Source organism: Sphingobacterium chungjuense (genome assembly GCF_011316935.1).
GTDB classification, from domain to species: Bacteria; Bacteroidota; Bacteroidia; order Sphingobacteriales; family Sphingobacteriaceae; genus Sphingobacterium; species Sphingobacterium chungjuense.
This window is the reverse complement of record NZ_WLYS01000001.1, coordinates 288,357-519,042: the sequence shown is the minus strand read 5'-3', so window position 1 is coordinate 519,042 and position 230,686 is coordinate 288,357. Positions and strand designations below refer to the sequence as shown.

216 protein-coding genes and 1 riboswitch (1 of these 217 running past the window's edge) are annotated in these 230,686 nt (G+C 43.1%); of the genes, 137 read left to right on the top strand and 79 right to left on the bottom strand.

Annotated features, from left to right (window positions below; genetic code table 11):
• Positions 1 to 14: 14 nt before the first annotated feature.
• From GKO22_RS02385 to GKO22_RS02375, 3 genes are all read right to left on the bottom strand, one after another.
• Positions 15 to 2,132: a M3 family metallopeptidase gene (locus tag GKO22_RS02385; RefSeq protein WP_166332491.1), complete on the bottom strand. Its 2,118-nt coding sequence runs from the start codon at positions 2,130 to 2,132 to the stop codon at positions 15 to 17.
• 108 nt (positions 2,133 to 2,240) lie between these two features.
• Positions 2,241 to 2,564, bottom strand: a complete 324-nt coding sequence (locus GKO22_RS02380; RefSeq protein WP_166332490.1) for a hypothetical protein — start codon at positions 2,562 to 2,564, stop codon at positions 2,241 to 2,243.
• A gap of 49 nt (positions 2,565 to 2,613) precedes the next feature.
• Positions 2,614 to 2,931, bottom strand: a complete 318-nt coding sequence (locus tag GKO22_RS02375; protein ID WP_166332489.1) for a Rieske (2Fe-2S) protein — start codon at positions 2,929 to 2,931, stop codon at positions 2,614 to 2,616.
• A gap of 96 nt (positions 2,932 to 3,027) precedes the next feature.
• On the opposite strand from GKO22_RS02375, the gene GKO22_RS02370 reads away from it, so the two are divergent.
• The 3 genes from GKO22_RS02370 to GKO22_RS02360 all read left to right on the top strand — a co-directional run bounded on the left by GKO22_RS02370 (position 3,028) and on the right by GKO22_RS02360 (position 6,240).
• Positions 3,028 to 3,876 carry a 4-hydroxy-3-methylbut-2-enyl diphosphate reductase gene (locus GKO22_RS02370; RefSeq protein WP_166332488.1) on the top strand — a complete coding sequence of 283 codons (849 nt, stop codon included), beginning with the start codon at positions 3,028 to 3,030 and terminating at the stop codon, positions 3,874 to 3,876.
• Positions 3,877 to 3,946: 70 nt separating this feature from the next.
• Positions 3,947 to 4,984, top strand: coding sequence for a ferrochelatase (hemH, locus tag GKO22_RS02365; protein WP_166332487.1), 1,038 nt, complete (start codon positions 3,947 to 3,949; stop codon positions 4,982 to 4,984).
• A 5-nt stretch (positions 4,985 to 4,989) separates the two neighbouring features.
• Positions 4,990 to 6,240: a metallophosphoesterase gene (locus tag GKO22_RS02360; RefSeq protein WP_166332936.1), complete on the top strand. Its 1,251-nt coding sequence runs from the start codon at positions 4,990 to 4,992 to the stop codon at positions 6,238 to 6,240.
• A gap of 23 nt (positions 6,241 to 6,263) precedes the next feature.
• Here the strand turns inward: GKO22_RS02360 and GKO22_RS02355 are convergent, their stop codons facing one another.
• Together GKO22_RS02355 and GKO22_RS02350 are read right to left on the bottom strand one after the other, a co-directional pair.
• Positions 6,264 to 7,451, bottom strand: coding sequence for a trans-sulfuration enzyme family protein (locus GKO22_RS02355; RefSeq protein WP_166332486.1), 1,188 nt, complete (start codon positions 7,449 to 7,451; stop codon positions 6,264 to 6,266).
• 75 nt (positions 7,452 to 7,526) lie between these two features.
• Entirely contained in the window at positions 7,527 to 8,192 is a 666-nt protein-coding gene (locus GKO22_RS02350) for a TlpA family protein disulfide reductase (RefSeq protein ID WP_166332485.1), read from the bottom strand.
• Positions 8,193 to 8,401: 209 nt separating this feature from the next.
• On the opposite strand from GKO22_RS02350, the gene nagB reads away from it, so the two are divergent.
• The gene (nagB, locus tag GKO22_RS02345) at positions 8,402 to 10,318 is read left to right on the top strand and encodes a glucosamine-6-phosphate deaminase (protein ID WP_166332484.1); all 1,917 of its coding nucleotides are present in this window, start codon (positions 8,402 to 8,404) and stop codon (positions 10,316 to 10,318) included.
• A gap of 74 nt (positions 10,319 to 10,392) precedes the next feature.
• On the opposite strand, the gene GKO22_RS02340 is transcribed toward nagB, so the two are convergent.
• On the bottom strand, positions 10,393 to 12,009 hold the full coding sequence (locus GKO22_RS02340; protein ID WP_166332483.1) for a S41 family peptidase: 1,617 nt from the start codon (positions 12,007 to 12,009) through the stop codon (positions 10,393 to 10,395).
• Positions 12,010 to 12,145: 136 nt separating this feature from the next.
• On the opposite strand from GKO22_RS02340, the gene GKO22_RS02335 reads away from it, so the two are divergent.
• The 3 genes from GKO22_RS02335 to GKO22_RS02325 all read left to right on the top strand — a co-directional run bounded on the left by GKO22_RS02335 (position 12,146) and on the right by GKO22_RS02325 (position 14,747).
• A complete protein-coding gene (locus GKO22_RS02335; RefSeq protein ID WP_166332482.1) occupies positions 12,146 to 12,715 on the top strand; it encodes a hypothetical protein in 570 nt (189 codons plus the stop codon).
• A gap of 100 nt (positions 12,716 to 12,815) precedes the next feature.
• Positions 12,816 to 14,213, top strand: a complete 1,398-nt coding sequence (fumC, locus tag GKO22_RS02330) for a class II fumarate hydratase (protein ID WP_166332481.1) — start codon at positions 12,816 to 12,818, stop codon at positions 14,211 to 14,213.
• Between the two features lie 15 nt (positions 14,214 to 14,228).
• The gene (locus tag GKO22_RS02325) at positions 14,229 to 14,747 is read left to right on the top strand and encodes a fumarate hydratase (RefSeq protein ID WP_166332480.1); all 519 of its coding nucleotides are present in this window, start codon (positions 14,229 to 14,231) and stop codon (positions 14,745 to 14,747) included.
• A gap of 10 nt (positions 14,748 to 14,757) precedes the next feature.
• On the opposite strand, the gene GKO22_RS02320 is transcribed toward GKO22_RS02325, so the two are convergent.
• The 4 genes from GKO22_RS02320 to mutL are packed head-to-tail and all read right to left on the bottom strand — an operon-like array spanning position 14,758 to position 19,359.
• Positions 14,758 to 15,849, bottom strand: coding sequence for an endonuclease/exonuclease/phosphatase family protein (locus GKO22_RS02320; protein WP_166332479.1), 1,092 nt, complete (start codon positions 15,847 to 15,849; stop codon positions 14,758 to 14,760).
• Positions 15,850 to 15,853: 4 nt separating this feature from the next.
• Positions 15,854 to 16,708, bottom strand: a complete 855-nt coding sequence (locus GKO22_RS02315; RefSeq protein WP_166332478.1) for a rhomboid family intramembrane serine protease — start codon at positions 16,706 to 16,708, stop codon at positions 15,854 to 15,856.
• Between the two features lie 26 nt (positions 16,709 to 16,734).
• Complete coding sequence (locus GKO22_RS02310; RefSeq protein WP_166332477.1) at positions 16,735 to 17,448, bottom strand: rhomboid family intramembrane serine protease; 714 nt, start codon at positions 17,446 to 17,448, stop codon at positions 16,735 to 16,737.
• A gap of 27 nt (positions 17,449 to 17,475) precedes the next feature.
• Positions 17,476 to 19,359: a DNA mismatch repair endonuclease MutL gene (gene mutL, locus GKO22_RS02305; protein ID WP_166332476.1), complete on the bottom strand. Its 1,884-nt coding sequence runs from the start codon at positions 19,357 to 19,359 to the stop codon at positions 17,476 to 17,478.
• A gap of 203 nt (positions 19,360 to 19,562) precedes the next feature.
• Between mutL and GKO22_RS02300 the strand changes: the two genes are divergently transcribed.
• Entirely contained in the window at positions 19,563 to 19,985 is a 423-nt protein-coding gene (locus GKO22_RS02300; RefSeq protein WP_240920085.1) for an NAD(P)H-dependent oxidoreductase, read from the top strand.
• Between the two features lie 66 nt (positions 19,986 to 20,051).
• Positions 20,052 to 20,774, top strand: a complete 723-nt coding sequence (locus GKO22_RS02295; protein WP_166332475.1) for a 3-keto-disaccharide hydrolase — start codon at positions 20,052 to 20,054, stop codon at positions 20,772 to 20,774.
• Between the two features lie 92 nt (positions 20,775 to 20,866).
• On the opposite strand, the gene GKO22_RS02290 is transcribed toward GKO22_RS02295, so the two are convergent.
• Positions 20,867 to 21,331 carry a methionine-R-sulfoxide reductase gene (locus tag GKO22_RS02290; protein ID WP_166332474.1) on the bottom strand — a complete coding sequence of 155 codons (465 nt, stop codon included), beginning with the start codon at positions 21,329 to 21,331 and terminating at the stop codon, positions 20,867 to 20,869.
• A 225-nt stretch (positions 21,332 to 21,556) separates the two neighbouring features.
• Here GKO22_RS02290 and GKO22_RS02285 point away from each other — a divergent pair, with 225 nt between their 5' ends.
• From GKO22_RS02285 to GKO22_RS02195, 19 genes are all read left to right on the top strand, one after another.
• Positions 21,557 to 22,846: a cytochrome c3 family protein gene (locus GKO22_RS02285; RefSeq protein WP_166332473.1), complete on the top strand. Its 1,290-nt coding sequence runs from the start codon at positions 21,557 to 21,559 to the stop codon at positions 22,844 to 22,846.
• Between the two features lie 39 nt (positions 22,847 to 22,885).
• A complete protein-coding gene (locus GKO22_RS02280) occupies positions 22,886 to 25,900 on the top strand; it encodes a TAT-variant-translocated molybdopterin oxidoreductase (RefSeq protein ID WP_166332472.1) in 3,015 nt (1,004 codons plus the stop codon).
• A gap of 29 nt (positions 25,901 to 25,929) precedes the next feature.
• The gene (gene nrfD, locus GKO22_RS02275) at positions 25,930 to 27,411 is read left to right on the top strand and encodes an NrfD/PsrC family molybdoenzyme membrane anchor subunit (protein WP_116775104.1); all 1,482 of its coding nucleotides are present in this window, start codon (positions 25,930 to 25,932) and stop codon (positions 27,409 to 27,411) included.
• A gap of 5 nt (positions 27,412 to 27,416) precedes the next feature.
• A complete protein-coding gene (locus GKO22_RS02270; RefSeq protein ID WP_116775103.1) occupies positions 27,417 to 27,953 on the top strand; it encodes a DUF3341 domain-containing protein in 537 nt (178 codons plus the stop codon).
• Positions 27,946 to 28,578 carry a c-type cytochrome gene (locus GKO22_RS02265; protein ID WP_317165690.1) on the top strand — a complete coding sequence of 211 codons (633 nt, stop codon included), beginning with the start codon at positions 27,946 to 27,948 and terminating at the stop codon, positions 28,576 to 28,578. Before GKO22_RS02270 ends, GKO22_RS02265 begins: the two co-directional genes overlap by 8 nt.
• Before the next feature lie 19 nt (positions 28,579 to 28,597).
• A complete protein-coding gene (locus tag GKO22_RS02260; protein WP_116775101.1) occupies positions 28,598 to 29,833 on the top strand; it encodes a quinol:cytochrome C oxidoreductase in 1,236 nt (411 codons plus the stop codon).
• A gap of 40 nt (positions 29,834 to 29,873) precedes the next feature.
• Positions 29,874 to 31,211: a cytochrome c oxidase subunit II gene (locus GKO22_RS02255; protein ID WP_206367781.1), complete on the top strand. Its 1,338-nt coding sequence runs from the start codon at positions 29,874 to 29,876 to the stop codon at positions 31,209 to 31,211.
• A 26-nt stretch (positions 31,212 to 31,237) separates the two neighbouring features.
• Positions 31,238 to 33,124, top strand: coding sequence for a cytochrome c oxidase subunit I (locus GKO22_RS02250; protein WP_240920084.1), 1,887 nt, complete (start codon positions 31,238 to 31,240; stop codon positions 33,122 to 33,124).
• A 65-nt stretch (positions 33,125 to 33,189) separates the two neighbouring features.
• Entirely contained in the window at positions 33,190 to 34,233 is a 1,044-nt protein-coding gene (locus GKO22_RS02245) for a COX15/CtaA family protein (protein WP_166332470.1), read from the top strand.
• A gap of 56 nt (positions 34,234 to 34,289) precedes the next feature.
• Complete coding sequence (gene cyoE, locus GKO22_RS02240) at positions 34,290 to 35,198, top strand: heme o synthase (protein WP_166332469.1); 909 nt, start codon at positions 34,290 to 34,292, stop codon at positions 35,196 to 35,198.
• 6 nt (positions 35,199 to 35,204) lie between these two features.
• Complete coding sequence (locus GKO22_RS02235; RefSeq protein ID WP_166332468.1) at positions 35,205 to 35,789, top strand: cytochrome c oxidase subunit 3; 585 nt, start codon at positions 35,205 to 35,207, stop codon at positions 35,787 to 35,789.
• A 9-nt stretch (positions 35,790 to 35,798) separates the two neighbouring features.
• On the top strand, positions 35,799 to 36,539 hold the full coding sequence (locus tag GKO22_RS02230; RefSeq protein ID WP_116775096.1) for a cytochrome c oxidase subunit 3: 741 nt from the start codon (positions 35,799 to 35,801) through the stop codon (positions 36,537 to 36,539).
• 36 nt (positions 36,540 to 36,575) lie between these two features.
• Positions 36,576 to 36,950: a cytochrome C oxidase subunit IV family protein gene (locus tag GKO22_RS02225; RefSeq protein WP_116775095.1), complete on the top strand. Its 375-nt coding sequence runs from the start codon at positions 36,576 to 36,578 to the stop codon at positions 36,948 to 36,950.
• A gap of 17 nt (positions 36,951 to 36,967) precedes the next feature.
• Positions 36,968 to 37,690, top strand: coding sequence for an SCO family protein (locus GKO22_RS02220; protein ID WP_166332467.1), 723 nt, complete (start codon positions 36,968 to 36,970; stop codon positions 37,688 to 37,690).
• Positions 37,691 to 37,696: 6 nt separating this feature from the next.
• Positions 37,697 to 38,239 carry a DUF420 domain-containing protein gene (locus tag GKO22_RS02215; RefSeq protein ID WP_166332466.1) on the top strand — a complete coding sequence of 181 codons (543 nt, stop codon included), beginning with the start codon at positions 37,697 to 37,699 and terminating at the stop codon, positions 38,237 to 38,239.
• A 79-nt stretch (positions 38,240 to 38,318) separates the two neighbouring features.
• Positions 38,319 to 38,780, top strand: coding sequence for an ABC transporter ATPase (locus GKO22_RS02210; RefSeq protein ID WP_166332465.1), 462 nt, complete (start codon positions 38,319 to 38,321; stop codon positions 38,778 to 38,780).
• Positions 38,781 to 38,855: 75 nt separating this feature from the next.
• Positions 38,856 to 40,331 carry a S10 family peptidase gene (locus tag GKO22_RS02205; RefSeq protein WP_166332464.1) on the top strand — a complete coding sequence of 492 codons (1,476 nt, stop codon included), beginning with the start codon at positions 38,856 to 38,858 and terminating at the stop codon, positions 40,329 to 40,331.
• A gap of 131 nt (positions 40,332 to 40,462) precedes the next feature.
• Positions 40,463 to 41,956, top strand: a complete 1,494-nt coding sequence (locus tag GKO22_RS02200; protein ID WP_166332463.1) for a gluconokinase — start codon at positions 40,463 to 40,465, stop codon at positions 41,954 to 41,956.
• A complete protein-coding gene (locus GKO22_RS02195; protein ID WP_317165698.1) occupies positions 41,950 to 43,299 on the top strand; it encodes a gluconate:H+ symporter in 1,350 nt (449 codons plus the stop codon). The genes GKO22_RS02200 and GKO22_RS02195 overlap by 7 nt, the downstream gene beginning before the upstream one ends.
• 1 nt (position 43,300) lies before the next feature.
• Here GKO22_RS02195 and GKO22_RS02190 read toward each other — a convergent pair whose 3' ends face one another.
• Positions 43,301 to 43,699: a DoxX family protein gene (locus GKO22_RS02190; protein WP_166332461.1), complete on the bottom strand. Its 399-nt coding sequence runs from the start codon at positions 43,697 to 43,699 to the stop codon at positions 43,301 to 43,303.
• A 1-nt stretch (position 43,700) separates the two neighbouring features.
• Positions 43,701 to 44,603 carry a S66 peptidase family protein gene (locus tag GKO22_RS02185; protein WP_166332933.1) on the bottom strand — a complete coding sequence of 301 codons (903 nt, stop codon included), beginning with the start codon at positions 44,601 to 44,603 and terminating at the stop codon, positions 43,701 to 43,703.
• Positions 44,604 to 44,734: 131 nt separating this feature from the next.
• Between GKO22_RS02185 and metG the strand changes: the two genes are divergently transcribed.
• The 7 genes from metG to GKO22_RS02150 all read left to right on the top strand — a co-directional run bounded on the left by metG (position 44,735) and on the right by GKO22_RS02150 (position 54,243).
• Positions 44,735 to 46,804, top strand: a complete 2,070-nt coding sequence (gene metG, locus GKO22_RS02180; RefSeq protein ID WP_206367780.1) for a methionine--tRNA ligase — start codon at positions 44,735 to 44,737, stop codon at positions 46,802 to 46,804.
• Positions 46,805 to 47,160: 356 nt separating this feature from the next.
• Positions 47,161 to 49,722, top strand: a complete 2,562-nt coding sequence (locus tag GKO22_RS02175; RefSeq protein ID WP_166332460.1) for a TonB-dependent receptor — start codon at positions 47,161 to 47,163, stop codon at positions 49,720 to 49,722.
• Positions 49,723 to 49,861: 139 nt separating this feature from the next.
• Positions 49,862 to 50,398 carry an RNA polymerase sigma factor gene (locus GKO22_RS02170; RefSeq protein WP_166332459.1) on the top strand — a complete coding sequence of 179 codons (537 nt, stop codon included), beginning with the start codon at positions 49,862 to 49,864 and terminating at the stop codon, positions 50,396 to 50,398.
• Positions 50,398 to 51,042: a hypothetical protein gene (locus tag GKO22_RS02165; RefSeq protein ID WP_166332458.1), complete on the top strand. Its 645-nt coding sequence runs from the start codon at positions 50,398 to 50,400 to the stop codon at positions 51,040 to 51,042. Before GKO22_RS02170 ends, GKO22_RS02165 begins: the two co-directional genes overlap by 1 nt.
• 10 nt (positions 51,043 to 51,052) lie before the next feature.
• Positions 51,053 to 51,823, top strand: coding sequence for a hypothetical protein (locus GKO22_RS02160; protein WP_166332457.1), 771 nt, complete (start codon positions 51,053 to 51,055; stop codon positions 51,821 to 51,823).
• Between the two features lie 228 nt (positions 51,824 to 52,051).
• Positions 52,052 to 53,182 carry an NAD(P)-binding domain-containing protein gene (locus tag GKO22_RS02155; RefSeq protein WP_166332456.1) on the top strand — a complete coding sequence of 377 codons (1,131 nt, stop codon included), beginning with the start codon at positions 52,052 to 52,054 and terminating at the stop codon, positions 53,180 to 53,182.
• 125 nt (positions 53,183 to 53,307) lie between these two features.
• Positions 53,308 to 54,243, top strand: a complete 936-nt coding sequence (locus GKO22_RS02150; protein ID WP_166332455.1) for a hypothetical protein — start codon at positions 53,308 to 53,310, stop codon at positions 54,241 to 54,243.
• A gap of 96 nt (positions 54,244 to 54,339) precedes the next feature.
• Here GKO22_RS02150 and GKO22_RS02145 read toward each other — a convergent pair whose 3' ends face one another.
• From GKO22_RS02145 to GKO22_RS16835, 6 genes are all read right to left on the bottom strand, one after another.
• Complete coding sequence (locus tag GKO22_RS02145; protein ID WP_166332454.1) at positions 54,340 to 54,939, bottom strand: RNA polymerase sigma factor; 600 nt, start codon at positions 54,937 to 54,939, stop codon at positions 54,340 to 54,342.
• Between the two features lie 197 nt (positions 54,940 to 55,136).
• A complete protein-coding gene (locus GKO22_RS02140) occupies positions 55,137 to 55,967 on the bottom strand; it encodes a hypothetical protein (protein WP_166332453.1) in 831 nt (276 codons plus the stop codon).
• Positions 55,968 to 55,986: 19 nt separating this feature from the next.
• Positions 55,987 to 57,678 carry a RagB/SusD family nutrient uptake outer membrane protein gene (locus GKO22_RS02135; protein WP_166332452.1) on the bottom strand — a complete coding sequence of 564 codons (1,692 nt, stop codon included), beginning with the start codon at positions 57,676 to 57,678 and terminating at the stop codon, positions 55,987 to 55,989.
• Positions 57,679 to 57,686: 8 nt separating this feature from the next.
• Entirely contained in the window at positions 57,687 to 61,172 is a 3,486-nt protein-coding gene (locus GKO22_RS02130) for a TonB-dependent receptor (protein ID WP_166332451.1), read from the bottom strand.
• A 182-nt stretch (positions 61,173 to 61,354) separates the two neighbouring features.
• Positions 61,355 to 62,551, bottom strand: coding sequence for a FecR family protein (locus tag GKO22_RS02125; protein WP_166332450.1), 1,197 nt, complete (start codon positions 62,549 to 62,551; stop codon positions 61,355 to 61,357).
• Positions 62,552 to 62,700: 149 nt separating this feature from the next.
• Positions 62,701 to 62,883: a SymE family type I addiction module toxin gene (locus GKO22_RS16835; RefSeq protein ID WP_166332449.1), complete on the bottom strand. Its 183-nt coding sequence runs from the start codon at positions 62,881 to 62,883 to the stop codon at positions 62,701 to 62,703.
• 30 nt (positions 62,884 to 62,913) lie between these two features.
• Between GKO22_RS16835 and GKO22_RS02115 the strand changes: the two genes are divergently transcribed.
• Positions 62,914 to 63,162, top strand: a complete 249-nt coding sequence (locus GKO22_RS02115; RefSeq protein WP_206367778.1) for a helix-turn-helix domain-containing protein — start codon at positions 62,914 to 62,916, stop codon at positions 63,160 to 63,162.
• Between the two features lie 178 nt (positions 63,163 to 63,340).
• Here GKO22_RS02115 and GKO22_RS02110 read toward each other — a convergent pair whose 3' ends face one another.
• The 5 genes from GKO22_RS02110 to GKO22_RS02090 all read right to left on the bottom strand — a co-directional run bounded on the left by GKO22_RS02110 (position 63,341) and on the right by GKO22_RS02090 (position 68,345).
• On the bottom strand, positions 63,341 to 63,913 hold the full coding sequence (locus GKO22_RS02110) for a nitroreductase family protein (RefSeq protein ID WP_166332448.1): 573 nt from the start codon (positions 63,911 to 63,913) through the stop codon (positions 63,341 to 63,343).
• A 39-nt stretch (positions 63,914 to 63,952) separates the two neighbouring features.
• A complete protein-coding gene (gene pepT / locus GKO22_RS02105; protein WP_166332447.1) occupies positions 63,953 to 65,206 on the bottom strand; it encodes a peptidase T in 1,254 nt (417 codons plus the stop codon).
• 470 nt (positions 65,207 to 65,676) lie between these two features.
• Positions 65,677 to 66,435: a glycerophosphodiester phosphodiesterase gene (locus tag GKO22_RS02100; RefSeq protein WP_166332446.1), complete on the bottom strand. Its 759-nt coding sequence runs from the start codon at positions 66,433 to 66,435 to the stop codon at positions 65,677 to 65,679.
• 89 nt (positions 66,436 to 66,524) lie between these two features.
• Positions 66,525 to 67,169: an HD domain-containing protein gene (locus GKO22_RS02095; protein WP_166332445.1), complete on the bottom strand. Its 645-nt coding sequence runs from the start codon at positions 67,167 to 67,169 to the stop codon at positions 66,525 to 66,527.
• A gap of 18 nt (positions 67,170 to 67,187) precedes the next feature.
• Positions 67,188 to 68,345, bottom strand: coding sequence for a THUMP domain-containing class I SAM-dependent RNA methyltransferase (locus GKO22_RS02090; RefSeq protein WP_166332930.1), 1,158 nt, complete (start codon positions 68,343 to 68,345; stop codon positions 67,188 to 67,190).
• 70 nt (positions 68,346 to 68,415) lie between these two features.
• On the opposite strand from GKO22_RS02090, the gene GKO22_RS02085 reads away from it, so the two are divergent.
• The 3 genes from GKO22_RS02085 (at position 68,416) to GKO22_RS02075 (ending at position 70,888) form a co-directional block, all read left to right on the top strand.
• Complete coding sequence (locus tag GKO22_RS02085) at positions 68,416 to 68,790, top strand: DUF3127 domain-containing protein (protein WP_116775064.1); 375 nt, start codon at positions 68,416 to 68,418, stop codon at positions 68,788 to 68,790.
• Positions 68,791 to 68,981: 191 nt separating this feature from the next.
• On the top strand, positions 68,982 to 69,764 hold the full coding sequence (locus tag GKO22_RS02080) for a hypothetical protein (RefSeq protein WP_133228425.1): 783 nt from the start codon (positions 68,982 to 68,984) through the stop codon (positions 69,762 to 69,764).
• Positions 69,765 to 69,775: 11 nt separating this feature from the next.
• Positions 69,776 to 70,888, top strand: coding sequence for a toxic anion resistance protein (locus tag GKO22_RS02075; RefSeq protein WP_166332444.1), 1,113 nt, complete (start codon positions 69,776 to 69,778; stop codon positions 70,886 to 70,888).
• An 80-nt stretch (positions 70,889 to 70,968) separates the two neighbouring features.
• Here GKO22_RS02075 and folP read toward each other — a convergent pair whose 3' ends face one another.
• The 4 genes from folP to GKO22_RS02055 are packed head-to-tail and all read right to left on the bottom strand — an operon-like array spanning position 70,969 to position 73,732.
• Positions 70,969 to 71,811 (bottom strand): dihydropteroate synthase, encoded by an 843-nt coding sequence (gene folP, locus GKO22_RS02070; RefSeq protein ID WP_166332443.1) that lies wholly within the window; start codon positions 71,809 to 71,811, stop codon positions 70,969 to 70,971.
• 3 nt (positions 71,812 to 71,814) lie between these two features.
• The gene (locus GKO22_RS02065) at positions 71,815 to 72,297 is read right to left on the bottom strand and encodes a DUF4920 domain-containing protein (protein WP_166332442.1); all 483 of its coding nucleotides are present in this window, start codon (positions 72,295 to 72,297) and stop codon (positions 71,815 to 71,817) included.
• A 21-nt stretch (positions 72,298 to 72,318) separates the two neighbouring features.
• Positions 72,319 to 72,906: an L-threonylcarbamoyladenylate synthase gene (locus GKO22_RS02060; RefSeq protein ID WP_166332441.1), complete on the bottom strand. Its 588-nt coding sequence runs from the start codon at positions 72,904 to 72,906 to the stop codon at positions 72,319 to 72,321.
• A 7-nt stretch (positions 72,907 to 72,913) separates the two neighbouring features.
• A complete protein-coding gene (locus tag GKO22_RS02055; protein ID WP_166332440.1) occupies positions 72,914 to 73,732 on the bottom strand; it encodes a 2,3,4,5-tetrahydropyridine-2,6-dicarboxylate N-succinyltransferase in 819 nt (272 codons plus the stop codon).
• Between the two features lie 185 nt (positions 73,733 to 73,917).
• Here GKO22_RS02055 and GKO22_RS02050 point away from each other — a divergent pair, with 185 nt between their 5' ends.
• The 9 genes from GKO22_RS02050 to GKO22_RS02010 all read left to right on the top strand — a co-directional run bounded on the left by GKO22_RS02050 (position 73,918) and on the right by GKO22_RS02010 (position 86,970).
• Positions 73,918 to 74,328, top strand: a complete 411-nt coding sequence (locus GKO22_RS02050) for an RNA-binding S4 domain-containing protein (protein WP_166332439.1) — start codon at positions 73,918 to 73,920, stop codon at positions 74,326 to 74,328.
• A 312-nt stretch (positions 74,329 to 74,640) separates the two neighbouring features.
• Entirely contained in the window at positions 74,641 to 75,288 is a 648-nt protein-coding gene (locus tag GKO22_RS02045; RefSeq protein WP_166332438.1) for a CPBP family glutamic-type intramembrane protease, read from the top strand.
• A gap of 289 nt (positions 75,289 to 75,577) precedes the next feature.
• The gene (locus GKO22_RS02040) at positions 75,578 to 76,375 is read left to right on the top strand and encodes a sulfite exporter TauE/SafE family protein (RefSeq protein ID WP_240920083.1); all 798 of its coding nucleotides are present in this window, start codon (positions 75,578 to 75,580) and stop codon (positions 76,373 to 76,375) included.
• Between the two features lie 16 nt (positions 76,376 to 76,391).
• The gene (locus GKO22_RS02035) at positions 76,392 to 77,771 is read left to right on the top strand and encodes an MBL fold metallo-hydrolase (RefSeq protein ID WP_166332437.1); all 1,380 of its coding nucleotides are present in this window, start codon (positions 76,392 to 76,394) and stop codon (positions 77,769 to 77,771) included.
• 2 nt (positions 77,772 to 77,773) lie between these two features.
• A complete protein-coding gene (locus GKO22_RS02030) occupies positions 77,774 to 79,408 on the top strand; it encodes a DUF6377 domain-containing protein (protein WP_166332436.1) in 1,635 nt (544 codons plus the stop codon).
• A gap of 209 nt (positions 79,409 to 79,617) precedes the next feature.
• Positions 79,618 to 82,590 carry a SusC/RagA family TonB-linked outer membrane protein gene (locus tag GKO22_RS02025; protein ID WP_166332435.1) on the top strand — a complete coding sequence of 991 codons (2,973 nt, stop codon included), beginning with the start codon at positions 79,618 to 79,620 and terminating at the stop codon, positions 82,588 to 82,590.
• A 21-nt stretch (positions 82,591 to 82,611) separates the two neighbouring features.
• Positions 82,612 to 84,129 carry a RagB/SusD family nutrient uptake outer membrane protein gene (locus GKO22_RS02020; protein WP_166332434.1) on the top strand — a complete coding sequence of 506 codons (1,518 nt, stop codon included), beginning with the start codon at positions 82,612 to 82,614 and terminating at the stop codon, positions 84,127 to 84,129.
• Between the two features lie 34 nt (positions 84,130 to 84,163).
• Positions 84,164 to 85,633, top strand: coding sequence for a glycoside hydrolase family 30 protein (locus GKO22_RS02015; RefSeq protein ID WP_240920081.1), 1,470 nt, complete (start codon positions 84,164 to 84,166; stop codon positions 85,631 to 85,633).
• Between the two features lie 8 nt (positions 85,634 to 85,641).
• Positions 85,642 to 86,970 (top strand): DUF5125 domain-containing protein, encoded by a 1,329-nt coding sequence (locus GKO22_RS02010; protein WP_166332432.1) that lies wholly within the window; start codon positions 85,642 to 85,644, stop codon positions 86,968 to 86,970.
• Between the two features lie 71 nt (positions 86,971 to 87,041).
• On the opposite strand, the gene mtgA is transcribed toward GKO22_RS02010, so the two are convergent.
• Positions 87,042 to 87,770 carry a monofunctional biosynthetic peptidoglycan transglycosylase gene (gene mtgA / locus GKO22_RS02005; protein WP_166332928.1) on the bottom strand — a complete coding sequence of 243 codons (729 nt, stop codon included), beginning with the start codon at positions 87,768 to 87,770 and terminating at the stop codon, positions 87,042 to 87,044.
• 183 nt (positions 87,771 to 87,953) lie between these two features.
• Here mtgA and GKO22_RS02000 point away from each other — a divergent pair, with 183 nt between their 5' ends.
• Positions 87,954 to 90,680 (top strand): cation-transporting P-type ATPase, encoded by a 2,727-nt coding sequence (locus GKO22_RS02000; protein ID WP_166332431.1) that lies wholly within the window; start codon positions 87,954 to 87,956, stop codon positions 90,678 to 90,680.
• Between the two features lie 83 nt (positions 90,681 to 90,763).
• On the opposite strand, the gene GKO22_RS01995 is transcribed toward GKO22_RS02000, so the two are convergent.
• The 6 genes from GKO22_RS01995 to GKO22_RS01970 all read right to left on the bottom strand — a co-directional run bounded on the left by GKO22_RS01995 (position 90,764) and on the right by GKO22_RS01970 (position 98,475).
• Positions 90,764 to 90,940: a hypothetical protein gene (locus tag GKO22_RS01995; RefSeq protein WP_166332430.1), complete on the bottom strand. Its 177-nt coding sequence runs from the start codon at positions 90,938 to 90,940 to the stop codon at positions 90,764 to 90,766.
• 151 nt (positions 90,941 to 91,091) lie between these two features.
• Positions 91,092 to 93,404 carry a 5-methyltetrahydropteroyltriglutamate--homocysteine S-methyltransferase gene (metE, locus tag GKO22_RS01990; protein ID WP_166332429.1) on the bottom strand — a complete coding sequence of 771 codons (2,313 nt, stop codon included), beginning with the start codon at positions 93,402 to 93,404 and terminating at the stop codon, positions 91,092 to 91,094.
• Between the two features lie 83 nt (positions 93,405 to 93,487).
• A riboswitch (SAM riboswitch) is annotated at positions 93,488 to 93,593 on the bottom strand.
• Between the two features lie 65 nt (positions 93,594 to 93,658).
• Entirely contained in the window at positions 93,659 to 94,348 is a 690-nt protein-coding gene (locus GKO22_RS01985; RefSeq protein WP_166332428.1) for a response regulator transcription factor, read from the bottom strand.
• 32 nt (positions 94,349 to 94,380) lie between these two features.
• Complete coding sequence (locus tag GKO22_RS01980; protein WP_166332427.1) at positions 94,381 to 96,258, bottom strand: sensor histidine kinase; 1,878 nt, start codon at positions 96,256 to 96,258, stop codon at positions 94,381 to 94,383.
• A gap of 167 nt (positions 96,259 to 96,425) precedes the next feature.
• The gene (gene pyk, locus GKO22_RS01975; protein WP_166332426.1) at positions 96,426 to 97,859 is read right to left on the bottom strand and encodes a pyruvate kinase; all 1,434 of its coding nucleotides are present in this window, start codon (positions 97,857 to 97,859) and stop codon (positions 96,426 to 96,428) included.
• 115 nt (positions 97,860 to 97,974) lie between these two features.
• Entirely contained in the window at positions 97,975 to 98,475 is a 501-nt protein-coding gene (locus tag GKO22_RS01970; protein ID WP_166332425.1) for an IPExxxVDY family protein, read from the bottom strand.
• Positions 98,476 to 98,759: 284 nt separating this feature from the next.
• Between GKO22_RS01970 and GKO22_RS01965 the strand changes: the two genes are divergently transcribed.
• The 9 genes from GKO22_RS01965 to GKO22_RS01925 all read left to right on the top strand — a co-directional run bounded on the left by GKO22_RS01965 (position 98,760) and on the right by GKO22_RS01925 (position 108,377).
• Positions 98,760 to 98,996 (top strand): acyl carrier protein, encoded by a 237-nt coding sequence (locus tag GKO22_RS01965; RefSeq protein ID WP_085472507.1) that lies wholly within the window; start codon positions 98,760 to 98,762, stop codon positions 98,994 to 98,996.
• 26 nt (positions 98,997 to 99,022) lie between these two features.
• A complete protein-coding gene (fabF, locus tag GKO22_RS01960) occupies positions 99,023 to 100,276 on the top strand; it encodes a beta-ketoacyl-ACP synthase II (protein WP_166332424.1) in 1,254 nt (417 codons plus the stop codon).
• An 83-nt stretch (positions 100,277 to 100,359) separates the two neighbouring features.
• Positions 100,360 to 101,097, top strand: coding sequence for a ribonuclease III (rnc, locus tag GKO22_RS01955; RefSeq protein WP_166332423.1), 738 nt, complete (start codon positions 100,360 to 100,362; stop codon positions 101,095 to 101,097).
• Positions 101,098 to 101,158: 61 nt separating this feature from the next.
• The gene (hisS, locus tag GKO22_RS01950; RefSeq protein WP_166332422.1) at positions 101,159 to 102,559 is read left to right on the top strand and encodes a histidine--tRNA ligase; all 1,401 of its coding nucleotides are present in this window, start codon (positions 101,159 to 101,161) and stop codon (positions 102,557 to 102,559) included.
• 89 nt (positions 102,560 to 102,648) lie between these two features.
• Entirely contained in the window at positions 102,649 to 103,644 is a 996-nt protein-coding gene (gene pdhA, locus GKO22_RS01945) for a pyruvate dehydrogenase (acetyl-transferring) E1 component subunit alpha (RefSeq protein ID WP_116776338.1), read from the top strand.
• 45 nt (positions 103,645 to 103,689) lie between these two features.
• On the top strand, positions 103,690 to 105,378 hold the full coding sequence (locus tag GKO22_RS01940) for a dihydrolipoamide acetyltransferase family protein (protein WP_166332421.1): 1,689 nt from the start codon (positions 103,690 to 103,692) through the stop codon (positions 105,376 to 105,378).
• A 78-nt stretch (positions 105,379 to 105,456) separates the two neighbouring features.
• Entirely contained in the window at positions 105,457 to 106,632 is a 1,176-nt protein-coding gene (locus GKO22_RS01935; protein ID WP_166332420.1) for a serine hydrolase domain-containing protein, read from the top strand.
• A 17-nt stretch (positions 106,633 to 106,649) separates the two neighbouring features.
• Positions 106,650 to 107,009: a CoA-binding protein gene (locus tag GKO22_RS01930; RefSeq protein ID WP_166332419.1), complete on the top strand. Its 360-nt coding sequence runs from the start codon at positions 106,650 to 106,652 to the stop codon at positions 107,007 to 107,009.
• 399 nt (positions 107,010 to 107,408) lie between these two features.
• A complete protein-coding gene (locus GKO22_RS01925) occupies positions 107,409 to 108,377 on the top strand; it encodes a helix-turn-helix transcriptional regulator (protein ID WP_166332418.1) in 969 nt (322 codons plus the stop codon).
• A gap of 52 nt (positions 108,378 to 108,429) precedes the next feature.
• On the opposite strand, the gene GKO22_RS01920 is transcribed toward GKO22_RS01925, so the two are convergent.
• A complete protein-coding gene (locus tag GKO22_RS01920; RefSeq protein ID WP_166332417.1) occupies positions 108,430 to 108,906 on the bottom strand; it encodes a DinB family protein in 477 nt (158 codons plus the stop codon).
• Between the two features lie 288 nt (positions 108,907 to 109,194).
• Between GKO22_RS01920 and rplC the strand changes: the two genes are divergently transcribed.
• From rplC to GKO22_RS01750, 34 genes are all read left to right on the top strand, one after another.
• Positions 109,195 to 109,812 (top strand): 50S ribosomal protein L3, encoded by a 618-nt coding sequence (rplC, locus tag GKO22_RS01915; RefSeq protein ID WP_066754740.1) that lies wholly within the window; start codon positions 109,195 to 109,197, stop codon positions 109,810 to 109,812.
• Between the two features lie 6 nt (positions 109,813 to 109,818).
• On the top strand, positions 109,819 to 110,448 hold the full coding sequence (rplD, locus tag GKO22_RS01910) for a 50S ribosomal protein L4 (protein ID WP_166332416.1): 630 nt from the start codon (positions 109,819 to 109,821) through the stop codon (positions 110,446 to 110,448).
• A gap of 2 nt (positions 110,449 to 110,450) precedes the next feature.
• Positions 110,451 to 110,741: a 50S ribosomal protein L23 gene (gene rplW / locus GKO22_RS01905; RefSeq protein ID WP_166332415.1), complete on the top strand. Its 291-nt coding sequence runs from the start codon at positions 110,451 to 110,453 to the stop codon at positions 110,739 to 110,741.
• Positions 110,742 to 110,747: 6 nt separating this feature from the next.
• Entirely contained in the window at positions 110,748 to 111,575 is an 828-nt protein-coding gene (gene rplB / locus GKO22_RS01900; RefSeq protein ID WP_166332414.1) for a 50S ribosomal protein L2, read from the top strand.
• A complete protein-coding gene (gene rpsS / locus GKO22_RS01895; RefSeq protein ID WP_002997495.1) occupies positions 111,575 to 111,841 on the top strand; it encodes a 30S ribosomal protein S19 in 267 nt (88 codons plus the stop codon). The genes rplB and rpsS overlap by 1 nt, the downstream gene beginning before the upstream one ends.
• A 6-nt stretch (positions 111,842 to 111,847) precedes the next feature.
• Positions 111,848 to 112,279: a 50S ribosomal protein L22 gene (gene rplV, locus GKO22_RS01890; RefSeq protein WP_116776329.1), complete on the top strand. Its 432-nt coding sequence runs from the start codon at positions 111,848 to 111,850 to the stop codon at positions 112,277 to 112,279.
• 13 nt (positions 112,280 to 112,292) lie between these two features.
• Entirely contained in the window at positions 112,293 to 113,087 is a 795-nt protein-coding gene (gene rpsC, locus GKO22_RS01885; RefSeq protein ID WP_066754748.1) for a 30S ribosomal protein S3, read from the top strand.
• 63 nt (positions 113,088 to 113,150) lie between these two features.
• Complete coding sequence (gene rplP, locus GKO22_RS01880) at positions 113,151 to 113,573, top strand: 50S ribosomal protein L16 (RefSeq protein ID WP_116776328.1); 423 nt, start codon at positions 113,151 to 113,153, stop codon at positions 113,571 to 113,573.
• A 90-nt stretch (positions 113,574 to 113,663) separates the two neighbouring features.
• The gene (rpmC, locus tag GKO22_RS01875; protein WP_116776380.1) at positions 113,664 to 113,885 is read left to right on the top strand and encodes a 50S ribosomal protein L29; all 222 of its coding nucleotides are present in this window, start codon (positions 113,664 to 113,666) and stop codon (positions 113,883 to 113,885) included.
• A 13-nt stretch (positions 113,886 to 113,898) separates the two neighbouring features.
• A complete protein-coding gene (gene rpsQ, locus GKO22_RS01870; protein WP_066754754.1) occupies positions 113,899 to 114,153 on the top strand; it encodes a 30S ribosomal protein S17 in 255 nt (84 codons plus the stop codon).
• Positions 114,153 to 114,521 carry a 50S ribosomal protein L14 gene (gene rplN / locus GKO22_RS01865; protein ID WP_116776327.1) on the top strand — a complete coding sequence of 123 codons (369 nt, stop codon included), beginning with the start codon at positions 114,153 to 114,155 and terminating at the stop codon, positions 114,519 to 114,521. The genes rpsQ and rplN overlap by 1 nt, the downstream gene beginning before the upstream one ends.
• Before the next feature lie 2 nt (positions 114,522 to 114,523).
• On the top strand, positions 114,524 to 114,868 hold the full coding sequence (rplX, locus tag GKO22_RS01860) for a 50S ribosomal protein L24 (protein WP_116776326.1): 345 nt from the start codon (positions 114,524 to 114,526) through the stop codon (positions 114,866 to 114,868).
• Positions 114,868 to 115,437, top strand: coding sequence for a 50S ribosomal protein L5 (gene rplE, locus GKO22_RS01855; protein ID WP_116776325.1), 570 nt, complete (start codon positions 114,868 to 114,870; stop codon positions 115,435 to 115,437). The genes rplX and rplE overlap by 1 nt, the downstream gene beginning before the upstream one ends.
• Entirely contained in the window at positions 115,430 to 115,699 is a 270-nt protein-coding gene (gene rpsN / locus GKO22_RS01850; RefSeq protein WP_066754762.1) for a 30S ribosomal protein S14, read from the top strand. Before rplE ends, rpsN begins: the two co-directional genes overlap by 8 nt.
• 139 nt (positions 115,700 to 115,838) lie before the next feature.
• A complete protein-coding gene (gene rpsH / locus GKO22_RS01845) occupies positions 115,839 to 116,237 on the top strand; it encodes a 30S ribosomal protein S8 (RefSeq protein ID WP_066754768.1) in 399 nt (132 codons plus the stop codon).
• A 20-nt stretch (positions 116,238 to 116,257) separates the two neighbouring features.
• Positions 116,258 to 116,812 (top strand): 50S ribosomal protein L6, encoded by a 555-nt coding sequence (rplF, locus tag GKO22_RS01840; RefSeq protein ID WP_166332413.1) that lies wholly within the window; start codon positions 116,258 to 116,260, stop codon positions 116,810 to 116,812.
• A 5-nt stretch (positions 116,813 to 116,817) separates the two neighbouring features.
• Positions 116,818 to 117,171: a 50S ribosomal protein L18 gene (rplR, locus tag GKO22_RS01835; protein ID WP_066754773.1), complete on the top strand. Its 354-nt coding sequence runs from the start codon at positions 116,818 to 116,820 to the stop codon at positions 117,169 to 117,171.
• Positions 117,172 to 117,183: 12 nt separating this feature from the next.
• Complete coding sequence (gene rpsE / locus GKO22_RS01830; protein WP_066754775.1) at positions 117,184 to 117,702, top strand: 30S ribosomal protein S5; 519 nt, start codon at positions 117,184 to 117,186, stop codon at positions 117,700 to 117,702.
• A gap of 4 nt (positions 117,703 to 117,706) precedes the next feature.
• Entirely contained in the window at positions 117,707 to 117,886 is a 180-nt protein-coding gene (gene rpmD, locus GKO22_RS01825; protein ID WP_066754777.1) for a 50S ribosomal protein L30, read from the top strand.
• Positions 117,887 to 118,003: 117 nt separating this feature from the next.
• Positions 118,004 to 118,450 carry a 50S ribosomal protein L15 gene (gene rplO / locus GKO22_RS01820; protein WP_166332412.1) on the top strand — a complete coding sequence of 149 codons (447 nt, stop codon included), beginning with the start codon at positions 118,004 to 118,006 and terminating at the stop codon, positions 118,448 to 118,450.
• 3 nt (positions 118,451 to 118,453) lie between these two features.
• A complete protein-coding gene (gene secY, locus GKO22_RS01815) occupies positions 118,454 to 119,797 on the top strand; it encodes a preprotein translocase subunit SecY (protein WP_066754781.1) in 1,344 nt (447 codons plus the stop codon).
• A gap of 9 nt (positions 119,798 to 119,806) precedes the next feature.
• Positions 119,807 to 120,589: a type I methionyl aminopeptidase gene (gene map / locus GKO22_RS01810; protein WP_166332411.1), complete on the top strand. Its 783-nt coding sequence runs from the start codon at positions 119,807 to 119,809 to the stop codon at positions 120,587 to 120,589.
• Between the two features lie 75 nt (positions 120,590 to 120,664).
• Positions 120,665 to 120,883, top strand: a complete 219-nt coding sequence (gene infA / locus GKO22_RS01805) for a translation initiation factor IF-1 (RefSeq protein WP_002997456.1) — start codon at positions 120,665 to 120,667, stop codon at positions 120,881 to 120,883.
• Between the two features lie 46 nt (positions 120,884 to 120,929).
• Positions 120,930 to 121,046, top strand: coding sequence for a type B 50S ribosomal protein L36 (gene ykgO, locus GKO22_RS01800; protein ID WP_082784980.1), 117 nt, complete (start codon positions 120,930 to 120,932; stop codon positions 121,044 to 121,046).
• Between the two features lie 26 nt (positions 121,047 to 121,072).
• A complete protein-coding gene (gene rpsM, locus GKO22_RS01795) occupies positions 121,073 to 121,450 on the top strand; it encodes a 30S ribosomal protein S13 (RefSeq protein ID WP_116776322.1) in 378 nt (125 codons plus the stop codon).
• A gap of 10 nt (positions 121,451 to 121,460) precedes the next feature.
• Entirely contained in the window at positions 121,461 to 121,850 is a 390-nt protein-coding gene (rpsK, locus tag GKO22_RS01790; RefSeq protein WP_116776321.1) for a 30S ribosomal protein S11, read from the top strand.
• A 67-nt stretch (positions 121,851 to 121,917) separates the two neighbouring features.
• Positions 121,918 to 122,526, top strand: a complete 609-nt coding sequence (gene rpsD, locus GKO22_RS01785; RefSeq protein ID WP_116776320.1) for a 30S ribosomal protein S4 — start codon at positions 121,918 to 121,920, stop codon at positions 122,524 to 122,526.
• 86 nt (positions 122,527 to 122,612) lie between these two features.
• A complete protein-coding gene (locus tag GKO22_RS01780; RefSeq protein ID WP_066754787.1) occupies positions 122,613 to 123,605 on the top strand; it encodes a DNA-directed RNA polymerase subunit alpha in 993 nt (330 codons plus the stop codon).
• A 142-nt stretch (positions 123,606 to 123,747) separates the two neighbouring features.
• Positions 123,748 to 124,305, top strand: a complete 558-nt coding sequence (rplQ, locus tag GKO22_RS01775; RefSeq protein ID WP_166332410.1) for a 50S ribosomal protein L17 — start codon at positions 123,748 to 123,750, stop codon at positions 124,303 to 124,305.
• A 166-nt stretch (positions 124,306 to 124,471) separates the two neighbouring features.
• Positions 124,472 to 125,620, top strand: a complete 1,149-nt coding sequence (locus GKO22_RS01770; RefSeq protein WP_166332409.1) for an aspartate aminotransferase family protein — start codon at positions 124,472 to 124,474, stop codon at positions 125,618 to 125,620.
• Between the two features lie 63 nt (positions 125,621 to 125,683).
• The gene (locus tag GKO22_RS01765; RefSeq protein ID WP_166332408.1) at positions 125,684 to 126,646 is read left to right on the top strand and encodes a Rossmann-fold NAD(P)-binding domain-containing protein; all 963 of its coding nucleotides are present in this window, start codon (positions 125,684 to 125,686) and stop codon (positions 126,644 to 126,646) included.
• A gap of 14 nt (positions 126,647 to 126,660) precedes the next feature.
• Positions 126,661 to 127,458, top strand: a complete 798-nt coding sequence (gene argB, locus GKO22_RS01760) for an acetylglutamate kinase (protein WP_166332407.1) — start codon at positions 126,661 to 126,663, stop codon at positions 127,456 to 127,458.
• A 30-nt stretch (positions 127,459 to 127,488) separates the two neighbouring features.
• Positions 127,489 to 128,289 carry a pyrroline-5-carboxylate reductase gene (gene proC, locus GKO22_RS01755; protein WP_166332406.1) on the top strand — a complete coding sequence of 267 codons (801 nt, stop codon included), beginning with the start codon at positions 127,489 to 127,491 and terminating at the stop codon, positions 128,287 to 128,289.
• Positions 128,282 to 129,352 (top strand): M20 family metallo-hydrolase, encoded by a 1,071-nt coding sequence (locus GKO22_RS01750; RefSeq protein WP_166332405.1) that lies wholly within the window; start codon positions 128,282 to 128,284, stop codon positions 129,350 to 129,352. The genes proC and GKO22_RS01750 overlap by 8 nt, the downstream gene beginning before the upstream one ends.
• On the opposite strand, the gene GKO22_RS01745 is transcribed toward GKO22_RS01750, so the two are convergent.
• Entirely contained in the window at positions 129,347 to 129,817 is a 471-nt protein-coding gene (locus GKO22_RS01745; RefSeq protein WP_116776313.1) for an Lrp/AsnC ligand binding domain-containing protein, read from the bottom strand. The two genes, GKO22_RS01750 and GKO22_RS01745, sit on opposite strands and share 6 nt — an antisense overlap.
• Positions 129,818 to 130,101: 284 nt before the next feature.
• Between GKO22_RS01745 and GKO22_RS01740 the strand changes: the two genes are divergently transcribed.
• Positions 130,102 to 131,142 (top strand): hypothetical protein, encoded by a 1,041-nt coding sequence (locus tag GKO22_RS01740; RefSeq protein WP_166332404.1) that lies wholly within the window; start codon positions 130,102 to 130,104, stop codon positions 131,140 to 131,142.
• 5 nt (positions 131,143 to 131,147) lie between these two features.
• Here GKO22_RS01740 and ruvC read toward each other — a convergent pair whose 3' ends face one another.
• Entirely contained in the window at positions 131,148 to 131,714 is a 567-nt protein-coding gene (gene ruvC, locus GKO22_RS01735) for a crossover junction endodeoxyribonuclease RuvC (protein WP_166332403.1), read from the bottom strand.
• Positions 131,715 to 131,864: 150 nt separating this feature from the next.
• Here ruvC and GKO22_RS01730 point away from each other — a divergent pair, with 150 nt between their 5' ends.
• Positions 131,865 to 132,842: a lysylphosphatidylglycerol synthase transmembrane domain-containing protein gene (locus GKO22_RS01730; RefSeq protein ID WP_206367777.1), complete on the top strand. Its 978-nt coding sequence runs from the start codon at positions 131,865 to 131,867 to the stop codon at positions 132,840 to 132,842.
• Complete coding sequence (locus tag GKO22_RS01725; protein WP_166332402.1) at positions 132,829 to 133,962, top strand: glycosyltransferase family 2 protein; 1,134 nt, start codon at positions 132,829 to 132,831, stop codon at positions 133,960 to 133,962. Before GKO22_RS01730 ends, GKO22_RS01725 begins: the two co-directional genes overlap by 14 nt.
• A gap of 2 nt (positions 133,963 to 133,964) precedes the next feature.
• Here the strand turns inward: GKO22_RS01725 and GKO22_RS01720 are convergent, their stop codons facing one another.
• The gene (locus tag GKO22_RS01720) at positions 133,965 to 134,702 is read right to left on the bottom strand and encodes a lysophospholipid acyltransferase family protein (protein ID WP_166332401.1); all 738 of its coding nucleotides are present in this window, start codon (positions 134,700 to 134,702) and stop codon (positions 133,965 to 133,967) included.
• Positions 134,703 to 134,822: 120 nt separating this feature from the next.
• On the opposite strand from GKO22_RS01720, the gene GKO22_RS01715 reads away from it, so the two are divergent.
• Genes GKO22_RS01715 through GKO22_RS01700 form a run of 4 tightly spaced genes read left to right on the top strand, consistent with a single transcriptional unit; the run spans position 134,823 to position 137,535 of the window.
• Complete coding sequence (locus tag GKO22_RS01715; RefSeq protein ID WP_166332400.1) at positions 134,823 to 135,095, top strand: DUF2089 family protein; 273 nt, start codon at positions 134,823 to 134,825, stop codon at positions 135,093 to 135,095.
• 31 nt (positions 135,096 to 135,126) lie between these two features.
• Entirely contained in the window at positions 135,127 to 135,594 is a 468-nt protein-coding gene (locus tag GKO22_RS01710) for a hypothetical protein (RefSeq protein WP_166332399.1), read from the top strand.
• Positions 135,581 to 136,177, top strand: a complete 597-nt coding sequence (locus GKO22_RS01705) for a YIP1 family protein (RefSeq protein WP_166332398.1) — start codon at positions 135,581 to 135,583, stop codon at positions 136,175 to 136,177. Before GKO22_RS01710 ends, GKO22_RS01705 begins: the two co-directional genes overlap by 14 nt.
• A 29-nt stretch (positions 136,178 to 136,206) precedes the next feature.
• The gene (locus GKO22_RS01700; RefSeq protein ID WP_206367776.1) at positions 136,207 to 137,535 is read left to right on the top strand and encodes an alpha/beta hydrolase family protein; all 1,329 of its coding nucleotides are present in this window, start codon (positions 136,207 to 136,209) and stop codon (positions 137,533 to 137,535) included.
• A 19-nt stretch (positions 137,536 to 137,554) separates the two neighbouring features.
• Here GKO22_RS01700 and GKO22_RS01695 read toward each other — a convergent pair whose 3' ends face one another.
• Both GKO22_RS01695 and GKO22_RS01690 read right to left on the bottom strand, forming a co-directional pair.
• Positions 137,555 to 138,265, bottom strand: coding sequence for an SDR family NAD(P)-dependent oxidoreductase (locus GKO22_RS01695; RefSeq protein WP_166332396.1), 711 nt, complete (start codon positions 138,263 to 138,265; stop codon positions 137,555 to 137,557).
• 67 nt (positions 138,266 to 138,332) lie between these two features.
• On the bottom strand, positions 138,333 to 138,665 hold the full coding sequence (locus tag GKO22_RS01690) for a hypothetical protein (protein ID WP_166332395.1): 333 nt from the start codon (positions 138,663 to 138,665) through the stop codon (positions 138,333 to 138,335).
• A gap of 46 nt (positions 138,666 to 138,711) precedes the next feature.
• On the opposite strand from GKO22_RS01690, the gene GKO22_RS01685 reads away from it, so the two are divergent.
• The 3 genes from GKO22_RS01685 to GKO22_RS01675 all read left to right on the top strand — a co-directional run bounded on the left by GKO22_RS01685 (position 138,712) and on the right by GKO22_RS01675 (position 141,531).
• On the top strand, positions 138,712 to 139,254 hold the full coding sequence (locus GKO22_RS01685) for a hypothetical protein (protein WP_116776378.1): 543 nt from the start codon (positions 138,712 to 138,714) through the stop codon (positions 139,252 to 139,254).
• 99 nt (positions 139,255 to 139,353) lie between these two features.
• Positions 139,354 to 140,496, top strand: a complete 1,143-nt coding sequence (gene gmd / locus GKO22_RS01680) for a GDP-mannose 4,6-dehydratase (RefSeq protein ID WP_166332394.1) — start codon at positions 139,354 to 139,356, stop codon at positions 140,494 to 140,496.
• Positions 140,497 to 140,592: 96 nt separating this feature from the next.
• Entirely contained in the window at positions 140,593 to 141,531 is a 939-nt protein-coding gene (locus GKO22_RS01675; protein ID WP_166332393.1) for a hypothetical protein, read from the top strand.
• A 47-nt stretch (positions 141,532 to 141,578) separates the two neighbouring features.
• Here GKO22_RS01675 and GKO22_RS01670 read toward each other — a convergent pair whose 3' ends face one another.
• The 5 genes from GKO22_RS01670 to GKO22_RS01650 all read right to left on the bottom strand — a co-directional run bounded on the left by GKO22_RS01670 (position 141,579) and on the right by GKO22_RS01650 (position 149,782).
• Complete coding sequence (locus tag GKO22_RS01670; RefSeq protein WP_166332392.1) at positions 141,579 to 145,340, bottom strand: ATP-binding protein; 3,762 nt, start codon at positions 145,338 to 145,340, stop codon at positions 141,579 to 141,581.
• Positions 145,341 to 145,427: 87 nt separating this feature from the next.
• A complete protein-coding gene (locus GKO22_RS01665) occupies positions 145,428 to 146,201 on the bottom strand; it encodes a succinate dehydrogenase/fumarate reductase iron-sulfur subunit (RefSeq protein ID WP_206367775.1) in 774 nt (257 codons plus the stop codon).
• Between the two features lie 44 nt (positions 146,202 to 146,245).
• Positions 146,246 to 148,180, bottom strand: a complete 1,935-nt coding sequence (locus GKO22_RS01660; RefSeq protein WP_166332391.1) for a fumarate reductase/succinate dehydrogenase flavoprotein subunit — start codon at positions 148,178 to 148,180, stop codon at positions 146,246 to 146,248.
• Positions 148,181 to 148,234: 54 nt separating this feature from the next.
• The gene (locus tag GKO22_RS01655) at positions 148,235 to 149,014 is read right to left on the bottom strand and encodes a succinate dehydrogenase cytochrome b subunit (protein ID WP_166332390.1); all 780 of its coding nucleotides are present in this window, start codon (positions 149,012 to 149,014) and stop codon (positions 148,235 to 148,237) included.
• A gap of 183 nt (positions 149,015 to 149,197) precedes the next feature.
• A complete protein-coding gene (locus GKO22_RS01650) occupies positions 149,198 to 149,782 on the bottom strand; it encodes a porin family protein (protein WP_166332389.1) in 585 nt (194 codons plus the stop codon).
• Between the two features lie 74 nt (positions 149,783 to 149,856).
• On the opposite strand from GKO22_RS01650, the gene GKO22_RS01645 reads away from it, so the two are divergent.
• The 7 genes from GKO22_RS01645 to pruA all read left to right on the top strand — a co-directional run bounded on the left by GKO22_RS01645 (position 149,857) and on the right by pruA (position 155,093).
• The gene (locus GKO22_RS01645) at positions 149,857 to 150,072 is read left to right on the top strand and encodes a hypothetical protein (protein ID WP_166332388.1); all 216 of its coding nucleotides are present in this window, start codon (positions 149,857 to 149,859) and stop codon (positions 150,070 to 150,072) included.
• Between the two features lie 3 nt (positions 150,073 to 150,075).
• Positions 150,076 to 150,414, top strand: a complete 339-nt coding sequence (locus GKO22_RS01640) for a tRNA-binding protein (RefSeq protein ID WP_166332387.1) — start codon at positions 150,076 to 150,078, stop codon at positions 150,412 to 150,414.
• Positions 150,415 to 150,435: 21 nt separating this feature from the next.
• On the top strand, positions 150,436 to 150,906 hold the full coding sequence (locus GKO22_RS01635; RefSeq protein WP_166332386.1) for a nucleoside deaminase: 471 nt from the start codon (positions 150,436 to 150,438) through the stop codon (positions 150,904 to 150,906).
• Positions 150,907 to 151,006: 100 nt separating this feature from the next.
• Positions 151,007 to 151,618: a superoxide dismutase gene (locus GKO22_RS01630; protein WP_166332385.1), complete on the top strand. Its 612-nt coding sequence runs from the start codon at positions 151,007 to 151,009 to the stop codon at positions 151,616 to 151,618.
• 102 nt (positions 151,619 to 151,720) lie between these two features.
• Complete coding sequence (gene msrA / locus GKO22_RS01625) at positions 151,721 to 152,365, top strand: peptide-methionine (S)-S-oxide reductase MsrA (RefSeq protein ID WP_166332384.1); 645 nt, start codon at positions 151,721 to 151,723, stop codon at positions 152,363 to 152,365.
• An 11-nt stretch (positions 152,366 to 152,376) separates the two neighbouring features.
• On the top strand, positions 152,377 to 153,240 hold the full coding sequence (locus GKO22_RS01620; RefSeq protein WP_166332383.1) for an AraC family transcriptional regulator: 864 nt from the start codon (positions 152,377 to 152,379) through the stop codon (positions 153,238 to 153,240).
• A gap of 218 nt (positions 153,241 to 153,458) precedes the next feature.
• Positions 153,459 to 155,093: an L-glutamate gamma-semialdehyde dehydrogenase gene (pruA, locus tag GKO22_RS01615; RefSeq protein ID WP_166332382.1), complete on the top strand. Its 1,635-nt coding sequence runs from the start codon at positions 153,459 to 153,461 to the stop codon at positions 155,091 to 155,093.
• Positions 155,094 to 155,220: 127 nt separating this feature from the next.
• On the opposite strand, the gene GKO22_RS01610 is transcribed toward pruA, so the two are convergent.
• The 3 genes from GKO22_RS01610 to GKO22_RS01600 form a co-directional block, all read right to left on the bottom strand.
• Positions 155,221 to 155,484, bottom strand: coding sequence for a hypothetical protein (locus GKO22_RS01610; RefSeq protein WP_166332381.1), 264 nt, complete (start codon positions 155,482 to 155,484; stop codon positions 155,221 to 155,223).
• 149 nt (positions 155,485 to 155,633) lie between these two features.
• On the bottom strand, positions 155,634 to 158,069 hold the full coding sequence (locus GKO22_RS01605; RefSeq protein WP_166332380.1) for a TonB-dependent receptor: 2,436 nt from the start codon (positions 158,067 to 158,069) through the stop codon (positions 155,634 to 155,636).
• Positions 158,070 to 158,444: 375 nt separating this feature from the next.
• Entirely contained in the window at positions 158,445 to 158,594 is a 150-nt protein-coding gene (locus tag GKO22_RS01600; RefSeq protein WP_166332379.1) for a hypothetical protein, read from the bottom strand.
• Between the two features lie 35 nt (positions 158,595 to 158,629).
• Here GKO22_RS01600 and GKO22_RS01595 point away from each other — a divergent pair, with 35 nt between their 5' ends.
• From GKO22_RS01595 to argC, 3 genes are read left to right on the top strand one after another with little or no spacing between them, the layout of a single operon-like run.
• Positions 158,630 to 159,346 carry a GNAT family N-acetyltransferase gene (locus GKO22_RS01595; protein ID WP_116776288.1) on the top strand — a complete coding sequence of 239 codons (717 nt, stop codon included), beginning with the start codon at positions 158,630 to 158,632 and terminating at the stop codon, positions 159,344 to 159,346.
• Between the two features lie 21 nt (positions 159,347 to 159,367).
• Positions 159,368 to 160,555, top strand: coding sequence for an argininosuccinate synthase (gene argG / locus GKO22_RS01590; RefSeq protein ID WP_166332378.1), 1,188 nt, complete (start codon positions 159,368 to 159,370; stop codon positions 160,553 to 160,555).
• Between the two features lie 29 nt (positions 160,556 to 160,584).
• Positions 160,585 to 161,604 (top strand): N-acetyl-gamma-glutamyl-phosphate reductase, encoded by a 1,020-nt coding sequence (gene argC / locus GKO22_RS01585; protein WP_166332377.1) that lies wholly within the window; start codon positions 160,585 to 160,587, stop codon positions 161,602 to 161,604.
• A 736-nt stretch (positions 161,605 to 162,340) separates the two neighbouring features.
• Here the strand turns inward: argC and hemL are convergent.
• A complete protein-coding gene (gene hemL / locus GKO22_RS01580; RefSeq protein WP_166332376.1) occupies positions 162,341 to 163,657 on the bottom strand; it encodes a glutamate-1-semialdehyde 2,1-aminomutase in 1,317 nt (438 codons plus the stop codon).
• 163 nt (positions 163,658 to 163,820) lie between these two features.
• On the opposite strand from hemL, the gene GKO22_RS01575 reads away from it, so the two are divergent.
• The 8 genes from GKO22_RS01575 to rpoC all read left to right on the top strand — a co-directional run bounded on the left by GKO22_RS01575 (position 163,821) and on the right by rpoC (position 177,916).
• On the top strand, positions 163,821 to 165,722 hold the full coding sequence (locus GKO22_RS01575; protein ID WP_166332375.1) for an alpha-L-fucosidase: 1,902 nt from the start codon (positions 163,821 to 163,823) through the stop codon (positions 165,720 to 165,722).
• A 99-nt stretch (positions 165,723 to 165,821) separates the two neighbouring features.
• Complete coding sequence (locus GKO22_RS01570) at positions 165,822 to 167,285, top strand: hypothetical protein (RefSeq protein WP_166332374.1); 1,464 nt, start codon at positions 165,822 to 165,824, stop codon at positions 167,283 to 167,285.
• Between the two features lie 171 nt (positions 167,286 to 167,456).
• On the top strand, positions 167,457 to 167,900 hold the full coding sequence (rplK, locus tag GKO22_RS01565; RefSeq protein ID WP_066754869.1) for a 50S ribosomal protein L11: 444 nt from the start codon (positions 167,457 to 167,459) through the stop codon (positions 167,898 to 167,900).
• A 22-nt stretch (positions 167,901 to 167,922) separates the two neighbouring features.
• On the top strand, positions 167,923 to 168,621 hold the full coding sequence (gene rplA / locus GKO22_RS01560) for a 50S ribosomal protein L1 (protein ID WP_066754870.1): 699 nt from the start codon (positions 167,923 to 167,925) through the stop codon (positions 168,619 to 168,621).
• A gap of 2 nt (positions 168,622 to 168,623) precedes the next feature.
• The gene (gene rplJ, locus GKO22_RS01555; protein WP_166332373.1) at positions 168,624 to 169,142 is read left to right on the top strand and encodes a 50S ribosomal protein L10; all 519 of its coding nucleotides are present in this window, start codon (positions 168,624 to 168,626) and stop codon (positions 169,140 to 169,142) included.
• Positions 169,143 to 169,217: 75 nt separating this feature from the next.
• Positions 169,218 to 169,592, top strand: coding sequence for a 50S ribosomal protein L7/L12 (gene rplL / locus GKO22_RS01550; RefSeq protein ID WP_116776281.1), 375 nt, complete (start codon positions 169,218 to 169,220; stop codon positions 169,590 to 169,592).
• A 167-nt stretch (positions 169,593 to 169,759) separates the two neighbouring features.
• Positions 169,760 to 173,569 carry a DNA-directed RNA polymerase subunit beta gene (gene rpoB / locus GKO22_RS01545; RefSeq protein WP_166332372.1) on the top strand — a complete coding sequence of 1,270 codons (3,810 nt, stop codon included), beginning with the start codon at positions 169,760 to 169,762 and terminating at the stop codon, positions 173,567 to 173,569.
• Between the two features lie 69 nt (positions 173,570 to 173,638).
• Entirely contained in the window at positions 173,639 to 177,916 is a 4,278-nt protein-coding gene (rpoC, locus tag GKO22_RS01540; protein WP_166332371.1) for a DNA-directed RNA polymerase subunit beta', read from the top strand.
• Positions 177,917 to 178,032: 116 nt separating this feature from the next.
• On the opposite strand, the gene GKO22_RS01535 is transcribed toward rpoC, so the two are convergent.
• Both GKO22_RS01535 and GKO22_RS01530 read right to left on the bottom strand, forming a co-directional pair.
• Entirely contained in the window at positions 178,033 to 178,677 is a 645-nt protein-coding gene (locus tag GKO22_RS01535; RefSeq protein WP_166332370.1) for a beta/alpha barrel domain-containing protein, read from the bottom strand.
• Positions 178,678 to 178,694: 17 nt separating this feature from the next.
• Complete coding sequence (locus tag GKO22_RS01530) at positions 178,695 to 179,684, bottom strand: sugar kinase (protein WP_206367774.1); 990 nt, start codon at positions 179,682 to 179,684, stop codon at positions 178,695 to 178,697.
• A 231-nt stretch (positions 179,685 to 179,915) separates the two neighbouring features.
• Here GKO22_RS01530 and GKO22_RS01525 point away from each other — a divergent pair, with 231 nt between their 5' ends.
• Genes GKO22_RS01525 through GKO22_RS01515 form a run of 3 tightly spaced genes read left to right on the top strand, consistent with a single transcriptional unit; the run spans position 179,916 to position 183,521 of the window.
• Positions 179,916 to 180,737: an SDR family oxidoreductase gene (locus GKO22_RS01525; protein WP_166332369.1), complete on the top strand. Its 822-nt coding sequence runs from the start codon at positions 179,916 to 179,918 to the stop codon at positions 180,735 to 180,737.
• A gap of 13 nt (positions 180,738 to 180,750) precedes the next feature.
• On the top strand, positions 180,751 to 181,935 hold the full coding sequence (gene uxuA / locus GKO22_RS01520; protein WP_166332368.1) for a mannonate dehydratase: 1,185 nt from the start codon (positions 180,751 to 180,753) through the stop codon (positions 181,933 to 181,935).
• Between the two features lie 14 nt (positions 181,936 to 181,949).
• Entirely contained in the window at positions 181,950 to 183,521 is a 1,572-nt protein-coding gene (locus tag GKO22_RS01515) for an MFS transporter (protein ID WP_166332367.1), read from the top strand.
• On the opposite strand, the gene GKO22_RS01510 is transcribed toward GKO22_RS01515, so the two are convergent.
• From GKO22_RS01510 to GKO22_RS01500, 3 genes are read right to left on the bottom strand one after another with little or no spacing between them, the layout of a single operon-like run.
• Positions 183,496 to 184,536, bottom strand: coding sequence for a LacI family DNA-binding transcriptional regulator (locus tag GKO22_RS01510; protein ID WP_166332366.1), 1,041 nt, complete (start codon positions 184,534 to 184,536; stop codon positions 183,496 to 183,498). The genes GKO22_RS01515 and GKO22_RS01510 overlap by 26 nt on opposite strands.
• A gap of 39 nt (positions 184,537 to 184,575) precedes the next feature.
• Entirely contained in the window at positions 184,576 to 185,235 is a 660-nt protein-coding gene (locus tag GKO22_RS01505) for a LolA family protein (RefSeq protein ID WP_166332365.1), read from the bottom strand.
• Positions 185,236 to 185,245: 10 nt separating this feature from the next.
• Positions 185,246 to 187,924: an FtsK/SpoIIIE family DNA translocase gene (locus GKO22_RS01500; protein ID WP_166332364.1), complete on the bottom strand. Its 2,679-nt coding sequence runs from the start codon at positions 187,922 to 187,924 to the stop codon at positions 185,246 to 185,248.
• Positions 187,925 to 188,078: 154 nt separating this feature from the next.
• Here GKO22_RS01500 and GKO22_RS01495 point away from each other — a divergent pair, with 154 nt between their 5' ends.
• Positions 188,079 to 188,786 (top strand): DUF4397 domain-containing protein, encoded by a 708-nt coding sequence (locus tag GKO22_RS01495; RefSeq protein WP_166332363.1) that lies wholly within the window; start codon positions 188,079 to 188,081, stop codon positions 188,784 to 188,786.
• Here GKO22_RS01495 and tyrS read toward each other — a convergent pair whose 3' ends face one another.
• Positions 188,787 to 190,073, bottom strand: coding sequence for a tyrosine--tRNA ligase (tyrS, locus tag GKO22_RS01490; protein WP_166332362.1), 1,287 nt, complete (start codon positions 190,071 to 190,073; stop codon positions 188,787 to 188,789).
• Between the two features lie 176 nt (positions 190,074 to 190,249).
• On the opposite strand from tyrS, the gene GKO22_RS01485 reads away from it, so the two are divergent.
• The 5 genes from GKO22_RS01485 (at position 190,250) to uvrC (ending at position 197,836) form a co-directional block, all read left to right on the top strand.
• Positions 190,250 to 190,930, top strand: coding sequence for a hypothetical protein (locus GKO22_RS01485; RefSeq protein ID WP_166332361.1), 681 nt, complete (start codon positions 190,250 to 190,252; stop codon positions 190,928 to 190,930).
• Between the two features lie 249 nt (positions 190,931 to 191,179).
• On the top strand, positions 191,180 to 192,871 hold the full coding sequence (locus GKO22_RS01480) for an amino acid permease (RefSeq protein WP_166332360.1): 1,692 nt from the start codon (positions 191,180 to 191,182) through the stop codon (positions 192,869 to 192,871).
• 229 nt (positions 192,872 to 193,100) lie between these two features.
• The gene (locus tag GKO22_RS01475) at positions 193,101 to 193,571 is read left to right on the top strand and encodes a T9SS type A sorting domain-containing protein (RefSeq protein ID WP_166332359.1); all 471 of its coding nucleotides are present in this window, start codon (positions 193,101 to 193,103) and stop codon (positions 193,569 to 193,571) included.
• Between the two features lie 206 nt (positions 193,572 to 193,777).
• A complete protein-coding gene (locus GKO22_RS01470; RefSeq protein WP_166332358.1) occupies positions 193,778 to 196,027 on the top strand; it encodes a penicillin-binding protein 1A in 2,250 nt (749 codons plus the stop codon).
• A gap of 9 nt (positions 196,028 to 196,036) precedes the next feature.
• Positions 196,037 to 197,836, top strand: a complete 1,800-nt coding sequence (gene uvrC / locus GKO22_RS01465; protein WP_166332357.1) for an excinuclease ABC subunit UvrC — start codon at positions 196,037 to 196,039, stop codon at positions 197,834 to 197,836.
• Positions 197,837 to 197,965: 129 nt separating this feature from the next.
• Here the strand turns inward: uvrC and GKO22_RS01460 are convergent, their stop codons facing one another.
• Both GKO22_RS01460 and GKO22_RS01455 read right to left on the bottom strand, forming a co-directional pair.
• Positions 197,966 to 198,298 carry a metal-sulfur cluster assembly factor gene (locus GKO22_RS01460; protein WP_166332356.1) on the bottom strand — a complete coding sequence of 111 codons (333 nt, stop codon included), beginning with the start codon at positions 198,296 to 198,298 and terminating at the stop codon, positions 197,966 to 197,968.
• A 55-nt stretch (positions 198,299 to 198,353) separates the two neighbouring features.
• Positions 198,354 to 199,538, bottom strand: coding sequence for a glycosyltransferase (locus tag GKO22_RS01455; RefSeq protein ID WP_166332355.1), 1,185 nt, complete (start codon positions 199,536 to 199,538; stop codon positions 198,354 to 198,356).
• 42 nt (positions 199,539 to 199,580) lie between these two features.
• On the opposite strand from GKO22_RS01455, the gene GKO22_RS01450 reads away from it, so the two are divergent.
• Both GKO22_RS01450 and GKO22_RS01445 read left to right on the top strand, forming a co-directional pair.
• Positions 199,581 to 200,552, top strand: a complete 972-nt coding sequence (locus GKO22_RS01450) for a polyprenyl synthetase family protein (RefSeq protein WP_166332354.1) — start codon at positions 199,581 to 199,583, stop codon at positions 200,550 to 200,552.
• A gap of 76 nt (positions 200,553 to 200,628) precedes the next feature.
• Positions 200,629 to 201,405 (top strand): amidohydrolase, encoded by a 777-nt coding sequence (locus GKO22_RS01445; protein ID WP_166332353.1) that lies wholly within the window; start codon positions 200,629 to 200,631, stop codon positions 201,403 to 201,405.
• Positions 201,406 to 201,423: 18 nt separating this feature from the next.
• Here GKO22_RS01445 and GKO22_RS01440 read toward each other — a convergent pair whose 3' ends face one another.
• The 6 genes from GKO22_RS01440 to GKO22_RS01415 form a co-directional block, all read right to left on the bottom strand.
• Positions 201,424 to 201,891: a hypothetical protein gene (locus tag GKO22_RS01440; RefSeq protein ID WP_166332352.1), complete on the bottom strand. Its 468-nt coding sequence runs from the start codon at positions 201,889 to 201,891 to the stop codon at positions 201,424 to 201,426.
• 211 nt (positions 201,892 to 202,102) lie between these two features.
• Positions 202,103 to 203,656 carry an FMN-binding glutamate synthase family protein gene (locus GKO22_RS01435; RefSeq protein ID WP_166332351.1) on the bottom strand — a complete coding sequence of 518 codons (1,554 nt, stop codon included), beginning with the start codon at positions 203,654 to 203,656 and terminating at the stop codon, positions 202,103 to 202,105.
• A gap of 204 nt (positions 203,657 to 203,860) precedes the next feature.
• Positions 203,861 to 204,625: a Rossmann-like and DUF2520 domain-containing protein gene (locus GKO22_RS01430; RefSeq protein WP_166332350.1), complete on the bottom strand. Its 765-nt coding sequence runs from the start codon at positions 204,623 to 204,625 to the stop codon at positions 203,861 to 203,863.
• Complete coding sequence (locus tag GKO22_RS01425; protein WP_166332349.1) at positions 204,625 to 207,084, bottom strand: heme lyase CcmF/NrfE family subunit; 2,460 nt, start codon at positions 207,082 to 207,084, stop codon at positions 204,625 to 204,627. Before GKO22_RS01425 ends, GKO22_RS01430 begins: the two co-directional genes overlap by 1 nt.
• A 25-nt stretch (positions 207,085 to 207,109) precedes the next feature.
• Positions 207,110 to 207,529 (bottom strand): cytochrome c maturation protein CcmE domain-containing protein, encoded by a 420-nt coding sequence (locus GKO22_RS01420; RefSeq protein ID WP_166332348.1) that lies wholly within the window; start codon positions 207,527 to 207,529, stop codon positions 207,110 to 207,112.
• 161 nt (positions 207,530 to 207,690) lie between these two features.
• Positions 207,691 to 208,938 carry a dicarboxylate/amino acid:cation symporter gene (locus tag GKO22_RS01415; RefSeq protein ID WP_166332347.1) on the bottom strand — a complete coding sequence of 416 codons (1,248 nt, stop codon included), beginning with the start codon at positions 208,936 to 208,938 and terminating at the stop codon, positions 207,691 to 207,693.
• Between the two features lie 74 nt (positions 208,939 to 209,012).
• On the opposite strand from GKO22_RS01415, the gene mnmD reads away from it, so the two are divergent.
• Positions 209,013 to 209,690: a tRNA (5-methylaminomethyl-2-thiouridine)(34)-methyltransferase MnmD gene (gene mnmD / locus GKO22_RS01410; RefSeq protein ID WP_166332346.1), complete on the top strand. Its 678-nt coding sequence runs from the start codon at positions 209,013 to 209,015 to the stop codon at positions 209,688 to 209,690.
• A 38-nt stretch (positions 209,691 to 209,728) separates the two neighbouring features.
• On the opposite strand, the gene GKO22_RS01405 is transcribed toward mnmD, so the two are convergent.
• The 11 genes from GKO22_RS01405 to GKO22_RS01355 all read right to left on the bottom strand — a co-directional run bounded on the left by GKO22_RS01405 (position 209,729) and on the right by GKO22_RS01355 (position 219,837).
• Positions 209,729 to 210,229, bottom strand: a complete 501-nt coding sequence (locus GKO22_RS01405) for an FKBP-type peptidyl-prolyl cis-trans isomerase (protein ID WP_166332345.1) — start codon at positions 210,227 to 210,229, stop codon at positions 209,729 to 209,731.
• Between the two features lie 35 nt (positions 210,230 to 210,264).
• Positions 210,265 to 212,268: a thioredoxin domain-containing protein gene (locus tag GKO22_RS01400; RefSeq protein ID WP_166332344.1), complete on the bottom strand. Its 2,004-nt coding sequence runs from the start codon at positions 212,266 to 212,268 to the stop codon at positions 210,265 to 210,267.
• 21 nt (positions 212,269 to 212,289) lie between these two features.
• Positions 212,290 to 212,775 carry a SixA phosphatase family protein gene (locus tag GKO22_RS01395; protein ID WP_166332343.1) on the bottom strand — a complete coding sequence of 162 codons (486 nt, stop codon included), beginning with the start codon at positions 212,773 to 212,775 and terminating at the stop codon, positions 212,290 to 212,292.
• 14 nt (positions 212,776 to 212,789) lie between these two features.
• Positions 212,790 to 213,563 carry a tryptophan synthase subunit alpha gene (trpA, locus tag GKO22_RS01390; RefSeq protein WP_166332342.1) on the bottom strand — a complete coding sequence of 258 codons (774 nt, stop codon included), beginning with the start codon at positions 213,561 to 213,563 and terminating at the stop codon, positions 212,790 to 212,792.
• A gap of 6 nt (positions 213,564 to 213,569) precedes the next feature.
• Positions 213,570 to 214,754, bottom strand: a complete 1,185-nt coding sequence (gene trpB, locus GKO22_RS01385) for a tryptophan synthase subunit beta (protein ID WP_166332341.1) — start codon at positions 214,752 to 214,754, stop codon at positions 213,570 to 213,572.
• A complete protein-coding gene (locus tag GKO22_RS01380; protein ID WP_166332340.1) occupies positions 214,732 to 215,376 on the bottom strand; it encodes a phosphoribosylanthranilate isomerase in 645 nt (214 codons plus the stop codon). The genes trpB and GKO22_RS01380 overlap by 23 nt, the downstream gene beginning before the upstream one ends.
• The gene (gene trpD / locus GKO22_RS01375) at positions 215,369 to 216,358 is read right to left on the bottom strand and encodes an anthranilate phosphoribosyltransferase (protein ID WP_166332339.1); all 990 of its coding nucleotides are present in this window, start codon (positions 216,356 to 216,358) and stop codon (positions 215,369 to 215,371) included. Before trpD ends, GKO22_RS01380 begins: the two co-directional genes overlap by 8 nt.
• A 262-nt stretch (positions 216,359 to 216,620) precedes the next feature.
• Positions 216,621 to 217,139, bottom strand: a complete 519-nt coding sequence (locus GKO22_RS01370) for a hypothetical protein (protein WP_166332338.1) — start codon at positions 217,137 to 217,139, stop codon at positions 216,621 to 216,623.
• 158 nt (positions 217,140 to 217,297) lie between these two features.
• Entirely contained in the window at positions 217,298 to 217,519 is a 222-nt protein-coding gene (locus tag GKO22_RS01365; RefSeq protein ID WP_017258669.1) for a DUF2795 domain-containing protein, read from the bottom strand.
• Positions 217,520 to 217,624: 105 nt separating this feature from the next.
• Positions 217,625 to 218,374: a lysophospholipid acyltransferase family protein gene (locus tag GKO22_RS01360; protein ID WP_166332337.1), complete on the bottom strand. Its 750-nt coding sequence runs from the start codon at positions 218,372 to 218,374 to the stop codon at positions 217,625 to 217,627.
• 92 nt (positions 218,375 to 218,466) lie between these two features.
• A complete protein-coding gene (locus GKO22_RS01355) occupies positions 218,467 to 219,837 on the bottom strand; it encodes a dipeptidase (RefSeq protein ID WP_166332336.1) in 1,371 nt (456 codons plus the stop codon).
• Positions 219,838 to 220,014: 177 nt separating this feature from the next.
• Here GKO22_RS01355 and GKO22_RS01350 point away from each other — a divergent pair, with 177 nt between their 5' ends.
• Together GKO22_RS01350 and GKO22_RS01345 are read left to right on the top strand one after the other, a co-directional pair.
• A complete protein-coding gene (locus GKO22_RS01350) occupies positions 220,015 to 222,792 on the top strand; it encodes a TonB-dependent receptor (RefSeq protein WP_166332335.1) in 2,778 nt (925 codons plus the stop codon).
• A gap of 34 nt (positions 222,793 to 222,826) precedes the next feature.
• Positions 222,827 to 223,615, top strand: coding sequence for a GLPGLI family protein (locus GKO22_RS01345; protein WP_166332334.1), 789 nt, complete (start codon positions 222,827 to 222,829; stop codon positions 223,613 to 223,615).
• 70 nt (positions 223,616 to 223,685) lie between these two features.
• Here GKO22_RS01345 and GKO22_RS01340 read toward each other — a convergent pair whose 3' ends face one another.
• The 4 genes from GKO22_RS01340 to recJ form a co-directional block, all read right to left on the bottom strand.
• Complete coding sequence (locus tag GKO22_RS01340) at positions 223,686 to 224,744, bottom strand: branched-chain amino acid aminotransferase (RefSeq protein WP_166332333.1); 1,059 nt, start codon at positions 224,742 to 224,744, stop codon at positions 223,686 to 223,688.
• Positions 224,745 to 225,018: 274 nt separating this feature from the next.
• The gene (locus GKO22_RS01335; RefSeq protein WP_166332332.1) at positions 225,019 to 226,563 is read right to left on the bottom strand and encodes a GH3 auxin-responsive promoter family protein; all 1,545 of its coding nucleotides are present in this window, start codon (positions 226,561 to 226,563) and stop codon (positions 225,019 to 225,021) included.
• Positions 226,564 to 226,595: 32 nt separating this feature from the next.
• Positions 226,596 to 227,330: an LPS export ABC transporter ATP-binding protein gene (lptB, locus tag GKO22_RS01330; RefSeq protein WP_116776241.1), complete on the bottom strand. Its 735-nt coding sequence runs from the start codon at positions 227,328 to 227,330 to the stop codon at positions 226,596 to 226,598.
• Positions 227,331 to 227,362: 32 nt separating this feature from the next.
• Positions 227,363 to 229,063, bottom strand: coding sequence for a single-stranded-DNA-specific exonuclease RecJ (recJ, locus tag GKO22_RS01325; RefSeq protein WP_166332331.1), 1,701 nt, complete (start codon positions 229,061 to 229,063; stop codon positions 227,363 to 227,365).
• 114 nt (positions 229,064 to 229,177) lie between these two features.
• Here recJ and GKO22_RS01320 point away from each other — a divergent pair, with 114 nt between their 5' ends.
• The 3 genes in view from GKO22_RS01320 to GKO22_RS01310 are tightly spaced (at most 43 nt apart) and all read left to right on the top strand, a layout consistent with a single transcriptional unit that may run on beyond the window.
• Entirely contained in the window at positions 229,178 to 229,960 is a 783-nt protein-coding gene (locus tag GKO22_RS01320) for an MBL fold metallo-hydrolase (RefSeq protein WP_166332330.1), read from the top strand.
• A 43-nt stretch (positions 229,961 to 230,003) separates the two neighbouring features.
• Entirely contained in the window at positions 230,004 to 230,486 is a 483-nt protein-coding gene (locus GKO22_RS01315) for a cation:proton antiporter regulatory subunit (protein ID WP_166332329.1), read from the top strand.
• Between the two features lie 14 nt (positions 230,487 to 230,500).
• Positions 230,501 to 230,686, top strand: partial view of a cation:proton antiporter gene (locus GKO22_RS01310; protein WP_166332328.1) — the beginning only. The gene runs 1,074 nt beyond the window's last position; 186 of the gene's 1,260 nt are visible here — the first part of the coding sequence; the start codon lies at positions 230,501 to 230,503; the stop codon falls past the right edge of the window.

Sequence of the window (230,686 nt, the reverse complement as noted above, 5' to 3'; positions counted from 1 at the left end):
TTGAGGAAAGAGGATTAGTTTAATCCTCTTTTTTTCATTAAGTGCACGGGATTTGGATCAGCACCGCGGAAGGTACGATACATCTCTGCCGGATTGCCTGTTCCACCGCGCTCTAAGATGTTGCGACGGAATGAACTTGCCGTAGATTGATCGTACAAACCTTTTTCTTTAAAGGCTGCAAACGCATCAGAATCCAATACTTCGGACCATATATAGCTGTAGTATCCCGAAGAATAGCCGCCAGAAAAGATATGCTGGAAGTTCGTCGTTCTATAACGTGGGATGATCGCATCGATCAATCCAATTTTATGCATAGCAGCATCTTCGAATGCGATCGCATCGACCTTAATCGGAGTAGTCGTAGCATGGTAATTCATATCTAGCAACGAAGCGGCTAAGTATTCTACCGTAGCAAAACCTTGGTCAAAAGTGCCTGCTTTTTGCATTTTCGCAATCAACGAATCTGGAATCGCTTCGCCAGTTTCATAATGTTTTGCGTACGTTTTCATGACTGCTGGATCAGCTGCCCAGTTTTCCATGATTTGCGACGGTAATTCTACGAAATCACGTGGTACAGATGTGCCCGACAAGCTTTTGTATTTAACGTTAGATAGTAAACCGTGCAATGCATGACCAAATTCGTGGAACAAGGTGCTCGCTTCATCAAAAGTTAGCAAAGCAGGTTTGTCGCCAACAGGTTTCGTAAAGTTGCACACGATAGAGATTACCGGAGCAACGCGTTTACCATCTTTGTTGTATTGTGAGCGATACGAGGTCATCCAAGCGCCAGAGCGTTTTGAATCGCGCGGAAAGAAATCGGCATATAAGATTCCTAAGTGTGAGCCATCTTTGTCTTTGACCTCGTATACTTCTACTTCTTCGTGGTATACGGGTACATTGTTCAATGCTACAAAGCTTAATCCATAGAGCTTAGCGGCAGTCTGGAAAGCTCCTTCGCGTACTTCTGTTAGGCCAAAGTAAGGTCTAATTTCTTCTTCATTCAATGCGAAGCGTTTCAAGCGTACTTTTTCCGCGTAATAACGCCAATCGTACGGCGCCACTTGAAAGGTATCGCCCGCCAATTTGATCTCTTGCTGCAGATCTGCTTCTTCTACTTTGGCTTTTGCCAATGCAGGTCCCCACAGTTTATTCAATAGGTTGAATACATTTTCAGGATTTTCGGCCATGGATTCTTCCAGTACATAAGCAGCATGTGAAGGATAACCTAACAATTTCGCTTTTTCTAAACGTAGGTTAGCGATTTCAATGGCATTTTTCTTATTGTCAAATTCGCCGCCATTATTTCCGCGCAATTGGTAAGCATTCCAGATTTGCTTGCGCAACTCGCGGTTGTCTGCATATTGTAGGAATGGCATTACCGAAGGGTTAGACAAAGTAAATACCCATTTACCTTCTTTGCCTTTTTCCTTGGCTGTCGCTGCTGCAGCCGCGCGTACACCTTCTGGCAATCCTGCTAAGTCTTTTTCCTCTTCGATCACCAATTCGTAGGTTTTTGCCTCAGCTGGCAAGTTATCACCAAATGAGTTCGTCAGCGTAGACAATTTCGAGTTGATCGCTTTTAGTTTTTCTTTGCTCTCTTTTGGTAAGTTGGCTCCTGCGCGTACAAAACCTTTATAGGTTTCTTCTAGCAATTTAATGTCTTCTTTATCCAGACCCAAAGCATCTTTTTGATCGTAGACGGCTTTGACACGAGCAAATAATTTCGCGTTTAATTGAATCTCGTCGCGGTGTGCGGATAGCACGGGCGCCATATCGGCAGCGATGGCTTGCAAAGAATCCGTTTTGTTGGCCGAATTCAGGTTGCCAAAGATCCCAGCTACTTGACTCAGCATGGAGCCCGCATTTTCTAACGCTAAGATCGTGTTCTGAAAGGTTGGCTCTTCCTCATTATTGACAATAGAATCTACTTCTAAATTGTGCAATTTGAGGGCTTCGGCGTAAGCCGGACGGAAATGTTCGTCTTTGATCTTGTCAAACGGTGGAACATTGAAAGGGGTGTCAAAGAATCCTAACAAAGGGTTGTTCATGTTGTCATTTTGTTTAGATTCTCCACAACCTACTACCATGGAGGTGATCACCATGCAGATAGGCAGTAATCGCTTTTTAATCATGTAAAGTATGTTTAGTCGTCGAAATTTTACCCACAAATGTAGGGATTAATTTCAACTGTATCACGCAGTTTGATGGGGCGATTGGTTATCATTACGCTATGGTTGATTTTAGAACTGCCCAACCATCTGATAGATTTCAGTCATGTAGCGAGCTTCTTCCAGTGATAGCATGAAGTTTCCCCATTCGGGAAAGGTAAATGTGAGCGCCAATTCGGGAAGCGGTGTCGGCAACATCATACGCGATACGCCATCTGGGCAGGTGAAGAATTTTTCTCGGCCTTTGTACGTATGTACGCCGTTTGCAAATTGTTGAAAGTGCTCCCCATCAAAAGATAGCAAGGTGGAATCTTGCCAGATATAATAGGTTTTGCAGCTTGGACAATAGGTGATATGAGTTTGCCCATTCGAGCTGAGCATTCGGGAATGACACATGTGAAATTTATATTTATTTAGATCAAATATAAATAACTAATTATTGTTCTCAAAATATTTTCCACCAAGGTTTTGTAATACCGACGTACCAACTGCCATTTTCTTGTTTAGTAGGATAGGTATTTATGTAGTTTCCTTGGCCAGGATTTCCTTTGCCCGTCTCGATATCAAAAGCATGGCGGTGAAATGGGCAGATTAATTTCCCATCCTCGCACCAGCCCTGAGATAGGTCAGCACCAGCATGCGGGCATTTTGCGCTCGTAATATGTGGCTGGCCGGACTGGTAAACTAAGCAGAGTTTTTTGCCATCCACTTGGATAGAAGATACGCCTTCGCGTTCTGGAATTTTGAATTCGTGCCAAATCATATATAAAGATGAACAAATTGCACGCATAATCGTTGGATATAAATGCAGATTGACAAAGAGTTGTATCTCGCATCTATTGATTATCTTTGTAACACTATGTCGAAGAATTTACAAGTTACCATTGACAAGGATTCAGGTTTCTGTTTTGGAGTGGTCTATGCCATTGATATGGCCGAGGAGATCTTGGAAGAAGAAGGACAGCTTTATTGTCTGGGCGACATAGTGCATAACGATGAAGAAGTCGCGCGACTAAAAGCGAAAGGCTTGCAGATTATCAGCCATGAAGATCTGCCAGGTTTACAAAATGCTAAAGTGCTGATTCGGGCGCATGGTGAAGCGCCAGAAACCTACAGAACGGCCCTAGAAAATAATATTACGTTGATCGATGCTTCCTGTCCGGTGGTGTTAAAACTGCAAAACCGGATTAAAACTTCTCACGATAACAAAGAGAAAATACTCATTTTCGGTAAGCATGGTCATGCCGAGGTGATTGGGTTGAAAGGGCAAACGAACGATGAAGCGTTGGTGTTTCAAGATATTGCTGAGCTAGACGACGTAGAATTGCCACACTCATTTACCTTGTATAGCCAGACGACTAAAAGTGTCGATAAGTTTTACGCGATCAAAGAAGAATTGATCAATCGTGGTCACGAAGTGAAGGCCAATGATACGATCTGTCGTCAAGTGTCCAATCGCTACGAAGATTTGTTGCATTTTGCCCAAGAATATGACCGTATCGTGTTTGTGTCGGGTAAGAAATCTTCGAACGGTAAAGTCTTATACGATGTGTGCAAATCTGCTAACCCAAATAGCTATTTTGTCTCTGATGTAAGCGAACTGGATGCAGCCGTTTTTCAATCTAATGAATCCGTAGGCATTTGCGGTGCTACATCTACTCCAATGTGGTTGATGAAAGATGTAAAAGCATCAATTGAAGCATTGTAAGGTCATTTTTACATCACATTGCGTGCCTTTAAAGAGCGCGATAATGGAGAAATCTTAAATTTGTTGGTACATGAAGAAGAGTGCAAAAAAAGGCATATTGCTGGTGCAATTAGGTACACCGGATAAGCCTACTACACGCGATGTTGGTCGTTATTTAGATGAGTTTTTGATGGATGGCCGGGTAATTGATATTCCTTACTTTACGCGTAATTTGCTGGTAAAAGGTGCGATCGTGCCGCGAAGAGTGCAAAAATCCGCCGAAACCTACAAAACCATTTGGGACGAAGAGACGGGCTCTCCTCTAATGTATTACAGTATAAAGCAGCAAGAAATGCTGCAAGCGGCTTTAGGTGAAGAATATCATGTGGCATTAGCCATGCGCTATCAAAATCCTTCATTACCTGACGTGCTCGGAGAGATGGAAGGCATGTTGTTGGAATCTATTCGCGTCATTCCGATGTTTCCTCAATATGCTTCGGCTACCACTGGATCAGTGATTGATCGCGTAATGGAGATTGTTCGCACATGGCAATACATTCCTTCGATCAGCTTTGTGAATAGCTTTTGTGATGATGATTTGCTGGTAGATGTCATTGCGGAGCATGCGCAACGTCATGATCTGAATAGCTTTGACCATATCCTTTTCAGTTATCATGGATTGCCGGTAAGGCAATTACAAAAAATCAATCCGCGTAAAGAGGAAGCCCCTTGCGAAAGCCATGGCTGTGCGATATGTCGCGAAGCAACCAATCCGTATTGTTATGTGTCACAATGCTACGCCACCACGCGTGCGATTGTACAGAAATTGGGTCTTAGCCCAGAGCAATACTCCGTCTGTTTTCAATCTCGCTTAGGAAAAACACCTTGGATACAGCCGTATACCTCCGATGCTTTGCACGATCTAGCGACAGCGGGTAAAAAGCGATTGTTGGTATTCAGTCCGGCGTTTGTGGCCGACTGTATCGAGACGCTCGACGAGATACAAGTAGAGTACGCCGATGAATTTAAAGCATTAGGTGGCGAAGAGGTGGCGATGGTAGAAAGCCTAAACCTCAATCCAAAATGGATTGAATCTTTGAAGCGCCTGGCGCTAAATGAAAGGAATTAATTATGATGATTATCTATAATACCATTTTACTATTTGTTTTTGACCTATACATATTCTTCGCGCTGCGCAGCTCGGGAATACAGTTTGCCAAAAAGAAATGGTTTACTTGGGTGTGGTGGGGTTACAGCGCAATCCTAGCAGCAGGAGTGTTTATTTCATATAAATACAGTATTCCATTGATGTACCGTTCCATCATCTTGGTAGCATTTTTTATCACGGTCGTGTGCAAGCTGATCTACGTGATTATCCTTTTGATAGATGATATTCGCCGTGGAGGCGTATGGCTCGCTAGATTATTTCGTAAGAAAGGACCCAGTCCAGTTGTCGAAAAACAAGAAGAGCTGGTAGAAGAAAAAAAACACGGTATTAGCCGATCAGATTTTTTATTAAAGTCGGGTCTTGCCGTAGCATCTATACCTTTTTTTCCGCTTACTTGGGGAGTAGTTTCTAGTGCGTACGATTATAGAATTCGTCATCAGAAATTATACCTTCCCAACTTGCCCAAAGAATTTCATGGTATGAAATTGGGGCAATTGTCGGATGTGCACTCCGGTTCTTTTTACAATCGCAAAGCGGTATTGGGAGGCGTAGAAATGTTGTTGGGTGAGAAACCAGATGTGATCTTTTTCACGGGTGATTTGGTGAATAATGAAGCGTCGGAAATGCGCGATTACCAAGATATATTCGCTAAAGTCAAGGCAGAATTAGGCGTGTTTTCTGTATTGGGGAATCATGATTATGGCGATTATAAGTACGGTTTTGAAGATTCGGCCGCGAAGCGTAAGAACTTTCAAAATCTAGTAGATACCCACAAAGTCATGGGCTGGGATCTACTTCGTGATGAAAATCGCCGTATCACGATGGGAAGCGAAAGTATCTCTATTGTGGGTGTCGAAAACTGGGGTATGGGTCGTTTTCCAAAAAAAGGAGATTTGGATAAAGCATTGCAAGGTACCGATGAAGATGCGGTCAGATTGTTGATGTCGCACGATCCATCACATTGGCGCGCACAAGTATTAGATAGCGATGTCGACGCGATGTTTGCTGGTCATACGCACGGCATGCAGTTTGGTGTGCGTGCCGAACATTTTCAGTGGAGTCCAGCGCAGTATATCTATCCAGAGTGGGCAGGTTTGTACAAAGAGGGAAACAAGCAATTGTATGTGAATACAGGCTTTGGCTTCTTAGGTTATCCAGGCCGTGTGGGCATACTACCAGAGATTACGATCTTCGAATTGCTGCGCGGCGAAGCGTAATATGCCACCGCGAAGACTGCACGTTATTGTATGGATTCCAGCGCTTGTTGCAGATCTGCTTTGAGATCGTCAATATGCTCAATCCCGACGGAGATGCGCAGCAAACCTAAAGGGAAAGCTGGTTTGCTTTGTGTTCCGGGCTGCTGTGTAGAATTCCACAAACTAGCTGGATGCGTTATCAATGATTCTACGCCGCCCAAGCTTACTGCATTGGCAAAGATCTCGAGTTTCTCTAACAGACGTTGCGCATTGGCGTAAGCCTTTTGTTCATCCTCTCCAGCCAATTCTATCGACAGCATTCCGGTAAATCCACGCATTTGTTTACTGGCCAAGGCATGTTGCGGATGCGAAGGCAAACCCACATAAGTGACTTTTTGAACACTCTTTTTTCCACCCAGCCAAGTCGCTAGTTCTAGCGCATTTTCATTGATTTGTTTGATACGGAGCGAGAGCGTTTTGAGTCCGCGTAGTAATAGCCAAGAATCCATCGGGCTGAGCGAAGCGCCTAACAGCAGTGATCTGCGCCAAGCTTTATGAATAAATTCCTTGCTGCCACAGATTGCGCCAGCGGTCAAATCGCTATGGCCGCCCAAATACTTCGTGGCACTATGTACCACGGCATCGATTCCAAAATCGATGGGCGTTTGGTTAATCGGGGAAGCAAACGTATTATCAACTAGGGTGAAGATCTGATTTTTTCGCGCCAATTGCGTCACCGCTTCCAGATCCGTGATTTCTAGATTGGGATTAGACGGCGTTTCCAAATAAATCAACTTCGTGTTTTTCTGAATCGCCTGCTCAAATTCAGCGATGTTTGTCTGATCTACATGCGTTACTTCGATGCCGTAAGCAGGGAGAAATTCTCGGAAGAAAACCTGTGCAGCAGCATAATGCGCCTTTTGCACAATGACGTGATCTCCTGCTACGACGGTAGCCAGCACTGCAGTAGAAATCGCCGCCATACCGGTAGCCAGTAAAAGCGCATCTTCCGATTTTTCTAGCTTAGCTAAAAGCTCGCCGAGCTGGCTGTTGGTTGGATTACCATGTCTATGATAGAAATAGGGAGATTTGGTTCCAGTAGCATCAGATAATTGTTCCTCCATAGTCTCGGCCGCCAAGTAAGTCGCCGTCTGATAAATGGGCGGTGTCACCGCTCGTGTATCATTGTACTGCTCGCCCTCGTGAATCAAATCCGTTTCTACTTTTCTCATAAACTCATTTTTTTCTAATATAAGAAAAAGTCTGGCAAGATAGTAGACTATTTAGTTAGTGGCTTTTTGGCAGAATTACAACACTTCCATCAACTTGGCACGAAGGGCGTCGCCATGCAGATTGCGGCCGATGATGATGCCTTGAGGATCTACCAAGATATTTTGAGGAATCGCTTTGACACCATAGATCAAGCTCGCGTAGTTATTCCAGCCCTGCAAATCCGAGATATGCTTCCAAGTCAGGTTGTCATCTTTTACCGCTTTAGCCCAATTTTCGAATTCTGAGTCGAAGGAAATACCTAATATTTCAAAGTTTTTGCCCTTAAATTCTTCATAAAGCGCCACCAATTTTGGATTTTCTTCGCGACAAGGTGGGCACCAACTCGCCCAAAAATCGACCAACACATATTGTCCTTGCAGATCAGATAGTGCATATGGCGATCCTTCTAGATCAAACTGGGTAATGCTAGGTGCTTTCTTGCCGACCGAACTATTTTCTAACGCTTGTAGGTATCGATCAAAAATCTGCCCTTGCGTGCTTTTACGAACTTTTTTGTCCAGTTTCTTAAAAAGCAGGGTCAGTTCTTTGTAATCCGGATCGTAGCCGCCAACTTTCTGAATCAATGCAATGCTACCCACATCCTGGGGATTTGCAGTTATTTTTTCTACTAATTCTTCTTTGGATTGCGAAAAGGCCATGATGGGTAGGCAAAATATCAGGAATGCAAGTAGTGACTTCATAGATTTATCGTTTTTGTAAATTTAATTAAAGTTAGACTGACGATGTGCAAAAAGTTTAAATATGACGTATGTCTCAGAGCTGCATTTATTTAATTCCGTAGCAGTTCGAATATTTTTGATCGATATTTCTTCGATTCAGCCAAAATTTTCTGTGTTTTTCGTTACATTTGCTATTCTATCACTACCGTAATAAAACTTATTTTAATAGAATGGCCAGATTAAATTTATTGGAAGAAACTCGGTTTGAGAAGGTGCCTGTGAAGGTATATCCAACAGCAGATGAAGCGTCGATCGACGTAGCCCATCGTATTTCACACTTAATTCAAAGCAAACAACACAATGGTGAAAAAGCAATCTTAGGCTTGGCTACCGGTGCTACGCCGATCAAAGTGTATCGTGAGCTAGTGCGTTTGCACCGCGAGGAAGGATTAAGCTTTCAAAATGTTGTCACGTTCAACTTGGATGAATATTATCCAATGCATCCGATGGCAGATCAGAGCTACGTTTCTTTCATGAAAAAACATCTGTTTGATCTGGTTGATATTCCTACTGAAAATATTCATATTCCAGATGGTACCGTTCCTGCAGATCAGGTACATGCTTACTGTGAAGAGTACGAGCGCAAGATCAGCAGTTATGGCGGTTTAGATATTCAATTATTAGGTATTGGTCGTACAGGTCACATCGGTTTCAATGAGCCTGGTTCTGCGCCCAACTCTGGAACGCGCTTAGTCACTTTAGATGATTTGACGCGTAGAGATGCGTCTAGAGATTTTGGTGGTAAGGAAAATGTACCTACTAAGGCCATTACGATGGGAGTTGGTACGATCTTCAAAGCCAAAGAGATTATCTTGATGGCTTGGAATGAGAAGAAAGCCGAGATTGTTAAGAAAGCTATTGAAGGGGAACTTTCGGCAGATATCCCAGCTACCTACCTGCAACTTTCTGATAATGTAGAATTCATCTTAGATCAAGATGCGGCTTCTTTATTGACGCGTTTTGATACGCCTTGGTTGGCCCAAGATGTAGTCTGGACAGACGAATTAGCCAAAAAAGCGGTTGTTTGGCTTTCTTTGGAATTGGATAAAGCGATTCTGAAATTGACGGACGACGATTATAATACACACGGTATGGCGCAGTTGGTGACCGAAAAAGGACCGGCTTACGGTATCAATATCCGCGTGTTCAACGAATTGCAACGCACCATTACGGGTTGGCCAGGCGGTAAGCCAGGAGTAGATGATTCCAATCGTCCAGAGCGTGCTAATCCCGCTTCTAAAAATGTGATTCTCTTCTCTCCACATCCAGATGATGATGTGATCTCGATGGGCGGTACGTTTATTCGCTTGGCAGATCAAGGCCATCAGGTACATGTGGCATACCAGACTTCTGGCAATACCGCGGTATGGGACGATGATGTATTACGCTATTTGGAGTTTGTGATTGATTTTGCGTCTAGCGCTGAGGAAAAAGAAGCCAAACAAAAAATATATGACGAAGCTAGAACATTCTTCGAGTCTAAAAAACCAAATCAGGTGGATCCAGAAGTGATCCGTACGATCAAAGGTTTGATTCGTAAAGGAGAAGCTATTGCTGGAGCACGTTTTGTCGGATTGCCAGATGAGCATATTCATTTCCAAGATTTGCCATTCTATGATCGCGGTAAATTTTCTAAAGAAGTGGATTTTGAAGACGATATCCAACAAACCATGGAACTACTTCGTCGGGTAAAACCACACCAAGTGTTTGCAGCAGGTGATTTTGCCGATCCACATGGCACGCACCGTGTATGTTTTGATATTATCCTGCAAGCATTGATCCGCTTGAGAGAAACGGATGAATGGACGAAAGATTGTTGGTTGTGGTTGTACCGTGGCGCATGGCACGAATATCCTATCCACGAGATCGAAATGGCGGTGCCGCTTTCTCCACAAGAGGTGAAGCGCAAGCGTATTGCGATCTTTAAGCACCAATCGCAGAAAGATGTGCCGGTATTCCCTGGAGATGATCCACGTGAATTCTGGGTGCGTGCAGAAGATCGTACGAGCGAGACAGCAGGTTTATATCACCAACTTGGACTGGCAAACTACGAGGCTATTGAAGCATTCGTGCGCTGGAAATTCTAGTCATTGACAATTCATGGTGCGAAAGCACCAACAGATATAAAGATGAGCCTTTCGGAAATGATTTTTCGGAAGGCTTATTTTTGTACGATCAATTGGGGCGCTAGGGCTTCCATCGCTTTGCGAATGTATTTGTCATCGCGGTTTTTGACCTTGAAATATGCCTCGCGCCCAAAATAATAACGTCCGACCAGCGCTTCGATATCTGTTTGAATCAGATCATGCAGATCGCGTTGTTTTTGTGCAGAAACTTCGATACCTCCTGTTTTGTTCAGGAACTCAATAAAGGCCAAATATTCGGTATAAGGTAAATTGTAACCCTGTAGAAAGTTCTCGATAGAATAGGCAGGGAGCTGCTTGGTGAATCGTTCGTAGACGAATTGATCCAAGTAATTTGATTTTGAGATTTGTTGATACAACAAGCTCAATTCGTTGTAATCTCGTGGAATGAGAATATCCGGTACAATACCTCCACCAGAATAGACTTCGCGACCCATGCCGGTTTTGTACGCCTGTCCATGCGCGTACAATGTATCCAATGCCCACAATCCTTTGTACAAACTGGTCTTCGCATCCATATTGGACCAGTTGGCGCTATATTTTTTCTGAATGCTTCTGCCTAGCGGCGTAAAGTATTTGGCAATGCTGAGATTAATCGTAGATCCGTCCGCAAAATCAAATTGCTCTTGCACAATCCCTTTTCCATAGCTGCGACGACCGATAATCGTGCCGCGATCCCAATCCTGAATAGCTCCCGCCACGACTTCACTAGCCGATGCCGTGCGATCATTGACCAATATCACCAATTTGCCATCCTTAAATTCCCCAGTACGCTCTGAAAAATATTCGCGTCGCTTTTCATGCGCACCTTCTGTATACACGATGAGGCGTTTGTCCGAGAAAAATTCGCCCGCCAATTGTATCGCAACATGAAAATATCCGCCACCATTGTCCCGGAGATCAAGGATTAAGTTTTGCGCTCCTTGTTTTTTCAACTGTATGATAGCCGATCGAAATTCATCAGCGGTACGCTGACCAAACCTACGGATGCGAACGAATCCTACGGTTGGCTCGATCATGTAGGCTACGTCCAATGAACTGACATTGATCTGATCGCGCGTCGCTTTGATAGGCACTGGAAGCTCGATGTTCTCTCGTTTGATGTGGAAGCTGACCTCCGAGCCGCGATTGCCACGGATCAACTTGTCTACTTCTTCTTTAGAAACGCCTACACCAGCGAGTTGCTTATTGCCTATACGCAAGATACGGTCCCCCACTTTGAAGCCGGCTTTATCAGCTGGTCCATTGGTAATCAATCCCACGATCAAGAGTGTGTCGTTCAGGTTGAAGTATTCCATTCCAATGCCTTCAAAAGTTCCTTCGAGGATTTCGGTTTGAGACTGAGATTCTTTCGGAAGTAAAAAGCTAGAATAAGGATCTAAGTGGGCAATAATATGATTAATCGCTCCATTTTGTATCGAATCGGTATTGATGCTATCCACATACGCGGCAGAGATCAGATCGACCACCTGTTGCAGCTTGTACGTATTATCAGAAAGGCCAATAGGTACGAGGGTATTTCCTGGCTTATTACCTTGCTGATCTGCATAGTTTTGCCCTAAAATTAACCCCAGCACTAATGTCGCGCCATAAGTGGCGGCAACAAAAATATTTTTCCTAGTCTCCTTCTGCATTTACGTGGTTTGGAAAGCAAAATTACTTGCAATATCACACTATTTAAAATGTAATAACAATTATTTTACGTACAAAATACAGTCCAACATGTTTTTATAAAAATAAATAAATTGTAATATTTGAAAAAATCTTTAAATGCACGAAATAGAGCCTTTTTACAGCTGGAGAGATGATTACATTGCGTCAGAAGATGAGCGCAGTCCATTCTATGGAATGGAGTATAGTGAGTTTGAGTTTGATAAGAAGATCTACAATTTTCTACTGCATCCGCAATGGGATGAATTTGGGTCGCATACGCTATACCTCAAAGTTTTGTACGCCGACTATGATCGCGGATACGCGATTATCGAGCTGATCGGAGAGTGGAACGATGCCATCTACAACGATGTCATGATGATGAAGCGAGAGCTCATCGACGTGATGATCAATGCGGGCGTTACCCAGTTTGTATTGATCGGAGAAAACGTGTTGAACTTTCATGCCTCGGACGATTCGTATTACGAAGAGTGGTTTCAGGATATCGAGGATGGTTGGATAGCTGGAGTCAATTTTCGTCCGCACGTGATCGAGGAGTTTGTGCGCAATCAGATCGATTATTATGTGAGTTTTGGCGATTACCTCAATGATTTTCCTTGGCGCACGCTCAAGCCCAAACAATTGTATCATCATATCAAGGAACACCTCAACAGAAGATTGGGTATGTGACCTTAATGTGACATTTCAGTTTGCCTGCGGTGGTTTACACATTCCCCAAAAAGGCTTATTTTCATTAACTTTGCTTTATACATAACAATCATATTTTACTATGTCATTCAGAATCGAGAAGGATACGATGGGCGAAGTCCAAGTGCCTGCAGACAAATACTGGGGAGCACAAACGGAGCGTTCACGCAATAATTTTAAAATAGGTCCTTCGGCCTCTATGCCGAAAGAAGTGATCGATGGTTTTGCTTACTTGAAGAAAGCTGCTGCTTATGCGAACTACGATTTGGGCGTGTTGCCTGTAGAGAAAAGAGATACCATCGCAGCGGTTTGTGATGAAATATTAGCAGGCAAGCTAGATGAGCATTTTCCATTAGTGATCTGGCAAACAGGTTCTGGTACGCAGTCGAACATGAACCTGAACGAGGTCATTGCCAATCGTGCGCAAGTACTAGCTGGCGGTCAGATCGGTGAAGGTGAGGCGATCTTGAAAGCGAATGACGATGTGAATAAGTCACAATCTTCTAACGATACGTATCCGACAGGAATGCATATTGCCGCGTACAAAGCAGTAGTAGAAACAACCATCCCTGGCGTGACGCAATTGCGCAATACCTTGGCGAAGAAAGCCGCTGATTTCAAAGAAGTGGTGAAAATTGGTAGAACGCACTTAATGGATGCTACGCCAATCACTTTAGGACAAGAAATCTCTGGTTATGTAGCGCAATTGGATTACGGTTTGCGTTCGTTGAATAGCAGCCTTTCTCACTTATCCGAAATCGCATTGGGCGGTACCGCTGTAGGTACAGGGTTGAATGCGCCAGAAGGTTATGATGTGTTGGTCGCTAAATACATTGCTGAATTCACAGGACATCCATTTGTAACGGCTCCTAACAAATTTGAGGCGTTGGCAGCACACGATGCGATTGTAGAATCTCACGGTGCATTGAAGATGTTGGCGGTTTCTTTGAATAAAATTGCGAATGATGTCCGTATGTTGGCATCAGGTCCGCGTTCGGGAATTGGTGAAATATTGATTCCAGAAAACGAGCCAGGATCTTCTATCATGCCTGGAAAAGTAAACCCAACGCAATGTGAGGCATTGACGATGGTGGCAGCACAGGTAATGGGTAACGATGTCGCCATCACGATCGGTGGTACGCAAGGACATTATGAGTTGAACGTATTCAAACCTTTGATGGCGTACAACTTCTTGCAGTCGGCACGCCTAATCGGAGATGCCTGTATGTCGTTTGATGAGCATTGTGCACAAGGAATCGAGCCTAATCATACGCGTATCAAAGAGTTGGTAGACAACTCCTTGATGTTGGTAACTGCACTGAACACAAAAATCGGTTATTACAAATCGGCCGAAATCGCGCAAACAGCGCATAAGAATGGTACAACCTTGAAAGAGGAAGCCGTTCGCTTGGGTTACGTCACTGCGGAAGATTTTGATGCGTGGGTGCGCCCAGAGACGATGGTTGGAAACATCAAATAGTATATTATTTTTACGATGATAAATAGATATCGTAGCCAAGCATGCCTACTTTTAGTGGGCATGCTTTTGTTTTCTGCTAGCTGTGTGCGGCAATCCGAAATGCAAACTACAGGAGCTGATTTTTTTCAGGGCGAGTGGGTGCAGGATTCCATTCCCGGTCAAGAGCAGATGCTGCATTATACCTTGCACGAATTCAAGGTGACCTGTGATTCTATTTATGCCACACTGCGGGTCAATTCGACGGTGAAAAACATGTCGGATAGCTGTTTTGGGTCTGGTAGTTGGACAGAATATGCCAAGGGCGTCTATGTGGTACGGGGCGATAGCTTAATTGTGGATGGCTTGTACACTAAACCCAATTTTAAACAAAAGATTTCTGGTTGTTATCGATCTGGAACGTATATTCCAAGATTCAAAATAACGGCACAAAGCGCGGATAGTGTGGTGCTAGAAAGCCGCTTCGATCAGCGACCTATCGTCATCCGCAAAACGGCAGATATTACTTGCGTGCCCAAGCCACGTTGGGAATATTAAAATAGAAATTTTAAAGTTTCACATCTGCCCAGATCGGGTAGTGATCGGAAAACTTGCGTTTTACGATGCCGTAATCCAATACATCATAGTCAGAAAAGATATAATCGATCTGTAGTATTGGGAATACCTCAAAGTGGGTAACGCCCCAGCCATTGCCTTTCTTTTGGAAGGCATTGTTCATGTTTTTTCCGATCGTATTCACGCTAAACGACATCGGCGTATCGTTGAAGTCGCCCATCACCAACTTAGGATGTTTGGTCGTCTCAAAATGAGCTAAGAGATATTCCACTTGTCTGCTGCGGTAATAAAAGGCATCTTTCAATTTACGGCCTACGCGTTTACCAGCTGCTTTTTCATCATCGGCACCAGACGGGTTTTTAATGAAATCTTTGTCTTCGTCTTGCAACAAGAAAGAACGTAAGTGCACATTATATACTCTAATCGTGTCCTGATCTTTGACAATATCCGTAAATACAATACGGTTGATCCCGTAAGAATAGTCATTGATTACGCCCGCATCTACAATCGGATATTTGGAAAACGTCACATGTCCGTAGCCGTGATACGCATTTTCATTGGCCGGAGAAAAGTAGTAATCTTTAAAATCGCAGGCCTTCTTCATCTTTTCGGTGAATTTCTGTTCGCCAGTCACCGTGCTCTGAAACTCCTGCATGCACAGCACATCAGGCTGATGGTCTTGCACGAGCTTAATCACGCTATCTTGCGTTTGCGTATTCTTATCCTGAATCGCCTGAAAGAGATGTACGTTGTAAGACATTACCCGAAGGGTGCTATCTTCTGCGGTTGCTGCCGCTGTGCTACTATTAAATGTAATATGCTTGGTCATCAACGGCCAGCCAATCAATATGGCGACGAGCGATGCAATGGCAAATTTGGGTTTCTTAATAAGCCAATAAAATACAAAGACGATATTAGCGAGAAGAATAGGAGGGTAGGCAAGACCAAAAATTGCGGTCGGCCAGAAGAAGGTCGGATTTACAAAAGATGCCGAATAACTGGCAAATAGCGCCAATAATGCAAGCGCATTGAGCAGCAAGATCAATTTACTAAAAAAACCAAGTTTATTCGTATGTCTGGGCATGGTACTACTTTTCCTGCTTGCTGGCTTTAAAGAGGATTTCTTTTTCAAAAGCGCTTAGACTGTCATATCCATTGAGTGATATTTTGTCTAAGATCTCATCGATGACCTCCTGATTGGGAAGATCTGCTCGGTAACTTTTGTATGTTGGCCCTGTCGGTTTGTGATGTACTACCTTTAGTGAATGTCTCTTTTTCTTACGAAGCAAAAGGCTCCAATCATTCCCCTGTTTTAGTGCGTGCATAAAGCCGACCCCCCAAATGATAGCAACCGCATAAGCTCCAGCAGCAGATTGATCATTTAGGGTATAATAACCCAATTGTAATGCCAAATATATCAGACCGATGGTGCGTAAGCGTACATTACCAAATAAAAACAATCGAATCTCGGTTTCTGGCACTAGAATCAGTAATGATCCAATCACAGCAGCATTAGCTACTGCTCCACTGTAGAGATAAGAAGCGCCTTGCTGCGCGAATACTTGGAGCTGACCCATGCCCAGATACATGAACGCTCCCCATATGATCGCACCAATATATACCGTAATCAATTGACGCGTTTGCAGCAGATTGAGGAAAATACGCCCCGTCCAATACAGCCACAAGCAGTCAAACAGTAATTCTAATAAATTCTGATTGAGAAAAGAATACGTGAGTAATGACCAAGGTTGCTGTAAGAAAACCGAAAAAGATTTGGGGAGACTCAGCAAAGCCAAGGTTTGATCAAATAGGGGCAATGTGATGGTCTCTGTGTCGTACAACAGATCAAAGATGTAGATCAGTACGAATAGCAGAATTTTCGTCGAGATAATATAGGGTACAGGAGATCCGGAACGATACGTCGTTCGCAAAAATTCCTTCAAAGTCCCTTCGTTATACATCACCTATTCTAATAAAAGTTGGTACGTCTGATTCCCCAAGCTTTGAGTAGGATAAAACCACAAACAGCACCGCCTACGTGCGCTAAATGCGCAATGGAGGAGCCACTCTGAGCAAAGCCAAGATAAATTTCAATCAAGATATAGCCGCCTACAAAATATTTGGCCTTGATAGGCACGGGAATAAATAGGAACTGCAACGGCATATTAGGGTATAAGTATGCGAATGCCAATAAAAGTCCGAAAATAGCTCCGGATGCACCCACCATTGGTGTTGTGTATACCGAACGAAGTAAGTCATAACTATCTGGATCCATCGGACGAGTTGGACGTACGCTATTGCTATACACGTCAATTTCTAGCCAGTCGCGTGCGCTGATAGTACCCGTTGCCTGATATACTTCCACGGCTTGCACGCCATATTGCAATACTAACGCACCTAAACCACATATCAAATAATAATTCAGAAAGCGCTTGTTGCCTAGTACTTGCTCAATGATAGATCCGAACATGACCAAGGCAAACATATTAAAGAAGATATGCATTAAATTGCCATGCATAAACATATACGTGATGGGCTGCCAGATCTTGAATAAAGGAGAGTCCGGATAAAAAACACCAAAGAAGAAGGTAGATCCAGAAAAAATTGCTGACCCGACAAAGAATATCACATTAATAATAAGCAGGTTCTTGGCAATAGGAGGTAAGTTATTCAACGGATTCATACAATCTTTAAAGTATAGTTTTTGTTATTATAATGTTTTTGCAAATCGCTCTGCCAGCTCTTGCAGCGTAAACGTGATGATGATCGGCTTTCCTTGCAAAGAGATGTTCGGTACGGCACAGGCAAATAGTTTGTCTATCAAATCTGCCATCGAGGCATGGTCAAGTGCTGTGCCAGTTTTCAGCGCAGCACTACGCGCCAAGCTTTTTGCCAGATTTTCGCGTTTGCTCATTTTGAGCTCATCCTTATTGTTTTTAAAATCTTCGAGCAATTGCTCAATCACCGTAGTCTCGTTCAGGTGATTGCCCACATCCGCCGGAATACCGTCTACAATATACGTTGTTTTTCCAAATGGGCGTAATTGAAATCCTAGAGACTGTATATCTGGTAATATCTCCTGCATCAATGCCGCGTCGGAATTGCTTAATTCGATCGTTTGTGGGAACAAACTTTGCTGGCTCAACCCTTGCTGACGTTCCAGATGTTCCACAAATTGCTCATACAAAATGCGTTCGTGCGCGGCTTGCTGATCAATCAGCATAAAACCCGAATGGATCTGCGATACAACGTATCTGTTATGCAGTTGAAAAGGTTGCTTGACGACTCTGGTTTTGATTTCTTCTTGCTCCGCCGGTTCTCGTTCTTCAGTAGGGATTAACGGCAATTGTTGTGCAGCGTTATCCTGTTCGGTAATCTGATATAAGGTGTCCCAGTTTTGCGGGATAGCGGTTTTTTTCTCAAATCCCATCGCGTAATCTGCACTACGCGTAGAGGTGCGCGTGCTACTACCGCCTTCCGATTCAAATGGGTTGAAACTCGGGTTGAACGTAATCGTTGGTGCTTGGATCTCGTCCAACGGTTTTTGGGAGATCATATGATTAAAGCTCGTCTCCTGATTGAAATCCAGCGTAGGAGCGATATTGTATCGACCCAACGAACGCTTTACGGCCGAACGAAGAATGGCATAGATGGATTTTTCATCCTCATACTTGATCTCCGTTTTCGTCGGATGTACGTTGATATCGATCTTCGCAGGATCAATATCTATGCATAGCACATAAAAAGGGAATGAATCAGAGGGAAGAATATCTTCAAACGCATTCATCACCGCGTGATTCAGATATGGATCTTTTACAAAGCGTTTGTTTACAAAGAAAAACTGCTCACCGCGCGTTTTCTTCGCAAACTCCGGTTTCCCTACAAAACCCTGAATACGCAAGATTGTCGTATCCTCTTCGACGGGTACCAAGCGTTGGTTGTAGCTATTTCCAAACAAATGTACAATACGTTGTTTCAATACCTCTTTGGGTAGGCGAAAAACTTCGTTGCCATCGCTATGCAAAGAGAAGCTAATTTCGGGGTGCGCTAAAGCGACACGCTGAAATTCGTCAATGATATGGCGCATCTCCACCGCATTGCTCTTTAGGAAATTGCGGCGAGCGGGTATATTGTAAAAAAGATTTTTGATGCAGATATTGGTTCCGGCAGGAATATTTTCTGGGTATTGATCCAATACAGTAGAGCCTTCGATTTGTACAATCGTGCCCAGCTCATCTTCGACTCGTCTGCTGCGCAATTCCACATGGGCAATAGCGGCAATAGAAGCCATCGCTTCACCACGAAATCCCATCGTGCGGATGGCAAATAGATCTTCTGCTTTCCGAATTTTTGAAGTAGCGTGCCTTTCAAAACAAAGGCGTGCATCTGTCACGCTCATGCCACAGCCGTTGTCGATCACTTGGATCAGCGATTTTCCGGCGTCTTTTACGATCAGTTTGATCTGATCTGCTCCAGCATCAATCGCATTCTCCACCAGTTCTTTCACAGCCGAAGCGGGTCGTTGTACAACTTCTCCAGCAGCGATCTGGTTGGCCACAGCATCTGGCAATAGTTGAATGATATCCGACGTCATAACGCGAAGTTACAAAAATGCTTTATTATCACTGGATGACATTAGTCGAAAAATAAAGCGTTATATTGGATTTGAAAATAAGAAATAGTGGAATGGAGAAGATCTTAGTTATAGTCATACATCCCGATTTAGAAAATTCGGTCATCAATAAAAGATGGATGAGTGCTTTACAGCAAAATCCGGAGCGATAACATGTACATGATTTGTATCGGGAATATCCCACCGGCGTAATCGACGTAGCGGCAGAACAACAGCTCATCGAACAATACGATAAAATTGTGTTCCAATTTCCATTCCATTGGTTTAGCAGTCCACCACTTTTTAAAACATGGCTGGACAAGGTGTTTACCTATGGTTGGGCGTACGGTAGTAAAAGTGGTTTTAAAATGGCAGGCAAGAAAATTGCGCTCGCAATTTCTGTCGGTGTTGCTGAAGAAATGTATAACGCCGAAGAAAAGTATAAATATACGTTGGAAGAGTTAACAAGACAATTCGAACTGACTTTTGATTACGTAAAAGCGGATTATCGGCCATTGTTTGCGTACTATGGTCTGGAGTTGAATGCGGAGGAATCGTGGATCGCTCAGAGTGTGCCTTTCTATATGGAGTATCTAGATGCTTTGTAACATCTGCCGATGGCATCCGCTGTTTTCTTGATGCAATTACTATCTTGTGAGCTCAATATAAACTTTATGAGAATAGTATTTAATATCCTACTTGTCTTACTCATTTCTAGCTGTGTGCAGTCGGAGCAAAAACAAACGGTAGCGGCGCAAGAAGGTAAAGTAGGAGAGTGGCATGATTTATTGCACGGTGATTCGTTGACGGGTTGGCATTTGTACAATGCTGGAAATGCAGCTTCCAAATGGAAACTGCAACAAGGCGAGTTGATCTGCGATCCGCACAAGTCGGATGGCGTATTCGGTGATCTCATCACCGATAAAGAATACCAAGATTTTGAATTGGATCTGGAGTGGAAAGTGAATAAGGGCGGAAATAGCGGCATTCTGATTAATGTAAAAGAAGATTCGGCTTATGCGGCTACTTTTGCGACAGGCTTGGAGATGCAATTGTTGGATAATCAATTTGCTGAGCCGCGGCATCAACGGGATTCTACGCACTGGGCGGGCTGCTTGTATTCGGTAGATTGTAAGGCAGAAAATTCTTTGCCATTGCCCTACGGGCAATGGAATAAAGCACGTATTGTACAACAAAAAGGAAAAGTAAGCTTTTGGTTGAATGACAAATTGACTTTCGAACGCGAAGTGGATTCACCTGCGTTTCACGAATTAGTGAGCAATAGTCCAATTACGGCTTATCCTGACTTTGGAAAGTATGCTTCAGGTAGGATTGCTTTACAAAACCATACCGACTCCGTATCCTTTCGGAATATCCGGATCAAGGAACTGCGTTAAGGATTTAATTCCGATTCCTTATACAAAAAGGCGACATTGCACTTGCTACAATGTCGCCTTTTTGTAAGTTACAGTCCGGCTAGATATAGTATTTATTCCACGACTTCCGGTACAAACTTCATCGAGATGGAGTTCACGCAATGACGTGTATTCTTCGCTGTAAAACCTTCGCCGTTAAATACATGGCCTAAATGCGCGCCGCAAGCGTTGCATAGGATTTCGGTGCGCCGACCATCCGCATCCGTATCGCGCCGTACCGCTCCTTCTATTTCGTCGTCGAAGCTTGGCCAGCCACAGAAAGATTCAAACTTATCTTCTGATCGGTATAAAGGAGCGTCACAGCGCTTACACAAATACGTGCCTTGTTGTTTGTTGTCCAACAAGTCGCCCGTGAATGGTCGCTCTGTTCCTTTATCCTCAATTACATATTTCTCTTCTGCGGTTAATTCGTTATACTTGCCGTTGTTCATTTCTGTTCGTTTTTTAGTGGATTCACTACCACAATTCACTTGTAGCAATGAAATCCAAATGATGCCCAAAATTATAAGTAATTTCATGCGTAAATTGTTTACATCTGTATACAAAAATACGAAATAAACCCATTTAAATGCCGTTTTAAGGCTATTATTTAGAACGGTTATAAATTAAACTATTCAGTCACCAAATTGTCAGGGATTGTTTAAATAGTTATACTTTTGTGCAAAGTTTAGTGGGGTGAAAACTCTACTTTCAAAGAGATTTTGAATATATCATACACATTAAAATAGTATAAAGTGCTAAATATGAGAAATATCTCATCCGTTTTGGGAAAGCTGGCGAAGTCAATATCAGTTGGTTTGGTGTTGTTGTTTGCCGTTACAAGTGTATCAAATGCGCAGGATGCCTCTAATGGAGGTGCTCTTTTTAAAGCAAACGCGTGTAATTCTTGTCACGCTGTTGGTCGTCAGTTGACGGGGCCAGATTTGGCAGGATTAACCGATCGTCGTGAAGAGTCTTGGATTATCAAGTGGGTGCACAATCCACAAGGGATGGTCGATTCTGGCGATCCACAAGCCGTGGAGTTAAAAGGAAAGTTCCCTACAATGATGGCTCCTTACAGCCACCTATCTGATGATGATGTACGTGATATCATCGCGTACCTTCAAGCAGAAGAGGCAAAGGCGGCTGCCAAGAAAGAGCAAGCTGCGGCGCAAGGTGGTGGTGCAGGTGGTAGCCAAGGTGCAAGTACATTGATGATTGTCATTGTATCTGTATTGGTGGTTATCGTGGTAGGTGTTTCTATCTTATTGTCTCGTATCACGAAGACTTTAGAAAAAGTAATCGATACCAACAAAGAATCAATTGACGTAGCTACAGCAGAATATGCTGCTCGCGGATCGAAGTTTGGTCAGTTTGCCAAAGCATTCGTTCGCAATAAGAAATTGGTATTCTTTGCGGTCTTGATGATTGTGGCACTTCTAGGTGTTGTCGGTTGGAAGACGGGTTGGAATGTGGGTGTGCATCAAGGTTATCAGCCGGTACAGCCTATTAAATTCTCGCACCAGATTCACGCTGGTGTTAATCAGATCGAGTGTCAATACTGTCACGGCGGTGCGTTCAAATCTAAGAATGCATCTATTCCGTCTGCAAACGTATGTATGAACTGTCATAATACCATTACTGCTGGTGATCACTATGATAATGATAGTGGTATCTCTCCAGAGATTGCCAAATTGTACCGCGCGGTAGATTGGGATCCAGAGACACGTACTTACGGTAACGATACCCGTCCGATTGAGTGGATCAGAATCCACAACCTTCCAGATTTCGCTTATTTCAACCACTCACAACACGTTGTTGTTGCAGGTGTAGAATGTCAGACTTGTCATGGTCCGATCGAATCCATGGAAGAAGTATATCAATATTCTCCACTAACCATGAAATGGTGTATCGATTGTCACCGCGAAACTTCGGTAGACACCGACAATCAGTACTACGATCAATTAATCGAGGCACACGATAAATTGAAAAAAGGAGAGAAAATGACAGCCGCAATGATCGGTGGTCTAGAGTGTGGTAAGTGTCACTATTAATCAAATCAGAAAAAACGCAATCTTAATATACAGCTTTACATGGATAGCAACAAAAAATATTGGAAAGGGTTAGAAGAGCTAAATCAAACTCCTGCGTTCGTACAGTCGAGCAAGGGTGAGTTTTCTGAGTCGATTCCCGTAGAGGATGTGTTGAATGAAGAAGGATTGAGCACCAAAACACCTCGCCGTGACTTTCTAAAAGTCTTAGGTTTTGGTTTGGGCGCTGTTTCCTTGGCTGCTTGTCAAAATACACCTGTTCACAAGGCCGTTCCTTACTTGATCAAACCAGAGGAAGTAACGCCGGGTGTTCCTAACTATTACGCTTCATCATTTAATGGACAAAGTATTTTAGTCCGCACACGTGAAGGTCGCCCTATCTTGGTAGAGGCAAACCCGAACAGTGTTGGTTTAACGCAAGGTACAGAGTCGGCTACGGTCGCTTCGGTATTAGACTTGTACGATATGACCAATAAACTACAGAATCCACAAATCAATGGTAGAGATGTAGAGTGGGCTAAGTTAGATGCTAGAGTTATTGAGGCATTAAACAAATCGGTGCAAGCTGGAAAACGCGTAGCCATCGTATCTAGAACGATCAATAGCCCAACTTCTTTGGCAGCTATTGCAGAATTCACCAATAAATATCCAGGTACACTACACGTACAATTGGATCCAATCTCTTACTCCGGTATCCGTGCAGCCAACGAGGCTAGCTTCGGTCAAGCAGTAGTTCCATCATACAAATTCGAACAAGCATTAGTGGTCCTATCGGTAGGCGCTGATTTCTTGGGAACTTGGTTAGATGGTGAAGAGCATACACAAGATTACATCAAGAATAGAAATTACAAATCTTTAGAGGCAGGCAAAATGTCTCGTCACATCCAATTCGAAACTGGATTGAGCATGACGGGAACTAATGCAGATGTGCGTATCGCCATCAAACCTTCTGAAGAGGCCGCTGTATTGATCTCTTTATATAACGAGATCACTGGTTCTTCTTTAGCTGGCGGTATTCAGCAAGCCAATGCAGCTACAGCGATCAAGCTGGCAGCACAAGAATTGTTGAAGAACCGTGGTCAAGCAGTCGTAGTAGCTGGCGCGAATGATGTACATATCCAAACGTTGACCAATGCGATTAATGCAGCAATCGGCGCCTATGGCACGACAATCGATCTAGTAAACTATTCGAAGAAATACCAAGGTTCTGAGTCTGAATTCGCAGCCTTGTTAGGCATGGCTAATGCAGGTCAGATTGGTACAGCTATCCTTTGGAATAGCAACCCAGTATACGATTACTACGATAGTGCAGCTGTAAAGCAAGCGCTTTCTAAGATAGATTTCACGCTTTCGTTCTCAGATCGTGCGGATGAGACTGCTTCAGAATTGAAAGCAATCGCTCCGGCTAGCAACTTCTTGGAGTCTTGGGGAGATGAGTCTTCTAAAGTCGGTTATTACACGATCGTACAACCCACGATCAATCCTGTGTTTAACACCCGCCAAGCAGAAGTTAGCTTACTAAACTGGGCAGGTAATAACACCGATATCTACACGTACGTTCGCAATATTTGGGAAAACAGCATTCTAGCTGGAAGCTCAAAAACTTGGACAGATATCCTACAAACAGGATTCGAGTTCAAAGGTAATGCGACGGCAGGTGCTGCTTCTTTTGCAGGTAATGTAAATGCAGCAGCTTCTGCGGCAACTACAGCTGCTCAAGCAATCAAAGCGGGTGACGACTTCGAATTATCGCTGTATCAACCGGCTAATATTCGTGATGGTCGCTATGCCAACAATGCATACTTGCAAGAGCTTCCCGATCCGGTATCTAAAGTTACTTGGGATAATTATGTAGCCCTTAATCCGAAAGATGCTGAGCGTCTCGGTTTAGGAGAAAAAAGTACAGCTACTATTAAAGCAGGTGAATTAGAGATCGAGCTTCCTGTTCTAGCGCAGCCAGGCCAAGCCTTAGGTACAGCATCTGTAGCGTTAGGTTATGGTCGTACTAAGGTAGGTAAAGCCGGAAATAATGTTGGTGTGAATGTTTTCCCTTTTGCGCAAGTAAATGCAGGTATCATTCGATTTGCCAATAAAGTTTCGATCAGCAAAGCCTCTCGTATTTACGAATTGGCCCAAACACAAACGCACCATACCATTGAAGGTCGTAACATCATTCGGGAAACTACATTTGCCAAATTCTTACAGAACCCAGCTTCTGAAGCTGGAAGATTCTCGGACGATCATAAAACGTACGACTTGTGGAACAAGTATGAGCAGCCAGGTCACAAATGGGTGATGGCGATCGACTTGAACGCGTGTACCGGTTGTGGTGCTTGTATCGTAGCATGTAATGTGGAAAACAATATTCCGGTAGTAGGTCGTGACGAGGTTCGCCGTCGTCGTGAGATGCACTGGTTGCGTATTGACCGTTATTACACGATAGAAGAGAACGGCCAAGGATATACCAAAGAAGATGATATTGCTAATTTATCTTCATACGAAAACGTCAGCGTAGTCCATCAGCCAATGATGTGCCAGCACTGTTCGCACGCTCCTTGTGAGACGGTTTGTCCGGTATTAGCTACTGTTCACTCTTCAGAAGGATTGAACCACATGGCATACAACCGTTGTTTCGGTACACGTTACTGTGCGAACAACTGTCCGTACAAAGTGCGTCGCTTCAACTGGTTCAACTACTGGAATGATTCTCGTTTTGACAACTACTTGAACAATGAGTTCACACAATTGGTGTTGAATCCAGATGTTACCACTCGTTCACGTGGGGTAATGGAGAAATGTTCTATGTGTATACAACGTATTCAAGCAGGTAAGCTTCAAGCAAAAGTGGAAGGTCGTAAAGTGCAGGATGGTGAAATCCAAATGGCCTGCTCAAGCGCTTGTAGTGCTAACGCTATGATCTTTGGTGATGCTAACGATCCTAATTCAGAAGTGTCCAAAGCATTGCGTAGCGAGCGTATCTACTACGTATTGGAAGAAATCAACGTACAACCGAACATCGGTTATATGACGAAAGTTAGAAACAGCTTTGAGGCTTAATCTTGTTCAATTTTTTGAAATAAACAACTATGTCATCGCATAACGAATCAATATTAAGAGAACCATTAGTAACCGGGAAAAAGATCACGTACGCCCAAGTGACGGACGATGTATTGCTTCCGGTTGAAAACAAGCCTAATAAAGCTTGGTGGATAGGATTTATCGTGGCTGTCTGCGGAGCCATGCTTTGGGTTATCAGTGTCGGTTACACATTTTGGACTGGTATTGGAGCTTGGGGTTTGAACAAGACCGTAGGTTGGGCTTGGGATATCACCGACTTTGTATGGTGGGTAGGTATCGGTCACGCCGGTACGTTAATCTCCGCTGTACTTTTGCTCTTCCGTCAAAACTGGCGTAACTCCATTAACCGGTCGGCAGAAGCGATGACGATCTTCGCGGTAATTTGTGCCGCTACGTACGTTGTGGCTCACATGGGTCGTCCTTGGTTAGCCTACTGGATTTTCCCACTTCCGAATCAGTATGGTTCACTTTGGGTAAACTTCAACTCACCATTAGTATGGGATGCCTTTGCGATCTCTACTTACTTTACGGTATCATTAGTATTCTGGTACGTAGGTTTACTACCGGATATCTCTTCGGTACGTGACCGCGCTACTGGTTTAAAAAAGAAAGTATATTCTACTTTATCATTTGGCTGGAATGGGTCGGTAAAAACTTGGCAACGTTTTGAAATCGTTTCCCTAGTATTAGCCGGTATCTCGACACCATTGGTACTTTCAGTACACACTATTGTATCGATGGACTTTGCTACGTCTGTAATTCCAGGATGGCACACCACGATCTTCCCTCCATACTTCGTAGCGGGAGCGATCTTCTCTGGTTTTGCCATGGTACAGACATTATTGTTGATTCTTCGCAAAGTCATGAACTTTGAGAACTATATCACGATGTTCCACATCGAGTCGATGAACAAGATCATCATGGTAACGGGATCTATCGTAGGTATCGCTTACTTGACTGAGTTGTTTATTGCATGGTACTCTGGTTCAGAATACGAGATGTATGCATTTGCCAATCGTGTGGCTGGTCCGTACGCTTGGGCTTACTGGGCGATGATGACTTGTAACGTGATCTCTCCACAGTTATTCTGGTTCAAAAAGATCCGTACTAGTATTCCGATCTCATGGGTATTATCTATCGTAGTAAACATTGGTATGTGGTTCGAGCGTTTCGTAATTATCGTGACTTCACTGCACCGTGATTACCTACCATCATCTTGGGCGATGTTTTACCCAACTTGGGTAGATGTAGGTATCTTCATCGGATCTATCGGTTTGTTCTTTACCTTGTTCTTACTATTTATCCGTTTCTTGCCAAGTATTGCTATGGCAGAGGTGAAATTACTATTGAAGAGTGCTTCACTACAACAAAAAACGAAATTGGTTCAAGAGGGAGCATTCCCAGAGGAGCAAGTACAATACTTTAGAGATTCGTTGACAAAGTATGATTCCGTATCGGAAGAGGATATTAATGCTTTACGTAAAAAATAATAGCAATGAGCAACACAAAATATATACTAGGTAGTTTTGCAGATCCCGACGAGATGATGCACGGGATTGAGAAATTGCAAGAGAACAATATCAGCATTTACGATTGCTATACACCGATGCCGATTCACGGTATTGAAGCGAAGTTAGGCGTAAAGCCTTCTCGCTTGCCGATTGCCGCTTTTATTGCAGGTGCTACCGGAACGATCTTAGGTTTTAGCTTGCTGTTTTATACAACGGCGTACGATTGGCCAATGAATGTAGGTGGTAAGCCTTCATTACCTCTGCCCAACTTTGTACCAGTTACTTTTGAGGTAACGATCCTATTATGTGCATTGGGTATGGTGGCTACATTTTTCTACCGCAATCACTTATTCCCAGGTCGTGCACCTCGTGTGATGGACTTACGCGCATCTGATGATAGATTTATCATTGCTATTGATGCGAAAGAAAATACAGATCACAACCTTATTGACGGTTTGTTGAAAGACGCTGGTGCAGTAGAGGTTAAATACAATGAAAGGAAATATGTTAGCTATGAATAAGAAGAACTTTCTTGGAACTGTATGTGCGGCGGTTGCATTAGCTGCTGTAGTTTCTGCTTGCGGAGACGGTACTACTCGTAGTACAGGTTGGGAATTTTCTCGCAATATGTATGATCCGATTGCTTTCAATCCAGATCAACCGAATAAAAACTTTAAGAACGGAATCACAGCTCAGACTCCTCCAACAGGTACTACACCGATTGGTTTCACCCGTTTCGATTACGAAAATAGTGTAGAAGGATATGAGTTAGCAGGTGCGGAGATCACAGCCAATCCATTAACTGTTACCGAGCAAAACTTGAAGGAAGGACATGCATTGTATGTGACATACTGTGCAGTATGTCACGGACCAGAAGGAAATGGTGATGGTACGATCACGAAAGACAGAGAAGTAGAAGATTCAAGAGGCAAACGTGCTTTGGAAAACTTTCCTGAGCCGCCTTCTTACCAAAAATCGGCAGGAACTCCATCTTCACGTGGTGGGCAAATGTCTGATTTGACAGCAGGTAAGATCTTTCACACGATCACCTACGGATGGAACTCTATGGGGCCACACGCATCACAAATCTCACCAGAAGATCGGTGGAAAGTTGTTATGTATGTGCAAGAATTACAAAAGAAATAATTAAACATCAAGTTAATAAATGGGAACTCACAATCATCATCACGATTATAATTTTAGCGAGCAGTTTCAATTTGGTGGCGTAGCCAAAATTTTGAGCATAGTCGCTGTTGTAATTGGTATAGCAAGTATTGCATGGGGTTTGTTGTCGCATGATCACATCATCCATGAGCGTACTTACGCCAATTTATTATTGATGGGCTATTATTTCACTTGCGTATGTGCCGCTGGCGCATTCTTCGTGGCGCTACAATTAGTCACTCAGTCTGGCTGGTCTGCAGGTTTATTACGCATACCTCAGGCAATGGCAAGTGTATTACCAATTGCATCTTTAATTTTATTGATCATCGTTGGTCTAGGATTATACACACACAATCTATATCACCACTGGCATGCAGATGGTCTTACAGATCCAACAAGTCCTAACTACGATGCACTAGTAGCAGGTAAAGCAGCATTCTTGAATGTACCAGGATTCCTAATCCGTCAGGTATTATTCATGGGTTCGTATAGTATCTTCGCTTTTATCTTAGCAAAATTATCATACAACGAAGATTTGAACGGTGGATTGAATGGATACAAAAAGAGCTTTAAGCTTTCAGCATTGTTCTTAGTAATCTTTGGTTTTACCACGCCAATCTGGTCATTCGATACCATCATGTCTTTAGAGGCACACTGGTTCTCTACGATGTTCGGTTGGTACAACTTCGCAGCAATGTGGGTAAGTGGTATCTCAGCGATTACATTGATATTGATCTTATTGAAGAAAGCGGGATATATGTCATGGGTGAATGAAAACCACTTGCATGATTTAGGTAAATTGATGTTCGGTTTCTCGATCTTCTGGACTTACGTGTGGTTTGCACAGTTTATGTTGATCTGGTACTCTAATATTCCGGAAGAAACCGTATACTTTTACAAAAGATGGGAGCCAGAGTACAAGCCTTGGTTTTGGTTGAGTATCGTGATTAACTTTGTAGCACCTTTGCTATTGTTAGTAGATCGTGATGCAAAACGTAAAGAAACATTCATGATGTGTGTAGCTATCTTGCTTCTTTTGGGTCACTGGCTAGATTACTACATTATGATTATGCCAGGTACAGTAGAAGCTCACCGCGGTTTTGGTATCATTGAGGTAGGTACAGCGATTGGTTTTGCCGGATTGTTCACCTTCCTAGTGCTTAGTAAGTTGAGCAAACATGCATTAGCACCGAAACATCATCCGTTCTTGGATGAGAGTTTGCATCATCAGATTTAAGGGTTAAGTAGCGTATTACGTATAAACGTTTTTATAGAAAATGAAGTTTACAAAATATAACAAGTTCAAGACGATAATAGGCTGTTTGCTCCTGTTGAATTTAGTGGTGGCTTTGCCTGCTTCCGCATCTTTACAAGATTCGGTCGTAAGTAATGTCCAAATGGATGAAACGGCTACGCCGGGTGACGAAGCGCAGGTAGATAGCGTTACCGTAGCTACAGATGATGCCTCTGGTGATACCACGGCGTCAGCAGTAGTTTCTCCGGATGAGCAAGCAACAACAGATGGAACAACTGCATCGGTAGAGGCAGATAAGCAGATCGATGCACAAGTGTATAAGGACATCACCTATTACTTGATGTATTTCTTATTGATCTGTATCATCGTGGCAGTTATTGGTAAGATACAACATATCTATACCTTATCGCGCCGTATCAATGGTAAGTACAATCCATTAGCGAATAACAACCTTCAGGCAGCCTTATTTTTGGTTTTCTTAGTGTTTTTCCTAGTTGGTACTTATTATTCTTACGCAGTTTGGGGAGTATGGTCTTGGAGAGCAGCAGTTACCGAACACGGTAAAGATATAGATCAGATGTTTATCATCACGTTGATCATTACCACGTTTGTGATGATTGTCGTGCACATCCTATTGTTGGTATTCGCATACTTATACCGTATGCGTCTAAATCGCAAAGCTTATTTCTATCCGCACAACGATTCAATCGAGCGTTTGTGGACTATTGTACCAGCTATTGTATTGACAGTATTGGTATTGTTCGGTTTCTTTACTTGGAGAAAGATTACTAACGTTCCTCAAGAATTGCAAGATTCAGCACTTCAGGTAGAAGTAATGGGTGAGCAGTTTATGTGGACGGTACGTTATCCAGGTGCTGATGGGGTTATTGGTAAACGTAATTACAAATTGACCTCACCGACAAATGCGTATGGTATCGATTTCACCGATAAAACTGCGTGGGATGATGTACAAGGTGCAGAGATTGTGTTGCCAGTAAATCAGCCTGTACGTTTCCATATTATCTCTAAAGATATTATTCACTCTTTCTACATGCCAGATTTCAGAGTACAGATCAATGCTGTACCGGGTATGACGAACTACTTCCAGTTTACACCAACGACTACGACACGTGATATGCGTGATAAGTTGAACGATCAATCGTATGACTTCGTGATGTTGTGTGCTAAGATCTGTGGATCCAGTCACTTCAACATGCAGAAAAAAGTAGTAGTAGTAACTGAAGCAGAATATAAAGAATGGCTTGCTAAACAACCGAAATTCTTCACAGAAGCATTGCAGCAAGAATATGCTCAGGCAGAGAAAGGTGAAGAAACGTTGAAAACAGCTTCATTAAATTAATTTTTTAAAGAGTTTTAATTTTAGATATGTCAACTACAGTTATATCGCACGGCGCAGCAGATCACGATTCTCACGATCATCACCATCATCATGAGACATTCTTGACTAAATATGTGTTTAGCCAAGATCATAAGATGATCGCGAAGCAATTCTTGATCACAGGTATTATCATGGCCGTATTTGCTATGGTTTTATCCATCTTGTTTCGTATTCAAATTGCGTGGCCAGATGCTGAATTTCCAATCTTAGAAGTTTTCTTAGGAAAATGGGCTGAGGGAGGTCGTATTAAACCAGAGTTCTTCTTGTCATTAGTTACTATTCACGGTACGATGATGGTGTTCTTTGTATTGACAGCCGGCTTATCAGGTACATTTAGTAACTTATTGATTCCTTATCAAATCGGAGCACGCGATATGGCGTCTCCATTGATGAACATGCTTTCATACTGGTTCTTCTTTGTAGCTTGTATCATCATGATTGCCTCATTCTTTATCGAGTCTGGACCAGCTTCAGCTGGTTGGACAATCTATCCACCATTGTCGGCCGTACCAACTGCTATCGCAGGTTCAGGTTTAGGTATGACTTTGTGGTTAGCGAGTATGGTGCTATTCATTGCGTCGCAAGTGTTAGGTGGTACTAACTATGTGAGTACAATCTTGAACATGCGTACAAAAGGGATGGATCTTTGGAAAATGCCTTTGACAATCTGGGCATTCTTCTTAACCGCTATCGTTGGTTTGCTATCCTTCCCAGTTTTAGTTTCTGCCGTTGTCTTGTTGATCTTTGATAGATCGGCAGGTACCTCTTTCTACTTATCTGATTTAGTAGTTGGTGGTCAGATCCTACCGAATGAAGGTGGTTCTCCAATCTTGTTCCAACACTTATTCTGGTTCTTAGGTCACCCGGAGGTATATATCGTAGTGATGCCAGCTTTAGGTTTAACTTCGGAAGTTATCTCGACTAATGCACGTAAACCAATCTTTGGTTACCACGCGATGGTTTATTCACTAGTGGGTATTACGGTACTTTCCTTCATCGTATGGGGTCACCATATGTTCGTTACCGGTATGAGTCCATTCTTAGGTGGTGTGTTTATGATCACGACGTTGATCATTGCGGTACCATCAGCAGTAAAAGCTTTTAACTACATCGCGACGTTGTGGCGCGGTAATATCCGATTTACACCAGCGATGATGTTTGCCATTGGTATGGTTTCCTTCTTCGTATCTGGTGGTGTTACGGGTATTTTCTTAGGTAACGCGGCATTAGATATCAACTTGCACGATACCTATTTCGTAGTAGCTCACTTCCACTTGGTAATGGGGTCTGCTTCGATCTTCGGAATGCTTTGTGGTGTATATCACTGGTATCCTAAAATGTTTGGCCGAATGATGGACGAGCGTTTGGGTTACTTGCACTTCTGGATGACATTTATCGGTGCATATCTCGTATTCTTCCCGATGCACTTTATGGGTATCGATGGCGTTCCACGTCGTTATTACTCTTTCACTGATTTTCCATTCATGGAAAAATGGGTGTCTGTCAACATCTTGATCACTTGGGCAGCGATTATCTCTGCATTAGCACAGGTAGCTTTCTTGTGGAACTTCTTTGCTTCGATTTGGTTGGGCAAACGTGCTCCACAGAACCCTTGGAATTCCAATACTTTGGAGTGGACTACTCCGGTAGAGCATTTCCATGGTAACTGGCCAGGAGAAATTCCTGAAGTACACCGTTGGCCATATGATTACTCTAAGCCGGGGCACGATGAAGATTTCATTCCTCAACATATTCCATATTCACAAACGATGAGTTCGAATCATTTGCATGATTTCGAAGGAGACGAAGAAGCTATCCGTATCCAGAAAGCTTGGAATAAGGAGAATGACCGCGAAGACGTAACATTTCATTAATATGTGTTTAGCCTGAAGTCATATCTGCCTTCAGGCTAAATTAATTGTATTGATTGCATCTACCCATGTATCCTGCCACTGAAAAACGATTTGTCATTGCCAATAGGATTACAATAATCTTTTTGTTTTTGGTGATTGCGGCCGGTGGTATTGTGAGGAGCACGGGCTCAGGAATGGGTTGTCCGGATTGGCCAAAATGTTTCAATCGTGTGATTCCTCCAACCGATATATCGCAATTGCCAGAAGGCTATGAGCAACAATATATCGAGGGAAGACAAAAGAAAAACGAGCGTTTTGCCAAGATAGTACAGCGTTTTGGTTTTCAGAAAGAAGCGGAACAAATCCGTACTGATCCATCCATCTTAGTGCACGAAGAATTCAATGCTGCCAAAACTTGGACGGAGTATATCAATCGTTTAGTAGGTGTTATCGTTGGATTTTGTTTGTTGGCGACGGCGTATTTCTCCTTACAGTATAAGAGAAGTATTCCAGCCATTACCATATGGAGCGTTCTTAATCTTTTTGTTGTAGTTATTCAAGCTTGGCTAGGTTCTATTGTGGTATCTACCAACTTAATGCCATGGATTATTACCATTCACATGGTACTGGCATTAGTGATATTGGCAATTGCTATTTACACCTTCTATTTGGCCACCACCAAACGCAATAAGACTTTGCTGGTAAACCAATCGTCTGTGGGTATTAAATGGTTGGCCGCGTCTTCATTGATGGTTTTGTTTATACAAATCATCATGGGTACGGAGGTTCGCGAATTGGTGGATGTATTGCGAGGGCAAGATATTCCGCGTAGCGGATGGATAGAAGCGATTGGTGCGGCGTATGATTATCACCGCATTCTAGGTTATATCACTTTTGGATTGACCTTGGTGATGTGTTGGATGGTCAAAAACAGGTTTAATAAAGAAAGTATTCAAAGCAAGTATGCTTTGATCGTAATAGTATTGGCGGTTGTACAAATGGGTTCAGGTATTATCCTTGCTCGCTTTGCTTTACCGCCATATATGCAGACAACGCATTTAGTCGTTGCGAGCTTATTTTTCGGAGCTCAATACTACGTAATGTTGTTGATGACGAAAGCAAAAGTATGACGTGTGTATTACATGCATTAAAGTATTTTTGCGGCGAATTAATTTGATGATGATCCATGGGGACGTTTATTTCGGATTTTAATAAGCTTGTCAAGTTGAGGTTAACGTTAACCGTTGTGTTTTCGGCCTCAATATCGTTTTTGATTGGTGCTGTTCAACAGGGAGGAGACATCATCTGGACGAATTGGCTCTTGCTGACTTTAGGTGGCTTTTTGGTAACCGGAGCAGCAAATGGCTTCAATGAAATCATTGAGAAGGATTTGGATAAGCTGATGGAGCGTACGAAAGATCGTCCGTTGCCGTCAGGAAGGATGACCAATGGTCAGGCCTTGGTATTGAGCGTATTCATGGGCATTACCGGTACGTTGGTGTTAGTGGAGTTGAATTTTATTGCAGGCTTACTGTCTGTGTTTTCCATCTTCTTATATGCATTTGTGTATACGCCGCTCAAGCAAAAGTCGCCCATCGCGGTTTTTGTGGGCGCTTTTCCAGGCGCTTTACCACCGTTGATCGGTTATTATGCGGCATTTGAGGCATCCGGATTTGGTTTAGCCTATAGTGCAGTAAGCGAGGCAGCAGTAGTCATTACGCCGTTAGTTCTTTTTATGATTCAGTTTGTCTGGCAGTTTCCACATTTCTGGGCGATAGCTTGGGTAGCGGATGAGGACTACAAAAGAGCGGGATTTCGCTTATTGCCCACCACACGAAAAGATAAAGCGTCAGCTTGGTTGCTATTCTTATCGTGTATCGCCATGATTCCTGTAGGTTTTCTGCCGATGTATTATGGTTTTGGCGGATGGATTTTTACCATCATCGCTTTGTTGGGTGGATTGTTGTTTACTTGGTACGGATACCAACATATACAATCACCCCAAGATAGTACCGCGCGTAAGATTATGTTTACGTCTTTTGCGTACTTACCGATCTTACAGATCGCATTATTAGTAGATTTTATACCCTTTTAAGGAGGAATGGATAAGATGATGGATAGCAATGAGCAATTAGTACAATCTCGCAAAGCCAAGAAGTTCAACCTTTGGCTCGGCATGATTGGTATGTTCATGATGTTTGCCGCGCTGTCAAGCGGTTTCATTGTGTACACCGCTAGTGGTATCGATAAAGGGATCAAAACGATATTGCCTTACGCATTTATTTATAGTACCGTAGCGATCGTATTAAGTAGTGCTACGATACACATGGCGTACACAGCGGCAAAAGCCGGGCAACTAGGTCGTCAGAAATTAATGTTACTGATCACGATTGCCTTAGGCATCGTATTCTTTGTATCGCAGATCAATGCATGGTCTACATTAATTGATCGGGGTATTTATTTTCAGAATCCCAATGCTTCGCAATCATTTATATATGTGTTTACGTGGTTACACTTGATGCATATCATTGCCGGATTGATCGTTTTGTTACGCTGTTACATTGGTGCAGCAAGACCGATCTCGACAGATAAAAACCAATTTAGAATGGAAATAGCCACTATTTTTTGGCATTTTCTGGATCTATTATGGATTTATATTTATGTTTTCTTACTTTTGAATCAATAAAACTAAACAATGAGTACAACGACTGTATCGCAATTGGATAAGGTTAAAGACGGACCTTGGAGTGGTGGTAAATCACCGTGGAACTTGGAATACGGAAAGATCATGATGTGGTTTTTCTTAGTATCTGATGCGTTCACCTTTTCTGCGTTCTTAATTTATTATGGCGCTCAGAAGTTCGCTAATGCGACTTGGATCGACCCTGATAAAGTGTTTCAATCTATCCCAGGTATTGCCGAAAGTGGACAGCCATTGGTATTCGTCGGTATCATGACCTTTATTTTGATTATGTCATCTGTTACGATGGTGCTAGCCGTAGATGCTGGTCACCGCAATGATCGTGCTGCTGTTATCAAATGGATGTTGTGGACGATTTTAGGTGGTTTGATGTTCGTAGGATGTCAGGCTATTGAGTGGACTCACTTACACCATGAAGGTTTCTGGTTTGGTCGCAATCCAGCAACAGGATTGGAAGGCGAGACAGCTATTGTAGAAGCCTTGAAACCATACTTCACTGGAGAGATTTCTTACACCGCTGCTTTGCAGTTCTCTAACCTGTTCTTTACGATCACTGGTTTCCACGGTTTCCACGTATCGATTGGTATCTTGCTTAATATCATCATCCTTTGTATGACGTTGAACAATACGTTCGAGCGTCGCGGTACCTATTTGATGGTAGAAAAAGTAGGTTTGTACTGGCACTTTGTGGATTTGGTATGGGTATTCGTATTTACGTTCTTCTACCTTATCTGATTTATTTAATAATTATCCTGTAATACAACATATACGATGTCTAATCACGATCATACAGCAGCAGCGCACGACGAGCACCATGAAGGCATGGGAGCTAAGCAAATCTGGTCCGTATTCTTTGTCTTGCTGGCACTGACGGCACTAGAGTTTTTAATCGCCCTTGGTTTTGTACACCACTGGCAGATTTTGCAGAAGGGCATGTTGGTTAATATCATTTATATTATGCTAACCTTAGTGAAAGCATACTATATTGTAGCTTTCTTTATGCACTTGAAGTTCGAGAAATCGAGTTTCATTGTATGTAGCACTATTGTCTTTATATTCATCGCCTATTTTATTGTGCTGATGCTGGTAGAAGGTAGCTACCTTTCTGGAGCGCTACAGTCGCATCCGGTTTATCCGAACAATTAATAGAACGATATACATAGATGAATCCAGTCATTCGTCCAATGAAGTTTTCAAAAATTATAATCCTGGCCATTGTACTCTTTGTGCCAGGATTTTTGTATTTATTGATGGAGAACTTGGGTCGCCATGAGTACGTCAAATTACCCATTTACGGAGAGAAATCTTTGTCTGGTGAGATGCGTCGTGTCATGGGAAGAGAACGACCTGATACAATCTATCATCAATTGGATCCCTTGTCATTGACCAATTGGGATGGTCGTCCTGTTTCTTGGATGGGCAATGATTCTATTATCAGCGTAGCGCATTTGATTTATAGCGCCGATTCTTCCTTTTCTGATATTGCGTTGGATTATATGGATCATTTGGCTACCAAGTTTGCGAGCAAGGCCAGTGTGCATCTGTTTTCCATTACGGTAGATCCGAGAGATAGCGTACCTGTTTTGGCGAAGATGGCCAATCGCTTTGGCGATCTGGATCGTCGCAAGTGGCATATCGTAGGGAATCCTTCCGTAGATATGTTGACCTATGCGCGTGAGCAAATGTTGCTCAACGCTAATCGAGACCCACAAGATTCGACCAGATATATGATCGATGATCAGATTATCCTCATCGATGGCAAGCACCGCATTCGAGGCTTCTATCCATTGAGTCAGCATGCAGAGCTGAAAAGGTTAGAAGATGAAATTAAACTGCAACTAGTAGAAGAAATAAGAGATAACCCGGTTCGGGTAGAAAGAAATTAGGTTATTATGGCAATGACTGCGGAAGAGAAAAAGTATAAGGGTATTATCTGGACCTTATCTATCGTGATACCGATTGCGGTAGCTGTTTTATTTGGTGTCAATTTACAAAAGTTAGGTTACGATGTGAAGCCTTTGAGCTTTTTGCCGCCGATCTATGCTAGCATCAATGGCCTTACGGCCGTTTTATTGGTGTGGGCGGTATCTGCTATTAAGAAAGGTAATGCCAAATTGCACGAAAACCTAATCAAGGTTTGTATGGTGTGCTCCTCATTATTCTTGGTGATGTACGTGGCCTATCACATGACGTCGGTTTCTACGCCGTATGGTGGCGAAGGTTTTATCCGCTTAGTGTACTTTTTTATTCTAATTAGTCATATTCTGCTATCCATTATCATCATTCCATTTGTACTGTTTACCTTTGTACGTGGGATAGCTGGAGCGTACGAGCGACACAAGCGTTTGGCGAGAATTACCTATCCGATGTGGTTGTACGTAGCAGTTACGGGAGTGATTGTCTATTTGATGATCTCGCCGTACTACACGCACTAAGCTTATGGCAGCAGCTTAAGAGTAGCTGTTGCTAAAAGACATTCTGTTATCCTGTTGTATACATTAAAAATAGTAGGTGATGAAAAAAGTATGGATATATCAGGCTGATCGGTTCTTCACCGAAGCCGAAGAAGCAAAAGCCTTTTCTGTTTTAGAGCAATTTGTAGCGGGCTGGACAGCGCACGGCGATCAGCTAGCCGGCAAAGCAAGCATTTATCACCATCTTTTTATCGTATTGGAAGTCGACGAATCTGTTGCAAGTACTACCGGTTGCTCGGTCGATAAATCGGTACATCTGTTGAAAAAACTGGAGCAAGAGTTGAACATTGGATTGTTTGATCGATTGATGGTGGCGTACCGCGATGCAGCAGGTGCGGTACAATTGGTCTCACGCAATGAGTTTGCGCAACTGGTCAAAGCGGGTGAAATAGCTTCAAATACCATCGTTTTCAACAATCTATTAACTACTGGAGAAGAGTTTCCAGACCAGTGGGAAATACCATTTCAGGAAAGCTGGCATGCCAAGGCCTTTGTAATATAATTACAACATAGCGGCAAGCACCTAGGATTTTAGTAAATTGGGATTATTAACGATAATTCCGATTAACACAATCTTATGAAACGATACTTTTCTGCTACGCTATTCTTGACTTGCTTCGTAGCTTTATCCTCTTTGGCGCAAGTAGCCATTCCGGCGGATTCTATCATTACCACCAAACATAGCACCACTATTCTTGGGCAAGCCATCAAATACACCGCCCATAAAGGCACGCAACCGGTGTGGAATGAGAAGGGTGATGCAATTGCAACACTCGATTATACCTATTACGAACGCGATGGCGTAGCCAAAGAAAACCGCCCTTTAGTGATTTCATTTAATGGCGGGCCGGGTTCTGCTTCCGTTTGGATGGAGATTGCGTATACTGGGCCAGCCTTATTAAACATTGATGACGAAGGTTATCCGGTTCAGCCGTATGGCATCGGTAAAAATCCCTATTCTATTCTCGATATTGCCGATATCGTCTTTATCAATCCTGTCAATACCGGCTACTCGCGCATCTTAGACAAAGACGTCAATACCAATACGTTTTTTGGTGTGAATGCTGATGTCAAATATTTAGCTTCATGGATCAATACCTTTGTGACGCGTCGCAATCGCTGGAATTCTCCGAAATACCTGATTGGCGAAAGCTACGGCACCACACGCGTTTCGGGTCTGGCTCTGGAGTTACAAAGTTCTCATTGGATGTATCTGAATGGTGTGGTACTCGTATCACCGACTACGCTCGGCATCGAACGCGGCGGGCCGGTAGATATGGCCTTGCGCTTACCGTATTATGCAGCGACTGCCTGGTATCATCAAAAATTACCAGCCGATCTGCAACGTCGGGATTTGGAAGAATTGTTGCCAGAAGTAGAAGCTTTTGCGATGAATGAATTGTTGCCGACCTTGGCAAAAGGGGGTTTATTGACCTCGGATCAGCGTCAAGCTGCGGCTACGAAAATGGCGCGTTATTCGGGTCTTGCAGAGCAAGTGATTCTGCAAAATAACCTCGATGTAAGCCCCAATCTTTTTTGGAAAGAATTATTGCGCGATAGTGGCTACACCGTAGGTCGTTTAGATTCTCGCTATCGCGGAATAGATCGTAAAGATGGTGGCGAGCGCCCAGATTTCAATGCCGAACTCACCGCTTGGTTGCATGCCTTTACGCCAGCTATCAACCACTATATGCGTAATGAACTCAACTTTGCTACCGACGTCAAATACAATATGTTTGGATCGGTATATCCTTGGGATCGCAGCAATGATCGCACGGGCGAAAACTTGCGACAAGCTATGGCGCAAAATCCCTTTCTGCACCTGATGGTGCAATCTGGCTATTACGATGGTGCCTGTGATTACTTCAATGCTAAATATACGATGTGGCAGATGGATCCATCGGGTCGTCTGCAAGACCGTATGTCTTTCAAAGGATATCGTAGTGGGCACATGATGTACTTACGCAAGCCAGATTTGGAACAAGGGAATGCAGATATCCGTACCTTTATTAAAAACAGTATTCCAGCAGCCGGTACGCCAGCAAAGTATTAATGCCGACCGCATCTTAGATTGTAAGGCCATAAGCTAACGATTGTAGGATAAAATCTGTATATTGCTATTTCGATAAGGCTTTTTTCAGGCATCTGCCTTGATGAATCAAGGCCTCCGCAATTATAGATACTATGATCATTGGTTTAGATATTGGTACTTCATCTACTAAGGCAGTTGCGTTTGACCTTCATGGCGAAGTACTTGCGCAACACGGCATCACGTATCCGATCCTAACGCCACAGGCCGGTTATTACGAGCAAGATCCCAACGAGATCTATGAAGCTTGTATCAACTCGGTAAGGGAGGTGATGAGCGTGCTGCGTGAGAAATATCCGGACGAAACGCTCCAAGGTATTTCCTTAAGTAGCGCGATGCATGCACTGATCGTGATGGATGAAGAAGGAAATGCCATTACCAATAGCATTATTTGGGCCGATCAGCGAAGTGAAGCAGTTGCCGCTGCGCTAAAAGAAACGCCAGAGGGATTGGATCTTTATCTGAAAACAGGTACGCCGATCCACCCGATGTCGGTACTTTGCAAAATCAGATGGATGAAGCAGCATGCAAAAGACACCTTTGAGCGTGCGCACAAATATATTGGCATCAAGGAATACCTATTCTTTCGTCTTTTTGGAAACTATGTGATTGATCATTCTATTGCGTCTACCACAGGCTTGTTTGATATCGAGCATTTAAATTGGTACGAGCCCGCATTATCAGCTGCAGGCATACAATCCAATCAACTTTCCGAACCGGTAGCCATTCAGCATACTATGCATTTGCAAGATGCAGAACGAGCTGCTGAGCTAGGTGTTCCTGTCGGAACTCCATTTGTGATTGGAGCTAGCGATGGTTGTCTGGCCAATTTGGGCGTTGGCGCTACACATCCTGGAATTGCGTCTGTCACCGTCGGAACGAGTGGCGCGGTACGCGTAATTAGCAACAATGCCAGTGCAGATCAGAAACAGCGCGTGTTTAGTTATTTGCTGCACCCAAAGCAATTTGTGGTCGGTGGCGCGGTCAACAATGGTGGAGTCTTACGCAATTGGTTTCGCGATACGTTCATGACCGAGCTGACGCATCTACCAGAAGATATCAATACCTCCCGGTTATTCGACGAAGTCATCAATTCGGTTAATCCAGGTTCGGATGGATTGGTCTTTCTGCCTTATCTCACTGGCGAGCGTGCGCCCCATTGGGATGCCAATGCCAAAGGCGTTTACTTTGGCATTCAATTGCAACATACCAAAGGCCATTTCGGCCGAGCTATGATCGAAGGAATGCTGTTTGCGCTGTACAGCGTAGCGCTCGCGTTGGAAGAAACCACTGGCCCGATTCATACCATTTATGCGAGCGGCGGGTTAGCGCGCTCCCCAGTATGGGTACAGATTTTGGCAGATGTATTTAACAAACCGGTTTTTGTAAAAGAAACAGTAGAAAGTTCTGCTTGGGGTGCTGTATTGGTTGGTTTGGAAGCATTAGGAATAAAGGTCAACGCAGAAGATCATGCCGCTGTGCAAAGCGAAGCCGATTCCTATGTGCCCAATAAAGAACATCACCTGATCTATATGAAAAACTTTCGGCAATTCGAACGCTTGTACGATAAGTTGAAAGACGAATTTTAACCTTTATAATTCTAAAACGCATGCCTTTAGTCATTGTCTTTTTTGGCGTTTTGCTGCTTTTGCTTTTAGTAACTGTCGTAAAACTCAATACCATTATTTCCCTGTTGATTACCTCTATTGTTGTAGGTTTTGCGATGGGGATGGACAGTATGGACATTGTGCGATCCGTCGAAGCAGGTGTGAGCACCACTATGGGACAACTCGCGTTGTTGCTCGCTTTTGGTTCTATATTAGGAAAGCTGATGGCCGATGGCGGCGCAGCCGAACGCATCACATGGGTATTGACTGATGTATTTGGTGTCCGCAATCTACCATGGGCCATGGTACTCACCGGTTTTCTCGTCGGTATTCCTTTATTTTATAATGTCGGTTTTATCGTATTGGTGCCTTTTGTTTTCATGGTTTGTGCGGCCAATCGGTTGCCGATGTTGTATGTAGCCATTCCTTTGTTAGCAGCGCTGTCGGTCACACATGGTTATTTGCCACCACATCCGGGCGCTACCGCTATTGCCATCACATATCAGGCAGATATTGGTCTTACGATGGTTTATGGCATTATCGTCGCTATTCCTGCGATCATTATTAGTGGTCCATTTTTCGGGCGTACGTTGAAAGGTATTGCCACCAATCCACCGCCAGAATTATTTACCGTTCCATCGTCTACCGAAGGTCGACCGATGCCAAGTTTTGCCATTAGTTTGTTTACCGGATTATTTCCCGTTTTGCTGATTGCCATCGGTTCATTTGCGCATTTGTTCTTGCCAGAAGGATCGACAGCTTTGGCTACGGTTCGCTTTATAGGCGACCCCGTGATGGCATTGATGATTGCAGCACTGTTAGCGATGTATACGATGGGAATACGGCAAGGAAGAAGCTTAAAGCAACAATCCGAAGGCATTGAAGATGCGATTCGAGGTATTACGATGATCTTATTTATCATCGGTGCTTCGGGGGTATTCAAGCAAGTACTCGTTGATAGCGGCGTAGCGGTCTACATCGCAGAAAGTACGGCCGACTTAGCTTTATCACCGTTGGTGTTGGCTTGGTCTATTGCCGCGGTTATTCGCTTAGCTATTGGCTCTGCCACGGTTGCTGGATTGACTGCCGCAGGCATCGTATTACCTGTGATGCAAGCGACAGGAACGAGCCCCGAGCTGATGGTGTTGGCCACGGGCGCAGGAAGTTTGATGTTTTCTCACGTAAACGATCCCGGCTTTTGGATGTTCAAATCCTACTTTGGATTAAGCATGCGCGATACCTTCCGCTCTTGGTCGGTGATGGAAACCTTAGTTTCCCTGATCGGATTGTTTGGCGTGATGGCGTTAAATTGGTTTGTCGGATAGCTTATTTCTTATCCACGCTATACTTGCCAGCGCCCATCAAAGCAACAGCAATAAATATAAAAAACAACTCGATCGTATGCGATGACTTTGCCCAGCCATGACCTTCTCCTAAATGGTAGATACTGGCCATCAACATTGTTCCAGCCAATACAACGCTGGCTGGTCTTGTCCAGAGCCCGATCATAAATAGTAATGATCCAAGAATTTCTGCAGTAGCGGCAGCGCCTCCCCAAAACAATGGCATAAATGTAATACCAACGTGTTTCATCGAATTTCCTATACTTTCTAGCTTTTCGACTCCACCGCTAACTTTTGGGATTCCGTGAAATATCATCATACTCGCGCCAATAGTTAGGCGAATTATGAGTAATCCAATATCTTTTCCTTTTGTAGTTCTCATGTTATGAAATGTAAGTAAGTTTTATCCTATTATGCGCGACCGATAACTGAGCTGTTGCACCAAATACAAGCGCGTGATTATCCTCGATATGTCCTGCCGGAAAATCAAAAGCTACTGGGTAGGTGTATTCTGCAACGATTTCTCGCACGATCTGGGGTACATCCTGCCCGAATGGCGGATCGCTCTCTCGGATGGCCGTAAATCCACCAACGATCAATCCCCGAAGTTTTGCTAGTTTGCCCGCTCTTTTCAAGGTGCGCAGCATGCGATCGGTATTGTACAAAGCTTCGCCCACATCCTCGATAAACAAAATCTTATCGTCGTACTCGGGATCGGAGTCAGAGCCTAAAATACTTTGCAGAATGGCCAAATTCCCACCAATCAGTTCACCTTCGGCTTCGCCATCCCGATGTGCAGCATTTGCGGTGGTATATTGTATTGCAGGATCTTCACCAAATAGGGCTTGGCGCAGCGATTCCAAAGAGGGAGCTGTTCCTTTTTCAAAGCTTTTGGGCATCTGTCCATGAATAGATTTCACACTGGTTTGTCGTTGAATATGGCTATGCAACACGGTAATGTCGCTGAAACCGATCAACCATTTGGGGTTTTGGGCGAATGAGGTGAAATCGATAGCGTCGATGATCCGTACCGTGCCATAACCACCTCGCGCCGCAAATACGGCCTTCACAGCACCATCATCCAATGCTTGCTGCAAATCTTCCTGACGCAATGCGTCGCTACCCGCGAAAGTATGCCACGTGGCCGACACCGACGGACTTACCAATACCTGTAATCCCCAGCTTTTCAATATCCTAATGCCATCTGCTATGCCACCCTTCACGGCACTAGCCGTACACACGATAGCCACAGTATCTCCTTTTTTAAGGTACGGAGGTGTTTTCATCACAATTCCCCTTATTATATAAATATAGTCCGCAAAACCAATTATGAAATCGCGCAATTTGAGTTATCTTTGCTATTACACAGCCATTCATTCAATTGCTGTTTAATATTAACATTTATTTTCGAGATACATTGGATATTTTAAGTAAAAATCGCTATACAATAACTTCTGCTTTACCTTACGCCAACGGACCGTTGCATATCGGGCATCTAGCAGGAGCCTATATTCCAGCTGATATTTTTGTTCGTTTTCTGCGGTTGCAGGGTAAAGATGTGGTATATGTATGTGGCTCGGATGAACATGGTGCGGCGATCACCATCAAAGCAAAAAAAGAAGGAGTAACGCCGAAAGAAATCATCGATCAATACAATAAGCAAATCAAAGAAAGCTTCGAGGAGTTTGGTATATCATTCGATATCTATCACCGTACATCCGAAAAGATTCACCACGAATTATCACAAGAGTTTTTCCTGAACTTATATAATAAAGGCGAGTTTATCGAGCGCTTCTCTGCACAATATTTCGACGAAGAGTTTCAGCAGTTTTTGGCCGACCGCTATATTACGGGTACTTGCCCGCATTGCCAAAACGAAGGTGCGTACGGCGATCAGTGTGAGAAATGCGGTACGTCACTCAGTCCGACCGATTTGATTAATCCCAAATCCACGCTCAGCGGCAAACCGCCGGTATTGAAAGAAACCAAACACTGGTATTTGCCATTGGATAAATACCAATCTTGGTTGGAGCAGTGGCTCATCGAAGGCAAAAAAGATGTTTTAAAATCTAACGTATTCGGGCAATGCCAATCTTGGTTGAAATCGGGTTTGCAACCGCGCTCGATGACACGCGATTTGGATTGGGGTGTAGACGTTCCATTGGAAGAGGCCGAAGGCAAAAAATTGTACGTGTGGCTAGATGCTCCGATTGGATACATTTCGGCAACCAAACAATGGGCCTTGGATCACGGCAAAAACTGGGAAGATTATTGGAAAGCCAAAGAAAATAAGGAAGAAGAATCTACATTAATTCACTTCATTGGTAAAGACAATATCGTATTTCACTGTATTATCTTCCCCGCGATATTGCATGCTCATGGCGATTATATCCTGCCGGAAAATGTGCCTGCCAATGAGTTTTTGAACCTAGAAGGGGAGAAGCTATCCACATCCCGTAATCACGCCGTGTGGTTGCACGAGTATTTGCAAGAATTCCCAGACAAGCAAGATGAGCTACGGTACGTCTTGACCTCGATCTTGCCAGAAACGTCCGATAGTGAATTTACGTGGAAAGATTTCCAAGCTCGTGTAAACAACGAATTGGTAGCCATCTTGGGTAACTTTGTAAACCGCGTCATGGTGCTGTCGCACAAGTATTTTGATGGTGCGGTGAGCTTAGGCACGAAATTGACACCAGAAGATAATGGTGTTTTTGAAGAGCTCTCAAAATATCCCGCATTGATTCAACAATCAATTGCGCAATACCGCTTCCGCGAAGCGATGACGCATTTCATGAACGCCGCCCGTTTAGGAAACAAGTACTTGGCGGATGAAGAGCCTTGGAAAGTGGTGAAATCGGATGAAGAACGTGTGAAAACGGTGCTATTTGTGGCTTCGCAGATCGTGGCTAATTTGGCGATCATGGCCCAGCCATTCTTACCAAAGACTGCTGTAAAATTGTTTGATATGCTCAATCTGCCTGCGCAACCGTGGGAGCACGCCGGCCAAGCATCTTTGCTTCCGTCTGGACATCAATTGAATGGAGCTGCTTTATTGTTTGAGAAAATTACCGATGAGCAGGTGGAATTGCAATTGCAGAAGCTGGAACAGGCGAAGGCGAACAACGCTAAGAAAGTCATTCCGGCTGCGCCGGCAAAAGCGAACATCAGCTTTGATGATTTTGTCAAATTGGATGTGCGTGTTGGAACTATTCTGGAAGCAGAAAAGGTGGCGAAAACCAAAAAGTTATTAAAACTAAAAATAGATACCGGTATTGACCAACGCACCGTCGTTTCGGGTATTGCCGAGTTCTTCAAACCGGAAGATATTGTCGGAAAGCAAGTATCTATTTTGGTCAACTTAGAGCCACGAGAGATTAAAGGGATTATGTCGCAAGGAATGATCCTGATGGCTGAAGATGCTGATGGTCGTCTGGACTTTGTACAACCGGGAAGTCAGATACAAGTCGGTAGTACCATACGGTAGATCGTAATAATATACTGTGCGAGCCTCCATAATGACCCTGTCAATCAACGTGATAGGGTCATTTTGGAGGCTTTGTATATTTATGTATAGCTAAATCTCTACAATAACCTTAAAAAAGTCTATTAAATCTATAGTCTTTATAAATATTATCATATCTTTGTTTTGTCTGTCGATTATTCGTCGGTCAGATTTTTATCAAAAGAGAGATGTATTTAATAAAAACTAAACTTACGGTGTATCATCCCCCATTAATAGATTGTGTAAGGCATCGCCATCTCGCACACCCCATGTGTACGTCCAATGTTTCCGCCAGGAAGTATTAAACACACTATTTATCACACGCTATTCCCAATTTCATGCATAAGATCATACTATTTACAGCAGTCTTTCTATTGGCCTCTTCCGCCGTCTTCGGACAACAGAAGGCCACTTTACGCGGTCAAGTTGTTGACAGTGAAAATCAACCCGTGCCCTTTGCAACCATTTCTATTCGCGAGACCAGTCAGCGTTTTTCGGCAGATGCGGAGGGGAAGTTTTCAGTGATACCAACCGAAGCGCCCCCATTTCGAATCCGAGCTGCTTCGATCGGCTACCGTACGACTGAGCTATTGTTCGAAAAAAATCAATCATTCGAAGATGGGATTACATTACGGTTAGCATCCGAAAATCAAGTCCAAGAGGTCATTGTTACCTCACGTCGTCGGCAAGAACAATTGCAAGATGTGCCGATTCCGATCTCGGTCGTGAGTGGCAAGTTTGTCGAGGAATCTGGCGCTTTCAATGTGAATCGGATCAAGGAAATCGTTCCATCAGTACAACTTTATTCATCCAACCCACGTAATACGGGGATTAGCATTCGTGGTCTGGGAACTACTTTTGGTTTGACGAATGATGGTATCGATCCAGGCGTGGGATTCTATGTAGATGGAGTTTATTATGCACGTAATGCGGTCACCACTTTGGATTTTATTGATGTCGAGCAGATTGAGGTATTGCGTGGGCCGCAAGGAACTTTATTTGGTAAAAATACCGTGGCTGGTGCTTTTAATATCACGACACGAAAGCCTACTTTTTATAGTACGGCGGATGCCGAAGTATCATACGGGAACTATGGCTTTATCCAAGCAAAAGTGTCGATTAGTGGGCCGATAACCAATAAAATCGCAGCAAGATTATCTTTTAGCGGTACACAAAGAGATGGCCTGATCTATAATGTCGCTACGCAAAAATATACTAATGAGCTCAATAACTTAGGTTTGCGCGGACAGGTGTTATATCAACCATCCGACAAAGTCGATGTACTATTCGCTGGAGATCTTACGCGGCAACGGCCAGATGGCTATGCGCAGGTGTTTGCTGGCGTAGCGCCAACTTTACGAGCTGATTATCGGCAGTTTGAAAATATCATCGCAGACTTAAACTATGATTTGCCATCCAGAAATCCGTTCGATCGAATTATCGATCATGATACGCCTTGGCGTTCCGGTCAAGATTTGGGCGGTTTGTCTGCCAATGTAGATGTGAAACTAGGTGGCGGTACACTGACTTCGACCACGGCATGGCGTTTCTGGAACTGGGATCCATCCAATGATCGCGATTTTACCGGTTTGCAAGCCTTAGCGCTTTCACAAGCACCATCGCGCCATGATCAATGGTCGCAAGAAGTACGTTGGGCGGGCGATTTTTCGTCTACCTTGAGCGCTGTATTTGGGGTGTATGTGTTTGGACAAAAATTGGATGCCGATCCAGCACATACCGAGCAAGCTGGAGTAGATCAATGGCGCTTCGCGCAAAGTTCAACCAGCCCACTGTGGCAAACGCCGGGATTGTTCGATGGCTTGGGCATTCGCTCTTATCCAAGTATGCGCTCGTTTAGCGGAGCATTATTCACCCAATTCGACTGGGCAATCTTGCCTAATCTACGCTTATTGCCCGGATTGCGACTCAATTATGATGACAAATCGGTCAACTTTAGACGAGAAGTTTTCGGTGGTTTGCAAACAGATGATCCGGCATTAATCGCATTACAAAACGGTTTATATTCCAATCAGGCTTTTGAAGCCAATGTGGATGATACCAATCTATCTGGACAAGTTACACTCGCTTACAAAGCCAGTGAGAAAATCAACACATTTGCCACCTTTTCCACCGGTTTTAAGCCGGTGGGTTTGAACTTGGGTGGATTGCCTAATGAAAATGGACAACCGATGTTGGAACTCGCCGTGATCCGGCCCGAACGTGTCACGCATTACGAGGTCGGTATCAAGACCAATCCAACACCGAGCACACAGCTCAACTTGACAGCATACAATACCGATGTGCGAGATTATCAAACACAGGTGCAAGCGGCTGATCTTTCGGTGAACCGCGGTTATCTTGCAAATGCGGAAAAAGTATGCGTTCGTGGTATAGAGTTGGATGCCAATGCGCGTGTGCAAGATTGGCTTAGTGTATATGGATCTCTAGCTTATACCGACGGTAAATACGTTACATTTACTAATGCGCCGCCGCCGTTGGAAGGCACGGGTGGGCCAAATTTTGTCGATGTGTCTGGTGGCCGATTGCCGGGTATTTCAGAATGGGCAACTTCGTTCGGTGCAGAAGTAAAATCAAAATCGGCGCGCTTTCTGGGGCAGCGCGGTGAATATTTCTTCGCAGCCGACGGGTTTTATCGTTCTACTTTTTCATCTAACCCGACGCCATCCGCTTACTTAGTGGTACCGGGTTATACCTTGGTCAATCCACGCATTGGTTTTCGCTCACAAGATGGTGTTTCGGTCACGGTGTGGGCGCGCAATATCTTTGATAAAAACTACTTTGAACAATTGCTCCCCGGTGCGGGGAATGCCGGCCATTATGCCGGTGTGCTTGGCGACCCACGCACGTACGGCATTACGTTACGCTACGCGTGGCGATAATATAGAAAAATACAAACTAACAAGCCAAGCAACGCCCGCTTACTCCCGAATAAGGAGTAGCGGGTTATTTTTTTGGTATAGAGTTTATGGAAAATGGTATCTTCCAGCATCATTATGATAGCGAAGTAAAATACTTTAAATGGACGAACGCACATTGCTCATACGCTATAGACAGACCGGAAATCTGCAGGATTTGGGAGAATTATTTAAGCCCTATATGTCTTTGCTTTATGGTGTGAGCTACAAGTACCTGCAAGATCAGGAGCAGAGTCAGGATGCGGTGATGCAAATCTTTGAAGAACTCATTGGTAAGCTGCGCACACACGAGGTAGGCAATTTTAAAAGTTGGCTTTATGTGTATGCCCGCAACTATTGCCTCATGCAGTTACGCAAAGATAAGCGACAAAACAGCGTGCCGATCGATCAGCACCTGACCGAAGCCGAAGCGCAATTATCCGCACCAGACGAAGTGGTCTGGCTGGAGCAGGATTTCGAAAAATTGGAAGTTTGCTTAGTGGGCTTAATACCAGAGCAGGAGCAGTGTGTACGCCTATTTTACCTCGAAAAGAAATGTTATAAAGAAATTGCAGCGATGACCGGTTTCGATCTGAATAAAGTGAAAAGCTATATTCAGAACGGGAAACGGAATCTGAAGCTGTGCATGGAAAAAATGTAATGGACAATAATTATCAGTTATCTCGAATTCACAATTATGTGGCTGGGCTCATGAGCCGAGAGGATATGCATGCCTTGGAACGCGAAGCCATCAACGATCCTTTTTTGCAAGATGCGATCGATGGTTATAAGTTGCAGAATGGCGTAGAAACCGCGCCCTTGAGTCTGTTGCAAAAGCGCCTTGCTGCGCGCATAGAGCAAAGAGGTTTGGAGCGCAACAGACGGTTCTTCGGCTGGCAAAGGCTCACCGTTGGATTGGTCGCCGCAGTCATGTTTGTGGTGGTGTGTTCGCTGTTGGTATTCCGTCATTTACAGCAGAAACCTACTAATTCCACGCAAGTGGAAGGCATCACAATTATCACACCTGCGCTTCGTGTGCAAGTGGTACCAGAAGAAAATTCAGATGCACGACCATTAAAAGGTTGGGATCGATTTTCGCAAAAGCTTCACAAAAACCTGTCCTCGTATACGAGTGCGATCTCTGTCGATGTCCGATTTGATATCGTAAATGGGCATGCAGACGACATCCGTATCAGCGGGGCAAACGATAGTCATTTTGTCGAGAAGATCAAAGAGACGATTCAACAAGAATTGCTTTGGGAAGGTGAAAAAGCCAACTTCCGCCTGCATATTGGGGCGCAGTAAACAAACATTAATGAAGCAAGTACAGGTATTGTTCATTATTATACTCGATCTGTTGGTGGCTCAGACCCATGCACAGACCCAACCAGATTTGGATGCGTGGCTTGGAAAAGTTTTTACAGAGGCTAATCTACCATACCGAAATTTGAACGGAGGTATCTCTATACAATATAAACCCGGTAGCAATCATGATATTGTGTTTGCTACTTCGCCGCAAGGAGTTTTGGATCAGGGATTTATTCACCAAGCATCTTTAACCCTTAAGGATTTATTGGTTTCGGCAAACTCTCCAGCCTTAGATCTGAAAGCAGGATTTAGGTTTGATGATTTGACCGATACGCTATTTTTAACGCGACTCGAACCAGTAGTGGTAGTTAATGATGATAATCGTAATAAGATATTTGTATCGCCTTCTTCTATGCCCGTAGAAGCTCCTGGAGGTACGAGCGCTTTTCTTAAACGATTGAATACGTATCTTTTGCAATTGCCTGATTCGGTACAGCAACAGATCGAGGGTCATCCTTTTCGCTTTGATGTAGAGGAAAGAAGCGGAATTCTCACGCCATTAGATTCTACACCCATTGCCAAATATCTGAATCCATTTTTAGTACAGGAGAAGAAGTGGAAGACAGGGATACGTTGTGGTCGTCCAATCAAAACCAAGGCTTCATTGATCATTAAAATAGAGCCAAAAAGAGAGGAAGGGCAGTACATCCATTATTCTATTTACGATCTCTTGCTGGAAGAGTATGTATTAGGGTTGGAAGATCAAAAAATAATGTAGAAAGAAGGTTATGACCAAAGGAAAGATCCGTACAGCTCCATATCCTTTGTGAATTACAATGGTAAGGCGAATTCATTTGTGTATCATCGTGGAAGTTTGGCCGATTGCAAACGGATGGAAGAGTCTGTGAAAGCCAGCGAGTACTTCGGTTGCTACTCGTATAGTAGAAATTACCCTAGACTTGAATTCTATCGATATTTAGAAGAGTAAATTGTCTTAAAAAAACAAATGATAGCGGAACAACACGATAATAGAGATTCCTCGCCGACAGGCGATGCAAAGTTGGAAACTTTTTACCATGTGGATATTGTCGTCATAGGTGCCGGACAAGCCGGTTTATCGGCGGCTTATTACTTAAAAAAGGCAGGCATTAAGCCGGGGAAAGGATTTGTAATGATTGACGATGAGCCAGGTCCTGGCGGAGCTTGGCAGCATCGTTGGAATTCATTAACCTTAGATAATGTGAATGGCATCAATGATTTGCCGGGATTAGCGTTTGACGACACCGTAAACACGAAAGATAAAGAGTTGAAAGCTAGCGTAGCATTACCTCAGTATTACGGCGTGTACGAAAAGACGTTTGAACTTCCTGTTATACGTCCGCTGAAAGTACAACGAGTTACCGAGAAAAAAGATCATTTCCTTATTCATACCGATGGCGTTCAGTTCAAGGCCAGAGGTATAGTCAATGCGACAGGCACCTGGAAAACGCCACGAATTCCAAAATATCCAGGCTCTGAAAAATTTAAAGGTCAACAACTGCATACCGCAGATTATAAAAATGCACAAGCATTTGAAGGAAAACATGTGATCGTTGTCGGTGCGGGTATTTCGGCTATTCAACTTTTAGATGAAGTGTCTAAAGTGACACAAACAAGTTGGGTGACACGCAGACCGCCCGAATTCAAAGATTTTGATTTCAATCCAGATCTTGGTCGCGAAGCGGTAGCGATGGTAGAGGCGCGCGTGAGAGATGGCTTACCTCCTAAATCGGTTGTTTCTGTCACGGGCTTGCCCACGACGCCCGCGATTCGTGGCATGATGCAAAAAGGTGTCTTGGATAGAAAACCCATGTTTGACGAAATCACAGAAACCGGCGTACGTTGGGCAGATGGTACTACGATAGATGCGGATGTGATCTTTTGGAATACGGGATTTCATCATTCTTTGGATCATCTGGCACCTTTACACCTTACGAATGAAGAAGGCGGTGTAGTGATGTCGGGAAAATTAGCGACTCAGGTGGCTAAGGATCACCGAATCCATCTCGCAGGATATGGTCCTTCCGCATCTACCATTGGAGCGAATAGAGCGGGGCGTATCGTAGCGAAAGAATTGATCGAAACATTAGGCTTGTAGCAATGAATATCGTGATGGCGTATATGTGATATCCATGCTGAGCGATCGAGTATAAGTAACTGTTGATATAAAACTAAACCTAAATAGATTCTTATGAAAAAAGTTATTTTGATCGGTGTTTTGCAGTGGTTCATATTTTCCGCGACTGCACAGAGATACCTGCCAATGCTTGGGATAGTTTGACCTATTGGATAGAGACAGAGATCAAGACTGCTAAACCTGATCTGGAAGGGAGACGGGGCAGAATTGAACTCAAATACAAAAAGGGGGAATCAAACGGATTACTGATCACAAGTAAGCGTGATTATGCAATGGAAGATAGCGTGATGTCACCGCTGTCAAGTCGGGTGCCTGCAACCTTGTATGCAGGTCAAGATAGTTTACATTTACGAGCTTCTTATCAATTTGATGAATTTACAGAGGAGTTGTTTTTTAGCCGTTGGTCGAATGTATATACCATACAAAAAGTATTTGGTGGACATAATACAATGCACGTCGATGCGCTAGGTGGTACAGGAAGTTTCCGTAGAAGATGGGCCGCTTATGTTCAAAAAGTGATACCGACAGATACCACAACGAGATATATAACAATGGGGAAAATACGATGGTTGAGCTTCGATCTGGATCTCGATGGAAATATTGTTTCGGCAGAGAGCAATCCCTCTGATTCTATCTTATCTAACTTTCTAAAGAGTGAAAAACCATGGAAACCAAGCATACATAATGGGATTAGAATACGTGCTCGTATATCGTTGGCCTTGCCCGAAAGGATTTCGCAATTGTATGCTATACATTGGGACTCTGACGCTCATGTCAGTCCCATTATAGAAGAATACGCCCACAGTTTGCATCATCAAAATATTTTTGTGGCAGATAATATGTACACACCCCGTGATGGAGTGAATGTAATATCGATGTTGAATGATCATGGCGAAGTAGCCGCAGTGCGCTATCACAAAGGCAACTTGGAAGCCTGTCAGGACATAGAGGAGCAGATTCGAAATAGTGGTATAATCAAAGAATATAGCGCATTTCACCTCGGAACTTTACAACGCATCTAATTCTATACCTACGTGGAATAATATGGCATTGCTAATTGCTTTCGTTATGAGAGAGTTTAACACCAATTCTTTAAGAACCTAAGTTTGTTTATATTTTTAGATAATAAAAGAACCGCCAGCTGCGGCTAATGGTAATAAAGAAATGTAATGTACAGAGATTTTTCGCTGTTCAAACGCTTTTTTCAGAGCAGCAATGGCTTTCGAGCGCGCGAAATAGACTGTACTTGGGCTGGTATGCAGTTCGTCGCATATTTCCTGCGTGTTTCGACCTTCCATTATGGCCAGTTGAAAGATTTGCGCCTGTTGTTTAGGTAACTTTTTGATTTCGAGCACAATCAACTCTACTAACTCGTTGTAAATAATCTTCTTAAGAATGTCGTTATCGGAGGTCGCTATATCGAGCACCAATGCGTCATCGTGTGCATACTTATTTCTGCTCTGCTTGAGGTGATCCAAACAAGCATTTCTGGTTACTAAGTATAAAAAAGATTTTAGCCCATCGGCTGCCGGGAAATTTAGTCGTCGATTCCATAATTTCACAAAGGCATCTGAAACAATCTCGGCGCTAGCTTCCTTGTCTTTGGTGAGTTTGAAAGCAAAGAACTGAAGTGCGCTGGCATACTGATCCATGAAGAAACATAATGCCGTCTCTTTGCCTTGTTGCAAATCAGAAATCTGTTTGTCAAACTTGTCCATATAGGTAGCCGGTTTATAGTAGGTTGTACTATCTAGGTTTATACTCAAATCTACTGTAAAAATTATACAATTAAAAGTAGAAGTCTTCATTTATTTGAGATGGGAAATTTAAACCTTGAGATGCTACCGGCGTGCATGCAAAACAAAAACGCCTGATCAAAGGATCAGGCGTTCAATACTCAATTGCAAATCGTTGTTTATTCGGCGCGAAACACCCAAAACCATGCGGTTCCCCATGCGCCTACTCCCGGTTCAGGGTAGGAGAGAACCATTTCTGTATCATTAATGATTAAGATATCGTATTCGTAGACAGGTGCATTGCTTTCATTGGGCGATATGCCGCACAAAACGGTGACGCCCTTTGTCGTCAATTTTCCTTTGGCCCAAACCGTGCCATCGTCCAACGTAATCTTTTTCGTCATATCAAAAGAAAACGAACCGTCCTCGGTCTGTCCAGTTGACTTGATCTTCGATAGCCGAGCTCCGCGAAGCGCAAACTCCATCTTAGCGCCCACACCTTCACCGGCCGCTTGACCATTGATGTCGGCCTCTTGCAAGGTCCACCATGCTGGAGCGGAATTGCCCATGTAGCCACCATTTCCCCAGACTGCGGGCTTCGTCGTATCCCAAACCCACGTTTTTTCGGCGCCACCGGTCAAGAATCCCCATTCCAGCGGAACTGGAAAAGTCAATTCATCCACCGTAACATGTAAGGTTTTAGTGATTTTGCTACCATCAGGGTTTAAGCCTGTAAAAATGATTTCATTGTCGCCCGTAGATACCAGCAAAACCGTATCGGTTTTGCGCTGCGTCAGTCCGACACCATAATCCCACGAAGAGAGTACCGGACTTTTATTATCCAAGACGACTTTATTACTTTTCTTACCGTCAACGATTACTGGTGTTGCGGTAAGCTGTAGTTGTTCGGCGCTGATGGCCGAACCTAATTCCATTCTGTCTTCAATAGCGTCACAACCTACGGTTAGTAGCGTGAGACTAATACAGAGGGTATACCAGAATTTTTTCATAATATGTTTTTCTAAAAGATTACCAACCTGGGAATTCATGTGTAGACTCACCCCAACCTTTGTTCTGCGTCAATACACCATCAGATAGTGCGATTTGTGAGATTGGAATAGGCCAGAATCCGCCCGTAGCTTCAAATCGAGCCGCGTAGCCACCACCAAATCCGCGCATCTGCGTATCAATTCCTTTATTGCGGATAGAAACTCCTTCCTGGCGGCCAAGTGCTGTGGCCGCTTCTTGCCAACGCATCAAATCAAAATAACGCAATCCTTCAAATGCTAATTCCCATCGGCGTTCCCGCTTAAGCGCTGCCAGCGAATAGCCTACTGGAGCAAGATTAGCGCGCGCGCGCACCCGATTCAAGTTGGTGTTGGTTTCAGAAAGCTCGGCATGCATCAATAGTACATCCGCGAAGCGGATAAGCACTAAATCCTGGGTATGTGCCAATTGATATTCCGCTGCTGCTGCGTCAGCCAAAATAGCATACGAAGGAATGAACCTGCCGTTGTCGTAAGCGGTAACGGCAATGTATTTCTTTTGCCAAAAACCGGTTTCCTCCATTTGGTTATCAGCGCCATAGATATAACTATCAAGATCCGCATCTGCATTGATAATAGAGCCTACACGACGCACGTCAGTTGGCTCTGCTTGTCGCCATTCGTTCCACAAACTGCTATTCACTGGACCTGCACCCCATCCTTGACCGAATGGAAAAGTTCCTGCTTGTCCATTATTGGAGCGCAAGCTAAAGTGCAGATTGAATTGATTGGAATAACCCAACATATATTGGTCTCCCCAGTCGACTAGCGTACCAAATTTGACCGCAAAAACGGTTTCTCTGTTGCCATCTCCAGCATAGCTTAGGTTGTTGTCCTGAGCATAAGGATAATCCTTTTTGGTAAACTCATTAGAGTAAGGCCACAGGTTGCGAAAATCGGCTACCAAATCATGCCCACTATTGGCAATACATTCTTCCAATCCTTGCTGTACTTGTGCTTTGCTAATGCTGCCTCCTGATGCGACAGGCAACTCGCTTTTGCTATAATAACCCGTATAAAACAGATAAACACGTGCTAGCAGCGCTTGAGCAGCCCATTTGGTCGCATGACCCGAAGCGACACTCGTGTAAGGAGTGGCCGGCATTAAGTTGATCGCTTGTTGAAGATCAGCCGCTATTTGCGCATAGGTTTCGTCAGCTGGCGTTTTTGGTATGTTGGATACCGATGTGCTGGTTACCAAAGGCACTTCTCCAAAAAGTTGAGATAGCTCAAAGTAATAAAGTGCGCGCAGGAAATATACTTCTCCCAAAACCTGATTTTTCTGCGCGTCATTCGTCCAGCCCTCTACTTGATCCAAAGTTTCCAGTGCGATGTTCGCACGAAATATACCTTGGTAACGCGCGGTCCAGAATGTTAGAAAACGATCCGGCTGCGTATTCATTAGGTGATCTAAAGCTTGCATGTCGCGGTCATTTTCGCCACCACCGCCAAAGCGATCGTCAGAGGCTAATTCGGCCATGTAGAAATGCGTGTTTTGCACGTTCGAGATAGCGGCATTCAAGCTAGAGTAGATACCCACCAGCATGCTATTGGCATCGGCCACCGTGGCTGGAAAGTTTCCAGTATTCTTTTTATCGTAGCTTTCCGTATCTAGAAACTTATCGCAGGAGGTCAATAGACCTGCGGCGAGTAAGGTAATTAAGATCTTTTTCATGTCTTTCATTAGAATTTAAAGTTCATTCCAAACATCACCGTACGTGGTTGCGGGTAGAAACCTAAGTCAATACCATTAACCCAAGGCTCGTCGTAACCGTAGCCGATCTCTGGATCCATACCACTATAATTGGTGAAGGTGAATAAGTTTTGTACCGTAGCATAAATGCGCGTTTGGCTGAATGGTGCATTTTTCCAAAGCTGTTTTAGGTCATAGCCCAATGTGATGTTTTGAATCTTGACAAAATCACCATTCTCAATATAGATGTCAGAGATATACTGATTATTGGTATGGCTTCCGCTAGTTAAGCGAGGCAAACGATTGGAGGTGCCTTCACCATGCCAACGGCCAAAAACCTCCGTCGTATAATTTTGCAATGGACTATCCGCGAAGGAACGGTAAGACTTGGCGATTTGATGGCCAAATGAACCAATAGCCGTAACCGCAAGGTCAATACCTTTGTAACCAAATGTAAGGTTTAGTCCGCCGCTAAAGGCTGGATGCGGATTGCCAATCATCACCCGATCGTCGTCGGTAATAGCGCCATCGCCATTCGTGTCGCGAAAGAATACATCGCCGGGCTGCGCGCCTGGAAGAACTCCATGACCTGATGCACGAACAGCATTGATCTGCTCCTGCGTCTGGAAGATCCCATCGGTTTTGAAACCGTAGAAATAGCCGATTGGATAGCCCACCTGTGCGCGGTACATTTCTTTTGTACCTTGACTTAATACATCTGGATTACCGTGAATGATGCCTTCGCTGTTGGCAATTCGGGTTACTTCATTTTTGTTGTACGCGCCGTTAATGCCAATGCCATAGCGGAATTCACCTTTGGTATCGTTCCAGTTGAAACCCAATTCAAAACCTTTGTTGACAATGTCACCACCATTCTTGAAAGGAGCTTGTGTACCATAGATGGCCAGAATAGGCGCTTGCACCAACCAGTTGATCGTAGATTTGCGATACCAGTCGAATACCACCGCCAATCTATTATTCGCAAAGCGAGAATCAAATCCAATATTCAACTGCTCCGAAGTTTCCCAGCTCACATCTGGGTTAGGTAAGATTTCAGGATAAGCGCCACGCAACAGCGTACTCTTGCTGTTACCAAAGTAATAACCGTTTCTCGCATCGATAGCTACCGTGCCCAAATATTGGAAAGGCAGAATATCTGCGTTACCATTCTGGCCCCAGCTCCCACGAAATTTCAAGAAATTCAACCAAGATTGATCTTGCAGGAAGTCCTCATTAGTGGCAACCCAACCCAACGATGCAGAAGGGAAATAACCCCAGCGATGTCCAGGCGCAAAGTTGGACGAACCATCGGCACGTAGTACAAAGGAAGCTAAATAGGTCTCGTTGATATTGTAATTCAAACGCCCGAAGTAAGAAGAAATATTGAACTGCGGCCAGTGTGCACCGTTGACCGTGGGTACAAAGCCATCATAACCTTGTCCATTGCTCAGCCAAGCTTTGTCCCATTGCCCAGGGAAAGAAGAGTTTGCCGTGGCAGCGCCCACATCTTCACCCAGTCCATTCTTTTCGATAGATTGACCAACAACTACATCCAATTGATGATTTTGGAAGGGATGTAATCTATAACTCAACGTATTTTCCCACAGATATTTGTAACCCATTCCTTGATTTTGCGAAATATCATCGATGGCATTAATCGTGGTGGTCGAAAGCTCAAAGGCAGGCGTATATTGGCGGTAAGAAGAAGCCGTTAGCCGATAACCAAAGCTGGAGCGGAATACCAAGTCTTTGATAGGTTGCACCTCCAAATAAGCATTGATTGACAAAGCGTGATTTTTGCTCAAATTCTGTCCGCGGCGGTAATCCATATCTGCGACTGGATTGGCCGTGGCACCATCCAGTGCCCAACCATCGGCTACCTTGCTAGCGTGATCATAGTAGCCACCATCCGCATTGCGAATAGGAAGCAGTGGATTGCCCACCAACATGTTGTGGATATCGTTCCAATAAATATTACCAATACCGATACCCGAACGTTTTGTGTACGCGTAGTTGAGGTTTTCACCAAATTTGACGATATCAAACTCATCATTTTTCAATAAGATGTGTTCGGAGTTGATACGAGCAGTTTGGCGCTGAAAGTCAGGCTGAACAGGAGCCCCTAAGATACCATCGCGATTCGTATGCGAATAACCCATCGAGAAGCGCGATTGTTCATTGCCACCCATCAAGTTGAGTGAAGTATTCTGCAATAGCGCATTTTCGTTTTGGATTTCCCGCATCCAGTCGGTACCGTTCCAGCTACCATTCATGATTTGCTCGTACTGTTTCGGAATGAGCTGCTCCCAGTTGAATGGTGCTGCACCTTCGTTAAAGCGTCGCTCATCTTGAATGGTCATGTATTCTTTGGCAGTTAGCAATGACGGCATTTTGTATACATTTTGGAAGCCCACGTAGCTATCCAAATGTAAGGAAAGCTTGCCTGCACGTCCTTGTTTTGTAGTAACGAGCACCACGCCATTGGCAGCTCGCGAACCATAAATCGCAGCGGATGCAGCATCTTTCAGTACGTCGATACGTTCGATATCCGACGGGTTTAAAACATTGATATCGCCACCCGGAATACCGTCGATCACGTAGAGAGGCGATGAATTGTTGATGGTTCCTAAACCACGGATCGTGACTTTAAAACTTTCGCCGGGCATACCTGAATTTTGCGTGATCTGCACGCCGGGAGATTGACTTTGCATCGCTTCCAAAATGTTGGGTGTGCTCAATCTTTCCAGATCTTCGCCCTTAATTTCCACGGTGGCACCGGTAACCAATTTTTTCTTTTGTGTACCATAACCTACTACGACAACCTCATCGAGGTCGCCCAAGCTCGCTTTGAGCGTCACGTTCAAGGTTCGTTGATCCCCGACATTAATATCGGTACTCAAAAAACCAATATAACTAACGCGCAGTACAGACCTGTTGCCGCTCGGCAGCACCAATTGAAAGTTTCCCTGATCGTCGGTATTCGTCCCTACACTGCTTCCCACAACTTGTACGGAAGCGCCTTGAATAGGCACGCCACGCTCGTCGGTTACTGTTCCACTGATCCTGCGTTCTTGCCGCGCAGTGGGTGAGACCGCGTTTTTTGCGTTCGCGGCTGCTTGCCGACGCAGGATAATCGTCCCTTCGGAGATTTCCCATGCAATCGGTTGTCCTACAAACAATAAGTTGAGGGCGTTTTCCAGCTGTACATCCTTGATGTCGGCGGTGAGTTTTGCTGCCGCAATGTCTTTGCCATTGAGTAAGAATGGCATACCGCTCTGTTTTTGCACCGACTGCATGATGTTGACCAATGGCGTGTTGACCGCCTTGATGGAGATCGGCTGCGCAAATCCACTGGCAGTCAGTTTTAAGATGCTTAAAACGGTAAATAGTATGGTTAATTTCATAATGATTACCCAACGTTTAATTTTAGATCTAGCCGCACTCGGGGCATAATCGACCTGTTGTATAAAAATCATATTTTTGTACAATTACATGTGTTGATGAATAAGGGTTTATTGTGGTCAGTAGCGCTTATCTGGCATGTAAACAGTAGGCCGAACTGAGGTGTGAGAATCCGGTTCGGTTTTTCTGTTTTTGCCCAGTGGCTTATGTTGGATAACTTTTGGTAGATGTTTTCATAGTGTGTAGATTTTGTTTATTACTGGTTTACCTGAAGACGGACTTTGCCGCCTGCTTTGCTTAGTTCAAATTTTACGCCCGCCTTCTCTAAGATGCGGAGTACCTCCGAAAGATTTTTTTCGCGTGTAATCTCGCCGTAAAAATAGGTGGGCGGGATTGCCTTCGGATAGTTGACTTCTACAGCGTACCAACGACTGATCTGTTTCAGGAGGTCTTTTAACTCGGTTTCAAAAAACAAGAAGTTGTTGTCTTTCCATGCCACATAGGACGCTACGTCCACTTGCTTTTTACTAATTCGATCGTGCTGTACTACGGCTTGCTCATTAGGGCGCAGGGATAGCCGACCTTTGGTGGTTTCGATTTCTACAGAACCCTCTACCAATGTGGTGAGTATTTGTGGATCATCGGCGTAGGCCGAAACGTTAAAACTGGTGCCCATTACTCGGATGATCTGATCTTTGCAACTCACCTCGAAAGGCACACGACGGTTGTTCACATATTGTTGCGCCACTTCAAAATAAGCTTCGCCCTCTATGCTCACTTGCCGTTTTTCGCTATGGAATAATAGTGGATAGGTTAATTTCGACTGGGCATTGAGATGTACATGTGTACCATCGCTTAGCGTAACGCGGTATTTTCCACCTACTGGCACAGTGATACTTGCAGTAGTTTGTGCCAATTTTTCTTGGTCGATAGCAAGCAATGGCGTACCATCAGAATAGCTCAATTCTTGATCGAGTACGATACCGTCTTTGTCGCTACGTAGGTTGATCTTTTGTCCATCAGACAAGACCAACTCGGCTTTATTGCCACCGGGAAGAATGCTAGCTGCTTCGATGTTTTCGGATAATGTTGCTTGGTCACGTAGTTGGAAGTAGCCAAATACGGAAACACAAATTAATAAGGCTGCTGCCGCTCCCTTATATATAAAGGGGCGAATCCTATTACGACGAAAGGGGATAGATTGTCCTTGATGAAGCTTATCGAAAGTGAGTTGTTTGATTTGATCAAGTTGTTGCTCCGCATGCTCGTCCTCCATGTCAATCCATTGCAACGCGTCCGCAAAAACCTCTTCACCTTGCGTAACCTGCTGGAAAAAGGCTTCGTTGGTATCATCCAGCTTACGCCAACGCGTTAAGGTTTCTGATTCCTCCAACGTCAGCTTGCCTTCGATATATCGTTTTATTAGCTCGGCTATTCGTTCCGTAGCATTCATAGGTTTATAGGGGTTAGTAATGCTATAACGACCTGATGCCGGAAACCTTAGTAGATTTTTAATTTTTTTTCGGAAATCTTATTTGAGGCTGATAGCAGAGATGAGATAAAGTAGCTTTTTGATGCTGTAGATGTCTTTTGTGGGGTTATTTATTTTTTGTCGATGCTGATGATCAATTTATTTTTCGCTACTTGGATGTTTATGTATTCACCTTGCTTAAACCCAGCTTCTTCCAGCCATTTGCCAGCTAGTCTAATTTCTGGAAGAGCAATATGGTCCCAACGCCTAGTGCGAAGTTTGCTATGTATTTTTAATTTTCGTGTGGGCTTCATTTAGTGTGTTCGTTATTACGAACATAAGATATGAATTATATATGGATATTCGTTATAGTGAACACGATAGAAGATAAATACTTCAAAAGTATAGGGCTAAGAATTAAAGAATTGAGGGAAGCGAAAGGGCTCGACCAAAAGTCTTTTGCCTTCTATTGCGAGATCGGCAGAACCCAACTGCACATGATCGAAAACGGTAAAACGAATCCTCGTCTAAGTACACTCATGAAGATCGCTACCGCTTTGGAAATTTCGGTTTCGCAGTTGTTGGAGGGGTAGTGATAGCCGCAATAAACCGAACTTATTGGTGTTAGTGTGAAATACATTAACTAATATAACACAAAATCAGCTCTGATGGTGTGATTTTGCTAAATCATTCCAGTTAACAAACAAAAAAGAGACACCTCTCGGTATCTCTTTTTCTAATTTACACAAATCGGCCGAAGCCAATAAATCCTTATTCTTCCCAGCGAACTTTTTCTGCGATAGGAGAGCGTACCGGCTCACGTTCGTGTGCCGTATCTGCGTAGCCAAGGTAGAATAAACCAATACATTTTTGTTTTTCTTCTAGTTGTAGAAAATCTGCCATGTGGTTGATCAAACCTGGAGAAGCCCAGTAACCGCCGATTCCGATGGAGTGACCGGCTAACCAAAGGTTTTGCACGGCACAGGCCGTTGCAGCCAATTCTTCCCACTCTGGCAATTCGCCGGTGTAGTTCACCACGATCGCGATCGCCACCTGAGCCGTTGTCGCTTTTTTGGCCATATTTACTTCCGTTTGCTCGGCATATTTCTCTGCAGGAGTTACCTGTTTGTAAATACGCGCTAGCTCCGTACCTAAACGCTCCAAGCCCGAGCCTTTGAATACCACAAAACGCCAAGGTTGCGTTCTCTTGTGCGTCGGTGCTGCATTCGCAGCTTCGAGCAATAGCTCAATATCTTCGCGGCTTACTTCTTTATCTAAAAAACTAGGTTGCATCAAGGATCTTCTGTTCTGGATCGCCTGCAACACCTCATTGGTTTTACTCATCGTATGTTGTTGTATGTATGTTTAAAAAAATGCTGTGGATTATGCGCGCTCTTCCCAAAGTGCGACAATATGTAGAATCGTTTTCACCGCTTGCTCCATATCTTGGCGCGATACCCATTCCTGTTTGCCGTGAAACGCATGTCCGCCAGCGAAAACATTCGGGCACGGCAATCCCATAAACGATAAACGTGAACCATCGGTGCCGCCACGAATGCTACGGCGCTCCGGTTCCATGCCGGCACGACGAATCGCTTCCATGCCAATTTCCATAATTTGTGGATGCTGATCGAGCACTTCTTTCATGTTGCGGTATTGTTCCTGCACGTCAATTTGGTAGGTGGATTTTGGATAGTTGGCGATCACCGATTTTACGATATCTTCCACCTCTTTCTGGTGGCTGTCCAACAAGGCCGTATTATGATCGCGGACGATAAACTCAATCGTCGCTTCTTCCACCGTTCCGCTGATTCTGTTGGGGTGCACAAAACCTTCTTTTCCCCGTGTCGTTTCCGGCGATAAGCGATCATTCGGCAAGGCCGCAATAATATCCGTCGCGATTTTTACCGCGCTTTGCATCTTACCTTTGGCGAAGCCAGGATGCACCGATACGCCTTGAATCGTCACCGTCAGCGCGTTCGCGCTAAATGTTTCGTCTTCGATCGTGCCTGCGCGTTCGCCATCCATCGTATAGCCAAAATCGGCACCCAGCTTGGCAATATCCACATGGTTGACGCCGCGGCCAATCTCTTCATCGGGAGTGAATAGGATTTTGATCGTGCCGTGCTTGATTTCGGGGTTTTGCATCAGCAAGCGCGCCGCATCCATGATTTCGGCTACGCCGGCTTTATCATCGGCGCCCAACAAGGTTTTGCCACTGGCTGTAATCACATCGTTGCCAATCTGATTAGCCAAATCCGGATGATCCGCAAGGCGAATCACAACGCTCGGATCATCAGGAAGCACCAAATCCGTGCCTTGATAATTGTGATGAATTAGCGGTTTCACATGCGTGCCCGAACTATCGGGCGAAGTATCTACGTGCGAGCAGAAACAAATCACCGGCACTTGCTTGTCTGTATTGCTTGGTATAGTCGCGTACACGTAGCCGTGCTCGTCTAAATGTGCATCGCTAATGCCGAGATCCAACAGTTCTTGCACTAATATTCGGCTGAGATCTTTCTGCTTTTCCGTAGAAGGAAAGCTAGTCGCATACGGATCTGATTGGGTATCTATCTGTACGTATCGCGTGAAGCGATCCGCAACTTCATAGGTGGTGATGTCGTTTATTTGCATGCGTATTTGTTTTCTTCAAGTTTGTTCTCAAAATTACAGTTTATTCAAACTTTTCTTGATAAAAGTTTGGGAAAATCAAGTCTACATCCCTTGCCGCTATCCGTTCAAAAGAAATCCTAAACAAAAATAACTCGCTTTGCTCGGACAGATTTTTGTTCTTGACGGATTTGCTTTTGTCCAGATGACCGCAGCCGGAATGCTAGGACGGATGCCGTTTCCAAAAAATTTTGTGGTCGAAAAGCTTTACCGAAGCAATACTCTTTCCATCCTCGAAAAATGACGCCTGAGCGGATTGGCAATAGCACAGGGATGCACGAACGTTGTGCCAATACGGTAAGCGAGGAGTTTAGCTTCGCTGAGCACTTTGTGGTTTTTGCATACTTTTTGCGGAAAACAGGTCATCTGCCGTGAAATGAAAAAGGCTGCCGGAGTCTTTTCCTCTAGCAGCCTTTCCGTTAATGTATATCCGTTTACTTCACCAACTTCAACGCCAATTCTGGCTCATCGGTGGTGATGAAATCAATCTTTTGATCGATCAAGAATTGGATATCCTCTTGCTTATTAGCCGTCCAAGCATTGGTTTTCAGTCCCAAAGCTTTAAACTCCTGAATCCAAGTTGGATTCTTTTGAAATAAGCTGTAATGATAATCTACACCCGTCAATTTTGCGTCCTTGATTTGCTGTGGAGATTTGTCGCCCGTCAGATAATGTACCGGGATCGTCGCATTTAGTTCACGAAATTTCAGACATGCTTCATAGTCGAAAGAGATAATTTCGATACGATCTTGTGCTTTCAGTTTTTTGATCACCGCTAATACCATCGGCACAGCATCTTGTGTACGAGCTTTGCCCAAGCTACTCGCTTTTAACTCTAAGATGAGCTTCAAACCTTTTAATTTCAATCCAGCTTTTAGGTATTCTTCTAGCGTAGGAATGTATTCGCCATTCGGGTGTGTTTTTGTGCGCAATTCGGCGTGCGTGACTTCGGCGATGTCCATGCCGTAGAAGTCGGCATCATGGTTTACCACCAATACATCATCTTTGGTGAGGTGTACATCAAATTCAGATCCCCAAACTTTCAGCGCTGCTGCTTTTTGCAGAGAAGCAATGGAGTTTTGAGGCAAATTATCTTGTTTCCAAGCTCCGCGATGGGCAATTACTTTCGTTTGCGCGATCGCTGATAATCCCATTACCGTCATGACCAATAAGGATAAAAAGTGTTTTCTCATGTGATTGTGTTTTATGGATCAGGATTTGGCATCCCGATGATTGCTAAGATAACAATCCCATATTAAAAGCATATTAAATCGAGCGGCACTTAAGCCAAACCATCCCATTCTGCATAAAATTGTTGCAAAAACCCTTCCATATACTGATGCCGTTGGGCGGCAATGCGTTTAGCAGTTTCGGTATGCATTTTATCTTGCAGCAGGAGCAATTTCTCGTAGAAGTGGTTGATCGTCGGCGCCGTCGTATTTTTGTACGCCTCTTTACTGATATTTTGCTCTGCCGGAATCGTGGGGTTGTATATTTCCCGATTCTTAAAGCCGCCATAATTAAATGCACGTGCAATACCAATGGCACCAATCGCATCCAAACGATCCGCATCGCGTACCACTCGCAACTCAGGAGAATCAAAGGTGATCTCGCCTAAAGAAGCTTTGAAAGACATATTCAGAATGATCTGCTGCACATGCTCAATAATGACAGAGTCAACACCTTCTTTACGGAGGAATTCGCCAGCAATGCGAGGACCAATGCTTTCATCGCCATTGTGAAATTTGCTGTCAGCAATATCATGGAGCAATGCCGCCAATTCACAGATCAACGGATCGGCTTGCTCCGTTTGCAGAATCAATTTGGTATTGTTCCACACGCGCAATATATGCCACCAATCGTGTCCAGATTCTGCGCCTGATAAGGTGTGTTGCACAAAGGCAACCGTTCTTTCGATGATATCCATATAAAGGTGAGTTGCGTGTTAATCTTTAGACCCGTCGTATAATTCGTACTGCAACAAGCGGCAATCCAACTTTCCGTTGAAGAATTCGAATCTACGGGAAGCTTTTAGGCCAATTTTTTTGGCCAGATCAGGGTTTCCGGTAAATATATAACCGCGGTATCCTTTGCACGATTGTTTCAAGAAATCGCCAATACGTTTATACGTTGCTTCCAGTTTGAAATGCGTTCCCAAGCGTTCGCCGTATTCAGGGTTAAACATAATCACGCCTTTTTCTTCCGGTACGGTGGTTTTCTCAAAATCTCCGGTTTCAAACTGAATCAAATGCTCCACACCAGCCGTGCGCGCATTCTGGCGCGATACTTCCACCGCTTCGGCAGAGATATCAGAAGCCACAATTACCGGCATGATCGCTTTGTCCGATTGCTCTTTTAGCACACGACGTTCCTGAAAGAAAACTTCTTCGTTATAACCAATTAGGTGCATAAAAGCATAATTCATACGCAGCAATCCCGGTCTGCGATTTTGCGCAATCAGCGCGGCTTCGATGGCCAAAGTGCCCGATCCGCACATCGGATTGATGAAAGGTGATTTGCCATCCCATTTGGTAGCAGCGATGGTGGAATATGCCAAGGCTTCTAACATCGGAGCTTTCCCGGGTATTTTGCGGTAAGCATGTTTGGCTAATGTTTCACCAGAAGTGTCAATAAATATTTCTGCGCGCTCTTCCATCCAGTGTAAGTGGATCACGGCCTTGTCCAAGCCTGGCCCAGAATTAGGGCGCATACCTTTCTTATCTTTGATACGATCTACGATCGCGTCTTTTACTTTTACGTTGGCAAATAACGGTGTCGTAACGGTTTCATTATGCACATGCGAAGTGACGGTAAAGTAGCCGTCAAAAGGCAGGATTTCTTCCCAAGCAATCTTCACCAATTCATCATACAATTCCTTCGGATTGTTGGCTTTGAACGAGCGCAATTGGTACAGCACCTGGCTGGCAGCGCGTAGGTTTAGGTTGAGTTTAATGCACTCATTGATAGAGGCTTTGATCTCCACGCCGGTGTTGAAAGGACGTACTACTTTAAAGCCCAATTCTTCTACTTCTTCTTGTAAATAAGGCGATAAACGACGATTACAAGTGATTATTATCTTAGCCGGTGTGTTGAAAACTTCCATCATATTTGTGCAAAGTTAGGGATTCTAAGACGTAAAAAATGTGTAATTTTAGGGTTTAATAATTTTGACTATGGAAATAAGAGGAAAAGTTCACGAAATTGGTGGCATTCAGCAAGTAACGGAGTCGTTTAAGAAGAGAGATCTGATCGTTGCACATGCGGAAAATCCACAGTTTGTGGAATACATCCGTTTTGAGGCAACACAAGATCGGGTAAACATCTTTGATAACCTGACAGTGGGAGAGGATATTGAGATCTCATTTAATCTACGTGGACGTCCTTGGACAAATAAAGAAGGCGTAACAACCTACTTTAACTCCTTGGTCGCATGGCGCGTAACCAAATTGGCAGGAACAGCAGCAGCTGCGCCTCAGCACAATGTAGGTGATATGCCTCCAGTAGACATTTCTTCTTCCGGCTCGGACGACGATGATTTGCCATTCTAAGGAATGCAGATTGATAAAAAGGCGAATATCCCACGATATTCGCCTTTTTTTTTGGGTGCTTCACCGATCTTTTCTACCGCGTGACCGATTCGGCTTCTTGAAAATCAGCAACAGCCCGTATCTTGCATCAACATAAATTTTAGACTTGGATATTTACCCAGTATATTTATATAAAAATAACAGCAAATACTATGGGATGGGCGACAAAAAAAAGTAGGGTATGGGAGCTAAGGCAACTCACGTTGACCTTCCTGTCTATCCTGATGTTTGTACCATTCTTACACATCCATCCGTTTGTGATGATGAGCCAAGCCTCCAAAAGTAAGGTGCGCCTTTGGTATGTGATGGCATGGGTGCTTTTGGCCGTGGAAGTCGCGCTCTTTGGTTCTTTCATTTATTTCTTCGGTTCGTTTAGCCGAGGCATGTTGCTCACGATTGCGGGATCATCTGTTTCTTATATTGTGGGGAATGGGATGTTGCTAAATCAGGCAAAACCTTTTCTACAGCGATTGGAGCTGGGTGAAGTGCGCCCACTAAAATGGATCAGTAGCCCGAACGGGCAAAAGCAACGCGAGTTGAAAGCTCCCGTGCTCGATACGCCACAGTTGTTCATCGAACGCTTGTTGCATTGGCGCAAGCAGATCAACAATCGCGTGCTGCATCAGGATATTGACAAGATCATCCGTCTGTTTCATCTGATGGAAAAGAAAGACATTCGCGAAGCGGAAAAATTTCTAGTTAGGCACTCGACCGTGGTCAATGTATTGATCCAATACGATGAATTGGAAAATTCGAACCTGCGCAACGCAGTAACGGATAAATCGAAAGAGAAACTGGTGCATGTGGTGCGGCAGGCTGCAGTAGCCATCGAACAAGAGGTAACCGAGCAGTTCCGAATGGGCATGCTGGAAATATCCGCCGAGACGGATGTGTATCTACAAACATTGAAAAGCAGAAATCTATTAAAAGATTAAAAAGTATAATTATGGCAGAATTGGATTTAGCACAGTACGGCGGTGACAGCGAGAAGCCGAAAGACACGTCGATGGATATGTCGGTGAACTTTTCGGACGAAGAACGCACCAAGATCGCACAGTATAAGGATAAAATTAACCTGACTTCTACGATGGATATCATCCAGTATGGTGTGGGCAGTCAGTCGCAGGTAGGTAATTTCTCTAGCGAAATACTGAAACAAGTACGCACCAAAGATATGGGCGGCGCAGAAGATATATTGATCAACCTGCGGTCGGATATTCGTTCGTTTGATGAAGGAACGCGCAAAAAGCCATTGATTCCTTTTTTCGACAACTTAAAAAAGCGTATCAGCCGGATCAAGACAGAATATGCATCGGTGGAGAAGAATATTCACCAGATCGAACTGAAACTAGAAGGGCATTATAAGAATGTAGCCAAAGATGTAGTGATCTTCGATAAACTGTTCACCCAAAACCAGCAATATTTCAAAGATCTTTCTTTGCATATTCAGGCCGGAACGGAGAAGCTGCAGGAAGCCCACGAAGTAATCTTGCCGAAGTTGCGCCAAGAGGCGGAAAGTAGCAACGATCAGCACAAGATCCAAGAATATAAAGATATGGAGCAGCATATTGTGCGCTTCGAACGCAAAGTGCACGATCTAAAGCTGACGCGCATGGTGGTATTGCAAAATGCACCGCAGATCCGGATGATTCAGAGCAACAGTAGCGCTTTGATGGAAAAAATTCAGTCTAGTTTGGTCAATACCTTGCCGTTGTGGAAGAACCAAATGGTGCTTACCTTAGGTATTGCGCATTCGCAGCGCGCTTTGGAAGCACAAAAGGCGGTGACCGATGCCACCAATGAATTATTGCGACGCAACAGTGAGATGCTCAAAGAATCGACGATCCAGATCGCACGTGAAACGGAGCGTGGCATCGTAGATATCGATACGATCAAAAAAGCAAATCAGGATATTATTGCTACGATCGACGAGGTACTGCGCATTCAGCGCGAGGGCCGCGAGAAGCGTAAAGTTGCCGAAGGTGAATTGGTGCAAGCTGAAAACGACTTGAAAGCACATATCTTAAAATCATCCGACGAGAATCGGTTGATAGATTAAACCCTTAAAACAAGAACGCTCCCGATTCGGGAGCGTTCTTGTTTTATTATGGATTAGTGCTCCACAACGAAGCTTTCTTTTTATGAATACAACAGGTCGACCAATTGTTTGGCTTCCTGCACATCGTGTACGCGTAGCAATTGTACGCCGCGCTCCAATAACAAGGTGTTGAGTGCAATGGTACCCGTGAGCGCTTCCGCTGGGGAAAGATCTAATTTGCGATAGATCATCGACTTTCTGGAAATACCGCCTAAGATCGGCAATCCATGATAATGCAATTCGGCCACGCGCAACAGCAATTCATAATTCTGGGCGGATGTTTTGGCGAAGCCAAAACCCGGATCAAGAATAATGTCGCGTACGCCTAAAGCGCGTAATGATGCTATAGCATGTCCTAATTCCACGGCCACGTCATTCACGATATCTTTATAGTTTGTGTGCTGCTGCATGGTATCTGGTGTGCCGCGCATATGCATTAATATATAAGGCACTTGCAATTTGGCTACGGTGGCAAACATGTGCGAGTCCAATTGTCCGCCCGATACGTCATTGATAATATGAGCGCCTGCGCCGATCGCTTCTTCGGCAACGCGCGCACGATAAGTGTCTACCGACATAATCGCGTCTGGGAAAGCTTGGCGAATAGCCGAAACGACAGGGACAACACGATTCAATTCTTCCTCTTCGAGCGAGAGTGCTGCGCCGGGGCGCGTCGATTGTCCACCAATATCGAGAATATCTGCACCATCTTTTAAAAGCTTTTCCGCGTGGCGTAATGCCGCGTCTATCGTGGTGTTCTGTCCGCCATCGTAGAAGGAATCTGCCGTGAGGTTGAGGATTCCCATAATTTTGGGAAGTTCAAAACTCATCAGTTTACCGCCTAGACGAATGCTCGGCGCGGGATGCGTGGAGAAATGCTTCATGGTTTATTTGACCACCACAACGCCATCTGCGATAAACGTGATGTCGCGTTTTGGTTTTTTGATCGCCGCGATTTCTTTTTCGCTTTTTCCCAAATCTTTCGCATCGTGCTGTAGCTTCGCTACGGTAGTTTCTTTTACTTTACCTTTGCCTTCTAATACGACCGTTTTTCCGACGATATCTTGCGGCATAAAATAACCGTAATCCGTGAAACGCACCATGATGGGTTCTGCATTTCCTTCACGTTTCAGCGTAATAAAACAGCCTTTTTTCTTACATACCTGCACGACTTCTCCTCGTACTTTTCCGCTGAAATCGTTGGATTTGGCCAGCGCCGTTTCTAAGGCTTTTACAGAGATTGCGCCCTGCGCTTCCACTTTCTTGCCGTATTGTACGCCTGGATGTGCAGCCGGAATATCGGCTTGTTGCGCAGATCCGATGGTGGCGAAGGCCACGACGCTGAATAATAAGGTGAATAACTTTTTCATATTTCCTGATGTTAAAAGGTATTACTTACGAATAAACTCAAATTTACCGCTAGGATCCAGTTTGATAATCATGGATGGTTCGCGTACTTCCGTATCCTGTTGTCCAAACTGCACCACATAATCTGCTCCTTCGGTAATTTCAGGCGCTATATCCAAGAAAGTACGGGGTGAAGGCTGTCCACTCAGGTTTGCTGAAGTGGAAATAATGGGTTTACGAAATCGCTGTAATAATTGTTGACAAAACGGATGATCTACAACCCGAATGCCCACCGTGCCATCGGCAGCCATTACATTCGCGGGTAAGTTCTTTGCCAAGGAATAGATGATCGTGAGCGGACGATCCGTCACTTCGATCAGTTGATAGGCCACATCTGGAATATCATTGACATATCCCGCCAATTGATTGTCGTTGTGCAATAATAAGATCATGCTTTTGGCCAGATCGCGCCCTTTCAACGCAAAAACCTTTTCTACCGCTTCTGGATTGGTCGCATCACAACCAATTCCCCAAATGGTATCTGTAGGATACAAGATGATGCCGCCAGCCTGCAAAGTTTCCAATGCTTTGGAGACATCATCCCGATCTACATATGTATTATTTTGTCGCATGTATTGCTTATACCGCTACGTTGTGATCGCGCAAAGCGTCGTTCAACGAAGTTTTCTTGTCTGTAGATTCCTTACGCTTACCGATGATCAAAGCACAAGGTACTTGATATTCGCCTGCTGGGAATTTCTTGGTGTATGATCCTGGAATTACGACTGAACGTGCAGGAACGAAACCTTTGTATTCTACCGGCTCATCACCCGATACATCAATGATTTTAGTTGATGCGGTTAATACCACATTGGCACCTAAAACGGCTTCCGTTTCAACACGAATACCTTCTACTACGATGGCGCGAGATCCAACAAATACGTTGTCTTCAATCACAACTGGAGCAGCTTGTACAGGCTCTAATACGCCACCAATACCAACACCACCAGATAAGTGTACATTCTTACCAATTTGAGCACAAGAACCAACCGTTGCCCAAGTATCTACCATCGTACCTTCATCTACATAAGCACCAATGTTTACGTAAGAAGGCATCATGATGACACCTTTGGCTAAGTAAGCACCGTAACGTGCGGAAGCTCCAGGTACTACGCGCACGCCTAACTCTTTATAATTCGTTTTCAACGCCATTTTATCATGGTAGATAAATGGAGTATTTTCGATGACGCTCATTTCGCGAATCGGGAAGTACAAAATCACGGCCTTCTTGATCCAGTCATTCACGTGCCAACGCGTACCAATCGGTTCTGCCACGCGTAATTCACCCAAATCCAAACGCTGAATCACGGTGTGAATGGCTTCAAAATATTCTTTATACTCTAGAAGCTGTCTGTTTTCCCAAGCCTCCTCAACTAATTTTTTGTAATTCTCTAACATGGATTGTCGTATTCTAAAACTATATTATTACTTGTACTACAAAGATGTCAAATTTTCGCGAAAAATTGTGCTAAGCGATCGGTCAAAATAGGTTAAACGATCCTCTCATTTTACGCTTGTTGTGCTATAATCAGGATGAGATAATGCCAGCTTGGATTTAAATCATAGGATAAGTAAGTTTGCATATGGCAGAAGCATCCGAAAAATTACGTATTGATAAATACCTGTGGGCGATTCGCATTTTCAAAACCAGAAGTTTGGCGTCAGAGGCCTGTAAGGCTGGGCGCGTGAAGCTGAAAGGACAGAATGTGAAGCCATCTTACGTAGTGAAAGTAGGAGAAACGTTTTCTATCCAAAAAGGAATCGAACGAAAGGTGATCCTAGTGACCGGATTATTGGAGCGACGCGCCGATGCCACCACCGCCCAGAAACATTACGAAGATCATACGCCAGAAGAAGAAACGTTCGCTTACAAATCGGCTTTCCACGCGCCGATATTAAAGCGAGATCGTGGAACGGGGCGACCAACCAAGAAAGATCGTCGGGAAATTGATGATTTGCAGGATGATTGGAAGGAAGGCGATTTATCGGAATAGATATCTACGGCCGAATCTCTACTGAATTTTAGTTTAAATATTAAACCTGTATTTAATTTTTTATTACATTTGTTATTGTAATTAAGTGAAGTTATCGTGTTTGCAATCAGTTTATGATGCTCTAATAATTGCGCCGGCGTGTAGTATTATATACGAATGCAAAGGTAATTTGTCAAAGTAGATCGCATCGTATTGACTTCCAGGAGACGTTATGATTGAAGTTTACTTTAATTCAAACGCGTCATTGCGAACCTTAGGCACGAAGGTGCGGCAATCTATTACCTCGGCTTTCTAACCTAAATGCTTATCGTCATGAAAATGTCGAATACATTCAAACTAGGCCTTTTGATTTTCGGCTTGGGATTTATTGGAATCCTGACTCTGCTGACCACAGTGATGTCTATTCCTCCCTCTGTTTTAGAAAAAGCAGGTTGTTCGATTACGCTGAGGGAGTTTAAATTGATTGCTCTTATAAATCCGACTGTCTTACTGCTAATTACGGTTGTGATAGGTACCTTAACTTACAAGCGAGTTGGTCTTCCATCACCCGTTTTCGAAAAACTAGTTTACAAAGACAGTACAAGTATTAACTATCGTGATTTAGTGGCATCTGGTGTTATAGGTGGTATCGCAGCTGGACTATTCTTAGTATTGTTCTCATTCTACTCCTCCAAATATATTACACTGGAAATTGATCACTTTACGCCAAACATTTTAAATCGCTTGCTTTATGGCGGTATTACGGAAGAAGTCATATCAAGATTCGGTGTAATGAGCTTATTCATTTGGTTGTTGAGCTTGCTATTTAAGAGTAAGCCTAATTGGATCTATTGGGTAGGGATACTCCTTGCTGCGCTACTATTTGGGTTGAGTCACTTGCCATTAGTTTTTAATGCTATGGCAGATCCTTCTCTCGCGGTAATATTGTATATCGTTTTCGGAAATATGGTTGGCAGATAAATCTTTGGGTGGTTGTATTGGAAAAAGGGACTGGAGTCTGCCATGATTGCTCATGCTTTCGCGCATGTCATTATGCTCAGTTTAGGAGATGGATAAGGCGGTGGAGGTTGAAGTTCAAGCAGTAAAGATTGTTGATTCGCTTTGCAAATTCAAACATGGGATTGATTATAAAGATGCAATACCAACTCGCTAGACTAATTTTTACCCCACCAAATCTATATAGTTTATCATTTTAAATATTTGATAGTTAATTAGTTGATTGTGCAAAAAAGAAATAACTTCGCCTTCAATGATGGAGTTTTTCGCCTATGCTTTAGCTATTTTAATTGGGGTCTCGTTAGGTCTTATTGGTAGCGGAGGATCAATATTAACGATACCGATTTTAGTCTATTTCCTTGGAATCGATCCGCTTACGGCCACGGCGTATTCCCTGTTTATCGTTGGGGCTAGTGCTTTGGTTGGTGGATTACGTAAAGCGTTCGAAGGCATGGTCGATTATAAGACCGTTGTGTACTTTGGTATTCCCTCCATCTTCATGGTGTTAGCGACACGGACATTCATCATGCCCAATATTCCAGACGTATTATTTGCAGATACGGTCTGCGCGTTGTCCAAAGAAACTTTTGTGATGGTGTTGTTTTCATTGGTGATGTTGTTGGCTTCGTTTTCCATGATTCGCAATCGGCCACAAGAGGATTTCGTGCAACATCAGCAATTCAATTACGTTACCGTATTTTTCAAGGGCATTGTCTTAGGTTTGGTAACCGGAATGGTGGGTGCTGGCGGCGGGTTTTTGATTATTCCCACTTTGGTAGTTTCCGCTCGGATGGAGATGAAACGTGCGATTGGCACTTCGTTGTTTATTGTTGCTTTTAATTCCTTGATAGGATTTTTGGGTTATTGGGAGATTGATGATCATCCCATCAATTGGCCGTTATTACTACTCTTCTCCTTTCTATCCATCTTAGGTATTTTTATCGGAGCACGGATTGCAAAAGAAATCGATGGTCAAAAGTTGAAGGTAGGCTTTGGATGGTTTGTACTATGCATGGGCATCTATATATTTGTTAGAGAAATGGTTTTATAATTAAGGGCAATCTGGTATGTTTTTTCAGCAGGTTTATGATAAGAGTCTGGCACAGGCCAGTTATATAGTGGGTTGTCAAGTCAATGGTGAGGCGATTGTGATTGATGCCAAGCGGGATGTAGATACCTATGTGGAGATTGCGAAGCAAAATAACCTCCAAATTACCAAATTGGTAGAAACCCATATTCATGCCGATTTCCTGAGCGGAACGCGGGAGCTGGCCGCCATTACTGGCGCTACCATGTATCTTTCGGATGAAGGCGGAGCCGACTGGCAATACCAATTTCCGCATCACGGCTTAAAACATGGTGATATTATCACGTTGGGCAACTTGACATTTGAAATACTTCATACGCCGGGTCATACGCCAGAAAGTATTAGCTTATTGCTCACCGATCATCCGGCCACCGACCATCCTGTGATGATCTTCACTGGCGATTTTGTATTTGTGGGTGATGTTGGACGGCCAGATTTATTGGAAGTGGCGGCTGGAATTGCCGGAACAAAAGAATGGGGCGCAGCCCAGATGTACGCTTCCTTACAGCGTTTTGTCAACCTGCCAGATTTTGTGCAGGTATGGCCAGGCCACGGTGCCGGTTCTTCTTGCGGAAAAGCATTAGGCGCGGTGCCAAACAGCACGGTTGGATATGAGAAACTGCGAAATTGGGCTTTGGAAGAATCCAATGAAGGAGATTTTGTGAAAAAATTACTAGAAGGACAACCGGCAGCGCCGACTTATTTCAAAGAAATGAAGATGCGCAACAAAGGTGAACGCCCTTTGCTACTGGAAGTGCCTGCAATACCGAAACTTTCCCTAGAAGAATTCGAAATGTATCAAAAGCAAGATGCGCAAATAGTAGATGTGCGCAATAAGCTTGAATTTGCAGCAGCTCATGTGCCGAAGACGTGGAACATACAGCTTAATAATTCCTTTGCTACTTGGTGTGGCTGGATGCTGAATTATGAGCAACCTATTGTCTTAATCATCACAGAAGAACAATCAGAAGACGCGCTTCGCAAACTGATGCGCATTGGTATGGATCACGTGGTCGGATTTGTAGAACCATCTGACGTAGCATCACTAGCCACAGCAAATACAGAAGTAGTTGATAAAGCGCAGCTGAAGCAATTAATAGCTGCCGAACCGAACTTGCAATTGCTGGATGTGCGTAATGCCGACGAATATAAAAAAGGGCATATCGACGGCGCGCAGCATGTATTTGTAGGCACGATGGCTAAACAATTGATACAAATCTCAAAAGAACAGCCTATTGCGGTATATTGCCAAAGTGGTGATCGCGCAGCGATTGCATCTTCCTTCTTGCATGCAAAGGGATTTACGAACCTGAAAGTGTATTTTGGGGGAATGAACGATTGGACAAAAACAGCGGAATAGCCATGAAAGGGTTTGGGTTTATTTTTCTGATACTGCTTTTTGTCGGACAGGCAAAAAGCCAAAACCTAGACTCCGTGCAGTCGGCTTTAGATGAGGTGATGCTGCGTGCCGACCATTATGAAGCCATCAAGAAGAAGCATATTCAAGCTATTCAGCAGGATTTATCGCGTGCAGGCAATGACTTGTCGAAGCATTATGATTATAATACACGCCTATACGAAGCCTATCGGAAATATCAGATCGATTCTGCGGCGCTGTACATAAAGCAGAATGTAGCTATCGCCGAAAAATTAGGCGACGAGTTTAAACGGCAAGAATCGCAAATTGCGATGTCTACGTTGCTGTCTGCCGGTGGTAAGTTTGTCGAAGCCAAAAAACTGCTGGACGATTTATCTCTACGCGGCGTACCTCAAAACTTAGCGGAACGCTATTATCAAGCCATGCTAACTTTCTACAGCAACTATGGATTGAGCAGCAACAACCGCGCGTATTTTCAGGAAAGTGAGCGTTACCGAGATTCCATGCTTTCCGTTATGGATCCGCAATCGCTCCCGTATCAGGTAGCTTGGGTTACCAAAACGGTGTATGCTAAAGATTATGCCGCGGCAAAGCCGATATTGCATCGCCTGTGCGACAGTTTGGACGATGCGCACCAAGATCGCGCTTTGATTACCTATTTGCTTGGATTGATCTATCGCGAAACCGGTGATATGAAAGCACAAACGGCTTATTTCGCCATGTCTGGCATTGCCGATATTAAAAATGTGATCCGCGATAATGCGTCTATGCAAAGTCTTGCGCTGAGCTATTATGAGCAAGGCGATGTAGATCGCGCACGATTGTATATCGAACGCGCCATTAATGATGCGGTATTCAGCAATGTGCGATTCCGTACGATCGAAAGTTCTACCTTTTATCCTATCATCCACGCTGCATTTATCGACAAAGAGAAAGAACAACAGCAACAACTGCTTCAACTATTGATCGCCATCAGCTTACTTTCTGTCGTGCTGCTGGGGGGTGTGCTGTTCATTTACCGACAAATGATTCGCCTGCGGCGGGTTCGAAAAGCATTGGACCAAACCAATGACCAATTGCGGGAGCTCAATCTCCAACTCCTATCGTCCAACACGCGATTGCAGGAGTCCGATCATATTAAGGAAGCTTACATTGCGCAATTTTTCGATATCTGCTCCACCTATATCCATAAGATGGACGTGATGCGCAAAGAGATCTTGAAAAAAGTCGTGCAACAAGATACGCGAGATTTGAAAAAAGAATTGCAATCCAGCGATTACCTCAAAGCGGAGTTGGAAGATCTGTACACCAACTTCGACATTATCTTTATCAATCTATATCCCACCTTCGTGGCCGAATTCAACAAATTACTATTGCCTCCAGAGCAGATTGTGTTGAAGGACAACGAACATCTCAACTCGGAGTTGCGCATCTATGCGCTGATTCGCCTCGGCATTACCGATAATGCCAAGATTGCGGGATTCCTACGTTACTCCCTACGTACCGTGTATAACTATCGGGTGAAGACCAGAAATAAGGTGGCTGGCGACAAAGATCAATTTGAAAAACTACTCATGAATATCGGCAATGAAGAGCTGAACACCACTTCTTCGAGATAATATTAGGTTACTTTTTTAATGAATCATAATTTGGTAAATATCTGATTATAAATTATTTAAAATTTACTTTTGGTTACTTTTTGAGAATACTACTCACTCAATGGGTAATATCTGCCTCCTTTTGTGGATACCTTTGTCATAACCAGAAAAGGGAAGTGGCAACACAAGCTTTTCATATTATAAACTACAAGACCATTTAATTCATACTTATGTTATCGTTCAAAGTAACAAGACTTATTCTTTCCTTTATTGGGATATGGATCTTCCTTTCCGTGCAGGCGCAGGATCGTCCGGCATTGGAAGGGCGGGTCGTATCCGCGGCAGATGGTTCTGGCATTTCAGGTGCTACCGTTTCTTTGCTGCCTGGCGGCAGATCGACCAGCACAGACGAAACCGGTAATTTCCGTTTTACCAGTCCCGGAAATTCTGCACGCGTATCTGTCACCGCCATGGGATTCCAATCGGTAGAATTACCGATTTCCGGCAATATGATGACGATCACACTAGCCGTTGGCGAGACGGCATTAGAAGATGTCGTCGTGATTGGCTATGGCTCCGTCAGACGTAAAGACGTAACCACCGCGATTTCTTCTGTATCACTAGAAGATGTGGAAGAGCGTCCAATCGTATCTGCTGCACAAGCGATCCAAGGTAGAGCGGCCGGTGTATCGGTCGTGCAAACCAGCGGTACGCCCGGCGGACAAACATCTATTCGTATTCGTGGAGCTACTTCTTTCAACGGAAGCAATGATCCATTATATGTTGTAGACAATGTGCCGGTGGATAATATCAACTTTCTAGCGCCCACCGATATTGTGGATATGCAGGTATTGAAAGACGCTTCTTCAGCTGCGATCTATGGTTCACGCGCAGCGAATGGGGTAATCTTAATCACCACCAAACAAGGTCGCGCTGGCCAAGCGAAGATCGCTTTGAATGCCTTAGGAACGATCAATCAAGTTACCAGCCGCATTGATGTGCTCAACGCGGCACAATACCGCGATTTGCAACAAGAAATTGGTGTAGTCAATGTGCCATCTGGTCTTACTGATCAGACCGACTGGTTCAACGAAACCTATAAAAATGGCTTGACACAAAACTATCAGCTTTCCATCTCCGATGGTACGGAAAAGTTGCGTTATCACCTATCTGGTGGTTACTTGGGCGAAAAAGGTGTGTTGAACACGGCATTTTTCAAACGTTATAACTTCCGCGCAAATATTGAAAACAATGTACGTGATTGGTTGAAGATTAATGCCAATGTAAGTTATTCGGACAATACCGATAATGGTATTATCAGTGGTACAGGAGCTAATCGTGGCGGTGTGATTCTATCAGTCATTAATACACCAACATATGCGCCAATCTGGAATCCAGATTTTCCAAATCAATACTATAATAACTTCTACGGTGTGGGCAATATCACACATCCGCTGGAGAATATGGAGCGCACACGAAACAACAAAACGCGTGAAAACCGCTTAGTAGGATCGGGTAGCGCTACTATCTTATTTACACCCGACCTTACTTTTAAATCGCTTTTTGCGATCGATCGTAGAAATGGATTGACGACCACCTTTCTGGATCCAATCACTACTGATTGGGGGCGCAGCCAATTTGGTAATGCTTCGGACTCACGTAATATGAATACCGTGCTCACGTTCGACAATGTGTTGAACTACAACAAACGTTTAGACAAGCACCAGATTGAAGCAATGGCTGGAAGTTCATGGACGAGCTCGCAATACCAAAACAGCTGGATCAATGGTTCGCACTTTATCAACGATTACATCCAAACATTGAATGCGGCGAATAAAATCATTTGGAATAATACCGGTACCGGCGCTTCGCAATGGGGAATCATGTCTTACTTTGCGCGGGCTACCTACAATTACGATGGTAAATATATCGTGACCGGAAATATCCGTGCGGATGGCTCTTCCAAACTACATCCCGACTATCGCTGGGGCGTATTCCCATCCATGTCGGCCGCTTGGAGATTGTCTGCAGAAGATTTTCTAGCCGATGTTTCTTGGTTGAATGATTTAAAAATCCGCGGTGGCTGGGGACAAACCGGTAACCAATCGGGCGTAGGAGACTATGCGTACTTGCAATTGTATAATATCCAGCGCCAACCTTGGTTTGAAACTGGTCGCGAGAATGCTTTGCCGCTTATCAATCAAGCGAATCTTAGAACCAGAGATTTGACCTGGGAAACGACGACACAAACTAACTTGGGTATTGACTTTACAGGTTTCGACAACCGATTGACGGTGAATTTTGACTTGTACCACAAGTACACCCGCGATATGTTAATGTATGTAACGCTGCCAGCCGGAGCGTCAGTTGCCAACTCTTTAGTGAGAAATGAAGGCGAGATGCTGAACCGCGGTATGGAATTTAATGTCAGCAGCCGCAACTTGGTGCAGAATTTTATGTGGACAACAGATTTCAACATCTCTTTCAACAGAAACCGCCTAGAGAAGCTGGAATTACAGCAGATTTACAACACAGCCAATACCTCCGAAGTGGTGAATGAGCCTGTAGTTCGTAATACGCCAGGGCGTCCACTTGGAAGCTTTTTTGGCTATATCGCTGATGGTGTAGATCCAGAAACGGGTGATATGATCTACCGCGATCTAAATGGAGATGGCAGAATCTCGCCGAGCGACCGGACGTTTATCGGCGATCCAAATCCTAAGTTTACCTTCGGTCTGACCAACAATTTCAGCTACAAAGGTTTCAATCTATCGGTATTCTTACAAGGATCGTATGGCAATGATATTTTCAACGCTTCGCGTATGGAGATGGAAGGTATGTACGATGGTAAAAACCAGTCGACACGCGTATTGGACAGATGGCAAGTAACAGGCCAAATTACAGATGTGCCACGGGCAAACTATACCATGCGCAACTCGACCTACTTTATCGAAAATGGCAGTTTCCTTCGTCTGAAAAACCTATCCTTCTCGTACAATATTCAAGCAGATAAATTGACACGCATGGGTATCACGCGCTTGCAGCCTTTTATTTCGGCCACCAACTTATTGACTTGGACCAACTATAGCGGTATGGATCCGGAAGTAAACCAGTGGGGAAATAGTGGTGCGGTACAAGGAATTGACTGGGGAACGTATCCGCAGACAAAATCCTACGTGCTTGGTGTGAACATTGATTTTTAATTGGAATAAAACATAAATCTGATGATACAGAAAATATATACGATAATCCTTCTAGCAGGTGTGTTGGTAAGCAGCAGCTGCTCTCTGGGGCTTGATCCGTTGGATAGCTACTCCGATGTGACTGAGGGGATCGACGAAAAAGGAAACGAGGTCGTTTTTAGAGACAAAGCCGCCGTGCTTAGCCATCTGCAAACCATCTACCAGCAAATGCGCGACCGACAAGAACATTGGTATTTGGATCTCTTACTCATTGCCGAAAGTCATTCGGATAATGCGTATGCCGGCACGACGGGCGCGGAGGTATTGCCGTTTGAAAACAATGCTATTGACGGCGCCAACTCGGTATTGGGCAGAGATTGGGATCGTTACATGGTCGATGTGGCGAGAGCCAACCGATTGATCGTAAATATAGATTCAGTGACGGATGCATCACTGACTAGCGGAGAACGCAGGCAATACAAAGCCGAAGCACAGATCTTCCGTGCCATGGTGTACTTCGATATGGTGCGTATTTGGGGCAACGTGCCAGTCGTCACGATCGAAGGTCGCGACATTACCTCCGAAAATATTACGGATGTATACAATGACTACTTCCCTGATCAAAATACCACCGAAGAAGTCTATCAACAAATTGAAAAGGATTTGCTGGAAGCCGTAGAGTATGCTCCCGCAAATAACCCCTCCAACAAAACGCTCTTCACCAAATCGGTTGCCAGAGCACTGTTAGCAAAAGTGTACGCCGAAAAACCCTTGCGCGATTATGCCAAGGTAGTGCAATATGCGGATCAGCTTGCCGCAGATGGCTTCGGTTTGGAAGAAGATTTTAGCAACCTATTTGGCATGAATGCCAATAATACCGATGCCAAAATGCGCAACACACGCGAGTCGATCTTAGAAGCACAATTCTTTGCCGGTAGTGGCAATTGGGTAACTTGGATGCTGGGTCGTGATTTGTCCAACTACAATAATCAATTCTCTTGGGCCAAATGGATCACGCCATCACGCGATTTGATTCGCGTTTTCCAAGCGGAAAATGATGAAGTACGCTTCCGCGAGTCGGTGGTATATTATGCAGCCGGTTGGAGCAACTATTACCCATCCAACAATTACCCATTCATGTTCAAAACCCGTTCGGCTTTTAATAGCATTATCAAATACCGCTATGCGGATATCTTGTTGCTGAAAGCAGAAGCATTGTTACTCGGGCCGTCCACGAACCTGACCGAAGCGGCAGCGATCCTCGACCAAGTAAGACAACGTGTTGATTTACCCGTGTTACCTGCTGCGGTGCGCAACAATCGCGATCAATTGCTACAAGCTTTGATGAAAGAAAGACGCCTAGAATTGGCTTTTGAAGGCGAACGCTGGTTTGATCTCGTTCGTTGGGAAAAGGTAGAAGAAGTGATGAATGGCGTATATGGCCGCGATACGGGTCGCCGTCCACAAGTGTATTCTTTCAGCACCAATTCTTACTTATTACCAATTCCACAAGGCGTATTGGATCAAAATTTAAAGCTAAACCAAAACCCAGGCTATTAACCCATAAATAATGATAACCATGATAAAACGACATATGATGCTACAATTTTCTTTAGGATTTCTGCTGATGCTTTCCTGTGGTTCGGAGAGTTCGTTCACCGAAATGATACCAGAACCCGAGCCAACTTCTGGCGATGTCACCTTATACGTAACCTCTGGATACCGTATTCAGGAATTCAAGAAAACGTACCTCAATTTTAGTACGAATGACAATCTATCGCCCAATACCTTATTCTTAGATCCGCAGCAAACCTACCAAACCATGGATGGTTTTGGCGCAGCCATCACTGGATCTTCGGCGTACAACTTATTAAAAATGTCTGCAGCAGATCGTACAAAGTTCTTGAAAGAAACCTTTTCGACTACCGAAGGGATGGGGCAGAGCTATGTGCGTATTGCCATTGGCTGTTCGGATTTTTCCCTAAGCGAATACACGCTGAATGACAAACCGGGCATCGAGAATTTTGCGTTGCAAAAAGAAGAATTGGAATATGTAATTCCCGTGATGAAGGAGATCTTGGCGATAAACCCAGATATTAAAGTGATGGGTTCGCCTTGGACAGCGCCACTTTGGATGAAAGTCAACAATTTACAAGAACGTGCTCCGTACACATCTTGGACGGGCGGACATCTTAATCCGGCTTATTACCAAGATTACGGAACGTACTTCGTCAAATGGATTCAAGCGATGGAAGCGCAAGGAATTCGTATCCATTCCATCACGCCACAAAACGAGCCATTGAATCACCTAAATTCTGCTTCGATGGTGATGAAGTGGGAAGAGCAACGTGATTTCATCAAGCAAGCTTTAGGACCTAAATTGCGTGGTGCAGGATTGCAAACGAAGATCTATGCCTACGATCATAACTACAACTATGATAATATGGCCGATCAGCAAAGTTACCCAGTCCGCATCTATGAAGATGCTGAGGCGTCGCAATACATTGCGGGAGCAGCATACCATAACTACGGTGGCGATCGCAGTGAGTTGTTGGATATTCATGCCAAAGCACCAGATAAAGAATTGATCTTTTCTGAAACATCGATCGGTACGTGGAACAACGGGAATGTGTTGAGTACGCAATTAATCGCCGATATGCGTGAAGTTGGCTTGGGAACCATCAACAACTGGAGCCGCGGTGTTATCGTGTGGAACTTAATGTTAGATGCCGATCGAGGCCCAACACGTGAAGGCGGTTGCCTTACTTGTTATGGTGCGGTCGATATTGACTCGGATTACCGTACTATCAAGAAAAACTCGCATTACTTCGTTGTAGGTCATCTATCGGCCGTGGTGAAATCAGGTGCAGTTCGCATTGGTTCAAAAGGGAAAACGCCAGAGGGAATCATACATAGTGCATTTCGCAATCCGGATAATAGCTTTGCTATTGTATTGGCCAACAGCAATTCGGTAGATACATCGGTAACATTTAGTGATGGTGATAAGCATTTCACACACATCGTGCCGGCCAATTCAGTTGTTTCTTATCAGTGGAGTAAATAAGAATTCGTATGAAAAGATATAGTTTTTTGATCGGATGCGTGATCGCTCTTATGGCGACCACAAGCTGCCAGAAAGAGCAATCTGCGATGGATGGCAGTCCAGAAATGACCCTACATACCGCCTATGATAATGCCTATTTCGCAGATAGTCTACACTTTAGTGTAGACGTCAGCGATGGCAGTGGCATTCCTTTGTCCACGTTAAAAGCCTATTTGTACTACGGGGATGAAATCGTGTCGGAAAAGACAATCCGTACGAAAGAATATGGTCGCTACGAAGGCAAGCTATTTGCGCCATATTATGCCGAAATCCCGAATGGCGCTGCTACCATTAAATTGGTGTTGCAAAACATCAACAAAGGCACAAGCGAAGCGCAGATTGCCGTGCCGCTGCAACGTCCGGATTATCCGCATCTTACTTTGGTGGCAGAAGACGGAACGCGACACGAGATGCGTAGAATGGGGCTTTACCAATATGAGGTGGAGAAAGAATTTCCAATGAAATTAAAAGGCTACATCGAAGCACCGGCTTTTGGTGAGCATGGCAATGTGGTACAATTTGGCTACACCGGTGATAAAATCACACAAGGTACCAACAGCCTGATCTCCTTCTCGTACCTTTCTGATGGGGTGTATCCGATCACCTTCAACACGATGAATTATACAGCAGGACCATTCTTGAGTTATAGCATCAACGATGTAGATCTCCTATTGTCTGGTGAAGAATTGTATACCGCCGACATATCGTTGCAGAAAGATCAAGTGCTGCGCATTGATGGCATTGCGGATTTAGCAGACTGGTCGATTGATGCGGATTTTATCCGTCAGGAAAATGGCGAATATCGTTTTGATGCGATTAATGGAACCTATCGTATTACGGCTGATTTCGTGCGTAAGTATTTTATTATCGAAGCCATGCAAGCGGGGCAATTAGCGAAACTAAATACGGATGGAACAGGCGCGATCTGGATTATCGGAGAAGGCATCGGAAAACCAAACTTGGCTAATCAAGTCGGTTGGACAACGGAAAAAGCATTATGTATGGCGCCAATCGGCAACAAGCGCTACCGCGTTACGGTAGTGGGCGGCGAATCCATGCGTGCTGATAACATCAACTTCAAATTTTTCCACCAGAAAGGCTGGGGCGGCGAATTTGGTGGTACACATATCCGTACCGAGAGTGAATTGATTTTTATTGGTGATGGTACCAATGGCAGAGATTCTGGTAATTTGGGCATCACGACGGGCGCAGCATTAGAAGCGGGCAGTACGTATGTGCTAACCGTAGATGTGAGCGCCGGTAATCAAGCGGCTGTGCTTACCGTAGAAAAACGCTAAAAACACGCAACACAAACTAAGATAGCTAGCCCGCTGTTGCTGATCTGGAGATCAGCAACAGCGGGCTTTTTTTATTCCGGAATCTTGTAATGATTGAGGTAGCGCACGATGCTGTTTGCCCGTCGGTTGACGTAAGCTGATGGTCTGCGCGCATCCCATTTGCGTGGATTAGGCAATATCGCGATGATTAGTGCTGCTTCTTTGCGACTCAAACTTTTCCCCGATTTACCATAATAATAATGTGATGCGGCTTCGGCGCCATATACACCTTGTCCCATCTCAATGACATTGAGATACACCTCTAAAATCCGCTTCTTCGACCAGAACAGCTCAATCAAAACCGTAAAATAGGTTTCTAAACCTTTGCGAAACCAAGATCGCGCGGGCCATAAAAACACATTTTTGGCCACTTGTTGACTGATCGTACTGCCGCCACGCAGCGCATCGCCCGATTGGTTGCGTTTTAGAGCTTGCTCTATCGCTTTGGTGTCAAAACCATGATGCGTCATGAAGAAAGCATCTTCACCAGCCAAAGCTGCTTTCTTGAGGTTATCAGACATGTCCTCATAAGGCAGCCAGGTTTTATCAATCTTAAAACCTTTGCCTTGCGATTGCCATTCAAATCCGCGTTTGATCATCAAATACGTGATCGGCGGATTGATAAAGCGTAAGGCGATCACCCATAGGAGGCTAAAGACGATCATGCCGAGAAAAATACGCCCAGCCCACCAGAGCACTTTGTTCTGTTTCTTCGTAACCTTCTTCTTTTTGCTGTTTTTTGTACCGCGCTTGATCGCCATGCTGATGATATGATCCCAATTAAAATGCAAAGCTACGATCAAAGTAGACATAATTCCTAATCGGTTTTAATTTCTATGTGTGAAGCGCACTTTGGGCAGACTGAAAAATCGTAAAACAGTTATATGGATTTGTTTGTTCAAACAATAGTAAAATTTTTAATATAAACCCAACAATTATTTTAAATGGCAAATGCTAACCAAGAGGGAAAGAGCAAGGCAGCGCATTGGCATGCACTCGATGTTGATACGGTACTATCCAGGCTAGAAGTAGATACCTCTGAAGGATTAAATAAAGCGACCGCAGAAAAATTGCTGAAAAAGCATGGTCGAAACGAGCTCCCACAGAAGAAAAAAGAAAGTACGTTCATACGTTTCATTAAGCATTTTCACGATGTATTGATCTATGTCTTACTCGCAGCTGCGGTCGTAACCACTATTCTAGGACACTATACCGACACCATCGTCATCATCCTGGTGGCTATTATCAATGCGGCGATTGGTTTTGTACAAGAAGGAAAAGCAGAGAAAGCTTTGGAAAGTATCAAAGGCATACTCTCGCTGAAAGCGACGGTGCTGCGCGATGGCAAGCGAGAAGAAATTGACGCGACAGAAGTCGTGCTCGGCGATATTGTTCTGTTGTCTGCTGGTGATAAAGTGCCTGCCGATTTACGGCTATTCGAATCGGATAATCTCAAAATTGAAGAATCTGCCCTCACAGGTGAATCCGAATCGTCGGAAAAAAATACAGAGCCATTGGAAGAAGATATGGATCTGGGCGATCGTAAAAATATGGCATACACCAGCACCACGGTGAGTAACGGAACGGGAAAAGGAGTGGTGATCGCCATTGGAAAAGATACAGAGATTGGAAAGATCAATCAGATGATGTCTGATGTGACGCAGCTCACCACGCCATTGCTTCGGCAAACTGCGCAATTCGGTAAAACCGTAGCGTTAGCGACGCTGGTATTAGCGGCCGCCACGTTTGCCTACGGCTATTTTCTCCGAGATTATGATACCGAAGAATTGCTGATGTCGGTTATTGGATTGGCCGTGGCAGCTATTCCCGAAGGTTTGCCAGCCATCTTGTCCATTATTCTCGCCATCGGTGTGCAAAACCTCGCGAAGCGGAATGCGATTATCCGCAACTTGCCGTCCGTCGAAACCTTAGGTTCTGTTTCTGTGATCTGCTCTGACAAAACAGGTACGCTGACGCGGAATGAAATGACCGTGAAAGATATCGTATTAGCTGAACAGCAATATGCCGTAACCGGCATTGGTTATTCGCCAGAAGAGGGTGAAATACAGCAAGAAAAGAAAGCGGTGAAGGTAGAGGAGGATGACAATCTGCAAGAATTATTGCGCTGTGTGTATATCTGTAACGAAGCTTCATTGGATAAAGGCAAAGATGGTGATTGGGGTATTAAAGGAGATCCAACAGAAGGCGCATTAGTCACGGTGTATGAGAAAAGCGGATTGGAGAAAGAGAAACCCAAGCGAGAATCTACCATACCATTTGATTCGGACTATAAATACATGGCTACACTCATTGAGCAGGATGGCCAAGGACTGATGTATGTGAAGGGAGCGCCTGATCGGCTGATTGAGCTTGCTACGAAACAATTGGGAAAAGATGGCGAAGAAGTCGATATAGATGCAGATTATTGGGAAGAGCAAGTATCTGCATTAGCGAAGGAAGGCAAACGCCTTATTGCGGCAGCGTATAAAAAAGTATCATCAAGCGGCGAGAAAATTGATCACGATGATCTGCAAGAGGATTTGGTGATGATTGGTTTGGCAGGTATTATCGATCCGCCACGTGAGGAAGCGATAGAGGCAATCAAAATATGTACGGACGCTGGCATTCGCGTCAAAATGATTACGGGCGATCATGTCGATACGGCTAAAGCCATTGGCCAAGAAATGGGCATCGGCGACGGCGAAAAAGCCTGCCGAGGTGCGGATCTGGAAAAGATGAGCGACGAAGAAATGCGCAAAGCCGTGAAAGAGTATGATATCTTTGCGCGTACTAGCCCAGAGCATAAACTGCGTTTGGTGGAGGCGTTGCAAGCCGAAGGGCGAATTTGCGCGATGACTGGCGATGGCGTGAATGATGCGCCCGCTTTGAAGAAAGCGGACGTCGGTATTGCGATGGGCATTAAAGGTACGGAAGTAACCAAAGATGCGTCGGAAATGGTGCTGGCAGATGATAACTTCCGCACGATAGTAGACGCGGTAGAAGAAGGGCGGAGGATCTACGATAACTTAAAGAAAACCATTCTCTTCATTTTGCCGACGAATGGTGCAGAAAGTTTGTTGATTATGGCCAGTATTCTGTTTGGCTACATCATGCCGCTCACGCCGCTGCAAATCCTTTGGGTGAATATGGTAACTTCCGTGACGGTATCCTTGGCATTAGCCTTTGAAGAGATTGAAGATGGCACGATGAAAAGGCCACCGCGCAGAGAGAAAGAACCGCTGTTGAGTGGTTATTTCATCTGGCGTATAATATTTGTTTCAGTGCTTATTGGTGGCGGTACCTTGTATTTAGTACAGTATTTAACAGCGCAAGGAGTGGAGAATGGTACGATCCGTACCGTTACGATGCAAACCATTGTGATTTCTCAATTATTCCATTTGTTCAATTGTCGGAGTATTCACGGTACAGCGTTCGATAGCAAATTCTTTTCCAACAAGGCCATTTATATTGTTGCGATCATCTTATTCGTGCTGCAGGCAGCGATTACGTATTTGCCATTCATGAATAATATCTTCGATACGGAGCCGATTGCTTTATCATTCTGGCAATATCCAGTATACTTAGGTGTGGCGGTTTTTGTGATTGTAGAAATGGAGAAATGGATAGTTCGCAAGTTCGTGCTCACCAAGAAAGAGGAGCAGACAGCATAACAAAAGTGCTATACAACAAGAGCGGCCTGATCAACATAGTTGATCAGGCCGCTCTTGTTCATAGATGCCTCTTTGGCTGATAGTTATTTCTTTCCGCCGGCCACTTTGGAAATAATCCAAATGATCAATGCAACAACAGCGACCACTACAATGATCCCAGTCCACATACCTGCTTTGAAAATTCCTTCGATAGCCTCACAGCTCGTCAGTAGATTGGCGGCTAGCGTAAATAGCAGCGCCATTGGTATAAATCTTTTCATAATAGTTTTGTTTACCTCTAAGAACAAGATGCAAAGCATAATGTTTGCTGTTTTTGCGTGAAATACGGTTTTTAAATGACAAAAAAATAACCCCGAGATGGCTTGCCGTCTCGGGGTTATTGATATGATCTACATTTTTACGAGCGAAGAATTACTCAGCACGTAAAATTTTGGCCGCTTCTACCATCGATTCCAACGCCGCTTTGGTTTCTGGCCAAGCACGAGTTTTCAATCCACAGTCAGGGTTTACCCACAATTGTTCCGCTGGTACTACGTCTTTTGCTTTACGCAATAGCTCCACCATTTCTTCGGTGCTAGGCACGCGTGGAGAGTGGATATCGTAAACACCTGGGCCAATGTCGTTCGGATATTTGAAATCACCAGCAAATGCATTCAACAATTTCATTTGCGAACGAGAAGTCTCGATCGTAATAACGTCTGCGTCCATCGCTGCGATATCCTCAATCACATTGTTGAACTCGGAGTAACACATGTGCGTGTGGATCTGTGTATCATCATCTACATTGGATGAAGACACGCGGAACGCACGTACAGCCCAATTCAAATAATCTTTTTGATCTGCTTTGCGCAAAGGTAATCCTTCACGGATAGCTGGCTCGTCGATTTGGATGATTTTGATACCTGCTTTTTCTAACGCTTGTACCTCGTCCAAGATCGCCAACGCGATTTGGTAAGTCGTGGTAGAGCGTGGTTGGTCGTTACGAACGAATGACCATTGCAAGATCGTCACTGGTCCCGTCAACATGCCCTTTACTGGACGTTCTGTCAACGATTGTGCGTAAGCAGACCAACGTACCGTCATATCTGCTGGACGGTACACATCGCCATAAATAACCGGAGGTTTTACACAACGAGAACCATAAGATTGTACCCAGCCGTATTGCGTAAAGGCATAGCCAGCTAATTGCTCGCCGAAATATTCTACCATGTCATTACGCTCGAACTCACCGTGTACTAATACGTCGATATCCAACTGCTCTTGCAAGCGAATCGTGTTTTCTGTTTCTTCTGCAATTGCTTTATCGTATTCTTCCTGCGAAATAGCGCCTTTTTTCAAATCGGCACGCCATTTACGCACGTCTTTCGTTTGTGGGAATGAACCAATAGTCGTGGTCGCAAACGCCGGAAGATTGAATTTTTCCTGTTGCGCCGCCTTACGGTCTGCAAATACCGAAGTACGTTTTGCATCGTCATCGGTGATGTTGCTTGTACGTGTTTTTACTTCTGGTTTGTGGATTAATGGAGAAGTGCGCCGGCTTTCTGCAGCTGCTTTGTTGCTTTCAAAACGTTTCTGTGTTTCTGCATCAACATCACCATCAGCCAATGTTGCTAGGTCTTTTACCTCCGCTAATTTTTGTTTAGCAAATGCTAACCAGTTTTTAACCTCAGCAGGAAGTGATTCTTCGTTTGTCTCGTTTTCCAAATCAAATGGCACGTGCAATAGGGAAGAAGCTGGAGCTACCCAAACGCGGTCTTTACCCAATGCATCTACCGCTTGTTGGATCTTGCTTAACGATTTCTCATAATCGTTTTTCCAGATGTTACGTCCTTCTACCACGCCTAATGAAAGCGTTAGCGAAGTAGGGACTTTTGCTAAGATGGTATCCAATTGATCTTCACCGCGTACCAAATCAATGTGTAATGCGTGAACTGGTAGGTTTAGTGCTAAATCTTCGTTGTCTCTTAGTGCCTCGAAGTACGTAGTTGCGATCAATTTGGTGTTACTCGCTGCAGCATTCAATTTTTCGAATACTGTTTTGTACAGACCTTTCACTTTTTCGTCGATATCCAACGCCAAGTACGGTTCATCAATCTGGATGTATTGTGCACCAGCAGCGGCTAATTTCGAAACGATCTCTTCGTAAACTGGCAACAAACGCTCGATTAGGTCGATGCGGTCAAAGCCTTCTTCTTTTTCTTTACCCAGTAAAAGGTATGTGATTGGGCCAATCAATACCGGTTTGGTCTCGATACCTAATGATTTAGCTTCGTTGTATTCTTTTAAGAATTTTTCAGAAGTTAATTTGAATTCCTGATTCTTGGTGAATTCAGGCACCATGTAGTGGTAGTTGGTGTCAAACCATTTGGTCATCTCCATCGCCGTCACGTCCACACCTTCTGCTTGGAAACCTCTTGCCAAAGCAAAATATAGGTCTAAGCTGTAATCGCCATCGATTTTGTTCAAAAGCGACTGGTAACGCGCAGGAATAGCGCCAATGGTAAGAGACAAATCCAATACTTGATCGTAGAATGAAAAATCATTCGAAGGGATTAAAGTAAAGCCATTGTCTTGTTGCAATTTCCAGTTGGCTTCACGGATGCTTTTTGCGGTATGTAGAAGTTCTTCTTGGCTAATTTTTTTTGCCCAATATGCCTCGTTCGCTTTTTTCAATTCGCGGAAAGGTCCTACTCTTGGGTAACCTAAGTTGTTTGTCGTTAACATAGTTTTATTTCTCTAATTTTTTTCGGATGTAATACTTTGCTATCAGAGAAAGGCACCAGAAACAGTGACTTCAGCTTATCTTTCTCTTATCGCTCCCGTACAGGGTAAGAGTAGAATGTAGCACCTTGTCCAAGTGACAGGTTGCCAAGGCTTCAACGGGTCTATTCCCTCTGCCTTTCTCTATAAGCACCACAAACTTATGTAACAAATGTATAAATTCCAAATTTCTTGCGAAAAGAGCAATGAAAAATGGATTAGCTTACCAAAAGTTTATATCCTTTGCCATGAACGTTGACAATTTCTACATTCGGATCTTCTTTCAGGTATTTGCGAAGCTTGCTCAAAAACACATCCATACTTCTACCGGTGAAATAATTGTCATCGTGCCAGATCTTCACCAAGGCTTCTTCGCGTGTGAGCACATCATTCTTTTTCAAGCAAAGTAAACGTAATAACTCCGCTTCTTTGGTAGATAATTTCTGCTGTTGTCCTTTGTACGAGATCACTTGGTTGGTATAGTCAAAGAAATATCCTCCGATTTCAAATTTGTCTGGCGTTTCGTCGTCTTTATCACGAGACGAGCGCTTTAAGAGTGCATTGATACGCAACAATAATTCTTCCACCCGAAATGGTTTGGTGATATAATCATCGCCACCCAGTTCAAAGGCCTGTGTCTTGTCTTCCATCATGCCTTTGGCTGTAGCATAGATAATTGGTACGGTTTGATCCACCTTGCGGATATCTTTGCCCAATGAGAATCCGTCTTTTTTAGGCATCATCACATCGAAGATGCACAGATCAAATTCGCCCTTGCGGAATGCTTCCAGTGCTTCGATGCCGTCTTTGCACAGCACAACGTCAAACTTTCCCTTGAGTTCGAGGTAATCTTTTAAGAGATCGCCTAGGTTGGGATCGTCTTCTGCTAGTAGTATTTTTTGAGACATAAGTTCGTTTTAATATGTATTGATAATCAAGCTTAGCTTGTGCTGTTGGTAGCATGAAGTGGTAATGTCACCTCAAATTGTGTGCCTTTATCTTTTTCGCTTTTTACAGAGATCTTGCCATGTAGGATCTTAATAATGTTATTCACATAACTCAGCCCCAATCCAAAACCTTTTACATTGTGAATGTTACCGGTTGGTATTCTGTAAAATTGTTCAAAGATCTTTTCCTGATGCTCCTTAGACATGCCCACACCTTTATCTGCTACCGAAATGGTAATGCTATGTTTCGTGTTGATGGATTTAACGGTGATGTGCGGTGTGTCCTTACTGTATTTGATGGCATTGTCCAGCAAATTAAAGATCACATTAGAAAGATGTAATTCATCACCAATCACCACATCTTGCGTCGCCGCTAGATCTACCTGTAAGGTGCCATCGGCTTTATCCATTTGTAGATGCATACTTTCTAGTACATTGGATACTAACGCATTCATGTGCACCTTGGTGCGCTCGATATTCAGATTTTCCTTTTCTAAGCGCGCAATGTTAAGTACGCGCTCGATATGAGAACCTAAGCGTACATTCTCATCATAAATGATATTAGCGAGTTTGGCTACCCGATTTTCATTGGATGCGATCTCTTTATCACGTAGCGATTCGCTGGCAATCATGATGGTTGCGACAGGCGTCTTGAATTCGTGCGTCATATTGTTGATGAAATCGGTCTTCATCTCAGAGATCTTTTTCTGTCTAAAAATGATGGTTAGCGTATAGGCAAAACAACCTACTAATAAGGAGAGCAAAGCCAGCACGGCAATCACCATAAAGGTCATGTTGCTGGCGATATGACTGTCTTTGTAGGGGAAATAGATCGAGAGCAAGCCCGGTGATTTTCCTTGATCACCTTGAAAGAGTGCGGTACTGTAACCGACAACATCTTTTATGGGCAAGAGATCCTCATTGTCCATCTGAGATGCAGCCTGAATGATAAGTGGGGCACTCGGGCTGGATCGAATCTCCATTAAAAACGGAGACACAATGCCGCGATTATATAATTCTTCCTGCAGATAATGCATCGCTAGATCTGTTTTGATCCTTTCTTTCAGTGGACGCTTGGACATCGCTATGCTGGCGGTGATATCCTCCATCACTTTATTGTCTTTTCCACCTAAAATGGCGATCGTATCGTATAAGTTGGTCGCAACCGAAAGCTTTCGGTAATTCAGATCTTTCAGTTTTTGCTCGACTTCCTGCAAACGCATTCGCGTAGCCGCATCTTCCGTAGGCGGCAAAGTGGCCCAAGCAAAAGAGTGCACTTGCAGCGTGGCATCATTCACAATCGGAATGATGAAACGCGTACTATCATCGCGACCTGCTACCTCGGCAATGCGTTTGCTGGCGCCCACCACGGTAGAAATTGTGGGTAAAGTCGGATCTAAAATATCGTAGCTTTTCTCGATTGAGAAGGTAATTAAATGATGATAATCTTTTCTTCGTACATAGGTTTCGAAGAAGGTATTGCTCACGTATGCAGCATTTGGAAAATTCCGTTTTAGATCTTCCTCTTCGTTTCTATAGCGGTCGCGCGCATCAAAGTTCTTTACCCTAAGCTTGTTGATCTCATCCTGCAATGCAATTTGCTCGGCTAGGATAATCTCTTTTTCCCGTTGTATTTTTTGATCTTCTGCAAATTTTTTCTGATTTAATTTCGCTTGTTTATTCGTGTATTCATATACCTCCTGGCGTTCTATCTTATTGGCTACGACCGACAAAGAAGCCTTGACACTCTCATCAAAGATTTGAGATTTCTGGATGTACGATTGGCGGATAAAGAAGTATTGCATGGCCATCACACCGAGTAGTGCAATAGACATGAACCAGATGATTAACGTAATACTTCTCTTCTTCATAGTTGCAAAAATAATTAGGCAAATGCGGTCTGTAGGGACTTTAACACAATTTAACAGCGTTCAGCGCAGCGAATTATCATAAGGAAAACCACATTAAACTAAAACAGTCACCAAGGTTTGCCTTGGTGACTGCTTAAATATAGTATTTATAATACGAATATCTCGAATTACTGAACTTCAGAAACGCGGATTGTATTCGTTCTGCCTTTAGCATGAAGTGGTGTAGAAGATGTGTTGATCACGATCTGTCCAGGGTTTACCAATTTGTGCTCTTTTAGCAAATCATTAACATCTTGGATCGTACCGTCTGTACTTTCAAATTTTTCATAAATGAAAGTCTGCACGCCCCAAACTAAGCTAAGCATAGTCAATAATTTTTTGTTGCCAGTGAATACATAGATATCTGCATTCGGACGGAAACTTGCAATTTCTAATGCAGTGTATCCAGATGAAGTCATTGCTACGATCGCAGACGCATTTGTTTTTTCTGCTAAGAAGATAGAACTGTTACAGATCGCATCAGCCACTTTCGTGATGTTTACTGATTCCCCATTATCTTTATCGCTATAATATGGGTACGAAGTAGATTCTACGTGTGTAATGATTTTCGCCATGGTCTCGATTACGATCTCTGGGAATTCACCTACTGAAGTTTCTCCACTTAACATTACCGCATCTGCACCATCCAATACCGAGTTCGCTACGTCATTTACTTCTGCACGTGTAGGGCGTGGCGTAGTGGTCATCGTTTCTAACATTTGTGTTGCGATGATTACGGGTTTAGAAAGATCACGACATTTCTGTACGATGATTTTTTGTAAACCTGGTACTTCTTCCATTGGAAGCTCCACACCGAGGTCACCACGCGCTACCATGATAGCATCTGTCTCTGCGATGATCGCGTCAATGTTTTCGATGGCCTCTGGTTTCTCGATTTTAGCGATGATTTTCGCCTGAGAACCTTTCTTAGCAATGATTTCTTTACATTGGATGATATCATCTGCCGAACGTACGAATGACATCGCGATCCAGTCTGCACCGTGATCTAAGGCAAAATCTAAGTTGTCTAAATCTTCTTCTGTTAGAGAAGGGATAGATACTTTTGTATTTGGAAGGTTTACACCTTTACGAGAAGTCAAAATACCACCATGTACTACCGTACAAGTTACCGTATCCTTACGGTTGGTAGAGATGACACGAAGTTGTAATTTACCATCGTCCAACAAGATAACCTCATTTTCCTTCACATCGTTCGGGAAGTTCTGGTATGTAATATAAATACTATTCTCGTCGCCGATTTTCTCCTGAGTAGTGATTTCTACACGGCTACCATTCACCAAAATAGCACCACCTTCTTTCATTTTTCCGATCCGGATTTTCGGGCCTTGAAGGTCGGCTAGGATACCAACATTAAATGGATTTTCCTGATTGATCTCATTGATTGTGTTGATCACTTTCAAATGATCCTCTTGCGCACCGTGAGAGAAATTAAGACGACATACATCGACACCTTTAGCAATCAAACGAGTCAAAACTTCCTTGTTGGCTGAAGCAGGGCCTATTGTGGCGACAATCTTGGTGCGCTTTTTGAGCTTTTCCATTTACTTTATATTTATGTTTCTTTAAATCAATTCTTGTAATAATAGCTGTGAAAGTAAGATAGAAGTCTTGCAATCGCTTGCTATGTAAGTGTATCAATTACACTTTAATAAATCGCTAAAATATCAGATTTTCTTTGGATTTCAATATTATTGGATCTATTTCTTTTACTAGGAGTATATCTGCGACACTCTTTAAGCTCTCGATTAAAATTTTTAAATCATCTTGATCGATAAAATGTTTGATCAGAATAAAATAATCAAAATTAGGAGCCTCTGGTATGAGTAAGCCTCCTTCTTCACCTCGATTACTGATCAGATAATATTCGTGATCGTATGTGCTATTGATGTACCTAAATGTCTTAAAATGTTGAGTGGTTGTGGACTTACCTCGTTTTTGCTCATAGATAATATGATAGTCCATTTCATTGCGTGACTTCTCTTTTGGGATACCTTTGTGGTCAATATAATCTTCCTTCCCATGGGTAAGCTGCAAGTTAGTATGCTTGTTTACAAAATGGCATAACCGATAATCGCGTAGGGTAGAACTGATGCCAATCAGTACAAAATCCAGCTCGAGGTCAAAGTCAGTTTCTAGTTTGAACGTAATTTTACTCACACGTTGTCAACATTTGGTGGACATGCAAAGGTACTATTTTCGCGATGAACCGTTTTACTTCGGTGGTTTATATTTATATTATTTGATTGTTTAGGTAACTTTAAGTTGCAAAATCATGGATTATTGCCTATAATTGAATGTCTATAGTCTGTGAAAGACACTTCCTGTAAAACAACAGCACGGCTGAATTGTTCTTTATTTGTATTTCTCAAAATCAGAGTTTGATATTTGAGTAAATTTATTTTTCTTTGCACAGATTTATTAAACAATTAAATTAGAGAATCATGTCAGATATCGCATCAAGAGTAAAAGCTATTATCGTTGAAAAATTAGGTGTTGATGAAAATGAAGTTACACCTGAAGCTTCTTTCACAAACGATTTGGGTGCAGACTCACTTGACACTGTTGAGTTGATCATGGAATTTGAAAAAGAATTCAACGTTGCTATTCCAGACGATCAAGCAGAAAACATCAGCACAGTTGGTCAAGCTATCAGTTATTTAGAAAAGAACGTTAACTAACATTTTTATTAGGCCAAGCATAATTAATGGAGCTTAAAAGAGTAGTTGTTACAGGATTAGGCGCACTTACACCTATTGGCAATACCGTCTCAGAATATTGGGATGGTTTGATAAATGGTGTAAGTGGCGCTGCTCCTATTACACATTTTGATGCATCAAAATTCAAGACCCAATTTGCTTGTGAAGTAAAGGGCTTCGATCCGCATAAGTATATGGATCGAAAAGAAGCACGAAAAGTAGATCCGTTTGTGCAATATGCCATCGCATCTACAGACGAAGCGGTAAAGGATGCTAATTTGGATTTTGAGAAATTAAACAGAAATCGAATTGGCGTAATTTGGGGAGCAGGTATTGGTGGTTTGACGACTTTTACAGAAGAGGTAGCAAACTATGTGAAGGGTGATGGAACGCCACGTTTTAATCCTTTCTTCATTCCTAAGATGCTTATTGATATAGCTCCTGGTCATATTTCAATGCGTTATGGTCTTCACGGACCCAACTTTTCAGCAGTTTCTGCTTGTGCTTCAGCAACCAATGCAATGATTGATGCATTCACCTACATTCGTTTAGGTCGTGCAGACGTTATTATCACTGGTGGTTCCGAAGCCACAGTTAACGAAGCGGGAATTGGTGGTTTCAATGCGATGCATGCATTGTCTACACGTAATGATGATCCATCAACGGCTTCACGTCCGTTTGATAAAGATCGTGACGGATTTGTGTCGGGCGAAGGCTCTGGTGCCATCATTTTAGAAAGCCTTGAGCATGCTTTAGCGCGCGGAGCGAAGATATATGCTGAAGTAGTTGGTGGTGGTATGAGTGCTGATGCTCATCACATCACGGCTTCACATCCTGAAGGATTGGGTGCAAAATTGTCTATGGAGATGGCTGTCAAAGATGCAGAACTTGATTTTACAGACATTGATTATATCAACCTTCACGGTACGTCGACTCCAGTTGGAGATTTAAGTGAGCCAAAGGCTATTCTTGGTCTATTTGGTGAGCACGCTTACAAAATGAACTTGAGTTCTACAAAATCGATGACGGGCCACCTATTGGGTGCCGCCGGTGCTGTAGAAACTATTGCTTCAATTCTAGCCGTGCAAAACGATATTGTCCCACCGACGATCAATCACTTTACCGATGATCCAGAGATCGATAGTAAATTGAATTTTACCTTTAACAAAGCGCAAAAACGGGTTGTTAATGTCGCTCTTAGTAATACTTTTGGATTTGGAGGGCATAATGCTTCTATCATTGTCAAAAAGTATAAAGCGTAATGGTTATTGTATTATACAAGTAATAAAGAATTTGGTAGGTAGTCTTCGAAACGAGACTACCTATTTCTTTTCAAGGATCGTGCATGGCGCTCAACGTTTACAAATTATACCTTTCTCCCAAACGGAAATACTACAAGAAGCTGAAGAATATACTGGGATTCGTACCTGGCAATATCAAACTCTATCAGATGGCTTTCAGGCACAAGTCGGTGGCGGTAGCGATCAAAGAAGGGGTGAAAAATAGCAACGAGAGATTAGAGTTTCTGGGTGATGCCGTTTTGGGATCGGTGATTGCAGAACTGTTATTTAAGTTGTATCCTTACAAAGGAGAGGGCTTTTTGACGGAGATGCGCTCCAAAATTGTGTCTCGTGCCAACCTCAACCAGCTTTCTCGGAAGCTCGGTTTGAACGAATTGATCGAATACGATAAGCGTTTAATTCATTTTTCTGCCAAGCAAGGTTCATTACTTGGAGATGCATTTGAAGCGCTAATTGGCGCAGTATATCTCGATAAAGGCTATGAATTTACGCGTGAACTATTATTGGAGCGCATCGTAAAAGCGCATGTGGATATCCATACCTTGGAAATGACGGAGACAAATTTCAAAAGCCGTCTTATCGAATGGTGCCAGCATAATAATAAAGAAGTATTCTTCGAACCTACCGCAAACCCAGAAGGCGAAACCGCAAAAATGTTTTCCGTACGTGTGATGGTTGACGGTGAAGAGTGTGGTGTAGGTCGTGATTTCAATAAGAAAAGCGCCGAAAAACTAGCTGCAGAAAAAGCCTGCGAGCACCTCAAAATTCTAGATGTGGTATAAAGCGACCTTCTTCGTTGCTTAAACCTTTTTACATATCACTTTCTTCTATTACCTTTGCCTCATGGCACAAGTAAAACCTACTCTGGCAAAGGGTACGCGCGATTTTTCTCCAGTAGAGATGGAGAAGCGTAATCATATCTTCAATACACTACGCGCGATCTTTCGCAAATACGGATACAACGAAATACAAACGCCTTCTTTTGAAAACTTATCTACGCTGACGGGTAAATATGGCGAAGAAGGTGATCGTTTGATCTTCAAAATTCTAAATTCGGGCGATTATTTGGCCAAAGCATCGGCAGATTTATTAGCAGACAAAAATTCGCTAAAACTCGTTCCACAGATTTCAGAAAAAGCATTACGCTATGATCTAACTGTGCCGTTTGCACGCTATGTCGTGATGCATCAGAATGATATCACGTTACCTTTCAAACGTTTTCAGATCCAGCCAGTATGGCGCGCAGATCGTCCGCAGCGCGGTCGCTATCGCGAGTTTTACCAGTGCGATGTTGATGTGGTGGGTTCCCCATCTTTACTTAACGAAGCCGAGTTTGTGCTCATTTACCACGAAGCGCTGCGCGCGTTAGGTTTGTCGGACTTCGATATTAAGATCAATAATCGCAAAATTCTCTCTGGAATTGCCGAAGTGATTGGCAAGCCAGAACTGATTGTCGATATGACGGTGGCTATTGATAAATTGGATAAAATCGGCTTAGAAGGCGTCAACAAAGAACTTCTGGAGCGTGGTTTTACGGGTAATGACCTAAGGGTTTTGGAACCGATCATCCTATTATCTGGTACGAATACAGAGAAGTTAGAAGCCCTAAAAACAGTATTGGCCTCATCACCCATTGGCTTAGCCGGCGTAGCAGAATTAGAAGAAGTTTTTGCGTATATAGCCGCTTTGGAGACCACTGGTGAAGTACTTTCCAAGGCTGTAGAAGTCGATATTACACTAGCACGTGGTCTTAATTATTACACCGGTTGTATTTTTGAGGTGAAGACCAATGAAGTGCAAATGGGAAGTATTGGTGGCGGCGGGCGCTATGATGATCTGACGAGTATGTTTGGTTTGAAAAACCTAACCGGTGTGGGCGTCTCCTTTGGAGCGGATCGCATCTACGATGTGTTGGAAGAATTAGGCTTATTTCCTGAACAATCTTCTGCCACAACACAAGTGCTTATCTGTAACTTTGAGAAAAACTTAGAGCGCCATACTTTGCCGATGGTGAATCGTCTTCGTGCGCAAGGAATCGCTGCCGAAATGTATCCCGAACCTTCAAAATTAAAAAAGCAAATGAGCTATGCGAATGGCAAAGGCATACCTTTTGTCTGGTTAGTAGGAGAGGAAGAAGTAAATACAAATACCATCGCTGTGAAAGAAATGAAGACAGGGAAGCAAGTGATCCTCGACGAAGCTGCGGCGATTGAAAAAATCCGTTCTTCACTTTCTCTAGGATAATATCGTACGATTGGCACAAGCTATGGCACATATGTCGTGATTAATTATTAGATTTGTAGTCAGAATAATAAGAAATTCAATACTTAGAAATGAGTTCAACACCTATAACGAAAGAAACTTATCTAGAGTGGTATAAGTCCATGCTGCTCATGCGTAAATTTGAAGAGAAAGCAGGCCAGCTATATGGACAGCAGAAAATTCGTGGTTTTTGTCATTTGTACATCGGTCAAGAAGCTGTAGTTGCGGGTACGATGTCGGTGATCAATCCAGAGGATTCCATGATTACGGCATACCGTGACCATGCACATGCTTTGGCTAAAGGTATTTCTGCAGATGCTTGTATGGCCGAGCTTTTTGGTAAAGCAACTGGCTGTTCTAAAGGTAAAGGCGGATCTATGCACTTCTTCTCCAAAGAACACAAATTCATGGGTGGCCATGGTATCGTTGGTGGACAAATTCCATTAGGTGCTGGTATCGCATTCGCAGAAAAATACTTGGGCACGAATAATGTAAACATTTGTTACATGGGTGATGGTGCTGTACGTCAAGGTGCGTTCAACGAAACCTTGAACATGGCGATGTTGTGGAAATTACCGGTAGTATTCGTTTGTGAAAACAATGGCTATGCGATGGGAACTTCTGTACAACGGACCACCAACATGCAAGATATCTACAAAATGGGATTGGGCTTCGATATGCCAAGCGCACCAGTAGATGGAATGGATGTAGTAGCGGTACACAACGCCATGGACGAAGCGGTACAGCGCGCACGTGCTGGCGAAGGACCAACATTCTTAGAAATTCGTACTTACCGTTACAAAGGTCACTCCATGTCTGACCCGGCTAAATATCGTACAAAAGACGAGTTAGAAGAGTACAAAGGCAGAGATCCATTGATCAATGTAAAACATGCCATCTTAGAGAACAAATACGCAGACGAAGCGTGGTTCAAAGAAATCGAAGAAGGCGTGAAAAAAGAAGTAGAACAATCTGTGAAGTTTGCAGAAGAGTCTGAATACCCAGATGCATCTGAAATCTACAAAGATGTCTACGTACAGGAAGACTATCCATTCATTATGGATTAATAATTGATATAATTACTTTAACTAAATAGATTAGAATCCTACCAAATGGCTGAAGTAGTAAAAATGCCCAAAATGAGCGATACCATGACCGAAGGGGTTATCGCAAAATGGCACAAAAAAGTGGGCGACAAAGTAAACTCTGGCGATTTGATCGCGGAGGTCGAAACCGACAAAGCAACGATGGACTTCGAGTCCTACCAAGAAGGTACTATCCTTTATATTGGTCCTAAAGAAGGCGAAGCAGTAGAAATCGACGCTGTTATCGCAGTTCTAGGTGAAGAAGGCGAAGATTATGAAGCGTTGTTGAAAGACGGCGGATCATCTTCGAAAGAAAGCAAATCAGAAGATAAATCGGAGGATAAAGAAGAAGCAAAATCAGAGTCATCCGATAAGAAAGAAGAAACGGAAGAAGAAGATGATGCTGCTGATGATGTTACTGCCGAAGATCTTGGCGTAACCGTAATCACGATGCCATTGTTGAGTGATACCATGAAAGAAGGTGTCATCGCGCAATGGAACTTCAAAGTAGGCGATGCTATCAAATCTGATGATGCGATCGCAGACGTGGAAACTGATAAAGCAACAATGGAAGTAACGGCTTATGCAGATGGTACATTGTTGTACATCGGTGTAGAAGCTGGTGATGCTGCGCAGGTGAATGAGATCATTGCGATCGTCGGTCCAGAAGGTACAGACATCAAACCATTGTTGAACAAGAAATCTTCTTCATCAAAATCTTCGTCCGAAGACAAAAAAGAAGAAAAGACCGAAGACAAAAAAGAAGATACTTCCGCTAAAGAGGAAAGTGCTGAAAGCACATCATCATCGGATGATTCACGTGTAAAAGCTTCTCCTTTGGCACGCAAGATTGCAAAAGATAAAGGAATTGATCTGACTCAGGTAAAAGGTTCTGCAGAAGGCGGCCGTATAGTGAAGAAAGATGTAGAAGATTTTACGCCTTCGGCGGCAGCTTCTGCACCGGCTAAAGAAGCTTCTGCTCCAGCAGCATCTTCCGAGAAAACCACGATCAGCATTCCACAGTATATCGGCGAAGAGCGTTATACCGAGAAACCGGTGAATCAAATGCGTAAAACCATTGCGCGTAGATTGTCTGAGTCATTATTCACAGCGCCACATTTCTACCTAACGATCAGTTTGGATATGGACAATGCGATGGCAGCTCGTGCTCAGATCAATGAGGTTGCTCCAGTAAAAGTTTCCTTCAACGATATCGTGATCAAAGCGGTAGCGGTAGCCTTGAAAAAACACCCAGCGGTGAACTCTTCTTGGCAAGGCGACAAGGTGAGATACAACGAGCATACCAACATCGGTGTAGCGATCGCGGTAGAAGATGGTCTATTAGTACCAGTGGTACGTTTTGCAGATGGCAAATCACTATCACACATCTCTGCCGAAGTAAAAGATTTCGCTGGTAAAGCGAAAGCTAAAAAACTTCAGCCATCGGATTGGGAAGGTTCTACCTTCACCGTATCCAACTTAGGTATGTTTGGTATCGATGAGTTTACATCAATCATTAACTCACCTGATGGTGCAATCCTATCTGTTGGAGCAATCCAGCAAGTGCCTGTCGTTAAGAATGGCGCAGTAGTAGCAGGCAATGTGATGAAAGTTACATTGGGCTGTGATCACCGCGTAGTAGATGGCGCAACTGGCGCTGCCTTCTTACAGACTGTAAAAAGTTTGATCGAATCGCCAATTCGTTTGTTGGCGTAACTCGATTTCTTATATTTAAGGCCACTTCATTAGAAGTGGCTTTTTTTATTATCTCTATTTTTTAGCAAATACCATAGCGTGAAGTTTTTTCTATCCTCTATATTATTCAGTGTATCCGTATTAGTTTCCTGTGCTTCTTCGGAAGAGAAGCAAGCACAAGCAGAAGAAAAGCAGGCCAATTTAGACAGTATTGCGCTGGTGTACGATCCGGCGAATGCCGACCCAGAGATTGATCAATTCATGCGCAATCTTCATCGAAAGGGTTTCAATGGCAATGTGCTCGTGGCCAAGCAAGGTAAAATCATTTACCAAAATGCATTTGGTTGGGCGAATTACTTGCTGAAAGACAGTCTACATATGGACTCCAAGTTTGAATTAGCTTCAGTTTCAAAACCACTTACTGGCGTAGGGGTGATGCAATTAGTGGAGGCCGGCAAGTTACGCTTGGATCAGACGGTCACGGAGTTCTTTCCTGATTTCCCGTTCCCTGGCGTTACCGTACAACAATTGTTGTCGCATCGATCGGGCTTGCCCAACTATGTGTATTTCTCCGAAGATCATTGGAAAGATCGTAAGAAAGGAATGAGTAACATGGATGCGATGGCCTTATTGGCCGAACATAAGCCCAACCGCTACGGAGCGCCAGATGGCCGTTTCCACTATAACAATTCCAATTTCATGGTGTTGGCTTCGATCGTGGAGAAAGTGACTGGTCAAGATTTTGCGGTATACATGCAAGAAAATGTGTTCAAGCCTGCCGGAATGAAAAACACGGCTATTCTTTCTCGTGCCGTATACGAAAAAATCCCAACGGATGTGATCGGTCATGATAAAACTTGGCGAAGATCGGTTGTGCAAAATTATTTGGATGGACCAGTAGGAGATAAGGGAGCATATAGTACCGTGCAAGATTTATTTTTATTCGATCGCGCTTTGCGAGATGGTCGTTTGCTGAAACAAGAAACACAAGATTCGAGTTATGTAGCACGTAGCGATGCACGTCGTAGTTTGTTTAGCTACGGTTACGGCTGGCGTACATTTAGTCCGCCGAACAACCCCATTGTATATCATACTGGTTGGTGGCATGGCTTCAAAAGCTTATATGTGCGCGATCTCAAAAACGATATCACCATTGTTTTGTTAACTAATATGGCAAACGGAAGTTTAAATCAGTTGGATGACTTGTATAAAATTCTGAAAATGCCTATTTTGAGACAAAACGCTTACAACTCAAACGGCGATTTGGTAAACTAAATAAACTTGGATACAAGATGAAAAAAACATTGATATTGGGCGCGAGCACCAACCCAGCAAGATACTCATACTTAGTAGCGAATAAACTAACACGCAAAGGCCACACTATCGTCAACGTTGGACTGAAACAAGGATCAGTAGCAGGAGTAGAAATCGAACCAGCAGAAACAGTGCATACGGATATTGATACGATTACTTTGTATGTAGGTCCGAGAAATCAAGCCGTCTATTACGACTATATTCTGGATACAAAACCCAGGCGCTTGATTATGAATCCGGGTACGGAGAATCCGGAGTTGAGCGAGAAGGCAACAGCTGCAGGCATCGAAGTAGTAGAAGCATGCACCTTAGTTATGCTCAATACAGGACAGTTCTAAGATAGAATTCTAGAGATTAAATAAGACGAGCGGCGGTATCTTTCAAGATGCCGCCGCTTTCTGTTTGTATTAAAAAAAAAGATATAATAGAGCAGCACAACATATTCCAATTTTTGAGCTTGATTCTTTTTGCAAACAACGAGTCTTCAAGAATCAACCCTATTAACCTTCTAAACCTTATCAACTCTATTTACTATAACAAAGGTAGACGGTATATGACTAAAAAAAGAAACACCTGAAGCGGGGAACTTCAGGTGTTTCACTAACTAACCAATTATTAACCTAAATTATGAATACTAGTTCATTTACAAGATCTGTGCCATTTTGAGAATGGATATATGCTTTAACAATCTTTTAACAAATGTGGAAGCATGGTACTAATATGTATCTTTGAGAAGCATGTCAGATATCAAGAAAAGATTCGATAGGATATTATCCATTTATATTCATTTGCAGACAAAACGACTCGTCACCTCGTCGGAATTGGCAAATAGATTTAATGTAAGCGTGCGCACCATCTATCGCGATGTACAATCCTTGCTGCAGGCAGGCATCCCGATCTATGGCGAAGCAGGCACCGGCTATTCCATGATGCCCGAGTTCCGACTTCCGGCAATTCCGTTTACGCGAGAAGAAGCATTGAGTTTCGTGGCAGCAGAGAAATTAGTCAGTCAGTACACCGACAAACAACTAGCTCATAATTTTACGACGGCGATTAGTAAGATGAAAGCGCTATTACGGTATTCCGAAAAACAGCATTTGGAAGAAGCACATACGCAGTTGCTGGTGCAGGGAATGGAGAATGTGTTCAATCAAGAAGTGCCAGATGGGTTGAGCGTGTTAATAGAAAGTATCGTGTCCAAGCGATGTGTACACATCCGATATCAAAAACCGGCAAACGGATCACCTGATGAACGCATCATCGAACCCGTTGGTGTCTTCATCGAAGGTAGATTTTGGTACGTCATGGCATACTGCCAGCTCAGACAAGATTATCGTCAATTTCGATTGGACAGAATACACTATATTAGACTCACGACAGATTCCTTTGCGAAAGCGCATCAAGAATTAGCTTTTTATTTAGCGAAAAAAAATCAAGCCCCCAAAATAGCGGTAATTATTCGAGTGGATCATGCCATAGCAAGATACCTAAACTGGGATCGGGTGAATTATGGATTTACGCATGAAACCGTATTGGAAGATGCCGTCGAAATGCATTTTCAGACCGACAATCTAGAAGAGTATTTTGCACGATGGTTTTTGATGTTTGCGGATCAGGCTAGGGTCGTCGAACCGGCAAGTCTTCGGGATAGAATAGGAGAGCTGATCGCCACTAGCCAACAAAAGTGGCGTGAAAGTATGCTTTAAAAAATAGGAGCTTTGCCAAACAAAGCTCCTATCCGTACTCATCTATAAAGTCTTATTTCTTTTCACGATCCCAGAAAAAAGGCGGTTCGATCCCCAACATGCGTAGGTACACGAAACCCTGGCCGCGGTGATGTACCTCGTTGTCTATAAAATATAATATGTTATAAATGATGGGGAAATTGTACTGCCCAAATAAATTGTAATCTTCTGGAAAGCGCTCTTCAGGGATTTGTAGGAACAACTTTTCAATTTGTGGTGTCGCCTCATCCCACGCTTGCAATAATGCTTCCTTGGTATTATAAGGCAAATCATGATCGTAGGGTTTAGTTTCCTGATGTACGATGCCTTCCAATCCCGGTACAGCAAGGCTAAGTAATTCTTTGATTAGATCCGCAAAGGTCCGCATATTATCGACATGGAAGGCGAATAATTGATCTTCTGGAAACTTCTCGATGACGTGGCGCGTCAGGTTACGATGTCCAAGCCAATGGGTTAATAGGTCATGTTTTGAGATAAGTGATGTGCTCATGATAATGTGTTATTGATAAATGTATGCTGCAAACCTACAACTCGAAAATGACAACAGTATGTCAGCATGTTTTTGTAATCTTATTTTATTTTTATTGAATTGATTGGCTGTTCCCTGAAAATTACTGATTGACAGAAATGCGGAAGAAGAATAACTTTTAAAAAATAATACACTAACTATTTGATAGTTATAACAAATTGTATACCTTTGCAAACCCTAAATGGGGGAAGTGTGTCTTGAGCGAAGCCCTACTGCTTCGATGGACGTTTAATTAATTTATTTTATAACATGTCAGGAATTATTGGTAAAAAAGTAGGAATGACCAGCCTGTTCAGTACAGAAGGGAAGAATATCCCTTGTACAGTAATCGAGGCTGGGCCGTGCGTGGTAACGCAGATACGTACGGTAGAGAAAGATGGCTATTCTGCTATTCAACTTGGCTATGATGATGCTAAGGAAAAGAATACGTCAGCTCCTCTAAAAGGACACTTCGCAAAAGCGGGAGTGGCTCCTAAGCGTAAACTAGTGGAATTCAAAACTTTCGAAGATGAGAAAGCACTAGGAGACACTGTAGATGTAACTTTATTCGAAGAAGGCGAGTTTGTCGACGTAGTCGGTACTTCTAAAGGTAAAGGTTTTCAAGGTGTAATGAAGCGTCATGGCTTTGGTGGTGTAGGTGGTGCGACTCACGGTCAGCACAACAGACTACGTGCACCAGGTTCATTAGGTGCTTCATCTTGGCCTTCACGCGTATTCAAAGGAATGCGTATGGCGGGTCGTACAGGTGGTGAGAGAGTAAAAGTTCAAAACCTTCAGGTATTGAAAGTTTACCCTGAGCAAAACCTAATCGTGGTTAGTGGTTCCATTCCTGGAGCCAAAGGTTCTTATGTAATCGTAGACAAGTAGAGAGAGATGGAAATTAACGTATTTAATTTATCAGGAAAAGAAACAGGTGCCAAGGTGCAGCTTCCTGAGTCGGTATTCGGTGTTAAACCTAGCGACCATGCGATCTATTTGGATGTGAAACAGTACTTAGCGAACCAACGCCAGGGAACACACAAATCAAAACAACGTAATGAGATCGCTGGTTCTACGCGCAAATTACACAAGCAAAAAGGTACAGGTGGTGCTCGTGCGGGTTCTATCAAATCTCCTTTGTTCAATGGTGGTGGTCGTGTATTCGGTCCTCAACCACGTGACTATTCTTTCAAATTGAATAAAAAATTGAAACAATTAGCACGTAAATCAGCGTTGAGCTACAAAGCACAAGAGAATAATGTCGTGGTATTGGACGAAGTAAACTTCGATACTATCAAAACTAAAAACTACTTGGCTTTAGTAAACGCATTGAACATTGCTGATGACAAAACCTTATTGGTATTGCCAGCATACAATAACAATGTTTATTTATCAAGCAGAAACTTGAAGAAAGCAAAAGTAATCGTTGCTTCTGAGTTGAATACATATGATGTATTGAACGCAACGAAACTTGTGTTGACGACAGATTCTGTAAAAACTTTGGAGGAGGCATTCGCTAAGTAATTATGGAAATTATCAAAAAACCAGTCTTAACTGAGAAAGCTTCAATCTTTACGGAAAAACAAAACCGTTATGCTTTCAAAGTAGATCATAGAGCTAACAAAATCCAGATCAAAGAAGCTATCGAAGCGATGTTTGGTGTAACTGTTGTGGGCGTGAATACCATGGTCGTAGCAGGTAAAGCTAAAAGCCGTTTTACAAAAGCTGGAAATGTATCTGGAAGAGCTCCTAAGTACAAAAAAGCCGTCATCACTGTAAAGGATGGCGATACTATTGACTTTTACACTACACTATAATAAGAAATGGCAGTTAAAAGATTCAAACCGGTAACCCCTGGTACACGTTTCAGAGTTGGTGCAGACTACTCTGATGTGACTACTAACGTCCCTGAAAAGTCGTTAACAGTAGGAACGAACAAAAGATCAGGCGGTCGTAATCAATCCGGTAAAATGACTATGCGTTATATCGGTGGGGGACACAAAAAAGTGTACCGATTAATAGATTTCAAACGCGATAAAAAAGATATCCCTGCAAATGTTGCTACTATCGAGTACGATCCAAATCGTACAGCGCGTATTGCCTTGTTGCACTACGCAGATGGTGAGAAACGCTACATCCTTGCTCCAGCTGGTTTAACAGTAGGCATGACTGTAGTAGCAGGTGAGTCAGTAGCCCCAGAAATTGGAAATACATTGCCATTGGCAAAAATTCCTTTGGGTTCCATCATTCACAACATCGAGTTGAATCCAGGTCAAGGTGGTTCAATCGCTCGTTCTGCTGGTACATACGCGCAATTATCAGCGCGTGATGGCAAATATGCGATTATCAAATTGCCTTCTGGCGAGACTCGTATGATCCTTTCTACTTGTGTTGCTACAGTAGGTTCGGTTTCTAACGCCGAGCGTTCTAACGAAGTATTGGGTAAAGCAGGTCGTAAACGTTGGTTAGGTCGTCGTCCTCGCGTTCGTGGTGTAGCTATGAACCCTGTCGATCACCCTATGGGTGGTGGTGAAGGCCGTTCATCTGGAGGTCACCCACGCTCACGTACAGGTGTGTTAGCGAAAGGTTACAAAACACGCTACAAGAAGAAAACATCGAATCGTTACATCATTGAAAGAAGGAAAAAATAATGGCTCGTTCAATTAAAAAAGGTCCTTATATCGATCACAACTTAGAAAGAAAAGTTCTTTCTATGAATGAAACAAACAAAAAATCAGTTATCAAAACTTGGTCTCGTAGATCTATGATTTCACCTGATTTTGTGGGCCATACCTTCGCAGTGCACAACGGGAATAAATTTATCCCTGTCTATGTAACGGAAAATATGGTTGGTCACAAGCTTGGTGAATTTGCACCTACGCGTACATTCAGAGGCCACGCAGAAAAGAAAAAATAATAGGTAATGGAAGCAACAAAAAAACTCAAAAAATCTGTCTTAATTAGACAGCGCAAAGAGCAGGAAAAAGCTCAAGTAGGAGGAGCTTCTACTGCCAAATTGTTGAACTGCCCTACCTCTCCGCGCAAAATGCGTTTGGTAGTGGATCTGATCCGTGGTGAAAAAGTAGAAAACGCTCTTTACATCTTGAAACATACAGGTAAAGAAGCTGCTATTCGTGTTGAAAAACTATTATTGTCGGCTATCAAAAACTGGGAAACTAGTAATGAAGGCGCTACAGTAGAAGATAGCACTTTGTATGTAAAAGAAGTATCTGTAGGTGGTGGCCGTCAATTGAAAAGATTGCGCCCAGCTCCACAAGGTCGTGGCTATAGAATTCGCAAACGTTCGAATCACGTGACTTTGGTAGTAGATAGTTTAAAAAACGTTAACAACTAATTTATATACAAGAATGGGACAAAAAGCAAATCCAATAGGTAGCAGATTAGGAATCATCAAAGGATGGGATTCTAATTGGTTCGGAGGCAACAACTATTCCGATAAATTAGTTGAAGACGAAAAAATCAGAAAATATCTTTCTGTACGTATCGCTAAAGGTGGCGTAGCGAAAGTGGTTATCGAAAGAACACTTAAACGCATCACTGTTACGATCCATACAGCACGTCCAGGTATCGTTATCGGTAAAGGTGGTCAGGAAGTGGATAAGATCAAAGAAGAGTTGAAAAAACTGACTAAAAAGGATGTTCAAATCAACATTTTCGAGATCAAACGCCCAGAGCTTGACGCTAAGTTGGTAGCAGAAGGTGTCGCTAAACAATTGGAAGCAAGGATTTCTTTCCGTCGCGCCATGAAGACAACTATTGCAGCTACGATGCGTATGGGTGCCGAAGGTATCAAGATTATGTGTTCTGGTCGTTTAGGTGGTGCTGAGATGGCACGTACCGAGCAGTACAAAGAAGGAAGAACTCCTCTACACACGCTACGTGCAGATATTGATTATGCATTAGCTGAAGCCTTGACTACTTATGGTAAGATCGGTGTAAAAGTGTGGATCTGTAAAGGCGAAGTGTATGGTAAACGTGATCTTTCTCCGAACATCGGACAAGGCGCTAACACCAAAACACGCGGCGGCAACGAAGGTGCTGGCGATCGTCGTGACAATCGTGGTGGTGCTCGTGGCGGACGTCGTGATGGCGGACGTGGTGGCAACAACAACCGCGGTGGCGCAGGTGCTAAAAGAGGATAATTAATAATTTGATTTAGATTAAAGTAAGTGTCTGCGTGATGCAGACTTAAACAGAATACGAACATGTTACAGCCAAAAAGAACGAAGTTCAGAAAGATGCAGAAAGGCCGCATGAAAGGCAACGCTACTCGTGGAGCAGAGTTGGCTTTCGGATCTTTCGGTATCAAATCATTGGAACCAGCATGGATCACCAGTCGTCAGATCGAGGCAGCGCGTATCGCGGTTACTCGTTTCATGAAACGTGAGGGTCAAGTATGGATCCGCATTTTCCCTGACAAGCCTGTTACCAAAAAACCTGCAGAGGTACGTATGGGTAAAGGTAAGGGTGCTCCTGAGTATTGGGTGGCAGTTGTACGCCCAGGCCGGATGTTATTCGAAGCAGAAGGTGTATCTTTGGAAATTGCCAAAGAAGCATTGCGCCTAGCTGCTCAGAAATTACCGGTTCAAACCAAGTTTGTGATACGTAGAGATTACGTAGAAGCATAATAATCATCGGTAATGTCAACGATTAGGGCTTGTGGCCGTTACCCACAAGCCACTCTATAAATCAGCGATAACCCGGTAAAATTAGACATGATGAAAAATTCAGAAATCGTAGAATTATCAAAGGAGGATCTTGCAGCTCAACTTAAAGAAGAGAAGGCAGCCCTTAACAAATTGAAATTTGCACATGCTGTTTCAGCTGTTGAAAACCCTAACGTGATCAAAGCAGCTCGCAAAAATATTGCGCGTCTCTCTACAGAGATCTCTAAGCGTAAAAACGAAGCGAAAGCACAGGAAACAGCCTCTGAGGCATAAATTAAAAGTCGAAATGGAAAGAAATTTAAGAAAAACAAGAATCGGCTTAGTAGTTAGCAACAAGATGGACAAGTCTATCGTAGTAACGGTTGAACGTAAAGTGAAACACCCGATCTACGGTAAGTTCGTTAAAAAAACTACTAAATTTAAAGCTCATGACGAAACAAATACCTGCGGTATCGGCGACACGGTATTAATTATGGAAACTCGTCCGCTGAGTAAAACAAAGAACTGGAGATTGGTTGAAATTTTAGAAAGAGCTAAGTAATGTTACAACAGGAATCAAGATTAAATGTAGCCGACAATTCTGGAGCTAAAGAAGTTTTAGTAATCCGTGTGTTAGGCGGTACGCGCAAGCGTTATGCATCTATCGGTGATAAGATTGTTGTTACCGTAAAAAGCGCGATGCCTTCTGGAAACGTAAAGAAGGGGTCAGTATCTAAAGCTGTAGTAGTACGTACGAAAAAAGAAATCCGTCGTAAAGATGGTTCTTACATTCGTTTCGATGACAATGCTGCAGTATTGTTAAACAACAACGATGAGCCACGCGGCACACGTATCTTTGGCCCAGTTGCTAGAGAGTTACGTGAGAAGCAGTTCATGAAGATTGTATCACTAGCACCGGAGGTTTTATAATTATGGCACAAAAGAAAAAAACAACTAGTCACAAAATCAAACTTAAAAAAGGAGATTTAGTGAAAGTTATCGCTGGTAACTCTAAAGGTGTACAAGGTAAAGTATTGCAAATCTTAGTAGATGCAGACAGAGCCGTGGTAGAAGGCGCTAACATCGTAAAAAAACACACTAAACCAAGTGCAGCAAACCCTAACGGTGGTATCATCGAGAAGGAAGCTGCCATCAATATCTCTAACTTGACTTTGATCGATCCTAAAACAGGAGAGCCTACTCGCGTAGGACGTCGAGTTAATGAAGATGGTAAAATTGTTCGTTACGCAAAAAAATCAGGGGAGGAAATTAAATAATGACTTACGCACCAAGATTAAAAGCGAAATATGCGGATGAAATTCGTAATTCGCTGAAAGAAAAATTTCAGTACAAAAGCGTGATGCAAGTTCCTAAACTGCAGAAGATTGTTGTATCTCAAGGTGTAGGCGCTGCGACAGCAGACAAGAAATTAATCGACAATGCAGTAGCAGAGTTGACAATGATTACTGGTCAGCAAGCAGTATCTACTAAATCTAAGAAAGATATCTCCAACTTCAAATTGCGTAAGGGTATGCCTGTTGGTGCTCGCGTAACATTACGTGACAACACCATGTATGAATTCCTTGATCGTTTGATCTCTGTATCATTGCCACGTATCCGTGACTTCCGCGGTATCAATGATAAAGGTTTTGACGGTCGCGGTAACTACAACTTAGGTGTTACTGAGCAGATCATCTTCCCGGAGATCAACATTGATAAAATCAACAAGATCCAAGGTATGGATATCACTTTCGTGACTTCTGCTAACAATGACATTGAAGCATTGGAGTTATTGAAACAATTCGGTTTACCATTCAAAAATCAAAATACCAACAACAATGGCTAGAGAAGGTGTAAAAGCACGCGAAATTAAGCGTCAGAAATTAGTTGCAAAGTATGCAGACAAACGCGCAGAATTAAAAGCTGCCGGTGATTATGCTGCTTTGGACAAATTGCCTAAGAATGCTTCTCCAGTACGTTTGCACAATCGTTGTAAATTGACTGGTCGTCCTAGAGGATATATGCGTCAATTTGGTATCTCTCGTGTAACTTTCCGTGAGATGGCTCTTGATGGCAAGATCCCGGGAGTGAGAAAAGCCTCTTGGTAATTTAAAAAAAATCTTTACTTTTGCCCCGATAAGCTTATTATTAGCTTATCAGGGCATTTGCTTTGCAATTTTATGTACCGATAACAGGTCCGCAGCTAAGGTTAGCCCGTGGAAACCGTTGTCACAATTTTATTATATAATGAATACAGATCCAATAGCGGATTACCTTACACGAGTAAGGAATGCCATCAAGGCCAACCACAGGGTTGTTGAAATTCCTGCATCGAACCTTAAAAAAGAAATTACTAAAGTTCTTTTTGATAAAGGTTACATTGCTAATTACAAATTCGTAGAGGAAGGTCCTCAAGGCGCGATCAAAGTAGCTTTGAAGTACCACCCAGTTAGCAAAATCTCGGCTATTCGCACCTTGACACGTGTGAGTAAACCTGGTTTAAGAAAGTATGCAAGTGTTGAAAACATGCCTCGCGTGTTGAACGGTTTGGGTATCGCCATCTTGTCCACTTCTAAAGGAGTGATGACAGATAAAGAAGCTCGCGTTCAGAACGTTGGTGGTGAGGTTTTATGTTACGTTTATTAATCTAGGAAAAACACGAAGAAATGTCAAGAATTGGAAAAGCGCCTATCGCCATCCCTGCGGGTGTGACGGTAACTGTATCAGATAAGAATCTGGTAACAGTAAAAGGGCCAAAAGGAGAATTACTACAGCAGGTAGATAGCGACATTACTATTAGTCAAGAAGATGGTAATATCGTCGTAACTCGTCCTACTGAACAAAAAAGACACAAAGCTTTGCACGGTCTATATCGCGCATTGATCAACAACATGGTTGTTGGTGTTACAGAAGGGTACAAAACTACGCAAGAATTGGTAGGTGTGGGTTACCGTGCCGCTGCCAATGGTAATACACTAGAGTTAACTTTAGGTTTCTCGCACCAGATCGTTTTCGTACTGCCAAAAGAGATCACCGTGACGACTACTGCCGATAAAGGTAAGAACCCAACAATCACGTTGGAATCTACTGACAAGCAATTGATCGGTCAAGTAGCGGCTAAGATCCGTAGCCTACGCAAACCAGAGCCATACAAAGGTAAAGGTATCAAGTTTGCTGGCGAAGTGTTAAGAAGAAAAGCAGGTAAATCAGCTAAAAAATAATAACGATGGCAGGAAGTAAATTATCTCGCAGAGCGAGAATCAAAAAAGGAATTAGAAAACACCTGACCGGAACAACTGCACGTCCACGTTTGACCGTATTCAGAAGTAATAAAGCAATCTACGCACAAGTAATCGACGATACTACTGGTAAAACATTGGCGTCTGCTTCTAGCATTTCGAAAGAATTTGCGGCAACAGGCAACAAAGTAGATCAGTCTAAAGCCGTAGGTACTATGGTTGCTGAGAAAGCAAAAGCTGCAGGTGTAGAAAAAGTAGTGTTTGACCGTAATGGGTATTTGTACCATGGCCGTATCAAGTCATTGGCTGAAGGTGCTCGCGAAGGCGGTTTAGACTTTTAATCAAACGAAGAGATGTCAACAAGCAATATTAAAAGAGTAAAATCAAGCGAGATGGAATTGAAAGATCGCTTAGTAAGCATTCAGCGTGTAGCGAAAGTAACTAAAGGTGGTCGTACCTTCAGTTTCTCTGCTATCGTTGTTGTAGGTGACGAAAATGGTATCGTAGGTTTTGGCCTAGGAAAAGCTAAAGAAGTTACTGAAGCGATCACTAAAGGAATCGATGACGCGAAAAAGAACTTAGTAAAAGTTCCTATCATTCATGGTACAGTGCCTCACGAGCAGTTAGGCAAATACTCAGGTGGATCTGTTTTGATCAAGCCTGCAGTAAGTGGTACTGGTGTACTTGCCGGCGGTGCGATGCGTGCCGTATTGGAGAGTGCTGGTATTACAGACGTATTAGCAAAATCATTAGGTTCATCTAACCCACACAACGTAGTTAAAGCAACTATCGAAGCTTTGGGTAGCATGAGAGATGCCTATACAGTAGCGCAACAACGCGGAATCGATTTGAATAAAGTATTTAACGGTTAATATCATGGCAAAAATTAAAATCACCCAGATAAAGAGCGTTATCGACAGAAGCGAGCGCCAAAAGAAAACAATCGAAGCTTTGGGATTGCGTAAAATCAATCACGCAGTGGAAGTTGAAGCCACACCAGCAATCATTGGTATGGTAAGAAAGGTCAACCACTTGGTAAAAGTAGAGACCGTCTAAGTAAAGACAATCTATGGAAAGGACACTCACTGTTCTTTCCATTTATAGTTTATTATCTAGTATTTATCGTTATGGCCTGTTTAGTGAGAGCGAAGGCATAACACAACATTAACAAAAATGAATTTAAGTAATTTAAGACCGGCTGAAGGATCAACTAAAAACAGAAAACGTATTGGTCGTGGTCAAGGTTCTGGACGTGGTGGTACTTCCACTCGTGGTCACAAAGGTGCTGGTTCTCGTTCTGGTCACAAAACGAAAATCGGTTTCGAAGGTGGTCAGATGCCTTTGCAACGTCGTGTACCTAAAGTTGGTTTCAAAAACATCAACCGTGTAGAATACGTAGGTGTAAACCTAGATGTATTGCAAGAATTAGTTACTAAGCACAACCTTACTACGGTAGATTTCGAAACTTTAAGAACTCATGGTCTTGCATCTAAAAATGATTTAGTAAAAGTACTAGGTCGTGGCGAATTAAGCGCTAAAGTAGATGTACAAGCTCATGCCTTCTCAGCAACAGCTCAGAAAGCAATTGAAGCAGCTGGAGGTTCTATCGTTAAAATTTAATTCATGAATAAACTAATCACAACATTAACCAATATATGGAAGATCGAAGAGCTTCGTAAACGTATCTTGTATACGTTCTTGTTGCTTTTTATCTACCGTGTAGGATGTCACGTTGTTTTGCCTGGAGTAAATCCGGCTCAATTGATGATTGGAAGTGGTAGAGACGGGACAGACATACTTGATATCATCAACATGTTTGCTGGGGGAGCATTCTCGAGTGCGGCTATCTTCGCCTTAGGTGTAATGCCGTATATCTCCGCATCCATTGTTGTGCAGCTTTTGGGAATAGCAGTGCCTTCTTTTCAGAAAATGCAGAAAGAAGGCGAATCCGGTCGTAAGAAATTGACCCAAATCACGCGTTACCTAACGGTGGCAATTACCGTGGTACAGGCGATTGCTTACGTCAGAACGCAAATTACGCCTGATGCCAAATTGATTGCTGATCCGATGTTTACTATTCTGGCAGCGATTGTTTTGACAGCGGGTACGTTATTTGTCATGTGGTTAGGTGAACGAATTACAGATAAAGGAATAGGAAACGGTATTTCCTTGATCATTATGTCGGGTATTATCGCACAACTTCCTGCTGGTATTTCAGCAGAAACGGTTTCCCGTATGGGTGGCCAAGGTGGTCCGATTGCCTTATTGGTCGAGTTTGTCGCGTTATTGTTCGTGGTTATCTTTACCATCTTGGTTGTACAAGGTGTGCGTAAGATCCCGGTTCAGTATGCCAAGAAAATCGTTGGAAACAAGCAAGTGGGTGGTGTAAGACAATACATCCCGTTGAAAGTAAATGCAGCGGGTGTCATGCCAATCATCTTCGCACAAGCGATCATGTTTTTACCAATGTCCTTGATTCAGTTCTTTCCAGATATTCAATCCGAATTCCTTCGGTCATTGAGTAACTATACGTCATTCACGTACAACATGGTGTTTGCCATCCTGATCATTGCATTTACATTCTTTTATACAGCCATCATGGTGAATCCGCAGCAAATGTCGGAAGATATGAAGAAGAATGGTGGTTTTATCCCAGGTATCAAGCCAGGACACGACACCAATCTATTCATTGACAATGTGATTTCACATATCACATTCCCGGGGGCTGTGTTTGTCGCAATCATCGCAATCTTGCCAGCCATCGCGGCGCTATTTGGCGTCAACAATCAGTTTGCACACTTCTTCGGAGGTACGTCATTACTGATCTTGGTGGGTGTAGTATTAGATACGTTGCAACAGATTGAAAGTCATTTATTGATGCGTCACTACGACGGTTTGATGAAAACTGGTCGCGTGAAAGGCCGTTCGGCTGCCGCAGTAGAAGGTGTAGATCAATCGGCATTATAAATTCAATAGATGTCGAAGATCTTTCTGAAATCAGACGAAGAAATTGAGCAAGTGCGAGAGTCCGCTAAGGTACTCTCGCATTTATTAGCTGAAATCGCAGGTCGTGTCGAACCCGGCATTACCACATTATCTCTGGATAAGTTTGCTTTTGAATTCATTAAAGACCATGGTGGTACACCAGCGTTTTTAAATTATCAAGGCTTTCCCTATTCTTTATGTATATCCGTCAATGATCAAATCGTGCATGGCTTTCCGAGCGAGTACGTATTGAAAGAAGGCGATATCGTATCGGTAGATGGTGGCGTTAACTTGAATGGATTCATTAGTGATTCGGCGTATACTTTTGCTGTGGGTACTATTTCGGCAGAGGCGCAGCAGTTACTTGATGTAACTAAAGCGGCTTTGGTAAAAGGAGTAGAACAAGCCCTAGCAGGTAAGCGTGTTGGAGATATATCCTCGGCAGTACAAGATCACGTTGTTCCTTATAATTACGGTATCGTGCGTGAATTAGTCGGACATGGCGTCGGCTTTGAATTGCACGAAAAACCAGAAGTGCCTAACTATGGTAAACGTGGATCGGGTACTAAATTGGAAGAAGGCGTGGTGATCTGTATCGAGCCGATGATTAATGCGGGAAAAGCTGGAATCAAATTCTGGGAAGATGGATGGACGGTCAGCACAATCGACGGAAAGTTATCTGCTCACTTTGAGCAAATGGTAGCGATCCGAAAAGGACGTCCGGATGTACTTTTGGACTTTCAGGAGATTGAAGCGGTTTTGAGTAAAAAGTAATTGGTTTTCAATTATTTTGTTTATCTTTGCACTCCTGTTTGTGCAGGCTATTAACACGTAAATTACAAGGGATATATGGCTAAGCAAGCCTCAATAGAACAAGACGGAATTATTCGGGAAGCACTTTCCAACGCTATGTTTCGTGTAGAATTGGAGAATGGGCATGAGATTATCGCCCATATTTCGGGTAAAATGCGGATGCATTATATCAAGATTTTACCAGGCGATAAAGTGAAGTTGGAAATGTCCCCATATGATTTAACCAAAGGCAGAATTACCTACCGTTACAAATAGGGGGTAATTTCCATTTGGTTTACAGCTTTTAAAAATATTATTAGACATGAAAGTTAGAGCATCAATTAAAAAACGCAGTGCGGACTGTAAAGTTATCCGCCGCAAAGGAAAACTATTTGTAATCAACAAAAAGAACCCTAAGTTCAAGCAACGCCAAGGGTAGTATTAACATAATCGCTAAAGTATTATATGGCAAGGATTTCAGGTATAGATTTACCTAAAAACAAAAGAGGAGTTATCGGCCTTACGTACATTTTCGGGATTGGTCGTTCGACGTCTGAATATATCTTAGATAAAGCAGGCATCAGTCACGATGTGAAAGTCCAAGAATGGGATGATGAGCAATTGACAGCTATTCGTACGATCATCAACGAAGAGATCAAAGTAGAAGGTGCATTGCGTTCTGAGGTTCAGTTGAACATCAAACGTCTGATGGACATCGGTTGTTACCGTGGTCTTCGTCACCGTAAACACTTACCACTTCGTGGTCAGCGTACTAAAAACAACTCTCGTACCCGTAAAGGTAAACGTAAGACTGTTGCAAACAAGAAAAAAGCTACTAAATAAGAATTAAGAAATGGCTAAAACTAAAAAAGTTACTAAAAAGCGTATTGTTATTGTGGAGCCAGTGGGTCAAGCCCATATCAGCGCTACTTTTAATAACATTATCGTAACTTTAACAAACAACCAGGGACAAACTATCTCTTGGTCGTCTGCCGGTAAAATGGGTTTCAGAGGTTCTAAAAAGAACACACCTTACGCGGCATCACAAGCAGCTCAAGATTGCGGTAAAGTCGCACACGATTTGGGATTGCGTAAAGTAGAGGTTTTCGTGAAAGGTCCTGGATCAGGTCGCGAGTCTGCTATCCGCACACTACAAACGATTGGTATCGATGTTACATTGATTAAAGATGTGACTCCACTTCCACACAACGGTTGTCGTCCTCCAAAACGTAGAAGAGTTTAATTAATAGAATTGTTTAAGATAAGATTCATCAGCTATAGGCTGATTGATACTTCAAACAGATAAGAAAATGGCAAGATATACAGGACCTAAGTCCAAGATTGCACGTAAATTCAGAGAGCCTATTTTTGGCCCAGATAAAGCGTTAGATAAAAAGAATTATCCTCCTGGTCAGCACGGACCATCTAAAAGAAGAGGAAAACAATCTGAATACGCTATTCAGTTGTTAGAAAAACAAAAAGCGAAATACACGTACGGAGTTTTAGAGCGTCAGTTCTCTAACCTTTTCGTGAAAGCTTCTTCAAAACAAGGGGTTACTGGTGAGAACTTCTTGAAATTGCTAGAAGCGCGTTTAGACAACGTAGTATACCGTTTGGGCATTGCGCCAACGCGTTCATCTGCTCGTCAATTCGTATCCCACAAGCACATTACTGTTAATGGCGAAGTCGTTAACATTCCATCATACAGTTTACGTCCAGGTGATGTAGTAGCTGTTCGTGAGCGTTCAAAATCAGTTGAAGCAATCACGGATTCAGTAGCTAGTCACAAAATCAACAAATTCAGTTGGTTAGAGTGGAACGCAAACGATTTACAAGGTACATTCGTATCTTACCCAGAGAGATCTGATATTCCAGAGAATATCAAAGAGAACTTAATCGTAGAGTTGTACTCTAAATAAGAAATGATAGCATTAGGATAGTGGTATTCACTATCCTAATGCTATTGTATAAGTATATAATTTGTAACAAAATTAAAAGCAGATAAATGGCAATTTTAGCATTTCAAAGACCGGATAAGGTAATCATGCAGAAATCGACTGATTTTGATGGTACTTTTGAGTTTCGTCCACTTGAACCAGGTTTTGGTGTAACTATTGGTAATGCTTTGCGCCGTATTTTATTGTCCTCATTAGAAGGATATGCAATTACGTCAATAAGATTTTCAGGCGTTTCGCACGAATTTTCGACTATCAAAGGCGTTGTTGAAGACGTTACCGATATCATCTTAAACTTGAAACAAGTACGTTTCAAGAAAACAGGAGATCAAGGTGATTCAGAGAAGATATTTATCGTGCTGAACGGTCAAGATCAGTTCAAAGCAGGTGATATTTCTAAGTTTTCTAACAACTTCGAGGTATTGAACCCTGATTTTGTGGTTTGCAACATGGATCCAGCCGTGACTATCGAAGTAGAACTTTCTGTTTCTAAAGGTCGTGGTTATGTCAATGCAGAAGAAAACAAAGTAACTGATGGTCCAGTAGGTGTCATCGCTATTGATTCTATCTACACGCCGATCAAAAATGTGAAATATACCATTGAGAACTATCGTGTAGAACAAAAGACCGATTACGAGAAATTGTTATTGGACATCTCTACTGATGGATCTATTCATCCAGAAGATGCATTGAAAGAAGCTGCTCGTATCTTGATTCAGCACTTCATGTTGTTCTCTGATGAAAACATGTTATTAGAGTCACAAACTAAAGAAGAAACTAAAGTAGTTGACGAGGAAATCTTGCACATGCGTAAGATCTTGAAAACTGAATTAGTAGATCTAGATCTTTCTGTTCGTGCTCTTAACTGTTTGAAAGCAGCAGACATTCGCACTTTAGCTGAATTAGTTACTTACGATGTAGCAGATATGTTGAAATTCCGCAACTTCGGTAAGAAATCATTGAGCGAGATCCAGGAGCTGGTAAAAGCGAAAGGTCTTTCTTTCGGTATGAATTTGTCTAAGTACAAATTGGAAGAAGATTAATAAAAATTATAATAATAAGCGACCTGTTGCGTAATTCCTCGCTTGAAGTAAGTAATTCAGAAATGATAAGTTAGCATTAGTTCTCACTTCGTATTTCAGACTTCTTACTTTCCCGAACGGTACGCACAAAAACAAAACAAAAATGAGACACGGAAAAAAAGTAAACCACTTAGGCCGCACTGACAGTCACCGTAAAGCTATGCTTGCGAATATGGCGACTTCATTGATCAAGCACAAACGCATTATCACTACATTGGCGAAAGCGAAAGCATTACGTCAGTATGTAGAGCCATTAATTACTAAATCTAAAAACGATACGACTCACTCTCGTCGTACAGTATTTGCTTATCTTAAAGATAAAGATGCTGTTACTTTGCTTTTCCGCGAGGTTTCTGAGAAAGTAGCAAATCGTCCAGGTGGTTATACGCGTATCATCAAAATGGAAAACCGTTTAGGTGACAACGCAGAGATGGCATTCATCGAACTAGTAGATTACAACGAAGTATACGGTAAAACGGTACAAGCTGAGAAGAAAACTACTCGTCGTCGTGGTGGTGCGAAGAAGAAAGCAACTGCTGAAGCAGCTCCTGTTGAAGAAGCAGTAGCAGCGGAAGAAGTAGCAGTAGAGGAAGTAGAAGCTACACCAGCTGTAGAAGAAACTCCAGCTACGGAAGAATCTTCAGAAGAAAAGAAAGACTAATTAGTCATTAGTTTCTAACTAACAGAAAGCCTGTTGTGCATTTGCACAACAGGCTTTTTTTATGCTGTTGGATAATTACTATTTTCCATCCTTTTTCAATTCTCCTTAGCTATATTTGCTAGTACAGATGTTTACAAGTTCGTAGAGCTGGCAAATTACTATTTCGATGAAACTATTTGACGTTTACCCCATTAACCCGATTAGCATTACAAAGGCAATGGGATCATCCGTTTGGGATGATAATGGTACGCAGTACCTAGATCTATACGGCGGTCACGCTGTGATCTCGATTGGACATACGCACCCGCATTATGTGGATATGCTCAAACGACAACTAGATCGCATTGGGTTTTATTCTAATTCTGTCGAAATGCCATTGCAGAAAGAATTGGCAGAAAAGTTAGGACGTGTATCGGGCAAAGAAGATTTTGAACTATTTCTCTGTAACTCAGGTGCAGAAGCCAATGAGAATGCGTTGAAATTAGCATCATTCCACACCGGACGAAAGAAAGTAGTTTCTTTTTCTAAAGCATTTCATGGTCGTACTTCGTTAGCAGTTGCTGCTACGGATAATCCTGCTATTGTCGCTCCGGTAAACGAAACAGACAATATTATTTTTAGTGCCTTTAACGATGAGCAAGCCTTGGAGCAAGTTTTTGCTACGCAAGGCCATGAAATTGCTGCAGTCATCATCGAAGGCATACAAGGCGTTGGTGGTATTCGTGAAGCCTCTGTCTCATTTTTACAGGCGATCAGACGTCTTTGCGATCAGTATGGAGCGATCTACATTGCCGATTCGGTACAATGTGGCTATGGCCGTACAGGATTGTTCTATTCGCATGATTACGCTGGCGTAGAAGCCGATATTTATACGATGGCCAAAGGTATGGGAAATGGATTCCCAGTCGGTGCGATATCCGTCTCTCCTAAATTCAAAGCATCTTATGGTATGCTAGGTACTACCTTTGGTGGTAATCACTTAGCATGTGCAGCCGCTATCGCTGTATTGGATGTGATGGAGCAAGATGACCTGATGAGCAATGCGGCAAAGGTGGGAGATTATCTAATCGAGAAATTGCGCGCCTTTGATCAAGTCTTGGAAGTACGCGGACGTGGTCTGATGATTGGTATAGAATTTCCTGCTGAGTTGGGATCTGTGAAAAAAGATCTATTGATGAAGAATAAAATCTTCACCGGTGAGGCGAAGCCAAATGTGATTCGGTTATTACCAGCTTTGAATCTTAGTATGGAACATGCCGATCAGTTCTTGGCCGCATTTGCGGAGCAGTTGCAGGCACAACAGGTTACGGCATAATTTAAGTAGAAACATGTGGGCTCTTGTTAGAGCAATACCATATCATAATTTGAAATAAGAAGCATGCAGAAATTTTTCTCAGCGGCAGACATCGACAACTTGTCTGAAGCTGTACAAGAAGCATTGACATTAAAAGCCAACCCAAGAGCGCACGCCGAATTGGGTAAGCATAAAACTTTGGGCCTCGTATTCTTAAACCCCAGCCTGCGTACCCGTTTGAGTACACAAAAGGCAGCTATTCAGCTTGGGATGGATGTGATGGTAATGAATATGGACAAAGATGGCTGGGCGCTTGAAACACAAGATGGCGTAGTCATGAATGGCACCACCGTAGAGCATATTCGCGAAGCGGCAGCCGTGATGGGCGAATACTGTGATATCTTGGGTTTACGCTCTTTTCCATCCTTAAAGGATAAAGAAGCCGATTATACGGAAGATTTGTTTAACAAGTTTATTAAATTTTGCGGTGTTCCCGTCGTGTCGTTAGAAAGTGCGACGCGCCATCCATTACAAAGTTTGACGGATCTTATCACGATCACCGAACATAAGACGGTCGACAAACCAAAAGTGGTACTCGCTTGGGCACCGCACGTCAAAGCTTTGCCGCAGGCAGTCCCTAACTCTTTCAGCGAGTGGATGGGAAAAGCGCAACAACAAGGTTTGGTCGATTTTGTGATCGCACATCCAAAAGGTTATGAGTTATCCGAAGAGTTTACAGCAGGGGTAAATATTACTCATGATTTGAATGAAGCATTAGCAGGAGCTGATTTTGTGTATGTCAAAAACTGGTCTTCATTTCAAGATTATGGCAAAGTATATCCGGTAGAAGAGGACTGGTTGATTACCAACAAAACGTTGGAGCAGACCAATGCAGCAAAAGTAATGCACTGTTTGCCCGTACGTCGCGATCTAGAATTATCTGCCGAAGTATTGGATGGGCCACATTCTTTAGTCATTCAGGAGGCCAGCAACCGAGTCTGGGCAGCACAGTTGGTGCTGAAACGTATGTTGGAAAACCTTAAATAGTACCTCAAGTAAACATGTCAAATCATTCGGATTTAAGTATCATAAAGATCGGTGGCAATATCATCGATGATCCAGCGAGGCTGGATGCGTTTCTCGAAAAATTTGCTGCGCTGCCAGGCAAAAAAATCTTGGTACACGGCGGCGGTAAAATTGCGACGCGCTTGGCTTCAGATTTGGGTTTAGAAGCACAAATGGTGGATGGCCGACGCATTACCGATGCAGAAATGCTAAAAGTAGTAACCATGGTATACGCTGGTCTCACTAATAAATCAATCGTCGCGTACTTGCAAAAATATTCTTGCGACGCCGTTGGTTTAAGTGGTGCAGATGGTAATGCCATCAAAGCAGTAAAGCGACCGGTCGGTGAGATTGATTATGGATTTGCGGGTGATATTTTAGCAGATTCTGTCAATGAGCATGCCATCAAGCGTTTTCTAGAATCAGGCTTTACGCCCGTATTTTCGGCGATAACGCACAATGGTTCTGGGCAGTTGCTCAATACCAATGCCGATACGATCGCTTCTGCATTAGCGGTAGGATTAGCATCTTCCTACAATGTATCCTTATTATACTGTTTTGAGAAAGACGGCGTACTACGGGACGTGAATGATGATAGCTCGGTGATTGAAGTCATTAGAAGCGGCGAGTTTGAGTCGCTGAAAGCGAATCAGGTGGTACATGCAGGCATGATTCCAAAATTGCAAAATGCTTTTGACGCTATTGCAAAAGGCGTCATCGATGTATTTATCGGTAATGCCGACAATCTACATCATTATCAACAACAAAAATTCGGTACACGGCTATCCGCATAGCCGGCTATACTATTTAACACTTGGAGCATCATGGCTAGAATTACTATCATCGGAAGCGGCAACATTGGCTTTTCTCTAGCCAAAGGGATTGCGCAGGCAGGCATCTATACACCTGCAGATATTACGTTGACCAGACGCTCCGTGCAGTCTCTCACGCAGGAATCTGCTGCAGGTTTTTCTGTTAGTGCTGATAATGCCGCGGCCGTGCTAGGAGCGGAGATTGTGGTGCTTGCAATTTTGCCACAGCAAGCAAAGTTGGTGATGGAAGAGATTCGCGCCGAGTTGAAACCGGAGCAGATCATCGTTTCAGTTATTTCAGGCGTTTCATGTGCCGATATGCGCGCTGTTTTAGGCGATCATGCTATCATTGTCCGCGCGATGCCCAATACTGCCATTGCTATCGGGCAGTCGATGACGTGTATTACGACCGATCGCGCTACAAACGAGGAAGTGTCCGTAGTTGAAAAGCTCTTCAATACGGTAGGTTCTGTAGTCGTTATCCAAGAGGAATTGATGACTGCGGCGACGGCATTATGCGCCTGCGGAATTGCTTTTTTCTTACGGAGTATTCGTGCGGCATCGCAGGGTGGCGTCGAAATAGGTTTTCACGCGCATGATGCTTTAAAGATGGCGGTTCAAACGGCCAAAGGGGCGGCAGATTTGTTATTGCAAATGCAATCGCACCCAGAAAGCGAAATTGATAAGGTGACCTCTCCAAAAGGGTGCACCATTGCCGGACTCAATGAGATGGAACACCATGGTTTCAGCTCTGCATTTATCAAAGGAATCAAATTATCTGCACAAAAAGCAGGAGGATTATACAATGAGTAAATACACGGTTGAGCAGTTGCAACAAGATAGCCTTGCCTTGTTACAACAGCTTATTCAGACACCTTCTTTGAGTAGGGAAGAAGATGAGACCGCTCAATTGATTCAAAATTTCCTGACGCGAAAAGGCATCGTTTCTGAACGTGTGGCACATAACGTAATTGCATACAATCGATTTTTTGATGAGTCAAAGCCCACTATTTTACTTAACTCTCACCACGATACGGTTAAGCCAAATCCGGGCTATACTCGCGATCCTTTTCAAGCCGAAATCGCGGATGGTAAATTGTATGGCTTAGGATCCAATGATGCAGGCGGTTGTTTGGTCGCTTTGATAGCTGCTTTCTGCTATTATTATGAGAAAACAGATCTAGCCTATAATTTATGTCTTATTGCTTCAGCTGAAGAAGAAGTTTCGGGTAAGCATGGGATTGAGCTGGCTTACGCATCTATCAAACCTTGTGCGTTTGCGATTGTCGGCGAACCGACGCTATTGGATTTGGCGGTAGCCGAAAAAGGATTGATGGTACTAGATTGTGTGGCACCGGGCGAATCTGGTCATGCAGCACGCGAAGAAGGCGTGAACGCCATTTATCAAGCAATCGAAGATATCAACTGGTTTCGCTTGTATCAATTTCCCAAAGAATCCGCGTATTTAGGTCCGATCAAAATGTCGGTCACGATGGTGAATGCAGGTTCGCAACACAATGTAGTACCGGCAGAATGTTCTTATGTGGTCGATGTACGTACAACAGATGTGTATAGCAATACCGACGTGTTAGAAATCATCCGTACACAGGTGAAATCGGAGGTGACGCCACGTTCTACACGATTAAACTCATCTACCATACCGATGGATCATCCTATTGTAAAAGCGGGCATAAAGCTGGGCAAAAAAACATATGGGAGCCCAACGATGAGCGACCAAGCCTTACTTCCAATTCCTTCACTGAAAGTCGGTCCTGGGCACTCCGCACGCTCCCATTCCGCGGATGAATTTATCTATGTAGCTGAGGTAAACGACGGAGTCGAATTCTACATCCAGCTACTTCAAGAGATTTTATAAGGTAATCTGTCTTTTGATACTTTCTTCTAGTGAGATGATCGTCTCTGTGCGCTGTATGCCTTTTAGCGCTTGGATATCTTCGTTCAATACCTTTCTAAGATGTGCCGTATCACGACAAACAATTTTGGCAAATGCGCTATATTGTCCCGTACAATAATGAAGCTCCACAACTTCTTTAATTTCTTTCAGCTGATCCACCGCATCAGAGTATTGCGAGCCCTTTTCTAAATAAATACCTAGAAACGCAGTGATATCATACCCGACTTTCTGAGGGTTTATCATCAAGTGCGAGCCGCGGATAATGCCTAATTCTTCCATTTTTTTCATCCGAACGTGGATCGTTCCGCCTGATACGATCAGCTTTTTAGCTATTTCCGTATACGGTATAGATGCATTCTCCATTAGAATTGACAAGATTTGAACATCCAAATTATCTAAATCATAATTCGCATATTTCTTTTCCATATAGAATTCAATTAAGTCAGTAGATTAAACTTTTTCAAAAATAATAAGATTTAGCGGTATTATTATGTTTTGTTTGTAATATTGAGGCGTGTTTTTTATGATATTATCAGACTTGTAGCCTATGCATGACTCAGTTAGAATGACTAAATTTATACAGTTGAAATAGTTACATGCAGCGGTTCGTAGCGCCAAACGATCTTCTACTGTGTCTAATAAGTAACTGATTTTCTACTTGCTAACAGCATAAGGGCATATTACAGCACTCAAACTCAAGTACAAGACAAATGCAAGATGACGTAACCATTTCCAGAAAGAAGCCACGTTTTCCGGTACATGCTGGATTAGCCAAGTATCTTAAGTTTTATCAGCGCGATGCACGCTTACCAGTAAGCTATAACGATCTGTTAGAATTTGATGAATCGGTGCCTGTGTACGATAAACATGGAGAAGATACGTATTGGGAATCACCACTCTATCCGCAGCATACATTGGAGCTGTTGCATGCCAAGCTGAAGGTCGTGTATGCAAGTCTGAAGGCATCTGGCAATACCAAGATTGTAGAACATAAGATTGTTGACAGAATTGAATATTGTGCCTTTGGTAATACCAAACCTTTTAGGGTACGGATTATTAATCGATTGAATGATGTGTATGATTATTTCTACATCAAGCAAGCAGATGCGTCGCGCATACTAGGATTAGAGTTGGAAGAAATCGTGTCGCCCAATCAGGTGAATTACATTTATGATCGTGATACTTTGGTCGAGGAGCATATTGTAGGCATCCCGGGAGATGTATTTTCGAAAACCAGTATGCATCGCGAAGATTTTAACCAAACTCGGATTGCCAAAGAGTTTGTGAAATTTAATGAGCGCTGTATCATATCGTTGCTAGGAGATATGCGCGCCTATAATTTTGTCATGCAGATTACACCTGATTTCGACGACTATCAATTCCGGATTAGAGCAATAGACTTCGATCAGCAATTCTACGAAGGTAATCCCAAGGTGTACATGCCACAATTCTTCAAGGAAAACTTTCCCTATGTCAAGCTTTCGATGGAGTACCTGACAGAGCGAACCGTATTACAATACCAGCAAGAAGAGCATTCGTCCATCGTGCATCGCGTTCGTAGCGAACGCCACCGGATTAAGGATTTGCGAGATGCCTCGCGCATGCAGCCTGTATCTACGCCAGAAAATATTCAACAGCTCAAATCAGGCTATGCCGAATTCTATAAAAACAGCGCGTACGAACGGTGCAAGACGATGATCGATATTGTGGAGCTGAATGTGAAAAATGTGATCCGACAGGTAAGATTATAGATTTTTTATTTTATCCGAGATTTATTGTCTTTTACAAAAGATTCCCAGCCAGAATAGCTCGTGCTTTTACCTGCTGAACCAACCTTTTGAAAGGAATGACAAACTGCCACCGCCAAACCATCCGTCGCATCAAGAAATTCAGGACTTTCTTCGAATTTCAAAAGGCTTTTTAGCATGGCAGCAACTTGTTCTTTCGTGGCGCTCCCGTTGCCAGTGACTGATTGTTTTATTTTACGGGGCGCATACTCGAAGATCGGAAGATCGTAGTTCAGTCCTGCCGCCATGGCCACACCTTGCGCACGCCCTAGTTTTAGCATAACCTGCACATTTTTCCCGTAGAAAGGTGCTTCCAAAGCCATACAATCTGGTTTGTATTGCTCAATTAGCGAAGTGGTTTTTTTGAAGATGCGCTGCAATTTAAGTGCGTGATCGTCCAGATGTCCCATCTTGATAACGCCCATGCTCACTAGCGTAATTTTGCTGCCAACCTCCTTCACGACGCCATAACCCAATACAACCGTGCCCGGATCGATCCCCAGTATAATTCGCTCTTTCGCCTTCTCCCTTTGCATGAAGCAATATTACAAAAATATATCCACAGTCGTGATAGTGACTCAGGCCTCCAATGCCTACGAGAAATGCTGAAAATCACTAGCAAATTACCGATCTGTTTGCCCCACTATGTCTTAAAAAATTCTTAACATTGTGCTTTCAAAATTGTCTTGAACAAAGTACAGAAGTCATATCTTAATATTTCCATCAAAGTGCTCATCGTGGCGCTGACATCGTGGTTTGTATACAGCAAAATCACGCATCAGCAAAACCTGAAGCAATTCAACGCATTAATCAGCGAATTTGATGGGTCGTCCATCTGGCTAATTTTGGCTGTGGTGGTCATGATGATGTTTGCCAATTGGTTTCTTGAAGTCGTAAAATGGCGTCATTTGAGCAAGAAGATCGAGCGCCTCGGCTGGTGGACTGCCATTCGATCGGTTTTTTGCGGACTGACCTGGGCAATTTTCACACCCAATCGCATTGGTGAATATGGTGGGCGTGTGCTTTTGCTGCAGCCCGAAAATCGTGCTTCAGGTGCAGTTGCGATGGGCGTAGGCCTATTTGCACAACTTGTGCTGACCAGTGTGTTCGGCGCATTGAGTATTGCTTGGTTCGTGCAGACATTTCTTCCAACACCTATTTTTGTAAAGATGGCCGTTTGGATGATAGCGATTATTTATGCCAGCGCTTTCCTGATTCTCTATTTCAATGTGCATTGGGTAGATACACTAGTGGGCAAAGTAAAGTTTCTCGCTAAGGTCAAACCTTTCTTTAGCATTTTAGAAGACTTCACATCGAAAGAATTGTGTCATGTGTTGTTGATTTCCTTTGCGCGCTTTGCTATCTTCACATCTCAATATATGGTGCTCATGCTTTTCTTCCTGCCTGAGCTACCCATGTTATCGATGGTATTAATGATTTTTATTTTGTTTTTTGTACAGGCTGCAGTGCCTTCGCTGGATCTATTTGATTTCAGTGTGCGTAGCTTCGTAGCTAGTAATTTATATGCTTATATCACCACGCAAGAGATTGCCGTGATGGCTATTGTGTCTTTTGTATGGTTTGTCAACCTAATCTTGCCCGCTATTATAGGTACTTTCTTTGTGTTTCAAGTTAATTATGTCGGTGGCAATGGAAAGTCTTAACAGTTGCTTATTGGTTGCGACGCTGGTCTATGTAGGACTGGTGCTATACATGCGTTTTGGTTGGTATCGTACGGGCTTAAAGATCGCTCGAACGAGAGAAACCAATTGGAACAAAGTGTCGGTCTTGATTGCTGCTCGTAATGAGGAAGACAATATTGGTCGTACATTGGATTGTTTAGTTGCGCAATCGTATCCGAAAGATTTGTTGGAGGTAATTGTGATAGATGATCATTCCACCGATCGTACGGCGGAAATTGTCAGGAACTACCAACATCAAGGAGTGCGGTTACTCCAATTGGATGAAGGCGATAAGCTTAACTCGTATAAGAAGTTGGCGATTGCCAAAGCTATTGATATGTCTTCCGGTGATATCATCATGACTACCGATGCCGATTGTCGGATGGGAGCTGATTGGGTGAAAACCGTGGTCGATTACATGGATCGTGGTAACTTTGAAATGGTGTCATCTCCGGTGGCTTATCACGAGGAGAAGTCACTGTTTGAGCGATTACAAACATTGGAGTTTCTTTATCTGATCGGATTAGGAGCTTCTGGAATTGGCAATGGCGTACCGACAACCTGTAATGGCGCGAATTTAGCGTATCGCAAAGAAACCTTCTATCGCGTAGGCGGCTTCAAAGGAATTGATGATTTGGCCTCCGGGGATGATGAATTATTGCTGCACAAAGTTTCGGAAGAGGCAGCTCATCATATTGGCTTTTGTCGATCGGAAGAAGCGATCGTCTACACCGAGGCCAAACCAACATTGGCCTCCTTCATCAGTCAACGTAAACGTTGGGCATCAAAGAGTACCAAATATAAAGATAAACGTATTGTGGCGCTTGGTGTTATTATTTGGCTGTTCAACATGGCGCTATTATGGGGTACGGTGCATTTCTTTTATATGCTACCTGTGTTTGATTGGGTTTTTGCCCTCAGCGTCGGGCTGAAAGTAGCCGTTGAATTTATATTCCTGCTACCAATTACCCAATTTGTGCGTCGTCCGGAGTTATTGCGCTATCTACCTTTCTTGTCTTTTGCGCATGCCTTGTACCTCGTGTACATTGGCGTAGCTGGTAATATAGGTAAATACGACTGGAAAGGTCGAACGGTAAAATAGGACTATGCTTCTACCTTGGCGCGAATCACATTCTCCGCGGCCAATACGATTTCATCCAACAACAAATCTCCTTTTTCTATAGGAGCCAATACTTCCCAAGACATCGGCGTAAATGGTCTTAGTGGAAACATACCCCATTGCACCATTTTGTATGAGCCTTTTATCGCGATAGGAACCACGAGCGCATCGGGATTTTTCTTTAATAAGGTCGCAATGCCGCCGACAGAAAAGGCCTTCATCTGACCTGTTTTTGTGCGAGTGCCTTCTGGGAAAATGAATGCAGACCATTTTCGATTATGCATATGCTGTGCTAGCTTCAAGATTTCGGCAATAGATTGCTTAGGATCTTTACGGTCAATGTTGGCTGCACCACCATGTTTGAGATTAAATGAAATGCTCGGAATGCCCGCGTTAGCCAGCTCTAGCTTAGAGATAAACTTTCCATGAAAGCGACGTAGAAAGAAGATAAGCGGTGGTATATCGTACATACTTTGGTGGTTCGCAACAAATACGATTGGGCGGCCCACAGGAATTTCCGGATTGTCGATAAAACGAACACGGTTAAATAGTAAATAGTTGCAGGATACCAAGCCGGCGTTCAACATGTCTACACTCCATTTGTGTGCGCGATAACCACCTAATTTCAAACAAAGCCATTGAATAGGATGAAAGATCACGATCAGCACCCCAAAAGCGGTGTAGAAGAGCGGTGATAGCAAATAACCGATAATTTTTCTCATAATTTAAACTACGTGCAAAGATACAAAATGTCCGATAGCTAATTTTCATCAGTTCAATTCATAATGTTAATTTTGTTTTTAATATTATTTATATTACATTTAATAAAGTTAATATTTGACATGAAGCTACCCACTATTTGTCCCAGTTGCGATGCGGATCTGCGCGTCGCCAAGTTGGAATGCCTTGCTTGCGGAACAGCGGTGAGTGGCACGTATGATTTGCCTCCGCTGATGTTGTTGGATCGGGAAGAACAGGAGTTTGTGATTCGTTTTTTGGAAAACTCTGGCAGCTTGAAAGAAATGGCCAATCAGATGGGCAAAAGTTACCCGACCGTCCGAAACAAACTAGACGACCTTATCACAAAGCTAAAGAGTAATAAAACGAGTAAATAATGTAATCCGTACATCCTAAAACCTATATTATATGAATAATAAGACATACGTAGAGACGCAAAGTTTTTGGTCCCGGTGGCTTATCGTGGTATTTCTACTTTTTATCGCATTGGGAATTTATGGTGCGATCAGAGATAATGAGTGGGAGTCAGATAAGATTATTGGTCTGTCTATCCTCGTCTTGATTATCGCCTTTTTCACTTTCATACGGCTGCATACTTCGGTCGATAGCACAGGGATAATGGTAGATTTCAAACCTTTTCTATGGCGCAGGGTGTGGGCTTGGGACAAAATTGAGGATGTACAAATTCAGAAATACAGTTTGCTCGATTACGGTGGCTGGGGATATCGGATAGGTCCTAAAGGTACGGCGTACACGGTAAAAGGAAAATATGGTTTACAAATCCATTTTAAGGATGGCAGCAAGGTATTAGTCGGTACGCAAAGACCGGAAGAAGTTCAACAATTTTTAGATCAAATCAAGCATGAGCAGCTTTAGCCAAGTCTTAATAAATCCTTTTGCTAATCTATCCGATCGGATGATGCTCCGGATTGGTTTAATCGCTTATGTGTGGGCTTCGATGCAAGTTTTTTTATTTCGCTATGTTCCCGACGGCGTCTTTCAACAGCATTTAGTGGCGGAAGTTTCATGGTACGCCGGTTTTGTCAATGCGGCGATCAACATTGTCTTTCCAGCTGTACTATTGTGGCTGCTGGCCAAAGTGCTTTACTATCAGGTTCGCTGGCAGGATGTGCTGATAGTGCTCCTACTATCGCAAGTGATCAATTATATGACCGGTTTTTTGCTAATGAATCCTTATTCCAGATCGAAAAGTGAATTGCTGCTTGATGCGGTGCAAGCAGGCGACATGAGATTAGAAACAGTAGCACCTTTTGATCTATTTATAACCGCCAGTGCAGGCTTAATTGGATTGGCGATGCTCATCTATTTTTTCTATTTACTCGTTGTTGGCATGAAGATAGCCATGAATTCGAAGAAAAAGGTTCACGCAGTTTGGATTGTATTAGTGACATTGTTGGCCGATACGCTTTTGCACCTGTGGGGACCTTACCTTAAATAGATAAAATGAGAATTGCTTTTATAATTTTAATGACATTGTTTTACTCCTGCCGAGGTGTCTCGCAGTCCTTTGAAGGCGCATGGAAAGGTGATTTGGCCGTGCCAACAGGCTTATTGCCACTTCAGTTTTCTCTACAAAAAGGAGATACATGGACGGGCACCATGCGCAGTCCATCACAAACACGTTTAGATTTTAAATTAAATGTCATTGAAGTGGAAGGTGATTCTATTCATCTCCAATCAGCGGCATTGGGTATGTCTTATCAAGGACGCATCAGCGCCGATGGTGAACATGTAGAGGGTACTTTTCGTCAAGGAAATTACACAGCACCTTTACGTTTGGGAAGATACGATAGCACACAAACCGTCAAACGACCACAACAACCAGTAGCGCCATTTCCATATAATATCAAGGAGGTGACCTTCGATAATACAGCGAGTGAGGTTACTTTAGCCGGTACGTTGACGCAACCTAAAGCGCCGGGAAAATATCCCGCTGTGATTTTAGTCAGTGGCTCAGGTCCGCAAAACCGGAATTCTGAATTAGAAGGGCACAAACCGTTTGAGGTATTGGCCGATTATCTAACCCGTCAAGGTATTGTTGTGTTGCGGTACGATGATCGCGGCGTAGCTCAATCATCTGGTAATTTTTTGCAAAGCAATATTGGTGATTTTAGTCGCGATGCACTAGCCGGATTAAAATTTCTCAAAGCGCAGGCAACAGTAGATTCCACACGAGTGGGAATGATTGGACATAGCGAAGGGGGATTGATCTCGCTTCTGCTGGCAGGGCAACATGCGCCCGATCTCAAATTTATCGTATCGTTGGCTGGCCCATCGTTGCCAATCGATTCGTTGATGGTATTGCAGCTATATCATGTGGGGAAAAGTCAGGGGATGAGCGAAAAGCAATTAGCAAAGGTGCGTCCAATCAATCGGAAGAATTTTGAAGTAGTCAAAAGTGACTTACCTGCACCAAAAGCTATGACTCAGTTGCTAGAGAATATGAAGTCGGTAGGTGGAGCTTCGGGCACGCTCAAAAAGGAACTGCAAGTGATGTTGCTGGAGCCTTACCGGTATTTTATGCGCATAGATCCTGTGCCTTTTATTCAAAAGATCAATATTCCACTCTACGCCGCATTCGGCGAGAAAGATGTTCAGGTGCCTGCCAAAGAAAATCAGGAATCGCTCGTCGCCAATCTGCCGGGTAATCCGCAAAGCAGAATTAAAACGTACGCAAACTTGAATCATCTGCTACAGCCGGCCAAAACCGGTGGTTTACAAGAATATTATACGATCGAAACCACCATCGATCCGACACTCTTGAAAGATATTGCCGATTGGGTTAAAGGGTTGTAACGAATGAAAGCAACGCTTTTTAAGGCGTTGTATTGGCCACGGGCAACACTTTTCCGTTAAAATATTGATGCCCTGTTTGCGCAAATTCTGCGATATACCTGCCCATTTCGAAAGCGAGCGTACCGGCTTGTACACCTGGAAACGCCTGCTCAAACATTTCTGTTTGGGAAGAGCCTAGCGCTAAGCAATTCACCGAAATGCCTAAAGGTTTAAATTCTTCTGCCAAGCATTCTGTCAAGATGGCCAAAGCACCTTTGCTGGCCGAATAAGCTGCTAAACCGGGGAATTTAGAGGAACCTTGCACGCCGCCCATGCTACCAATATTCACCATATGCGCGCCGGATTTCATCATCGGAACGATGTGCTGAATCATCTGGCTATGTCCTAGTAAATTAGTCTGTAGTACCTGCGCAAAATCTTGCGCAGAAGTTTCCATAAAAGGTTTATTAACCAATACACCGGCATTATTGATCAAAATATCCACTTGCTCAAATTTAGATGCTATAAAGGGGACGAGTGATTCCGCGTAGTTGTCATTGACAATATCAAATTGCGCAGGATACAACGTACCGCCATCGGGATTGAGTGAAGTCGCAATTTCATGTAATTTCCGCAGTTTATCAGCAGATCTTGCCAAGGCAATGACCTTATTTTCCTTCTTTGCGGTAAGGTCTAAGACGGCTTCAAAACCTACGCCACTACTTGCTCCAGTAATTATGATATTTGCCATTTTCTATTTTTTTATTTTACGTCGGGTAAAGATGAGGAATCTATTTTATATGCTACTGTGCGGAATACTATCCAAAAACCAATGGATAAATCCGTGCAAATAGGAGTAGTGTATACGCTATTAAGAAACCACCACTCAACGACATCAACCAATTGTACTCTTCACGTTCGTACTTATTTTTTAATACGAGAATCAAGAGCGTTACGTACAGTAAGAAGAGCGTGATCGGGAAAAGTAGTACCCACTTATTTGTAAAATATAAGTTGATGCCACTCAGTTTGCTGGCATCCTGCGTGACATAAAAAGCCAGTAACATCGCAAACAAAACAAAAAATAATCGTAATATTGACTTTGCGACGATCTTGCTAGTGGTATGATTTTTGGAAGACGAACTCTTCATAGCAATGAATAAATTTAGAATGATCAAAAATATCAAATTTAATATTATGCGTAAACAGGTAATGTCGATATTATCGCTTTTAGCGATTGTCTTTGTGATGGGTTCTTGCGGAGCACCACGTAAAACTACCGGTTCTGCCGCGGCAGAGTCTGGACCAACAGCGTCGCAATGGCGCGCGGGAGTAAAAGGCAAGTGGGTGTTAAATACGGTAGATCGGGAGGATATTCCTGCTGCATACACTGTAAAAAATATTTTTGATGAAGCTCCTGTGGAGTGTTTTGTAGGAAGTGTATGGGAATTGCCGACAGGAAATTACCGTGGGAGTATTGAGTTCAGAAGCGAAGGCACACTATGTGCCAACGGTGCTGTTCGCAACATCGTCTGGTCTATATTCAATCCGGGTAAAGGAATGGGCGAGCCACAATTTCAGTTCAAGAAATTGTATGCTGGCGACAAAGCATCTAATGTTACTACAGGTTACCGTTTAGACTTATCCTATGCGGATGGAGAGACTATGGTGATGCGTATGCCGATTCCTTTAGATCAAGGAGAGGGAAATTTAGTTTTTAATTTTACTCGCTTAGATTAGGCTACAGGGCAATAAAACGGTATCAATCAGCTGAAACCTCCTAATGTGTAACACACTTTAGGAGGTTTTTTTTATTTTTGGACAAATTATTACATTACAATGCGACAAAAGGTAGCGTTAATTACAGGTATAACCGGGCAGGATGGAGCTTATCTTTCCGAATTTTTGCTGAAGAAAGGGTACATCGTGCACGGCCTAAAACGCCGCAGTTCGTTGTTCAACACTGATCGCATTGATCATCTGTATCAAGATCCGCATACGCAGCATCGTAATCTAATCTTGCACTACGGTGATTTGACCGATTCCACAAATCTAATTCGCGTTATCCAAGAAACACAGCCTGACGAGATCTACAATCTGGCCGCACAGTCTCATGTGAAAGTGAGTTTCGATACACCAGAATATACGGCAAACGCCGATGGCGTAGGCGTACTACGTATTATGGAAGCTGTTCGTCTATTAGGGTTAGTCGAAAAAACAAAGATATACCAAGCATCTACCTCCGAACTGTATGGTTTAGTGCAAGCGGTACCACAATCAGAAACAACACCTTTTTATCCAAGAAGTCCCTATGCTGTCGCAAAAATGTATGCTTATTGGATTACGGTTAATTACAGGGAAGCCTACGGTATGTTTGCTTGCAATGGTATCCTATTTAACCACGAAAGTCCGGTTCGCGGAGAGACTTTCGTCACGCGCAAGATTACACGTGCAGCAGCGAAGATAGCATTAGGATTGCAGGACAAATTATTCTTAGGAAACCTGTCTGCACAACGCGATTGGGGGCACGCTAAAGACTATGTCGAAGCCATGTGGCTCATGCTGCAACAAGAAAAACCCGAAGATTATGTGATCGCGACCGGAGTTACTACCAGCGTTCGAGATTTCGTACGCTTGAGTTTTGCGGAATTGGGAATTGAAATCGAATTTAGTGGAAAAGGCGTTGCCGAGAAAGGCGTCGTGATCGATCGTGATCAAGATCGTATGAAAGAATTGGGTATTAATGCCGACCACATCAAATTGGGACAAACTGTGGTGAAAGTAGATGCCGCTTACTTCCGCCCGACCGAAGTAGACCTGCTGGTGGGAGATCCAAATAAAGCAAAAAGTCGGTTGAACTGGCAACCAAAATACGGATTGGATGAGCTAGTCAGTGAAATGGTACAGGCAGATTTGCAGTTGATGCGCAAAGATGCTTACCTCAAAGCGGGCGGATTCGACACGTTAAACTATTTCGAATAAATCTACCTTGGAATAGTTTTTGTTTACATGTTATATAATCGTTAAAATTTAAACACTTTACAGTTAGAGTTTTCTCGACTTTTGGGTACATAAGGGATGAATGTTGATCGAGTGGAATTAGAAAGAGAAGAAGAAAAAAAAGCACCACAATCCGGTGTAAATAGAAATGTATACTTCTTTATTTTAGCCATTGCTGCGCTGATAGCGACCAATGTCTATTTTTATATAAAATTTAAATCTTCGGGTGAGAAACTATACACGGTAACCCTGCAGCGTGAAAACCTACAGACCGATATAGATCGCATCGAGGCCGAGCTAGACAATGCTACCAATCAAGGCGTAGAATACACCGATGATTTGGAAGCTTCCGAGAGCGAAGCGCGCATGGTCATTAACAACCTACGCCAAGACTTAAGCAAAAATGATATTTCGGAAAGCGAATTGGTAAATGTTCGCAATGAGGTAGCCGGTCTTAAGGATCGTGTTTCCCAGTTTCGGGATGAAGTAGTAGGTCTACGCGTAAAAACGGAATTATTGGCTCGTGAGAATAGTCTGTTGCAGGACGAATTGGATGCCAGTGAGCGCCAAATTGCGAATCTTAAAGACAGACAATCTGCCATGACCACAAAGATGTCTAAAGCATCTTCTATTAAGGTTTCGAATGTAAGTCTTAATGGCATCTCCGTCAAACGGGATGGTACGCATACCACCAATGTCAGAGCAAAACGCATCGATCAGATGCAAATCAGTTTTACCATTGCAGACAATCCAATTGCAGAGATCGGGAAAAAAGAGATATATGTGCGTATCATAAACCCTAGCGGTAATCTTATTGCCAACTCAGAGGATCTGTTTTATGTACATGGTGAGAAGCTTCAGTATACATTTAAGGAAAACATCAGCTTTACGAATAATGGGGAGGAATATCAATTATTCTGGTCTGATGACAATGCTGGATTCAAAAAAGGAGCATATACTGTATTACTCTATGCGGATAACGCAATTATGGGGCGTGCAAGTGTGGTATTCAAATAGCTTGCCCCAGTAACACCCTCTTTTACTAATACCTTTTTTTCGTAATTCTAATAACTGTTTGCTGGTGCAGTCATGGGCAGCACGATCGTAAAGGTCGTTCCTACGTTTTCTGCGGTCTGAAAAGTGATTTCTCCCTGCATTGATTCCACTGTTTTCTTGACAAACGCCAGTCCAAGTCCAGTTCCAGAACTTTTGGTGGTAAAGTTAGGTTGGAATATCTTCGGAATTACATCTAGCGGTATCCCCAATCCATTGTCGCCAATGGCAATCTTCAACAGCTCATTTTCCACCAAAGACAAGCTAATCTTAATCATCACTTTTTTCCGGCCACGAGAAGCCTCAATAGCATTTTTTATTAAGTTATTGAAGCTACGCAATATTTGATCCTTGTCGCCCAACACAAGAAGCCTGTCCCGACCCGTCTTGTTCGCAATCAAAATATTGGTATTCATAGAGCTGTTAAAGAAGGTTACGACTTCCCGCACCTTTTCAAGGATATCAATGTTCACCAATTCGGTGTTAGGTAACTTGGCGAAATTGGAAAATTCCACTGCAATCTTAGATAAGCTATCTATCTGCTCTACAAATGAATCAGAAAACTTCTTAAATCGATCCTCAAATCGTGGATCATTCTCGTTGAATGAGCGCATCAATTGTTGTATGCCTAGTTTCATAGGTGTCAGTGGATTTTTGATCTCATGAGCCACCTGTCTGGCCATTTCGCGCCAAGCATATTCCCGCTCTGCATTCATCAATTGTTTGGTGTTCTGCTCCATTTTTACCAGCATAAGATTATATGCTTTTACCAAGGCACCGATCTCGTCATCACGTTCCCAATAGAGCGGTTCATTATTTTTATCGCTTACCGTCGTTTCCACCATCTTCTCACCAATTATCAATAGCGGCCTAGTGATTAGACGCGATACCGATACTGCAATAAATCCGGCAATTAATATAATCACTGTATAGATATTGAGCAAAGAGTTCAGTAGTAAATTACTATTTCGGATTTCTTCTTTCTTCGCCGCGTAGTTAGGAATGTTTACAAAGGCGATTGAACTATTGTCTTCGTTTCTAATGGTTGAATAACTCGAATTGAAGTCAAAATCACCAATTCTTTCCGTCAGTGTCACGTTGGTCTTTTTGATGACATTGAGTTCATTATACGCGTCCGGATGGATATATTCTGATACTAGCTTTGTCTCGAATATCCGAGGTTGAGAGGAATACACCAAAATGCCGCGTTTGTCATAGATGTTAGCATCCAGATTAGAAAACTCATTAATTTCGCGGACTCTTTCCACAGCATCTTCTGTCCAAGCCTTTTTTTCATTAGTAGACAGTAGGTTTTCTAACTTATGGGAGACTTCCTTGCTGTAGCTTTCTTGTAACGCCAAATTGCTGGTCTCTAACTGCTTGCGAATGGTGAAGAATGCAATTGTTCCCGAGATGAGAATGGCTAGGATAACCGTACAAATCACAATAGTTTGTATCCTCGTACTGTATCGCAATTTGTTTCGCAGCAATATAAACTGATATTGTAGTGTCCTCCAATTAAATGATCTTCGAAATACGACCGTGGTGAGGTATTGAATCATCAACGCCAGAAGATAGACCGTAAATAAAGAGATGAAGAGAAAAGAAATGATTGCAAGCGACTGCCAAATATCAAATTTTGGCTTACTTACGACGATGGTGGTATGTACATCAGGGCGAAAAACCATATGATAAAACCCCTTGTCATCGGGTAGTTCTATCGTTTTGTTTAAATCTGGTGGAAATAGTACATCTTGTGTCGGATATACATAATTACCATTCTGCGTGAGCAAAACTCGATCTTTGTACAAAGCAAAGGCTGCATCGCTGGCGTAATGTTCCCGAATAATATCCACCTTACTATCCACCAAAAATTCGGGATAGGGCAGAGAGGGGCTATAGGCGTAATTTCGTAAATTGACAAAAATCTGTGCGTTACTACTTTCGTCCAAAGGCACATCAAGCTGCAAGAAATACTCATGCGTACCTAATTCACTACGTACACGGTAGAAGTGTTCTGTATTGGGTACACGTACCGCATTATTGATTACCTTTTCCCGATATTCAGACATCTTATTATTACTGTATTCACCAAGAGGAATCTCGTCGATATAATAATAAAACTGATGCTCGTATCTCGAGAGATAACCACTAAAATAATGCGTTTTAATATGATTGTCCAAGAGCTGCACTTGGCGAGTAGCCATAGCTCCCTGCAATAGCTGTCGCATGATTGTCGAGTCGGCAACCAGGCTTTTCTCCATTTCCGAAAAAATAGAAATGGCATTGAGATCGTTTTCTGCTTCCAGGTATTTTAGTGTCAGAGCCATCTGTTTCTGCTTTACCTTACGTATACTTTGGTGGTATATAAAGGAAGATAACAGGGATATAGACAGTAAAACAATGACGATATTGAAGAATGAATACTGCGTGTTTTTGTGGCGCGTATACGAGCGGATGAGCAACACAGCACCCACCAATAGGTTGTAATAAATAGCTTGCTCAAAAAATAAGGCACTGATCAGTAAAAACAAGATCAAGGTAATTAATTGTACATTGATTTCCGTGGTGAGATTGCGTAGCATCGTACGCACCTGTCCAATCGCAAAATCGATATAAAGCAGCAACAGAATGATATTGGCGCAGAATAGAAACACGTTCACCCAACTATAGGTACTAAAACCCAAAATGTTGGTAAAGTCCATGTTTACACTTGATGTGTGAGTAATCAAGGTACTTAGATGCTCTAGCAATAAGTTACTAAACAAATAGATGCTCGCTAACGCAAAACCCGCTAACAATAAGGCTGTGAAATTTCTATTAAAAGGATTCTGTGCTGCCAGAAAAACTTGAATGCTGCGGATATAGAAGATGATCCATGCTGCGCTAGCTGTGGTGATTATAAACTCCCAAAGATTGGGTAAAAATGGATTATAAGCATAATAGCGTGGGTCGAATAGTTCCATGCTGGAGGTAGCTGATAGCCAATCTGCTTGTAAAGAGATCCATTTGAGTATCGCCAAAATACCAGCCATGGCTACTACGGAAGGCCAAGCGTGGCCTTTCTTTGCCAGCATAAAACAGCCACGATTAATTAAGGAAAGAAAAATAATCGAGCCCAATACCCATGCGAGCAGCTGCATAGTCAGGTATACATTGTGATACTTTCCTTGTTTAAATTTAACGGAAAAAAGATAGGTGCCCGATTTACTATACACGTTGCGGACGATGTCATTATCGCTGTATCTGGCTATCTCTAAGTTATCGGAGGGAATAATGTTTTTGTAAAAGCGATTAGAAAGGTAACTATTCGAGTGATTAAATGCACGCCTTACCAAGATGACTGCCAGAACGGACATGTCCTGATCTAATTTCTTTTTCTTGACGATATACGACCGTGGTTCAGCATCGACAAAGGTGGTTTCTTGTACGAATGGTCGATCGCTCGGAGGCACAATTAGGTTCGAACTCCAAAATATAGGATTGTTATTCTTATAGACATAAAAATATATCAGGTTTTCATCGTCCGATAGGTTTTTTGTTAATTCTAATGCTTGGGTAGGATACCGTTCGACGTTAGAGAATGTTTTTAGTGCTAACGAATCAGTAAACAAGTTTTCGACAACCTTCTCTTTTCTGTGAATATTCTTGGAAACAGTTTCGGTATTGATTGTTAGCATATCTGCTTCTGTGATCGTATTGTGTATGATCAGTGCCGTTGCAAAAAGCAAAAACATGACTATTGACAACAGAAGAAGCACTCTATTTCCCATGCAAAAGATTGTTAAGATCGATAAATATAAACAAAAAAGTCCGCCCTATTTGAATAGCGCGGACTCTTTGTAGTATTTAAACAAAGACTAGTTGTGTACGTCTTCTTCGCGGAACAATTTTGCCGTGAAGTATTCTCTGTTCATACGCGCAATGTTCGTCATCTTGATGCCCACTGGACATTCTGCTTCACAAGCACCCGTATTGGTACAGTTACCAAAACCTTCGGCGTCCATTTGATCTACCATACTTTGTGCACGCTCGTAACGCTCTGTTTGTCCTTGTGGCAACAAGGCAAATTGAGAGATCTTTGCTGATACGAATAGCATCGCAGAAGCATTTTTACAAGCCGCTACACAAGCACCACAGCCAATACAGGTTGCAGATTCAAAAGCCTCATCAGCAATACGCTTAGGGATTGGAATCGAGTTCGCATCTGGTACACCTCCAGTGTTTACGTTTACGTAACCACCTGCTTGTTGAATACGCTCAAAAGAGGTACGATCTACCGCCAAATCTTTCAACACAGGGAAAGCGGCAGCTCTCCAAGGTTCGATGACGATAGTCTGTCCATCGTGGAAAGAACGCATGTGTAATTGACAGGTTGTCGTGCCATATTCTGGTCCGTGCGGGCGACCATTGATCACCAAAGAACACATTCCACAAATACCTTCCCGACAATCGTGATCGAAATAAATAGGATCTTCCCCTTTACGAGTAAGGTCATCATTTACGATATCCAACATCTCTAAGAAAGACATGTCATCGGCGATATCATTCGCTTGATAAGTGACAAATTGCCCTTTGTCTTTTATATTTGTTTGACGCCAAACTTTTAGCGTTAAATTCATCTGTCCACTCATAACTTCTATATAGAGTAACACATTGAGCCGAAGCTCAATGGATCTTATTTATAACTTCTTTGGGTTAATTTAACATTCTCGAATATCAGCTCCTCTTTGTGTAATACTTCAGGCTGATTGTCGGCAGTATATTGCCATGCAGCTACATACGTATAATCTTCGTCATTACGTAATGCCTCGCCTTCTTCTGTTTGCGATTCCAAACGGAAGTGACCACCACAAGACTCGTTGCGATTCAACGCATCGTCTACCATCAACTCACCCAGTTCTAAGAAGTCGGCTACACGGCCAGCTTTCTCCAAAGACATATTTAGCTCTTCGTTGTTACCAAGTACATTCGCATTTTGCCAGAAGTCTTTACGCAATTCCTGAATCATGCCTTTTGCTTTCGTCAAGCCTTCAGCGGTACGCGCCATACCACAGTATTCCCACATGATTTTACCCAACTCTTTGTGGATATCATCTACGGTTTTTGTACCGCGCAAGGCAAGTAGCGCATTTACGTTAGCTTCTACTTCTTTACGCGTTTCTTCGAATGCAGGATGGTTTTTATCTACTGGTGCAAAGGAACCAAGATTAGCTAAGTAATCACCTACCGTGAATGGAATGACGAAATACCCATCAGAAAGACCTTGCATTAGTGCAGAAGCACCTAAACGATTCGCACCGTGATCGGAGAAGTTACATTCTCCCAATGCATACAAACCTGGTACGGTAGTCATCAAGTTGTAATCTACCCAAATACCGCCCATAGTATAGTGAACTGCTGGATAGATACGCATCGGTTGTTTGTACGGGTTTTCGTCTGTGATTTTGTGGTACATGTCAAACAAGTTACCATATTTAGCACGTACGGTATCTTCGCCCAAACGAGCAATCGAATCGGCGAAATCCAAGAATACCGCGACACCAGATTTACCAACACCACGCTCATCATCTACTGCTTCTTTGGCGTTACGAGAAGCCACATCGCGTGGCACTAAGTTACCGAAAGAAGGATATTTGCGCTCCAAGAAGTAATCTCTCTCGTCTTCTTTGATGTCAGCAGGGTGCAATTCGCCTTTACGCAATTTGGCAGCGGTTTCTTTTGTTTTAGGAACCCATACACGTCCATCGTTACGCAATGATTCAGACATCAAAGTCAGTTTCGATTGGTGATCGCCCGTTACTGGAATACATGTTGGGTGTATCTGTGTATAACATGGATTGGCAAAGTACGCACCACGTTTGTGTGCGCGCCATGCTGCGGTCACATTACAGCCCATAGCGTTGGTAGACAAGAAGAATACGTTTCCATAACCTCCAGTACACAACAATACCGCATGTCCTTCGTGTGTTTCTATTTTTCCGGAAATCATATCACGGGTTACGATACCACGTGCATGTCCATCGATCTTCACCAAGTCAAGCATTTCATGACGGGTGTAAGAAGTTACTTTTCCTTTTTGGATCTGGCGGTTAAGCGCAGAGTACGCGCCTAACAATAATTGTTGCCCAGTTTGACCACGAGCGTAGAATGTACGGGATACCTGAGCACCACCGAAAGAACGGTTATCTAAAAGGCCACCATATTCACGTGCAAATGGAACACCTTGCGCCACACATTGATCGATGATGTTGACCGACACTTCTGCCAAACGATGTACGTTGGCTTCGCGAGCACGGTAATCTCCACCTTTGATGGTGTCATAGAATAAACGATAAACCGAGTCACCATCATTCTGATAGTTTTTCGCCGCATTGATACCACCTTGTGCCGCGATAGAGTGCGCACGACGTGGTGAATCTTGGTAGCAAAATGTTTTGACATTATAGCCCAGTTCTGCTAAAGAAGCAGCTGCCGAAGCGCCCGCCAAACCAGTACCCACTACGATAATAGTGAATTTACGTTTGTTGGCTGGGTTTACCAGCTTCATATTGAATTTATGTTTGGACCATTTTTCGGCTAATGGGCCAGCAGGTACTTTAGAATCTAACATAGTTAACGATCTATATATTTAAAAGATGCTGCGGAGCAACATCTGTAAATAACATTATTTTAAAAAGTAAAAATACAAAGGCATTAAAGCGAACAGAACCGGAATAATAACACCAAATCCCCAAACGCCAATCGCACGAATCACGCCGATGTAGCGACGATGATTAAACCCGACAGTCTGGAATGCAGACTGAAAACCGTGGATCAAGTGGAATGAAAGTGCTCCCATGGCCACTACATAAAATAAAACGAGTAATGGATTTTTGAAAGTCACTGCCACTTGCGTGTAAAGGTCTTTTGACTGAATGGTCTCTACACCATTGTCTACAAAACTGCGGTAGCCTGTGTATGTTTCTGGCACATCGTCGAACTGATCAATTTGACGATCGCCTGTAGCGATGTTCGTATGATACTCTACATAAGGCGTAGTTCCGAATTTGTACTGAAACCAGAAATTCTGCATGTGCGTAGCGATGAAGATCAATAATACCGTGCCTAGAATACCCATATTTCTGGAATTCCACGTACTGTTTGCTTTACCGTCTGTTTCTTTGTATTGAATCGGGCGGGCGGCTTTGTTTTTGATCGTCAAGATCAACGCGTACACAGCGTGAATGATAATCGATGCATACAATAAGTATGAAACCACTTTAATTGGTGTAAAGTGCGTCATGAAGTATGCATAGTTGTTGAATGAATAGCCAAGGTCGTCGCTGAATAACTGAAAGTTACCGATCAAATGGACTATTAAAAATGTACACAGGAATAGGCCTGTTAAGCTCATCACGAGTTTCTTCCCTAGCGAAGAAGTTAACACCGGCTTTGATTTACTCATTAGTCTTCTGAATTTATATAATTTAGTCACAAATTTATCATATAAACAACAATAAGTCCCGTGGATGCGATTAAAAAGGGCAATTTAGAATTGTTCTAAAAAAATAGGGCTAACCGAATTTCGGTAGCCCTATTTTTTTTATATTAAAAATGGCGCTAAATGTGCCATTAAGGATTTGTGCGCTTACAATAAATTGAATCCAAGTGCCAAAGTCCACAAATTAAGGCGTTGTCTATCACCGGCTCCACGATTTAAATCGCCCAGACCATGCTCATAACGTAAATCCAATGAAAGCTTAGAAATATCTACTCCAGCTCCAAATGCGATCGCTGCAAAGTTGTCACGGAAGTTTGTGCTTTGACTCGCATTCGGTCTGTTAAAATTATCTTTATCAAATATAAACGAAAAGATAGGGCCGGCCTGAATACGTGCTCCTACAGGGCCAAGACCGATTTTAGTACCTAGCAAAACTGGAACATCAATCGTCGAAAAGCGTAGTTCCTGAGATTGACCCTCCGCCGTAACGGTGGTGTTTTTCATGGAATAATAGACCTCAGGCTGAAGATGAAGGCCTAAGACGCCGACACGTGCCCATGCACCTGCCAAGAAACCTGCTTTAGTGCTAGAATCAAAATAATTTCCGTTTGAACGAAGGCTTGTAAAGTTCGCACCTGCTTTCAATCCTACATCAACAGATGGGAAAAGCTGAGCTTGTGCAGAAAAGATAGTTGTGATCGCAACGATCAGCGTAAGTATTCGTTTTTTCATAGTATTGTTTTAATTTTAACTTTTTCAAAGATACGAGAGAATAGCAAAAATTAAGCCACTAAAAATCAGAAATCATGACTAGCCTAAAAATATCAGCGGACGACTGGAAAGTTATTCGATTAAAGATTACACGCAAATACAACACATTAAGTGAGGAAGATCTTGCTTATGTGGAGGGCGAGGAAGAGCAATTGGTACAGCGGTTGGCTAAGCGTATTCGTCGCAATGCAGAGTACGTGCGCTTTACGTTGGGTAAAGAATTGCAAGATATTCATACCAACAGATTGTAAGGAATGGAAGATATTACTTGGGCAGACTTTGAAAAAGTCATTCTTTGCGTCGGAACCATTATAGACGCGCAAGATTTTCCAAAAGCCAAAAAGCCAGCTTATCAATTGCAGATTGATTTTGGTGCGGAAATAGGTCTTCGTAAATCTAGTGCGCAAATTACTGCCCATTATACACGGGAGGATTTGATCGGAAGGCAAATTGTTGCTGTCGTGAACTTCCCACGAAAGCAGATTGCTAATTTCTTTTCTGAGTGCCTGGTGACTGGTTTCGCAGATGCGAATGGCGATATTGTGTTGACAGCGGTGGATAAGGCCGTTCCGAACGGAACAAGATTAAGTTAGATAAGTCGAAAAGAAGAGTAGATGAGATATTTTAGTGACGAGGCCGAAACTTCAGGTTCGGTGGATGAACTATTTATGCGTGAAGCGTTGCGCTTGGCGAAGAAGGCATACGACGAGGATGAGATTCCAATTGGAGCGGTGATCGTTGCCAATGGGCAGATCATTGCTAAAGGCTATAACTTGACAGAGCGCCTAAATGATGTTACTGCACATGCCGAGATGCAAGCATTTACCGCCGCTGCCAATCATTTGGGTGGCAAATATCTAAAAGGTTGTACGTTGTACGTCACGATCGAGCCCTGCGTGATGTGTGCTGGAGCAGCTTATTGGGCACAAATAGATCGCGTCGTGTATGGTGCAAAAGACGATAAGCGCGGTTATAGCGCTTTTCATGATCGCATTATTCATCCAAAGACAGAAATCATAGGAGGTGTTTTAGAATCCGCTTGCAGTGAGTTGATACAATCATTTTTTCGTAATAAAAGAAGATAATAGGTCGGAGAAAATGATGTTTTCAAACATAAAAACCAAACATTTGTTATCTTCGTAACGCAGCATAAGCAGCATTGGTTTATACTAAAATTATATAATTATGGCATTCGAATTAGCAGCGTTACCATACGCTAATGACGCATTAGAACCACACATTGATAAAGATACGATGGAAATCCATCACGATCGTCATCATCAAGCATACGTGGATAACTTGAATAAAGCTATCGCAGACACAGATGGTGCTGGCGCATCTTTGGAAGATTTGATCAAAAACATCAGCAAATATCCTGCTGCCGTACGCAACAACGGCGGTGGCCACTTTAATCACGATTTATTCTGGTCTGTACTAGGCCCGAATGCTGGTGGCGAACCTACTGGTGAGTTGGCAGAAGCGATCAATGAAGTATTTGGTTCATTCGCTGACTTAAAAAAGAAATTGCAAGAAGCAGGCGCTACGCGCTTTGGTTCAGGTTGGTCTTGGTTAATCGTTGGTCAAGATGGGGAATTGGCAGTAACTTCTACACCAAACCAAGATAACCCCTTAATGGACGTGGCAGAAGTAAAAGGTACGCCTATCTTCGGTATCGATGTATGGGAGCACGCTTACTACTTAAAATATCAAAACAAGCGCCCAGCATACTTAGAAGCTATCTTCGAGGTAGTGAACTGGGATGCTGTCGCAAAAAGATACGCAGCAGCAAAAGGATAATTTTTGTCCTGACGCTTTAGTGTTAAATATGTTAAGAAGCTGCCTTGGTGAAAACCAAAAGGCAGCTTCTTTCGTATTTTGTAATATATAATAGGAGGAATTATGAGCAACAAAATAATGTATTTATTCGCTTTGTGCACGCTGGTCTTTTCGTCTTGCCAAGCCACGTCCAATACGTCTAAACCGGTTTCTTTGGCGACATTGCCCGTCAATGACGATCGGGAAGAAGCGATCATGGCTGCAGGATGTTTCTGGTGTATCGAAACTTCGCTTGGATTGCTAGAGGGAGTGGATACCGTGATCTCAGGATACATCGGTGGCAAAGGAGCAAATCCAACTTATGCACAAGTAACTACGGGGCAAACGGGATATGCCGAAGCCGTCAAAATTACGTATGATCCAAAGGTAATTTCATACGATGAATTGTTAAAAGCATTTTTCCAACTGCATGATCCTACCCAACTTAATCGACAAGGAAATGATGTAGGAACGCAATACCGCTCTGCCTTGTTTCCACTGAATGCGGAGCAGGAAGAAAAAGCAGATTATTACATCGCGCAGTTGAATACGGAGAAAGCGTATGAAAAGCCGATCGTAACCACGATCGAAAAGGCTGACGTGTTTTATCCGGCAGAAGATTATCATCAGGATTATTTCAATAAAAATCCGGGGAATAGCTATTGCCAATTCGTGGTACAGCCCAAGTTGGACAAGTTCAAAAAAGTCTTTGCTGACAAGCTAAAATAGTTCAACTTCTCATGGAACCCATTCAGTTTACCGTTCCCGTTTACGGCGAAGGTGTATTTGCCACTTTGGAAAACAAGGGCGGTAAGCTGTATGGCTATTATCACCGTCATTCCGAATTGCAGGTTACTTGCGTGCTGCAAGGGAAAGGAACGATCCTAGTGGGCAATATTGCACAATCGTTTCAACAAGGTGATGTATTTATTCTTCGTCCTGACGAACCGCACATGTTTGCGAAATATGATGATCCAAATCTGCCAAATGAAGACATTCATTTAGTCCATGTTTTTGTGCACCTCGAACGCATGGAAAAACTTTTTGTCATTCCCGAATTCGATCAAGTTGGTAGCTATTTGATTGGCTTGGATGCCAGCAAAAAGATACGCGCCGAGCGGGCAAGCGATTTGCAAAAATTCTTTAGAGAGCTTTCGCAGAAAAATGGAATTCCACGTTTTGTAGAGTTTATTAGCCTATTGCACACGCTTACGCAGCGCGGGCAAGAAGGGGAGTCGCTTTATTCTGGGGCGCGAAAGATCAGTTATTCCGACAAAGACGGTGCACGAATTAGTGCGGTTTATAAATATACCTTCGATCATCTGCAAGATGACGTGGCTGTGGCGGATGTAGCCAGTTTGGTGCATATGACGCCAAGCTCCTTTTGTAAATTCTTCAAAAAACATACGACCAAAACGTATGTAGGCTTCTTAAATGAAGTCCGGATTGAGAAATCGTGTCAGCTGTTAGTAAACCGACGGACAGAGTCCGTCGCGGAAGCGGCATTTCAAGTAGGTTTCAGAAATACGGTGCATTTCAATCGCGTATTCAAGCAAATAATGGGCACCTCGCCTCGCCTGTACTTACAGCAGCACGGTATATAATATATACGATATTTGTCGTAATTAGTCCTAGTGTTTTCTTTATTTAATCTGTTTTTAACAACTTATGTGGCTGTTTTATAGCTTGATAGAAGGTTTTGCGCTTGAGTGTGTTCTGTCTCTTAAAGACAATATATGTTTACATTCAGACAATCGGCGTTTATGAGCTCTGCATACATTACCTTATCTTTACAGATAAGAATAAGATAAAAAGGAAAGATATGCTTAAAGGATTTTTTAATGTTCCTAGCCCAACAAACGAACCTATTTATTCGTATGCGCCGGGAACGAAGGAAAGAAAACTGCTTCAAGACGCGATTGCGGCTGCCAGAGCGCAGGAAGTAGATATACCGATGTACATCGGATCAGAAGAAGTGCGCACTGGAAATAAATTGCCATTAACTCCTCCGCACGATCACAAACATGTTTTAGGATATTTTCATAAAGGCACACAAGAGCATGTAAAGGCTGCGATTGATGCGGCATTGTCTGCCAAAGAAGCTTGGGAAAACCTGCCATGGGAGCACCGTGCGGCTATTTTCTTGAAAGCTGCCGAATTAATCTCTACCAAATATCGCTATAAGCTGAATGCAGCTACGATGTTAGGACAATCAAAAAATGCCTTCCAAGCAGAGATTGATTCCGCTTGTGAGATTGCAGATTTCTTGCGTTTCAATGTACAATACATGACGGAGATTTATTCTCAGCAACCTCCGGTATCGCCAAAAGGGGTGTGGAATCGCGTGGAACAGCGTCCATTAGAAGGTTTTGTGTTTGCATTGACGCCATTTAACTTTACGGCGATTGCCGGTAACTTGCCTACTTCTGTAGCGATGATGGGTAATGTAGTCGTTTGGAAACCATCTGACACCCAAATTTACTCAGCAAATGTATTGATGGAAATCTTCCGTGAGGCGGGCGTACCAGATGGCGTGATCAACTTGGTTTACGTACATGGTCCAGATGCGGGTGAGGTGATTTTCAAACACCCAGATTTTGCAGGTATTCACTTTACAGGTTCTACAGGAGTTTTTCAAGATATCTGGAAAACAATCGGAGAGAACATTCACGTGTACAAAACCTATCCACGTATCGTGGGAGAGACAGGTGGTAAAGATTTTATCTTAGCACACCCTTCTGCAGAGGCAAAAGTAGTGAGCACGGCTTTAGTACGTGGCGCCTTTGAATTCCAAGGGCAGAAATGTTCGGCAGCATCTCGTGCCTACATTCCAAAATCACTTTGGCCAACCATCAAAGATTTGATCGGTAAAGATTTAGAAACTTTCAAAATGGGCGGTACGGAGGATTTCTCTAACTTCATCAATGCGGTGATCGATGAGAAATCATTTGATAAAATCACGAAGTACATTGACCGTGCAAAAGAATCTAACGAAGCAGAAGTTGTTTTCGGTGGCGACTATGATAAATCAACAGGTTACTTCATTCGTCCTACGGTGATCGTTGCGCAAAATGCCGATTATGAAACCATGCAAGAAGAATTGTTCGGTCCCGTATTGACGATTTTTGTTTATGAAGATGAGAAATGGTCTGAAACCTTGAAAACGATAGATCAGACTTCCATCTACGCATTGACAGGTGCCGTGATTGCACAAGATCGCTACGCAATCGAAGAAGCAAGTCATGCTTTGCGTCATTCGGCTGGTAACTTTTATATCAACGATAAGTGTACTGGAGCAGTCGTAGGCCAACAACCATTTGGTGGTGCGCGCGGATCTGGTACCAATGATAAAGCTGGTTCGATGATCAACTTGTTGCGTTGGGTTTCTCCACGTACGATCAAGGAAACCTTCAACCCAGATACAGATTACCGTTACCCGTTTTTAGGAGAAGAATAGAAGAATAAGGTAGCTCGGCTGCCTTATTGATAAGCAAAAGGAGCTTTCATCTCAGATGAAAGCTCCTTTTTTATGTTATCAAATCAAGTAATCAAGATTTGCGATCTGCTAAATAGTATTGAGTAAACTACTTAATAGTATCGCGATTTAAGGTGCGTAAGATGCTATCTGCTTCCCGTTCTTGTTGGCGAGCATCGATCTGGTGTTGTTTATAGTTTTGTACCGCAATTCTGCTGGCACGTTGTGATACAAAAAAACCAGCAATAGCAATAACCGTGATTACCGTGACGCCCCAGGCATGTTTTTTCTTATCCTGCTTGATCAACCAATACATGATTCCGATGTAGGGAATCGCAAAAAAGAGATAGAATACGATACTTGGAGTAATCATAATGCTGCTAAATTTTATCCTGCAAAAGTAGGCTTTTAACTAGCATAGTTTAAAATTTTAACGTCATAAAATTGATCGTCGAGATTTTGATTGCTGTATTTTCTAATCTTATACAGTTCTACGATGAGCAAAAGCTCGCTCGTTCCGCTTTACAAGCGTCCGCTCTCTTCCGTATTACTCTTGAATAGCGATTTCATCTTAAAGGCCTTGCCCACGTTGATATTGTAAGTAAGCGATAACGTGGCCATACGAGTCTGCTGTCTGTTTGTGATCGCAATAACATCATCGTTATAATAGCTTAGGAAGTCGAAATTGGCAGTGTGAAAAATATCGCTAATCGATATAGCCGTCGTAAACCGGTCGTTAAAAAAACGTTTGCGGACTCCCACATCCACGCTAGACATAAAACCCGTAATAATATTACCTTGTAAGATGCGTGGTGTATAAAATGCACTCAGACTTGCCGTCCAGCCTTTTTTGAGGGAAAACTCATGTTCGGACTGGAAGATAAATGAGGTTAAATGCAAATTAAATTCTGGAGCAACCGAACTGGAAGAGGTTAGTAATAGATTGTTGGTGGCATTCCACCAAGAAAAGAATTGTACTGGAGCGCTAATTGTAGCCGTGTATACTTCCTGTCTGCCCGTATTTTTGCGCCATACTAGCAGTAGGTCTGATGATGGATCCGTTTCAATTACTTGATAAATAACATCTTTGGTATTGTTGTAGCTAAGCCCTAAGTAATATTTTTGTTTGAATAGATAAGAGAGTTCTCCTCCTATCGTAAACTGCGGTTGAAGTTGTGGATTTCCACTAACAATAGTATAATTATCTAGAAAGTAACGATAGGGATTCAGTTCATTGTATGATGGTCTTTGTATGCGTCTGTTTGCGGAGAGGGTGATGATGTGTCTGCCTTCTTTATCTAAGTTTCGTTGTATATGTAATGACGGGAAAAGATTAAAATAATCTGCACGAATCAAGGTGTCCTGTCCATCACCGATGATTTCGCCTCTGATACGACTGTTTTCACCTCGCAATCCTACGTTAAATTCTGTTCCATAGAGTTCTCCACTTAAGCTTGCAAAACCTGCCGCGATTTGCTCTTTGTAGAGATAATCAAATGCTCGTTCATCATTGAACCAAATGTTTTGCCGCAATATATCATAAGCATTCTCATTGGAGATATCCGTGTTAGATAGTTTTGCACCTGCTTGTACATCCCAGCTGTTGGACCATTTTTTTTGATATTTTGCTTCAGCTGTGAAGATCTTCGATGTACTTGGAAATCGAAAGATAAAAGACGTATCCTGAAGGAGCTGACCTTGGGCGTCGAATGTGTTGCTGAATGAACTACTGTTAAAAGATTTATCACTAATGGTATAGTCAGCAACCAAACGCAAATTAGAGCCTAATGTGTCTGTTTTCCATTGGTAATTTAGTCCGATGTTGTGGTAGTCATAAGGTCTATTTATAGGAAAACGACCGGTAGAAATGGTGTTGTCGATAGGGTTAGGGTAAGTAATCTCCGCATGCGAAAATACACTATCTGTTGATTTTGTAAATCTTCCGGTATAATCCACTGACAGCGTGTGGCTTGTTGATATGTCGTAAAAACCCGAAAGGCGGACGCGATTGTTGCGCGCTCTTTCCGTGCCGTTATTAACACCTGTGAAAGCACCTTGATCAGGTACTGCGCGTACTTGTGTCAGATCTTCAAAATCTTTAATATAAGAGTACGAATAGTCTGCCGAAAGTGTAAGCTTGCCAGCGTTATAATTAACCCCAGCAAAGGGGCGGAATGTGGAGTATCTACCTAATCCTTTAGAATAATCATGTCCCACTTTTGCTTGCAAACCACTTTCTCTACGCTTTTTTAGGATGATGTTGATTAATCCGCCCGAACCAGCAGCTTCATACTCTGCTGGCGGGCGAGCAATTACTTCGATCGAAGCGATGTCTTCAGCCTTGAGATTTCGGAGATAATCTCTCAAATCGTCACCGCTAATGTTAAGCATCCGCCCATCAACCATAACTCGCGTGCCTGACACGCCATTGATCGATATATTTCCCTGCATGATAAATACACCTGGAGCCATGCTTAGCAATTCCATAGAAGATCTTCCGGCTGCTGACACCATATTCTCTACATTCAGCACCAAACGATCTCGCTTGCGCGAGATCATAGGTTTTCGAGCGGTCACCGAAACTTCTTCCAACACATTCTGATCTCGTTCCAGTTTTAGCTGACCCAGATTGGTGTTTTCTGCGATAGATAACGCTTGCGTTAGCGTCTGATAGCCGACGATCTCAACCAAGATACTGTAGTTGTCCTTTGCTACGCCTTCAAATTCAAAAAAACCAGATTCGTCGGTGAATTTAGTGAACGTTTCTTCGCTGCTATTTTGTTTGAGCGTTACTGTGGCAAATAAAATAGCTTCTCCTTCTGAAGTAGCGACTGTGCCCTTTAGTGTGACACCTTTTGTTTGTGCGTTTGTTGATGTTACTATTATGGTTAAGTAGGAGAGTATTATAGCATATTGAAAGCCACGAACTAATGGGCTAAAATCTTTTGTTAGCAGCATAATTTGGTTAAATGGTATTGTTAATTTCACTGGGTTAATCAGGTTGTTATTTTACTTCTAAGATATATATTATATTATTTAGAAATATTAAGATTTCTCTTAAAAAGTGTTATTTTTCGATCAAAGTCCTTGTGTTTTATTTCTTAACTATGATTTAATGTGGATAGGCCGCATCTATGTTGCTAATTGGTCACGTTTTTGCACTACCATTAGGGTATTCGTAAAAAAAGTTGAATACCATTGTTGACACGGAAATATTTCATACTTTTGTCTGTCAGAATTTTAAGAAGAACATAGGATGCACTGTCATAACCACAATCAGCACATAGTTTTACAAGCCAACAGTAGGTTTGTAGCATATGCTATGCGCCATGATTATGCGTTGTGTTGTCCAATTCTGCGATTTCGACGACCAATACTGCCTCGAGCTTGATAAAGGGGCAGGAAATTTCCGGATAGGCGGCCACCATTCAATGCTCGAGCGTGTGCTGCTATTACAATCGTTAATTCATGTTTAGATTCCACGTTGAGTGGAGTGTTTTTTAGGTCGAAGTCTCAGAATGATACTTTCAGATTTTTTGATTATTCCTGCTAATGCCTCGCATAAAGATTATGCTCAGCAGATTTGTGACGAAATGTTTGAGTCTGCCAAAGCGCGAGGAACAGGTATTGCCCGTCGGCAACCCGAATATATTGCTAAGAAAATGGAGGAAGGCAAATCCGTTATTGCCTTACACAAAGATGGTCGTTGGGCTGGTTTTTGTTACATAGAAACTTGGAGCCACGGCGATTATGTGGCCAATTCTGGCCTTATTGTCAACCCTATATTTCGTAAAGAAGGTTTAGCGAAAGCTATTAAGAAAGAGATTTTTGAGCTGTCGCGCGAGCGTTATCCGAAATCCAAAATTTTTGGATTGACGACCGGTTTGGCCGTGATGAAGATCAATTCTGATCTCGGATATGAGCCGGTTACCTATGGTGAGCTTACCCAAGATGAAGAGTTTTGGAAAGGATGCCAATCTTGTGTAAATTTCGACATCTTGACGGCCAAAGAGCGAAAAAACTGTATGTGCACCGCCATGCTGTGGGATCCGGTCGAGAAAGAACGGGAACTGAAAGAAAAAATCCAACGTAAAGCAGAAGCTAAAGAGCGTCTAAATCGTATTGCGAAAAAGCAATCGCTGCTTAAACGTATCGAAGCTCGGCTTTGGAAATCTACTAAAAAAATGGTCACTTTTGTATTCCCAGTTGGTGTAAAACCAGTCAAGGGATTTTAATTTATATATCACAACAATAAGATGAAGAAAGTCGTTTTAGCATTCAGTGGTGGTTTGGATACCTCGTTTTGCTGTATATACTTATCGAAAGATTTAGGTTTGGAAGTACACTCGGTCATTGTCAATACCGGTGGTTTCTCGGCCGAAGAATTGCAGACAGTAGAAAAGCGCGCGTACGAACTAGGTGTAAAATCGCACACTACGATTGACGAAACAGAAGATTATTATAGCGATACGATCAAGTACTTAATCTTTGGTAATGTGCTGAAGAATGCCACTTATCCACTATCGGTGTCGGCAGAACGCGTAACGCAGGCGACTGCGATTGCCAATTATGCGAAGAAGATCGGTGCTACCTGTGTTGCTCACGGTTCTACTGGAGCAGGAAACGATCAGGTACGTTTTGACATGATCTTCCAGACTTTGATTCCGGGCATCGAAATTATTACACCGATTCGCGACCTTAAATTATCCCGCGAAGCGGAGATCGAATACCTCAATAAGCACGGGGTAGAATATTCGGCCGAGAAAGCCAAATACTCGATCAACAAAGGATTGTGGGGAACATCCGTAGGTGGTGCAGAAACACTTACTTCTAATCAGTACCTGCCGGAATCGGCTTGGCCAACGCCCATCACACAAGATCAACCGCGTCAGATCACAATCGACTTCGAAAAAGGCGAGCCCGTTGGTTTGAACGGCAAGAAAATTGGTGCGGTGAAAGTGATTCAACAATTGCAAGAATTGGCACAGCCTTATGGCATCGGTCGCGATATCCACGTGGGTGATACCATCATCGGTATCAAAGGTCGCGTTGGTTTTGAAGCTGCTGGGCCAATCATTTTGGTCAAAGCGCACCATATGTTGGAAAAACATACCTTGACGAAATGGCAACTTTCTTGGAAAGACCAAATAGCTGCTTTCTACGGAAACTATATGCACGAAGGCCAAATGCACGATCCCGTGATGCGCGATATCGAAGCGTTCTTGAGTAGTGCACAAGCTACGGTCTCTGGTCGTGTGATCGTAGAGCTACATCCACATCGTTTTGTGATTATCGGCGTAGAGTCGGATCATGATTTGATGAACAACAAGTTCGGAAGTTACGGCGAAATGAATGAAGGCTACACCGGCGACGATGTGAAAGGCTTTTCTAAGATATTTGGTAATCAAGTAGGAATCTGGTTTAAAGTTAACGGGCAGTCATAATAATCGACAGCCAACAAATAAGAAAGTACATGACGAAGATAAAAGCAGGAATAGTAGGCTCGGCTGGCTATACCGGAGGTGAATTGTTGAGAGTGTTGATCTACCATCCTGAGGTAGAGATTGTGTTTGCTAATAGCGGATCCAATGCCGGCAAAAAAGTATATGCGGTGCATAATGACTTGCTGGGCGATACCGAACTTGAATTTTCTACAGACTTCCACGCGAATATCGATGTGCTTTTCTTGTGCTTAGGTCATGGTGATGCACGCAAATTTTTGGACGAGAATCCAGTTGATCCTAAGGTTAAAATCATCGATCTATCGCAGGATTACCGTTTACGCGATCATCAGGCGTATACGAACGGTCAATTTGTATATGGTTTGCCGGAGTTGAATAGGGAATTGATTAAGCAAGCGCAATTTATCGCTAATCCAGGCTGTTTTGCCACTAACATTCAGTTGGCGTTGTTGCCGTTGGCTAAGGCTGGCTTACTGCCCAATCAGATACATGTAAATGCTACTACAGGGTCTACAGGCGCAGGGCAGAAGCCTAGCGCGACAACGCATTTCTCTTGGCGCAACAACAATCTTTCGGCATATAAATCTTTTGAACACCAGCATTTGCAAGAAATTTCGGAGTCACTAGATCAATTGCAATCGGGTTATCTGCCAACGGGCGATGAATCTTTATTAACACGTGCGCAGCAACGGATCAACTTCATTCCTCAACGTGGTGATTTTGCGCGTGGCATTTTCTCCGCTATCTATGTTGATGCCGATATTTCAGCGGCTAATGCCTATGCTTTGTACGAAGAGTATTATCAATCGCATCCATTCACGTTTGTTAGTGAGCAAAATATCGATCTAAAACAGGTGGTGAATACGAATAAGAGCATCATGCACTTGGAAAAGCATGGCGATAAATTGTTGATTCTGAATGCGACGGATAACCTGTTGAAAGGTGCTTCTGGACAAGCGGTACAAAATATGAACCTGATGTTTGGCTTAGATGAACGCGCTGGTTTGAACTTGAAGCCGGCTGGTTTTTAAAGTTCATTCTTAGATAACGTTAAATAATAATAATGCCTGCTCTGTTTTGGAAGCAGGCATTATTGTTTATATTCTAGAAAATAGTTAGCTGTCTTTTTCAAACTTTTTCTTGTTAAAAAGTTTCGCAAAACCACGAAGTGCTCAGCGCAGCTAAATCAACTCGCTGAGCTCAAGCAGATTTTTGTTCTTCACGGATTTACCTTCGTTCGGTTTGACACAGTCGGAAAGCTAGGTCGGATGAAGCACCTTCCTTCCAAATCATCAAATGCCGCCTTAGCGGATTGGCAATAGCAGTGGGATGCACGGACGTTGTGCCAATACGGTCAGCGGCGAGTTTTTTGCATACTTTTTTGCGGAAAAAAAGTACGAGCCTGCCCGGCTCGAGGGCAATACCAAACAAAACCACGAAGTGCTCAGCGCAGCTAAATCAACTCGCTGCGCTCAAGCAGATTTTTGTTCTTCACGGATTTACCTTCGTTCGGTTTGACGCAGTCGGAAAGCTAGGTCGGATGAAGCACCTTCCTTCCAACTCATCAAATGCCGCCTTAGCGGATTGGCAATAGCAGTAGGATGCACCGACGTTGTGCCAATACGGTCAGCGGCGAGTTTTTTGCATACTTTTTTGCGGAAAAAAAGTACGAGCCTTCCCGGCTCGAGGGCAAGCATAGAGATCTTAAAACAAAAAATGGGCTGCGTTATTCAACGCAGCCCATTTTAGTATCTATAGAAAGCTTCTTTAAGAAGCAAAAACTACATCTAGCGATTCTTGCAACGCGAGAATCGTTTTGCTCAGATCCTCCTCCGTATGCGCAGCAGAAATAAAGCCAACCTCGTAGCCCGAAGGGCCGAAGTAAATGCCACGGTTTAACAATTCGCGGTGCATCACCTTATATTGCTCCATCGATTCGTGGACAATCTCGTCCGCACGTTGAATTTTGTCTTGGTCGGTGAAGGCAAACCAGAAGATCGATCCGATAGTAAATACCTTGACACGATATTCTTTTTGCGCAATATATGCTTGAATTTCTTGCACAAATTTTTGCGTAACTGCTTCTAGATTTTCATAGAAGCCATCTTGCGCCAAGATGCTCAATGCGGCAATACCTGCAGACATCGCCACAGGATTTCCTGACAACGTGCCGGCTTGATACACACCGCCATCTGGCGATATGTGGCTCATCAACTCATTGGATGCGCCGTAGGCACCTACTGGCATGCCGCCGCCGATGATTTTTCCGTAAGTGATGATATCTGGTTTGACATCGTAATAGCGAGCTGCACCTTCAAATCCTAGGCGGAATCCGGTGATCACTTCATCAAAAATCAAAAGAGCACCATTTTCCTGCGTAATTTCGCGCAAGAATTGTACGTATTCGCGGTCTTGCATCAGCAATCCATTATTCGCTGGTACCCCTTCGATGATTACCGTTGCGATCTGATCTTTAAAATCTGCGAATACTTGTTTTAAAGCTTCATAATCATTTAATGCGATCACGATCGTTTCTTCTGCAAAGGCTTTTGGTACGCCGGCCGAAGAAGTTTCTCCGAAAGTCACCAAACCAGAACCCGCTTTTACCAACAACGCATCGGAGTGGCCGTGGTAGCACCCTTCAAACTTGACGATTTTATCTCGCTTGGTATATCCTCTCGCTAAGCGAATGGCCGACATCACGGCTTCTGTACCAGAGCTTACAAAACGAATTTTTTCCAGATATCGGTTGTTATTGATGATCAGGCTGGCCAATTTGTTTTCTAAAGCAGTAGGCGCGCCAAAGCTCAATCCTTTGTGCAATTGCTCTGCAACAGCTTCGCGTACAGCATCATTATTATGCCCCAAAATAAGTGGTCCCCAAGAACAGCAAAAATCAATAAACTCATTGCCATCGGCATCCCACAAATGGGCTTTGTCGCCACGCTCAATAAATAGGGGCGTGCCGTACACCGATTTGAAAGCGCGTACCGGTGAGTTTACGCCGCCTGGGAAATAACCTTTTGCTTCTTCGAATAATTGACCTGATTTTTCTCTGGAAATATCCTTTTCTACCTTCGCCATCTAAAATTTTATTTTGAAATGCGAATTTATCCATTTCACGCTAGATATCATTCATGTGAAAGTCAATATTGAATCCAAAGCTTTCAGATTAATGGTTTTAGCCGCTATAGAGCTTGTTTCTGTGATAAAAACCGTATATTCAGCGGTCAAACATAACTTACCGATGATATTTACTAAAAAAATAGCCGTAGCAGTAGGATTGTTAGCTGGTACGCTTACCGCATGCAAGACGAGTGCTCCTCCAGCACCAGAACCTTACGGCGCATTGCCTTCCGAACGTCAGCTACGCTGGCACGAGATGGAAACCTACGCGTTGATCCATTTTACGCCAACTACGTACCAGAACAAAGAATGGGGATTTGGCGATGCTGATCCAGCTATATTTAATCCGACCGAATTCGATGCCAATCAGATTGCGAGTGCAGCAGCAGCTGGCGGATTTAAAGGATTAATTTCTGTAGCGAAACACCACGATGGTTTCTGCTTGTGGCCAACTGCTACGACCAAATATAGCGTGGCGAGTTCTCCATGGAGAGACGGCAAGGGCGACATGGTCAAAGAGTTTATGGAAGCGGCCAAAAAGAATAATTTGAAATTTGGTGTTTATCTATCGGCTTGGGATCGCAATGATGAACGTTATGGGTCCGAGGCTTATCCAGAAGCGTACCGTCAGCAATTGACGGAATTGATGACTGGTTATGGCGATCTATTCACTTCATGGCATGACGGTGCCAATGGAGGCGATGGATATTATGGTGGCAGAAATGAAAAACGTACGATCGACCGCACGACGTATTACAGTTGGAAAGATAAAACATGGCCAATTGTGCGCGAGCATCAACCCATGGCCATGATCTTCTCGGATATTGGTCTAGATATGCGTTGGGTTGGTAATGAGCATGGTCATGCGGCAGAAACAAGCTGGGCAACGATCACACTAAAAGGTAAAGAAGGCAAAGAACCGATGCCAGGATTTATGGATGATAGCAACCTATCAACCGGTACGCGCGGTGGTGAAGCTTGGATTCCGGCAGAATGTGATGTGCCACATCGTTCCGGTTGGTTTTATCATCCAGAGCAAGATGGACAAGTAAAAAGTCCGGATGCCTTGTTCGATATTTATTTGAAATCGGTTGGTCGCGGTGCGAATATGAATCTTGGATTGGCACCAATGCCTAGCGGTCTGCTACACGCCAATGATGTCGCTTCTTTGAAAGGTTTTGGGGAGAAACTAGAGAAAACATTTGCCACCAACTTGGCGGCTAACGCAAAGATCAAAACATTGAATACACGTGGCGATCACAAGGCGTACGCAGCCGAGCAAATTCTGGACGATGATCGCTATTCATATTACGCATCGGATGATGATGTATTAGAGCCTTGGCTGGAGTTGGATTTAGGAAGCGAACAAGAATTTGATTTGATTCGCTTGCGCGAAAACATCAAGTTAGGGCAACGTTTAGATAGTGTTCGGATCTCTACATGGGACGGGCAAGATTGGAAAAAGATTGCCGGAGCAACCAGCATTGGTGCTGCACGCATCATCAAATTGAGCGAGCCTGTAAAAGCAACGAAAGTACGCATTGAGTTGTTTGCTCCTGTAGCGCCCACACTAAGCGACTTTGGTTTATATAAAGAAGCATTTGTAGATTATCAAGTGAGTGATGAAGCGAAGAAAATCGACCGTCTGAAAGCTACCGATTATAAAATCGTGTCCACAAATGACTTATCTGCTGCAACGGATAATGATCCGAAAACATGGGTACAAGTGAATGCGAAGAACCTAGTTTTCGAATTAGGTGGTAAAACTGTGGCTGGCTTTTTCTACTTGCCACGCCAAGATGGCCAAAAAGATGGTATGGTGACACGGTATCGCTTTGCCGGAAGTCAGGACAATAAAAACTGGGAAACCTTCTTTGAAGGTGAATTCTCCAACATTAAGTCTAACCCTATTGAGCAAGTGGTGCGATTTAGCAAAAATGTGCAATATAAATTTATACGTTTTGAAGCTGTAGAAGCTACAGATGAAGGTTTCACGGCAAGTGCCTTCGGTTTTATCAAATAAATCCCTAATTTCTGTAGGATATTATTTACTTAAATAGCAATCATATTTCTTTTAAAGAAATATGATTGCTATTTTGCTTGTGCACTTACAACGAATAATATGTTGCACTCGCAAAACTCCTTCAAGCTCACTTGGTTGAGTGGGTTAATCATCGTCCTGATGACGGTTGGTTGCCAAAAAGATCCACGTTCTGCTGGATCTGGAATAGATGATATGTATACCATCAATTTCGATTTACAAAATGCTACGGTTGCTTCTTCCCCAGGAAATTCTAGCTTGCTAAACCAAGTGCAGCAAGCGAACGATTTGAACGATATTGTCGACTATCTCTTTTTTTGGTCATTTAATAATGAAACGTTACAACCTGATGTAGCCATTCAGCCCGGAGCACAGATTACCTACAATGATGGTTCAATTCCCACTGGTTTTGCCGCAGGCTGGCCATTTGAAGATTATGCAGCTGGCCGAGCGTTGTCTCAGACTGGTGTGCGAGAGTTAGTGGTTGAAGTTCCTCTACAGGTGATTGCCTCTTTTGAAAGCCTCGCATTTGATATCAGTTCATCTGCCACCGGCCCCAAAGCATTTGATTTGTATTACCGTTTTGGTGATGCAGATTGGCAACTATTGCAAGGCAACAATCAATTTTCAAATTTCCTAACCAGTCAGGCGCGGAATAGTTTCACGTTTAATTTGAGTGCACTGAATTTAGCTACGTATGAACGAATCAGTTTCCAATTGGTAACAGCAGCAGGGGAGCGTGGTGCAGGAAGTGCGTACAATGAAAATAGTGGAGCACTGCGGATCGATAATTTGCGCCTTCGCGGAACGGTAAAGGCTGCCGAAAGAATCGAAGGAGACCAGTTGCATGTTTATGCATTTGATCAGGTTACGGGAAATCTGACCGCTTCTGTTATACAAGATTATGTACCTAATATGCCCGCCATTTCCATGGAATTGCCGCATGGGCAATATCGGTTTTCTTTCGTGCGACGAACAGGTGATTCGGATTTACTCTTGCCAGCCTTCGTTTCATCAGCAGATACCTATTTTTTTACCAATCGTTTTTCGGCTTATGCGGGCGAAATATTCGGGGTGGAGAAATCGATCTTTGTTAACCAAAATATCCGAGAAGCGGTATTGCTTGATCGCTATTATAGCCAGATTAAATTTCAATTTACCGATGCACAAGATCTATCTGCAGTAGATCGGGTAGTGGTAGTACGACGAGGAGAACCATTATTTTATGCGCCTTTCAATGTCCAAATGGCAAATCCCGTACTTGATCAATCGGAAATAGAACTTTCGCCCAGCTTTGCGCAAAGCAAGGAATTGCAGTTTAATCAATTTATTGGACGAGTGGATAATCCAGTAAATTTATCGTATTCCATATTAATCTATGGAATCAATGGCGAACTGCTGCGTACATTAGAAGTTTCTGCTGTGGCTCGAAACAATGTGCAGGTGCTTTTTAGAGGGGAGTTGTTGGGTGCTTTGCCATTCCAGACGAGTTTCCAAATAGCTATCAATGAAGAGTGGGACGAACAGGTAGAAGTGCAGTTCTAAATCAAGGGGTTACAGCATTAATTTTTTATAATTGATTTTGTTTGTGTTGGTATATTGTATATCTTTGCACCTCGTTTGGTTACAAGACTTGTTTTTGTGGCCTGCGAATAAATGTTACAGTATAGCTTCCACTTACTAACAAACATTTACAAATATTAAATTTATAACGAAATGGCAAAAGAAGTCGGTGCGTTAGTAAAATTACAAGTAAAGGGCGGTGCGGCTAATCCATCACCTCCAGTAGGACCTGCGTTAGGTGCTAAAGGGGTGAACATTATGGATTTCTGTAAGCAGTTCAATGCTCGTACGCAAGACAAACCTGGTCAAGTTCTACCAGTTGTCATTACAGTTTACACGGACAAATCTTTTGATTTTATCATCAAAACTCCTCCGGTTGCGGTACAGTTGAAAGACGCTACCAAAATCAAGAGTGGATCTGGTGAGCCTAACCGTAAAAAAGTAGCTTCAGTTACTTGGGATCAGGTAAAACAGATTGCAGAAGATAAAATGCCAGATTTGAATGCGTTTACTGTAGAGTCAGCTATGAGAATGGTGGCAGGTACGGCGCGCAGTATGGGTATCACTGTATCAGGTGACGCTCCTTGGAACAATTAATTAACGAAATCAGTTTAAGAAAGTGGCTAGATTAACAAAAAATCAAAAAGCGGCACTATCCAAAATTGAAGCTGGTAAAGCGTATTCTTTGAAAGAAGCTGCGGCTTTGGTAAAAGAGATTACAACGACTAAGTTTGATGCTTCTGTGGATATCGACGTTCGTTTGGGCGTAGATCCTCGTAAAGCGAATCAAATGGTTCGTGGTATTGCAACGTTACCTCACGGAACAGGTAAAACTGTTCGCGTTTTAGTATTGTGTACTCCTGATAAGGAAGAAGAGGCTAAAGCAGCAGGTGCAGACTACGTAGGTCTTGATGATTACATCAGCAAGATCGAAGGTGGTTGGACTGACGTTGACATCATTATTACTATGCCTAGTGTAATGGCGAAAGTGGGTAAATTGGGACGTATTTTAGGACCAAGAAACTTGATGCCTAACCCTAAAACAGGTACTGTAACTACAGAAGTAGGTAAAGCAGTAACTGATGTAAAAGGCGGTAAAATTGATTTCAAAGTCGACAAAACCGGTATCATCCACACTTCAGTTGGAAAAGTGTCATTCGATGCAGACAAGATTTATGATAACGCGTTAGAAGTGTTGCAAACACTTTCACGCCTTAAACCATCTGCAGCGAAAGGTACATACTTTAAAAGTATTCACATTTCATCGACTATGAGTCCTGGTATTCATATCGAGACTAAATCAGTAGCGGGTATTTAATCATGAGAAAAGAAGAAAAACAAGAAATTGTTCAAGCTTTGGCAGAGCAGATTAAATCCTACGGCAATTTTTACATTGCTGATACAGCTGATTTGTCTGTTGAAAAAGTGAGTAAAATCCGTCGCAAATGTTTCGAAAGCGGTATCGAGGTTCAAGTAGTGAAAAATACTTTGATCAAGAAAGCGTTATTAGAAGCAGGTGTAGATTCAGAAGAGATCTTTAGCGTATTGAAAGGTGCATCTACTATGATGTTCTCCGAGACTGGAAACGGTCCTGCGAAATTGATCAAACAATTGCGTAAAGAAGGTGAAAAGCCCCTATTAAAAGCGGCTTATATCCAAGAAACGGCTTTCGTAGGTGACTCTCAGCTAGATGCTTTGGTGAACCTAAAATCGAAAGACGAGTTAATCGCAGACGTTATTGCTCTACTTCAATCTCCAGCGAAAAACGTTATTTCTGCACTACAATCAGGCGGAAATACAGTTTCAGGATTGCTTAAAGCTTTAGAAGATAGAGGCTAACGAACCCTCTTATAAACGTTCGTTAAAATTTTAATTAACAATATTCATTTAGTACATTCAAAAAATCATAATAAAATGGCAGATTTAAAACAACTTGCTGAGCAACTAGTAAACTTAACTGTAAAAGAAGTTAAAGAACTAGCTGATATCTTAAAAGACGAGTATGGCATCGAACCAGCTGCTGCTGCAGTTGCTGTTGCTGCTGCTCCTGCTGAAGGTGCTGCTGCTGCAGAAGAAAAAACTTCTTTCGACGTAATCTTGAAAGAAGCTGGTGGTTCTAAACTAGCAGTAGTTAAATTGGTAAAAGATTTAGCTGGTCTAGGTTTGAAAGAAGCAAAAGATCTAGTTGATGGTGCACCTAAAGAATTGAAAACTGGTGTTTCTAAAGACGAAGCTGAAGCTTTGAAAAAACAATTAGAAGAAGCTGGAGCTGTAGTTGAGGTTAAGTAATCTCTCCTGCGTAAAGCACCTTTAAGGTATAGACTCTGATGGATTTTCTATCAGAGTCTTTCCCTGTTTATACTATTTACCCCTCGATGTGGTGTTGTTGACTCATCGATTTTCAGGTTTTCAACAACAATGTTAGCGCAGTTTATTAAAACTAAAATCTTATTCCCTTGGCAAACAACAATATTCAAAAAGAAAGAGTGAATTTTGCTACAAGTAAGAAGGTAATTGATTATCCTGATTTCTTGGACGTGCAATTAGAATCTTTCAGGGAGTTTTTTCAACTAGAAACTACTTCTGACGACCGCCATCAGGAAGGGCTTTATCAGGTTTTCGCCGAAAACTTCCCTATTTCTGATTCAAGAAACATTTTTGTGCTAGAGTTTTTGGACTATTTCATAGATCCACCACGTTACGACATCCAAGAGTGTATCGAGCGTGGCTTAACGTACAGTGTACCTCTAAAAGCAAAATTAAAGTTATCTTGTAACGACGAAGAGCACGAAGATTTCGAGACAATTGTACAGGACGTGTACTTAGGTACTATTCCGTACATGACACCAAAAGGTACTTTCGTGATCAATGGTGCGGAACGGGTAATCGTATCCCAACTACACCGCTCACCTGGCGTATTCTTCGGTCAGAGTAGACACACAAATGGAACAAAACTTTATTCTGCTAGGGTAATTCCTTTTAAAGGATCTTGGATCGAATTTGCAACAGACGTAAACAATGTCATGTATGCTTACATCGATCGTAAGAAAAAATTCCCGGTTACCACTTTATTACGTGCTATCGGATTCGATTCGGATAAAGATATCCTAGAATTGTTCGACTTAGCGGATGAAGTTAAGGTAAGTAAATCGGGTCTTAAAAAATACGTTGGTCGTCGTTTGGCGGCAAGAGTATTGAAAAAATGGATAGAAGATTTCGTAGATGAGGATACTGGTGAAGTAGTATCTATCGATCGTAACGAAATCATCCTTGAACGTGAAACCGTACTAGAAGAAGATCACATTGAAATGATCATCGATGCTGGCGTTAAGTCTATTATCTTAGCGAAAGACGATGAGTCCAACAATGCGGATTACTCTATTATATATAACACATTACAAAAGGATACGTCTAATTCGGAAAAAGAAGCGGTGGAGCACATCTATCGCCAATTGCGTAACGCCGAACCACCTGATGAGGAAACAGCTCGCGGTATTATCGATCGTTTGTTCTTCTCAGATAAGCGTTACGATTTAGGTGATGTAGGTCGTTACCGTATCAACCGTAAATTAGGCTTATCGACTGGATCAGAAACAAAAGTATTGACCCGCGAAGACATTATCGCGATCGTAAAATACTTGATCAACCTGATCAACTCAAAAGCGGAGGTGGATGATATCGATCACTTGTCCAACCGTCGTGTTCGTACCGTAGGTGAGCAATTATACGCTCAGTTCGGTGTAGGTCTTGCTCGTATGGCACGTACTATTCGTGAGCGTATGAACATCCGCGACAATGAGGTCTTTACACCAACAGATTTGATCAACGCACGTACTTTATCGTCTGTGATCAACTCTTTCTTCGGAACCAACCAGTTATCTCAGTTCATGGATCAAACCAATCCATTGGCGGAGATCACACACAAGCGTCGTTTATCAGCATTAGGTCCAGGTGGTCTATCTCGTGAGCGTGCAGGTTTCGAGGTTCGTGACGTTCACTACACGCACTACGGTCGTTTGTGTACTATCGAAACTCCAGAGGGACCAAACATTGGTTTGATTTCATCTTTAGCCGTACACGCGAAAATCAATAACCTTGGTTTTATCGAAACTCCTTACCGTAAGGTGGATGATGGTAAAGTAGTCGTAGATCAGCCAGTAGTATATCTTTCAGCGGAAGATGAAGATGGCAAAACGATCGCACAAGCGAATGCTATCTACGATGATAAAGGTAACTTCGAAGATGCGAAAGTAAAAGCAAGATACGAGGGTGACTTCCCGATTATCGAGCCAGAGAAATTGGATTACATGGACGTTGCTCCAAATCAGATTACATCGATTGCAGCTTCATTGATTCCTTTCTTAGAGCATGATGATGCCAACCGTGCCTTGATGGGTTCCAACATGCAGCGCCAAGCGGTGCCATTGTTGCGTCCACAAGCGCCGATCGTAGGTACAGGATTAGAAGGCCGTGTGGCTTCTGACTCTCGCACCTTGATCAATGCAGAAGGAAATGGTGTCGTAGAATACGTAGATGCACAAGAGATTCAAATTCGTTACGAGCGTACCGATGCAGATCGTTTGGTATCTTTCGATGACGACGTCAAAACATATAAATTAATCAAATTCAAGAAAACCAACCAGAATACTTGTATCAACTTGAAGCCAATCGTTATCAAAGGCGAGAAGGTCGTAAAAGGACAAGTATTGTGTGAAGGTTATGCAACAGAAGATGGCGAGTTGGCATTAGGCCGTAACTTGAAAGTAGCATTCATGCCTTGGCAAGGATACAACTTTGAGGATGCGATCGTAATTTCAGAGCGTGTGGTATCGCAGGATATCTTTACCTCATTGCATATCGAAGAGTTTGAATTAGAAGTTCGTGATACCAAACGTGGTGAAGAAGAATTGACTTCCGACATCCCTAACGTATCCGAAGAAGCTACGAAAGATCTAGACGAAAACGGTATCATCCGTATCGGTGCTGAAGTCGTAGAAGGCGATATCTTGATCGGTAAGATTACACCAAAAGGTGAATCTGATCCTTCACCAGAGGAGAAATTGCTTCGCGCAATCTTCGGTGATAAAGCCGGTGATGTCAAAGATGCTTCCTTGAAAACGCCACCATCTATCAAAGGTGTGGTTATCGATACGAAGTTGTTCTCTCGTGCGAAGAAAATGTCTAAAGACATCGAAAGAAAAGCATTAGAGAAACTAGAAACTACGCATGAGAAAAACTTGCGCGTGTTGAAAGAGCGTTTGGTTGACAAATTGTTCACTATCGTGAACGGTAAAACTAGCCAAGGTATCTACAACGTGTACAAAGAGCTATTAGTAGCTAAAGGTGCGAAATTCACTCAGAAGATCTTAACTGACTTGGATTATGCGAATGTAAATCCAGCTGGTTGGACAACGGATGACGATAAAAACGATGCGATCAAAATTGCATTGCACAACTACGGCATCAAGTTCAATGAAGAGTTAGGAGCATTCAAACGCGACAAGTTTGCGGTATCTGTTGGTGATGAGTTACCATCCGGAATCGTTCAAATGGCTAAAGTTTACGTCGCTAAAAAGCGTAAGTTGAAAGTCGGTGATAAGATGGCTGGTCGTCACGGTAACAAAGGTATCGTAGCACGTATCGTACGTGATGAGGATATGCCTTTCTTGGCCGACGGAACTCCAGTGGATATCGTGTTGAATCCATTAGGTGTACCTTCTCGTATGAACTTGGGTCAGATTTATGAAACTGTTCTTGGATGGGCAGGTCAAAAACTGGGTATGAAGTTCGCCACGCCAATCTTCGACGGTGCCGAAATGGGACAGGTAGAAGAATGGGTACAAAAAGCAGATCTTCCTGCATCAGGTCGTACGTACTTGTACAACGGTCTTACAGGTGAGCGCTTTGACCAACCAACAACGGTAGGTGTGATCTACATGTTGAAATTAGGTCACATGGTTGATGATAAGATGCACGCGCGTTCGATCGGACCATACTCATTGATCACACAACAACCTTTGGGTGGTAAAGCCCAGTTTGGTGGTCAGCGTTTTGGTGAGATGGAGGTTTGGGCACTAGAGGCATTCGGTGCATCTAATATCTTACAAGAGATCTTAACCGTGAAATCCGATGATGTGATTGGCCGTGCGAAAACCTATGAGGCGATCGTAAAAGGTAACAACTTACCGACACCATCTGTACCAGAATCATTCAATGTATTGGTTCATGAGCTACGTGGTTTAGGTTTGGATATCACATTAGATTAATCAAGTAATTTGAGTTTGGGAGGTGCGAGCTTCCCAAACTTTACATACAGCTTTTAAGTTATACAACGTATGTCTTATAAAAAAGATAATAAAATCAAAAGTAACTTCACGTCGATTACGATCAGCTTAGCTTCTCCAGAGACTATCTTGGAGCGTTCTAGCGGTGAAGTAACTAAGCCGGAAACGATTAACTATCGTACCTACAAGCCGGAGCGCGATGGATTATTCTGTGAGCGTATCTTCGGTCCGGTAAAGGATTACGAATGTCACTGTGGTAAGTACAAGCGTATCCGTTACAAAGGTATCGTGTGTGACCGTTGTGGTGTAGAAGTAACGGAGAAAAAAGTACGTCGTGAGCGTATGGGACACATCAACTTGGTGGTTCCTGTGGCACACATCTGGTACTTCCGTTCTTTGCCAAACAAAATCGGTTACCTATTAGGTCTTCCAACCAAGAAATTGGATATGATCATCTATTACGAAAGATATGTGGTTATCCAAGCCGGTATCAAAGAAGATGATGGTCTTTCTTACATGGATTTCTTAACGGAAGAAGAGTACCTAGATATCCTAGATACTTTACCAAAAGAAAACCAATATTTAGATGACAACGATCCACAGAAATTTGTGGCTAAAATGGGTGCTGACGCTTTAGAAGAATTACTAAAACGTCTGGATCTTGATCAGTTGTCATACGATCTACGTCACCAAGCAGCGAACGAGACTTCACAACAACGTAAAAACGAGGCGTTGAAACGCCTTCACGTCGTAGAAGCTTTCCGCGGTGCTAACACGCGTATCGAAAACCGTCCAGAATGGATGATTGTGAAAATCGTTCCAATTATTCCACCAGAGTTGCGCCCATTAGTGCCTTTGGATGGTGGTCGTTTCGCGACTTCCGATTTGAATGATTTGTACCGTCGTGTGATTATTCGTAACAACCGTTTGAAACGTTTGATCGAGATCAAAGCACCAGAGGTAATCTTGCGTAACGAGAAGCGTATGCTTCAAGAAGCGGTAGATTCTTTGTTCGATAACTCTCGTAAGGTGAATGCGGTAAAAACCGAAGGTAACCGTGCCCTGAAATCCCTTTCTGATATCTTGAAAGGTAAGCAAGGTCGTTTCCGTCAAAACTTACTAGGTAAGCGTGTGGATTATTCAGCACGTTCCGTTATCGTCGTAGGTCCACACCTGAAATTGCACGAATGTGGTCTTCCTAAAGACATGGCTGCCGAGTTGTACAAACCGTTTATCATCCGCAAGATGATCGAGCGTGGTATCGTAAAAACAGTGAAGTCTGCGAAGAAAATCGTTGATCGTAAAGATCCGGTTGTTTGGGATATTTTAGAGAACGTATTGAAAGGTCACCCGGTATTATTAAACCGTGCACCTACGCTTCACCGTTTGGGTATCCAAGCATTCCAACCTACGTTGGTAGAAGGTAAAGCGATTCAATTACACCCATTAGTATGTACGGCTTTCAACGCCGATTTTGATGGTGACCAGATGGCGGTTCACTTACCTTTAGGTAATGCGGCAATCTTGGAAGCCCAAATCTTGATGTTGGCAGCACACAATATCTTGAACCCTGCGAATGGTTCACCGGTAACGGTTCCATCTCAGGATATGGTATTGGGTCTTTACTACATTACTAAAGGCCGTAAGACAGATGATGATCGCCGCATGAAAGGTGAAGGAACAGTGTTCTATTCTCCAGAAGAGGTAATTATCGCGTTGAATGAGAAGCAAGTTGATTTGCATTCATTCATCAAAGTGAAAACACAAATCAAAACAAAAGAAGGTAACTTCGAACAGCAAATCATTGAAACTACGGTAGGGCGTGTGATTTTTAACCAGATCGTGCCAGAAGAAGTAGGTTATATCAACGATTTGTTGACCAAAAAATCTTTACGTAACGTCATTGGCGAGATTGTAAAGAATACCGGTATGGCACGTGCGGCTAGGTTCTTGGACGATATGAAAGAATTAGGTTTCCAAACCGCTTTCAAAGGTGGTCTGTCATTTAACTTGCAGGATCTAAACATCCCAGCAGCGAAAACAGACTTGCTAGATCAAGCAACGAGCGAGGTAGAAGAAGTAATGAATAACTATAACATGGGTTTCATTACCAACAACGAGCGTTACAACCAAATTATCGATATCTGGACACGTATCAACAACCGCCTTACAGCGCACGTAATGGATATCTTGTCTAATGATAATCAAGGATTCAACTCAGTATACATGATGTTGGATTCTGGTGCACGTGGTTCCAAAGAGCAGATTCGTCAGCTATGTGGTATGCGTGGTTTGATGGCTAAGCCACAGAAATCAGGTACATCTGGTGGTGAGATTATCGAAAACCCGATCTTGTCCAACTTTAAAGAAGGACTTTCGGTACTCGAGTACTTTATCTCTACTCACGGTGCGCGTAAAGGTTTGGCCGATACGGCTTTGAAAACGGCCGATGCGGGTTACTTGACACGTCGTTTGCATGATGTTGCACAGGATATGATTGTAATTGATCAGGATTGTGGAACGTTGCGCGGTATTTACACCACGGCATTGAAAGACAACGATGATATCATCGAGCCATTGTTCGATCGTATCTTGGGTCGTACGCCGTTGAACGATGTAATACATCCGGAGACCAACGAAGTAATCGTTGCTGCCAACGAAGATATCACCGAAGAGATTGCAGAGGTGATTGAAAATGCTGGTATCGAAGGCATCGAAATCCGTTCGGTATTGACTTGTGAAGCTAAACGTGGTGTATGTGCTTGTTGTTATGGCCGTAACTTGGCGTCTGGCAAACGAGTTCAAAAAGGGGAAGCTGTTGGTGTAATTGCGGCACAATCTATCGGTGAGCCGGGTACACAGTTGACATTGCGTACATTCCACGTGGGTGGTACGGCTTCCAACATTGCTTCTGATTCAGCGATCATCGCGAAATATGAAGGTATTGTGGAGTTTGAAAACTTGCGTACCGTAGAGAAAGAAGGTGATGATGGTAAATATGATGTCGTACTAGGTCGTTCTGGAGAGATCAAAATCTTGAACGGAGAAAGACGCGTCGTATACCAACAAGTTATCCCTTACGGATCTAACTTATTTGTAAAAGAAGGTGATACAGTCGAAAAAGGCCAGAAATTGGTTGACTGGGATCCATATAACGCGGTAATTATCTCGGAGTTTGCCGGTAAAGTAGAGTTTGATGCCATCATCGAAGGGGTTACCTTCCGTGAAGAATCAGATGAGCAGACTGGTCACAAAGAGAAAGTAATTATCGAGACGCGTGATAAAACGAAAAACCCGACGATTAAAATCTTAGATTTGAAAGGCGAGATCATTCGTTCGTACAACATTCCGGTAGGTGCTCACGTTTCGGTATCTAACGGACAGAAAGTGAAAGATGGTGCGATCTTAGTTAAGATTCCTCGTTCTACAGGAAAAACGCGAGATATTACAGGTGGTCTTCCACGTGTTACGGAGCTTTTCGAAGCGCGTAATCCATCGAACCCAGCTGTCGTAACAGAAATCGACGGTGTAGTAACATTGGGTGGTGTGAAACGTGGTAACCGCGAGGTTTCTATCGAATCACGCGATGGTCAAGTGAAGAAATACTTAGTGCCATTGTCTAAACACATCTTGGTACAGGATAATGACTTTATCAAAGCAGGTATGCCACTTTCTGATGGTCAGATCTCTCCTGGAGATATCTTGTCTATCAAAGGCCCATCTGCCGTACAAGAGTACATTGTAAATGGTATCCAAGAGGTTTACCGTCTACAAGGTGTGAAAATCAATGATAAGCACTTTGAGACAATCGTTCACCAGATGATGCAGAAGGTAAATATTGAAGATCCAGGAGATACTCGTTTCTTAGAAAAAGAAGCGGTTAGCAAATGGGACTTCATGGAAGAAAACGACTCCTTGTATGACAAAAAAGTCATCGTGGATGCCGGTGATTCTAAAACCCTTCGTCCAGGTCAGATTGTGACCCTTCGTAACCTACGGGAGGAGAACTCTAGCTTGAAACGCCAGGATATGAAATTGGCGGAAGTTCGCGATGCGATTCCAGCTACTTCTAGTCCATTGTTGCAAGGTATTACGCGTGCATCCTTAGGTACTAAATCATTCATCTCAGCAGCTTCCTTCCAGGAAACTACGAAAGTGTTGAATGAGGCAGCCATCGCAGGTAAACGTGATGATTTGTTAGGATTGAAAGAAAACGTAATTGTTGGACACTTAATCCCTTCAGGTACTGGTTTACGTCAGTACAGCAACATCATCGTAGGTTCTCGTGAAGAATACGATCAGCTTTTAGCATCTAAAGAAGAAGACTAGTCTTCTTCTTTAGAATTTTGTAATTATAAATTATGAAGGCCGTGCGAAGTAAATTCGCACGGCCTTTTTTAATGCGTTTTACTGTCCTTTATAGACTAAGATGTTCGAGGAAAACTCTAGCTTTTTACTAAGCTCATCAAAGTATGGACGCGATCAACTAACCATTGATAACCGGCTTCGCTATTCTGTGGCTTTTGAAAAAGCTTAGAACCCAATCCTACCGAGAACACACCTGCTGCAAACCACTCATCAATACTTTCTTTGCTTACATCGACACCCCCGGTCGGCATAAAATGTAGATTTGGAAATAAAGGCTTGATTGCCTTGACGAATTTGGAGCCAAGGATATCACCTGGGAAAAGTTTGACCAGCGATGCGCCTAATGATTCGGCCAGAGCGATTTCTGTGGGCGTCATACAGCCCGGTATCCAGTGATGTCCTTTGGCAATAGTTTCTTGCGCAATCTCAGTAAATACAATGGGGCTAACGATAAATTCAGCACCCAATGCCAAAAAGTCCTTTGCTTCTTGTGCCGTCTTAATCGTGCCAATACCCAATGCCATATCTGGGAAATGCTCTTGCTTGTAAGCCAACAGCGTTTCGAAGTTGGCTTTTGCTTTTGCGCCGCGATTGACGAACTCAAAGACACGAATGCCACCTTGATAACAGGCTTTCAGCACATCTAAGCAAGTGTTTGGATCATCATGGTAATAGACCGGTATGGCAGGATGTTGTTGTATAAGAGAGAGTAATTTGTTCATTCTTTTAAAGGTAAAAATTAATATTTCCCGTTTCCAAAATCACCCGCTACGAAGAGTTTCTGATAGCCGGCGCCAGTCGCGATATCCGCTACCTGTTGCGGCGTTGCATCTGTCTTTAAGGCATGAATAAGTCCAGCCATAAACGCATCGCCACTACCAATGCGATCGATCACCTCATGGGTTTCATAAATCGTAGACAAGGCATCTTCCGAACGATTATGGTATGTGCCATAAAAGAGGTTATGCTGTGGGTTATCGATAAACCGGAAAGTATTAGCCACGTGTTGCACCGATGGAAATAGGGAGAAAATCTCAGCGGCAGATCGTTTGGCCGCTTCATAATAATCCACGGAGGATGTTTGCCGATCCAATGTAGGATCTACATAAGTTCCTAGCATTTTATTCGCTGCCCAGATATTGCCCATCACTACATCGCAGTAAGCCACTAAATCTGGCATGATTTCGATGGGTTCTTGGCCATATTGCCATAGTTTAGAGCGATAGTTTAGATCGACGGATATCGTGATATTACGTTTTGTCGCTTCTTTTAAAATGGGTTCGATCAGTTCGGCTACATTTTCATTCAAAGCAGGAGATAGCGCAGTCCAGTGAAACCAATCAATGCCTTCGAACAACACGTCGAAGTGGATATCTTCTAAAGTAAGCTGGCTGAAGCTAGAATAGCGTCGATCATAGATCACTTCACCTTTGCTCAATCCATTTGCCGAAAGCAAGATGTAAGAACCAATGCGATCGCCGAAGCTCAGGCTTTTACTAGTATCCACGCCCAGCATCTGCAATTGTTCTTGGATCTCTGTACTCAATAAATTATCTGGAAATGCGCTACAGTAGGCTGTCGACGTGCCCATTTGTGCTAATCCACTAGCGACGTTGGCTTCTGATCCTCCCGGAAATACCTGCAGTTGATTGCGATCTTTCTCGAAGAAACTGTTTCCGACAGCCTGAAGGCGTAAGAGTATTTCTCCGAAACAAAGTACTTTTTTCATTCGAATATCATTCAATTTATTGGTTACATACACTCCGAATATACCTCTTAATACGGATTCATGGAGCAAGGTAGACTCGCATTTTAATTGTAGTCCTTCTAATGTACAGTTTCTTTTTTACAGACGCTAGTTTACTCACTACAATTCCTCGCAAACGTTAGCGTAACTAATCCTTTTAGGAGCCGACTAATTTTAATAATATTGAAATGTTATAAACACTAAATAAACCACATGAGCATATTGGATAAGTTTTCCCTCGCGGGCAAAGTTATTGTCGTAACCGGTGCTACCGGAGTTCTCGGAAAGAGTTTTGTGCGCGCATTAGCAGAAGCAGGCGCGAAGATCGCGATCGTCGGTCGAAATGAAGAACGCGCTACAGAGCGTTTAAATTTAGTAAATAGCTTAGGAGCAGAGGGAATGATGATCGTGGCTGATGTGCTCCATGAGGATTCTATGCTAAATGCGAAGGATTTGATTGTAGAAAAATGGGGAACCATCGATGGATTGATCAATGCCGCCGGTGGCAACATTCCAGGCGCTACGATTGGCCCCGATCAAGATATTTTTGAAGCCAATATACAAGATACATTGAAGGCGGTCGAATTAAATCTTTTCGGTACCATCATTCCCACACATGTATTTGGTAAGGTGATGGCGGCACAAGGGCGTGGTAGCATTATCAATATCGCTTCGCTATCTTCTAGTCAGGCGATCAGTCGTGTGTTAGGATATACCGTCGCCAAAAATGGTGTGGTCGGTTTTACCAAATGGATGGCTTCAGAATTGGCACTTCGATATGGCGATCAACTCCGTGTCAATGCCATTGCTCCTGGAGTATTTTTGACCGAACAGAATAGAACTTTATTAACCAATCCAGATGGATCTTACACCGATCGCGCACAGAAATTTGTGAATGGTACGCCATTTTCGAGATTGGGTGATCCCGAAGAGCTCAATGGAACCTTAGTATATCTGTTAAGCGATGCATCGGCCTTTGTAAACGGTGAGACCGTGTATGTCGATGGCGGCTTTAACGCATGGTCTGGTGTATAATAGAAAAAATAAGATGCAAAAATTTGAACAAACTTGGCGATGGTACGGGCCGCAGGATCCGGTGAGCTTGCAAGACGTACGGCAAGCTGGCGCGACGGGTATCGTCACGGCATTACATCATATCGCGCACGGCGAAGTATGGCCACTAGAAGATATACAAGAACGTAAAAGTATCATTGAGGCAGCTGGCTTGGTATGGTCGGTTGTCGAAAGTGTACCGGTGCACGAAGCTATCAAAACAAAAAGAGATGATGCAGCAAAGTACATTGAAAATTATAAACAAACGCTGCGCAACTTAGCGGCTTGCGATATCCATGTCGTCACGTACAACTTTATGCCTGTGCTGGATTGGACACGTACCAAGCTAGATCTGGAAATGCCCAACGGGGCAAAAGCCTTATACTTCGATTGGGCTGATCTGGCCGCTTTTGATTTATATATCTTCCAGCGGGAGCAGGCAGAGAATGATTATCCTGAATCCGTAATCGCCGAAGCAAAGAAAAGATTCTCTACCTTCAGTGCCGCCGATGTAGAAGAATTAAAGCGCGTAATCCTCATGGGAATCCCAAGCGAGAAAGATATCTCTTTAGAAGACTTACAGCAAAATCTGATCCTATACAAGGAAATCGGACGCGCAGGTTTACTAGAAAATTTACGGTGGTTTTTGCGCGAAATACAATCGGTTTGTGAAGAGCATGGTATCAAGATGGCTATCCACCCGGATGATCCTCCGTATCCGATATTAGGGTTACCACGTATCGCTTCTGGCTTGGAGGATTACGTGAAGATTATCGAAGGAGTTAATGCCGAGTTCAATGGTGTGTGTTTTTGCACAGGCTCTTTGGGCGCTGGCGTAGAGAATGATGTTCCTGCGATAGCAAGAGCCATTAAGCATCGTGTACATTTTGCTCACTTCCGCAATGTGAAGAAAGATGCCGTTGGCAACTTTTACGAGGCCGATCATTTAGGCGGTGACGTGGATATGGCGCAAGTGCTAGACATCTTTATCGACGAAAATCAGACGCGAGCACAGCCGATTCCTTTCCGTCCAGATCATGGACATCAGATGTTAGATGATCTGCAAAAGGTAACCAATCCAGGTTATTCCGCCATCGGGCGACTGCGTGGACTGGCAGAACTGCGTGGGCTCGAAGACGGCTTGATCTATGCCAAAACTGTGAATAACACCAATAAATAAACCAAATACAAAGAATGGGGAGCAAAGTAAAAGGAAACTACAGATGGGTGATATGCGGATTGTTATTTTTCGCAACGACCATTAACTATTTAGATAGACAGGTACTGTCTCTAACTTGGAAGGACTTTATTGCTCCCGAATTTCATTGGACGAATAATGATTATGGCAATATCACCGCCTTGTTTGCTATTTTCTACGCGATCAGTATGCTACTTGCGGGGAGATTCATCGATATGGTGGGCACCAAAAAAGGATTTTTATGGGCAATCGGTGTTTGGTCTGTGGGTGCGATTTTGCATGCATTTTGTGGTATTGCAACTGCCGGGATTACGGCAGGCGAATGGTTTGTGGGTTTTGAGGGCGCTAAAGAGGCCATTGGTCATGTGCATGATTTTTCGCGCGTCGTCAATGTCAGTGTGGTGCTCTTTATCTTTGCACGTTTTGTATTAGCAGTAGGTGAGGCCGGAAACTTTCCGGCAGCCATCAAGACGGTTGCAGAGTATTTTCCTAAAAAAGATCGGGCACTTTCCACCAGTATCTTCAATGCAGGAACGACTATCGGGGCTTTAGCTGCACCATTAACGATCCCTTATATCGCAGAAGCACTGGGTTGGGAGATGGCTTTTATCATAATTGGTGCGCTGGGCTTTGTCTGGATGGGTTTCTGGATATTTATGTACGATAAACCCGAGAACAATCTCCGTGTGACAGCGGAAGAACTGGCTTATATTCAGCAGGATGAAGTTGTGGGGGAGAAAATGCTGGAACCTGATGTGATCGTAGAACAACAAAAAATCACCATTACCAATTGCCTAAAACATAGACAAACCTGGGCTTATGCGCTAGGTAAATTTATGACGGATGGCGTATGGTGGTTCTTACTGTTTTGGATGCCAGCCTATTTGAGCTCCGTTTACGGTATCAAATCTTCGGATTTCATTGGCCAGATTGCACTTTTTGTATTGTATAGCATCACGATGCTGTCCATCATTGGTGGTTGGCTACCTACATATTTTGTCGATAAATACGGTTTAGATCCGTATGCAGGCCGGATGCGAGCCATGCTCATCTTTGCCTTCTTTCCTTTAGTTGTGCTTTTCGCACAGCCGCTAGGCGAGATTTCATTTTGGTATCCTGTTTTATTGATTGGTATCGGCGCGGCAGCACATCAGTCTTGGTCTGCTAATCTTTACTCGGTGGTCGGTGATATGTTTCCTAAGCGTGCGATTGCGACCGTTACGGGTATCGGCGGCTTAGCGGGCGGAATAGGTGCTTTCCTCATCAATAAAGCATCGGGAATGTTGTTTGATTATGCAGAAAGACATTGGAGCAAGGTCAATGGTATATCGCTGCAAGAAGCGTTTCCACAATTTGAAAATATAGAGGCCGAAAAAATCTTGTTGGAACAACATGGTGTCATCAGCATCGAAGAGTTTTTGAAGCAATTGGCATCTACCGGTGATGTCGTGAGCAACGGTATTAATACGGGCTATTTAATTGTATTTTCATTCTGTGGAATTGCCTATTTACTGGCATGGACTGTGATGAAAACCTTAGTGCCTAAGATGAAGCCGGTTGAGCTGTAGTCGACTTTCGAAACACCAACATAGGATCAAGCTTGGTCGTGGTCATCACTGTTTGAAAGCGATTTTTACCGTTAATTAATTCTACCAGCTTTTCGATACCGAGCTTTCCCATTTCTAGCGCAGGTTGTACGACGGTAGATAGTGCCGGATTCAGTGAATCTGCCGCTTCCGTGTTTGAAAATCCAATCACGGCCGCCTCTTCAGGTACACGGATTTCCATCTCCGATAGGATGGCTAGCGTACTGAGTGTGAGTATGTCCGTGTTGCCCAATATCCCGATAGGTGTATCTACTTTGGAAAGTTTTTCCTGTAGCATTTCACGCAAGCTATGCACCAAATCTTGCCGCGATAATTGGTAATCGACTTCAATGATATTATCTTCTGAAAAATGAATCTGGTTGGCCAGTAACGCATTTTTGTGCCCGGCGGTACGCTTCTGGGTGACTCCCAAATCCTTGCCATTAAGCACCAAAATATGCTCTCGGCCCATATCAATCAAGTGCTGGGTAGCCGCAAATGCCCCACGCTCATTATCTACACCGATCTTATGCGTTTCTAAATCAAAATCGATCCGATCAATTAGTACAATAGGTACTTCCTGATGTACTTCCTGCAAGAATTCAACACTTGTATTTGCCGAAGGCGAAATCAGGATGCCATCAATATTCTGACTCAGGAGCGATTGCAACAATTCTATTTCTTTGTCAGCATCCTCTCGGCTTTGCATGAAGATCAGCTTATAATTGTTGCTGTAGGCTGCTTGATGCGCCCCTTCTAAGATCTGAGCCTGAAAGGGATTGGCCAAGTAAGGAATGATAATCGCTACCGTATTCGTGCGACCTGTCTTCAAGCTCTTGCCGAACATATTTGGGCGGTAATTGTGAGCTGATGCCAGTTCCTGTACTTTACGTTTTGTTTCTACACTAATCTCATGGCTATCATTGAGCGCTTTCGATACCGAGGAGACCGATAGTCCCAGCATCTTTGCCAACTCTTTTAAAGTGATATTGCCCATGTTTTTCGTTTAGAAGATATATTCAATTCAGAGCGCAGATTACCGTAAATCTACCAGCTCAAAATCCTTAAATTGATTCTTTTGAAAGGTAAACGTGCTTTGTGGAATTTTCTGATTCACGTATAAGGCATTCACCGTATATGTATAGCTGGAACTCGCTCTATCGTACACCGTGATATCATGAATATGATTATTCCCGTTGATGCGGAGCTTTATTTTAGCGTAGCTAGACGATTTATCTGTCGGTGTAAGCTGAATGGCTTTTAAAGACTGATTTCCTGCGCGCTCATCGGCTAACGCGGTGTATGTGTAGCCGGTACGGTAGAAGGTAAATAAATTTTGCGGACCGAGTGTTTCTGCACTATTGTCCACTTCGCTCACTTGGATTTCCTTGTCTTCTGGCAAGATCGACCACACCGATTTCCCATCGCTTATAATTTCCTGAGCGTTGAGCTTGATGCGGTATTTATTGCCCGCCTTTTCCAACTTCAGTGATCCACTATCGTTGTATTGTTGTCCATCCGCCTGCGTCGCTACGAAAGAAAAATCTGCCATCATAGTACGGTAGCTATCGTATTTTTTCGATACCTGATCCAAAGTTGCTTTTGCGTTGCCTGCTTTAGTTTGTGCTTTTGCTGCCGCAATAGGTAGGCACAAAAGGGCTAAAATTAGGATTCGTGTAATCGGTATAATTCTCATACTTGCTTTCTTATCTTAATGTCTCCAAATACTGTTCTAAGGAGTACTCATCCGGGTACAGCACTTCGCGTGCCTTACTGCCTTCAAATTGACCGACGATCCCAGCGGCTTCTAGCTGATCGATAATGCGGCCAGCCCGATTATAACCTAGTTTTAGTTTGCGTTGGATTAGCGATGTCGAACCTTGTTGGTGCATCACAATTAGCCGCGCTGCATCTTCAAAAAGCGCATCCCGATCAGATAAGTCGAAGTCGGCCAAACCACTGCCTTCGCCATTTTCATCGACATATTCTGGTAGATAATGCGCCGAAGGATAACCACGTTGTCCGCCAATGAAATCCGATACCTGATCTACCTCTGGTGTGTCTACAAAAGCACACTGAATCCGAATCAATTCACTTCCGGTGGCCAATAACATATCTCCACGACCAATCAGTTGATCTGCACCACCTGAATCCAGAATCGTTCTGGAATCGACCTTGGATAACACACGGAACGCCAAACGCGCCGGAAAGTTAGCCTTAATCGTACCGGTAATGATATTCACCGAAGGCCGCTGTGTCGCGATGACCAAGTGTATACCTACTGCACGCGCTAATTGAGCTAATCGCGCAATCGGTGTTTCTACCTCTTTTCCGGCTGTCATCATCAAATCCGCAAACTCATCCACAATGAGTACAATGAATGGTAAGAATCGATGACCCTCCTCAGGGTTTAATCTTCGACCCACAAATTTCGCATTATACTCCTTCAGATTGCGAACGTGACCATTTTTCAATAAATCGTAGCGCTGATCCATCTCTATACACAAGGAATTCAACGTATTGATCACCTTTTTGGTATCCGTAATGATCGCGTCATCCTCGCCCGGAAGTTTCGCCAAGAAATGGCGTTCGATCTTTTTGAACAGCGAAAGCTCTACTTTCTTGGGGTCGACCAAGACAAACTTCAGCTCCGCTGGATGTTTTTTGTATAGTAGTGAAGTCAGAATCGCATTAATTCCAACCGATTTACCTTGTCCTGTAGCTCCAGCTACCAAAAGGTGTGGCATTTTTGCTAAGTCAGCGATGTAGACTTCATTCGAAATCGTTTTTCCCAGCGCGATCGGCAGGTCCATATCTGTTTTCTGAAACTTCTCTGTTGCAATGACCGAGCGCATCGATACCATTTCGGGATTGCTGTTCGGCACTTCAATACCAATCGTTCCCTTGCCGGGCATCGGCGCAATAATACGGATACCCAAAGCGGCTAAACTTAGCGCGATATCGTCTTCCAGGTTTTTGATCCGCGAAATACGAACTCCGGGTTTCGGTATAATCTCATACAGCGTAACCGTAGGTCCGATCGTCGCTTTAATATGTTCAATCTCGATGCTGTAGTTTCTCAGCGTATCAACAATTTTATTCTTGTTGGCTTCGAGCTCTTGCTGGTTAATCGTGATCTTGCCTGTACCATAATCTTTCAGTAAATCAAGTGGAGGGTGCTGATAGCCCGACAAATCCAATTTAGGGTCGTATTCGCCAAACTGCTTCACCAAATCACTCGCTTCTACTGCTTTTTCTTCCTTTACAGCCTCTACCGTAAGCGCCAACTCTTCCTCCTCCGTTTCTTCAATTTCTACCGACAAATCTGGTTCTACCGAAAGTGCAATTGCCTCTGCTTCGTTGGCCGCCGTAATCGTTGGTTCGGGCGTATGTGTATCGACTACATCAAAAGAGATCGTGCCCGATTGTTCCTCCGATCGAAGCGTGTTTTTCTCCTTAGGTGTGCTTAATTCTGGTTCCCAAGTAGGATTCTCTTGCTGATGTTGCTTCAGGCTATCTTTCTCCACGGCATGTGCTCTCGGCTGTTGTACGATGCGCTCACCCGATATAGATCTATCTTCGATAAAGCTATTCGTGGCCGTTGGTCTATCCAATCGTTCATTATCAAGATCATGATCGGTTTCTTCTCCTTCGTCGTACTCCTCTTCTTTATGTGATCGAGCACTTTGAAAAGAAATCTTTAAATCATAGTTGTAGATCAGGATCAACGCCGCCAGCAGGACAAAAATCAAAATCCCTGCTACACCCGCCGTGCCGATCTGCAAAGTGAGGATTTGGTTGGTCCAGTACCCAAATTTGCCTTCAAGAATATGTGGTGTATCGGTGATAAAATCCTGCAAAAATCCTAACGTCAGAGAGGTAAAGATGATGGCTATAAGTGAATACAAGATGGTTTTGCCAACAGGCAATAACGCACGAAGATAAAGCAGTCGGTATCCGACTACGAATAAGATTAAAATGAATAAAAAGGACGCAACACCGAACCATTCGAAAATAAACTGATTGGCCAGTAAGGCACCAAACTTTCCGAGCTTATTTTCTATAACAGGTATTTCTAGGGCCTCGTCTAGTACTTCTTCCGAAGAGCTAAATAAAGTGTTCCAACCACCATTGGTGATGTAAATATAACTTTGATCTGCTTTCCAAGTGAAGAGGTAAGAGATAAATGCTACGGCAAAAAGTCCAGAAGTGATGAGTAAAAACAAGCCCAACACCTTCATGACTTTTTGCTGTCCTTCCGTAAAATCTATTTTACGGAAGGTATGCGTTGTCTTCTTTGGTGTGTACGAAGACGTTGTGCTTTGCGCACGCCTTGCCCCACCAGTACCCGTACTCCCACTTTTGAATGAATTTCCTTTAGCCATGTAGATGACAGTTTATGCCTTTTACAAACTTACTAAAAATAGACAATACTACGGTTTTGGCAAGTGGTGAAGTTTTATATTGTAGCGAGTATCATGCTAGCAACGTTTGTTACGGTATGAGTGCCAGAGAATAGGCATTTCAAAAAGATTTATCATGAGAAAATTTTGTGCATTCCTAGCCGCAGTTTCCTTGTTATTCACTTCGTGTAATAACAACGATCTATTGTCAGATCAATTAAGTAACGATGCTGCTAATCAAATGGCTGTATTAGCGATATTTAATGGCGTTCCTGGTTCTGATCAGATGGAGGTGTTTTTAAATGGCGAACGACAAAATACGACGATTGATATGTTGCGGTACGGAGAGTTTATGCGGCATAAAACGGTATATCCTGGTGGTAAAAGACTGACCCTTAATGTCCGCTATGGCAACCAAACGTTGTCTCCACCAGCGAGCGATTTAAACTTAATTGCAGGCCGAAATTATTCTCTGCTACTCACCAGTGGCAACCCTATACAATCCACCTTGGTTGAAGATGATTTGCTATTGCCGAGAAGTGGTCAGTTTAAAGTGCGATTTGTCAATACAAATCCAGATGGATTAACAGTTTCCGTAGGTACATCCACGGATCGAGTTGGATTCTTTAATACGTTGGGGGCAGGAAAGGTTTCAGCATTTGCGACGTATGATGTTGCGGATTATCCATTGCAGTTTATGACAGCTGGTGGCATACGGGGGAGTTATGCTTTCGAATTAAAACCTGTCAACCAAGGGGTGTATACCATTTGGTTGACAGGTTCATTAGTAGCGAAAGATCGCAATGATCAGAATTCGCTATATACGGTGATTCAACACCCTTAATTAGTCCTTCACGACAATTAAATAATAGTTTTTCTTACCTCTTTGGGCAATGATGTACCGATCATTGATCAAATGATTGCTTGATACCAAAAGCTCTCCGTCGGCTATTTTTTCGCGGTTGAGCGACACGCCACCACCTTGCAGCATTTTACGTGCCTCACCTTTCGAAGAAAATATTTGCGTGTTCACCGCCAGCAAATCTAAAATAGGGATACCATTGCTTAATTCTGTAAGACTTAGATCGAATTGTGGCAAGCCTTCGAATACTTCGCGCACCTCTTCTTCACTAAGTGAAGCCAAGAAATCCAACGAGCCATTGTTGAATAAGAAATCCGATGTTTTGATCGCCGTCTCGTAAGCCTCTACTGAGTGTGTGCGAATCGTAATATCTTGCGCCAAAGCCTTTTGTACCACACGTAAATGTGGCGCTTGATCGTGCTCCGCAATGATGGCGTCGATCTCTTCTTTTGTCTTTAACGTGAAGATTTTGATCCAGCTTTTTGCGTCATCATCGGTTGCATTAAGCCAAAATTGGTAGAATTTGTAAGGCGAAGTTTTTTTCGGATCAAGCCATACTGCACCAGATTCTGTTTTACCAAATTTCTGGCCATCCGATTTTTTGATCAATTGTGTTGTCAAAGCATGAGCACTTCCTTGATCTATGCGACGAATCATCTCACTGCCGGTCACGATATTGCCCCACTGATCGGAGCCACCCATCTGTATTTTGCAATTGTGGTGTTTCCACAAATAATAGAAGTCGTATCCTTGGATCAGCTGATAGGTAAACTCCGTGAATGAAAGACCATTTTCGCCTTCCAATCGCTTCTTCACCGAATCCTTGGACATCATATAATTGACGGTAATTAACTTACCGACATCCCGAATAAAATCCAAGAAGCTGAAATCCTTAAACCAGTCATAATTGTTGACCATTTTTGCATCTGTCTCGCCTTCGCCGAAAGACAGGAACTTCGAAAGCTGCGCCTTCAATCCATTAAGATTGTGTTGCAAAGTGCTTTCATCCAATAGATTGCGTTCTGCGGACTTGAACGAAGGATCTCCGATCATACCTGTGGCGCCACCAACTAATGCGAAGGGTTTGTGCCCGGCAGATTGAAAGTGGATCAAGGTCATGATCTGTGTAAGATGACCTACGTGCAAAGAATCTCCTGTCGGATCGAAGCCGATATATCCCGCAACGCGCTCGTTACTCAATACCTCTTCTGTACCGGGCATAATATCCTGGAGCATGCCACGCCAACGCAATTCTTCTACAAAATTCATCTTTAAATGATTTGATTTTTAAGTGCTTATGTTGTTGTAGTGGAGTTTCGTATCTGTTGCAATACCACACGAACGCATAAGTCACTAATTTGTTAACATTATACTAAGATTGCAAAGATAAAACTTAAAGTGTATCTTACAGTTATTATATTCGGTTTGATCAATCCATTCAGCAAGTGAACTTTCTTTCGCATTTCTATTTTGAACGTTATGCATCCGAGTCGGCGCGGGTGGTAGGCTGCTTATTGCCTGATTTGCTGAAAAATGCGGATAAAGATTATGTTTTTCATCCCAATCGGTTTGAAGAGCAATTATTTGCGCATCCTCAGCTGATCGAAATCTACCAAGGTTGGTATCGACATGTGGATGTTGATAAGGTCTTCCATAGCAGTCCATTTTTTCTAGAACACAACCATCAGCTTCGTAAGAAGCTTGATCCGATATTGAGCCATCTGCCCATACGAGCTTCTTTTATGGGGCATATATCTTTAGAATTGCTGCTTGATCATCTGCTAATAGAACATCAAATGGTCAATGTAAACCGATTGTATGAGCACCTTGCCCACGTCAACCGACCGATATTGAAGCGGTTTTTGGAAATCATTGGCTTGGTAGATACCAACAAGTTTTTTCATTTTTACGATCAGTTTTTGGAATGGAAATACATACATGAGTATGCCGACCTAAGGAGTTTGCCTGTGCCTTTATTCAATATTTCTAAGCGAGTCTGGAGTTTTCAGGAAACAGAAGCCGATCGATATGCGCTTGGTAATGCCTTAGAAGAGTATGCGGCTGAGTCACTAGACGACTTTCGAGATATATACCGATTCGTAAATAATAAACTAACAGTCGTTTAGACAAGTGCGAATTGTATTATCGTGAGCGTACGATTTCTAAGTTCATTATTCGGCTATTTAAATCTTATATATCATGCTGCTTTAGCCGTAGCACAGCTATGTGATTCCGCTGATTTTGATCATATTTATTGCTACTTCTTCGCATATAAGCAAACAATTATACATGATTAAAGGATTATTTTTAGACATTTGTAGTTGAATTGAATACAATTATTCTTAACTGCCACGAGTTGACTAACACGATTTTCTATGGGTAATAACAAGCTTTTCCGCAAGAAAAGCATAGATCAGATTCTGCTTGATTCACAAAAAGGAGGTTCTGGACTAGCGCGCGTACTTGGAGTGCGTGATTTAGTTTCTTTGGGGATTGCCGCTATCGTAGGGGCAGGGATCTTTAGTACAATTGGGCTAGCCAGTTACAATGGTGGACCGGCTATTTCTTTACTTTTTCTTTTTGTGGCATTTGCCTGTGTTTTTACGGCTTTATCTTATGCTCAGTTTGCCAGTGCTGTGCCGGTTTCGGGTAGTGCATACACCTATGCTTATGTGTCTTTTGGTGAATTATTCGCTTGGATTATTGGTTGGGCATTGGTATTAGAATATGCTGTTTCGAACATGGTGGTAGCCATATCTTGGTCACAATACTTCGTGTCAATGTTAGAAGGGTTTGGGGTTTTGGTACCCAAATGGTTGACGATGGCTCCCGCATACGCCTTTGACGCACATGCAAAAATGTTGGAAGTTGGGATTGCTAATTTAGAAGGTATCGATAGAATTGCTTTGCAAGCCTATGAAACTGCACCTCGAGTCTTTGATCTACCGATTATTTTCGATTTGCCAGCAGGTTTGGTGACGGTATTCGTCACGTGGCTCGTGTATATAGGAATTAAGGAATCGCGCCGTGCGAGTAACTTTATGGTACTCGTCAAGATCGGCGTTATTCTAGCTGTTATCTTTTGTGGCATGTTTTTCGTTAAGCCCGAAAATTGGACGCCGTTTGCGCCCAATGGGATGGAAGGTGTGCTCAGTGGCGTAGCAGCGGTATTTTTTGCCTTTATCGGATTCGACTCCATTTCCACGACAGCCGAAGAAAGTAAAAATCCGCAGCGTGATCTTCCACGCGCGATGATTTACTGTTTGCTGATCTGCGCCGTATTGTACGTGTGTATCACCTTGGTTTTGACCGGTATGGTCAACTACAGCGCGTTGAATGTAAAAGATCCGCTGGCTTACGTTTTTTCATACGTTGGATTTGATCACATGGCTGGTATTGTTTCCGTTACTTCCGTTATTGCTATTACCAGTGCACTTTTAGTATTTCAATTGGCTCAGCCAAGAATCTGGATGACAATGAGTCGCGATGGGCTATTGTGGAAGAAGTTTGCTACCATCCACCCAAAATATAAAACACCTTCCTTTGCGACAATCATCACGGGTATTGTGGTAGCCGTGCCAGCATTATTCTTCAAGATGGATTTCTTTGTCGATCTCACCAGCGTCGGGACTTTCTTTGCCTTCATTATGGTTTGCGGTGGTGTACTTTATATGGATCACGCCGGATTAACCGCAAAAGCAAAATTTAAAGTGCCATATGTCAATGGTAAATACATTGTCGGGTTGGGCTTTATAATCGGCCTAGTGTTGGTTTATCTATATGGTGCCCCACTGAGTGGAGCGCACGACGCAAAATTGGGGAATACATTGCTACACAATTCTTTGGTGATTGTTTTTTGGCTAGTATGGTTAGTCTTAAGTGTGTTAAGCTTTAAACACAATTTTTCATTACTTCCGGTGATTGGTATTCTGATCAATCTTTACCTCATGAGTGAGTTAGGTGCGAGCAATTGGATCATCTTTGTGATCTGGTTATTGATCGGTTTGGTCGTGTATTTTGCCTACGGTTATAAAAATTCGAAATTAAATACCGAAAATCGAGCGTAAATACGACGAAATCAAAAAAAACAGTATAACCTTTTAAATAAAATCTTCGTTTTTGACCGCTGGGGCGGTGATAACGTTGGTCTGGGTTAAAAATTGTTAAAGACCTTAAAAAAATGTGCAGAAGGTCAACAAAATCTCAGTTTAAAGGTTATATTTGTATACAAGGAAACATCCAATTAAAGATTCGTTGTTGGCTACGACGCCAATTAAAAACAGAATAATAAATTAAATGAAAAAGCATCTTCAGCATTTCCGGACTTGGCTTTATATCAGTGTAGTAGCACTGGTAGTAGTTGCCAATACGTCTTATGCGACGGAGGCGCACATTTTATTTAAATTGGATACAGCTTCAAGTGTTTCTTTATCCAACAATCAATTAGCTTCTATTGCATCGCGTACACGTCGTGATGTGATGTCCACTGTAGAGTTGAATGATAAAGCCATTACCAATGTCAAAGTTTTCTATAATCCTGTTGCGGAGCAAGTAGCTGTTTCCTTCAAACTTTCTAAACTCAGTCATGTTTCTATCCGAGTAATGGATGCCTTAGGCAATGAGGTGATGAGTTTGATGAATGGAGAATTAGATGGTGGTGTGCAAAGTTTGAACTTCGATACCAATAGCAAATTGCCAGCTGGTTTTTATTTCGTACGTGTAACATCAGGTAGCGAAACTGTCATCAAGAGGATTTCCATCCGCTAAGTTTTATTTTAGCAACTCACCATTCCACTGTTAATTTTAATTATTTGCATCAACTACCTGTACGGAAACGGGTTTGTATTAGCGAACTATATAAAATATCTCCATTCCTCCCAAAAATTATGATATTTTTGTAGCTGAAAAACATGGGTCGTCGTGATACTCCTTCGGGCTGTCTAAAAACCACCTATAATTTATAAAATTGTTTTATGAAGAGAGAGTCGAAAAATAGCAAACTTACACCGGATGACGTAAAACGGTATACAGGCCTGTTTTGGAAAGTTATCGTCGGTTTTGTTCTTTTCGCGATACTGTTTATGGTTAGTGTACGTATTGGCGTATTTGGACAGCTGCCATCATTCGAAGATCTAGAAAACCCCAATAGCAATTTAGCTTCCGAAATCATTACCGATGATAATCGTGTGTTAGGAACCTATTATGTGCATAATAGATCCAATGTGCGGTATAGCGAATTGTCTCCAGCTTTAGTGCACGCGCTAGTTTCAACGGAAGATAAACGTTTCTACAAACATTCCGGAATCGATTATTCGCGTACGATCAGCGTAATCTTTCACACGCTCGCAGGCAACAAGCAAGGGGGAAGTACGATTACGCAACAGCTAGCGCTGAATCTTTTCTCCGAAAGACGCGAGAAAAGTTTCCTAAAACGCGTTATGCAGAAGTTTCAGGAATGGATTACCGCGGTACGATTAGAACGGAACTATACCAAAGACGAAATCATCATGATGTATTTCAATACGGTAGATTTCGGAGCGTACAATACTTTTGGTATCAAGTCGGCTGCGCGTACTTATTTCAATACTACCCCAGATCAGTTGACAGCACCTCAAGCAGCGCTATTGGTTGGTATGCTCAAAGGCCCAGGAATCTATTCGCCTGTGCGCTATCCAGAAAATGCACTCAACAGAAGAAATCTGGTCATGCATAATATGGTAGAGCAAGGCTATCTTTCTCAAAACGATTACGAAGCTTTCAAACAAGAAGGACTTGATTTGCAATTACGCATTTCCAGCTATTCCGAAGGAATAGGTCCTTATTTCCGTGCGGTGCTCAAAGAGCAGATCCGTCAAGAATTCAAACGACTTGCTATTACCAAGCCAGATGGCACTCCGTATGATCTGGATCGCGATGGCTTACGCGTGTATACACCGATCAACTATCAAATGCAACAGCATGCGGAAGATGCACAGAAGGAGTGGATGAGTAAGTTGCAAAGTGAGTTTAGCAAAGAATGGCGTCGCCGCGATGCTTTCTCTGGGGAGAATGCTAAAATTCTGGCAAGAGGAATGAAGCGTTCGGATCGCTACCGGATGTTGAAAGATGAAGGCATGTCGGAAAGCAATATTGCCAAGGAATTTGAAAAACCAGTACCGATGACCATCTTCAGTTGGGAAGGAAATATCGATACGGTGATGACACCACTGGATTCTATTCGATACACCAAGTTGATTTTGCGTAATGCCATGATGTCTATGGAACCTCAAACTGGCCATATTAAAGCGTGGGTTGGTGGTATCAACTTCGAACATTTCAAATACGATCAGGTTAAATTGGGTACAAGGCAAGTAGGATCGACTGCCAAGCCTTTTGTATATGCTTGTGCGATAGATAATGGTTACACACCATGTAATACCATTCCAAACCATCAGCAAAATATCGGCGGATGGAGTCCGCGCGGAGATATTCGTGGAGGAGATCCTATTACGCTGAAAAATGCGGTTAAGTTTTCACAAAATCAGGCTTCGGCATATTTGATCAACGAAATCGGTGCCGATAACGTAGCCTCTTTTACGCATAAAATGGGAATCACTTCTGATATTCCAAACAATCTGTCTATCGCTTTAGGCTCGTACGATGCCTCGATCTTTGATATGGTGGGCGCTTATGCTGCCTTTGTGAATCATGGAACTTGGGTAGAGCCGACTATGATTCTTCGTGTAGAAGACAAAAATGGTACGCCAATTTACGAGAAAGCACCAAAAGTAGTAAAAGCCATCAATAGCGAAACTGCTTATGCGATGGTCGATATTTTAAAAGGTGTAGTAGATGGCGGTACAGGAAGTCGATTGCGTTGGGATCCGGATTTTGGTGGACTCAAAAATCCAATCGGAGGAAAGACCGGTACGACCAATAACAATGCTGATGCTTGGTTTATGGGAATTACACCAGAATTGGTGACTGGAGTATGGACGGGTGCCGAAGATCGCGGAATTAGCTTTAGCAGCACCGCATTAGGACAAGGAGCGCGCTCTGCCATGCCGGTTTTTGGTAAATTTATGCGGAAGGTATATGCTGACAAAGCATTAAACTATTCGCAGGAAGATTTTCCATTGCCTCCAGGCGGTATTCATCGTTTTGAGATCGATTGCTCCAGACATACTGAGTTCTTTGGTGTACCAGAAGAGACGCCACTGCAAGACGATCGTCTAGGATTTTAAGATAGAAAAGTGTTTGATTACAAGCAGGAATTAACGCGCATACCGCACAAACCGGGTGTTTATCAATATTTTGATAAAGACGAGCAGCTTATATATGTTGGCAAGGCCAAAGATCTGCGCAATCGGGTAGGTTCCTACTTTAACAGTCCGCATCAGCTCAATGGCAAAACGCGTGTGCTGGTCCGCAAGATCAATCGTATCGCATTCACCATTGTAGATACCGAGATCGATGCTTGGTTGCTCGAAAATAGCTTGATCAAAAAACATCAGCCTCGCTACAATGTGATGCTCAAAGATGACAAAACCTATCCTTGGATTGTCATCAAAAACGAGCGTTTTCCGCGTATTTACTGGACGCGACGTTACATCAAAGATGGTTCGCGTTATTACGGACCGTACGCCTCCGTGGGCATGATGCACATTGTGCTCGATATGATTCGTGAGCTATTTCCATTGCGTACCTGCAATCTCAATCTATCCGAAGAGAATATTAAAAAAGGCAAATTCAAAGTATGCTTGGAATATCAAATCGGCAATTGCAAAGGACCTTGTGAAGGTCTTCAGGAGGAAGAATCTTACAATCAAAATTTAGCTAATATCAAAGATATTCTCAACGGCAAAATCAGCGTAGTAAATAATCGCCTGAAAGAACAAATGCAATCTGCGGTAGAGCAGATGGATTTTGAACAGGCGCATACCTTGAAGCTCAAGTTGGATAAGCTCGGCAACTACCAGAGCAAATCCACCGTTGTCAGTTCGTCCATCACCAATGTGGATGTATTTAGCATCGCTTCCGAAGATAGCTACGCCTTTGTCAACTTTCTAAAAATCGTCAACGGCGTAATCATCCAGACACAGACTTTAGAAATGAAGAAACGCTTGGATGAGAGTGATGAGGAATTACTTGCATTGGCCATACCAGAGATCAGATCACGCTTCAAAAGTTTGTCAAGAGAGATTATAGTGCCGTTCGAATTGGATATTCAAGAAGATGAAAACTTCCATTTTCACGTACCTAAAATGGGCGATAAGCGGAAGCTATTGGATCTGTCACTCAAGAATGTGGCGTATTTCAAAAAGGAGCGCCTCAACCAGTATGAAAAGCTAAATCCTGAGTTGAAGACGGAGCGTATTTTGTCTCAGATGCAGAAAGATCTTCGCATGAATGTGCTGCCACAGCATATCGAGTGCTTTGACAATTCCAATATTCAAGGAAATTACCCTGTATCTGCGATTGTGGTGTTCAAGGATGCAAAACCCTCCAAGAAAGATTATCGGCATTTTAATGTGAAGACCGTTGTCGGGCCAGATGATTTTGCGACTATGGAGGAAGCGGTTTTTCGCCGTTATCGTCGCTTGTTAGATGAAGATCAACCGTTGCCGCAATTAATTATTATCGATGGTGGTAAGGGGCAATTAGGTGCCGCTTTGAAAAGCTTGCGGCTGCTCGGCATCGAGAAAAAAGTCACCATCATTGGTATCGCTAAGCGGCTCGAAGAGTTATATTATCCGGGTGATCAATTTCCGTTGTATCTGGACAAAAAGTCAGAAACATTGCGTGTTATTCAGCATCTTCGCGATGAAGCACACCGATTTGGGATTACCTTTCACCGCAATCAACGCAGTCGCAAAACCTTTGTCTCGGAATTGGAACAGATTCCTGGAATCGGTAAGACGACGGTGGAAAAACTACTCAAAACCTTTAAGTCGACTAAGAAAACACGGGAAGCCAGTGATGAACAGCTCGCAGAGCTGTTAAATAAGAAACAGATCGCTGCGTTTCGCGCTTATTTTGCCGAGATAGAGTAGGGCTGTCATGTCTGGTTTAAGCTGATTCCTTGCTAACCTGAGGAACGAAGGTGCGGCAACATAAGGTATCAACTCTATTAACCTTATTGACTTTATCCACTCCTTCATCAACCCCTCTATAAACCCAACCTACAAAAATCCAAGCTCTAACTTCGCTTCTTCCGACATCATGTCTCTGTTCCAAGGTGGGTCGAACGTTAGCTCAACGACCGCTTGATTGACGCCTTCAATATCCGCTACTTTACGTTGTACCTCATCCATAATATCTCCAGCTACTGGACAGCCAGGAGCTGTAAGCGTCATCACAATTTTTGCCGAACCATCTGCTTTCGTGATGATCTCGTACACTAAACCCAAGTCCACAATGTTGGCCGGTTTTAATTCCGGGTCGTACACGGTCTCTAGTACTTCACGGATCTGTGGCGCAAGGCCAATAGCATCCATCACAATTATTTGATTCATATGTATTCTCTTTTATTGGACAAACGGCAACTCATGCGAATGCCATAGTACAAATTTAGGTATTTCGAGCGCAAACTTGATCATACTCATGTTGTAATAAAGCCATAATACGCTTTTGGCTATGCATGCGCTGCGCTTGATTGGCTGCCCGATCGATAATAAGCTGATGTATTTCTGCACTATCAGATTCAAATCGCGCTATTGCTCGCACGAGCGATGTAGCATCTGTCGGCTGAAAGCGATAACCCGTTTGCCCTTCTATCACGGCATCGGCAATAGCGCCAATATCACTCGCTATAATGGGGGTGCGTAACAGCATGCCTTCGATAATCGTCAGCGGTGTTCCGCCTTCGTAACAAACCGATGGTACGATCAGTGATTTGCAATTCAGTAATTCCGTATATACAGCTTCCTTCGGCAGCGCACCCACGTATGAAAAGTTCGGCGTAGCATTTACGATCTCTTTCACTTGCTCTTCTAAGGGTCCAGATCCGACTATGCGAAGTGAATAATTCGTGTTTTGCAAAGCATTTAATAGCTCCAGAATACCTTTCTCCGCAGACAATCGACCCACATACAGATAATGTTTCTGCCGCTCAGGAAGTATGTCGGGAACTGTAATATTTACAAAGTTGGGTTTCACAACGATATGTTTAGCAGGTACGTCGAGTGAACTTTTTCCGAACAAATCCTTCGAAAAATCGGCCAACACTAGAAAACGATCCACCATCTTCCACGTGCCTATTTTGCGGTGCATCCAATAACTAACGGCCGTTAATGCCGTTTTCAGAAAGGAATGATCCAGCACGCGGTTTCGAATCCCTTTCCAAGGAAAAGCAGCATACACACTGTCGGTAAATAACTTTCCACGATAAAACAGCGTAGCCGAAGGGCAGAGCAAACGGAAGTTATGTAATGACATCACTATCGGAATACCGGCTTTCTTAGCCGTACGAATCAAGATTGGTCCCGCCGCATATTGCGTATTGTGAAAATGGATCACATCAGGTTTGATACGGCGTATCGCGTCGCGTAATTTTTTCGCCGCAAATATATTCCATGCCGACCACCCAAATTGCCACAAGCCTTTCCAACCTTTTTTATTCTGATAGGTGAGTGAAAAGACTTCATAACCTGATACTTCGGACAAAGCCGTCATCTCCTGATGGAAGACCACATCTTCTCCACCAAGATCCTGATAATAGTTATGAACAAAGAGTACGCGCATGTATGAGATCATCAAAAGTAGTTATTTTTGTATATTCGTCATATTTTCTTTCGCATGCTGACACAATCTACATATAGCACACACATTACCGAAGCCATTGAGCAAGCCCAATTCCCGACAGATCCACCAAAGTTGTACGATCCTATACGTTATATTTTGGGTTTATCAGGAAAGCGCGTTCGTCCTTTACTAGTGATGTTGGGTGCCGATTTATTCGCTTTTAAAGATATGGAATCCACTATTCCAGCGGCTTTGGCGGTAGAGTATTTCCATAATTTCTCGCTTATTCATGATGATATTATGGATGAAGCACCATTACGTCGGGGCGCGATGACGGTACATAAGAAATGGAGTGAAAATGTGGCTATTCTTTCTGGCGATGCTTTGCTTGTGAAAGCATACGAAGAGATTGCACGGTGTACACCGACCAAGATTCCGGCCCTGTTGAAAGTGTTTAATCGCATGGCATTGGAAGTATGCGAAGGGCAGCAAGAAGATATGGATTTTGAAACGCAGGATCTGGTAGCAGAAGATGACTATATCGCGATGATTCGAGCAAAGACTTCCGTGCTGTTAGGCGGAGCCTTGCAAATGGGTGCAATTTTAGCAGATGCGAATGCCGAGGAGCAAGAATTGCTCTATCAGTTTGGCGTCAATCTCGGTATCGCATTTCAATTGCAAGACGATATATTGGATGTATATGGTAATCCAGAAAATTTTGGAAAGCAAGTGGGAGGCGATATTTTGTGTGACAAGAAAACGATATTGCGGATTCATTTGCAGCAACGCGTAGATGCGCAAGATGCTGCGGTATTAGCCAAACTGGTAAGCGAGCCGGATGCGGAGACTAAGATCCAGACGACGAAGCAGTTGTATGCTAAATATGATGTACGTGCCATTGCCGAAAAGTTAAAAGAAGACTATTCCGAGCGTGCTTACGAAGCTCTAGACAGGATTCCTGTAGCTGTTGTTCAGAAGTCAGCTTTATTGGATTTAGCACAGAATCTGATGGTTCGCACACATTAATCCATTAGGATTACTGCGAATTATTACCTAATTTGTAATTAAAGGTTGCCGAAAGGCGCAGATCGAACACGTATTTATGGAGCAAATTAAAGTAACAATATTTCAAGCGTACCTATTCTGGGAGAATGCCGAGAAGAATCTGCAAAACCTCTCACTTCGCCTATCCGGACTGCGCGAAAAAACAGATTTGATCATTCTGCCAGAAATGTTCAATACTGGTTTTACCATGAATGTGGCTGCTTGTGCGGAGACAATGTCCGGGCCAACGATGCATTGGATGTTTGATCTTTCCAAAAAGTTTGATTGCGTCGTTGCTGGTTCTTTAATTATTGAAGAAGAAGGGCGTTATTACAACCGGTTCGTCTGGATGTCGCCAGACGGTACATTTGTGCATTACGATAAGCGACATCTATTCAGCATGGCTCAAGAAGATGAACATTTCACCGCTGGATCATCTCGTGTAATACTGAATATTAAAGGTTGGCGCATCTGTCCCATGGTGTGCTATGATCTACGTTTCCCAGTTTGGTCTCGCAATGAGAATGACGCGTACGATTTGTTGGTTTACACCGCGAACTGGCCAGACAAACGTTCGGCACACTGGCGCGCACTCATACCAGCCAGAGCTATTGAAAATCAATCGTATGTCATTGGTGTCAATCGAGTAGGGCATGACGGAAACGAGACGTATTACTCTGGGGGTTCCATGTGTATTTCGCCTGCTGGTGATGTGGTGTATTATAAACCAGAGGATGAAGATTTATATACATTTACACTAAATCCTAAAGATCTCATAGAAACGCGGCAGAACTTACCTTTCTTAAAAGATCAAGATAAATTCACGATTCTATAGTTGTAGCTTTTGACAAGATTAATCAGCGTACGGCCGCTCTAATATGGCTGCGTGAATGACTGCCTGTCTCAAGTCAAAATGAGCTTGCTGCTGTTGTGGCAAAGCCGCTGTAACGTTCACCAATTCCATCTTCTTGGCCGATTTTTGTTTAGCCTTTTGCGCGCGCAGACGCGTTACTTCGACAGGTACTTCTTGTTCTAGTACCATTTTTTCAGGCATCTCCACTGGTTTTCGAACAATTTTGGTCGGCTTTGGTCGGCCAAGTTGTCTATCATAAACTGGTTTTGGCGTAGGAGGTACCGGTACGTTTGCCTCCCGACGTTTTGCTGTGGTGGTACGCGGCGCCGTAACCACGGTCTTCGGAGCGGTTTTCTTCGGTAAATTTTGCTGACGCTTCCGAGCCTTTTCCATCTCCTCCTGATAATTCTGATAGATTTTGTAAATCAATCCACCAACAACAAGAAGTACAGGTATAATACTTTCCATCTATTTGATCTTTTTAAAATTTTCCCCGTAAACAACACAAGCGCATCCTAAGAAAAAAAATTCATTCGAGCTACTGTTTACACTTCGCATTTTTGAATGCTTTCTTAAATATACCGATTTTTTTTTGAAACCGTTCTGCCCATAAAAAAGTAAACCCCTGACTCGTGTGAGCCAAGGGTTTCGCTTTGTTTGTGTTTGTTGTATTTGTTTTTTATTCGAAAATTTCCGGTTCAAATCCGCTTCTGTTATTGACAAACTTACCCGTATTGCGGAAGTAAATCTCGTGGAAGCTCAGCGTGGTTTGATTATCTACTTTACGGAAAAACTTATCAGCGCTCACATCTTCCAATGTTTTGAAACCGCATGCCTCCATAATTTCGACTGTTGCGCGTAAGGTATTGCGGTGGAATTGTCCCACACGTACATATTTATCCTCCACATCAAGGCCTTTGTACAAGTGTGGACGCTGTGTAGCCACACCAACCGGACAAACGTCTTCATTACATTTTAAGGCCTGGATACAGCCTAATGCAAACATCATTCCGCGTGCGCTGTAACATGCGTCAGCACCCAAAGCTACCGCTTTTAAGATATCAAATCCCGTTACAATGCGGCTCGATACAATCAACTTGATATGTTTCTTCAAACCGAAACGAATCAATGTGGTGGTTATAAAAGCCAAGGCATCGTAAAGAGGCATTCCTAAGTTGTCGGTAAACTCCAACGGAGCTGCACCAGTACCACCTTCTGATCCGTCGATGGAGATGAAATCAGGGAAAATCTGCGTTTGCTGCATCGCATGACAGATGTCAATGAATTCTTGCTTATCACCCACGCAAAGCTTGAATCCAACCGGTTTCCCGTCGGAAAGATCACGCAAATGTTGTACAAACTCGATCAAACCTTCGGCCGTAGAAAAAGCATTGTGCGCCGGAGGCGACATGACATCAGTTCCAGGTACCACATGTCGGATGGCAGCGACTTCTGGTGTATTTTTTGCCGCAGGCAAAATACCACCGTGGCCTGGTTTTGCACCTTGTGAAAGTTTGATTTCAATCATTTTCACGTAAGGCTTAGTCGCTTTTTCTCGGAATAATTCTGCGCTAAACTTGCCCAAATCGTCCCGACAGCCAAAATATCCGGTACCAATCTGCCAAATCAGATCGCCACCATTAATATGGTATTGGCTAATGCCACCTTCGCCGGTATTGTGTGCAAAATTTTGCAAAGCAGCGCCTTTGTTGAGCGCTGTGATGGCAGTACGGCTCAATGCACCGTAACTCATTGCCGAAATATTGTATACACTCAGACTATACGGCTGCTTACATTGAAAGTTGCCGACCATCGTGCGTAAATCGTGGTTTTCGATGTGCACTGGAAATACCGAATGCGCGGCCCACTCGTTGCCAATCGCTTGTGGATCGGTCTGCATTCCGAAGGCCACGGTTTCGCGTTGGTTCTTTGCACGCTGGTACACTATCGAACGCTGACGTCTGTTGAATGGACGACCATCCGTATCTGATTCCCAGAAATATTGACGAAGTTCCGGACGGATCGATTCAAAAATATACCGAAAGTAGCCTACCAAAGGATAGTTTCTCAAGATAGCATGGCTACTTTGAAAACTGTGATACAAGGCGATAATTAATAGGGGAACCGGTATGATTAACAGCCAAAACCAACTTTGGGTGAAAATAAAACCGAACGAAATAATAATCAGATTGATGATTATGATCGTTCCAAGGATCAGATTTCTAACACGCATGATACGTATATAATTAATTTAATATCACTTCTCAATACTACTAATGTAATCAGTGCCAAAATTAGGCCATTTGATTACTGAATCATGATTTCTATCCTATTTAGATAACACACAAATCGTATTGCAAAATTAGGAAGATCAAAGAGTATATAGAAGAAATATATGCTCTGTAAAAAGATTTACTTATTTGGTAATAAAGAGATTTTAAATCTCACTTTTTTTAATGAACTGCGATATTAATTGGTAAATCGTTTGCCAATCAGGCTCTTGTTTGAGATAGTCCAAATGCTTTTGCATCGTTTGCTCATCATTTCTGCGCGCCGGACCGGTTTGTACTTCTTGAGGAAGTCGTTTTTGCACCTTATTCGCCGTCTCCAATATGATCGGCCGAATGAAGTCTGCCGAAAGGTTTTGCGCTGCAAGGATGTCAAATGCTATTTGGTACATCGCATTAGAAAAGTTGTTCGCAAATACAGCTGCCAGATGCAAAGCCAATCGCTGTTCGGTAGTTGCCTCGAATGATAGCGGTGCTATGGCACTCATCTGCTTTAATAAAAATTCCGTAACCTCCTGACTATTGCCTTCAATGGCAAAAGGAATAAGAGATAGATCCGTGGGCACGTCTTTGGAAAGACTTTGCGGCGGATAGATCACACCATATCTTTCTCTCTTTTCCAACAAACCCAATGGAGTCGCTCCCGAACAATGCACCACAGTCCCTTGCCAAGATGCCGGCAATTGCTGTACCAATTCTGGCAATGCTTGATCTGTGACAGCGAGCAAATACAAGTCGGCATCTGGGCTAATTGCTACAAGTGAATTAATTGATTCGCTGTGCAATACTTTCGCTAATTCCTGCGCATGATCTGCCGTACGACTATATACTTGTACAATACGATGACCGGCCGCTTGCAATCCTTTACCCAGATGATGCGCCACATTTCCGCTTCCGATCAGTACAATGTCCATTATGCTGCCGTGCGTGGGCGATTATCTTTCCAACGTCTGTAGATAGCCATCAAGAAACCAATCGTCATCACGATGGTACCACACCAGAAGAAGTTGATGTATGGGAATTTGATCGCCTTGAAAACCACCCATTTTTTCTCTGGTAATGGTTTTTGGTATACCATTAATTCCAATTTGTCTGCTTGCGGCTTTATATTCGAGAACCGAAAACGTAAGCCCTGCTCTTCTACATCTTTATGAAAATCGAATACATTGCCATCCTTAATCAGGAATAAAGGTTCTGCCTGAAACTCTTTGCCATCTGCCGCGACGACACGAATCTTCAACCCGAAAACTATATCATCTTCACCTTTCGGGATGTTTTCGATTTTTGCATCACGATTGATGTTTTCTACGATAAAGAAGCCATTGCGGTAGCGTAAGGTGTCACCCAAATTCACCTCGTAGGTTGCTGGCTCGTCGTAGTCTTCAAATCCAGATTTCTCGCTATCACTCGCCTTTGGATCATTGTTGTGGCTATCCGATGCCGCTGCCGTAATTAACGTGTAGATATCGTGCGTTACGTAATGTTTCGTAGAAGGCGTACCGATTAATCCACCCATTTGCGGATTGTTTTGCGCAAATGGTGTTAATACAAATTCTTCCTTCACCTTGCCTGTTTCCTCGTCGATGTTTTCGTATTTGATCTTGTAAAACACATTTGGCATCGCTACGCTATCGCCTATGTAGGTCAAGCGATAATCACCCATTTGTACTGGCTCACCTTCGGTAAGGAATAGATTCTCGCCCGGTTTTTCGACTTGATCAAAGCCAGCTACCGCGATATAACCGCTGCTGTTCTGAGAAATCACTTCGCTTGTTGCGGCAGCAACTAAAGCACCGATCAACAATAAACCAAAGCCAATATGCGATACAGCCGAACCGGCAAGACGCCATTTGCCTTTAAACGCATCCGTTAATATTTTGCCGTTGGCAAGTATACAGAAGACTGCACCGAACGTGATCAAAATATACATGATATTGGTGTATACCTTAGTCACATACACGACACCGGCCGACAAGACCAAGGTAATGGCTAAGACAAGGAGGAGCGAAGTCCAAAATTTCTTCGCATCGCTACGTTTATATTTTAGGAATTGTGTAAAACCGGTGACCAACATCACGACCACAGCAAAAGCCCCTTGCCACTTGTTGTAATGTGGAATAGGATCAATCGGAGGTGCTACTTTGGTGCCGAAAATAGCATTGAACACGGGGATAGAAGTGGTCGCAATAATCTGAATACAAGCTACCGTCAAGATCAACGCACCAATGAAAAGCCAGAATTCGCGAGAGTAAATATCCTCTTCTTTCTGTGTGCTCGGAAGTTCTTTGCGACGCCATACTAATAACCCGACCATCACAAAAAAGAAAATAGCATTGAAAATAATCAACTGGCCAGACATTCCCAGACTGGTGAATGAGTGTACTGACGTTTCGCCCAAAATACCGCTGCGCGTTAGATAAGAAGCGTAGATCACCAAGACGAAGCTGATTAAAGCCAAAAAAGTGGCTGTAAAATAGGCGTGACCAGAATTCTTGTACGCGATCATCACATGCACGGCTGCGATAAGCGTGAACCATGGAATAATCGACACGTTTTCTACAGGATCCCAAGCCCAAAAGCCACCAAAGTTTAAAGCTTCATAGGCCCAGAATGAACCCATGATAATACCCGCACCCAAGATCATGACAGCAAAAAGTGCCCATGGCAATCCTGGTGAAATCCATTCTTTGTAACGACGCTGCCACAATCCTGCACCAGCAAATGCAAACGGAACGATCATCGAAGCAAATCCTAAAAATAACGTCGGCGGATGGATCACCATCCAATAATTTTGTAAGAGTGGATTCAGTCCGCGGCCATCAGAAATCATCGAAAGATAATTCGGGTCGCTCAAGATTGGCCAGTTCATCGCATCGCGCAATAAAATAAAGGGCGAGCTACCCACACGTGTACCAAATACTTCCACACCAATCAGCATGGATGCCAAGAACGTCTGACAAAGCATTACGAAGGTCATCACCGGACTTTCCCACGATTTGGCCGTTGCTACCAAAATCGTACTCAATACACATTGCCAGAACATCCATAACCAAAAACTACCTTCCTGACCTTCCCAGAAAGAAGAGATGATATAGTGTGTAGGTAAGGCTTTTGAAGAGTGCGCGTAGGCGTAATGGTATTCGAATAAATGATTGTAGATAATATAAAATAGAATAGAACCGATCGTGATGACCGAGATCGTATTGATCCAAAATGCTCCTCTGGCAATCGTTTTCCACGCCGTATCTAGCGGATCTTTGCTTGCGAAGAAATACGCGATACAAGAAAGCAGTGCGGCGCCAAAAGATAAAATAACGAAAAACTGACCGATCTGGCCGGGTAATAAGTTTTCGCCTATAAAGTTGATATCCATATCTAAGATTGGGATGTAGAGGAGTTTATTTTACGGTAGTGGTATTGAAAGCAGAAGATGTCTCAATGACTTCCATCTGGTCTTGATTGTATTTCGATGGGCATTTCATCAAGATCTTGGAAGCATGAAATACATTGCCATCCATCTTGCCCGTCAACACGATCTGCTCAGAACGTTCAATATCCTGTGGTTTAGATCCATTGAACACTACCATACACTCTGTGCTATCATTGTCAAACATATGAAAGGAGAAATGATTAGGATCTTTCACCGGATCGTAATCCAAAGATTTCTCTTTATTCAACACACCAACCACATACAGCTCCGTCTGCTTTTCTTTGGCTTCGGTAAACGTAGAATACGTGCTAGAATCGGTGTAGATCACCAAAATCATAGCAATCGCTACGGCAATGATGACCATCAATAAAATGGAACTCTTTTTCATATTATGCTCTTTTCGAATTGCAAAATTACGAATTAAGCAGAGAAGGAATGAATTTTACAATTTTCGCTAATTATTTAGAAATATTCTAAAGAAATAAATAAGTGATTGACAGTGAGTAAAACTCAATTATGTAGATGTTATTAATGGGTGTAACTAAATTATCACGTATCGCGCACTGTCACTATTTCTTTAGAAGTGGCTTCGACTTTGACAAATCGAGCCACCAACATGGCAGCTACCGTATCGCCCGTTGCATTCAATATGGTGGCCAAAGGATCGACCAATGCACCAATGATGAGTACAGCTGGGACTGCTTCGTTGGGAATGTTATAGATGGAAATCATCAACAATTCGCCAATAAAGCCACCATTGGGAATGCCGCCAGCGACCATGCTGACCAACAGCGTAATGCCCACGGCAATTACCAGCGTTTCTAGTTCGAAGAAATTCCAACCCAAAATAGCGAAAGCCACATAAATTTTTAAAATAGACGAAATGGCGGAGCCATTTTTATAAAGCGTATTTCCCAAAGGAATGACCACATTAGCCACTACATCGGGTATGCCCATTCGTTTTGCCGCGGCAATGTTAGCAGGCATCGTAGCCAAGCTACTACAGGTACTAATTGCCGTCAGACTGGGGGTGATATTATTACGCCAGTACGTTCCAATTCCAGAAAATCCGCGTGCTACATAAGCATACAAACTAAAAAACACGAAGAAGTATAGCAGACTAAATAGGTAATAAAAAGCCATGGGCTTGGCATAAAATCCAAAAAGTTCAGGTCCGTATGTTTTCACTTGATAGGCGAAATACGCCCCCAAACCAATAGGTCCAGCCTTCATAATGAGTGCCAATAATTGCTGCATCACTTCGCTACCGGAAGTCAAGAAACTCAGAAATGCATCGGCTCCTTTACCCGTTTTGCGTACCGCAATACCAATCAACACCGAAATAAGTACAAATGCTAATATATTTTGACGTGATAATAGTTGATTAAATTCGCTCACAGTCAGAAAACGAACGATGCGATCCCCCCATGATTCATCTGCCAGTCCACTATCTAACAAGGATTGTGTTGCGTCAGCATCAGCCACGGCGGTGACTGGCACGAGCCAAAGACCCGCGATAGTGGCTATCGCGGCGATGCAGATCGTCAAGACAAAAACAGCGGTCATCGTCCCGACAATCTTCACCAAATGGCCACCATCTTGGATGGTGCCAATGGATGCGGTGATCGCAAAAAAGAGTAAGGGTATGACAGCGACGAAAAGTAGATTCAGAAAAATCTCTCCCAATGGTTTCAGGTACGTCACCAGATCTGGCGCAAATACGCCGATCAGACTGCCCAGCACGATACCGATGAGCAGCAATATGATCGATTGATAATTTTTGAGAATGCGACGCATGCTTCTAAGTTACTGCTTTTTCATACAAGATGCACATCCATCGGTAATGTCGGATATAATCGTATTTTTGGCGCATGGATAATACACATTTTGTGGTGACGGCCGATGGCTCTCGCACCTTGTTTCAACCCGAGGTGGGCGAGCATTATCACTCCAAACATGGCGCACATCAAGAAAGTAGACATGTGTTTTTAGGTCAAGGCTTGCAGCATTACTTAGCAGGAAATCCGTCCGATACCGAAGTGAGTATTCTGGAAGTCGGTTTTGGAACGGGACTCAATTTCTTGTTGACCGCTGATTATGTCACTGCCGAAAAAATAAATCTGTACTACTGCGGAGTAGAAGCCTTTCCATTAAGCAAAGAGGTGATTAGCCAAACGGGCTATGAGGCATATATAGAGCCAGAGTTGTGGGAGAGCTTTTTGAATAGTTATGAAAAAGCGTTAGTAGGAGATCATGAGGTGAGTGCTCACGCCACATTAGCGATTGCTCATCAGAAGATATTGGATTTTGCGCCACAAAGGCGTTTTCATGTCGTGTACTTTGATGCGTTTGCGGCCATTCATCAACCGGACATGTGGACCGACGAAGTATTGAACCATGTCGCTAATTTGCTGGTGACTGGTGGTGTATTTGTCACGTATGCGATTACTGGAAATCTGAAAAGAAGTATGAAGGCCTTGGGCTTCTCGATCGAGAAAGCGCCGGGAGCGCCGGGTAAAAGGGAAATGCTGCGCGCTACGAAACTATAAAATAAGAAAGCCACCGATCGGTGGCTTTCTTATTTTATTTAGTGACTTTCTGTACCGTCAGCACCATGAGCATGTCCGTGAGACAACTCTTCTTCAGTAGCGGGGCGTACACTTAAAATCTCGATATCGAAATTCAATTTCTTGCCTGCCATTGGATGATTTAGATCGGCAACGACTGCTTCTGGAGTAACCTCTACCACGACAGCACGGAATTGGTTTCCGTCGTTGTCCTGCAAAGGCAATACTTCACCTACAGGAGGTAACCCCATTTCACCAAACATATCTGCTGGCAATTGTGCGATCGCTTTATCATCACGCTCACCATATGCGTCTACTGCGTTTAGCTCAAAAGAAGTCTTATCACCAGCGTCTAAGCCAGTGATGTTTTCCTCAAACTTAGGAAGCATCATGCCTACGCCATGTAAAAATGTCAAAGGATTTTCTGAAGAAGTTTGTTCTACGAACGTTTTCTCACCGTTTTCTTCCACGGTATGGAGTGTGTAGTTCAACGTAACCACGTTGTTGTTTTCTACTGCCATTTGTTTTGTTTTAGGAGGAGTTTAAATACTCCCCGTTACTGATTTATTAATTCTAGTATTGATGTTACGGAGTCTTGCGGAAGACTACATGTACTATGTCGACAAAGGTAGGCTTTTGATTCCAAACCCTGTCTATCAGACAACAACGGAAGTGTACTTTTTGTTCCTCCGAGTGTCAATTTGTTGGGAACATAGTGCCGATCAAGTTCCTTACGCCAGTCTGTAGCATCTTTTCCGGTAAGGGCAATTTCGTTGGTGCCGTACACCAACTCCGTGAGCTGAATGGCCCAATTAGAATATGCAGACCCGTATCTTTTAATCGAAGGAAATACATTAGCAAATATTTGTTCGGCGATCTCCGTCCATTCTTGCTTGTCGTATAGCAGCCCTAGTTTAAAAAGCTGACGTACTATCGTAGAAGCTGAGGCGGGGATAACATTATCCATAATTTCGCTCTTGCGTGCAATCAGCTTCTCGCTCGTAGCACTGGTGTAGTAGAATGTTTGTGCTGCTGGATCATAGAATAGCTGGATCGCCTGCTCAGTGATCTTTTGGGCAAAATCCAGCCATTGCTCATCGAAAGTCGCTTCGTACAAGCTAATGAAACCTTCGATGGTAAAGGCATAGTCATCTAGGAATCCACCAATTTCTCGGTTTTTATCCGCTGGTTGATGTAGTAATTGTCCGTCGGTTGTAAGGGCATGCTGGCGAATAAAATTTGCAATATCACTGGCTTGCTCTAGATATTCTGGTTCGTCGAAAACGCGATAAGCATCTACAAAACCTTTCATCAAAAGAGCGTTCCAAGTAACGATCTGCTTATCGTCTAGCGCAGGTCTTACACGGTTTTCCCGATAGGAATACAGCTTATGTTTTATTTCTTGTAGGTACTCATGCCATTCCTCGTCGGTAAATCCTGCTTCTTGAATCAGCGCTTTTTCATCTTGGCTCACATAAAGTACATTCGTGGCTTCCTCTTCCCAGTTTCCCTTCTGCGTCACATGATAGTAGTGGCGGAATAAATTGGCATCTTCCCCGAGTAGATCAAATTCCTCGTGGTTAAAGGTATAATATTTTCCTTCAACACCTTCGCTATCCGCATCTAAGGCACTATAAAAACCGCCATTAGGTGCTTTCATCTCCCGAACTAACCATGCAATGGTTTCTTCTACCGTTCTTTTGTACAATAAGGTCGGGCGATGTTGGTAAGCTTCGCTGTACAATCCGATGAGTTGGGCATTGTCATACAGCATTTTTTCAAAGTGAGGGACATGCCAGCGGCCATCTACCGAATAGCGTGCAAATCCGCCACCGACATGATCGTAAATGCCGCCATTGGCCATCTGTTCTAACGAAAAATGAACATGATCGAGAAGATCCTGATCTTTGGATAGTGCGCCGAAGCGCAAAAAGAATAACCAATTGTTTGGCAACGGAAATTTTGGCGCGCGATCATATCCACCATCTTTATAATCAAAGGTGGCTTTCCATGGTCGTACAATATCTTGCAAGTCATCTACGGTGTACTTTTCTGGAATGGCACTAATGGGCAATTGCTCTGCCTGATGTATTCCTGCCGTGAGTTTCTCTGCATATTCGATGGCTACTTCGGGGGTTTCTTCCCACATTTTGGCAATCTGCAACAAGGTGTTTTGCCAATCTTGCGGTTTGAAATACGTTCCGCCATAAATAGGACGCCCATCTGGCAAGCAAACGGCGTGCAGCGGCCAGCCGCCCGCATTAGTCATTAGCTGCACCGCAATCATATAAACCTGATCGATATCTGGACGTTCTTCGCGATCTACCTTGATCGGTACAAAGAATTTGTTCATCGTCTGTGCGATGGCTTCATTCTCAAAACTCTGCTTCTCCATCACATGGCACCAGTGGCACGCCGAATAGCCAATACTAACGATCAAGAGCTTGTTTTCTGCTTTGGCTTTCTCCAATGCTTCGGCAGACCAAGGATGCCAATCCACTGGATTGTGTGCATGTTGACGAAGATAGGGCGAGCGTTCGTTTGCTAGTTTATTGGCCATGATTGTGATGGATGAGTGCGATTATTCAAAAACGTGTTTCAGCGTTGCGGTCTGTCCGGAAAGCTGTGCAAAAGTCATATTGTCTGGGAATTCCAGATAAGCAGCGTTAGCCGTTTTCAGTTCTGCGTATTGATCTGTTAGATAATTGACTAGCGCGGAAAGGCCGGGGTTATGTCCGAAAACGAGCAGCGTAGATACATGATCAGGCACCTCATTAATAACTTTTAAGATATCCAGATGATGTGCTTCGTAAATTTCTACCGCCTGCTTGATCTGATCTACAGGGAAATTGAATGTCGGGCACATCAGTTCAGCCGTTTGAATAGCACGATTTGCGGAAGAGGAAACTATTAAAGTATGGTCATCAAAAGTGCTGCTTTGCACGATATCATTCGCTATGCGCAAGGCATCTTGCTTCCCTTTTTCAACTAAATTACGGTCGAAATCGCGCTTTGAAAAATTGGGATCTTCTGCTTTTCCGTGACGAATGATGTACAATCTTTTCATGTGGACTTAGGTTTTTATTTGAACGAAGCGATGAATTCTGAAATATCAGCTGCCGCTACATTTTCTTTCCCTAGTACTCTCACAAAAGCCGTTCCGACGATAGCGCCATTCGCATAATTTGTTGCTTTTTGATGCGTTTCTCTGTTAGAGATGCCAAATCCGATCACAATCGGGGAAGATAGTCCCATGTTTTTGATACGGGCGAAATAGGCTTCCGATCGATCTTCCACTTGTAGTTGCTTGCCTGTGGTCGCATTAGAGCTCAATAAATAGATGAAACTCGTGCTTAGCGCGTCGATCTTACGAATCCGTTCATCTGAAGTCTGCGGAGTGACTAAGAATACGTTACTGATTCCGTATTTTTCAAAGATTGGCTGATACATCTCCTCATATTCGTACAATGGAAGATCTGGAATGATCGCCCCATCTACGCCGACAGCCTGACAATCTGCACAAAATTTTTCGACGCCGTACTGCAATATCGTATTGAAATAGCCCATCAGGAAGACGGGAATTTGTACTTGTTCGCGTAGTGGCTTTAGCTGTTCGAATAGAACCTTCAGCGACATGCCATTTCGCAAGGCTTTCTGGGAGCTTTCTTGAATGACGGGGCCATCGGCCACGGGATCCGAATAAGGAATGCCGATTTCTAAGAAATCTGCTCCGCTTTTTTCTAAAGTCGCTGCGATGTTCAAGGTGGATTCCAACGTTGGGTAGCCCGCCGTATAATAAATGGATAGCAGGCGTTCGCCTTGTACTATTTTTCGAGTATGATCTAGTGTACGCATGTGTTCTTAAAAGCCAAAGTATTTCATGTAATTATCCAAGTCCTTGTCGCCACGGCCAGACAGACAAATTACCACGGTTTCGTCGCCTTTGAAGGTCATTTTCTCCAGATGCGCCAAAGCATGGGCACTTTCTATTGCCGGAATAATGCCTTCTAACTTCGTGAGTAGCAATCCCGCCTGCATAGCTTCGTCGTCTGTGGCGCTAACAAATGTGCCGCGTCCGCTTTTGAACAACCAGGCATGCTGCGGTCCAATTCCGGGATAATCTAATCCGGCAGAAATGGAATAGGGCTCAATGACTTGGCCGTCTTCGGTTTGCATCAAGATTGAGCGACTGCCGTGCAATACGCCTTCGCGTCCTAAAGCGGTCGTCGCTGCTGATTCTCCCGAATTGACGCCATGTCCTGCCGCTTCTACAGCAATGAGATTCACCGCTTCATCATCCAAGAAATGGTAAAACATGCCGGCTGCATTCGAGCCGCCACCAACGCAGGCGATAACGTGATCAGCATGGCTGCTGCCTGTTTGTTCCACCAATTGCTTACGCGTTTCTTCAGAGATAATCGATTGAAAACGCGCTACCATATCAGGGTAAGGATGTGGTCCTACGACCGAGCCGATGATATAATGTGTATCTACTGGATTATTAATCCAGTCGCGCAATGCTTCGTTTGTCGCGTCTTTTAAGGTTTTGCTGCCCGATGTGGCGGGTACAACGGTGGCGCCCATCATTTTCATGCGAGCAACGTTGGGCGCTTGGCGTTCAATGTCGATCTCGCCCATGTACACCACGCATTCCAAACCTTTCAGCGCACAAACAGTCGCCGTTGCCACACCATGTTGGCCAGCGCCTGTTTCGGCAATGATTCTTTTTTTGCCCAAACGCTCGGCCAGCAAAATTTGGCCGATGGTATTGTTGATTTTATGTGCACCTGTATGATTGAGATCTTCTCTTTTCAAAAAGATGCGTGCACCGTATTTTTCAGATAAGCGATTCGCCAAATATAATGGTGAAGGCCGACCCACATAATCTTTTAACAATTTGACAAAATCCTCCCGAAAGCTGGGATCTTGGATGATGTTTTGATATTCATTTTGTAGTTCCTCTACATTTGGGTAAAGCATTTCGGGTACGTATGCTCCGCCAAACGGACCATAATATCCCCGATCATCTACTTGATATTGGCTCATGATGAATTATTTTAAGTGCTTTTTTTACTAAATCTATGTCTTTGAGGCCGGGGGCAATTTCCAGTTTAGAGTTGAGATCTAGCCCGACCATTCTACTATCTTTTCGTTTTAATGCGGGCGCCAAGTTATGTACGCCGATGCCGCCGCTTAATAAGTAAGGAGTTTTTCCGGTGTATTTATCCAATAAATCCCAATCGAAGGTGTTTCCGCTGCCACCGTGAGTAGGTGTTTTTGTGTCAAATAGAAATAGGTCTACCACATCGCTGTATGCATCCAGTATGCCGAAATCGAAGTCCGCATTTACACCAAAAGCTTTCCAAACTGTCAAGCCTTTGTTTTTTACCTCTTGGCAAAACGTTGGAGATTCCTGCCCGTGCAATTGAATTGCATCCAGCTGAAATGCTTGCTGTTTTTCTACTATTTCTTCTAATGGCTGATCGACGAAAACCCCCACTTTGGCTGTGTCGTGTTGATCGAAAATCTGCGGATCCAGATTCCCAGCAAATCTTGGCGATTTTGCATAAAAGATCAGGCCGATATAATCTGCCGGCAATTCAAGTAAGGATGCAATGTTCTGGACATCCTTCATTCCACAAACCTTTACCACTAATTTCTTATCCATTGGTCAACTTCAATAAGCTATTAAGCGCTTTCTTTCCTAATAAGGATGATTCTGCTTCATAAAAGCAGTCTCCGAAAGTTTTCTCCGGCTCTAGTGTTTTGATGGCAAAGGCCGCATTTGTCAATACCACCTGATTCTGCGCATCGGTTCCCTCTCCGTCAATGATTTTGCGAAAGACGGCGGCCGATTCGGCTGGATCGCTGCCCCCGCCGATCTGCTCTGCCAGGACTGGATCGAAGCCAAGATCTGAAACCTGAAAATAATGCTCGCCTGCATTGTCAATCACTTTAAAATCGCCCGTCAGCGATATCTCATCGTAGCCGTCCAGCGCATGCATAATGCTGTATTTCTTTTCGCCACCTTGATAAAGGTAGGCATACAAACGAGCCAATTCTAAACTGAACACGCCTACGGACTGAAATTCTGGATTTGCTGGATTGGTCAAGGGCCCTAGCATATTGAAAAAGGTTTTGACACCCAATGCGCGACGAATCGGCGCTACGGTTTTCATGGCCGGATGGAAGAGGGGAGCATGTAAGAAGCAAATATTGGCTTCATCCAACTGCTTTTGTAGCGCATCGCGATCGCTAGTGAAGTTGTAACCCAATAATTCCATCACGTTAGAAGAGCCACAACCGGAAGATACACCCACATTCCCATGTTTGGCAACATGGTAACCAGCGCCTGCAACTACAAAGGAAGCTAATGTAGAAATGTTAAACGTGTCTTTACCATCTCCGCCAGTACCACACATGTCGATAAGTCGATAGCCGGGAAATTCTATTTTAAGGCACAGGTCGTACATCGCGTCGCGAAATCCCTGTAATTCTTCCACTCGAATACTTCGCATGCCGTAAGTAGTCATAAAAGCAGCAATTTGGTGACTATCGTATTTGCCCGTAGCAATATTGGTCAATATATCATAAGCCTCCTTGCGGTCGAAGGATTTGTATTCGAATAGATGGGATAATATTTCTTTCATCTGTATTTATTTCGCGTTTTATCACGCTGTTTGAAGTACGCTTGCTGGTTTATTTCTGCTTATCAAGCGCCATTCAGGTCATAAAAAAAGGCTTGCCAAAAAGGCAAGCCCACTATTTCTATCAGTATAATTTTGAAGACATAGGATGTTGCCACAACGTTATCCGTTATGCCACCACCATGCTTTAAATGTACTGTAATTTCTCATGTTTCTGTAAAACAAATATTGCGAATACTTTTTGATAAAACAAATAATTTGACAATCAATACGTCACAAAATGGGCACGATTTCCACCTTTTGATACTAGTGTAAAGGAGGCGATCTTATTATTTTGTGTTAATAACGCCGTCATTTGGCGCTTGCCAGAGTACAAAAAGACCATATCCGCGGTGTTTTTTCCTTCGGTATCAATGTCTGCGACTTCCTTTCGTGGCATCTCATTATAAGTTACGTAACGAATATCTTCAACGCGCTTGCTCATCAGGTTCAGTCGTATTTCTGCCAAGCTGGCTAGTAAATAGTCATACATTTCATCATCAGCATCTTGTACGAGGACGTGCTTACTTAGTACAATATCCAAAGCGAGATCCGGATTGGCCAAATCTGCGATAAACTGCTGTGCGGTGCGTAGACTATTGGATCGCGTTGTCGGTGCAGCGACGGTATCCGTATTGATTTGCATGGCTTGAGTTTGCGGCGTTTTGTCGCGCTTAATACGCATCTGCGCAAAAATCGGTAAGCTGATAATCGATAGTAGGAGCGCAAGTAAAGTCTTTTTCATTCCGGTGTTTTTTGTTGGACAGGGATTTGGTGTAAAGGATTAAAAAATTACATGATAGCATATGGAGTCGGGTGTCCATGATGTCCTCTTCGCGCGAAGGTACGAGAACGCGATAAAACAAAAGCCGCTTGATTTCTTGTCAAGCGGCTTTTTAAGGTCTAGTATTCATCTTCATTGAAGAAGAAATCATCCTTAGTTGGATAGTCTGGCCATATCTCTTCGATATTTTCGTATGGCTCACCATCGTCTTCTAGTGCCTGTAGGTTTTCAATAACCTCTACCGGTGCTCCTGAACGAATTCCGTAGTCAATTAACTCGTCTTTCGTAGCAGGCCACGGCGCATCTTCCAAATGCGAAGCTAATTCAAGTGTCCAATACATAGTCTTCTCTATTTAAGCTTGTTACTTTTCGCAAAAGTAGCAAAATAGTTGTTTTATGCAACTCTTATCACAGAATGCTGTCTTATTAAATAGTAACTATCTATTTTACAGGTGATTATTTTTTTTGTGACATAATGTTTCTTGCATGCGATTGTAGGTCAAATCCTCTATAGAGGCCAGATTTTCGGTCATCACATTGTCTGCCACAATAGGTTTCAACACGGAAATATGAATAGTGCCAGGCTTCGAGCCATATTTGCCGCCATCATCCCATAATAACTGCCATGCATTGTGAATCACGATAGGCAATACCATCACTTGATTGTCTTTGGCTAATCGAAAAGGTCCTGACTTGAATGGGTGTAACCGTGGTGGGTATTCGTCATCGATTTTCCCTTCGGGAAAAACGACCAGTGAGCGTTCTTTTTTTAGTATTTCACTTCCTCGCTGAAAAGCTCGAAAAGACGACATACGGTTACTCCGATCTACTGGCACATCAATACTGCGAAAAAAGAGGGCGGTTACTGGATTGCGCAATAATTCTACTTTTCCTAAAAATGAAAATGGCTGCGGACATAAATGTGTCAATACGGATATGTCCAGCATAGAAGTGTGATTGGGGCATAGCACATAAGGGCGAGACCAATCGATGGGCACTTCAAAATGAAATTGAAAACGAATGCCGGCCGCGGCCGCACTTATGACGCTAATCCATTTCCGAAAGAAAACCAGCTGGTTGTAGTAACGATCGGGTTGGCGTGTCAAGACTAAAAGAATCGGCAAGAAGAGTAAAAAGCATAAAAATACCATGCTCAAATAGTAGATCCGATGTGCTTTTCGTAAAAATAGCTTCATATAGCTTGATGCCTCAACCTGTAGTGACGTGCCGATAAATGGAAATGTAAAATAAAAAGGGTTCGTAAGCTGACTGCTCCGAACCCGCCAAATTATTTACTTAATTCCGTAAAGTATTTGTGAAACAGTGGAATGGTCTCAATACCTTTCAGGTAATTGTCTATACCGTATTTCTCATTTGGAGAATGCAGGTTGTCGCTATCTAAGCCAAATCCTAATAGCACGGTTTTGATGCCCAATTCTTTTTCAAATAAGGCCACGATTGGGATTGATCCGCCACCACGTGTTGGGATCGGCATTTTGCCAAATGTTTCGTGTAAAGCTTTTTCTGCTGCTTTGTACGCAATGCTGTCCGTTGGTGTTACCACTGGTTCACCCCCGTGATGCGGTGTTACCTTTACCTTTACCGATTTTGGAGCAATACCTTCAAAATGCGATTGGAAAAGTTCGGTAATGCGTGCCGAGTTTTGGTTAGGTACCAAACGCATAGAGATTTTGGCAAATGCTTTAGAAGGTAATACCGTTTTCGCACCTTCACCAATATATCCGCCCCAGATACCGTTCACTTCCAAGGTTGGTCGTGTACCAGCGCGCTCAATAGAAGAGTAGCCTGCTTCGCCCCAGATCTCATTTACACCAAGATCAGCCTTATATTCTTCAACATCAAAAGGTGCTTCGTTCAGCGCTTTTCGTTCTGCATCCGATAATTCTACCACATCATCATAGAAGCCCGGAATGGCAATATGATTGTTCTCATCGTGCAACGAAGCAATCATTTTGGATAAGATGGTCGCTGGATTGGCGACAGCGCCACCATAAACACCGGAGTGCAAATCGCGATTTGGTCCAGTGACTTCCACTTCCACATACGAAAGTCCACGCAGTCCCGTTTCGATAGATGGCTGCTCTAAGCTGATCATGGCTGTATCAGATATCACAATCACATCAGCGCTTAGACGCGCTTTGTTTTCTTTGACGAATGTACCTAAGTTAGAGGAACCTACTTCTTCTTCGCCTTCGATCATAAATTTGATATTACAAGGTAGCTCTTGCTCGCGCATCATGTATTCGAATGCTTTTACGTGCATGTAAAACTGTCCTTTATCATCGGCAGCGCCACGCGCGTAAATCTTACCATCGCGTACCGTAGGCTCAAAAGGGGGTGTATCCCACAATTCCAATGGATCGGCCGGTTGCACATCGTAATGGCCATAAACCAAAACGGTCGGTAAGTTAGGATCAATTAATTTTTCTCCATATACAATCGGATAACCAGCTGTTTGACAAACTTCTACTTTGTCTGCGCCCGCTTCCTCGAGTTTCTGCGCCACGAAAGCCGCCGTTTTTACGACATCTTCCTTGAATTTGGGATCTGCACTTACAGATGGAAAACGTAATAGCTCAAATAATTCTGCCAAGAAGCGATCGGTGTTCGCCGATACATAATCTTTAATTTTTTGCATGACTTGTTGTGTTTCCACAAAACTACTGAAATATTTTTTGTTAAAAATTGTAACATTATTCGCTTTCGCGCGACAAAGTTTAATAGAAGGGTTCATAGTCTACTGTGAAAGAAAAAATGTGCATGCTGTAAGAAGGATAATTCTGCACCCGACTGACTGATAAAATTAATTTAATACATGAAAAAATTTGCTATTCCTTTAGTAATTGTGCTAACATTCTTGTGTGCCTTGGGAGGGTACGCGCAATCCAAAGTAGGCGGTAAAGTGGTAGACGATACCGATAAAACCGGCCTTCAAAATGCCACAGTTATGCTGTTGCAAGCGAAAGATTCCATTTTAGTAGACTTTACTCGCGTTGACGAAAGTGGGCGCTTTAGTTTGACAAAATCCGATTCGCAAGATTATCTTTTGATGATCAGCTACCCGAAATATGGTTCGTTCTCACAGCTTTTGGAGAAAGGGGCTGGAAACGTGGATATTGGGGAAGTAGGACTTACTGGCGTTGCTAACTTAATTGAGGAAGTCATGATCACCGGTCGTATTCCTGTGGTCATTAAAGGTGATACGATTGAATACGATGCGGGTAGTTTTACCACCGAGAAAAATGCCAAGGTCGAAGATTTGTTAAAAGTACTTCCGGGTATTACCGTCGATGCGGCAGGAAAGATTACCGCTCAGGGAAAGACGGTGGAGAAAGTATTGCTAGATGGTGAAGAATTTTTTGGAGATGATCCCACACTAGTAACCCGCAATATTCGTTCGGATATGGTCGATAAGGTACAGGTTTATGAAAAGAAATCTGATTTGGCAGAGCGTACGGGGGTGGATGATGGCGAACGTATTCAGACCATCAATGTCACGCTAAAAGAAGACGCTAAAAACGGCATGTTTGGAAAAGTAGAAGGTGCAGTCGGTAATGATGACTTTTATATGGGTAAAGTAGCTGTCAATAAATTTAAAGGATCGCGTAAAATCGCTGCTTACGGTTTAACTTCTAATGATGGAACAGTAAGTCTTGGTTGGCAAGATGAAGAAAAATTCGGACTGGAAAGTGATCAGATGCAGATGTCGGATGATGGTTCTATGATGTTTTTTGGAAGCGGTGGCGACGAATTTAGTTACTGGAATGGTCGCGGTCGTCCGAAAGCCCTTAACACTGGTGTTAGCTTTATGGATCGGTTAGGCAAAAGAAACAATAAGCTCAACCTCAGCTACAAGTTCGGTCGTATCGAAAATAATGAAATTACGACAGGATTGAGTCAACAGAATTTACCCAACGGCACATTTAATCAAAATACGTTAAGTGATAACTATGTCGAGAATCAACGTCATCGCTTCAATGGTAGATATGATTGGAATATCGATTCATTAACCACCTTGATCGTGAAGTTATCTGGTACACGCGGACAACGCCAGTCCAATGATTATAGCGAAGCGTTTAGTGTCAACGAAGCAAACGTGCGTATTAACGATAATACAACTCGATTAGTCACCGATGCAAAGACCTCTAATATCACTTACGACGGTTTGCTCACGCGCAAATTTAACAAAGTTGGTCGCTCGTTATCATTACGCGTGGCGGGTAACGTCGCAGATGACACCGGTGATTCATTTCTAGATGCTACCACAAATCAATTTAATGCAGATGGGACATTGGTAAATACCAATATTACGGATCAGTACAAAGACATAGCGCGGAACTCCAATAACTTGCAAACATCTGCTACGTACACGGAGCCTATTACCGACAAATGGAGGACATCGATCGGGTATACATTTAATAATTCTAGAACTCATTCTATCAACAACTCATTTAATGCGGATGCTAATGGCGATTACACGGTGTTTGATGAAGAATTTAGTAATGACTTTAACTTCAATACTGTTCGTAATGCCGGTGATCTTTCCGTCGGTTATAAATCGGATAAGATCGAATTTAACTTTAATAATAATCTGCGTAATGATGATTTATTCCAGCGCAATAATCATCAAAGTATGGAGCTGGATCGTGGTTTTCTTACCTATAATCCTTCTGCGCGCATTCGTTATAATATCACGAAAGCGAAGATGATTAGTCTCAATTTCAACCGAAACAATATCTTGCCATCGTTAACGCAGATTCAGCCTCTGCGCCAGAATAATGATCCATTAAATATTGTAGAAGGTAATGCTGATTTGACTCCGGCTCAGAGCAATAGCTATAATTTGTCTTACAACTCCTGGGATCTATTGAAAAATACGTGGATGTTTGCTTCGGTTGGATTTTCTCAGCAATATAATGCAATTCAGCAAAACGTGAATATCAGTGAATCCGGTGTGCGTACGATCATATTTGATAATATGCGCGAACGGGTAAATAACAATGCAAATATCTGGACAGGTATGGGCAGGACTCTAATCAAAAAATACAAAATTGACGCGCGCTACGGTGTCAATGGAAATCTCAATGACAACTACAATTTCTTGAATGGTGACCTGAATAGAAACCAGAATTACAACTACGGTTTTGATTTGAACATTGAAAGAAATACCACAAAAACCATTGACTTCCGTGTCGGTGTCAATCCAGGGTGGAGACGTTTAGCTTCGTCTCTACAGCCACAATTCAATAGCTCCGGTTTTACCTTGGGTTCCAATCTCTGGTTTAAAGCTTATTTGCCATGGAAAATACAGTTGTATGGAACGGGAAACTATACGTACGAAGCACCTACGGAAGTATTCGATCAGAGCTTCACACGGTTTATCTTTACTCCAGGTGTTTCAAAGCGCTTCCTGAAGAATGAAACGTTGACGGCGGAAGTGTATGTAAACGATGTGTTTAATCAAAATATTGGTTTCAGCCGTTTTCAGCAAGCAGGTATGATTTCTCAGCAGAATTACAATACGATCTCCCGTTTCTTTATGGTGAAAGTATCTTGGGACTTCAGTATGATGGGTGGCATGTCTGCCGATTAATTAGTAGAATTTAATGACGATGAAAAATCAAACAATGAAAAAGATATTACAGCTATTAGTGCTTGTTGCGTTGTTGCCCATGTATTCGGCTACCGCTCAGTACGCCTACTTTCCACAAGAAGGAGTGATTACCTTTGACAAGACGGTGCATATCAAAAACTTACTCAAACGCCACGTTACTTCCTTGAAAGATGGCGACTTTCAAAAGCGCTTTATCGAAGAACTGATCCCCAAGGTGAGCGAAACAATTGTGTTGAAGAAGAAATTGTCTTTTAGTGGCCAAGAAACCAACTGGGAACCCATTAAAGAAACCATGAATCCAATTGTTACAAACCTGCTTAATATGGGCTTGGTGGATTACCAAAATACCGCCTATCAGAATATTAAGACAGATGAAGCACAATCCTCTTTCGACTTGGCCGGCTCCAATATTTATGTCAAAGATTCACTATTAAATGTGAAATGGAAAATCACGGATGAATACCGTGAAATCGCTGGCTATTCGTGTCGTCGTGCCAATGGTGTCGTCTTAGATTCGGTCTACGTGGTTGCTTTTTACACGGATCAAATTCCCTTGTCTGCCGGACCCAATGTAATGCACGGTCTACCGGGGATGATTTTAGGTTTAGTCGTTCCAGAGCAACATTTTAACATGTACGCCACCAAAGTAGATTTCTCTTCTCCGGTAATTAAAACCAACATCGGTGGCAAGCGCGCTACTGCGATGACGCGACGTGAGATGGAAGCCAAAATGCGCGAGACCATGGGCAATTGGCTGTCGGAAAAACAGCTGAATTTGCTCTTAGCAGCTATGCAACTTTAATATCCTCCATAAACGTAAAACGCTCCTCTTTCTGAAAGAGGAGCGTTCTTTTTTTGTTATTATAAATAGTTTAGACGATGAAGTTCCAGCCAAATGGATCTTCAATCTTGCCGTAGCGAAGATCATTCAAGTATTGGAATACTTTATTCGAAAACTCGCGCGTTTCTACAGCAGGCAATTCGTAGTCCTTACCATTGTATCCAATCTTAGAGATATGCGTAATAGTTGCTGCAGTACCAGCAGCAAATGCTTCTGTCACGGCGCCGGATTCAATACCTTCGATTAGTTCAGCCACAGATACCTTGCGTTGTTCCGTTTTCAATCCCCATTTGTCAGCTAGCTCGATGATGGTACGGCGTGTTACACCATGCAAGATGGTGTCGCCATGTGGTGTAATAATCGTATCACCGATGCGGAATAGTAAATTCGCCGTCCCAGCTTCCTCGATGTATTTATGGTCACGCGCATCGGTCCACATCACCTGATCGTAACCTTCCTGGTGCGCCAACTCTGTTGGGTACAAGGCTAATGCATAGTTTCCAGCGTTTTTGGAAAAACCAACGCCACCATCTGCGGCACGCGTGTAGTGTGTTTCAACTTTTAAACTAATTGGCTTGCTGTAATACGCACCAACTGGCCCTGTAATGATGATGAATTTATAAGAGTCTGAAGGATGTACGCCCAGCGCCGCTTCTGTGGCAAACATAAATGGACGAATGTATAAAGAAGCGCCATCCTTGCTAGGTACCCAGTTTTGATCTATTTCCAGCAATTGCTTTAAGCCATCTAAAAAGATTTCTTTCGGCACCTCTGGCATCTGCAATCTTGCCGCAGATTTGTTAAAACGTTCCCAGTTTTGATCTGGTCTGAAAATACTCACCCGGCCATCATCGAGTTTATAGGCTTTAATGCCTTCAAAGATGGATTGGCCATAATGCAATGCGGACATAGACGGGCTGATCGAAATATTTCCGTAAGGTACGATGCTCACTTCATTCCAAGTGCCATTGCTGTATTCTGCAACAAGCATGTGATCAGATAAAATCTTGCCGAAAACCAAATTGTCAAAATCGACGTCAGCAAACCTGGATTGTGGTGTTTGCTCTATACGAATATTAGTATTGCTCATTGCTAAATTATTTGTGCTGAATGCCTGCAATTTAGGGAAAAAATTAGAAAGGAGACGATTTCTTTTTCGCTGTGCGCAACGTTATTAAAATAAATTTATTGCATTTGGGATAAAATTAAACTACCTTTGTAGCAGATTCGGATATTAACCGTTTAATAGAAAGAATCAAAACAATTACGAGGATGAATACGATGCAAGTGCTTCAAAAAGAGAATGTTAAGCAGGAACAAAAAGTAAATATGATTCAATTTATCGCAGGATATTTTGTTTATCTCTACAAAGTAGCGGTACGTCCCAACTGATCATTTAAGCGTAATTCCATTAAAATAGGCTCCAAGTAAGTTCGATCATTCGCTAAGCGAGGAACTTTATTTTGTCCGCCTAACTTTCCTCTAGATTTCATCCATTGATAGAAAGTATTGACAGGTGCATTATGCACAATAGGAAAAGTCAATGCCATATCTTTGTGACGCTTAGCATCATAGTCCGAATTTATCTCTCGTAATTTCGCGTCTAATACTTCGCAAAATTCCCGAAAGGAGCTAGGTTGCTGCACAAACTCAATAACCCATTCGTGAGCACCAGCTTTACCGCTATCAAAATATACCGGCCCTGCCGTGTAATCTTTTACCGTAGCTCCCGTCGCCACACTAGCCGCTTGAATAGCCTGATCTGCATTATCAACGATTAATTCTTCGCCAAACGTATTAATATAAGCGGTGGTGCGCCCTGATATTTGAAATCTATAGGGTGATAATGACGTGAATTTGATCGTGTCACCAATCATGTAGCGCCACAATCCCGCGTTCGTAGATATAATTAAAGCATAATTTTTACCTAATTCTACTTCACCTAAATTATACGTTTTCGGGTCAGCATCGCCGATGTTTTCCATCGGGAGGAATTCGTAATAAATTCCGTAATCCAACATCAACAACAAATCTTCAGAATCGGATTGATCCTGAATACCGAAATAGCCTTCTGATGCATTGTAATTCTCTAGATAGTACATGTCGGTGGAAGGAATCAATCGCTTGAATTCTTCGCGATACGGTTTAAAACTGACACCGCCGTGGCCATAAAACTCCAAGTTCGGCCAAACTTCTAATAAATTACTTTTACCCGTAATTTCTAAAATACGTTGCGCCATCACAATATTCCAAGTAGGTACGCCAGCCAAGCTGGTGACATCTTCTTCGATAGTGATGCGTGCAATCTGATCGATCTTATCTTCGAAGTTCGGGTTTAGCGTTACTTCCAGTGTTGGGGTGCGCTTGAATTCTGCCCAGAATGGTAGATTACGAATCAAGATCGAGGATAAATCGCCAGAATAAGAATCACTGCTAAAATTGTTGAATTGCGAAGATCCGCCAATCACCACCGATTTGCCATTAAACACCTTATTTTCTGGTCTATTATGGCAATAGATGGAGAGCATATCTTTGCCACCTTGATAATGACATTCGTCGAGGGCTTCACGACTGACGGGAATAAACTTGCTACGATCGGCCGTAGTTCCCGAAGATTTTGCAAACCACTTGATATCCGAAGGCCATAAGATATTTTGCTCTCCCTTGATCATCCGATCTACGTGTCCTTTGATCGAATCGTACGTTTGTATCGGTACGCGGTTCTTAAAGTCCTCGACCGAAAAGATGCTTTTATAGTCGTGCTGTTTGCCCCATTCGGTCGCTTCCGCAGTAGATATCAGGCTCTGAAACCATTCTTCTTGCACATCATGCGGATATTTCATAAAAAGCTCAATCTGATGAATGCGCTTTTTCATAAACCATGTGAATAATGAATTTAGAATGGCCATATAGGTTTAGTGTAATGTCGGTAGCTACTAATTTAGAGTTTTTTTCTTCTCAACTCAAAATGTCGACCGAGATAAAACTTGCGCGCCAATTCGTTGTCCGCGATTTCCTCGGGCGTACCCGTTAGCATGATCTTACCTTCGGTCAATAAATAGGCGCGATCCGTGATCGAAAGCGTTTCCTGCACATTGTGGTCGGTGATCAAAATTCCAATGTTCTTGGTTTTCAGCTTGGCTACGATCGTCTGAATTTCTTCTACAGCAATCGGGTCTACACCGGCAAAGGGCTCATCCAGTAAAATAAAGCTGGGATTAGCCGCCAATGCTCGCGCAATCTCCGTACGTCTACGCTCCCCACCGGAAAGTAAGTCGCCTCGGTTTTTGCGTACACGATGCAGGCTAAATTCAGTTAATAATTCCTCGAGTTTTTCTTTGCGTTCTTGTTTGTTGGGGTAGTGGATTTCTAACACAGCGAGAATGTTGTTCTCGACCGTGATTTTGCGGAATACAGATGCTTCTTGTGCCAAATATCCGATTCCGCGCTGTGCGCGCTGATACATGGCATCTTGAGTGATATCTACATCGTCCAAGTAAACGTGCCCATCGTTGGGTTTAATCAAGCCCACGATCATATAAAATGAAGTCGTTTTTCCGGCACCGTTCGGGCCTAGAAGACCAACGATTTCGCCTTGCTCCACTTGAAATGAGACATCATTTACAACCGTACGTTGCCGATATTTTTTAACTAGGTGTTCCGCTTTTAGTATCATGTATCCAACTTCTTCACCTACAAATATATCGGTTAATATCGAATTGCCTTAATGTTCAACTGTAAATTCTTCCGGGTTTTCCAGGTGTTTTCTTCAATGGTATAGCAAATATCAAACCGCTTACCCGCGTTGATATGCGCAACATGCTCCGATAAGCCGAAGGCAATGCAAGAAAAAGGTGCGCTATCTTCTTGTACAACAGTCATCTTGATATGATTGGCTCCCACAATATGAGCCTGTCCTTGTACCGTGATGCCTTTGGAGATGAAGGTCGGCTGTTCATTTTGTGGCCCGAAGGGCTCAAATTGTTTAAGTAGGCGAAAGAGTTTCGCATCGATCTCTTTCAAATGTATCGCTAAATCAATGGAAATTTCCTGTGTGAGCATCTCCGGTGTGATACTTTGCGTGACCACCTCTTCAAAGCGTTGTTGAAACAAAGCGACATTTTCTACCGGCATAGTCATGCCAGCAGCATATTTATGGCCACCGAATTGCTCCAACAAATCACTGCACGATTCGAGCGCTTGATACAGATCAAATCCCAACACAGAACGAGCAGAGCCTGCCACATGCCCATTGGTTTGTGTCAAGATGATGGTCGGGCGGTAATATTTTTCCGTAAGTCTTGACGCCACAATACCGATTACGCCCTTGTGCCAATCTGCTTTGTAGAGCACGGTCGAATTACGCTTTTGCAGCGACTCGTCCTCGGCAATGAGTGCCATGGCCTCTTCGGTAATTCGAAGATCCACATCTTTACGCTCATTATTTTGCAAGTTCACTTTTTCGGAAAATACTAGCGCATCTGCAACCGATTTTGAAGTCAGTAGTTTCACGGCGTCCTTGGCGTGTTCTATACGGCCAGCGGCATTGATGCGTGGGCCGATTTGAAACACAATATCATTGACTGTAAAAAAGTCTTTGCGATTGTTGGATAGCTCGATCAAGGCACGGATGCCGAAGGAAGGATTGCTGTTCAGTTTTTGCAAACCAAAATGGCACAGCAGGCGATTTTCTCCTGTGATAGGCACGATGTCTGAAGCAATACTCACCGCCACCAAATCCAAGTATTGGTAAGCCATTTCCATATCCATATCATTCGATTGGATGAAGGCTTGTATAATCTTAAAACCAATGCCGCAACCCGATAGTTCTTTGTATGGATAGTCGCAATCCACGCGTTTTGGATCCAGTACTGCCAAAGCATCAGGAATCGTGTCGCCCGGCAAGTGATGATCTCCGATGATAAAATCAATGCCTTTGGCTTTTGCATAAGCAACTTTTTCGATTTCTTTGATGCCACAATCCAAAGCGATGATCACGGTGTAACCGTGCTCTTGCGCATAATCAATACCTTGGTACGAAATGCCATAACCTTCCGCATAACGATCAGGAATGTAATAGGCTAATTTGGTATGGAATTGATGAAAAAAGGTGTATACAATCGATACAGCTGTGGTGCCGTCTACGTCATAATCGCCATAGACCAAGATTTTTTCCTTATTCGTGATGGCTTGCGTAATTCGGGCGATCGCCACGTCCATATCTTTCATCAGGAAAGGATCGTGCAAATACGACAGAGAAGGTCTGAAAAATTCACGTGCTCCTTCGTACGTTTCGATTTTTCGATAAGCTAAAAGGTTGGCAACTACGTCACTTACTCCGAGTTCATCGCGTAAATGTCGGGTCGCTGCCGCATTATTTTTGGGTTTTAGTAACCACCTTTTTTGCATACCTTTGCTTTGTGAAATCACGGTAAATGTACGGTTTTAAACACGTAATCGCCTAATTTCTACGTCCTATACCTTTACGCTGCGGTGTAAAGTACATAGTAACAACTATATAGAATGATACAAGCACATTCCCTATACGAAGGATCTTTTTCGGTTGATGCCAGTAAAGTTTTTGTTCCCTTCGATCCAGAAAAAGATGATCCCAAAGACAGACCAGCTTCTTTATTCGTTCACGTAAGACCTTTTTTAGTAGAAACGAGCCATGGTTTGGTCGTTATCGATGCCGGTTTGGGCGAACGTACAGCAGATGATCAATTATTGATCCATCATAATATTGAAAAATTAGGCTTTGATCCTGCGGACGTGAAATACGTGCTGATGTCGCATTTACATAAAGATCATATGGGCGGCGTGGTCGATGTTCAAGATGGATCTACGCGCATCACATTTCCAAATGCAGAATACATCGTACAAGAGAAGGAGTGGGAAGCGGCCTACAGTAGCGAATCAGCCTCGTATAGAAAAGATCTGTTTCGCGCTTTGCAGCGCAGTGGCAATTTGCACTTAGTAGATGGAGATGGTGAGCTGAATGACGAGATTTCGTACGCGATGACGGGCGGGCATTCGGAGTTTCATCAGGTATTTCATATCAAAACGGGTGGTGAACATTATTTCTTTGGAGGCGATGTGCTATCCGAACCGGGTGAAATTTTTCGCAACTTCGTGGCGAAGTATGATTTCGATGGAAAGAAATCACGCGATTTGCGCACTGATTTTTGGGAAAAGGGAGCGCCAGAAGGATGGTTGTTTTTATTCTACCACTCCAAAACGATACAAATCGGTCGTCCAGAAGAAAAGGAAGATGGAACCTTCAAATTGATCGAAGTTGCAGAATAAGTACATTTGTGAAAAATATTATATCATTAAAAGGAAGTAAATCATGTCGATAGTTAGAGAAAGCGATCTGATAGGAATCGGGAAGAAGTACGAAATTGATACAGATGCCGGTGACCAGATGGTAGTGGTTATTCACGACGACGGTCGTAGAGAACTGTACCGCCACGAACGTTCGGATCATGAAACACATTGTGTCATGACGCTTTCCGATGAGGAATCGCGTCACGTAGCTGGTATTTTGGGCGGACTTTCTTATAAGCCTAAAGCCTTGGAGACGATTGAAGTCGCGTTGGATGATCTGCGTATCGAATGGTACAAAGTAGGCGAGTCTAATGACGGCGTCGAGAACAAAAGCATTGGAGAGTTAGGAGTCCGCCAAAAAACGGGAGCTTCGATCATTGCGGCGATCAAAGACGATGATACCATCATCAATCCGGGTCCAGATTATGTGATCACCTCTGGTACCACTTTAGTGATTGCCGGAAAAAGAAACAATATCAAATTGCTGAAAGAAATTTTGCTATAACCTAACTTGTATTCATGCTGAGTCATACCTTAATATTAGAAATCGGAATTGCTGTTTTATTAGTGGCGCTAGTGGGCCTATTGGCCAATAAGCTGCGTTTTTCTGTTATTCCCTTTTTTATATTGATTGGTATGGTGTTGGGGCAACATGCGCCTACCTTCGGAGCGGTAGATCTTACTTTTACCGAAAGTAAGCCCTTC

Excerpts from the sequence above, each read along its gene's own strand:
- GKO22_RS02385 (WP_166332491.1), bottom strand. The coding sequence starts at position 2,132 with ATGATTAAAAAGCGATTACTGCCTATCTGCATGGTGATCACCTCCATG.
- GKO22_RS02380 (WP_166332490.1), bottom strand. The coding sequence starts at position 2,564 with ATGTGTCATTCCCGAATGCTCAGCTCGAATGGGCAAACTCATATCACC.
- GKO22_RS02375 (WP_166332489.1), bottom strand. The coding sequence starts at position 2,931 with ATGATTTGGCACGAATTCAAAATTCCAGAACGCGAAGGCGTATCTTCT.
- GKO22_RS02370 (WP_166332488.1), top strand. The coding sequence starts at position 3,028 with ATGTCGAAGAATTTACAAGTTACCATTGACAAGGATTCAGGTTTCTGT.
- hemH (WP_166332487.1), top strand. The coding sequence starts at position 3,947 with ATGAAGAAGAGTGCAAAAAAAGGCATATTGCTGGTGCAATTAGGTACA.
- GKO22_RS02360 (WP_166332936.1), top strand. The coding sequence starts at position 4,990 with ATGATTATCTATAATACCATTTTACTATTTGTTTTTGACCTATACATA.
- GKO22_RS02355 (WP_166332486.1), bottom strand. The coding sequence starts at position 7,451 with ATGAGAAAAGTAGAAACGGATTTGATTCACGAGGGCGAGCAGTACAAT.
- GKO22_RS02350 (WP_166332485.1), bottom strand. The coding sequence starts at position 8,192 with ATGAAGTCACTACTTGCATTCCTGATATTTTGCCTACCCATCATGGCC.
- nagB (WP_166332484.1), top strand. The coding sequence starts at position 8,402 with ATGGCCAGATTAAATTTATTGGAAGAAACTCGGTTTGAGAAGGTGCCT.
- GKO22_RS02340 (WP_166332483.1), bottom strand. The coding sequence starts at position 12,009 with ATGCAGAAGGAGACTAGGAAAAATATTTTTGTTGCCGCCACTTATGGC.
- GKO22_RS02335 (WP_166332482.1), top strand. The coding sequence starts at position 12,146 with ATGCACGAAATAGAGCCTTTTTACAGCTGGAGAGATGATTACATTGCG.
- fumC (WP_166332481.1), top strand. The coding sequence starts at position 12,816 with ATGTCATTCAGAATCGAGAAGGATACGATGGGCGAAGTCCAAGTGCCT.
- GKO22_RS02325 (WP_166332480.1), top strand. The coding sequence starts at position 14,229 with ATGATAAATAGATATCGTAGCCAAGCATGCCTACTTTTAGTGGGCATG.
- GKO22_RS02320 (WP_166332479.1), bottom strand. The coding sequence starts at position 15,849 with ATGCCCAGACATACGAATAAACTTGGTTTTTTTAGTAAATTGATCTTG.
- GKO22_RS02310 (WP_166332477.1), bottom strand. The coding sequence starts at position 17,448 with ATGAATCCGTTGAATAACTTACCTCCTATTGCCAAGAACCTGCTTATT.
- mutL (WP_166332476.1), bottom strand. The coding sequence starts at position 19,359 with ATGACGTCGGATATCATTCAACTATTGCCAGATGCTGTGGCCAACCAG.
- GKO22_RS02295 (WP_166332475.1), top strand. The coding sequence starts at position 20,052 with ATGAGAATAGTATTTAATATCCTACTTGTCTTACTCATTTCTAGCTGT.
- GKO22_RS02290 (WP_166332474.1), bottom strand. The coding sequence starts at position 21,331 with ATGAAATTACTTATAATTTTGGGCATCATTTGGATTTCATTGCTACAA.
- GKO22_RS02285 (WP_166332473.1), top strand. The coding sequence starts at position 21,557 with ATGAGAAATATCTCATCCGTTTTGGGAAAGCTGGCGAAGTCAATATCA.
- GKO22_RS02280 (WP_166332472.1), top strand. The coding sequence starts at position 22,886 with ATGGATAGCAACAAAAAATATTGGAAAGGGTTAGAAGAGCTAAATCAA.
- nrfD (WP_116775104.1), top strand. The coding sequence starts at position 25,930 with ATGTCATCGCATAACGAATCAATATTAAGAGAACCATTAGTAACCGGG.
- GKO22_RS02270 (WP_116775103.1), top strand. The coding sequence starts at position 27,417 with ATGAGCAACACAAAATATATACTAGGTAGTTTTGCAGATCCCGACGAG.
- GKO22_RS02265 (WP_317165690.1), top strand. The coding sequence starts at position 27,946 with ATGAATAAGAAGAACTTTCTTGGAACTGTATGTGCGGCGGTTGCATTA.
- GKO22_RS02260 (WP_116775101.1), top strand. The coding sequence starts at position 28,598 with ATGGGAACTCACAATCATCATCACGATTATAATTTTAGCGAGCAGTTT.
- GKO22_RS02255 (WP_206367781.1), top strand. The coding sequence starts at position 29,874 with ATGAAGTTTACAAAATATAACAAGTTCAAGACGATAATAGGCTGTTTG.
- GKO22_RS02250 (WP_240920084.1), top strand. The coding sequence starts at position 31,238 with ATGTCAACTACAGTTATATCGCACGGCGCAGCAGATCACGATTCTCAC.
- GKO22_RS02245 (WP_166332470.1), top strand. The coding sequence starts at position 33,190 with ATGTATCCTGCCACTGAAAAACGATTTGTCATTGCCAATAGGATTACA.
- cyoE (WP_166332469.1), top strand. The coding sequence starts at position 34,290 with ATGGGGACGTTTATTTCGGATTTTAATAAGCTTGTCAAGTTGAGGTTA.
- GKO22_RS02235 (WP_166332468.1), top strand. The coding sequence starts at position 35,205 with ATGGATAAGATGATGGATAGCAATGAGCAATTAGTACAATCTCGCAAA.
- GKO22_RS02230 (WP_116775096.1), top strand. The coding sequence starts at position 35,799 with ATGAGTACAACGACTGTATCGCAATTGGATAAGGTTAAAGACGGACCT.
- GKO22_RS02225 (WP_116775095.1), top strand. The coding sequence starts at position 36,576 with ATGTCTAATCACGATCATACAGCAGCAGCGCACGACGAGCACCATGAA.
- GKO22_RS02220 (WP_166332467.1), top strand. The coding sequence starts at position 36,968 with ATGAATCCAGTCATTCGTCCAATGAAGTTTTCAAAAATTATAATCCTG.
- GKO22_RS02215 (WP_166332466.1), top strand. The coding sequence starts at position 37,697 with ATGGCAATGACTGCGGAAGAGAAAAAGTATAAGGGTATTATCTGGACC.
- GKO22_RS02210 (WP_166332465.1), top strand. The coding sequence starts at position 38,319 with ATGAAAAAAGTATGGATATATCAGGCTGATCGGTTCTTCACCGAAGCC.
- GKO22_RS02205 (WP_166332464.1), top strand. The coding sequence starts at position 38,856 with ATGAAACGATACTTTTCTGCTACGCTATTCTTGACTTGCTTCGTAGCT.
- GKO22_RS02200 (WP_166332463.1), top strand. The coding sequence starts at position 40,463 with ATGATCATTGGTTTAGATATTGGTACTTCATCTACTAAGGCAGTTGCG.
- GKO22_RS02190 (WP_166332461.1), bottom strand. The coding sequence starts at position 43,699 with ATGAGAACTACAAAAGGAAAAGATATTGGATTACTCATAATTCGCCTA.
- GKO22_RS02185 (WP_166332933.1), bottom strand. The coding sequence starts at position 44,603 with ATGAAAACACCTCCGTACCTTAAAAAAGGAGATACTGTGGCTATCGTG.
- GKO22_RS02175 (WP_166332460.1), top strand. The coding sequence starts at position 47,161 with ATGCATAAGATCATACTATTTACAGCAGTCTTTCTATTGGCCTCTTCC.
- GKO22_RS02170 (WP_166332459.1), top strand. The coding sequence starts at position 49,862 with ATGGACGAACGCACATTGCTCATACGCTATAGACAGACCGGAAATCTG.
- GKO22_RS02165 (WP_166332458.1), top strand. The coding sequence starts at position 50,398 with ATGGACAATAATTATCAGTTATCTCGAATTCACAATTATGTGGCTGGG.
- GKO22_RS02160 (WP_166332457.1), top strand. The coding sequence starts at position 51,053 with ATGAAGCAAGTACAGGTATTGTTCATTATTATACTCGATCTGTTGGTG.
- GKO22_RS02155 (WP_166332456.1), top strand. The coding sequence starts at position 52,052 with ATGATAGCGGAACAACACGATAATAGAGATTCCTCGCCGACAGGCGAT.
- GKO22_RS02145 (WP_166332454.1), bottom strand. The coding sequence starts at position 54,939 with ATGGACAAGTTTGACAAACAGATTTCTGATTTGCAACAAGGCAAAGAG.
- GKO22_RS02140 (WP_166332453.1), bottom strand. The coding sequence starts at position 55,967 with ATGAAAAAATTCTGGTATACCCTCTGTATTAGTCTCACGCTACTAACC.
- GKO22_RS02135 (WP_166332452.1), bottom strand. The coding sequence starts at position 57,678 with ATGAAAAAGATCTTAATTACCTTACTCGCCGCAGGTCTATTGACCTCC.
- GKO22_RS02130 (WP_166332451.1), bottom strand. The coding sequence starts at position 61,172 with ATGATTTTTATACAACAGGTCGATTATGCCCCGAGTGCGGCTAGATCT.
- GKO22_RS02125 (WP_166332450.1), bottom strand. The coding sequence starts at position 62,551 with ATGAATGCTACGGAACGAATAGCCGAGCTAATAAAACGATATATCGAA.
- GKO22_RS16835 (WP_166332449.1), bottom strand. The coding sequence starts at position 62,883 with ATGAAGCCCACACGAAAATTAAAAATACATAGCAAACTTCGCACTAGG.
- GKO22_RS02115 (WP_206367778.1), top strand. The coding sequence starts at position 62,914 with ATGAATTATATATGGATATTCGTTATAGTGAACACGATAGAAGATAAA.
- GKO22_RS02110 (WP_166332448.1), bottom strand. The coding sequence starts at position 63,913 with ATGAGTAAAACCAATGAGGTGTTGCAGGCGATCCAGAACAGAAGATCC.
- pepT (WP_166332447.1), bottom strand. The coding sequence starts at position 65,206 with ATGCAAATAAACGACATCACCACCTATGAAGTTGCGGATCGCTTCACG.
- GKO22_RS02100 (WP_166332446.1), bottom strand. The coding sequence starts at position 66,435 with ATGAGAAAACACTTTTTATCCTTATTGGTCATGACGGTAATGGGATTA.
- GKO22_RS02095 (WP_166332445.1), bottom strand. The coding sequence starts at position 67,169 with ATGGATATCATCGAAAGAACGGTTGCCTTTGTGCAACACACCTTATCA.
- GKO22_RS02090 (WP_166332930.1), bottom strand. The coding sequence starts at position 68,345 with ATGGAAGTTTTCAACACACCGGCTAAGATAATAATCACTTGTAATCGT.
- GKO22_RS02085 (WP_116775064.1), top strand. The coding sequence starts at position 68,416 with ATGGAAATAAGAGGAAAAGTTCACGAAATTGGTGGCATTCAGCAAGTA.
- GKO22_RS02080 (WP_133228425.1), top strand. The coding sequence starts at position 68,982 with ATGGGATGGGCGACAAAAAAAAGTAGGGTATGGGAGCTAAGGCAACTC.
- GKO22_RS02075 (WP_166332444.1), top strand. The coding sequence starts at position 69,776 with ATGGCAGAATTGGATTTAGCACAGTACGGCGGTGACAGCGAGAAGCCG.
- folP (WP_166332443.1), bottom strand. The coding sequence starts at position 71,811 with ATGAAGCATTTCTCCACGCATCCCGCGCCGAGCATTCGTCTAGGCGGT.
- GKO22_RS02065 (WP_166332442.1), bottom strand. The coding sequence starts at position 72,297 with ATGAAAAAGTTATTCACCTTATTATTCAGCGTCGTGGCCTTCGCCACC.
- GKO22_RS02060 (WP_166332441.1), bottom strand. The coding sequence starts at position 72,906 with ATGCGACAAAATAATACATATGTAGATCGGGATGATGTCTCCAAAGCA.
- GKO22_RS02055 (WP_166332440.1), bottom strand. The coding sequence starts at position 73,732 with ATGTTAGAGAATTACAAAAAATTAGTTGAGGAGGCTTGGGAAAACAGA.
- GKO22_RS02050 (WP_166332439.1), top strand. The coding sequence starts at position 73,918 with ATGGCAGAAGCATCCGAAAAATTACGTATTGATAAATACCTGTGGGCG.
- GKO22_RS02045 (WP_166332438.1), top strand. The coding sequence starts at position 74,641 with ATGAAAATGTCGAATACATTCAAACTAGGCCTTTTGATTTTCGGCTTG.
- GKO22_RS02040 (WP_240920083.1), top strand. The coding sequence starts at position 75,578 with ATGATGGAGTTTTTCGCCTATGCTTTAGCTATTTTAATTGGGGTCTCG.
- GKO22_RS02035 (WP_166332437.1), top strand. The coding sequence starts at position 76,392 with ATGTTTTTTCAGCAGGTTTATGATAAGAGTCTGGCACAGGCCAGTTAT.
- GKO22_RS02030 (WP_166332436.1), top strand. The coding sequence starts at position 77,774 with ATGAAAGGGTTTGGGTTTATTTTTCTGATACTGCTTTTTGTCGGACAG.
- GKO22_RS02025 (WP_166332435.1), top strand. The coding sequence starts at position 79,618 with ATGTTATCGTTCAAAGTAACAAGACTTATTCTTTCCTTTATTGGGATA.
- GKO22_RS02020 (WP_166332434.1), top strand. The coding sequence starts at position 82,612 with ATGATACAGAAAATATATACGATAATCCTTCTAGCAGGTGTGTTGGTA.
- GKO22_RS02015 (WP_240920081.1), top strand. The coding sequence starts at position 84,164 with ATGATGCTACAATTTTCTTTAGGATTTCTGCTGATGCTTTCCTGTGGT.
- GKO22_RS02010 (WP_166332432.1), top strand. The coding sequence starts at position 85,642 with ATGAAAAGATATAGTTTTTTGATCGGATGCGTGATCGCTCTTATGGCG.
- mtgA (WP_166332928.1), bottom strand. The coding sequence starts at position 87,770 with ATGGCGATCAAGCGCGGTACAAAAAACAGCAAAAAGAAGAAGGTTACG.
- GKO22_RS02000 (WP_166332431.1), top strand. The coding sequence starts at position 87,954 with ATGGCAAATGCTAACCAAGAGGGAAAGAGCAAGGCAGCGCATTGGCAT.
- GKO22_RS01995 (WP_166332430.1), bottom strand. The coding sequence starts at position 90,940 with ATGAAAAGATTTATACCAATGGCGCTGCTATTTACGCTAGCCGCCAAT.
- metE (WP_166332429.1), bottom strand. The coding sequence starts at position 93,404 with ATGTTAACGACAAACAACTTAGGTTACCCAAGAGTAGGACCTTTCCGC.
- GKO22_RS01985 (WP_166332428.1), bottom strand. The coding sequence starts at position 94,348 with ATGTCTCAAAAAATACTACTAGCAGAAGACGATCCCAACCTAGGCGAT.
- GKO22_RS01980 (WP_166332427.1), bottom strand. The coding sequence starts at position 96,258 with ATGAAGAAGAGAAGTATTACGTTAATCATCTGGTTCATGTCTATTGCA.
- pyk (WP_166332426.1), bottom strand. The coding sequence starts at position 97,859 with ATGGAAAAGCTCAAAAAGCGCACCAAGATTGTCGCCACAATAGGCCCT.
- GKO22_RS01965 (WP_085472507.1), top strand. The coding sequence starts at position 98,760 with ATGTCAGATATCGCATCAAGAGTAAAAGCTATTATCGTTGAAAAATTA.
- fabF (WP_166332424.1), top strand. The coding sequence starts at position 99,023 with ATGGAGCTTAAAAGAGTAGTTGTTACAGGATTAGGCGCACTTACACCT.
- rnc (WP_166332423.1), top strand. The coding sequence starts at position 100,360 with ATGGCGCTCAACGTTTACAAATTATACCTTTCTCCCAAACGGAAATAC.
- hisS (WP_166332422.1), top strand. The coding sequence starts at position 101,159 with ATGGCACAAGTAAAACCTACTCTGGCAAAGGGTACGCGCGATTTTTCT.
- pdhA (WP_116776338.1), top strand. The coding sequence starts at position 102,649 with ATGAGTTCAACACCTATAACGAAAGAAACTTATCTAGAGTGGTATAAG.
- GKO22_RS01940 (WP_166332421.1), top strand. The coding sequence starts at position 103,690 with ATGGCTGAAGTAGTAAAAATGCCCAAAATGAGCGATACCATGACCGAA.
- GKO22_RS01930 (WP_166332419.1), top strand. The coding sequence starts at position 106,650 with ATGAAAAAAACATTGATATTGGGCGCGAGCACCAACCCAGCAAGATAC.
- GKO22_RS01925 (WP_166332418.1), top strand. The coding sequence starts at position 107,409 with ATGTCAGATATCAAGAAAAGATTCGATAGGATATTATCCATTTATATT.
- GKO22_RS01920 (WP_166332417.1), bottom strand. The coding sequence starts at position 108,906 with ATGAGCACATCACTTATCTCAAAACATGACCTATTAACCCATTGGCTT.
- rplC (WP_066754740.1), top strand. The coding sequence starts at position 109,195 with ATGTCAGGAATTATTGGTAAAAAAGTAGGAATGACCAGCCTGTTCAGT.
- rplD (WP_166332416.1), top strand. The coding sequence starts at position 109,819 with ATGGAAATTAACGTATTTAATTTATCAGGAAAAGAAACAGGTGCCAAG.
- rplW (WP_166332415.1), top strand. The coding sequence starts at position 110,451 with ATGGAAATTATCAAAAAACCAGTCTTAACTGAGAAAGCTTCAATCTTT.
- rplB (WP_166332414.1), top strand. The coding sequence starts at position 110,748 with ATGGCAGTTAAAAGATTCAAACCGGTAACCCCTGGTACACGTTTCAGA.
- rpsS (WP_002997495.1), top strand. The coding sequence starts at position 111,575 with ATGGCTCGTTCAATTAAAAAAGGTCCTTATATCGATCACAACTTAGAA.
- rplV (WP_116776329.1), top strand. The coding sequence starts at position 111,848 with ATGGAAGCAACAAAAAAACTCAAAAAATCTGTCTTAATTAGACAGCGC.
- rpsC (WP_066754748.1), top strand. The coding sequence starts at position 112,293 with ATGGGACAAAAAGCAAATCCAATAGGTAGCAGATTAGGAATCATCAAA.
- rplP (WP_116776328.1), top strand. The coding sequence starts at position 113,151 with ATGTTACAGCCAAAAAGAACGAAGTTCAGAAAGATGCAGAAAGGCCGC.
- rpmC (WP_116776380.1), top strand. The coding sequence starts at position 113,664 with ATGAAAAATTCAGAAATCGTAGAATTATCAAAGGAGGATCTTGCAGCT.
- rpsQ (WP_066754754.1), top strand. The coding sequence starts at position 113,899 with ATGGAAAGAAATTTAAGAAAAACAAGAATCGGCTTAGTAGTTAGCAAC.
- rplN (WP_116776327.1), top strand. The coding sequence starts at position 114,153 with ATGTTACAACAGGAATCAAGATTAAATGTAGCCGACAATTCTGGAGCT.
- rplX (WP_116776326.1), top strand. The coding sequence starts at position 114,524 with ATGGCACAAAAGAAAAAAACAACTAGTCACAAAATCAAACTTAAAAAA.
- rplE (WP_116776325.1), top strand. The coding sequence starts at position 114,868 with ATGACTTACGCACCAAGATTAAAAGCGAAATATGCGGATGAAATTCGT.
- rpsN (WP_066754762.1), top strand. The coding sequence starts at position 115,430 with ATGGCTAGAGAAGGTGTAAAAGCACGCGAAATTAAGCGTCAGAAATTA.
- rpsH (WP_066754768.1), top strand. The coding sequence starts at position 115,839 with ATGAATACAGATCCAATAGCGGATTACCTTACACGAGTAAGGAATGCC.
- rplF (WP_166332413.1), top strand. The coding sequence starts at position 116,258 with ATGTCAAGAATTGGAAAAGCGCCTATCGCCATCCCTGCGGGTGTGACG.
- rplR (WP_066754773.1), top strand. The coding sequence starts at position 116,818 with ATGGCAGGAAGTAAATTATCTCGCAGAGCGAGAATCAAAAAAGGAATT.
- rpsE (WP_066754775.1), top strand. The coding sequence starts at position 117,184 with ATGTCAACAAGCAATATTAAAAGAGTAAAATCAAGCGAGATGGAATTG.
- rpmD (WP_066754777.1), top strand. The coding sequence starts at position 117,707 with ATGGCAAAAATTAAAATCACCCAGATAAAGAGCGTTATCGACAGAAGC.
- rplO (WP_166332412.1), top strand. The coding sequence starts at position 118,004 with ATGAATTTAAGTAATTTAAGACCGGCTGAAGGATCAACTAAAAACAGA.
- secY (WP_066754781.1), top strand. The coding sequence starts at position 118,454 with ATGAATAAACTAATCACAACATTAACCAATATATGGAAGATCGAAGAG.
- map (WP_166332411.1), top strand. The coding sequence starts at position 119,807 with ATGTCGAAGATCTTTCTGAAATCAGACGAAGAAATTGAGCAAGTGCGA.
- infA (WP_002997456.1), top strand. The coding sequence starts at position 120,665 with ATGGCTAAGCAAGCCTCAATAGAACAAGACGGAATTATTCGGGAAGCA.
- ykgO (WP_082784980.1), top strand. The coding sequence starts at position 120,930 with ATGAAAGTTAGAGCATCAATTAAAAAACGCAGTGCGGACTGTAAAGTT.
- rpsM (WP_116776322.1), top strand. The coding sequence starts at position 121,073 with ATGGCAAGGATTTCAGGTATAGATTTACCTAAAAACAAAAGAGGAGTT.
- rpsK (WP_116776321.1), top strand. The coding sequence starts at position 121,461 with ATGGCTAAAACTAAAAAAGTTACTAAAAAGCGTATTGTTATTGTGGAG.
- rpsD (WP_116776320.1), top strand. The coding sequence starts at position 121,918 with ATGGCAAGATATACAGGACCTAAGTCCAAGATTGCACGTAAATTCAGA.
- GKO22_RS01780 (WP_066754787.1), top strand. The coding sequence starts at position 122,613 with ATGGCAATTTTAGCATTTCAAAGACCGGATAAGGTAATCATGCAGAAA.
- rplQ (WP_166332410.1), top strand. The coding sequence starts at position 123,748 with ATGAGACACGGAAAAAAAGTAAACCACTTAGGCCGCACTGACAGTCAC.
- GKO22_RS01770 (WP_166332409.1), top strand. The coding sequence starts at position 124,472 with ATGAAACTATTTGACGTTTACCCCATTAACCCGATTAGCATTACAAAG.
- GKO22_RS01765 (WP_166332408.1), top strand. The coding sequence starts at position 125,684 with ATGCAGAAATTTTTCTCAGCGGCAGACATCGACAACTTGTCTGAAGCT.
- argB (WP_166332407.1), top strand. The coding sequence starts at position 126,661 with ATGTCAAATCATTCGGATTTAAGTATCATAAAGATCGGTGGCAATATC.
- proC (WP_166332406.1), top strand. The coding sequence starts at position 127,489 with ATGGCTAGAATTACTATCATCGGAAGCGGCAACATTGGCTTTTCTCTA.
- GKO22_RS01750 (WP_166332405.1), top strand. The coding sequence starts at position 128,282 with ATGAGTAAATACACGGTTGAGCAGTTGCAACAAGATAGCCTTGCCTTG.
- GKO22_RS01745 (WP_116776313.1), bottom strand. The coding sequence starts at position 129,817 with ATGGAAAAGAAATATGCGAATTATGATTTAGATAATTTGGATGTTCAA.
- GKO22_RS01740 (WP_166332404.1), top strand. The coding sequence starts at position 130,102 with ATGCAAGATGACGTAACCATTTCCAGAAAGAAGCCACGTTTTCCGGTA.
- ruvC (WP_166332403.1), bottom strand. The coding sequence starts at position 131,714 with ATGCAAAGGGAGAAGGCGAAAGAGCGAATTATACTGGGGATCGATCCG.
- GKO22_RS01725 (WP_166332402.1), top strand. The coding sequence starts at position 132,829 with ATGGAAAGTCTTAACAGTTGCTTATTGGTTGCGACGCTGGTCTATGTA.
- GKO22_RS01720 (WP_166332401.1), bottom strand. The coding sequence starts at position 134,702 with ATGAGAAAAATTATCGGTTATTTGCTATCACCGCTCTTCTACACCGCT.
- GKO22_RS01715 (WP_166332400.1), top strand. The coding sequence starts at position 134,823 with ATGAAGCTACCCACTATTTGTCCCAGTTGCGATGCGGATCTGCGCGTC.
- GKO22_RS01710 (WP_166332399.1), top strand. The coding sequence starts at position 135,127 with ATGAATAATAAGACATACGTAGAGACGCAAAGTTTTTGGTCCCGGTGG.
- GKO22_RS01705 (WP_166332398.1), top strand. The coding sequence starts at position 135,581 with ATGAGCAGCTTTAGCCAAGTCTTAATAAATCCTTTTGCTAATCTATCC.
- GKO22_RS01700 (WP_206367776.1), top strand. The coding sequence starts at position 136,207 with ATGACATTGTTTTACTCCTGCCGAGGTGTCTCGCAGTCCTTTGAAGGC.
- GKO22_RS01695 (WP_166332396.1), bottom strand. The coding sequence starts at position 138,265 with ATGGCAAATATCATAATTACTGGAGCAAGTAGTGGCGTAGGTTTTGAA.
- GKO22_RS01690 (WP_166332395.1), bottom strand. The coding sequence starts at position 138,665 with ATGAAGAGTTCGTCTTCCAAAAATCATACCACTAGCAAGATCGTCGCA.
- GKO22_RS01685 (WP_116776378.1), top strand. The coding sequence starts at position 138,712 with ATGCGTAAACAGGTAATGTCGATATTATCGCTTTTAGCGATTGTCTTT.
- gmd (WP_166332394.1), top strand. The coding sequence starts at position 139,354 with ATGCGACAAAAGGTAGCGTTAATTACAGGTATAACCGGGCAGGATGGA.
- GKO22_RS01675 (WP_166332393.1), top strand. The coding sequence starts at position 140,593 with ATGAATGTTGATCGAGTGGAATTAGAAAGAGAAGAAGAAAAAAAAGCA.
- GKO22_RS01670 (WP_166332392.1), bottom strand. The coding sequence starts at position 145,340 with ATGGGAAATAGAGTGCTTCTTCTGTTGTCAATAGTCATGTTTTTGCTT.
- GKO22_RS01665 (WP_206367775.1), bottom strand. The coding sequence starts at position 146,201 with ATGAGTGGACAGATGAATTTAACGCTAAAAGTTTGGCGTCAAACAAAT.
- GKO22_RS01660 (WP_166332391.1), bottom strand. The coding sequence starts at position 148,180 with ATGTTAGATTCTAAAGTACCTGCTGGCCCATTAGCCGAAAAATGGTCC.
- GKO22_RS01655 (WP_166332390.1), bottom strand. The coding sequence starts at position 149,014 with ATGAGTAAATCAAAGCCGGTGTTAACTTCTTCGCTAGGGAAGAAACTC.
- GKO22_RS01650 (WP_166332389.1), bottom strand. The coding sequence starts at position 149,782 with ATGAAAAAACGAATACTTACGCTGATCGTTGCGATCACAACTATCTTT.
- GKO22_RS01645 (WP_166332388.1), top strand. The coding sequence starts at position 149,857 with ATGACTAGCCTAAAAATATCAGCGGACGACTGGAAAGTTATTCGATTA.
- GKO22_RS01640 (WP_166332387.1), top strand. The coding sequence starts at position 150,076 with ATGGAAGATATTACTTGGGCAGACTTTGAAAAAGTCATTCTTTGCGTC.
- GKO22_RS01635 (WP_166332386.1), top strand. The coding sequence starts at position 150,436 with ATGAGATATTTTAGTGACGAGGCCGAAACTTCAGGTTCGGTGGATGAA.
- GKO22_RS01630 (WP_166332385.1), top strand. The coding sequence starts at position 151,007 with ATGGCATTCGAATTAGCAGCGTTACCATACGCTAATGACGCATTAGAA.
- msrA (WP_166332384.1), top strand. The coding sequence starts at position 151,721 with ATGAGCAACAAAATAATGTATTTATTCGCTTTGTGCACGCTGGTCTTT.
- GKO22_RS01620 (WP_166332383.1), top strand. The coding sequence starts at position 152,377 with ATGGAACCCATTCAGTTTACCGTTCCCGTTTACGGCGAAGGTGTATTT.
- pruA (WP_166332382.1), top strand. The coding sequence starts at position 153,459 with ATGCTTAAAGGATTTTTTAATGTTCCTAGCCCAACAAACGAACCTATT.
- GKO22_RS01610 (WP_166332381.1), bottom strand. The coding sequence starts at position 155,484 with ATGATTACTCCAAGTATCGTATTCTATCTCTTTTTTGCGATTCCCTAC.
- GKO22_RS01605 (WP_166332380.1), bottom strand. The coding sequence starts at position 158,069 with ATGCTGCTAACAAAAGATTTTAGCCCATTAGTTCGTGGCTTTCAATAT.
- GKO22_RS01595 (WP_116776288.1), top strand. The coding sequence starts at position 158,630 with ATGATACTTTCAGATTTTTTGATTATTCCTGCTAATGCCTCGCATAAA.
- argG (WP_166332378.1), top strand. The coding sequence starts at position 159,368 with ATGAAGAAAGTCGTTTTAGCATTCAGTGGTGGTTTGGATACCTCGTTT.
- argC (WP_166332377.1), top strand. The coding sequence starts at position 160,585 with ATGACGAAGATAAAAGCAGGAATAGTAGGCTCGGCTGGCTATACCGGA.
- hemL (WP_166332376.1), bottom strand. The coding sequence starts at position 163,657 with ATGGCGAAGGTAGAAAAGGATATTTCCAGAGAAAAATCAGGTCAATTA.
- GKO22_RS01575 (WP_166332375.1), top strand. The coding sequence starts at position 163,821 with ATGATATTTACTAAAAAAATAGCCGTAGCAGTAGGATTGTTAGCTGGT.
- GKO22_RS01570 (WP_166332374.1), top strand. The coding sequence starts at position 165,822 with ATGTTGCACTCGCAAAACTCCTTCAAGCTCACTTGGTTGAGTGGGTTA.
- rplK (WP_066754869.1), top strand. The coding sequence starts at position 167,457 with ATGGCAAAAGAAGTCGGTGCGTTAGTAAAATTACAAGTAAAGGGCGGT.
- rplJ (WP_166332373.1), top strand. The coding sequence starts at position 168,624 with ATGAGAAAAGAAGAAAAACAAGAAATTGTTCAAGCTTTGGCAGAGCAG.
- rplL (WP_116776281.1), top strand. The coding sequence starts at position 169,218 with ATGGCAGATTTAAAACAACTTGCTGAGCAACTAGTAAACTTAACTGTA.
- rpoC (WP_166332371.1), top strand. The coding sequence starts at position 173,639 with ATGTCTTATAAAAAAGATAATAAAATCAAAAGTAACTTCACGTCGATT.
- GKO22_RS01535 (WP_166332370.1), bottom strand. The coding sequence starts at position 178,677 with ATGAACAAATTACTCTCTCTTATACAACAACATCCTGCCATACCGGTC.
- GKO22_RS01530 (WP_206367774.1), bottom strand. The coding sequence starts at position 179,684 with ATGAAAAAAGTACTTTGTTTCGGAGAAATACTCTTACGCCTTCAGGCT.
- GKO22_RS01525 (WP_166332369.1), top strand. The coding sequence starts at position 179,916 with ATGAGCATATTGGATAAGTTTTCCCTCGCGGGCAAAGTTATTGTCGTA.
- uxuA (WP_166332368.1), top strand. The coding sequence starts at position 180,751 with ATGCAAAAATTTGAACAAACTTGGCGATGGTACGGGCCGCAGGATCCG.
- GKO22_RS01515 (WP_166332367.1), top strand. The coding sequence starts at position 181,950 with ATGGGGAGCAAAGTAAAAGGAAACTACAGATGGGTGATATGCGGATTG.
- GKO22_RS01510 (WP_166332366.1), bottom strand. The coding sequence starts at position 184,536 with ATGGGCAATATCACTTTAAAAGAGTTGGCAAAGATGCTGGGACTATCG.
- GKO22_RS01505 (WP_166332365.1), bottom strand. The coding sequence starts at position 185,235 with ATGAGAATTATACCGATTACACGAATCCTAATTTTAGCCCTTTTGTGC.
- GKO22_RS01500 (WP_166332364.1), bottom strand. The coding sequence starts at position 187,924 with ATGGCTAAAGGAAATTCATTCAAAAGTGGGAGTACGGGTACTGGTGGG.
- GKO22_RS01495 (WP_166332363.1), top strand. The coding sequence starts at position 188,079 with ATGAGAAAATTTTGTGCATTCCTAGCCGCAGTTTCCTTGTTATTCACT.
- tyrS (WP_166332362.1), bottom strand. The coding sequence starts at position 190,073 with ATGAATTTTGTAGAAGAATTGCGTTGGCGTGGCATGCTCCAGGATATT.
- GKO22_RS01480 (WP_166332360.1), top strand. The coding sequence starts at position 191,180 with ATGGGTAATAACAAGCTTTTCCGCAAGAAAAGCATAGATCAGATTCTG.
- GKO22_RS01475 (WP_166332359.1), top strand. The coding sequence starts at position 193,101 with ATGAAAAAGCATCTTCAGCATTTCCGGACTTGGCTTTATATCAGTGTA.
- GKO22_RS01470 (WP_166332358.1), top strand. The coding sequence starts at position 193,778 with ATGAAGAGAGAGTCGAAAAATAGCAAACTTACACCGGATGACGTAAAA.
- GKO22_RS01460 (WP_166332356.1), bottom strand. The coding sequence starts at position 198,298 with ATGAATCAAATAATTGTGATGGATGCTATTGGCCTTGCGCCACAGATC.
- GKO22_RS01455 (WP_166332355.1), bottom strand. The coding sequence starts at position 199,538 with ATGATCTCATACATGCGCGTACTCTTTGTTCATAACTATTATCAGGAT.
- GKO22_RS01450 (WP_166332354.1), top strand. The coding sequence starts at position 199,581 with ATGCTGACACAATCTACATATAGCACACACATTACCGAAGCCATTGAG.
- GKO22_RS01445 (WP_166332353.1), top strand. The coding sequence starts at position 200,629 with ATGGAGCAAATTAAAGTAACAATATTTCAAGCGTACCTATTCTGGGAG.
- GKO22_RS01440 (WP_166332352.1), bottom strand. The coding sequence starts at position 201,891 with ATGGAAAGTATTATACCTGTACTTCTTGTTGTTGGTGGATTGATTTAC.
- GKO22_RS01435 (WP_166332351.1), bottom strand. The coding sequence starts at position 203,656 with ATGCGTGTTAGAAATCTGATCCTTGGAACGATCATAATCATCAATCTG.
- GKO22_RS01430 (WP_166332350.1), bottom strand. The coding sequence starts at position 204,625 with ATGGACATTGTACTGATCGGAAGCGGAAATGTGGCGCATCATCTGGGT.
- GKO22_RS01425 (WP_166332349.1), bottom strand. The coding sequence starts at position 207,084 with ATGGATATCAACTTTATAGGCGAAAACTTATTACCCGGCCAGATCGGT.
- GKO22_RS01420 (WP_166332348.1), bottom strand. The coding sequence starts at position 207,529 with ATGAAAAAGAGTTCCATTTTATTGATGGTCATCATTGCCGTAGCGATT.
- GKO22_RS01415 (WP_166332347.1), bottom strand. The coding sequence starts at position 208,938 with ATGCGTCGCATTCTCAAAAATTATCAATCGATCATATTGCTGCTCATC.
- mnmD (WP_166332346.1), top strand. The coding sequence starts at position 209,013 with ATGGATAATACACATTTTGTGGTGACGGCCGATGGCTCTCGCACCTTG.
- GKO22_RS01405 (WP_166332345.1), bottom strand. The coding sequence starts at position 210,229 with ATGGCAGTAGAAAACAACAACGTGGTTACGTTGAACTACACACTCCAT.
- GKO22_RS01400 (WP_166332344.1), bottom strand. The coding sequence starts at position 212,268 with ATGGCCAATAAACTAGCAAACGAACGCTCGCCCTATCTTCGTCAACAT.
- GKO22_RS01395 (WP_166332343.1), bottom strand. The coding sequence starts at position 212,775 with ATGAAAAGATTGTACATCATTCGTCACGGAAAAGCAGAAGATCCCAAT.
- trpA (WP_166332342.1), bottom strand. The coding sequence starts at position 213,563 with ATGCGTACACTAGATCATACTCGAAAAATAGTACAAGGCGAACGCCTG.
- trpB (WP_166332341.1), bottom strand. The coding sequence starts at position 214,754 with ATGAGCCAATATCAAGTAGATGATCGGGGATATTATGGTCCGTTTGGC.
- GKO22_RS01380 (WP_166332340.1), bottom strand. The coding sequence starts at position 215,376 with ATGGATAAGAAATTAGTGGTAAAGGTTTGTGGAATGAAGGATGTCCAG.
- trpD (WP_166332339.1), bottom strand. The coding sequence starts at position 216,358 with ATGAAAGAAATATTATCCCATCTATTCGAATACAAATCCTTCGACCGC.
- GKO22_RS01370 (WP_166332338.1), bottom strand. The coding sequence starts at position 217,139 with ATGAAAAAGACTTTACTTGCGCTCCTACTATCGATTATCAGCTTACCG.
- GKO22_RS01365 (WP_017258669.1), bottom strand. The coding sequence starts at position 217,519 with ATGTATTGGACACTTGAATTAGCTTCGCATTTGGAAGATGCGCCGTGG.
- GKO22_RS01360 (WP_166332337.1), bottom strand. The coding sequence starts at position 218,374 with ATGAAGCTATTTTTACGAAAAGCACATCGGATCTACTATTTGAGCATG.
- GKO22_RS01355 (WP_166332336.1), bottom strand. The coding sequence starts at position 219,837 with ATGCAAAAAATTAAAGATTATGTATCGGCGAACACCGATCGCTTCTTG.
- GKO22_RS01350 (WP_166332335.1), top strand. The coding sequence starts at position 220,015 with ATGAAAAAATTTGCTATTCCTTTAGTAATTGTGCTAACATTCTTGTGT.
- GKO22_RS01345 (WP_166332334.1), top strand. The coding sequence starts at position 222,827 with ATGAAAAAGATATTACAGCTATTAGTGCTTGTTGCGTTGTTGCCCATG.
- GKO22_RS01340 (WP_166332333.1), bottom strand. The coding sequence starts at position 224,744 with ATGAGCAATACTAATATTCGTATAGAGCAAACACCACAATCCAGGTTT.
- GKO22_RS01335 (WP_166332332.1), bottom strand. The coding sequence starts at position 226,563 with ATGGCCATTCTAAATTCATTATTCACATGGTTTATGAAAAAGCGCATT.
- lptB (WP_116776241.1), bottom strand. The coding sequence starts at position 227,330 with ATGATACTAAAAGCGGAACACCTAGTTAAAAAATATCGGCAACGTACG.
- recJ (WP_166332331.1), bottom strand. The coding sequence starts at position 229,063 with ATGCAAAAAAGGTGGTTACTAAAACCCAAAAATAATGCGGCAGCGACC.
- GKO22_RS01320 (WP_166332330.1), top strand. The coding sequence starts at position 229,178 with ATGATACAAGCACATTCCCTATACGAAGGATCTTTTTCGGTTGATGCC.
- GKO22_RS01315 (WP_166332329.1), top strand. The coding sequence starts at position 230,004 with ATGTCGATAGTTAGAGAAAGCGATCTGATAGGAATCGGGAAGAAGTAC.